At 72.4% G+C, this 230686-nt stretch carries 184 protein-coding genes, 2 tRNA genes, 5 pseudogenes and 1 riboswitch (2 of these 192 only partly in view); of the genes and pseudogenes, 100 read left to right on the top strand and 91 right to left on the bottom strand.

What is annotated here, in order from left to right; translation table 11 throughout:
• The 3 genes from ACQEVZ_RS24325 to ACQEVZ_RS24315 form a co-directional block, all read right to left on the bottom strand.
• Window positions 1-595: the 5' portion of a DUF885 domain-containing protein gene (locus ACQEVZ_RS24325; protein WP_433370256.1), read on the bottom strand. The gene continues 1028 nt to the left of window position 1, outside the view; the window shows 595 of its 1623 coding nt (coding positions 1-595); its start codon is at window positions 593-595; its stop codon lies off the left edge, out of view.
• A gap of 243 nt (window positions 596-838) precedes the next feature.
• On the bottom strand, window positions 839-1507 hold the full coding sequence (locus ACQEVZ_RS24320) for an NADPH-dependent F420 reductase (protein WP_433370253.1): 669 nt from the start codon (window positions 1505-1507) through the stop codon (window positions 839-841).
• A 76-nt stretch (window positions 1508-1583) separates the two neighbouring features.
• A complete protein-coding gene (locus ACQEVZ_RS24315) occupies window positions 1584-2000 on the bottom strand; it encodes a hypothetical protein (protein ID WP_344514884.1) in 417 nt (138 codons plus the stop codon).
• A gap of 124 nt (window positions 2001-2124) precedes the next feature.
• On the opposite strand from ACQEVZ_RS24315, the gene ACQEVZ_RS24310 reads away from it, so the two are divergent.
• A complete protein-coding gene (locus ACQEVZ_RS24310) occupies window positions 2125-2508 on the top strand; it encodes a hypothetical protein (protein WP_344514882.1) in 384 nt (127 codons plus the stop codon).
• 183 nt (window positions 2509-2691) lie between these two features.
• Here the strand turns inward: ACQEVZ_RS24310 and ACQEVZ_RS24305 are convergent, their stop codons facing one another.
• Genes ACQEVZ_RS24305 through ACQEVZ_RS24290 form a run of 4 tightly spaced genes read right to left on the bottom strand, consistent with a single transcriptional unit; the run spans window position 2692 to window position 5803 of the window.
• On the bottom strand, window positions 2692-3354 hold the full coding sequence (locus ACQEVZ_RS24305) for a hypothetical protein (protein ID WP_433370249.1): 663 nt from the start codon (window positions 3352-3354) through the stop codon (window positions 2692-2694).
• Window positions 3355-3403: 49 nt separating this feature from the next.
• Window positions 3404-4750 carry a TolB family protein gene (locus tag ACQEVZ_RS24300; protein ID WP_433370246.1) on the bottom strand — a complete coding sequence of 449 codons (1347 nt, stop codon included), beginning with the start codon at window positions 4748-4750 and terminating at the stop codon, window positions 3404-3406.
• The gene (locus ACQEVZ_RS24295) at window positions 4738-5031 is read right to left on the bottom strand and encodes a hypothetical protein (RefSeq protein WP_433370243.1); all 294 of its coding nucleotides are present in this window, start codon (window positions 5029-5031) and stop codon (window positions 4738-4740) included. The genes ACQEVZ_RS24300 and ACQEVZ_RS24295 overlap by 13 nt, the downstream gene beginning before the upstream one ends.
• Window positions 5024-5803, bottom strand: a complete 780-nt coding sequence (locus ACQEVZ_RS24290; protein ID WP_433370240.1) for a ComEA family DNA-binding protein — start codon at window positions 5801-5803, stop codon at window positions 5024-5026. Before ACQEVZ_RS24290 ends, ACQEVZ_RS24295 begins: the two co-directional genes overlap by 8 nt.
• A gap of 171 nt (window positions 5804-5974) precedes the next feature.
• Here ACQEVZ_RS24290 and ACQEVZ_RS24285 point away from each other — a divergent pair, with 171 nt between their 5' ends.
• Window positions 5975-7090: an aromatic ring-hydroxylating oxygenase subunit alpha gene (locus tag ACQEVZ_RS24285; protein WP_433370237.1), complete on the top strand. Its 1116-nt coding sequence runs from the start codon at window positions 5975-5977 to the stop codon at window positions 7088-7090.
• A 30-nt stretch (window positions 7091-7120) separates the two neighbouring features.
• On the opposite strand, the gene ACQEVZ_RS24280 is transcribed toward ACQEVZ_RS24285, so the two are convergent.
• Genes ACQEVZ_RS24280 through ACQEVZ_RS24270 form a run of 3 tightly spaced genes read right to left on the bottom strand, consistent with a single transcriptional unit; the run spans window position 7121 to window position 9529 of the window.
• Window positions 7121-7636 (bottom strand): GNAT family N-acetyltransferase, encoded by a 516-nt coding sequence (locus ACQEVZ_RS24280; RefSeq protein ID WP_433370234.1) that lies wholly within the window; start codon window positions 7634-7636, stop codon window positions 7121-7123.
• 31 nt (window positions 7637-7667) lie between these two features.
• A complete protein-coding gene (locus tag ACQEVZ_RS24275) occupies window positions 7668-8306 on the bottom strand; it encodes a response regulator (protein ID WP_433376957.1) in 639 nt (212 codons plus the stop codon).
• Window positions 8307-8308: 2 nt separating this feature from the next.
• Entirely contained in the window at window positions 8309-9529 is a 1221-nt protein-coding gene (locus tag ACQEVZ_RS24270; protein WP_433370231.1) for a sensor histidine kinase, read from the bottom strand.
• Window positions 9530-9641: 112 nt separating this feature from the next.
• Between ACQEVZ_RS24270 and ACQEVZ_RS24265 the strand changes: the two genes are divergently transcribed.
• Together ACQEVZ_RS24265 and ACQEVZ_RS24260 are read left to right on the top strand one after the other, a co-directional pair.
• Window positions 9642-10919, top strand: coding sequence for an alpha/beta hydrolase family protein (locus tag ACQEVZ_RS24265; RefSeq protein WP_433370228.1), 1278 nt, complete (start codon window positions 9642-9644; stop codon window positions 10917-10919).
• A gap of 95 nt (window positions 10920-11014) precedes the next feature.
• Window positions 11015-11494 (top strand): annotated as a pseudogene (locus tag ACQEVZ_RS24260) (sugar-binding domain-containing protein); the annotation flags it as partial.
• Here ACQEVZ_RS24260 and ACQEVZ_RS24255 read toward each other — a convergent pair.
• On the bottom strand, window positions 11425-11682 hold the full coding sequence (locus ACQEVZ_RS24255; protein ID WP_433377295.1) for a hypothetical protein: 258 nt from the start codon (window positions 11680-11682) through the stop codon (window positions 11425-11427). The pseudogene ACQEVZ_RS24260 and the gene ACQEVZ_RS24255 sit on opposite strands and share 70 nt — an antisense overlap.
• Window positions 11683-11729: 47 nt before the next feature.
• Between ACQEVZ_RS24255 and ACQEVZ_RS24250 the strand changes: the two genes are divergently transcribed.
• Together ACQEVZ_RS24250 and ACQEVZ_RS24245 are read left to right on the top strand one after the other, a co-directional pair.
• Window positions 11730-14450: a glycoside hydrolase family 2 TIM barrel-domain containing protein gene (locus tag ACQEVZ_RS24250; protein ID WP_433370225.1), complete on the top strand. Its 2721-nt coding sequence runs from the start codon at window positions 11730-11732 to the stop codon at window positions 14448-14450.
• Window positions 14451-14491: 41 nt separating this feature from the next.
• Window positions 14492-15055: a GNAT family N-acetyltransferase gene (locus ACQEVZ_RS24245; protein ID WP_433370222.1), complete on the top strand. Its 564-nt coding sequence runs from the start codon at window positions 14492-14494 to the stop codon at window positions 15053-15055.
• On the opposite strand, the gene ACQEVZ_RS24240 is transcribed toward ACQEVZ_RS24245, so the two are convergent.
• The 7 genes from ACQEVZ_RS24240 to ACQEVZ_RS24210 all read right to left on the bottom strand — a co-directional run bounded on the left by ACQEVZ_RS24240 (window position 15026) and on the right by ACQEVZ_RS24210 (window position 19832).
• Entirely contained in the window at window positions 15026-15373 is a 348-nt protein-coding gene (locus ACQEVZ_RS24240; protein ID WP_433370219.1) for a cyclic-phosphate processing receiver domain-containing protein, read from the bottom strand. The two genes, ACQEVZ_RS24245 and ACQEVZ_RS24240, sit on opposite strands and share 30 nt — an antisense overlap.
• Window positions 15374-15393: 20 nt before the next feature.
• A complete protein-coding gene (locus ACQEVZ_RS24235) occupies window positions 15394-17148 on the bottom strand; it encodes an ankyrin repeat domain-containing protein (RefSeq protein WP_433370216.1) in 1755 nt (584 codons plus the stop codon).
• A gap of 21 nt (window positions 17149-17169) precedes the next feature.
• Window positions 17170-17242 (bottom strand) — tRNA-Met (locus ACQEVZ_RS24230).
• Entirely contained in the window at window positions 17233-18693 is a 1461-nt protein-coding gene (locus ACQEVZ_RS24225; protein ID WP_433370213.1) for a hypothetical protein, read from the bottom strand. The genes ACQEVZ_RS24230 and ACQEVZ_RS24225 overlap by 10 nt, the downstream gene beginning before the upstream one ends.
• 20 nt (window positions 18694-18713) lie before the next feature.
• Window positions 18714-18875: a hypothetical protein gene (locus tag ACQEVZ_RS24220; RefSeq protein ID WP_433370210.1), complete on the bottom strand. Its 162-nt coding sequence runs from the start codon at window positions 18873-18875 to the stop codon at window positions 18714-18716.
• A gap of 93 nt (window positions 18876-18968) precedes the next feature.
• On the bottom strand, window positions 18969-19322 hold the full coding sequence (locus ACQEVZ_RS24215; RefSeq protein ID WP_433370208.1) for a hypothetical protein: 354 nt from the start codon (window positions 19320-19322) through the stop codon (window positions 18969-18971).
• 57 nt (window positions 19323-19379) lie between these two features.
• Entirely contained in the window at window positions 19380-19832 is a 453-nt protein-coding gene (locus tag ACQEVZ_RS24210) for a TetR/AcrR family transcriptional regulator (RefSeq protein WP_433370205.1), read from the bottom strand.
• Window positions 19833-20827: 995 nt separating this feature from the next.
• Between ACQEVZ_RS24210 and ACQEVZ_RS24205 the strand changes: the two genes are divergently transcribed.
• From ACQEVZ_RS24205 to ACQEVZ_RS24195, 3 genes are all read left to right on the top strand, one after another.
• Window positions 20828-22264 (top strand): ankyrin repeat domain-containing protein, encoded by a 1437-nt coding sequence (locus tag ACQEVZ_RS24205; protein WP_433370202.1) that lies wholly within the window; start codon window positions 20828-20830, stop codon window positions 22262-22264.
• A gap of 105 nt (window positions 22265-22369) precedes the next feature.
• The gene (locus tag ACQEVZ_RS24200; protein ID WP_433370199.1) at window positions 22370-24442 is read left to right on the top strand and encodes a cellulose binding domain-containing protein; all 2073 of its coding nucleotides are present in this window, start codon (window positions 22370-22372) and stop codon (window positions 24440-24442) included.
• 414 nt (window positions 24443-24856) lie between these two features.
• A complete protein-coding gene (locus ACQEVZ_RS24195; protein WP_433370196.1) occupies window positions 24857-25327 on the top strand; it encodes a GNAT family N-acetyltransferase in 471 nt (156 codons plus the stop codon).
• Here the strand turns inward: ACQEVZ_RS24195 and ACQEVZ_RS24190 are convergent.
• The 3 genes from ACQEVZ_RS24190 to ACQEVZ_RS24180 form a co-directional block, all read right to left on the bottom strand.
• A complete protein-coding gene (locus ACQEVZ_RS24190; RefSeq protein WP_344514836.1) occupies window positions 25324-26358 on the bottom strand; it encodes a DNA polymerase IV in 1035 nt (344 codons plus the stop codon). The two genes, ACQEVZ_RS24195 and ACQEVZ_RS24190, sit on opposite strands and share 4 nt — an antisense overlap.
• A gap of 131 nt (window positions 26359-26489) precedes the next feature.
• Window positions 26490-28943: a LamG-like jellyroll fold domain-containing protein gene (locus ACQEVZ_RS24185; RefSeq protein WP_433370193.1), complete on the bottom strand. Its 2454-nt coding sequence runs from the start codon at window positions 28941-28943 to the stop codon at window positions 26490-26492.
• A gap of 81 nt (window positions 28944-29024) precedes the next feature.
• Window positions 29025-29750, bottom strand: a complete 726-nt coding sequence (locus ACQEVZ_RS24180) for a DUF6086 family protein (protein WP_433370190.1) — start codon at window positions 29748-29750, stop codon at window positions 29025-29027.
• A 144-nt stretch (window positions 29751-29894) separates the two neighbouring features.
• Here ACQEVZ_RS24180 and ACQEVZ_RS24175 point away from each other — a divergent pair, with 144 nt between their 5' ends.
• Together ACQEVZ_RS24175 and ACQEVZ_RS24170 are read left to right on the top strand one after the other, a co-directional pair.
• On the top strand, window positions 29895-30752 hold the full coding sequence (locus ACQEVZ_RS24175) for a flagellin (RefSeq protein WP_433370187.1): 858 nt from the start codon (window positions 29895-29897) through the stop codon (window positions 30750-30752).
• Window positions 30753-30907: 155 nt separating this feature from the next.
• Window positions 30908-32533 (top strand): beta-1,3-glucanase family protein, encoded by a 1626-nt coding sequence (locus tag ACQEVZ_RS24170; protein WP_354889210.1) that lies wholly within the window; start codon window positions 30908-30910, stop codon window positions 32531-32533.
• A gap of 24 nt (window positions 32534-32557) precedes the next feature.
• Here ACQEVZ_RS24170 and ACQEVZ_RS24165 read toward each other — a convergent pair whose 3' ends face one another.
• Window positions 32558-35230: a LuxR C-terminal-related transcriptional regulator gene (locus tag ACQEVZ_RS24165; protein ID WP_433370183.1), complete on the bottom strand. Its 2673-nt coding sequence runs from the start codon at window positions 35228-35230 to the stop codon at window positions 32558-32560.
• Window positions 35231-35298: 68 nt separating this feature from the next.
• Between ACQEVZ_RS24165 and ACQEVZ_RS24160 the strand changes: the two genes are divergently transcribed.
• Window positions 35299-35997, top strand: a complete 699-nt coding sequence (locus ACQEVZ_RS24160; protein ID WP_433370180.1) for an ABC transporter ATP-binding protein — start codon at window positions 35299-35301, stop codon at window positions 35995-35997.
• The gene (locus ACQEVZ_RS24155) at window positions 35994-38345 is read left to right on the top strand and encodes an FtsX-like permease family protein (RefSeq protein WP_433370177.1); all 2352 of its coding nucleotides are present in this window, start codon (window positions 35994-35996) and stop codon (window positions 38343-38345) included. The genes ACQEVZ_RS24160 and ACQEVZ_RS24155 overlap by 4 nt, the downstream gene beginning before the upstream one ends.
• Before the next feature lie 328 nt (window positions 38346-38673).
• On the opposite strand, the gene ACQEVZ_RS24150 is transcribed toward ACQEVZ_RS24155, so the two are convergent.
• From ACQEVZ_RS24150 to ACQEVZ_RS24130, 5 genes are all read right to left on the bottom strand, one after another.
• Entirely contained in the window at window positions 38674-38952 is a 279-nt protein-coding gene (locus ACQEVZ_RS24150) for a GlsB/YeaQ/YmgE family stress response membrane protein (protein ID WP_344515253.1), read from the bottom strand.
• 72 nt (window positions 38953-39024) lie between these two features.
• Entirely contained in the window at window positions 39025-40266 is a 1242-nt protein-coding gene (locus ACQEVZ_RS24145) for an MFS transporter (RefSeq protein ID WP_433370173.1), read from the bottom strand.
• The gene (locus tag ACQEVZ_RS24140) at window positions 40263-40847 is read right to left on the bottom strand and encodes a TetR/AcrR family transcriptional regulator (protein WP_433370170.1); all 585 of its coding nucleotides are present in this window, start codon (window positions 40845-40847) and stop codon (window positions 40263-40265) included. The genes ACQEVZ_RS24145 and ACQEVZ_RS24140 overlap by 4 nt, the downstream gene beginning before the upstream one ends.
• A 1-nt stretch (window position 40848) precedes the next feature.
• Window positions 40849-41487 (bottom strand): sugar O-acetyltransferase, encoded by a 639-nt coding sequence (locus tag ACQEVZ_RS24135; protein WP_433370167.1) that lies wholly within the window; start codon window positions 41485-41487, stop codon window positions 40849-40851.
• Between the two features lie 36 nt (window positions 41488-41523).
• The gene (locus tag ACQEVZ_RS24130) at window positions 41524-42090 is read right to left on the bottom strand and encodes a hypothetical protein (RefSeq protein ID WP_433370164.1); all 567 of its coding nucleotides are present in this window, start codon (window positions 42088-42090) and stop codon (window positions 41524-41526) included.
• A 62-nt stretch (window positions 42091-42152) separates the two neighbouring features.
• Here ACQEVZ_RS24130 and ACQEVZ_RS24125 point away from each other — a divergent pair, with 62 nt between their 5' ends.
• Entirely contained in the window at window positions 42153-42602 is a 450-nt protein-coding gene (locus ACQEVZ_RS24125; protein ID WP_433370161.1) for a MarR family winged helix-turn-helix transcriptional regulator, read from the top strand.
• On the opposite strand, the gene ACQEVZ_RS24120 is transcribed toward ACQEVZ_RS24125, so the two are convergent.
• The 5 genes from ACQEVZ_RS24120 to ACQEVZ_RS24100 are packed head-to-tail and all read right to left on the bottom strand — an operon-like array spanning window position 42599 to window position 48311.
• Window positions 42599-43408 (bottom strand): hypothetical protein, encoded by an 810-nt coding sequence (locus ACQEVZ_RS24120; protein ID WP_433370158.1) that lies wholly within the window; start codon window positions 43406-43408, stop codon window positions 42599-42601. The genes ACQEVZ_RS24125 and ACQEVZ_RS24120 overlap by 4 nt on opposite strands.
• Before the next feature lie 2 nt (window positions 43409-43410).
• A complete protein-coding gene (locus ACQEVZ_RS24115; protein WP_433370155.1) occupies window positions 43411-44331 on the bottom strand; it encodes a sigma-70 family RNA polymerase sigma factor in 921 nt (306 codons plus the stop codon).
• Window positions 44328-46496: a bifunctional polysaccharide deacetylase/glycosyltransferase family 2 protein gene (locus ACQEVZ_RS24110; RefSeq protein WP_433370152.1), complete on the bottom strand. Its 2169-nt coding sequence runs from the start codon at window positions 46494-46496 to the stop codon at window positions 44328-44330. Before ACQEVZ_RS24110 ends, ACQEVZ_RS24115 begins: the two co-directional genes overlap by 4 nt.
• 26 nt (window positions 46497-46522) lie before the next feature.
• Entirely contained in the window at window positions 46523-46894 is a 372-nt protein-coding gene (locus ACQEVZ_RS24105) for a hypothetical protein (protein WP_433370149.1), read from the bottom strand.
• Between the two features lie 31 nt (window positions 46895-46925).
• Window positions 46926-48311 carry an extracellular solute-binding protein gene (locus ACQEVZ_RS24100; protein ID WP_433370146.1) on the bottom strand — a complete coding sequence of 462 codons (1386 nt, stop codon included), beginning with the start codon at window positions 48309-48311 and terminating at the stop codon, window positions 46926-46928.
• An 88-nt stretch (window positions 48312-48399) separates the two neighbouring features.
• Between ACQEVZ_RS24100 and ACQEVZ_RS24095 the strand changes: the two genes are divergently transcribed.
• The 4 genes from ACQEVZ_RS24095 (at window position 48400) to ACQEVZ_RS24080 (ending at window position 52696) form a co-directional block, all read left to right on the top strand.
• Window positions 48400-49569 (top strand): diguanylate cyclase domain-containing protein, encoded by a 1170-nt coding sequence (locus tag ACQEVZ_RS24095; protein ID WP_433370143.1) that lies wholly within the window; start codon window positions 48400-48402, stop codon window positions 49567-49569.
• Between the two features lie 31 nt (window positions 49570-49600).
• Window positions 49601-50626 (top strand): M36 family metallopeptidase, encoded by a 1026-nt coding sequence (locus tag ACQEVZ_RS24090; protein ID WP_433370140.1) that lies wholly within the window; start codon window positions 49601-49603, stop codon window positions 50624-50626.
• 57 nt (window positions 50627-50683) lie between these two features.
• Window positions 50684-51550 carry an LLM class F420-dependent oxidoreductase gene (locus ACQEVZ_RS24085; RefSeq protein ID WP_433370137.1) on the top strand — a complete coding sequence of 289 codons (867 nt, stop codon included), beginning with the start codon at window positions 50684-50686 and terminating at the stop codon, window positions 51548-51550.
• Window positions 51551-51751: 201 nt separating this feature from the next.
• On the top strand, window positions 51752-52696 hold the full coding sequence (locus tag ACQEVZ_RS24080) for an NAD-dependent epimerase/dehydratase family protein (RefSeq protein ID WP_344515223.1): 945 nt from the start codon (window positions 51752-51754) through the stop codon (window positions 52694-52696).
• On the opposite strand, the gene ACQEVZ_RS24075 is transcribed toward ACQEVZ_RS24080, so the two are convergent.
• Entirely contained in the window at window positions 52656-54524 is a 1869-nt protein-coding gene (locus tag ACQEVZ_RS24075) for a polysaccharide biosynthesis protein (RefSeq protein ID WP_433370134.1), read from the bottom strand. The two genes, ACQEVZ_RS24080 and ACQEVZ_RS24075, sit on opposite strands and share 41 nt — an antisense overlap.
• Window positions 54525-54674: 150 nt before the next feature.
• Between ACQEVZ_RS24075 and ACQEVZ_RS24070 the strand changes: the two genes are divergently transcribed.
• The gene (locus ACQEVZ_RS24070; RefSeq protein ID WP_433370131.1) at window positions 54675-56111 is read left to right on the top strand and encodes a polysaccharide biosynthesis tyrosine autokinase; all 1437 of its coding nucleotides are present in this window, start codon (window positions 54675-54677) and stop codon (window positions 56109-56111) included.
• On the opposite strand, the gene ACQEVZ_RS24065 is transcribed toward ACQEVZ_RS24070, so the two are convergent.
• Window positions 56068-56577, bottom strand: coding sequence for a low molecular weight phosphatase family protein (locus ACQEVZ_RS24065; RefSeq protein ID WP_344515218.1), 510 nt, complete (start codon window positions 56575-56577; stop codon window positions 56068-56070). The genes ACQEVZ_RS24070 and ACQEVZ_RS24065 overlap by 44 nt on opposite strands.
• 12 nt (window positions 56578-56589) lie before the next feature.
• Between ACQEVZ_RS24065 and ACQEVZ_RS24060 the strand changes: the two genes are divergently transcribed.
• The 11 genes from ACQEVZ_RS24060 (at window position 56590) to ACQEVZ_RS24010 (ending at window position 69858) form a co-directional block, all read left to right on the top strand.
• On the top strand, window positions 56590-57699 hold the full coding sequence (locus ACQEVZ_RS24060) for a DegT/DnrJ/EryC1/StrS family aminotransferase (protein ID WP_433370127.1): 1110 nt from the start codon (window positions 56590-56592) through the stop codon (window positions 57697-57699).
• Window positions 57696-58298 (top strand): sugar transferase, encoded by a 603-nt coding sequence (locus ACQEVZ_RS24055; RefSeq protein WP_344515214.1) that lies wholly within the window; start codon window positions 57696-57698, stop codon window positions 58296-58298. The genes ACQEVZ_RS24060 and ACQEVZ_RS24055 overlap by 4 nt, the downstream gene beginning before the upstream one ends.
• Window positions 58295-58918 (top strand): acetyltransferase, encoded by a 624-nt coding sequence (locus tag ACQEVZ_RS24050; RefSeq protein ID WP_433370123.1) that lies wholly within the window; start codon window positions 58295-58297, stop codon window positions 58916-58918. Before ACQEVZ_RS24055 ends, ACQEVZ_RS24050 begins: the two co-directional genes overlap by 4 nt.
• An 8-nt stretch (window positions 58919-58926) precedes the next feature.
• Window positions 58927-60081, top strand: a complete 1155-nt coding sequence (locus tag ACQEVZ_RS24045; RefSeq protein WP_433370120.1) for a glycosyltransferase — start codon at window positions 58927-58929, stop codon at window positions 60079-60081.
• The gene (locus ACQEVZ_RS24040; protein ID WP_433370117.1) at window positions 60078-61373 is read left to right on the top strand and encodes a lipopolysaccharide biosynthesis protein; all 1296 of its coding nucleotides are present in this window, start codon (window positions 60078-60080) and stop codon (window positions 61371-61373) included. Before ACQEVZ_RS24045 ends, ACQEVZ_RS24040 begins: the two co-directional genes overlap by 4 nt.
• A complete protein-coding gene (locus ACQEVZ_RS24035; protein WP_433370114.1) occupies window positions 61363-62556 on the top strand; it encodes a hypothetical protein in 1194 nt (397 codons plus the stop codon). The genes ACQEVZ_RS24040 and ACQEVZ_RS24035 overlap by 11 nt, the downstream gene beginning before the upstream one ends.
• The gene (locus tag ACQEVZ_RS24030) at window positions 62541-63761 is read left to right on the top strand and encodes a glycosyltransferase family 4 protein (protein WP_433370111.1); all 1221 of its coding nucleotides are present in this window, start codon (window positions 62541-62543) and stop codon (window positions 63759-63761) included. The genes ACQEVZ_RS24035 and ACQEVZ_RS24030 overlap by 16 nt, the downstream gene beginning before the upstream one ends.
• Complete coding sequence (locus ACQEVZ_RS24025; protein ID WP_433370108.1) at window positions 63742-65550, top strand: DUF4012 domain-containing protein; 1809 nt, start codon at window positions 63742-63744, stop codon at window positions 65548-65550. The genes ACQEVZ_RS24030 and ACQEVZ_RS24025 overlap by 20 nt, the downstream gene beginning before the upstream one ends.
• Before the next feature lie 211 nt (window positions 65551-65761).
• Window positions 65762-66379: a hypothetical protein gene (locus ACQEVZ_RS24020; RefSeq protein WP_433370105.1), complete on the top strand. Its 618-nt coding sequence runs from the start codon at window positions 65762-65764 to the stop codon at window positions 66377-66379.
• A gap of 96 nt (window positions 66380-66475) precedes the next feature.
• Window positions 66476-67738, top strand: coding sequence for a nucleotide sugar dehydrogenase (locus ACQEVZ_RS24015; protein WP_360573070.1), 1263 nt, complete (start codon window positions 66476-66478; stop codon window positions 67736-67738).
• Window positions 67739-67785: 47 nt separating this feature from the next.
• Window positions 67786-69858, top strand: coding sequence for a hypothetical protein (locus ACQEVZ_RS24010; protein WP_433370101.1), 2073 nt, complete (start codon window positions 67786-67788; stop codon window positions 69856-69858).
• A gap of 181 nt (window positions 69859-70039) precedes the next feature.
• Here ACQEVZ_RS24010 and ACQEVZ_RS24005 read toward each other — a convergent pair whose 3' ends face one another.
• Entirely contained in the window at window positions 70040-71200 is a 1161-nt protein-coding gene (locus ACQEVZ_RS24005) for an LCP family protein (protein ID WP_433370098.1), read from the bottom strand.
• A 150-nt stretch (window positions 71201-71350) separates the two neighbouring features.
• Here ACQEVZ_RS24005 and ACQEVZ_RS24000 point away from each other — a divergent pair, with 150 nt between their 5' ends.
• From ACQEVZ_RS24000 to ACQEVZ_RS23990, 3 genes are read left to right on the top strand one after another with little or no spacing between them, the layout of a single operon-like run.
• Entirely contained in the window at window positions 71351-73267 is a 1917-nt protein-coding gene (locus ACQEVZ_RS24000) for a hypothetical protein (RefSeq protein ID WP_433370095.1), read from the top strand.
• Window positions 73268-73292: 25 nt separating this feature from the next.
• Window positions 73293-74261 carry a glycosyltransferase family 2 protein gene (locus ACQEVZ_RS23995; protein ID WP_360573062.1) on the top strand — a complete coding sequence of 323 codons (969 nt, stop codon included), beginning with the start codon at window positions 73293-73295 and terminating at the stop codon, window positions 74259-74261.
• A complete protein-coding gene (locus ACQEVZ_RS23990; RefSeq protein WP_433370092.1) occupies window positions 74258-75913 on the top strand; it encodes a hypothetical protein in 1656 nt (551 codons plus the stop codon). The genes ACQEVZ_RS23995 and ACQEVZ_RS23990 overlap by 4 nt, the downstream gene beginning before the upstream one ends.
• A gap of 426 nt (window positions 75914-76339) precedes the next feature.
• Here ACQEVZ_RS23990 and ACQEVZ_RS23985 read toward each other — a convergent pair whose 3' ends face one another.
• Window positions 76340-77221, bottom strand: a complete 882-nt coding sequence (locus ACQEVZ_RS23985) for an RNA polymerase sigma factor SigF (protein WP_433370089.1) — start codon at window positions 77219-77221, stop codon at window positions 76340-76342.
• Window positions 77222-77741: 520 nt separating this feature from the next.
• Between ACQEVZ_RS23985 and ACQEVZ_RS23980 the strand changes: the two genes are divergently transcribed.
• On the top strand, window positions 77742-77945 hold the full coding sequence (locus ACQEVZ_RS23980; RefSeq protein ID WP_033363591.1) for a cold-shock protein: 204 nt from the start codon (window positions 77742-77744) through the stop codon (window positions 77943-77945).
• Window positions 77946-78172: 227 nt separating this feature from the next.
• Here the strand turns inward: ACQEVZ_RS23980 and ACQEVZ_RS23975 are convergent, their stop codons facing one another.
• The 4 genes from ACQEVZ_RS23975 to ACQEVZ_RS23960 form a co-directional block, all read right to left on the bottom strand.
• Window positions 78173-78448, bottom strand: a complete 276-nt coding sequence (locus ACQEVZ_RS23975) for a hypothetical protein (protein WP_344515183.1) — start codon at window positions 78446-78448, stop codon at window positions 78173-78175.
• 82 nt (window positions 78449-78530) lie between these two features.
• Window positions 78531-78842, bottom strand: coding sequence for an STAS domain-containing protein (locus ACQEVZ_RS23970; RefSeq protein WP_433370084.1), 312 nt, complete (start codon window positions 78840-78842; stop codon window positions 78531-78533).
• Window positions 78839-79195 carry an ATP-binding protein gene (locus ACQEVZ_RS23965; protein ID WP_433370081.1) on the bottom strand — a complete coding sequence of 119 codons (357 nt, stop codon included), beginning with the start codon at window positions 79193-79195 and terminating at the stop codon, window positions 78839-78841. Before ACQEVZ_RS23965 ends, ACQEVZ_RS23970 begins: the two co-directional genes overlap by 4 nt.
• A 45-nt stretch (window positions 79196-79240) precedes the next feature.
• Window positions 79241-79504, bottom strand: coding sequence for a hypothetical protein (locus tag ACQEVZ_RS23960; protein ID WP_344515177.1), 264 nt, complete (start codon window positions 79502-79504; stop codon window positions 79241-79243).
• A 356-nt stretch (window positions 79505-79860) separates the two neighbouring features.
• Here ACQEVZ_RS23960 and rho point away from each other — a divergent pair.
• A pseudogene (rho, locus tag ACQEVZ_RS23955) lies at window positions 79861-81024 on the top strand (transcription termination factor Rho); the annotation flags it as partial.
• Between the two features lie 1494 nt (window positions 81025-82518).
• On the opposite strand, the gene ACQEVZ_RS23950 reads toward rho, so the two are convergent.
• Entirely contained in the window at window positions 82519-83400 is an 882-nt protein-coding gene (locus tag ACQEVZ_RS23950) for a DUF2207 family protein (RefSeq protein ID WP_433370077.1), read from the bottom strand.
• A gap of 34 nt (window positions 83401-83434) precedes the next feature.
• Window positions 83435-84397 (bottom strand): zinc-binding alcohol dehydrogenase family protein, encoded by a 963-nt coding sequence (locus ACQEVZ_RS23945; protein ID WP_433370074.1) that lies wholly within the window; start codon window positions 84395-84397, stop codon window positions 83435-83437.
• A gap of 72 nt (window positions 84398-84469) precedes the next feature.
• Between ACQEVZ_RS23945 and ACQEVZ_RS23940 the strand changes: the two genes are divergently transcribed.
• Both ACQEVZ_RS23940 and ACQEVZ_RS23935 read left to right on the top strand, forming a co-directional pair.
• On the top strand, window positions 84470-84808 hold the full coding sequence (locus ACQEVZ_RS23940; RefSeq protein WP_344515169.1) for a winged helix-turn-helix transcriptional regulator: 339 nt from the start codon (window positions 84470-84472) through the stop codon (window positions 84806-84808).
• Complete coding sequence (locus ACQEVZ_RS23935; RefSeq protein WP_344515167.1) at window positions 84805-85377, top strand: class I SAM-dependent methyltransferase; 573 nt, start codon at window positions 84805-84807, stop codon at window positions 85375-85377. The genes ACQEVZ_RS23940 and ACQEVZ_RS23935 overlap by 4 nt, the downstream gene beginning before the upstream one ends.
• Before the next feature lie 130 nt (window positions 85378-85507).
• On the opposite strand, the gene ACQEVZ_RS23930 is transcribed toward ACQEVZ_RS23935, so the two are convergent.
• Window positions 85508-88024 (bottom strand): Tex family protein, encoded by a 2517-nt coding sequence (locus ACQEVZ_RS23930; RefSeq protein ID WP_433370070.1) that lies wholly within the window; start codon window positions 88022-88024, stop codon window positions 85508-85510.
• Window positions 88025-88200: 176 nt separating this feature from the next.
• On the opposite strand from ACQEVZ_RS23930, the gene ACQEVZ_RS23925 reads away from it, so the two are divergent.
• Entirely contained in the window at window positions 88201-90027 is a 1827-nt protein-coding gene (locus ACQEVZ_RS23925) for a sigma-70 family RNA polymerase sigma factor (protein WP_433370067.1), read from the top strand.
• Window positions 90028-90239: 212 nt separating this feature from the next.
• Here the strand turns inward: ACQEVZ_RS23925 and ACQEVZ_RS23920 are convergent, their stop codons facing one another.
• The gene (locus ACQEVZ_RS23920) at window positions 90240-91604 is read right to left on the bottom strand and encodes an MFS transporter (RefSeq protein ID WP_433370064.1); all 1365 of its coding nucleotides are present in this window, start codon (window positions 91602-91604) and stop codon (window positions 90240-90242) included.
• Between the two features lie 85 nt (window positions 91605-91689).
• Between ACQEVZ_RS23920 and ACQEVZ_RS23915 the strand changes: the two genes are divergently transcribed.
• Entirely contained in the window at window positions 91690-92637 is a 948-nt protein-coding gene (locus tag ACQEVZ_RS23915) for a TIGR03557 family F420-dependent LLM class oxidoreductase (protein WP_433370061.1), read from the top strand.
• Between the two features lie 25 nt (window positions 92638-92662).
• On the opposite strand, the gene ACQEVZ_RS23910 is transcribed toward ACQEVZ_RS23915, so the two are convergent.
• The gene (locus ACQEVZ_RS23910) at window positions 92663-96589 is read right to left on the bottom strand and encodes an HD domain-containing protein (RefSeq protein WP_433370058.1); all 3927 of its coding nucleotides are present in this window, start codon (window positions 96587-96589) and stop codon (window positions 92663-92665) included.
• A 128-nt stretch (window positions 96590-96717) separates the two neighbouring features.
• Between ACQEVZ_RS23910 and ACQEVZ_RS23905 the strand changes: the two genes are divergently transcribed.
• Window positions 96718-98199 (top strand): RICIN domain-containing protein, encoded by a 1482-nt coding sequence (locus ACQEVZ_RS23905; protein ID WP_433370055.1) that lies wholly within the window; start codon window positions 96718-96720, stop codon window positions 98197-98199.
• A gap of 11 nt (window positions 98200-98210) precedes the next feature.
• Here the strand turns inward: ACQEVZ_RS23905 and ACQEVZ_RS23900 are convergent, their stop codons facing one another.
• Window positions 98211-99596, bottom strand: coding sequence for an MFS transporter (locus ACQEVZ_RS23900; protein WP_433370052.1), 1386 nt, complete (start codon window positions 99594-99596; stop codon window positions 98211-98213).
• Between the two features lie 101 nt (window positions 99597-99697).
• Between ACQEVZ_RS23900 and ACQEVZ_RS23895 the strand changes: the two genes are divergently transcribed.
• Complete coding sequence (locus ACQEVZ_RS23895; RefSeq protein ID WP_433370049.1) at window positions 99698-100576, top strand: helix-turn-helix transcriptional regulator; 879 nt, start codon at window positions 99698-99700, stop codon at window positions 100574-100576.
• A gap of 135 nt (window positions 100577-100711) precedes the next feature.
• Window positions 100712-106513 carry a ThuA domain-containing protein gene (locus ACQEVZ_RS23890; protein WP_433370046.1) on the top strand — a complete coding sequence of 1934 codons (5802 nt, stop codon included), beginning with the start codon at window positions 100712-100714 and terminating at the stop codon, window positions 106511-106513.
• 223 nt (window positions 106514-106736) lie between these two features.
• Here ACQEVZ_RS23890 and ACQEVZ_RS23885 read toward each other — a convergent pair whose 3' ends face one another.
• Window positions 106737-107813, bottom strand: coding sequence for a DMT family transporter (locus ACQEVZ_RS23885; RefSeq protein ID WP_433370043.1), 1077 nt, complete (start codon window positions 107811-107813; stop codon window positions 106737-106739).
• A 407-nt stretch (window positions 107814-108220) separates the two neighbouring features.
• On the opposite strand from ACQEVZ_RS23885, the gene ACQEVZ_RS23880 reads away from it, so the two are divergent.
• Window positions 108221-109213 carry a hypothetical protein gene (locus tag ACQEVZ_RS23880; protein WP_433370040.1) on the top strand — a complete coding sequence of 331 codons (993 nt, stop codon included), beginning with the start codon at window positions 108221-108223 and terminating at the stop codon, window positions 109211-109213.
• Between the two features lie 169 nt (window positions 109214-109382).
• Window positions 109383-109625: a hypothetical protein gene (locus tag ACQEVZ_RS23875; RefSeq protein WP_354889134.1), complete on the top strand. Its 243-nt coding sequence runs from the start codon at window positions 109383-109385 to the stop codon at window positions 109623-109625.
• 8 nt (window positions 109626-109633) lie between these two features.
• Here ACQEVZ_RS23875 and ACQEVZ_RS23870 read toward each other — a convergent pair whose 3' ends face one another.
• Window positions 109634-110599 carry a lactonase family protein gene (locus ACQEVZ_RS23870; protein WP_433370037.1) on the bottom strand — a complete coding sequence of 322 codons (966 nt, stop codon included), beginning with the start codon at window positions 110597-110599 and terminating at the stop codon, window positions 109634-109636.
• Window positions 110600-110698: 99 nt separating this feature from the next.
• Here ACQEVZ_RS23870 and ACQEVZ_RS23865 point away from each other — a divergent pair, with 99 nt between their 5' ends.
• Window positions 110699-111700: a fatty acid desaturase family protein gene (locus tag ACQEVZ_RS23865; RefSeq protein ID WP_433370034.1), complete on the top strand. Its 1002-nt coding sequence runs from the start codon at window positions 110699-110701 to the stop codon at window positions 111698-111700.
• A gap of 113 nt (window positions 111701-111813) precedes the next feature.
• On the opposite strand, the gene ACQEVZ_RS23860 is transcribed toward ACQEVZ_RS23865, so the two are convergent.
• Window positions 111814-112938 (bottom strand): hypothetical protein, encoded by a 1125-nt coding sequence (locus ACQEVZ_RS23860; protein ID WP_433370031.1) that lies wholly within the window; start codon window positions 112936-112938, stop codon window positions 111814-111816.
• 124 nt (window positions 112939-113062) lie between these two features.
• Here ACQEVZ_RS23860 and ACQEVZ_RS23855 point away from each other — a divergent pair, with 124 nt between their 5' ends.
• The 5 genes from ACQEVZ_RS23855 to ACQEVZ_RS23835 all read left to right on the top strand — a co-directional run bounded on the left by ACQEVZ_RS23855 (window position 113063) and on the right by ACQEVZ_RS23835 (window position 118846).
• The gene (locus ACQEVZ_RS23855; RefSeq protein ID WP_433370028.1) at window positions 113063-114877 is read left to right on the top strand and encodes an NAD-binding protein; all 1815 of its coding nucleotides are present in this window, start codon (window positions 113063-113065) and stop codon (window positions 114875-114877) included.
• Window positions 114878-114986: 109 nt separating this feature from the next.
• Window positions 114987-116174, top strand: a complete 1188-nt coding sequence (locus tag ACQEVZ_RS23850; RefSeq protein WP_433370025.1) for a trypsin-like serine peptidase — start codon at window positions 114987-114989, stop codon at window positions 116172-116174.
• 54 nt (window positions 116175-116228) lie between these two features.
• Window positions 116229-116924: a phosphatase PAP2 family protein gene (locus ACQEVZ_RS23845; RefSeq protein WP_344514285.1), complete on the top strand. Its 696-nt coding sequence runs from the start codon at window positions 116229-116231 to the stop codon at window positions 116922-116924.
• 17 nt (window positions 116925-116941) lie between these two features.
• A complete protein-coding gene (locus tag ACQEVZ_RS23840; protein WP_433370021.1) occupies window positions 116942-117946 on the top strand; it encodes a hypothetical protein in 1005 nt (334 codons plus the stop codon).
• 15 nt (window positions 117947-117961) lie between these two features.
• Window positions 117962-118846: a hypothetical protein gene (locus ACQEVZ_RS23835; RefSeq protein ID WP_433370018.1), complete on the top strand. Its 885-nt coding sequence runs from the start codon at window positions 117962-117964 to the stop codon at window positions 118844-118846.
• Here ACQEVZ_RS23835 and nagA read toward each other — a convergent pair.
• Window positions 118804-119922 (bottom strand): N-acetylglucosamine-6-phosphate deacetylase, encoded by a 1119-nt coding sequence (nagA, locus tag ACQEVZ_RS23830; protein WP_344514280.1) that lies wholly within the window; start codon window positions 119920-119922, stop codon window positions 118804-118806. The two genes, ACQEVZ_RS23835 and nagA, sit on opposite strands and share 43 nt — an antisense overlap.
• Window positions 119919-120875 (bottom strand): ROK family protein, encoded by a 957-nt coding sequence (locus tag ACQEVZ_RS23825; RefSeq protein WP_433370015.1) that lies wholly within the window; start codon window positions 120873-120875, stop codon window positions 119919-119921. Before ACQEVZ_RS23825 ends, nagA begins: the two co-directional genes overlap by 4 nt.
• 185 nt (window positions 120876-121060) lie before the next feature.
• Between ACQEVZ_RS23825 and ACQEVZ_RS23820 the strand changes: the two genes are divergently transcribed.
• Together ACQEVZ_RS23820 and ACQEVZ_RS23815 are read left to right on the top strand one after the other, a co-directional pair.
• A complete protein-coding gene (locus ACQEVZ_RS23820) occupies window positions 121061-121846 on the top strand; it encodes a DeoR/GlpR family DNA-binding transcription regulator (RefSeq protein WP_344514276.1) in 786 nt (261 codons plus the stop codon).
• A gap of 25 nt (window positions 121847-121871) precedes the next feature.
• Window positions 121872-122249, top strand: coding sequence for a DUF3263 domain-containing protein (locus ACQEVZ_RS23815; protein WP_433370012.1), 378 nt, complete (start codon window positions 121872-121874; stop codon window positions 122247-122249).
• Window positions 122250-122277: 28 nt separating this feature from the next.
• On the opposite strand, the gene ACQEVZ_RS23810 is transcribed toward ACQEVZ_RS23815, so the two are convergent.
• Entirely contained in the window at window positions 122278-124473 is a 2196-nt protein-coding gene (locus ACQEVZ_RS23810; protein WP_433370009.1) for an AAA family ATPase, read from the bottom strand.
• An 84-nt stretch (window positions 124474-124557) separates the two neighbouring features.
• Here ACQEVZ_RS23810 and ACQEVZ_RS23805 point away from each other — a divergent pair, with 84 nt between their 5' ends.
• From ACQEVZ_RS23805 to ACQEVZ_RS23795, 3 genes are read left to right on the top strand one after another with little or no spacing between them, the layout of a single operon-like run.
• On the top strand, window positions 124558-127314 hold the full coding sequence (locus ACQEVZ_RS23805) for an alpha/beta fold hydrolase (protein WP_433370006.1): 2757 nt from the start codon (window positions 124558-124560) through the stop codon (window positions 127312-127314).
• Complete coding sequence (locus ACQEVZ_RS23800) at window positions 127311-128216, top strand: ABC transporter permease (protein WP_433370003.1); 906 nt, start codon at window positions 127311-127313, stop codon at window positions 128214-128216. Before ACQEVZ_RS23805 ends, ACQEVZ_RS23800 begins: the two co-directional genes overlap by 4 nt.
• A 36-nt stretch (window positions 128217-128252) precedes the next feature.
• A complete protein-coding gene (locus ACQEVZ_RS23795; RefSeq protein WP_433370001.1) occupies window positions 128253-128729 on the top strand; it encodes a hypothetical protein in 477 nt (158 codons plus the stop codon).
• A gap of 39 nt (window positions 128730-128768) precedes the next feature.
• Here ACQEVZ_RS23795 and ACQEVZ_RS23790 read toward each other — a convergent pair whose 3' ends face one another.
• Complete coding sequence (locus ACQEVZ_RS23790; protein WP_433369998.1) at window positions 128769-129695, bottom strand: glucosyl-3-phosphoglycerate synthase; 927 nt, start codon at window positions 129693-129695, stop codon at window positions 128769-128771.
• Window positions 129696-129803: 108 nt separating this feature from the next.
• A riboswitch (SAM riboswitch) is annotated at window positions 129804-129942 on the top strand.
• Window positions 129943-129952: 10 nt separating this feature from the next.
• Here ACQEVZ_RS23790 and thrC point away from each other — a divergent pair.
• Window positions 129953-131221, top strand: a complete 1269-nt coding sequence (gene thrC, locus ACQEVZ_RS23785) for a threonine synthase (protein ID WP_344514262.1) — start codon at window positions 129953-129955, stop codon at window positions 131219-131221.
• A 382-nt stretch (window positions 131222-131603) separates the two neighbouring features.
• Complete coding sequence (locus ACQEVZ_RS23780) at window positions 131604-132629, top strand: GNAT family N-acetyltransferase (RefSeq protein WP_354889118.1); 1026 nt, start codon at window positions 131604-131606, stop codon at window positions 132627-132629.
• Here the strand turns inward: ACQEVZ_RS23780 and ACQEVZ_RS23775 are convergent.
• Window positions 132618-133124 carry a helix-turn-helix domain-containing protein gene (locus tag ACQEVZ_RS23775; RefSeq protein WP_433369993.1) on the bottom strand — a complete coding sequence of 169 codons (507 nt, stop codon included), beginning with the start codon at window positions 133122-133124 and terminating at the stop codon, window positions 132618-132620. The two genes, ACQEVZ_RS23780 and ACQEVZ_RS23775, sit on opposite strands and share 12 nt — an antisense overlap.
• Before the next feature lie 51 nt (window positions 133125-133175).
• On the opposite strand from ACQEVZ_RS23775, the gene ACQEVZ_RS23770 reads away from it, so the two are divergent.
• The 3 genes from ACQEVZ_RS23770 (at window position 133176) to groL (ending at window position 137025) form a co-directional block, all read left to right on the top strand.
• Entirely contained in the window at window positions 133176-134432 is a 1257-nt protein-coding gene (locus ACQEVZ_RS23770; protein ID WP_433369990.1) for an MFS transporter, read from the top strand.
• A gap of 381 nt (window positions 134433-134813) precedes the next feature.
• The gene (locus tag ACQEVZ_RS23765; protein WP_203848689.1) at window positions 134814-135017 is read left to right on the top strand and encodes a cold-shock protein; all 204 of its coding nucleotides are present in this window, start codon (window positions 134814-134816) and stop codon (window positions 135015-135017) included.
• A 385-nt stretch (window positions 135018-135402) separates the two neighbouring features.
• A complete protein-coding gene (gene groL / locus ACQEVZ_RS23760) occupies window positions 135403-137025 on the top strand; it encodes a chaperonin GroEL (protein WP_433369987.1) in 1623 nt (540 codons plus the stop codon).
• 548 nt (window positions 137026-137573) lie between these two features.
• Here the strand turns inward: groL and ACQEVZ_RS23755 are convergent.
• On the bottom strand, window positions 137574-138644 hold the full coding sequence (locus tag ACQEVZ_RS23755) for a dipeptidase (RefSeq protein ID WP_433369984.1): 1071 nt from the start codon (window positions 138642-138644) through the stop codon (window positions 137574-137576).
• Between the two features lie 90 nt (window positions 138645-138734).
• Between ACQEVZ_RS23755 and ACQEVZ_RS23750 the strand changes: the two genes are divergently transcribed.
• Window positions 138735-138965 (top strand): hypothetical protein, encoded by a 231-nt coding sequence (locus tag ACQEVZ_RS23750; RefSeq protein ID WP_433369981.1) that lies wholly within the window; start codon window positions 138735-138737, stop codon window positions 138963-138965.
• Between the two features lie 134 nt (window positions 138966-139099).
• On the opposite strand, the gene ACQEVZ_RS23745 is transcribed toward ACQEVZ_RS23750, so the two are convergent.
• Together ACQEVZ_RS23745 and ACQEVZ_RS23740 are read right to left on the bottom strand one after the other, a co-directional pair.
• Window positions 139100-139984 (bottom strand): GNAT family N-acetyltransferase, encoded by an 885-nt coding sequence (locus ACQEVZ_RS23745; protein WP_433369978.1) that lies wholly within the window; start codon window positions 139982-139984, stop codon window positions 139100-139102.
• Window positions 139985-141299: 1315 nt separating this feature from the next.
• The gene (locus ACQEVZ_RS23740; protein ID WP_433369975.1) at window positions 141300-143582 is read right to left on the bottom strand and encodes a S8 family serine peptidase; all 2283 of its coding nucleotides are present in this window, start codon (window positions 143580-143582) and stop codon (window positions 141300-141302) included.
• A gap of 62 nt (window positions 143583-143644) precedes the next feature.
• On the opposite strand from ACQEVZ_RS23740, the gene ACQEVZ_RS23735 reads away from it, so the two are divergent.
• Window positions 143645-145234: a phytoene desaturase family protein gene (locus ACQEVZ_RS23735; RefSeq protein WP_344514242.1), complete on the top strand. Its 1590-nt coding sequence runs from the start codon at window positions 143645-143647 to the stop codon at window positions 145232-145234.
• Here ACQEVZ_RS23735 and ACQEVZ_RS23730 read toward each other — a convergent pair.
• Window positions 145225-145686 (bottom strand): SRPBCC family protein, encoded by a 462-nt coding sequence (locus ACQEVZ_RS23730; protein WP_354889107.1) that lies wholly within the window; start codon window positions 145684-145686, stop codon window positions 145225-145227. The two genes, ACQEVZ_RS23735 and ACQEVZ_RS23730, sit on opposite strands and share 10 nt — an antisense overlap.
• 9 nt (window positions 145687-145695) lie before the next feature.
• On the opposite strand from ACQEVZ_RS23730, the gene ACQEVZ_RS23725 reads away from it, so the two are divergent.
• Entirely contained in the window at window positions 145696-147576 is a 1881-nt protein-coding gene (locus tag ACQEVZ_RS23725) for a glycerol-3-phosphate dehydrogenase/oxidase (RefSeq protein WP_433369970.1), read from the top strand.
• Between the two features lie 98 nt (window positions 147577-147674).
• The gene (locus ACQEVZ_RS23720) at window positions 147675-147953 is read left to right on the top strand and encodes a hypothetical protein (protein ID WP_433369967.1); all 279 of its coding nucleotides are present in this window, start codon (window positions 147675-147677) and stop codon (window positions 147951-147953) included.
• On the opposite strand, the gene ACQEVZ_RS23715 is transcribed toward ACQEVZ_RS23720, so the two are convergent.
• Window positions 147936-148616 carry a S8 family serine peptidase gene (locus ACQEVZ_RS23715; RefSeq protein WP_433369964.1) on the bottom strand — a complete coding sequence of 227 codons (681 nt, stop codon included), beginning with the start codon at window positions 148614-148616 and terminating at the stop codon, window positions 147936-147938. The two genes, ACQEVZ_RS23720 and ACQEVZ_RS23715, sit on opposite strands and share 18 nt — an antisense overlap.
• Window positions 148617-148819: 203 nt before the next feature.
• Here ACQEVZ_RS23715 and ACQEVZ_RS23710 point away from each other — a divergent pair, with 203 nt between their 5' ends.
• Window positions 148820-151960, top strand: coding sequence for a diguanylate cyclase (locus ACQEVZ_RS23710; RefSeq protein WP_433376953.1), 3141 nt, complete (start codon window positions 148820-148822; stop codon window positions 151958-151960).
• A complete protein-coding gene (locus tag ACQEVZ_RS23705) occupies window positions 151944-152555 on the top strand; it encodes an HD domain-containing protein (protein ID WP_433369961.1) in 612 nt (203 codons plus the stop codon). Before ACQEVZ_RS23710 ends, ACQEVZ_RS23705 begins: the two co-directional genes overlap by 17 nt.
• On the opposite strand, the gene bfr is transcribed toward ACQEVZ_RS23705, so the two are convergent.
• The 3 genes from bfr to ACQEVZ_RS23690 all read right to left on the bottom strand — a co-directional run bounded on the left by bfr (window position 152530) and on the right by ACQEVZ_RS23690 (window position 153585).
• Window positions 152530-153012, bottom strand: a complete 483-nt coding sequence (gene bfr, locus ACQEVZ_RS23700; RefSeq protein WP_344514230.1) for a bacterioferritin — start codon at window positions 153010-153012, stop codon at window positions 152530-152532. The two genes, ACQEVZ_RS23705 and bfr, sit on opposite strands and share 26 nt — an antisense overlap.
• Before the next feature lie 21 nt (window positions 153013-153033).
• Window positions 153034-153222 (bottom strand): (2Fe-2S)-binding protein, encoded by a 189-nt coding sequence (locus tag ACQEVZ_RS23695; protein WP_344514228.1) that lies wholly within the window; start codon window positions 153220-153222, stop codon window positions 153034-153036.
• A 72-nt stretch (window positions 153223-153294) separates the two neighbouring features.
• Window positions 153295-153585 (bottom strand): DUF4031 domain-containing protein, encoded by a 291-nt coding sequence (locus ACQEVZ_RS23690; protein ID WP_344514226.1) that lies wholly within the window; start codon window positions 153583-153585, stop codon window positions 153295-153297.
• Window positions 153586-153616: 31 nt separating this feature from the next.
• Between ACQEVZ_RS23690 and ACQEVZ_RS23685 the strand changes: the two genes are divergently transcribed.
• A complete protein-coding gene (locus ACQEVZ_RS23685) occupies window positions 153617-155008 on the top strand; it encodes an FAD-binding oxidoreductase (RefSeq protein WP_433369956.1) in 1392 nt (463 codons plus the stop codon).
• A gap of 28 nt (window positions 155009-155036) precedes the next feature.
• On the opposite strand, the gene ACQEVZ_RS23680 is transcribed toward ACQEVZ_RS23685, so the two are convergent.
• A complete protein-coding gene (locus ACQEVZ_RS23680; protein WP_433369953.1) occupies window positions 155037-155621 on the bottom strand; it encodes a TetR/AcrR family transcriptional regulator in 585 nt (194 codons plus the stop codon).
• Between the two features lie 243 nt (window positions 155622-155864).
• Here ACQEVZ_RS23680 and ACQEVZ_RS23675 point away from each other — a divergent pair, with 243 nt between their 5' ends.
• The gene (locus ACQEVZ_RS23675; protein ID WP_433369950.1) at window positions 155865-156695 is read left to right on the top strand and encodes a class I SAM-dependent methyltransferase; all 831 of its coding nucleotides are present in this window, start codon (window positions 155865-155867) and stop codon (window positions 156693-156695) included.
• A 216-nt stretch (window positions 156696-156911) separates the two neighbouring features.
• On the opposite strand, the gene ACQEVZ_RS23670 is transcribed toward ACQEVZ_RS23675, so the two are convergent.
• The 4 genes from ACQEVZ_RS23670 to ACQEVZ_RS23655 all read right to left on the bottom strand — a co-directional run bounded on the left by ACQEVZ_RS23670 (window position 156912) and on the right by ACQEVZ_RS23655 (window position 159747).
• Window positions 156912-157490, bottom strand: coding sequence for a DinB family protein (locus tag ACQEVZ_RS23670; RefSeq protein ID WP_433369947.1), 579 nt, complete (start codon window positions 157488-157490; stop codon window positions 156912-156914).
• 80 nt (window positions 157491-157570) lie between these two features.
• Window positions 157571-157644 (bottom strand) — tRNA-Pro (locus tag ACQEVZ_RS23665).
• 61 nt (window positions 157645-157705) lie between these two features.
• Complete coding sequence (locus tag ACQEVZ_RS23660; RefSeq protein WP_433369944.1) at window positions 157706-158857, bottom strand: alpha/beta hydrolase family protein; 1152 nt, start codon at window positions 158855-158857, stop codon at window positions 157706-157708.
• A complete protein-coding gene (locus tag ACQEVZ_RS23655) occupies window positions 158854-159747 on the bottom strand; it encodes a metallophosphoesterase (protein ID WP_433369941.1) in 894 nt (297 codons plus the stop codon). The genes ACQEVZ_RS23660 and ACQEVZ_RS23655 overlap by 4 nt, the downstream gene beginning before the upstream one ends.
• A gap of 65 nt (window positions 159748-159812) precedes the next feature.
• Between ACQEVZ_RS23655 and ACQEVZ_RS23650 the strand changes: the two genes are divergently transcribed.
• The gene (locus ACQEVZ_RS23650) at window positions 159813-160259 is read left to right on the top strand and encodes a GatB/YqeY domain-containing protein (RefSeq protein WP_433369938.1); all 447 of its coding nucleotides are present in this window, start codon (window positions 159813-159815) and stop codon (window positions 160257-160259) included.
• Window positions 160260-160362: 103 nt separating this feature from the next.
• On the opposite strand, the gene ACQEVZ_RS23645 is transcribed toward ACQEVZ_RS23650, so the two are convergent.
• Window positions 160363-162807: a transglycosylase domain-containing protein gene (locus tag ACQEVZ_RS23645; RefSeq protein ID WP_433369935.1), complete on the bottom strand. Its 2445-nt coding sequence runs from the start codon at window positions 162805-162807 to the stop codon at window positions 160363-160365.
• Window positions 162808-163239: 432 nt separating this feature from the next.
• Between ACQEVZ_RS23645 and ACQEVZ_RS23640 the strand changes: the two genes are divergently transcribed.
• Window positions 163240-163548, top strand: a complete 309-nt coding sequence (locus tag ACQEVZ_RS23640; protein WP_344515926.1) for a WhiB family transcriptional regulator — start codon at window positions 163240-163242, stop codon at window positions 163546-163548.
• Between the two features lie 8 nt (window positions 163549-163556).
• Here the strand turns inward: ACQEVZ_RS23640 and ACQEVZ_RS23635 are convergent, their stop codons facing one another.
• The 3 genes from ACQEVZ_RS23635 to ACQEVZ_RS23625 all read right to left on the bottom strand — a co-directional run bounded on the left by ACQEVZ_RS23635 (window position 163557) and on the right by ACQEVZ_RS23625 (window position 166733).
• On the bottom strand, window positions 163557-164675 hold the full coding sequence (locus tag ACQEVZ_RS23635) for an ArsA family ATPase (RefSeq protein ID WP_433369930.1): 1119 nt from the start codon (window positions 164673-164675) through the stop codon (window positions 163557-163559).
• Between the two features lie 34 nt (window positions 164676-164709).
• On the bottom strand, window positions 164710-165645 hold the full coding sequence (locus ACQEVZ_RS23630; protein ID WP_433369927.1) for an ArsA-related P-loop ATPase: 936 nt from the start codon (window positions 165643-165645) through the stop codon (window positions 164710-164712).
• 77 nt (window positions 165646-165722) lie between these two features.
• Window positions 165723-166733, bottom strand: a complete 1011-nt coding sequence (locus tag ACQEVZ_RS23625; RefSeq protein WP_433369924.1) for an Rv0361 family membrane protein — start codon at window positions 166731-166733, stop codon at window positions 165723-165725.
• A 157-nt stretch (window positions 166734-166890) separates the two neighbouring features.
• Between ACQEVZ_RS23625 and ACQEVZ_RS23620 the strand changes: the two genes are divergently transcribed.
• From ACQEVZ_RS23620 to ACQEVZ_RS23600, 5 genes and pseudogenes are all read left to right on the top strand, one after another.
• Window positions 166891-167049 (top strand): hypothetical protein, encoded by a 159-nt coding sequence (locus ACQEVZ_RS23620; protein WP_344515934.1) that lies wholly within the window; start codon window positions 166891-166893, stop codon window positions 167047-167049.
• A gap of 1 nt (window position 167050) precedes the next feature.
• Entirely contained in the window at window positions 167051-167512 is a 462-nt protein-coding gene (locus tag ACQEVZ_RS23615) for a RidA family protein (RefSeq protein WP_433369921.1), read from the top strand.
• 76 nt (window positions 167513-167588) lie between these two features.
• Window positions 167589-168374, top strand: coding sequence for an MBL fold metallo-hydrolase (locus tag ACQEVZ_RS23610; RefSeq protein WP_433369918.1), 786 nt, complete (start codon window positions 167589-167591; stop codon window positions 168372-168374).
• Window positions 168371-171868, top strand: a pseudogene (locus ACQEVZ_RS23605) (adenylate/guanylate cyclase domain-containing protein); the annotation flags it as partial. The gene ACQEVZ_RS23610 and the pseudogene ACQEVZ_RS23605, both read left to right, overlap by 4 nt.
• 1107 nt (window positions 171869-172975) lie before the next feature.
• Entirely contained in the window at window positions 172976-174502 is a 1527-nt protein-coding gene (locus ACQEVZ_RS23600) for a serine/threonine-protein kinase (RefSeq protein WP_433369915.1), read from the top strand.
• On the opposite strand, the gene ACQEVZ_RS23595 is transcribed toward ACQEVZ_RS23600, so the two are convergent.
• From ACQEVZ_RS23595 to ACQEVZ_RS23560, 8 genes and pseudogenes are all read right to left on the bottom strand, one after another.
• A complete protein-coding gene (locus tag ACQEVZ_RS23595; RefSeq protein WP_354889084.1) occupies window positions 174456-175616 on the bottom strand; it encodes an acyl-CoA dehydrogenase family protein in 1161 nt (386 codons plus the stop codon). The two genes, ACQEVZ_RS23600 and ACQEVZ_RS23595, sit on opposite strands and share 47 nt — an antisense overlap.
• A gap of 39 nt (window positions 175617-175655) precedes the next feature.
• Window positions 175656-177677 carry a biotin carboxylase N-terminal domain-containing protein gene (locus tag ACQEVZ_RS23590; protein ID WP_354889082.1) on the bottom strand — a complete coding sequence of 674 codons (2022 nt, stop codon included), beginning with the start codon at window positions 177675-177677 and terminating at the stop codon, window positions 175656-175658.
• Window positions 177678-177691: 14 nt separating this feature from the next.
• Window positions 177692-179272, bottom strand: a complete 1581-nt coding sequence (locus ACQEVZ_RS23585; RefSeq protein ID WP_354889080.1) for an acyl-CoA carboxylase subunit beta — start codon at window positions 179270-179272, stop codon at window positions 177692-177694.
• A gap of 3 nt (window positions 179273-179275) precedes the next feature.
• Window positions 179276-180373, bottom strand: coding sequence for an acyl-CoA dehydrogenase family protein (locus ACQEVZ_RS23580; protein ID WP_433369910.1), 1098 nt, complete (start codon window positions 180371-180373; stop codon window positions 179276-179278).
• Window positions 180370-181862 (bottom strand): annotated as a pseudogene (locus ACQEVZ_RS23575) (acyclic terpene utilization AtuA family protein). The gene ACQEVZ_RS23580 and the pseudogene ACQEVZ_RS23575 overlap by 4 nt, the downstream one beginning before the upstream one ends.
• Before the next feature lie 56 nt (window positions 181863-181918).
• A complete protein-coding gene (locus ACQEVZ_RS23570; protein WP_433369907.1) occupies window positions 181919-182716 on the bottom strand; it encodes a TIGR03084 family metal-binding protein in 798 nt (265 codons plus the stop codon).
• Window position 182717: 1 nt separating this feature from the next.
• Entirely contained in the window at window positions 182718-183320 is a 603-nt protein-coding gene (locus ACQEVZ_RS23565) for a TetR/AcrR family transcriptional regulator (protein WP_425552451.1), read from the bottom strand.
• Between the two features lie 127 nt (window positions 183321-183447).
• The gene (locus tag ACQEVZ_RS23560; RefSeq protein WP_033363643.1) at window positions 183448-184125 is read right to left on the bottom strand and encodes a Crp/Fnr family transcriptional regulator; all 678 of its coding nucleotides are present in this window, start codon (window positions 184123-184125) and stop codon (window positions 183448-183450) included.
• Window positions 184126-185967: 1842 nt separating this feature from the next.
• Here ACQEVZ_RS23560 and ACQEVZ_RS23555 point away from each other — a divergent pair.
• The 5 genes from ACQEVZ_RS23555 to ACQEVZ_RS23535 all read left to right on the top strand — a co-directional run bounded on the left by ACQEVZ_RS23555 (window position 185968) and on the right by ACQEVZ_RS23535 (window position 190432).
• Window positions 185968-187167, top strand: coding sequence for a CapA family protein (locus ACQEVZ_RS23555; protein ID WP_433376950.1), 1200 nt, complete (start codon window positions 185968-185970; stop codon window positions 187165-187167).
• 140 nt (window positions 187168-187307) lie between these two features.
• Window positions 187308-187991, top strand: coding sequence for an endonuclease III (gene nth / locus ACQEVZ_RS23550; RefSeq protein ID WP_433376947.1), 684 nt, complete (start codon window positions 187308-187310; stop codon window positions 187989-187991).
• Complete coding sequence (locus tag ACQEVZ_RS23545; protein WP_354889070.1) at window positions 187988-188593, top strand: TlpA family protein disulfide reductase; 606 nt, start codon at window positions 187988-187990, stop codon at window positions 188591-188593. The genes nth and ACQEVZ_RS23545 overlap by 4 nt, the downstream gene beginning before the upstream one ends.
• Window positions 188590-189243, top strand: a complete 654-nt coding sequence (locus tag ACQEVZ_RS23540; protein WP_425552452.1) for an NUDIX hydrolase — start codon at window positions 188590-188592, stop codon at window positions 189241-189243. The genes ACQEVZ_RS23545 and ACQEVZ_RS23540 overlap by 4 nt, the downstream gene beginning before the upstream one ends.
• A 4-nt stretch (window positions 189244-189247) precedes the next feature.
• Complete coding sequence (locus ACQEVZ_RS23535; protein ID WP_433369902.1) at window positions 189248-190432, top strand: MarP family serine protease; 1185 nt, start codon at window positions 189248-189250, stop codon at window positions 190430-190432.
• Between the two features lie 143 nt (window positions 190433-190575).
• On the opposite strand, the gene ACQEVZ_RS23530 is transcribed toward ACQEVZ_RS23535, so the two are convergent.
• Both ACQEVZ_RS23530 and eccD read right to left on the bottom strand, forming a co-directional pair.
• Window positions 190576-191913 carry a S8 family serine peptidase gene (locus ACQEVZ_RS23530; RefSeq protein WP_433369899.1) on the bottom strand — a complete coding sequence of 446 codons (1338 nt, stop codon included), beginning with the start codon at window positions 191911-191913 and terminating at the stop codon, window positions 190576-190578.
• A gap of 480 nt (window positions 191914-192393) precedes the next feature.
• The gene (gene eccD / locus ACQEVZ_RS23525) at window positions 192394-193728 is read right to left on the bottom strand and encodes a type VII secretion integral membrane protein EccD (RefSeq protein WP_433369896.1); all 1335 of its coding nucleotides are present in this window, start codon (window positions 193726-193728) and stop codon (window positions 192394-192396) included.
• Window positions 193729-193857: 129 nt separating this feature from the next.
• On the opposite strand from eccD, the gene eccCa reads away from it, so the two are divergent.
• Window positions 193858-197925, top strand: coding sequence for a type VII secretion protein EccCa (eccCa, locus tag ACQEVZ_RS23520; protein ID WP_433369893.1), 4068 nt, complete (start codon window positions 193858-193860; stop codon window positions 197923-197925).
• A gap of 374 nt (window positions 197926-198299) precedes the next feature.
• Here the strand turns inward: eccCa and ACQEVZ_RS23515 are convergent, their stop codons facing one another.
• On the bottom strand, window positions 198300-198839 hold the full coding sequence (locus tag ACQEVZ_RS23515; RefSeq protein WP_433369890.1) for an inorganic diphosphatase: 540 nt from the start codon (window positions 198837-198839) through the stop codon (window positions 198300-198302).
• 3 nt (window positions 198840-198842) lie between these two features.
• On the opposite strand from ACQEVZ_RS23515, the gene dacB reads away from it, so the two are divergent.
• From dacB to folE, 7 genes and pseudogenes are all read left to right on the top strand, one after another.
• The gene (gene dacB, locus ACQEVZ_RS23510; RefSeq protein WP_425552453.1) at window positions 198843-200315 is read left to right on the top strand and encodes a D-alanyl-D-alanine carboxypeptidase/D-alanyl-D-alanine endopeptidase; all 1473 of its coding nucleotides are present in this window, start codon (window positions 198843-198845) and stop codon (window positions 200313-200315) included.
• A 74-nt stretch (window positions 200316-200389) separates the two neighbouring features.
• Window positions 200390-201433: pseudogene (locus ACQEVZ_RS23505) on the top strand (zinc-dependent metalloprotease); the annotation flags it as partial.
• Window positions 201434-201903: 470 nt separating this feature from the next.
• On the top strand, window positions 201904-202872 hold the full coding sequence (gene tilS / locus ACQEVZ_RS23500; RefSeq protein WP_433369887.1) for a tRNA lysidine(34) synthetase TilS: 969 nt from the start codon (window positions 201904-201906) through the stop codon (window positions 202870-202872).
• 9 nt (window positions 202873-202881) lie between these two features.
• Window positions 202882-204501, top strand: coding sequence for a gamma-glutamyltransferase family protein (locus ACQEVZ_RS23495; RefSeq protein ID WP_354889059.1), 1620 nt, complete (start codon window positions 202882-202884; stop codon window positions 204499-204501).
• Between the two features lie 66 nt (window positions 204502-204567).
• The gene (gene hpt / locus ACQEVZ_RS23490) at window positions 204568-205143 is read left to right on the top strand and encodes a hypoxanthine phosphoribosyltransferase (RefSeq protein ID WP_344514126.1); all 576 of its coding nucleotides are present in this window, start codon (window positions 204568-204570) and stop codon (window positions 205141-205143) included.
• Between the two features lie 211 nt (window positions 205144-205354).
• Entirely contained in the window at window positions 205355-207358 is a 2004-nt protein-coding gene (gene ftsH / locus ACQEVZ_RS23485; protein WP_360564292.1) for an ATP-dependent zinc metalloprotease FtsH, read from the top strand.
• Between the two features lie 92 nt (window positions 207359-207450).
• Window positions 207451-208068, top strand: coding sequence for a GTP cyclohydrolase I FolE (folE, locus tag ACQEVZ_RS23480; RefSeq protein ID WP_344514130.1), 618 nt, complete (start codon window positions 207451-207453; stop codon window positions 208066-208068).
• 110 nt (window positions 208069-208178) lie between these two features.
• Here folE and ACQEVZ_RS23475 read toward each other — a convergent pair whose 3' ends face one another.
• On the bottom strand, window positions 208179-210257 hold the full coding sequence (locus ACQEVZ_RS23475; RefSeq protein WP_433369881.1) for a hypothetical protein: 2079 nt from the start codon (window positions 210255-210257) through the stop codon (window positions 208179-208181).
• A gap of 220 nt (window positions 210258-210477) precedes the next feature.
• On the opposite strand from ACQEVZ_RS23475, the gene ACQEVZ_RS23470 reads away from it, so the two are divergent.
• The gene (locus ACQEVZ_RS23470) at window positions 210478-211092 is read left to right on the top strand and encodes a hypothetical protein (protein WP_433369878.1); all 615 of its coding nucleotides are present in this window, start codon (window positions 210478-210480) and stop codon (window positions 211090-211092) included.
• Between the two features lie 3 nt (window positions 211093-211095).
• Here ACQEVZ_RS23470 and ACQEVZ_RS23465 read toward each other — a convergent pair whose 3' ends face one another.
• Genes ACQEVZ_RS23465 through ACQEVZ_RS23435 form a run of 7 tightly spaced genes read right to left on the bottom strand, consistent with a single transcriptional unit; the run spans window position 211096 to window position 219778 of the window.
• Window positions 211096-211722, bottom strand: a complete 627-nt coding sequence (locus tag ACQEVZ_RS23465; protein WP_433369875.1) for a hypothetical protein — start codon at window positions 211720-211722, stop codon at window positions 211096-211098.
• Window positions 211719-212861 carry a M23 family metallopeptidase gene (locus ACQEVZ_RS23460; protein ID WP_344514136.1) on the bottom strand — a complete coding sequence of 381 codons (1143 nt, stop codon included), beginning with the start codon at window positions 212859-212861 and terminating at the stop codon, window positions 211719-211721. The genes ACQEVZ_RS23465 and ACQEVZ_RS23460 overlap by 4 nt, the downstream gene beginning before the upstream one ends.
• On the bottom strand, window positions 212858-213400 hold the full coding sequence (locus ACQEVZ_RS23455) for a hypothetical protein (protein WP_344514138.1): 543 nt from the start codon (window positions 213398-213400) through the stop codon (window positions 212858-212860). Before ACQEVZ_RS23455 ends, ACQEVZ_RS23460 begins: the two co-directional genes overlap by 4 nt.
• Window positions 213401-213406: 6 nt before the next feature.
• Window positions 213407-215332 carry an MFS transporter gene (locus ACQEVZ_RS23450; RefSeq protein ID WP_433369871.1) on the bottom strand — a complete coding sequence of 642 codons (1926 nt, stop codon included), beginning with the start codon at window positions 215330-215332 and terminating at the stop codon, window positions 213407-213409.
• Window positions 215333-215355: 23 nt separating this feature from the next.
• Window positions 215356-219036 carry an ATP-binding protein gene (locus ACQEVZ_RS23445; RefSeq protein WP_433369868.1) on the bottom strand — a complete coding sequence of 1227 codons (3681 nt, stop codon included), beginning with the start codon at window positions 219034-219036 and terminating at the stop codon, window positions 215356-215358.
• Window positions 219033-219407, bottom strand: a complete 375-nt coding sequence (locus tag ACQEVZ_RS23440) for a hypothetical protein (RefSeq protein WP_327006656.1) — start codon at window positions 219405-219407, stop codon at window positions 219033-219035. The genes ACQEVZ_RS23445 and ACQEVZ_RS23440 overlap by 4 nt, the downstream gene beginning before the upstream one ends.
• A gap of 59 nt (window positions 219408-219466) precedes the next feature.
• Window positions 219467-219778, bottom strand: a complete 312-nt coding sequence (locus ACQEVZ_RS23435) for a hypothetical protein (protein WP_344514201.1) — start codon at window positions 219776-219778, stop codon at window positions 219467-219469.
• A 341-nt stretch (window positions 219779-220119) separates the two neighbouring features.
• On the opposite strand from ACQEVZ_RS23435, the gene folP reads away from it, so the two are divergent.
• The 7 genes from folP (at window position 220120) to ACQEVZ_RS23400 (ending at window position 225343) form a co-directional block, all read left to right on the top strand.
• On the top strand, window positions 220120-220917 hold the full coding sequence (folP, locus tag ACQEVZ_RS23430) for a dihydropteroate synthase (RefSeq protein WP_433376943.1): 798 nt from the start codon (window positions 220120-220122) through the stop codon (window positions 220915-220917).
• 20 nt (window positions 220918-220937) lie between these two features.
• Entirely contained in the window at window positions 220938-221303 is a 366-nt protein-coding gene (folB, locus tag ACQEVZ_RS23425; protein ID WP_433376940.1) for a dihydroneopterin aldolase, read from the top strand.
• Window positions 221300-221821 carry a 2-amino-4-hydroxy-6-hydroxymethyldihydropteridine diphosphokinase gene (folK, locus tag ACQEVZ_RS23420; RefSeq protein ID WP_433369864.1) on the top strand — a complete coding sequence of 174 codons (522 nt, stop codon included), beginning with the start codon at window positions 221300-221302 and terminating at the stop codon, window positions 221819-221821. The genes folB and folK overlap by 4 nt, the downstream gene beginning before the upstream one ends.
• 15 nt (window positions 221822-221836) lie before the next feature.
• On the top strand, window positions 221837-222409 hold the full coding sequence (locus ACQEVZ_RS23415) for a DUF3180 domain-containing protein (RefSeq protein ID WP_354889047.1): 573 nt from the start codon (window positions 221837-221839) through the stop codon (window positions 222407-222409).
• Between the two features lie 110 nt (window positions 222410-222519).
• The gene (locus ACQEVZ_RS23410) at window positions 222520-223902 is read left to right on the top strand and encodes an ABC transporter permease (protein WP_433369860.1); all 1383 of its coding nucleotides are present in this window, start codon (window positions 222520-222522) and stop codon (window positions 223900-223902) included.
• A 631-nt stretch (window positions 223903-224533) separates the two neighbouring features.
• The gene (locus ACQEVZ_RS23405; RefSeq protein WP_360564279.1) at window positions 224534-224821 is read left to right on the top strand and encodes a hypothetical protein; all 288 of its coding nucleotides are present in this window, start codon (window positions 224534-224536) and stop codon (window positions 224819-224821) included.
• Between the two features lie 48 nt (window positions 224822-224869).
• Window positions 224870-225343: a hypothetical protein gene (locus ACQEVZ_RS23400; RefSeq protein ID WP_344514152.1), complete on the top strand. Its 474-nt coding sequence runs from the start codon at window positions 224870-224872 to the stop codon at window positions 225341-225343.
• A 94-nt stretch (window positions 225344-225437) separates the two neighbouring features.
• Here ACQEVZ_RS23400 and ACQEVZ_RS23395 read toward each other — a convergent pair whose 3' ends face one another.
• Window positions 225438-226430 (bottom strand): ABC transporter ATP-binding protein, encoded by a 993-nt coding sequence (locus ACQEVZ_RS23395; RefSeq protein WP_433369857.1) that lies wholly within the window; start codon window positions 226428-226430, stop codon window positions 225438-225440.
• A 2-nt stretch (window positions 226431-226432) separates the two neighbouring features.
• Between ACQEVZ_RS23395 and ACQEVZ_RS23390 the strand changes: the two genes are divergently transcribed.
• The 4 genes from ACQEVZ_RS23390 to ACQEVZ_RS23375 all read left to right on the top strand — a co-directional run.
• A complete protein-coding gene (locus tag ACQEVZ_RS23390) occupies window positions 226433-227116 on the top strand; it encodes an ABC transporter permease (RefSeq protein WP_344514154.1) in 684 nt (227 codons plus the stop codon).
• A gap of 103 nt (window positions 227117-227219) precedes the next feature.
• On the top strand, window positions 227220-227891 hold the full coding sequence (locus tag ACQEVZ_RS23385) for an ABC transporter permease (RefSeq protein WP_433376937.1): 672 nt from the start codon (window positions 227220-227222) through the stop codon (window positions 227889-227891).
• 234 nt (window positions 227892-228125) lie between these two features.
• Window positions 228126-229106: a glycine betaine ABC transporter substrate-binding protein gene (locus ACQEVZ_RS23380; RefSeq protein ID WP_344514158.1), complete on the top strand. Its 981-nt coding sequence runs from the start codon at window positions 228126-228128 to the stop codon at window positions 229104-229106.
• A 94-nt stretch (window positions 229107-229200) separates the two neighbouring features.
• Window positions 229201-230686, top strand: the 5' portion of a protein-coding gene (locus ACQEVZ_RS23375) for a hypothetical protein (protein ID WP_433369852.1). 545 nt of this gene lie beyond the right edge of the window; 1486 of the gene's 2031 nt are visible here — the first part of the coding sequence; the start codon lies at window positions 229201-229203; its stop codon lies beyond the right edge, outside the window.

Raw genomic sequence — 230686 nt, 5'->3', positions numbered from 1 at the left:
GGAACCGCCGCAACGCCGGCCGCACGTGCTCCGTGACCAGGTCGGCGGCCTGCTTCGTCTGCGCGACGTCGCGCTGCAGCAACGGGTCCCGCTCCAGCGGCGTGCTCAGGTACGCGTCGACCTGCGCGATCGCCTGCCGCACGCCCAGCGCCGTGGGGAACCGCCCGTCCTGCGCGGCCTGCTGGTACCGCGCGACGTAACCGTCGAAGAAGCCGCCGAGCTTCGCGAGCCGGGTCAGGTACGCCGCGTCGCCCGTCGTCGTCATCGTCGAAACCACCTGCGCGACCGGCCCGGCGATGCTGGCCGTCACCGCCACCTCGCTGACGCCGTCCTTGGAGATCCGCTGCTCGTCCCGCAGCAGCCTGCCCAGGATCGTGTGGCTGATCTTCTCCTGCGTGCTGAGCCCGGCCGTCTCGACGGTCTTGAGCTCCGCTTCGACCTGCTGGAGCGCGGCCCGGTGCCTGCCGGCCGCGGCCCTGCCTGGATCGGGGACGTCGGCGTCGTGCCCGTCCACGCCGAACACGGTGGCCGCGAACGGCTCAGCCGCGAAGTGCAGCCGGAAGTACTCATCACCCAACCGCGCCAGCGTGTCCATCGCTCCACCGTATCCGGTCACCAGCCCCGGCCTGCTCGACGCTTGCCTTGGTGCCCCGGCCGAGCCGCGCCTGGCCGTCGCCGCTCAACGTGCCGTCGCGCCCTCACCCCGCCCGCGCGGCGCGGCGGCCCGTTGACCTGGTGACTGGGCTGTCCGTGCCTGGTCGTCACCGCACGGCTGCCACCCGCGTGCACACCGATCGGCGCGGCTCCGGTGGCCGGCCGGGGCGTCCGTGGCAGGTGGTCAGCGCTTGGCCTGGTCGACCGCCGTCCGCAGCTGGTCCGCGGTGGCCTGGTGGCCGGCCGGGTCGTCGAACGTGCCATACGGCGGTCCATACGCGGGCGTGTCAGGCTGGAACCGCCACCCGTCCGCCAGCGTCCCGACGTCGATGGCGTCATAGCCGATGGTGTCCAGGAACTCGACCACGGCGCGCTTCGCGGTCTCGTCGTCGCCGGCGATCGGCAGCGCGCTGCGGTCGTCGGCCTGGCCGGGCCGGGCGAGCGAGCCGAGGTGCTTGAAGTAGATGTTGTTGAACACCTTCACCACGTGGGCGCCGTCCAGGTGCCGCTGCAGCAGCTCGCTGCTGGTCGTCTCGGCGTTGTCCAACTCGGCGAACGTGCCGTCGCGCTGCGGGTAGTAGTTGTTGGTGTCGATGACGGCCTTGCCCTTGAGCGGCCCGGCCGGCACCTTGTCGAACGCCTTGAACGGCACGCTCACCACCACGATGTCCCCGGCCGCCGCCGCGTCGGCCGACGTGGCCGCCCGCGCCCGCGGCCCGAGCTCGGTGACGAGGTCCTGCAGCGTCTCCGGCCCCCGCGAGTTGCTCACCACCACGTCATACCCGGCCGCGACCGCCAGCCGGGCCACCGTCCCGCCGATGAACCCACTTCCGATGAACCCGATCGTCGTCATACCGCCGACAACCCCGCCCACCACCGACCGATTCCCTGAAGACCGCGGCGACCAGGGTGATTTCTCAGACACGACCTCATGCGTGGTCCAGGAGGTAGTTGCTGGGCCCCCACTTGATCAGCCACTCCTCGTAGATGCCGGGCCGGCCGCACGCGAGGCAGCGCAGCCCGACGCAGATCCACCGCACGTCGTCGTCATCCTCACGCAGCGAGAACCCGACCGCCGCCGCGAACTCCTCCTCGCCGCACACGCAGGCGCAGACCACCTGCACCTCGTCGTCCTCGTCCCAGTACTCGACGCTGTCGGCGATGAACGCGTGCTGCCCGCACCCCAGACACGTCCGCCGGGCGGCCTTCGCCGTGTCCATCACCCGCACCTCGAACCGCCCGCCGCCGCACGACCCGCAGACGGACTCCCGCACCTCGTCGACCGGATGCTCACCGACCCCGGGCCGCCGGAGGAAGGCGGCGAGCTCCTCGAAGTCCGAAGCCATGTGCCACCTCCCGCCCAACTCCACGTCGATGCAGCCGAGCCTATCCACGAGGTACGACACTTTCCCGCGACGACGACGGCGGCGGGGGTGTCACGTTTCGCGGGCCTCGTACGTCCAGACAACCATGACCAAACGCAGCCCGTTCACGACCGCAGCCCTCGTGCTGGCCGCCATCATCAACGGCGGGCCAGGAGTGTGGGCGTTCTTCGCCCCGCGCTCGTTCTACGACGTCATCGCGACGTACCCGCCGTACAACGAGCATCTGTTCCACGACATCGGCGCGTTCGAGCTCGGGCTGACCGCGGCGATCCTGATCAGCCTGGTCTGGCGGGACGGGCTGTCCGTGGCGCTGTTCGGCGGTGCGGTCGGCGCGACCGTCCACGCGGTCGCGCACTTCCTGGACCGTGACCTCGGCGGCCGGTCCAGCGACCCGTGGACGCTCGGCGCGGTGGCCGTCGTCCTGACCGCCGGCCTCGTCGCACACCGCCGCCGGCCGACGCGAACCTGACAGTCACTCAGCGGTCAGAAGCCTCAGCGCCGCCTGGCCCTGACCGCGAACGTCGCCGCCCAGCACGCGCCACGCCGGGTGACTGTCCGGCAGTGCCTTCCGCAGCACCTCGACCCGGCGCCGACATTGGGCCATGGCGGCAGCCAGCCGCCGCGCGGGCCGGGAACGTCGATGGTCTGGCGGTCAGTCACGGAACCGGGCCAGTGCGCTGGTGAGGGCGTCGAGGCCGGCGCGGCGCTCGCGGACGTCGAGGGACTCCGCGAGGTCCAGTGCTGCCAGTACCGGCCCGGCGCTCGCCAGCTGGGCGACGACGTCGAGCGGCATGTCGGTGGCCCGCAGCGTGAACGGTCCGGCCTCGTCGGGGATCAGGCCGTGGCGGGCGGCGATCGCGTCGAGCTCGGCGGCGGCGACGTAACCGTCGACAGACGCCGTCGCGGTCAGGCCGAGCGCCTCGCTCGCCCGGGAGGTGTCCACCACCTGCCCGCGGAGCCTGCCCGCGGTGCTGGTGTGGCCGGTGTACCGCGAGGCGACCGCCCTTCCTCGGGCGCGTCCCACCAGCTCCTCGGCGGCCATCGCGTGGAGCTGCCTGCGCAGGCGGGACCGCTGGGCGGTGCCGACCCAGCCGGCGTCGTGGCCGGACAGCAGCGCGACGGCGCCCCAGGAGGTCGGGCTCGACCAGGCCCGCCACCGGTAACTGCCCCGGCTCGCCAGATACCGCTCGACCGACATCGCGTCGATGACGCCACGCGCGAGAGACCGCAGCACGCCGGCCGCGACGAGGTGCTGCACCTGGCGGGTGGACACGCCGAGTCGAGCGGCCGCGTCCCCGACCGTCACCAACTCCATGACAGATAGCTTCGCTTTCACGAAGCTATCTGTCAACGCGCGTGGAGTGTCAACGAGCCCGATGGAGTTCGAAGAACCGGATCGTTTCGGAGAAGTCATCGCCGATGAGGTGCACTGGGGCGCTGGCGTCGACGGGCGGGCGAGCCAGCGGGCGGAGGAAACGCGGCGCTGGGGCGGGTGGGGTGACGGCCGCGGCGGTGAACGGGCCGCCCGCCGCCTCCAGGGCCGTCGGCCCGCCGATGCCCTCGCCGTGGATGAAGACCTGTGTCGCGAGGCCGGAGTCGATCAGGTGTGCGGCCACCGTGCGGCAGTCGGCGGCGTCGGCGAAGTCCTCGATGTCGACGACCGTGAAGCCGTGGTCGTTGAAGCGCCGCACCTGGTCGAGATCTGGCGGGCCCGCGGGCACGCGCACGACGGTGGGGCCGTCGGCTGCGCCGTACACCAGCGCCACCAGCAACCGGTCGCCGTCGACCGGCACGGGGATACGCGAAGGGGCGGGGACGGCGGCGGACGCGACGACCCTGCGAGAAAAGCCGGCCGGGTCCACGATCGCGAGCTGCTGTCCGAGGCCCGGCGCGGCGCCGACCAGGGCCACCGAAGAGCCCCACGCCGTCAAGGAGGGGTTGATCATGGTGTACGGAAGGGGGACAGCCGAGCCGTCGAGCAGCAGGCGGTGGGTGGGGCCCTCGCGGACGAGCATGGCGATCCGGCCGTCGTCGAGGAAGCAGTACGACGCGTTGCCCAGCTCCCACGGCGGCGCCGCGCAGTCGGCGGGCATCGGGGCGATGGCCGTGCCGTCGTGGCGGTACAGGTTCCACCAGCCGGTCCGGTCGGACATGAAGTACAGCATCCCGTCGGGGCCCCAGCGCGGCTCGGTCGCCGCCTCGTCGCCGCCGCCCGCGACGCGCATCGGGTCGCCGATGTCGCCGCCGGGCTCGTAGCCGGCGACCCACACCTCGCACGCGTCCCACGGCATGTCCTTCGCGCTCCACCACGTCCAGGCGAGCATGCCGCCCGCCGGTCGCGGCGCCCCGAAGAAGCCCGCCGCCTCGGCCAGGACCCGCAACGAACCCCCGTCGAGCGGGACCGCCACGAGCGCGTCGCCGGTCGCGTCCTCCCGGACCGCGAGGAGCTCACCGTCGCCGAGGGCGAGGTCGCCGAACGCCCCCTCCGCGACCAGCGTCGAGTCCCGGAACAGACCGTCCGGCGTGGCGCACCAGACCGCGTCCGGCGCGACCACGAAGTCGCCGCCGCCGTACACGTGCGCCCCGCCGCCGACGCTGACACCCGGCGGGGTCACGTCGACCGGCTCGCCACCCGGCTGCCACCGCAGCAGCCGCGCCCCGTCCACCCAGTGCAGCGCGTCCCGGTGGGAGTCATGTCTCAGGTCGTGCACGACCCTGATTCTCCACGCCGCCGCTGCCCGAGGCCGGCGAGGAGGGTGTCCAGCGCGTCGAGCTCCGCCCAGCCGTTCACCGCGACCCGGCCGTCCGCGCCGCCTGGACCGCCGCGGCGACCTTGGCGAGCGCGGCGGCCTGGCAGCGGATGGTGCAGCCCTGCACCCAGATCGCGGTCCGCTCGCCCGGGTCCCTCCGCGGTGGTGGCGGCGACGAACCTGGCGACGGCGGCGTTGTCGGGATCCGTGTTCGCCGCCGGTACGAGCGGCAGCTCAGACATCCAGCACCCGGCGCTCCGGCGGCCGCTGCCAGGGCATCCTCGGCGGCGTGCAGGTCAGCCGGTCCCGCAGCGGAGCGAACTCGTGCGGCGCCAGGCCGGCGGCGGACGCGAACTCCTCCACGCTCGCGAATCCGGCACGCCGCCCGCGCTCGGCGACGGTCCGGCGCACCCGGTCCAGGTCGAACCCGGGCAACCGGGCCAGGTCCGCCGCGGAGACGGTGTTCACGTCCACGACGGCCGGCGCCCCCTTACTCAGCGCGACGGCGGGCGGCCCTTGACTGAACGCGGTGGCCGCTGGGCCGGGGAACGCGGATGGCGCCGGGTTGGAGTCGGTGGGCGGCATGGTGAAGCCGGCTGCGGGCGCCGGCTGCCGCCAGGTCGGCGGCGGGGCGGACGGCTCGGCGTACCAGGGGACATGGCCCGCCCGCCACTGCAGCCACGCCGAGTTGATCAGGCAGGCGTGCACCACGCAGACGAACCAGAGCACCAGCAACGCCCCCAAGGCCCAGTAGGCGGAGGCGGAGGGCTGCTCTTGCGAGGAGACGAGGATGAACAGGAAATCGGCCCAGCCGAGCACCGCGTACGCGATCCCAGGGAGCCACCAGGCCGGCCGTCTGGCGCGCAACCCGATGTAGAAGAACCCGGCGCCGCCGGCGCAGCCGTGGCCGAGGATCGGCAGCAGCAGCCACCAACTGTGCCGGATCCGCCAGCTCGGATCCGCCGCAGGGTTCGGCCCGTACTGCGGCGTGTACGGCCGGAACGCGTCAGGCATGATCGACACCTTGCTGCACCTCAAGGACGGGCTCGTCGAGCGCACGACTGTAGCAACGCCCCGCCACGTCTCCGACACGATCGAGCCAGGTGGGAGGGTGGTTGTTCGCCACCTGTCACGGCGGCGCGTAGTGCCGTTCCCGGATCGCCGTGGGCGGGTCATGATGGGGGGATGGAAGCGCCGGTGGAGCGGGGGGCGGTTGAGGCCGCGTTGTTGCCGTTCGGGTCGTCGCGGATGTTGCCCGCGGCGGCGTACACCGACCCCGCGGTGCTGGCGTGGGAGCGGCGGCACCTGTTCGCGGACGCGTGGACGTGCGTGGGGCGCGTCGACGAGCTGCGGGAAGGGTGCACGCAGCGGGCGGTCACCGTCGGCGACGTCGGGGTGCTGCTGACCTTCCCGGCCGGGGCCGTCCGCGCGTTCGCCAACGTGTGCCGGCACCGGGCGCACGAGCTGCTGCCGGACGGGGCGTCGAACGGGCGGCCGTCGGCCGTGTGCCCGTATCACGGGTGGGCGTTCCGGCTCGACGGGAAACTCGCGACCGCGCCCGGGATGGGGGCGGTCGACGCCGGCGAGCTCGGGCTGATCGAGCTGCCCGCCGCCGAGTGGGCGGGGTGGCTGTTCGTCAACGCGGGCGCCCGCGCGGAGCCGTTCGGCGAGCACCTGGGGGACCTGGAGCGGTTGCTGCGTCCGTACGGGATGGGCGAACTCCAACTGGGAGCCAGGCACGAATACCGGGTGGCCGCCAACTGGAAGGTGATGATCGACAACTATCACGAGTGCTACCACTGCCCGCTGATCCACCCCGAGCTGTGCAAGGTGTCGCCGCCCACGTCGGGCGACAACTGGGCCTTGCCGGGGGCGTGGGTCGGGGGCTCGATGGACCTGCGGCCGCACGCGACCACCATGTCGTTCGATGGCAACGGGCCCGGGCACTTCATCCCCGACGCGCCGCGCCGCACGGTGCTGTACGTGGGGCTCTTCCCCAACCTGCTGGTGTCGGCGCACCCGGACTACGTGATGACGCACCGGCTGACGCCTGTCGAGCCGGGGCTGACGACGATCGAGTGCAGCTGGTTCTTCCCGGAGGGGTTCACCGAGACGGCGTACGCCGTCGACTTCTGGGACCTGACGAACCGGCAGGACTGGGCCGCGTGCGAGTCCGTGCAGCGCGGCCTGGCCTCCCCGCACTTCGTGCCGGGGCCGCTCGCCCCCAACGAGGACGCCGTCTACCAGTGGACGACCCTGATCGCCGAGGCGTACCTCGGCCGCGGGATTCGCTTAACCTAGCCGCTCGGCGCTGGGCCGGAGCCGCGGCGCTCAGCCCAGCTTCTTCGTCAGGGTCTCGAACTGCAGGTCGTCGCGCAGCGGGCGGCCGAAGCGCTCGTCGCCGTACGGGAACGGCGACAGCTCGCCGGTCCTGACGAAGCCGCGCCGCACGTACCAGGCGATGAGGTCGTCCCGCTGGACGATCACCGTCATCCGCAGCTCGCCGGCGCTCCACTCGTCCCGGGACCGCCGCTCGGCCTCCTCGAGGACCGCCCGGCCGAGCCCGTTGCCCTGCTGCCGGGGGTCGACGGCGAACATGCCGAAGTAGACGTACCCGTCGCGGCGCTCCAGCTGGCAGCACCCGACGACGCCCCGCTCGTCCTCCGCCACCAGGACGAAGCCGGTGGCGATCGCCTCCGCGACCATCTCCGGGTCGGCCCGCTGGCCTTCGAGGAGGTCCGCCTCGGTCGTCCACCCTTCGCGGCTGCTGTCCCCGCGGTACGCGCGCTGCACCAACTCCACCAGCGCCGGCACATCGTTCGGCGTCGCACCCCGGAACTTCACCATGCCGAGCATTATGCAGCCTGCTGAAGACGGGTCAGCGGTGGTCGAGGTAGCTCAGGACGGCCAGGACGCGGCGGTGGTGGTCGCCGGACGGGGGGAGGCCGAGCTTCGCGAAGAGGGAGTTGATCAGGTTGTTGACCGACTTCTCCGCGATGACGAGGCGGGCGGCGATGGCGGCGTTGGAGTGGCCCTCGGCCATGAGACGGAGGACCCCGGCCTCGCGGCCGGTGAGGCCGTCGAGCGCGGACGGCTGGTGGATCAGCTGCGCGACGACCTCCGGGTCCATGACGGTGCCGCCGGCGGCGACGCGGCGGACGGCGTCGACGAACTCGCGGACCTCGGCGACCCGGTCCTTCAGCAGGTAGCCGACGGCGCCGGACCGGTCGGCGAGGAGGTCACGGGCGTAGAGGCGCTCGACGTACTGGGACAGGACGAGCACCGGCAGGCCGGGCACCGCGCGGCGGGCGGCGACGGCGGCGCGCAGCCCCTCGTCGGTGAAGGTCGGCGGCAGGCGGACGTCCACCACCGCGACGTCCGGGGCGGCGGCGACGATCCGGTCGGCGAGGCCCGCGCCGTCGGGGTCGGTGGCGGTGACGTCGAACCCGTACGCGGTCAGCATCCGGGTCAGCCCGTCCCGCAGCAGCACCTGGTCCTCGACGATCAAGACGCGCACGGTCAAGACTCGCACGGCAGTGACATCTCCAGCACGGTCGGGCCGCCCGATGGGCTGGTGACGTGCAGGGTGCCGTCGAACGCGGACAGGCGGCGCTGGATGCCGAGCAGGCCGGTGCCCCGGGACGGGTCGGCGCCGCCGACGCCGTTGTCACGCACCGTGATGTGCACCGCGTCGCCCGCGTCCACGAGCGCGATCCGGATCTCGCCGGCGCCGCTGTGCCGGATCGCGTTGCCCAGCGCCTCGGCGGTGGCGAAGTAGGCGGCGGCCTCGACGGGTGCCGCCAGCCGCCGCGCCAGCCGCAGGTCCAGCTGTACGGTCACCGCGCTGCCCAGCACGAGCGCGTGCACGGCGGCGGCCAGACCCCGGTCGGCGAGGACGGGCGGGTGGATGCCGCGGACCAGGCCGCGCAGCTCGGTGAGCGCGGCGCCGGCGCCGGTCCGGGCCTCGGCCAGCAGGGCCTTCGCCACCGCCGGGTCGTCGTCGATGACGTCCGACGCGACGCCGAGGTGCATGGCGAGCAGGACCAGCCGCGCCTGGGCGCCGTCGTGCAGGTCGCGTTCGATGCGGCGCAGCTCGGCGGCGGACGCGTCGACGGCGGCCGCCCGGGTCGTGGTGAGCCGGTCGACGCGGGCCGCCAGCCGGGCCGCGGACGTGGGCGCGAGCAGCGCCCGGGCCAGCACGGTCTGGGCCCGGACCAGGTGGCGCGGCAGCCACACCGCGACGACCGTGAGGCCGGCGCCGACCGGCACCAGGATCCAGGTCAGCGGTCCCGAGCGGCCGGTCCACTCCAGCACCGCCGGGTCGTAGCCCGTCGGCGACGGCAGCAGGGCGCGCAGCGCGGGGGCGGTCACGCACTGGACGGCGGCGAGCCACAGCGCGACGGCGACGACGAAGCCGCCGACGCCGGCCACGAACTGGCACGGCAGCCACAGCAGGTCCCGCCACGTCGCCGGGTCGCGCACCACGGTCCGCAGCCGCGCCGGCGGCCCGCCGGTGAGCGGCGCGTACGGGGCGGGCACCGCCGCGGCCCGGCGCTGCACGCCCGCCAGCTTGCGGCAGGCCCACAGCGCGGCCGCGAACAGGAGCACTCCCGCTCCGGCGGCGAGGCTCGCCGGTACAGACGCCGCAAACGAAACCAGCAGCACCGGGGCCGGCAGTCCGACGGCCGCGCCCACCGCGAGCCGGCGCAGCTCGGCCAATCGATCACGAAAGCGGTTCACGGCACCGACGGTAGGCGGCGCCGGGGCGGGCCGGACAGGGTGCGGACACCTGAATGCACTGGGGTGTCGCCGCCCTGGGCCGGCCTGCCCCGCCACGGCCAGGCTGAGCGGCATGCGAAGGATCATGGTGGCGATCGCGGCGGCGGTGCTGGTGGCGGCGCCCTTGACCGTGGGAACGCCAACACAAGCCGCACCCGAGGGATTGGCGGCGACCGAGGTGACGTTCACCGGCAACGGCGGCGTCACGCTGCACGGCACCGTGCTCGCGCCCACCGGAGGGGATGCCAGGAAACCGGCCATCGTGCTGCTGGAGGGCGCCGGCAGCCGGGGCCGCGGCTACCTGCGGGCGGAGGCCGAGGCGTACGCGCGGCACGGCATCGTGACGCTCACCTACGACAAGCGCAGCACCGGGTACTCCCTGATGCACCGCGACTACTCGGTGCTGGCCGACGACGCGCTCGCCGGGCTCCGCCTGCTGCGCGCCCGGCCGGATGTCGATCCCGAGAAGACCGGCCTGTGGGGGCTGTCGGAGGGCGCGTTCGTCGCCCCGATCGCCGCGAACCGCTCGACCGACGTCACGTTCGTCATCACCGTCGGCGCGGTCGGCACGACACCGGCGGAGGAGACGGCGTGGGCGTACGGGCAGTACCTGCGCCACGCCGGCGTCCGCGGCCCGCTGCCCCGGCTCATGCAGACCAGCGTGGTGCGCGCGACGATCGACCTCGGGCTCTTCGCCGAGGCCGGCTTCGACCCGGTGCCGCACTGGCAGCGGGTCCGCCAGCCGGTCCTCCTGCAGTGGGGCGACCTCGACCGCGATGCCGTGCCGCTGCGCAGCAGCCGGCTCATCGTCGGGGCGCTCGACCGCGGCGGCAACCCGCACCACACCGTCCGCGTCGTCGCCGGCACCAACCACGACCTGCACCGCACCGAGGACGACGGCTTCGACCGGCTGCCGCTCCTCCCGGCCGGCTACGGGGACTTCGAGGCCGCCTGGATCGCCGACCCGGCCATCGAGGCGCCGGGCGTCGCCCTCCCCGCGGAGGCGGCGATCGTCGACAGCGCGCCGCGCGGCTGGTGGGACACGACCTGGGCGCGGCTGGCGACCGCGGCGCTGCTGCTGGGCGCGCTGGTCGCGGGCGTGGTCAGGCGCAGGGCGTGGCTGCCGGCCGGGCTCGCCGCGGCCACCGTCGCCGGCACCCTCGCCTACCTGTTCTTCCTGCTCGTCGTCGCGGGCAAGGTGGCCGGCCCGGTCGTCCTCGGTCAGCCCCTCGCCTGGCTCGCCCTGCAGCTGCTCGCCGTCGCGACCGTGGCGGCGGCCGCCTGGCGGCGCCGGCCCATCGAAGGAGCACTGTTCGCGGTCTGGGCCGTCCAGTGGTTGACGGCTTGCTGAGAGTGCATTAGCTTCGCGTCTACTGCAAGCCGCTTCCCGAATCGGATCCGCCCGCAGCCGATTCCGGCAGGCAGCTCCCATCTTCGGAGGCCCGTGTGACCCCGCATCGGCGCGACATCCTCAAACTCATCGGTGCCGGCACCGCCGGAGCCTTCCTGCCCGTTGTCCTTCCCGTTGTCCTGAACAGTCCGGCGCAGGCCGCCGGCTCGGCCGTGGTCCCGCTCGACGGGGACTGGCGCTTCGCGACCGACCCCGGCGGCACCGGCGAGGCGTCCGGCTGGGCCACGCCCGGCTTCGACGACTCCGGCTGGGCGACGCTGCGCATCCCCGGCAACTGGGACGTCCACGACGCGTGGGCCGGCTACCGCGGCTGGGGCTGGCACCGGCGCGCCGTCGCGTCGCCCGCCATCAGCGCCGGGCAGGTCGTCCGGCTGCGGTTCGAGGCCGTCTACCACCGGGCCAAGGTCTGGTTCAACGGCGCCTACCTCGGCGAACACTCCGGCGGCTACACGCCGTTCGAGTTCGACGTCACGAGCCGGCTCGCCGCCACCAACACCGTCGTGGTGGCGGCGAGCAACACGTACAGCATCGGCGCCTGGTGGCCGTGGGGCGGGATCAGCAGGTCGGTGTCGCTCACCGTCGACGCCGCCGTGCGGATCGAGCGGCAGCACGTCATCGCCACCCCGGACCTGACGACCGGCACGGGGGCGGTCGTCAACTGGGTGACGGTGTCCAACGCCGGCGCGACCGCGAAGACCGTCACCGTGCGGAGCGCGTTCCCGTGGGGCACCCCAAGCGACGACGATCACCGTGCCCGCTCGGGGCACCGCCGAGGCGAGGCTGGACAGCAGCGTCCCATCCGGCGGGTACGCGCTGTGGGGGTTGGACCGGCCCAGCCTGTACACCTGCGAAACCACCGTCCTGGACGGTGCGACCGCGCTGCACGTGAAGTCGGACCGCTTCGGCTTCCGCAAGGTCGAGGTCCGCGGCACGGCACTGCTGCTCAACGGCGAACCGGTCAGGCTCAACGGCTACAACCGGGTCGGCGACGACCGGGTCGCCGGCGCGACCGAGCCGACCTACCTGGTGCGGCGCGACCTCGACCGGATGAAGGCCGCCGGGGCCGGCCTGATGCGCATCCACCACGTGCCGCAGACGCCGGAGCTGCTCGACTACGCCGACGAGATCGGCATGCTGCTCATCGAGGAGATCCCCGTCTGGGGCACCGGCGCCAACCTCGACCCCGCCGACGAGGTCACCCGCGCCGAGCTGCGCGACATGATCCGCCGCGACTACAACCACCCGTCGGTCATCGCCTGGTCGGTGGCGAACGAGATCCGCGGCACCAGCGCTGAGGGCATGACGTTCGTCCGCGAGATGATCGCCCACATCAAGTCCACATTGGACAGCACCCGCCTGTGCACGTACGTCAGCAACACCTACGCGGGCGCCGCCACGCCCGGCGCGGAGGCGTTGCAGTACACGGACTTCGCGTGCCTCAACATGTATGGCAACTTCGCCGGCAACGTCGACCACGTGCACGGCCTCTACCCCGACAAGCCGATCTTCGTGTCGGAGTACAGCTCGGACAGCTTCACGTTCCCCACCAGCCGCGAGGACGTCGACTTCCGCACGACCAGCGACGCGGCGGCCCTCGCTTATCCGTCCCGGCCGTGGGTGGTGGGCAGCTCGCACTGGACCTTCAACGACTACCGCAGCGGCTACGGCGGCTCGTCCCCGGACCAGGTGCGCGGCTGGGGGATCCAGAACGTGTGGGGCCGGCGGAAGCGGGCCTACGCGCAGCTGCAGGCGACGAATGCCCTCGTGGGGTTGGGCCTTCTTTCTTCCGGCGGCCTGACCGTTTTGTCGCTGTCTGTCAAGGATGGTCCCGCCCGGATCCTACGGGGGCACCGGCTCGCGTGGCAGGTCACCGACGCGGCCGGCACGGTGATCGACGGGCGGCTGCTGCCGCTGCCCGACATCGCGCCCGGCAGCCCCACGCTGCAGCGGGCCGTCCGGTGGACCGACCCCGGCACCGCCGTCCGGCAGCGGCTGACGCTGCTCGCGCCCTCCGGCCACGAGGTCGCCGTGTCCACATTGGACGTCCGGGTGCCGGCGGCGCCGACCATCAGCTCCGTGCAGGCCGCGAACGGCGCCGTCCGCGTCGTCTTCGACCGGGTCGCCAACGCCGACGGCTACCGGGTGCTCGCCTCGACCGGCGCCACCAGCGCCGACACCATCAACGGGTTCGCCGACGTGACGCTGGCCAACGGGGTCGCGGCGCAGGTGCGGGTCGTCGCGTTCAACGGCGCCGGCACGTCGGCGGCGTCCGCGCCGGTGACCGTCACGCCCGGCGGCACCCTCGCGCTGCCGCCGAAGATCCAGGACGTGGTGCCGGTCGACGGCGGGCTCGTGCTCGGCTTCATCGTCGCGCCCGGGGCGGCCGACCACCAGGTGGAGGTGCAGGGCGGCCCGTCGTTCACCACCACGCTCAAGGGCTCGGTCCGGATCGTGACCAGCGGCTCCGCCGTACGCGTCAAAGGCGACAACACCGTGTGGAGCGCATACGTCTCACCGTCCGGGGGCTTCGCGGCCCACGGCGCGCTCGCCGCGGACGACCGGGTCGCGGTGCGGATCACCCCCGACCCGTTCGCGGAGCGCTACGAGGTGACCGCCACCGGCGGCGGGCGGACCGTGACGCGCGTCGTGGAGTCCTCGGCGGTGGAGCTGCTGACCGTCGCCGGCCTGGTCGCCGACATTGCTCAGAGTGTCGTCGTCCGCTGCGGTACGAGCGGTGGCTGGTCGGATCCGGTCACCGTGGCCACCCGGACGGTCCCGGTGCTTCCGGCGGGTGCGCCGGCCACGCCGACCGGACTCGGCAGCTCGACCAGCGGGGGCGTGACGACGCTCGTGTGGTCCCCGGTGCCCGGCGCCGCCGGCTACCTCGTCGCCGCCACCGACTGCGGATCGCTGCCCACCACGGTCGTCACCTCGGCCGCGTCGCTGGTCGTGGGGGCCGCGTCCGCGGTCGCCGGCGTCGCCTACCGGGTCACGGCCATCGGCGAGGGCGGCGTCAGCGCCGCGTCCGCCGGTTACGTCGTGCCCGGCACGCCGGGGCCGCGGCAGGTGACGGTCACGCCCCTCGACACGGCCGCCGACTGCGCCGGCAACGTCCGCTACCGGGAGACCGGCACCTGGCTGGCGAGCAGCCTGCCCGGCGTGGACGGCACCCCGAGCCGGTACAGCAACACCGCCGGCTCCTCCGCCACCTGGGCGCCGACGCTGCGGGCCGCCGGCACGTACCGGGTCGAGGTGTGGGTGCCGGCGAGCAGCAGCAGCACGACCGCCGCCGCGTACCAGGTCACCCACGCCGGCGGGACGGCCTCGTTGACGGTGAATCAGGTCAGCGTCGGCGGCTCCTGGTACACGCTGGGCACGTGGTCGTTCGTCCAGGGTGCTTCGGGGAAGGTCGTGCTGACCGCCGGCACCACGTTCGCTCGCGCCTCGGCGGTCCGTTTCACGCCCGCGTAATTCGGCTGCCGGCGCTGATTCCGCGGTGCGAGGATGGCGCGATGTCGTTCACTGTCAGGCCCGTGCAGGCGTCCGAGTGGCCGCTGGTGAAGGAGCTCCGGCTCGCCGCGCTGCAGGATCCGGTCGCGCCGATCGCGTTCCTGGAGACGTACGAGCGGGCCGTCGCCCAGCCGGACGACTTCTGGCAGGGCCGCGCGGCCGACGCGGCGCTCGGTGAGACGGTTCGCCAGTTCATCGGCGTTTCGCCCGAAGGTCGCTGGCTCGGCTCGGTCACCGTCCTGGTCGAGCCCGCCGGCGTCGAGGACTTCTGCGGCCAGACCGCGCCGTTCGCCCAGACGCACGTCGTCGGCGTCTTCGTGCGCCCCGAGGCGCGCGGCACCGGCCTGGCCCTCGCCCTGTTCGACGCGGCGGTCGCGTGGTCCCGGACCCAGCCCGTCGACCGGGTCCGCCTCTACGTGCACGAGTCCAACGCCCGCGCCCAGGCGCTCTACGAGAAGGCCGGCTTCAAGCGCACCGGCGTCGAGGTGACCCTGTCGGCCGGCCCCGAGTTCGAGTACGCCTTCCCGCTCGTGTCCTCACTCCCCGAGGTACGCGACCTGGGGTGATCCCGTGGCGGACCGGACCTCGTACCCCCACCGGCGCAGGGCCTGCAGCATCTTCGCCACGCCCGGCGGGTTGGCGGAGTGGACGAGGACGACCCCGATGTCGAACGGCCTGCCCTCGAACGCCGCCATCTCCAGGACCTCCACCACCGGCCAGATCGTGTCGTCGCCGCCGAGGTCGTGATCCAGCCACAGCTCGTCGATCCGCGCCTCCCGGTGCCGGTGCAGCGCCTCGACCCCGGCCGCGCTGGTCCGGGCGACCTCGGCCGCCCGGCCGTCCACGAAGGACCGCAGGTCGTCGACGAGGATCACTCTCGCCATCAGGGGTTCAGGGTGCGCCATCAGCGGTTCAGGGTGCGCAGGAAATCGAGGTCGCGGCGGCCGGTCCAGATGGCCATGCGCTGGAACGGCCGCTCCGAGCGGGCCTTCGGGTCGGCGCCCGCGTCGAGCAGCGCCCGCACCAGCGCCGGGCTGCCGTAGGTGACGGCCGGGTGCAGGGGCGTCTCGCCGTTCACGTCGCGGGCGTCGACGTCCAGGCCGGCGGCCAGCAGCCGGGTCAGGATCGCCAGGTCGGCGTCGAACAGCCACGGCAGCAGGTGCAGCAGCGTGCGGCCCCGCTCGTCGCGGACGTGCGGGTCGATGCCGGCGTCCAGGGCGGCCGCCACCGCCGGGCCGTCGCCGAGGTGGACGAGCCGCATGAGGTCACGGCGCAGGCCGCGCATCTGGCTCGGCATCCGCACCGCCGGGTCCCGCCAGCCCTCCTGGGCGGCGACGCAGCCGCGGACCGGGCCGCCGAACGCGCGCATCGCCCGCTCGCGCTGGATCTCGGCCGGCGAGTCCTGGATCTGGATGGCGCCGTCGCGCAGCACCACCTCGTGGATCGTCCCGGTGCAGTAGATCCGCACGCGGTCCTTGATGCGGACCGTTGGCGGTGCGGGCGTCGTTCCGGCCGGGAACAACGCCTCGTGCACCAGCGGATGCAGCTGGTCGGGGCGCAGCGACCCGCGCAGCAGCCCGGTCAGCTCGTCCGGGCGGCGGGACAGCACGGACGGCAGCCGCGGCACGCGGGCCAGCTCCAGGCCGAACTCGGCGATCTCCGCGCGCTTCCGGTCGTCGTCGGCCTGCCCGTACGGCACGGCCGCGACCAGCCGGGCGCGCGGCTGCGGCGTGTCGAGGCGGTCCAGGACGAGGCAGCGCCCGGGGCGGTCGATCCGGACGAGGCCGCAGTGCTCGTCGACGTCGGTCGGCATCGGGTCGGGCCGCGGCGGTTCTCCTTGGGGACCCCAGTACCTTGGTTGGCTGCTCTTGTCTTGCTCCAGCGGTGCTGCGTGGCGCAGGTTTGTCACGTATTCGGCCACGCGGCGGGCCGCCTCGGGCAGCGTCGTGTGCACCGGCCGCAGCCGGGTGAGCGACTGCTCGACGACGGTCTGCCTGCTGGTCCGCAGTTCGTCGCCGGTGCGGCCGGGCGCGAACGCCGCCGGGTCGATGCGCTCCCGGCCCCATCCCGGGTCGAACAGCAGGACCTGGAGCTCGAACCCGGCCGCCGCCCACGCCTCGGCGTGCCGGCCCTCGTCGTCCAGCCGCATCGCCTGCTCGGCAACGGTTTCCGGCTGTGTTGCCCTACGCTCGCCGGTGTCGTTGAAGAACGGCAGGTGGGTCGTGCCGCCGCAGCGTCGCATCAGCTGGCCCGTGCACCGGGAGTCCCAGCGGTCGCGGAGCAGCAGCAGCGAATGGTCGCGCTTGCCGGGCGCGGTGGCGTCGAGGCGCTCGAACGCCAACCGGATCCGCTGCGGCTCGTCGAGGTTTCCCGGCGGCCTCGCGACCAGCGCGTACGCGTCGGGGAACACCGCCAGGGGCAGGCAGAGTCCGGTGCGCAGCAGGCCGTCGCCGGGGCGTTGCGGCAGGTGCCAGCGCAGCAGGTCGGGCACGAGGTGGCGCAGGTCGTCCTCGATCCGCCCGGCGACCTCTTTCCCGTGGGCGTTGCTGATCGCGGGCAGGTCCACGTCGACGTCGACGCCCGCGACCTGGCACGCGCCGTGCCAGTCGCAGGCGAGCCGCCGCTCGGTCGCCCGCTCGACCATCCACCCCAGCACCACGGCCCGCCCTCCTGTTTCAGGCAGTGCCGACCGGATTCGAACCGGCGTCCTTCCGACTATGAGACGGACGCGACCACCTCTGCGCTACGGCCCTGCCGCGGCCGAGTTTAACGACAGCAGGCACCTTCCCAGGTCCGTCAGCTCGACGGTTACGGACGGCTCCGGATCCACGGCCCACGGCGCGGTGCCCCACATGGCGGCGGCCTCGGCGGCCGCTTCCGGGTCATCCGCGAACCCGGCGACCGCGACGGCGCCGTGGCGGGCGAGCGACGCGAGGGTGTTGCGGACGGCGGTGGCGGCGATGCCTGCGAACAGGTCGGGATCCCCGGCCGGCAGGCGGCTCGCTTGCTCGTCGATCAGCCGGTCGGTGAGCTCGTCCAGCTCGGCCCTTCCCTCATGGTGCCGCTCATGTTCGGCCAGCAGGTCGAGGAACAGCGGGGTCCACGGGTCGATCCACTGGCGCAGCTGCGCGGTGCCCTTCTCCGAGTGCAGTGGGGTGATCGGGTGGATGAGCGCGTCGGCGAGGTCCACCCACAGGTCGAGCGCTTCCTGCGGCTGTGCCTTCCCGGCCAGGACGTCGTCGACCAGGGCCGCCCCCGGTCCGCGGACGACCCTGGTGCGGCGCAGCTGGATGACGTCGAACTCGATCGCGATCAGCCACAGCGGCGTCAGGACCGGATCGGCCGTGCTCTGGTAGCCGAGCACCGCGAGCAGCGCGGGCCGGTCGGCCTTGCGCAGCTCACCCCGGTCGTCGAGCGGCCGGCCGTCGAACCCGACCCAGCCGGCGAGCGCGGCGAGGTCCCGCAGCAGCGCGCTGTCCCTGACCTGCTCGTACGGCGGCTCGACCTTGTGGTGTTCCGGCTCCTGGTGCTCGATCTTCTGTTGTTCCGGTTCGTTCGTCTTCGCCGGTTCGTTCGTCTTCGCCGGCTCGCTCGTCTGGTCCGGCGCGGTCGTCTTCGTCCGCTGCGGAGGGCGGGTGCTCATCGTGACGGTGCCGCCGTCGATGGTGACGTGGCCGGTGGCGTACCCCTCACGCTCCTCCATCAGCCGCCCGAGCACCTCCCGGCGCTCCTCCGGCTCCCGCGCACTGAACTCCGCCGCCCACGCGTCGATCTCCGCCGGGTCCCCGTCGGGCCTGACGCCGTCCTGGAGCATCGCGGTGAAGATCCGCTTCGCCAGCTCCCACCGGCTCGTGTCGGCCATCGCGGCCGGGAACTTCGCCGTGAGCCGGTCCGCCTCCTTGAGCAGCGCGGCGGGCTTGGCACTCGCCGGGTGCAGCCGGTCCGTGGCGTCGAGGAACCGCAGGAACTCCCGCACCGTGCCGACCCCGTGCTCGGCCAGCCCCCACGCGTCGACCTGCCGGGGCACGACAGCGTTCATGAGCAGGTCGTGCACGTCCCCGCTGCGCCACCGGGTCGGATCGGGCCGCTCCAGCCGCTCGGCCCGCACCTGCAACAACACCGCGATCCGGTCCTGCTCGGCCTCGCCTGTCGACCCCCACGCCGCGAACTCGTCGACGAGCCGCTGCTGCAATCGGTACGCCATTCACCGACCCTATCCGTAGCTCAGGTCACCAGTTTGCTGAAGAAGTCCCCGAACCCGGTGCCGAGCGCGCCGATCAGCCCCAGGAGCCCTTGGGCGACGCTCGCCGCCGCCTGCGGCCGGAACGCGATGAAGTAGATGAGGAATGCCCAAGCGGCGTAGGTCAGCGTTTTCTTCACTGTCATCGGTCGCCCCGTGCGGTTGTCGTTCAGTCGTGTACCGATCCGCCGACTACCCCCTCGCCACAGCCCTAACCGCCCGTTTCCTCAGTGCTTCGTTCACCGCTTGACGGCCCGTTCGATGAGGTCAACTGCACCGCGCGGATCGTCGACCTGGATCACCAACCGCGCATACCGCTCGTCGGCGAGCTCCACGACAATGGCCTTCTCCGCGTCCCGCACATCCCAGAACACCTTCTCCCCGTCAAGGCGAAACGTCCCCGCCGTGATCACATTCGGGAAGTGCGTCCCAGCCGTCCTGATCCCTTTCGGCTGCCGCACCATGCCCGGGTCCGCCGTGGCCCCCCGCACGTTCGCCAGCGGAATCTCCAGCCTGCTCTTGAGCGCCCAGAGCTTGTCCAGCCCTTCCATCTCAACAACGAGGTTCCCCGAATCGATACTGACCGTCGCCATCCCCATCACTCCTTAGCTTCTCTGACCGCCGGGCCCTTCTGGACCGGCCAGGACTTCTCAATCGGCCGAGGCTTCTTGACCGGTCCGGGCCCGCAGCCGCAGCCCCAGCAGCTCCGTTGCCCGCTCCACTCCAACGGCGTCATCCAGCCGGGCGAGCGCACCCCTGATCAGCCCGGCGACCTCTGGATCACCCGGCGCCTGCTCAACGGCCGCCAGCAGCAACAGATCCAGCACGCCCCTCTCGACGAGCGAGGCATCCCGGCCGCCGTCCTTCGGGGCCAGCTTCTCGATGGCCGCGAGCGCCGGCTCAAACTCGTGCTCGAGATACCACCGCAACGCGGTCAGATAGAGCCCCCGCTTGCTGCCGAACGTCTTGTACAGGCTGTTCCGATGCACCCCCAACCCATTGACCAGGTCATCCACGGACAACCCGTCGTAGGCGCGTCCCGCGAACAGCCGCACGGCCGCCCGCGTGACCACCTCTTCGTCAAAGCCTCTCGGTCGCCCCACCCCTCAGACGGTACGAGTAAAGGAACGATCAGTCAAGAACGAACGTTCCTAAACGCTGCCAGCACCCTCACCGGCCGTCCAAGGTGGAGCACGCCCCGCCGGCCTCCGACGCCGAACCCGCGGCGCCTGCCTAATAGGTACCGCCGACGCGCACCCCCACGGGACGGGTCGTCGCGCGGGTCGACAGAGCGCTTGACAGCCCGACGTCGAAGCGCGCCCACTCGCCTGTCGCCCCGCTGGCTCGGAATCCGTGCCTCCATCGACCTCGGTAGCGGGCGAGGACCTGGTCGGCAGTCCAGCCGTGGGCGCTTCAGGTGCGGGCGGTTCAGGTGCGGGCGGTTCAGGTGCGGGCGGTTCAGGTGCGAGCGGTCCTGGCGAAGGCGGTGCGCCGGCGGGTGCTGGATCGTCGACCGGCTCACCGCAACCCGGGCTGCCGCCGTCGACGCGTCCGCCGCACAGTGCCGTGGCGGTCGACGGTGCCGCCTCTGCCAGGATTCGAGCGTTGCGGAGCCTCGTCAGCTTCGCTGCGTGGCGGGCCGCCAGCCCATGCGCGCGAGCCTCGGCGAACTCCGCCCTCACCCGCCGCTTCTCCTTGTACCGCCGGTCGAAGGCTGCGGCCTGCGCGGCGCGGCGAGCTGCCATCCACTCGTCCGAGCCGAACGGCGCCGACGAGGCGGAATCTGTTGCTGGAAAAGCGGATCGCATGCGCTGCCTCCCCCCGGTAGGCGCTGCACTCCATCGTCGGGGTCGCACGATCCCGCGTCCAGCGGCGTCGCCAACTGTCACTCACCGCCACCGAACCCAACACCGAGAGTTGCATTGCGGCGTCGCGGGTGACCGCGGCGGGTGAAGTCGTCTAACCTTGGGGTCGGCGCTCGGGGCGCCAGCAGTCCGCGCGAAGGGCGAAGCCCACCTGGTAGATCGAGGCAGTGCCGGCATCACCTCCTTTCCGGCCTGAGTTTGCGGACACCAGGCGCACGGACAAGGAGGCAGTCGTGCCGACCCGTCGTCTTCCCGATCAACCCGACGTCGAGCAGCTCCGCAATCAGGCCAAGGCGCTCCAGCGGCGCGTGCGTGAAAGTGATCCGCAGGCGCTGGAGCTGTTGCGGGAGTTCCATCCCAGGCACCGCGACGTGCAGCCCGAGACCGTCAAGCGGGCCGACGCGCAGCTGGTGGTCGCGCGGTCCTACGGGTTCGCGAGCTGGCCGGCGCTGCGGGCGACGCTGGACGTGATCGGCAGGTTCGCCCGATCGCCGCACCAGCAGAGGCCCGCCGGCGCGGCGGACGAGTTCCTGGTGCTCGCCTGCCTGACCTATGGCGGCGACGACCCGCGGCGGTGGGCGCGGGCGCGGCAGATGCTCGACGAGCGGCCCGAGCTGGCCGGGCAGTCCATCTACACCGCCGCTGCGGTCGGGGACGCCGCGGCGGCACGGCGGATCCTCGACGCAGATCCCGGTGCGGCGGATCGGCAGGGCGGCCCGCACAGGTGGGAGCCGCTGCTGTATCTGGCGTATTCGCGCGTCGACAGCACAGTGGCGGGGCACTCCACAGAGGAGGTCGCGCGGCTGCTGCTGGAGCGCGGCGCCGACCCGGCCGCGGGGTTCCTGTGGGACGGGTTGACGTCGCCGTTCACGGTGCTGGCGGGGGTGTTCGGCGGCGGCGAGGGCGGTCAGCCCGTGCACCGGGACGGGCCGGCGCTGGCGGAGCTGCTGCTCGAGGCGGGAGCCGACGCGAATGACAGTCAGACGCTGTACAACCGTGGCCTCCACCAAGACGATGACTCGCACCTTCCCGTGCTGCTGCGGCACGGGCTCGGGCGCGGCGACGGCGGGGTGTGGCACCGGCGGCTCGGGCCGACCCACCCCACGCCTGCGCAGCTGCTGCAGGACGAGCTGATCAAGGCGGCGCAGCACGGGGCGGTCGAGCGCGCGCAGCTCCTGGTGCGGCACGGCGCCGATCCGCGGGGTCTGGGCACCGGGCATCCCGTGTTCCAGGGGCTCGACGCGTTCTCGACGGCCGTGTTGTACGGCAATGCCGACGTGGCGGAGCTGTTCGGGGGCGACGGAGACCCGGTGCTGCGGTTTCTGGGCGCCTGCATGCGCGGTGACGCGGCCGCGACCGGTGACCGGCGGACGGCGGAGCTGGCGATCGCGACGAAGCCGCACCATCTCGTCGCCGCGGCGAAGCTCGGCAGGACGGGCGCGGTGAGGCTGATGGCGGAGCTGGGGTTCGAGTTCAGGGGCACGTTGGCGCTGCACGAGGCGGCGTACCACGGGCACCTCGACACGGTGCGGGCGCTGGTCGAGCTGGGCGCCGACCCGGGGCGGACGGATCCGTCGTTCCACGCCACGGCACGGGGCTGGGCGGAGCACAACGAGCAATGGGTGGTGGCGGACTACCTGGCGTCCGTGGAACGTTCGCGGACCGAGTAGGACACGGCCATGGTCACGAGGTCAGCGCTGTCGAAGCGCTTGACATGGTCCCGGGGCATCCCCAGCATGGGAGCGCTTCCATCCATGCTCTCCGATTGGACCGTCATGAAGATCGGAATTCGCCGCGGCGCCGTGATGGGCGCGGCGCTGCTGCTCGCGGCCGTTCCAGCGGTCGTCGTTCCGGGGGCCGCCATGGCCGCCGACCCCGTCGCCACCACCGTCACCGTCAACGCCAAGGCAGGCCTCGCGACCGTCCCCGACACCGCCCTCGGCGTCAACGACGCGATCTGGGACGCCGAGCTCGGCACCACCGCGGTGTCCGACCTGCTCGGCGCCGCCGGCGTGCAGATGCTGCGGTATCCGGGCGGCTCGTATGCCGACATCTACCACTGGCGCGACCACACCGCGCCCGGCGGTTACGTGGCGCCGAACACCGACTTCGACACGTTCATGGGCTCGGTCCGCCGCATCAACGCCCAGCCGATGATCATCGCGAACTACGGCACGGGTACCGCCGAGGAAGCCGCCGACTGGGTCCGCTACGCCAACGTGACCAAGGGTTACGGCGCGAAGTACTGGACGATCGGCAACGAGAACTACGGCAACGGCCACTACGGCTCCGCGTGGGAGGCGGACAACCACGCCGACAAGAGCCCGCGGGCGTATGCGGAGGGCGTGGTCGCGTTCGCCGCGGCGATGAAGGCCGTCGACCCGACCATCAAGATCGGCGCGGTGCTGACCACGCCGGGCAACTGGCCCGACGGGCTGGTCGGCTCAGGCGACGCCGGCACGTGGAACCAGGTCGTGCTGTCCGTCGCCGGGCCGTCCATCGACTTCGTGGACCTGCACTGGTATCCGGGCGGCGGCACCGCCGCGGAGTCCCTGACCAAGACCGAGCAGATCGACGACATCATGTACCTGACGCGGCAGCAGATCGCCCGCTACGCGGGTACCGGCGCCGGCCGCATCAAGGTCAGCTTCACCGAGCTGAACGTGGGCGTCGGTCAGAACACGCAGCCGGGAGCGCTGTTCCTCGCCGACGCGTACAGCAGCCTTCTCGCCAACGGGGTCTTCACCGTCCAGTGGTGGAACGTGCACAACGGCATCGGCACCGTCTCCACCGTCGCCGGGCAGACCGACTACGGCGACTTCGGCCTGCTGTCCAGCGGCGGCTGCCAGACCGGCGGCACCGTGTGCGAGCCGGCGATGAACACGCCGTTCGCGCCGTATCACGCGCTGAGCGTCATGAAGTCGTTCGTCCGCCCGGGGGACCAGCTCGTCCGCGCCGCCACCGGGGACCCGCTCGTGGCCGCGCACGCCGCCCGCCGCCCCAACGGGGACCTCGCCGTCCTGCTCATCAACAAGGACCCCGACAACGCGCGGTCCGTCAGCCTCAAGTACTCCGGCTGGTCCGCCGCGTCGGGCGCGCCGGCGGTCACCACGTTCCGCAACGGTGACAGCGCCCCGTCGACCGCGACGGCGGGCACGGCGGCGGCGCAGACGATCGCGCCGTATTCGCTGACGCTGCTCGTGCTCCACCCGTCGTCGTCCACGACCGGCGCGCCGAAGGCACCTGGCCAGCCCACGACGACCGCCATCGGCGCGAACACCGCGACCATCGCGTGGCCGGCGGCGCCCGCGGGCGGCAGCCCGATCGCCAAGTACGAGGTGTATCGCCAGAACGGCGCCATCAGCGAGCAGCTCGGCGAGACGTCCGGCACGTCGCTGCCGGTGTACAACCTGAACCCTGGCACGCGGTACACCGTCAACGTGGTCACCCGCGACACCGCGGGCAAGGTCTCCTGGTCGTCGCCGCCGCTGACGTTCACGACGACGAGCCCGGCGACGAGCGCCTGCACCGTCCGCTTCACCGACGTCAACGACTGGGGCAACGGCTACGTCGGCAACATCGACATCACCAACACCGGGCCGAGCCCGATCAACGGCTGGACGCTGACCTTCACCTGGCCCACCGCCTGGCAGAGCGTCAGCGGCAGCTGGAACGGCAACTGGACCCAGACCGGCCGCGATGTGAAGGTCACCAACATCGACACGAACGGCGCCCTCGCCGCCGGCGGTGGGGCCACCAGCACCGGGTTCGTCGGTGCGTACAACGGGCCCAACGTCCTCCCGTCCGCCTTCCGCCTCAACGGCACGGTCTGCACCGTCGCCGCCTGACCCGTCCTGCGGCGAACCGGTCCGGCAGCAGTCGTTGCCGGACCGGGAGCCAACGCCCTGGCGCAGCAGTTGTTGCCGGGCAGGGGTGATCGCTGTGGAACGGGCTGGCAGCCGTCGCTACCGGCGTGGGGTGATCGCTCTGCGAACCAGAGGCGGGCGGCAGTCGCTGTCGGCACGGGGCGATCGCCTTCGTGAGGCAGTCGGCGGCGGCGAGTGCAGCGGCTTGGCCTTGGATGTATCCCGGTCGAACCGGGGCAGGCGGCGGTTGTTGCCGGCACAGGGCGATCGCCTGCGAAACGGGGCGGGCACCAGTCGTCGCCCGGGAGTCATCGTCTGGCGGGACGGTCTGATGGCAGCTGTTGCCGGACCCCGGGGGCGTCGAAATGTGTTGTGGGGGTGGGGGAGGGCGGCAGGATGAGTGGGGTGGGGACGTGGGAGGTGCGGCGGGCTGCGGCGGCGGATGCTGGGGTTGTGGCGGGGTTGCTGGATGCGTTCAACCGGGAGTTCGACACGCCTACGCCCGCGGTTGAGGTGCTCGCCGGGCGGCTTGAGCGGTTGCTGGTGGGGGATGAGCTGGTGGTGTTGCTGGCCGGGGAGCCGGCAGCCGGGGTTGCCGTGCTGTCGTTCCGGGTCAATGTCTGGTCCGAGGGGCCTGCCGTCGAGCTCGATGAGCTGTACGTCAGGCCGGGGCTGCGCGGCCAGGGGGTCGGGCGCGCGATGCTGGGCGCCGCGTGTGAGGTGGCGAAGGGGCGTGGGGCGGAGGCGTTGGAGATCAATGTGGATGGGGCGGACACGGACGCGCGGCGGTTCTATGAGGCGCACGGGTTCGTCAACGTTGAGCGGGGGGCGGATGAGCCGAAGTACTTCTACTACCGCGACCTCTAAGCCGGCAGCTCCAGGTCCAGGCGCACGCCGAGCAGGCGCACCGGGCGGTGCAGGGAGAACTTGGCCAGCACGGTTCGCGCGGTCCCGGCGATCACGTCGAGGTCGGTGGTCGGGCCGCCGCGCAGCTTCATGACCTTGGTGGGGGTGTAGAAGGACGAGAAGCGGACCTTCACCGCCACGTGCGTGACCTGCCGCCCGTCGGCGACGACCGAGGCGCCCAGTGCAGTCGCGAGCGCGGAGACGTGGCCGGCGAGTTCGTCCGGGTCGGTGACGTCCGTGAGGAACGTCGTCTCGCGGCTGCGGGACCGGGCGATCCAGGGCTCCGTGTCGATGGTGGTGTCGCCGGTGCCGACGGCCGTCGCCGCGAGCCACGTGCCGCTGCGCTGCCCGAAGTGCTCGATGAGCAGGGCGGCGTCGCAGGCGGCCAGGTCGGCGACGGTGTGCACGCCGATGGTGGTGAGCCGCTTCGTGGTCTTCGGGCCGACGCCCCACAGGTCGGCCGCCGGGAGGCCGCCCATGACGTCGGGCCACGTCGAACCTGTGAGCTGGAAAAGGCCGCCGGGCTTGGCGAACCGCGCCGCGTGCTTGGCGGTGAGCTTGTTGTCGCCGACGCCGACCGCGCAGCTCAGCCCGGTCTCGTCCAGCACCGCCTGCCGTACGTCGGCCGCGAGCACCATCGGCTCGTCGGTGTCGGCGCCGAGGAAGGCCTCGTCCCAGCCGTACACCTGCAGCAGCACCGGAAAGCGTGCCAGGGTCGCCATGACCTGCACCGATGCGGCCTGGTACGCCTCGACGTCGGACGGCAGGAACACGGCCGACGGGCACCGCTTCGCCGCCGCCTTCAACGGCATGCCGGACCGGACGCCGAGGGCGCGCGCCTCGTACGACGCGGTCGCCACCACCTGCCGCGGCCGCTCCGGATTCCCGTCGCCGCCGACGACGACGGGCAGCCCCTTCAGCGATGGCCGCCGAAGGATCTCCACCGCCGCGATGAACTGATCGAGGTCGACGTGCAGCAGCCACCAGCCCACCCGTCCACGCTAACCGAACCACGCCGCACGCAGGGCCGATGCGCCGTCACGGCCCCCATCTGAGCACGCTGGAACAAAAACACGCTGAACAAATGCCGGGAGCGGGAAGGTCCCCGCTCCCGGCACCGGTGTCAGTTGCCGGAGGTGAACAGTTGCTGGATCTCGGCGGGGGTCAGGGCACGGTCGTACAGGTGGACCTGGTCGACGGTCCCGTCGAGGAAGTCGACGGGGTTCCCGCCGAACTTGCCGCGGCCGATGACGGTGTTGCCGGTGGGGGCGGCCTGCGGGAGGCAGGCGCCGGCGGTGCCGGCGAGCTGGCCGTCGACGTACAGGCGGAGCTCGCCCTTCACGGTGTCGCGGACGCCGGCGAGGTGGTACCACTGGCCCGGGTTCGGCCTGGTGGGGGCCAGGGCGCGGACGCCGACGAAGCTCATCGCGAAGCGCTGGTCGGCGCCGGAGTACTGCAGGAAGAAGTCGCTGTTCGCCGGGCCGTCCTGGCTGACGACGGTCTGGAAGGCGCCGTCAACGCGGTCGAGCTTGACCCATGCGGCGGCGGTGTAGTCGGTCGCCGTGTCGATCAGCGGGGCGCCGGTGTCGAGGTAGCCGTTGTCGAAGGAGACGCCGTCACCGGTGTGCCCCGCGACGAACGCCGCCCCGCCGACCACGGTGGCGTCGTGGGAGCCGGCCTCATCCGCAAAAGAGCCGTCGAGGGGGTAGTAGGCGATGCCGGTCAGGCCCGGCGTGCCCGGCGGTGGCTGCGGCACGTTGCCCGGTGAACCGTCGGCGGCGGCGATGATCTGCTGGTTGATCTGCTTGACCTGCTTGAGGTCCATCTTCGCGACCTGCCGGTCGTAGGTCCAGAAGCCGTTGAGCTCGCCCTCGACGTCGGTGATCTGGGTGTACACCGAAGCGCTGATCCCGCAGGATTTCGCCGACGCGATGACGGCCTTCTGGTTCTCGACGTACTTCGCGGTGAGCGTCGCCTTGTCGGGCGTCATCTCGTACGCGCCGCCGTCGCCGAACCACATGTGGTTGGACGTCTTCAGGCCGAAGCCGCCGTGCTCGCCGTCGATCGAGACGCGGTCGCCGCTCGGCGCGGGGGAGGCCGGGCCGAGGTACTGGTGGAAATCGATCACGTCGCCGCGGCCGGAGTCGCCCTTGGAGTTGCAGCAGTTGACGCCGCTGTGCGCGTTGACGAGGCGCGAGGGGTCCTGGGCCTTGACGTCGTCGGCGATGCGGCCGGTCGCGGTGCGGTCCCACTCGCCCCAGCCCTCGTTGAAGGGCACCCACGCCACGATCGACGTCCAGCTCTGGTGCTCGCGGACCATCTCGTGCAGCTCGGCCTCGAACTGGTCGCGCCACTCCACCGGGATGGGGCCGGTGTTGGCGGCCGGCATGTCCTGCCACACCATCAGGCCGAGCTTGTCGGCCCAGTAGTACCAGCGGTCGGGCTCGACCTTGATGTGCTTGCGGACGGCGTTGAAGCCCATCGCCTTGTCCTGCTGCAGGTCGAACTTCAGCGCCGCGTCGGTGGGTGCGGTGTTGAGCCCGTCGGGCCAGAAGCCCTGGTCGAGGTTGGCGAGGTTGAACAGGATCTTGCCGTTGAGCGCGATCCGCAGCTTGCCGTCGGCGCCGCGCAGCGTGCCGATCTGTCGCATGCCGAAGTAGGAGCCGACGGTGTCGCCGGAGGTCAGCCGGACCTGCAGGTCGTACAGGAACGGGTTGTCCGGCGACCAGAGCTTCGGGTTCGGCACGGGCACCGTGACCGGGGTGCCGACGGTGCCGGTGACCCGGCCGACGACCTTGTTGCCGTTGCGGGCGACCGCCTCGAACTGCTGGCCGGGCGTGCCGTTCACGGTCAGGCCCAGGCTCTGGGTCGCCAGGGAGGGCGTCATCGAGAGGGAGGTGATGGACGCGGCCGGGACGGGCTCCATCCACACCGTCCGCCAGATGCCGGAGCTGCCCTGGTAGAAGATGCCGCGGTCGCTGACCCGGCGCTGCTTGCCGATCGGCTGGCCGGTCGCGTCGGTGAGGTCCTCCGCCCAGACGATGAGCTCCTGGGGGCCGGTCCCGACCAGCGCGTCGGTCACGTCGAGGTCGAAGCCGTCGTACCCGCCGCGGTGCGTGCCCACCTGGGTGCCGTTGACGTACACCTTCGCGTCGTAGTCGACCGCGCCGAAGTGCAGGACCAGCCGCTGGCCCGCCCAGGCGGCCGGGACGGTGAAGGTCCGCCGGTACCACATGCGGTCCTCGTGCCGCTGGATCCCGGACAGCGCCGACTCGATCGGATACGGCACCAGCACCCGCTCGCCGAGGCTCTGCCCGGCCGGCACGGCCTGGTCGACGGTGGCCCGGGCGAACTCCCACACGCCGTTGAGGTTCTGCCAGCGGTTGCGGGTGAGCTGCGGCCGCGGGTACTCCGGCAGGGCGTTGTCAGGCCCGACCTGCGCGGTCCACGGGGTGGCGATGGGCGGGATGCCGGGATGCCAGCTGGGTCCTTCGGGCGGTGGCGGGGCGGCGGCCGCGGGGGTGGCCACGGCGACCGCGATCGCGGTGGCGGCCGCGATCCAGGCGAGTCTTCTCACGGGTGCACTCCTTAGCATCGAAGTGCACCCATACCAACAAAAGCAATCAGGTTACGTCAAGCATTGACACATTCAAACACCTCATGCAACGCTCGGGGGCGGATCCCCGAAGCCCAGCCAGGTGATCCGGTGGCCCAGCCCGTCGTGCACCACCTGCAGGCGCAGCCGCGACACCCCGTACACCGTGTCCCACAGCGACATGACGCTGACCCGGCGGTACACCTCATCGGTGCTGATCAGGTCCGGTGGGATCCGCTGCGGCGGCAGCAGCAGGGGCACCGGGTAGCCGTCGACGATCTCCCGCAGCCGGTCGCCCTGCCAGCCGAGGCCGTCCGTGCGGGCGTCGATCGTCTGGTACCAGCCCCGCACAAGATCCAAAACGATCGCCGCGAGCTCGAAGCGGACCGACGGCGGCAGCTCCCGCGCGGTCGGTGGCCCCCACGCGACCGGTTCGAGCCCGCTCGGCGGCAGCGCGACGTGCATGCCGTCGCGGATCTCCGGGTTGCCGCCGAGCTCCCGCAGCGGGCCGTTGAGGTGCTGGTCGAGCGACGCGAGGACCTGCAGCGTGCCGAGCGACATCGCCCGGACCGCCGGCGAGTGCTGCCGGTTCCAGTCGTTGAGCAGGAACACGAAGAACTCCCGCAGCTTCAACGGGTCGAAGTGCAGCTCGTCGCTCTCGGGCCCGAGGATGCCGCTGGAGCGCTGGATCCGGTGCTCCATGACGCGCACCTGCGCCGCGAACAGCTGCGCCGTGCTGGTGCCCGGCTTCCAGAAGGGGACCCCGTCGACGTACCCGTACATGCCCATGCGCATGACCTTGCCATCCGTGGGCCGCGGCGACGAAAAAAACGTCCGGGCGAAGCCTCATGCCCATCCGGGTGGCGCCGATGTCAGAGCCGTGCGGGCCACGGACGGCCCGGGCGGTACGACCCGGATCAAGGAGGAATCACCATGGGTCTTCGTATCAACAACAACATCGCCGCGCAGAACGCCTACCGGAACCTGTCGACGACCGACAGCCAGATGAGCAAGTCGCTGGAGCGCCTGTCGTCCGGTTACCGGATCAACCGCGCCGCGGACGACGCGGCCGGCCTGTCGATCAGCGAGGGTCTCCGGTCCCAGATCGGTGGTCTGAAGGTCGCGGTCCGCAACGCGCAGGACGGCATCTCGGTCGTGCAGACCGCTGAAGGCGCGCTCACCGAGACGCACTCGATCCTGCAGCGCATGCGTGACCTGTCGGTGCAGGCGTCCTCGACCGGTTCGCAGGACACCGACGCCCGCACCGCGGCGCAGACGGAGTTCACGCAGCTGAACGCCGAGCTCGACCGCATCTCCACCACCACGTCCTTCGGTGGTCAGAAGCTGCTCGACTCGAGCGCCTCCTACACCGGCACCTTCCAGGTCGGCGCCAACACCAACACCGCGGACCAGATCGCGGTCAACCTCGGCACCGCCGCCTTCGGCAGCGTCACCGGCGTCACCGGCTTCGACTCGACCGGCCTCGGCACCGCCAGCCTCGACCTGGTGACCGGCGCCTCGGCCGCCATCACCGCGATCGACACCGCGATCAAGGGCATCTCGACCGCCCGGGCCACGCTCGGTGCGTACCAGAACCGGTTCGAGCACACGATCAACAACCTCAACACCGCGGTGGAGAACCTGTCCGCGTCCGAGTCCCGGATCCGTGACACGGACATGGCCTCGGAGATGGTGTCCTTCACCCGCTCGCAGATCCTGACCCAGGCCGGGACGAGCATGCTGGCCCAGGCGAACCAGGCGCCGCAGAACGTCCTGTCCCTGCTCCGATAAATCAACAGACCGTGAGCGGAGCCCGACCTACGTTGGGCTCCGCTCAACGGTTTCTTAAGTTTCGATTCGGTGACGGTGGATTCTGTCGATCTCTGTTGACACGTTCCCACCGGTAACAAAGGCTGCTGAGAGCGCTCTCACGAAGGAGTCTCTCGGTGCGTTTCAGGACAAAGGTGCTCGGTGCGCTCGCCGCGCTCGCCGTGGCGGTGCCGGTCGGCATCGCGGCGATGCCGTCGGCGTCGGCGCTCGGACCCAACCTGCTGCCCTTCACGGTCAAGAACACCACGGGCCGCGGTGACGCGGTCTACCTCTACGTCATCGGTGTCAACCTCACCACCGGCCGCCTCGGCTACGCCAACGCCGGCGGCACGTTCACCAACTGGGCCGGCGGGTCCAACCCGCCCTCCCCGGCGCCGGACGTCGCGATCGCCGGCCCCGGCAACGGCGGCAGCACCACGATCCAGCTGCCGAAGAACATGTCCGGCCGGGTGTACATGTCCCTGGGCCAGAAGCTGAAGTTCTTCCTCACCCCCGACGGGCTCGTCCAGCCGGCGCCGTGGGCCGCCGGCGACCCCAACCACGACATCCTGTTCGACTGGAGCGAGTTCACCTACAACGACGCCGGGCTGTGGCTCAACAGCTCGCAGGTCGACATGTTCGCCGTGCCGCACGAGGTCAGCGTCACCGGCAGCAACGGCGTCACGACCAGGACCGGCGCGCCCGTCGCCAACGGCCGGCAGAACGTCATCAACCAGATCAAGGCCCAGTCCGGCTGGGGCAACACCGTCGTCACCCGTGCCGACGGCACCGTGCTGCGCGTCCTCGCCCCGGGCAAGGCCGCCGACGCCGGGCTGTTCAGCGCGACGTACCTCGACCCGTACATCACCAACGCCTGGAACGCGTACACGTCCAAGACCCTGACGGTGGTGCCCTTCACCGACCAGCCGGGCGTCAAGTACTTCGGCCGGACCAGCGGCAACGTCATGAACTTCACCAACGGCTCGGGCCAGCGGGTCGCGTCGTTCAACAAGCCCAGCACCAGCAACGTCTGGGGCTGCGACGGCGCGCTCGGCGCCCCCAACGACCAGGTCGTCGGCCCGATCGCCCGCACGCTCTGCGCGGCGCTGCACCGCGGCACGCTCGGCACCATCGACACCCAGCCCGGCGGCGGGGCGGCGGACTTCTACAAGAGCTCGCTGACCAACCACTACTCGCGGATCATCCACGCGAACATGGCCGACGGGAAGGCGTACGGGTTCGCCTTCGACGACGTGCAGAACCAGGAGTCGCTGGTGCACTCCGGCGACCCGCGCTCCGCCGGCATCACCCTGAGCCCGTTCGTCGGCGGCACCACCCCGCCGCCCACCGGCGGCGGCACCACGCAGCCCCCGGCGGGCAACGTCAGCGGGATCGCCAGCAACTGGCACGGCAAGTGCATCGACGTGCCGAACTGGAACTTCAACGACGGCCAGCGCCTGATCGTCTGGAACTGCACCGGCGGCACCAACCAGCGCTGGACCTGGGTCAACGGCACCCTGCGCACCGAGAACAACAAGTGCATGGACGTCGCCTGGGGCTCGAAGGACAACGGCGCCGCGATCCAGATCGCCAACTGCAGCGGCAACGCCGCCCAGCAGTTCGTCCTGTCCGCCGCCGGCGACCTGGTCAACCCCCAGGCCAACAAGTGCGTGGACATCGCCGGCTGGAACCCGGACAACGACGCCGTCCTGCACCTGTGGGAGTGCACCGGCGGCGCCAACCAGAAGTGGCACAAAGTCTGACCACGCCGTGAGCAGTGGCCCGCCTCAGCCGGACAGGTCGAGGCGGGCCAGTTGCGTGCGGCTGGCCACGCCGAGCTTCGGGAAGGCGCGGTACAGGTGGTAGCTGATGGTCTTCGGGGAGAGGAAGAGCTGGGCGCCGATCTCCCGGTTGGTCAGGCCGGCCGCGACGAGCCTGACGATCTGGAGCTCCTGCGGGGACAAGGCGGCCCCGGCGCTGGCCGGCGGCGCCACCGCGAGCTGAAAACCGGAAGCGCGCAGCTCGGCGCGGGCCCGCTCCGCCCACGGGACGGCGCCGAGGCGGTCGAAGACCTCCGCGGCGGTCCGCAGCTGGGCGCGGGCCTCGGTCTTGCGGCGTTCGCGGCGCAGCCGTTCGCCGTAGGCGAGGTGGGTGCGGGCCGCCTCCCACGGGTGGCCGCCGAGCGCGACCGCGGCCTCGAAGTGCCGGCTCGCGTCGGGCCAGGACGGCTCGAGCAGGGCGTGGCAACGGTGCGCGACCGCGTCGGCCCAGTCGAGGCGCGCCGCGGCGGCCCAGTCGGCGAAGCGCGCGCAGGCCGCCTCGGCCCGGTCGAACGCGCCGATCCGCACCGCCGCCTCGACCTGGTCCGGTGCGCTGTAGACGGCCTGGATCTGGTGGCGGACTGGGCCGGCCAGGGCCGCCTCGAGCCGGTCCGACGCCTCCGCCGGCCGTCCCTGCCCCAGGTCCAGCAGGGCGAGGGCCCACTCCGCCCAGGCGAGCCCGTTGGCGATGTGGTTGCCGGCGTACCGGTCGTGGCAGCGCGCCGCCAGCTCGGCACAGCGGTCGGTGGAGCCGCTGACCGCGGCGATCCAGGCGAGGATCCCTTCCAGGTAGCCGGCCCGGTTCGGCTGGCCGGTGTCGGTGGCGAGCCGCAGCCCTTCGGCGGCGGTGGCGACCGCGTCCCGGAAGCGGCCCAGGTACAGCTCCGACGCCGCCAGCGTCACGTGGGCGAGGGGCAGCCAGCCGATCGAACCCTCGGCCCGCGACTCGTCGGCGACGCCCTGCGAGATCGCCCGGCCGGCCTCGAAGTCGCCGACGAGACCGGCCACGAACGCCGCGTTGAGCCGCAGGTTCGGCGGGCCGGTCCTGGTGCTGGTGAGGGCCCGCATCGCCGGTACGCCCGCCGCCGGACCCTCGAGCAGGAGCCGCGCCGCCGCCGTCACCGCCGCCACCGCCGGGGCGAGGCCGTCGGAGGGTTGCAGGCCGAGGTCGTCCAGCCGCCGCGCCGCCTCGCGCACCCGCGGCGGGTCGCTGAGCTGCCACGCGTTGCGCGCCGCGTCGACCAGCAGGAGCCCGGCGGCCCGGCGGTCCACCGGCGCCAGCGCCGACGCCCCCGCGACCAGCAGGTCGTGCGCGGACGCCGCCGACCCCTCGTCGAACGCCAGCCGTGCCCGCAGCTCGCACACCCGGGCGGTGAGCACCGGGTCGTCGTCGACCGGGTCGCAGGACGCCAGGAACCGGCGGGTCAGGTCGGGCTGGCCGGCGTCGTTCGCGGCGACCGCGGCCGCGACCAGCCGCCGGGTCCGTTCGCCGGGAGCGGCGGTCAGCTCGGCGGAGCGCTGCAACGCCGCCGCCGCGGCGGGGTAGCCCTTGCGGCCGAGGGCCCGCTCGGCGGCGCGTTCCAGGGCGAGCGCCGCCTCCTCGTCCGGCCCGGTCGCGGCGGCGGCCAGGTGCCAGGCCCGGCGGTCGTCGTCGGCGGGGAGTGTCTGCGCCAGCGTCCGGTGTACGGCCAGCCGCCGGTCGAACGTGGTCTGCTGATACGCGGCGGCCCGCAGCAGCGGATGGGTGAACGTGATCCGCCCGGCGGCGACCGTCACCAGGCCCGCCTCCTCGGCCGCGCCCAGGCCGGACGGTGCCACGCCGAGCAGCTCCGCCGCCCGTAGCACGACCCCGAGGCCCTCGTCGGGCGAGGCGGCGGCGATCAGCAGCATCGCCCGGCCGTCGGGCGGCAGCCGGTCGATCCGCGCCGCGAACGCCTCCTGGATCCGGCGCGGCAGCAGCGCCGGCACGAACGGCGGCGCCCCGCGCGGCAGCTCCCGCAGCGCCAGCGGGTTGCCGGCGCTGTCGCGCACCAGCCGCATCCGGATCCGCGGCGGCAGGTCCGGCCGGATGCGCCGCAGCAGGGCGTCCGCGGTCTCCGGGTCCAGCCCGGCGAGCCGGTGCTCCGGCAGGCCCTCCGGGGCGAACTCGTCCCGCGCGGCGAAGAGCATCGCCACGGACTCGGCCTGCAACCGGCGCGCCACGAACCGCAGCGCCTGCGCGGAGGAGCCGTCCAGCCACTGCGCGTCGTCGACCAGGCACAGCACCGGGCGCTCCTCGGCCAGCTCGGCCAGCAGCGTCAGCACCGCGGCCCCGACGAGCAGCTGGTCGCCGCCGGCGGCCGGGCCGAGCCCGAGGGCCCCGCGCAGCGCGGCGGCCTGCACGTCCGGCAGCTGCGACGAGGAGGCGAGCGCCGGCGCCAGCAGCTGGTGCAGCGACGCGAACGGGACCTCGGCCTCGGTCTCCACCCCGGCGCAGCGCAGGACCGTCATCCCCGCGGCGCCGGCGGCCGCGTCGTCGAGCAGGGAGCTCTTGCCGATGCCCGGGTCGCCGCGGACGACGAGGACGGCGCTGTGCCCGGCGCGGGCCCGGTCGAGCACCGCGCCGGTCGCGGCCTGATCGACGTCCCGCCCCCAAAGCATGATCATTCGAGGGTACTGGTCACCTGTCCGGTACCGCGACCACGCCCGCCGCTCGTACGGTCGGCGGCATGGTTGAGCTCGAGGCCGTCACCAGGCGGTACGGAAAGAACACCGCGCTGGACGCGGTCACGGTCGCGTTCGCGCGGGGCACGTTCACGGCGGTGATGGGGCCGTCCGGCTCCGGCAAGTCGACGCTGCTGCAGTGCGCCGCCGGACTCGACCGGCCCGACGCCGGCCGGATCACGGTCGCCGGTCAGGACCTCACCGGCCTCAGCGAGCGCCGCCTCACGCTGCTGCGCCGCGAGCGGATCGGCTTCGTGTTCCAGGCGTTCAACCTGCTGCCCGCGCTCACCGCCCGGCAGAACGTCGGCCTCCCGATGCGCCTCGCCGGCCGCCGCCCGGACCGCGCCACGGTCGACCGGGCCCTCGCCGCCGTCGGCCTCGCCGACCGCGCCGGGCACCGGCCGCGGCAGTTGTCCGGCGGGCAGCAGCAGCGGGTCGCGATCGCCCGGGCCCTCGTCACCCGCCCGGCGGTCCTCTTCGCCGACGAGCCGACCGGCGCGCTGGACACCAACACGGGCCGCGACGTGCTGCGGCTGCTGCGCGACCTCGTCGACGAGCACCACCAGACGATCGTCATGGTCACCCACGACCCGGCCGCCGCCGCGTACGCCGACCGCGTGCTGTTCCTGACCGACGGCCGCCTCTCCGGTTCCCTGTCCGCCCCCACCGCGTCCGCGGTCATCGAGATGATGGCCGCCGCATGATCGGCATCGCGCTCGCGGGGCTGCGGCTGCGGTGGCGGTCGTTCGTGGGGACGTTCCTCGCGCTCGCGTTCGGCAGCGCCCTCATCGCCGCCATGGGGCAGGTCCTCGCCACCACCGCCACCGCCCCGGACCGGGCGCCGCAGCGGTACGCGGCCTACCCGGTCGTGGTCGCGCCGCACGACACGCTGACCGTGCCGACCTGGCGCGGCGGCGAGAGCCAGCCCCTCGCCGTCTCGCCCGGCCTGCCCGCGGACGTGGTGGCGGCGCTGCCGGCCGGGCGGGTCGACCGGATCATCCCCGCGCAGTTCGCCGACGGGCCGCCCGGCGCAGGCGCTTATTCCGGGATCGCCCGGCCGTGGGCGCTCGCGCCCGCGCTGCTGTCGGGCCGCGCGCCCGCCGCCGCCGACGAGGTCGCCACCTCGGGCGCACCGGTCGGCGCGCGGATCCGGATCGTGACCGGCGACGGGATCCGCTCGTACACCGTGAGCGGCACTGTCAAGGAAGGACTGTTCTTCACCGACGCCACCGCCGCACAGCTGCGGCCGCAGGTCGACGCCGTCGTCGTCGACGGCGACGCCGAGCGGGTCCGGGCCGCGGTCGGCGACCGGGCAAGGGTGCTCACCGGCGACGACCGCGCCCACCTCGACCCCGGCCGCACCGCCGACGCCCGGGCCCGCAACAACGCCAACACGATCGTGGGCATCGCGCTGGGGTTCGCCGCCTTCGTCGCGATCTTCGTCGTGGCCTCGACGTTCGCCTTCGCCGTCGGGCAGCGGCGGCAGGAGTTCGCCCTGCTGCGGGCCGGCGGAGCGCTCCCCGGTCAGGTGCGGCGGCTGGTGTACTGGGAAGCCCTGGCGGTCGCGCTCGTCGCCGCCGCGATCGGCGCCCTCGCCGGTCCCGCGCTGGCCCCGGCACTGCTGGACCTGCTGCGCGAGCGCGGCATGGCGCCCGGCTGGGTGCACACGATCAGCCCGGCCCGGTGGCCCATGTGGACCGCCTTCGGCACCGGCGTCACCGTGGCGCTGCTCGGCGCAGTCACCGCGGCGTGGCGGGCCGGCCGGGTCCGCCCCGGCGAGGCGCTGCGCGAGACGGTCGTGGAGTCCCGGACCATGCCGCCCGCCCGCTGGGTCGCCGGCATCCTGACCCTCGGCACCGCGCTGGTCACGATGGCGGTGACGGCGATCGACGACCCGGCGTCCGCGACCAACCGCAAGAGCTACATGCCGGTCGTGATGCTGCTGATCGTCGCCGCGGGCCTGCTCGCCCCGGCGCTCGTCGCCGTCGTCGCCCGCCGCCTCGGCGGCGCCGCCCCGCGGGGCACGGGCCTGCTGCTGGCGGTGCGCAACGTGACGGCCTCGGCGCGCCGGACGGCGGCGGTCGCGGCGCCCGTCCTCGTCACCGTCGGGCTGGCGGCGGCGCTGCTCATCGCGTCCGACCTCACCGGCGAGGCGAAGAACGTGCTGCGCGCCAGGCCCGCGCACGCCGACTTCCTGGTCCTGCCCGACGGTCACGGCTTGGACCGGGAACTCGTCGCGGGGCTGCGCGGTGTCCCCGGCGTCGACGTCACCTTCAGCGCCGAGACCACCGTGTACACCCTGGAAGGCGACACCGCGCTGGTCCGGCGCGACGCGGCGGAGGCCGACGACGTGCCCGCCGGCGGGATCAAGGTCGCCGGCGACTGGGGGCTGCGCGCCGGCGACACGGCCCGGCTGTGGCTCGCCGACGGCAGCGAGGCGCGCCTGCGGGTGCTGGAGGTGCTGCCGCCGGGCAGCGCGGTCGACGCCTACGTGCCGGCGTCCGCCGGGACGCTGCCGTCGGTCGCGTACGTGCGGCTGCGCCCCGGCACCGACCCGGCCGCCGCGACCGCGGCGCTGCGGGCCGCCGCCGACGGGCACCGGGCCCGGGCGGTCACGCGCGAGGCGTGGCTGGCGGCCGCGCGCCAGGGCCAGGGGTCGGCGAGCCGGCTCGGGCTGCTGGTGGTGCTCGGGATCGTGCTCGCCTACACCACCCTGGCGATGGTCAACACGCTGCTGATGGCGGCGCCGGACCGGGCGGGGGAGCGGCGGTCGCTGGGCCTGCTGGGGGCCAGCCGGCGGCAGGTCCTGGCGTGGACGGCGGTCGAGACGCTGGTCACGGTCGCGCTGGGGGTCCTGCTCGGGGTGGTCGTCGCGGTGGTCGCGGTGGCCGGCCTGTGGACGACGCTGCTGGGCGTCGCCGGGGCGGTGACGGTGAGCGTGCCGTGGGCGACCCTGGGCGCCCTGACCGGGGGGACGGCGCTGATCGCGGTCACTGCGGCGCTGGTGGGAGCCGCTGACAGAGCCACTGACAGGAAGCCCCGGAGGAGCTGACAGGAAGCCCTGGAGAAATAGTGAGACCGGCACCCACGGGGGAAGGCGCCGGTCTACTGCATCCAAGGATAGGCCGCCCGCGGCGCATCCGCCAGTGCCAACCGGATGACGTCCTCCGTGGACGATCGGAGGCTGGTCCATCGCGATGTCGCCGCCCGTTCATCGGACGTTCAGCCGATCGGGTTCTTCGTACACACGTTCCATCCACAGCCTGTGGATAGCACATGTGTACGAAGATGGTTTGCCTGCTCAGGCCCTGTGGACAACGCTGTGGAGACAGCGAGCGACCCCCGGCCGGGGGTGGCCGGGGGTCGCTCGAGAGACGCGGTCAGAGGGCTCGGTGGCCCCGGCCGGCGAAGCCGGCGACCAGCGCGACACCGATGGCGGCCACGATCACCTGGACCAGGAGCTCGCCCCAGTCCACACCAGGCGTGTCGGTCGCGATGCCGACGGCGTTGGCGATGAAGGTGCCGATCAGAGCGGCGACGACGCCGATGACCATCGTGAGCCAGATCGGGATGTTCTGGCGGCCGGGGACCACCAGCCTGCCGAGCGCGCCCACGATCAGACCGACGATCAGCGCGGTGATGATTCCGGTGACGGTCACTGTTCCTCCTCGTTTCCCGACGCAGCGGCGTCGATGTGCCGCTGGTTCAGGGGTGCCCGATCACCGATGCGATCAAACACGCGCAGGGGTCTCCGAGGTCTCCGTGGTCTCCGGCGACTCCGGCAGCGGGCGGATCGCGCCCGCCAGCAGGAAGGCGACGGTCAGCAGGACAGGGATCGCGATGAGTGCCCGGAGGACCGACATGTGGTCGCCGAGCACCCCGATCAGGGGCGGGCCGCCGAGGAACGCGCAGTAGCCGATCGAGGCCACCACGCTGACCCGCCCCGCGGCCCGGGCCGGGTCGTCGGAGGCGGCGCTCATCGCGACCGGGAAGCCGAGCGAGGCGCCGGTGCCCCACAGGAGCGCGCCGGCGTACGCGGTCGGGGTGTTGGGGCCGAAGATGAACAGCGCCAGGCCGGCCAGGGCGATCACGGCGAGCGCCCGCACGACGGGGACGCGGCCGAAGCGGTCCAGCAGCGCCGGGCCGAACCAGCGGCCGGCGGTCATCGCGGTCAGGAACACCGTGAACGCGAGCGTGCCGACGGCGGCCGGGGTGTCGTACCCGTCGATGACGGCGACGGCGATCCAGTCGATGCCCGCGCCCTCGGTGAACGCGAACGCCAGCACGAAGACGCCGACGAGCAGGGTGCGCGGCTCGGTCCAGAACTCCAGCAGCCCACCCTTCTTCTCCGGGGAGCCGCCTTCCGCGGACGCGGGCGCGTCGTCGGGCAGGAACGTGCGGACCATGACGAACGTGCTGGCGCCTGCCAGGACGGCGACGGCGATCAGGTGGGCGGTGACCGGCACCTTCAGCGCCACCATCGCGGTGCCGAGCAGGGCGCCGGCGACGGTGCCGACGCTGTACCCGGCGTGGAAGCGCGGCATGATCGCCCGGCCGAGGCGGCGCTCGACGAGAGCGCCCTGGACGTTCATCGCCACGTCCCAGGCCCCGTTGGCGAAGCCGAACGCGAAGAGGCCGAGCACGACCGGCGGCACGCCGAGGTGGTACCCGGCCGCGACGACGGTCAGGCCGACGGCGAGCAGGACCGCCATCGCCGCGACCGTGGCGCGGGAGCCGAGGCGGGCGACGATCTGGCCCGACAGGACGAGCGAGATGATCGACCCGACCGCGATGGCGACGAGGACCAGGCCGAGCTGCGACGGGCCGAGGCGCAGCTCGTCGCGGATCTGGGGGATGCGGGTGGCCCAGCTCGCCATCGCGAACCCGGACCAGATGAAGGCGGCATAGACGGCGCGGGTCGCGGCGCGCAGTGATCGGTCGGTGGTGAGCGCCGGCCCGGCGGTCAGGGTCATCGCGGGTCTCCGTTGATCTGTGGGTCTTGTGCGGGTTGGTGCAGGACCCGGGCCACGATCACGCGGATCTCCTCGCGTGAGACGGGTGCCGTGGACAGGGTCTTGTGCATGACCAGGCCCTCGATCAGGGCGTCGACGCCCCGGGCGGTGGTCGGGTCGACGAAGCGCTCGAGGACCGCGCGGCTGGTGCGCATCCAGGTCTCGGTGATGGTGCGCAACTCGGGGTCGCGCAGCGCGGCCAGGTAGAGCTCGTAGGCGATGGCCCAGTCGGCGGTGTCGGCGCCGGCGTCGCCGTGGATCAGGTCGGTGACCGCCTCGACCAGCGCTTCATGCGTGTGTACGTGCAGGAAGTGCGACTCGTAGACGACCGACATCCGCTCGGCGTGCCGCCGGAAGGCCTGCGCCCGCAGGTCGTCGAGGCTGCTGAAGTGGTACGTCAGCGACCCCAGCGGCACGTCCGCCACCGCCGCGATGAGCCGGTGGGTGGTGCCCGCGACGCCGTGCTCGGCGATCACCGCGATCGCGGCGTCGACGATGCGGTCCTTCCGGTTCGGGTCGTGCCGCCGTGTCCCCGCCGCCACCTCAGGCCGGGCCGGGCGTGGCCGTCGGCGCGGGCGTGGTCGCCGGGGTGGCCGGGGCGGCCGCCGGGGCCGGTGCGTCGGTGAGGTGGCGGACGATCCGGGCCGGGTTGCCGACCGCGAGGACGCCCGCGGGGAGGTCCCGGACCACCACGGAGCCGGCGCCGACGACGGTGTCGGCGCCGATCGTGACGCCGGGGCAGACGATGACGCCGCCGCCGAGCCAGACGTTGTCGCCGATGACGATCGGCTTCGCCGCCTCCCACTTGTCGCGGCGCGGGCCCGGCTCCAGCGGGTGGGTGGAGGTCAGCAGCTGCACCCCGGGCCCCATCTGCACGTCGTCGCCGATCGTGATCGTCGCGACGTCATTGCAGACCAGGCCCCAGTTGGCGAACGCGCGGGCGCCGAACGTCGTCTGATACCCGTAGTCGCAGCGCAGCGGCGGCCGCACGTAGGCGCCCTCGCCGAAGCCGCCGAGCAGCTCGGTCAGCACCGCCCGCAGCCCCTCGTGATCGGTGGGGTCCGTCGTGTTGAACCTGTGGGTGAGCGCCTGCGCGCGGGCGTCGTCGGCCGCCAGCTGCGGGTCCTCGGCGCGGTACAGCTCCCCGGCGAGCATCCGCTCCCGCATGGTCCTCTCGGTCATGTGTACAACCGTACACTCGCTATGTACATCTGTACACTACGCGTCCACCACGCTGCGCCGCCGGCTGATCAGCGCGGCGACCAGGGCGGCGGGGATCCACAGGTACACCGCGAAGAACCCGGCGAACTTCAGCGCCGCGGCGGTCGAGTAGAGGACCGCGACGACCGGGTTCACCGTGGCGGGGTCGGGCAGCATGACGAAGGAGAGCAGATTCTCCACCGCGTCGCACAGCGGGGCGAACAGGCCCAGCGCCACGGCGGCGGTGGCGACCCGCCGGCCGCGGCTGCCGGCCGGGAACGCGCGGGCGATCAGCGCGAGGGTGGCTGTGAAGAACAGCGCCGTGGCGGCGATGAAGGCGAAGTCCATGAACTGGGTCTGCCAGTAGACGCCGAGGGTGCCCGCGTCCCGCATCGTCGTGTACCAGCCGGAGAGCTTGCCGGCGCTGAATGACAGCTGGCCGACGTAGTAGGGCACCGGGTAGCCGGACCGGGCGTAGAAGCCGTCGAGGACCGTCTGGGTGACCCGCTGGGCGGCGAAGCCCGTCACGGTGGCGCCGGCCAGGACGGGGAGCTTCGCGCGCTGCACACGCTCAATGAATTCCATGGAATGTATCTTGCGGAGAGCGGTGGCGTGACGTCAAGTGTTCCATGGAATATATTTGCCGCATGACCCCTCAGACGCGCGCTGAGCTGCAAGGGCGGGCGGTGCGCGAGCTGTCGATCGCGCACCAGCTCGCCGAGACGCGGCTCAACCGGGCGCTCCGCCCGCTCGGGCTGACCATGACCCACACCGCGGTCCTGCTCCACCTCGCCAACGCCGGACCGGGCTCGGTCGGCGACATCGCCGCCGCGATGGAGGTCAACCAGCCCGCCGTCTCGAAGACCCTCAAGACGCTGGTCGACCGGGGCGCGGTGACGATGGAGGCGGCACCCGGCGACGCCCGCCGGCGCTCGGTCGCGCTCACCGCGCTCGGCGGCGAGCTGATCGGGCAGGCCATGCGCGCCATGCACCCCGACGCGACGGTCGCCTTCGCCGGACTCGACGACGAGCGGCTGCGCCGGCTCGTCGACCTCCTCGCGGAGGTCCGCGCCACCCTGGACGCGGCGCGGCGTTAGCGGCCGGACTGCTTGACCGGGTGGGTGCGGCTGGGCTTGACGGTGCTGGGCTTGACGGCGCCCGGGCGGGAGGCCTCCACGGCGGAGGGCTCGACATTCGCGCCTTCTTCGCCCGGGCGGGAGGCCGCCGGGGCGGTGGGCGCGGGTGTCGGGGTGGTGGGCGCGGGCGTCGGGGCGAGGACGCCCCGGCAGAAGTCGTTGATCCCGGTCGCGCCCTTCGCCGCCTGGGCGAGGGTGCGGCGGTCCTCGCCGCTGACCGGCGGGGCCTGCGGGTTGGTGCGGCTCGCCTCCCACGCGCGGCAGAGCTCCTCGATCCGGGTGGCGCCCGACAAGCTCGCCTGCGGTGACGGCGACCGCGACGGCGCCGGTGCGGCGGCCGGCGACCCGGGCGGCGGGGCGTGCGGCGAGGTGGCCGGCGCGCTGCCCTCGTCGTCGCCGAACAGCGACTCGACGGTGCGCCGCACCGGATCCGGCAGGGGCGCGCCGCTCGCCGCGTACGCGGTGCCGCCCAGCGACACGACCGCCGCGACGGCGCACGCGAAGAGGGCGTTGCGCCGCCTGCGCCAGCTGCGGCGGTACGCCCGGCGGAACTCCCGCACGGTGTCGTCCTCGCTGGTCAGCTCGGCGGGCAGGGCCGGCCCCGCGGCGGCGACGAGCAGCGCGGCGACGCCCGCGTGCCGCCCGGCGGCCGGCTCGCACAGGTCGAGCAGGCGCTCGGCGACGTCGGGCGTCAGGCCGTCCAGGGCCGGGCCGTCGGGTGCCGGCGCGTCAGGGGTAAGCGCGTCGTGGATCGGTGTCTCGGGCATGATCAGCCGCCTTCCCGCGGATCTGTGCCGCGGTGCGCCTGGACTTCGGGGTGTTCGGCCAGCCGGCGCAGCCCTCGCATCGTCGCGACACGGACCGCGCCGGGGCGCTTGCCCAGGACCTTGGCGGTGCCGGCGACGTCGAGACCGGCCACGACGCGCAGCATCACCGACTCCGCCTGGTCGGGGGGCAGGGTGCGGATCATCCGCAGCGCCCATTCGGTGCCGGACCGGTCGCCGGCGTCCAGGGCCACGTCGCGGACGATCTCGCCGGCCGCCTCGCGGACCTCGTGCACGGTCTGGTGCGGCTCCTCGCGGCGCCGCCACGCGCGCCGGTTCTCGTCGATCCCGCGGTTGCGGGCGATCCGGAAGAGCCACACCCGGAACGCGGTCGTGCCGCCGCTGAACCGCCGCAGGTCCCGCGACGCCTGCAGCCACGTCTCCGACGCCACGTCCTCGGCGGCGTCGCCGCAGACGACCCGCAGGTACCGCAGCACCAGCGGCTGCAGCGCCCGCCACAGCTCCGCGAACGCCGCGGCGTCGCCGCCGATCGCCCCGGCCAGGGCCACTTCGAGGCGGTCGTCGAGCGTGGTCTCGCCCAGCGCCAGCTCGACCGGCGACATCCCGGTGTCGCCGTCCGCGGGCATCCCGGCGTCGCCGTGCGCGAACGTGCCGGCATCGCCGGCGTCGACCGCCGGCGTGCCGGCGCCGGCGCCCGCCGGGGGCTTGGCGTCGGTGCGCGGGGACGTCCCGGCGTCGCTGCCTGCCGGCGTCCGTGCGTCGCCGCGCCCGAACGTGCCGGCGTCGGCGCCCGCCGGAGGCTTGGCGTCGGCGAGTGCGGGCGTCCTGGCGTCGCCGCCCGTCGACGAGCGCGCGGAGCAGCCGTTGGAGTACGGCGTCGGGTGGGTACCGGCCAAGGCGGTCACGGCCGGCCCGACAGATCCGACGGCCACGCCCGGCCGTCGCGCGCCACCCGCGGCTCGAAGCCCTGTGGCGCGGGCAGGTCCCTGGAATGGGTCGAGGAATGGGTCGAGTGCGATGCCCGGTCCGGGTCCACCGCCGGCGCCTGGTGCGGTTCGAGGGCGCCCGGGAGCCCGGGCCCGCGCGGGGTGACGGCGGCCGCGGCGAGGCCGGTGCGGACCGATGCCTGCCAGCGCTGCCGGCCGCCGAGCAGCGCGGCGACGGCCGACTGGATGACGACCAGGTAGAGCAGCTGGCGGTACACCACCTGCTGCAGCGGCACCGTCCACAACGGCCCCAGGGACTCGCGGTCGAGCCGGAGCGCGTAACCGGCGGCCAGGACCTGCAGGGCGGTGAAGCCGCACCACACCGCGGCCACCTGGGCCCAGGGCAGGAAGAGGAGGCTGTAGACGGCGTAGACGTCGATCAGTGGTGCGGTCAGCGGCAGGAGCATCTGGAAGACCGCCAGGTAGACCAGGCCGCGCCGGCCCAGGTGGCCGCGCTCACCGACGGCCCGGCGGTGCTTCCAGGCCGCCTGCATCGTGCCGTAGCACCACCGGTACCGCTGCCGCCACAGCTGCCGCAGCGACGACGGCGCCTCGGTCCAGGCGATGGCGCGGTCCGCGTACACGACCCGCCACCCGGCGCGCAGGATGGCCATCGTCAGGTCGGTGTCCTCCGCGAGGGTGTCCGCGGGCACCCCGTCGGTGTCCAGCAGCGCCGCCCGGCGGAACGCGCCGATCGCGCCCGGGATGGTCGGCATGCACTCGCCGAGGTCGAACATGCGCCGGTCGAGGTTGAAGCCGACCACGTACTCCAGGTGCTGCCACCGGCCGAGCAGCCCGCCCCGGTTGGCGACCTTCGTGTTGCCGCTGACCGCGCCGACGGACGGGTCGGCGAACGGCTGGACGAGCCGGCCGATCGCGTCGGGCTCGAACACGGTGTCGCCGTCGACCAGCACCAGCAGCTCCCCGTGAGCGGCCGCGACGCCGGTGTTGAGGGCGGCGGGCTTCCCGGCGTTGGCCTGGCGGATCAGGCGGACCCCCGGAAGCGCGAGACGGCGCACCACGTCGGCGGTGTCGTCGGTGGAGCCGTCGTCGACGACGACGACCTCGAGCGCGGGGTAGTCGTTGCCGATCAGCGAGCGGACCGTCGCGGCGATGTTCGCCGCCTCGTTGTAGGCCGGCACGACGACCGACACCAGGCCGAAGGACCGCAGCCGCCCCGCGACGGCGCGGCGCGCGTGCCGGCGGGCGATGGCCACCTGGACGGCGAGCCTGATCAGGGCGAGGACGGTGGCGGCGACGATCAGCCACCACATCGCGGCGCTGATCCAGCCGCCGGCGGTCTGCGCCCAGCGCAGCGCGTGGCCGCGGGCGACGTCGCCGGTGCCGGCCGCCGCGTCCGGCGGCAGGCCGAGCCCCTCGGAGACCGTGACGAACCGCCGCCCGGGGGCGGCGGCGATCCGCTCGACCGCCGCCACGGTCTGCGTGCGGTCGCCGCCGCCGTCGTGCAGCAGCACGACACCACCCGGCGCGGCCGCGGCGACGATGGCGTCCACCCCCGGCCGCTGCCAGTCCTGCGTGTCGCGGTCGGTCATGACGGTGAGGAACCCGGCGGGCAGCCGCTCCGGCACCGACAGGTACGGCGGCCGCAGCAGCCGCACGGTCCGCCCGGTCGCGGCGGCGATCGCGGTGCGGGTGAGGTCGAGCTCGAGCCGCTGCCGCCAGGCGGGCAGCGCGGCGAGGTCGGCGTGGGTGAAGGTGTGCACGCCGAGCTCGTGCCCTTCGGCGACGATGCGCCGCACCAGGTCCGGGTGCTGGTTGACCCGCGAGCCGACCACGAAGAACGTGGCCCGCGCGTGGTGGCGGCGCAGCGCGTCGAGGATCAGCGGCGTCCACCGCGGGTCGGGCCCGTCGTCGAACGTGAGCGCGACCGCGCCGGCCGGCATCCCAGCGGAGCGCACGGTGCCGTCCGCCTGGACCTGCAGCACCGGTCCCAGCTCGCCGGGGGCCGCCGAGGGCGAGGCGCCGGGCACGCCCCGCACCCAGCCGTCGAGGCACAGCTCGGCGAGCAGGACCGCCATGACGAGCAGGAGCAGCAGCCAGTGCGCCCGGGGCGCCCTGCGCACCCGGTGGGATGTGTGCCGGGCCACCGCTATTTCGTCCGGCTCGGTCGCGGATTGCCGGGGTGCGCCGTCTTCCGGTTGTCGTGCGGCTCGCTCGCCGACGGGCTGGGTGACGCGCCGCCACCGGTCACGGGTGCGGCGGCGGGGCGCGCCGAGGTGGGCTTCGCCGCGGGCCGGGCGGGCGCGCCGGAGGTCGGCGCCGTCCCGAGACCGTCCTGGTGGCGACCGATCTGGCCGTTTTCCGGCAAACCGGGCAGCGGCACCGGCGAGGCGCCCAGCAGCCCGGCGATCAGCAGCGCGCAACCGGCCGCGAGCAGCACACCGAGGCCGGCCCCGAGGATCGTGAAGAGCCTCCGGCGCCGGCCGGTGCGGTCCACGAAGACCGGGTCGACCACATCCACGGGAGAAGGAGCGGCGGGACCCCCGAAAGCGTTACGGCGTGATCCCCGTGTTCGTCGGGTCGCGCAGCGCTTCATCGATGTCCGCGGTCGTCCTGGTCATGATCGCCTGGACCTGACCGCGACCCAGGGCCCCGGGCGCGCTCCACAGCTCCCGCAGGTCCTTCGCGATCACCGACTCGACGATGATCCAGGCCGAGACCGACGGGTACATCTTGCCGTGCGGGATCATCTCCCGGAACGCGGCGTACTCCGGCTCGGTCGCCAGCCTGGTGCCCTCGATCGCCTCGGTGCGGGCCGGCCACAGCCCCGAGTTGACGCTGTAACGCTGCTGGCTCGCCTTGCCCGTCAGGTACCGGACGAACTCGAACGCCGCCTCGGGATGCTTCGCCTCCTTGAGGATGCCCAGGTTGGAGCCGCCCAGGAAGCCGAAGCGGCCCGCCTTCCCGGCCGGCATCGGCGCCGTCGACCAGCCCGCCTTCAGGCCTGCGCGGGAGGGGTCGGAGGCGAACTCGGCGACCGACTGGGAGTTGTCGATGGTGATGGCGCCGGTACCTTCGGCGAACGCGCGCGGCACGTCGCTGGAGGACAGCGCCATCGCCTTCGGGTCGTCGTAGAGCCCGATGAGCCGCTGGTAGTACGTGACGCCGTCGACCGCGGCGGGCTCGGCGAGCATCGACTTCGTGCCGTCGTCCTTGATCAGGTCACCGCCGGCGCCCCAGATGAACGGGGCCACGTTGTGGATGATGCCGAAGTTGTTCTGCAGGCCGATGGCGAGCGGCGCGACCCCGGCGTCGGACACCTTGATCTTCTGCAGGGTCTCCTCGAAGGAGTCCCAGGTTGCGAACGCCTCCTTCGGGTCCAGGCCGAGCTTGCGCAGCACGTCCGTGCGGTAGAACAGGGCCCGGATGTCGATCAGCCACGGCAGCGCCGTGATCTCCTGCGACGTGATCAGGTGGCTGGAGCTCCAGCTCGCCTTGGCGAAGACGTCCTCGCCGCCGACCGCCGCGATCTCCTCGATGCTGTACGGGCGCAGCGCGCCGATCGAGCTGAAGCCGGCCACCCAGGTGGTGCCCAGCACCGTCACGTCGGGGCCCTCGCCGCTCGTCGACGCCGTGCTGAGCCGGGTCAGCGCCTCGTCCCACGGCACCCGGACCGCCTTGACCGTGATGTTGGGGTGCGCCTTGTGGAACTCCTCGGTCTCGGTGATGACCGCCTGGTCCTGCACCGGCCCGCCGTACGGCATGTACCAGAACTCGATCGTGACGGGTGGCCGGTCGGCGGCGTACCCGATGCCACCGGCGCCCTCGCCGTCCTTCTTCGCGCACGCCGCGGCGGGCAGGAGCGTCGCGGCGGCGGCCGCCGCGGACATGATCAGCCGGCGCCGGCTCAGGCTGCGTTGCACTGGGGAGCCCCTCATGAAGGGCCAATCGTCCCGAAGCCCCGGGTACTGAAGAATCTCCGGCACAAAACTCGAAGGTCGGCGCGTGCGTGCCGATAGCCATGCCATGCGGAAGGTCGGGAAGCTCGGGTGGCGCTGGCCGCGGGTGCTGGCGCTCGCGATCGTGCTGCTCGGCGGGGTCACGTTCGCCAACGTGTACCTGCACGGCAGGAGCCAGTCCCAGGAGGCCACCCGGTCGCGCCTCAGCGAGCTCAACATGCTGCTGCACGAGGAGAGCTCGCTGCAGTGGAAGACCGTCGCCGACCGCAACACGCCCGTGACGGTCGCCCGCGAGCTCGGCGAGATCCGCGGCCGCGAGCGCGACATCGTCGAAGCGCTTGGCGACCTCGACGCCGCCACGGTGCAGCGGCTGGAGGACAGCGTCAGCGCGTACCACGCCGTGCTGGACACCGAGCTCGGCATGCTCGGCGTCGGCAAGATCGCCGAGGCGCGGGCGCTGGAGAAGCGGCAGACCGAGCCGCAGTTCGGCCGGCTGAACGCCCAGCTGCGCAGCCTCGAGCAGCAGGCGGCCGACGCCGCCGCGCTGGCCAACACCGTCGCCGACCTGTCGCTCGCCGTCGCCATGACCCTCGCCGTCACCGCGATCGGCTGGCTGCTCTACCGCTTCGAGCGCGAGCACCGCCTCACCACCAAGGCCAACGAGGAGATGCTGGAGCAGCAGCAGATCGCCCTCGACACGCTCGCCGAGCACGAGGCGCTGATCCGCCACCAGGCATCCCACGACCCGCTGACCGGCCTGCCGAACCGCCGCATGCTCACCGAGCTGCTGGAGGGCGGCGACTGCGCCGACCAGGCGCTGCTCCTGGTCGACCTGGACAACTTCAAGCCCGTCAACGACCAGCTCGGTCACGCCGCGGGCGACGACCTCCTCATCGGCGTCGCCGGCCGGCTGCTCGCCGCGGTCCGCGGCGACGACACCGTGGTCCGCCTCGGCGGCGACGAGTTCGCGATCGTCATCGCCGGCGGCGACGCGAGCGTCGCGGTCCGCGTCGCCGAGCGCATCGTCGCCACCGTCGGCGAGCCGTTCGAGATCGCCGGCACCGAGGTCCGCGTCGGCGCCAGCGTGGGCGTCGCGATCAGCGGCGGCGGCCGCGACGGCGGCGAGCTGCTCCGCGACGCCGACATGGCGATGTATCAGGTGAAGCAGGGCACCAAGGGCGGCTTCGCCGTCTACAAGGAGCCGGCCGTCCGGCTGGTCCACCAGGCCGTCCGGTAACGCGCGCGGCGCCACCTCCGCTCCTTCGCGCATGAAGGAAAGGATCCTCGCGCTGACCGCGGCGGTTGCCACGGTCGTATCCGTCGGGGCGGCCGGACCGGCGCACGCCACGCCGACCGGCGAATCGGCGACCGCGACCGTGTTCTTCCCCAACCCGGTGCAGGCCCTCGGACTGCAGAGCCTGGTCGATGCGAAGGACGCCGACAGCCCGGCGTTCGCACCGGCCTACCGTCAGGTCACGCTCACCGACCTCGACGGCACCGGCAAGCTGTCCGGCCGGTACGTGGTCGTGAAGAGCTCCACCGGCAAGGCGGCCCTCGCCGTCGACGGCGCGTTCCCCGCCTGGCATCGCGACGCCGACCAGTTCGAGCAGGTGATGGCATACCACTGGGTGACCACCGCGCAGCGGTACCTGCAGCATCTGGGCTTCGGCTCGGCGCTCAGGCCGGTCAACCAGCGCCGGATCGAGGTCCGCATCGACCAGTACGGCGGCGACAACTCGTTCTTCCGCGACGACAAGGCCAACATCACCCTCGGCAAGGGCGGGGTCGACGACGCGGAGGACGCCGAGGTCATCGTGCACGAGTACGGCCACTCGGTGCAGGACGGCCAGGTGCCCGGGTTCGGCACGACCCTGGAGTCGGGCGCGATCGGTGAGGCGTTCGGCGACTACCTGGCCGTGGCGGTCACCAGCTGGGCGACCGGGGCACCGGCCCGCACCCCGGAGGCGTGCGTGGCGGACTGGGACTCCGTCTCCTACACCAGCACCGTGCCGCACTGCCTGCGCCGGCTCGACGGCACCAAGCACTACCCGGAGAGTGTCGTCGGCGAGGTCCACGCCGACGGCGAGATCTGGTCCCGCGCCCTGTGGGACATCCGGGTGGCGCTCGGTGACACCCGGGCCAGCACCTTGATCGTGGAGGCGCAGTTCGCCTTCGCGGTCGACACCACGTTCGCGGCGGCGGCCCAGGCCACCGTGGACGCGGCGCAACGCCTCTACGGCACCCAGGCCGCCCAGGCGACCCGGACCGCGTTCGTCGCACGCGGACTGTTGTAGGGGGTTTCATGTCCCGGATCGCCGCAACCCCGGCGATCCGGGACAATGATTGACCCCATGAAGCTGGGGCTGCACTACTGGAACTTCTCGACACCCGCCGACCCGGCGGCCATCGCGCCGACGCTGCGGGAGACCGCCCTCATCGCCGAGCAGGCGGGGGTCGCGTCCTTCACGGTCATGGACCACTACTTCCAGATGGACGGCATGGCGCCCGCCGAGGAGCCGATGCTGGAGGGCTACACCACGCTGGGCTACCTCGCGGCCCTCACCGAGCGCATGACGCTGGGCCTGCTGGTGACCGGCGTGATGTACCGCCACCCAGGCCTCCTGGCGAAGATCGTCACCACGCTGGACGTGCTGTCGGCGGGCCGGGCGCGGCTCGGGATCGGCGCCTCCTGGTACGAGCGCGAGCAGCGCGGCCTGGGCGTGCCCGTCGTGCCGGTGGCGGAGCGCTTCGAGCGCCTCGAGGAGACGCTGCGGATCTGCCTGCAGATGTGGAGCGACGACAACGGCCCCTTCGAGGGCACCCACTACCGGCTGACGGAGACGCTCAACTCCCCGCCGCCGCTCGGCCGCGCCCGCCCGATGATCATGATCGGCGGCGGTGGCGAGAAGAAGACGCTGCGCCTGGTCGCGAAGTACGCCGACGCCTGCAACCTCTTCGGCTCCACGCCCGAGGACGTCGCCGCGAAGCTCGACGTCCTGCGCGCCCACTGCGACACCGAGGGCCGCGACTACGCCGGGATCGTCAAGACCGTGCTGGTCACGCGCCCGCCGCTGGAGGACCCGGACGCCTGGCTCCGCGACGTCGAGGCCTACGCCCGCCTCGGCGTCACCGAGGTCCAGACGATGCCCGACCGCCACCCGGTCGAGTTCGCCACCATCCTCGCCAAGGACGTCCTCCCGCGGATGGACCTCAGCTGAGCAGGGCGATGTCGCGCAGGTAGTGCTCGAGGTCGCCGCGGGCGATGTGGGCGGCGAACGCCTCGTTGCCGGCGGCGGCCTCGGCGCGCATGTAGTCGGTGAGCAGACCTCGATGCTGTCCGAAAGGACGGGTTCATCCGGAAAAACGGTGACCTCGTCCGTGGCGTCACCTGCTCCGCCCGGTCGCCGTTGCACCCGTTGATGAGAGTTCTGGTCACCGGCGGCGCGGGGTTCATCGGGGGAAACCTGTGCCGGGAGCTGGTCACCCACCCTGCCGTGCACGAGGTCGTGGCGTTCGACGACCTGAGCACCGGCAGTGAGGGCAACCTCGACGGCGTCGGCGCGACGCTGATCACCGGCAGCATCCTGGACCGGCCCGCGATCGACGACGCGGTCGAGCGGGCCGACGTCGTCATCCACCTGGCCGCCCGGCCGTCGGTGCCGCGGTCCGTCGCGGACCCGCTGCGCAGCCACCTGGTCAACGCCACCGGCACCATGCACGTGCTGGAGGCCTGCCGGCGCGGCGGCACGCCGATCATCACGGCGTCCTCGTCCTCGGTGTACGGGCCGACGAAGGTCCTGCCGAAGCACGAGGAGCTGCCGACCCGCCCGCAGAGTCCGTACGCTGCGAGCAAGCTCGCGGCCGAGTCGTCGGTGCTGGCCTACGGCGCCACTTACGGCCTGCCGGTGCTCGCGCTGCGGTTCTTCAACGTGTACGGGCCGCTGCAGTCCGTCGGTCACGCCTACGCCGCGGTGATCCCGACGTTCGCCGACGCGGCGCTGCGCGGGCAGCCGCTGCACGTCCACGGCGACGGGCGGCAGACGCGGGACTTCACGTTCGTCGGGTCGGTGGCGCGGCTGCTCACCGACGCCGCGGTGCGCCGGGTGACCAGCCCGACCCCGGTGAACCTGGCGTTCGGCACCCGCACGTCGCTGGTCGACCTGATCGACAAGATCCGCGGGCTGGTCGACCGGCCGGTCGAGGTGGTCTTCGACCCCGCCCGGCCCGGCGACGTGCGCGACTCGCAGGCGGAGTCGTCCCGGCTGCGGGAGCTCTTCCCCGGCCACGGGCCGGTCCCGCTCGACCAGGGCCTCGCCGAGACCGTCAGCTGGTACGAGCGGCAGATAGCGTCGGCACCGCGATAGGCGCCGCGGGCGCCGAAGAAGGCACCGCAGGCGCCGCGGTCGGCGCCGCCGGCAGGGCGGCGGGCTCGACGAACGGCACCAGGCACAGGTCGGCGAGCTGGCCGACCAGGGCCGCCGGCGAGGACCGCACGTCCAGCGCGAGGGCCAGCGACGGGTCGAGCGGCGGCACCGAGACGTGCGAGATGAGCGGGTGCAGCGGCCGCAGGTCGATCTCGCCGGCGCCGAAGAGCTCCTCGTGCAGCTTCTCGCCGTGCCGCAGGCCGGTGTAGACGAAGTCGACCGGCCGCTCGGCCTGCGCGGCGAGCTGGTGCGCCAGGTCGTCGATCCGCACCGGCGTGCCCATGTCCAGCACGAGCGCCTCGCCGCCGGCGCCCAGCGCGGCGGCCTGGATCACCAGCTGCACGGCCTCCTGGACCGTCATCATGAAGCGGGTCACGTCCGGGTCGGTGACGGTGACGGGTCCGCCGGCGGCGATCTGCGCCTGGAAGGCGGTGACGACCGAGCCGCGGCTGCCGAGCACGTTGCCGAACCGGACGTTGAGGAACGTGCCGGCCGCGACGGCCGAGCGGTGCGCGGTCAGGCGCTCGGTGATCCGCTTCGTGTAGCCCAGGACGCTGATCGGGTTGGCGGCCTTGTCGGTGGAGATGTTCACGAAGCGCTCGACCCCCACCGCGTCGGCCGCCGACAGGACGTTGAGCGTGCCGAGGACGTTGGTCTGCAACGCCTCGGCCGGGTGCCGCTCCAGCAGCGTGAGGTGCTTGAGCGCGGCGGCGTGGAACACCACCTCCGGCCGGCGCTCGGCGAGGACCGCGGCGATGGAGCCGGCGTCGCGCAGGTCGGCGAGGATCAGCTCGGGGCTGTCCAGCAGGGCCCGGCCGTGGATCGACAGCTGCACCGCGTGCAGCGCCGACTCGTCGCGGTCGAGCATCATCAGCTCGGCCGGGCCGAAGCGGTGCAGCTGCCGGCACAGCTCGGAGCCGATCGAGCCGCCGGCGCCGGTCACGAGGACCCGCCGGCCGGCCAGGTAGTCGCCGATCGCGGCCAGGTCGGTGTCGATCTGGCGGCGGCCGAGCAGGTCCGACAGCTGCACGTCGCGGATCTCCGCGACCCCCACGGGCCCGTCGAGGCTCTCGTCGATGGACGGCAGGATCTTGAGATCGCGCCGCGCGGCGGTCGTCACGGCCCGGACGTCGCGCAGCAGCGCGCCGTCGTCGGCCCGGATGGCGAAGATGACGACCTCGGCGCCGGTCCGGGCGAGCGCGGCGGCGAGCGAGGCCCGCCCGCCGAGCACGGCGACGCCCTCGACGCGCAGGTTCTGCTTGGCCGGGTCGTCGTCGACGATGCCGACCGGCCGGTAGCGGCAGTGCGGGTCGTGCGCCATCGAGCGCAGCAGCCGGTGGCCGGCGGCGCCGGCGCCGTAGACGAGCACCGGCACGGCCTGCGCGGAGGGGGCGACCCGCAGCCGCCGCTCGCGCCGCAGCCGGCCGGCCGCGCGGCCGGTGACCATCGCCAGCAGGGTGGCCATCGCGCCGACCCCGGCGACCGCCGCCGGGGCGACCCCGGCGACCCACAGCAGCCCACCGGTCGCGGCGACGGTGAGCGCGAGTGCCCGCAGCTCGGGCAGCGTCCCGTGGCCGTAGCGGCGCCGGTACAGGTGGACCGGCCACGCGATCGCCGTGTGCGCCGCGGCGGCCAGGACGATCGCGGCGCCCGCGGTGAGCAGCGACGGACGGTCCGGCCCGATCGTGATCGCCAGCGCGAGGCCGCCGGCCCAGGCGCAGAGGTCGGCGGGCCAGTCCGCGGGCCCGGAGGGCCTGTGGTCGTCCATCGGTTCCCCCTTCGACACGGCGACCATTCTTCACGATTTGGCAGATGAGATCCCGGTAAAACCGGATAGGGGAAATTAGACCGTTTCACCTCTTGCGTCATGACAACATGTCACTCTTCGTGAAGAAGCGAACACGGGAGGTCATGGCGTATGGAGCTGCGCGACTATGTCAGCGCGGTCCGGAAACGCTGGTGGCTGGTGGCCACGACCGCCTGCCTGGCCCTGGTCGCCGCGGTCGTGATCACCGCGCGTACCGCGCCGACGTATGCCGCCTCGGTGACGTTCTTCGTCAGCACCCCGAGCAGCGGCGTGACCGACGCCTACCAGGGCGGCCTGTTCTCGCAGCAGCGCGCCCGGTCCTACGTCAACCTCGTCACCAGCGACCGCCTCGCCCGCGCCGTCGCCACGGACCCGGGCGTCGGCCTGGACGCCGACGGGGTCAAGGCACGCATCAGCGCGCGCACCGTGCCCGACACCGTGCTGCTGGACATCACCGTGCTGGACACCCGCAGCGACCGCGCCCTGCGCATCGCCGAGTCCGTCGCGACGCAGTTCGCCGCCCTCGTCGCGGTCCTGGAGACCCCGCCGGGCGGCGACAGCCCGACCGTCCGCGTCGACGTGGTGACCGGCCCCCGCGTCGGCACCGACCCCGTCTCGCCGCAGCCCGCCCGCAACTTCGCCGTCGCGCTGCTGATGGGGTTGCTCGTCGGCGCCGCCGGCGCCGTCCTGCGGGAGATCCTGGACAGCAGCGTCCGCTCCGCGACCGCGCTGCGGCAGGCCGGCGGCAAGGCCGTGCTCGCCACCGTGCCACTGGACCCGCGGGCCCGCCAGGAGCCGCTCCTGCTGGAGGACGCCACCTGGTCGCCGCGCGGCGAGGCGATGCGTCACCTGCGCACCAACCTGCAGTTCGTCGACCCCGACCGGCGGGCCCGCTGCATCGTCGTGACCAGCGCGCTGCCCGACGAGGGCAAGTCGACGATCGCCTGCAACCTCGCGATCGTCCTCGCCGAGAACGGGCACCGCGTCCTGCTGATCGACGCCGACGTGCGGCGGCCGAAGCTGGCCGAGTACCTCGACCTGGAGGGCGCCGTCGGCCTCACCAATGTGCTCGTCGGCCAGGTCGACCTGGACACCGCCGCGCAGCCGTGGGGCGACCGCGACCTGTGGGTGCTCGCCAGCGGCTCGATCCCGCCCAACCCGAGCGAGCTGCTCGGCTCGCAGCAGATGGCCCGGCTGCTCGCCACCGCCGGCGAGGACTTCGACTACGTCGTCGTCGACACCTCGCCGCTGCTCGTCGTCACCGACGCCGCGGTCGTGGCCAGCCGCGCCGACGGCGCCGTGCTGGTCACCCGGGCCGGCAAGACCACCGTCACCCAGGTGCGCTCCGCGGTCCTCGCCATCGACGCGGTCTCCGCCCGGCTCTTCGGCTGCGTGCTCAACGGCGCGAAGTCCGGCGGCGACGACGCCTACTCCTACGCCTACTACGGCACCCGGGCCGGCGCGCCGCTGCTGAAGGCCGCCGCCGCCGGCAAGCCGGCGCCGGTCACCCGGGATCTCGACGCGGCCGGCCGGCCAGGAGGGCGATGATGTCCGCGATCGTCCCGGCGCAGACGCGGAACCCCTCGACCGGGCCGCCGAACGGGTCGGTCAGGTCGTCGTCGAGCGGCGAACCCGCCCGCAGCCGCCCCCGCACCCGCGCGATGTCGCGCAGCGTCGTCGGCTCCGGCGGCAGCGCCGCCAGGTACCGGCCGAACTGGCGCAGCGTGAACGTCCGCGCCGCCGTCGCCGGGGCGAGCGTCACGCAGTGCGCCCGCTCCGCCCGCGTCGCGGTCAGCACCAGGTCGGCGCCGGCCAGCAGCGCGGCGTCGACGCGCCGGCTGGCGAAGCCCGCGGGGTCCGCGCCCCGCTCCAGCAGCACCGCCTTCGCCTCAGGCGGCATGTCCAGACCAGGCATCGCGTGCGTGCCGGCGCTCGCGGCGTCCAGGCCACCGGCCCGGGCCAGCCGCTCGGCCATGGCCGAGCGGCACAGGTTGGCCCGGCAGACGAACAGCATGGAAAGCCCCCGATGAACTCACGCATCTTCCTGTCCGCGCCCGACATCTCGGGCACCGAGGAGCGCTACCTCGTCAACGCCTTACGCTCCGGTTGGGTCGCGCCCGTCGGGCCGGATCTCGACGCGTTCGAGGCCGAGGTCGCCCGGCGGTGCGGCACCGCGCACGCCGTCGGCGTCAGCTCCGGCACCGCCGCGCTGCACCTGGCGCTGCTCGCGATGGGCGTCGGCCCGGGCGACACGGTGATCGTGCCGACGCTGACCTTCGCGGCCACCGCCAACGCCGTCGTCTACACCGGCGCCGAGCCCGTCTTCGTCGACAGCGAGCCCGACACCGGCAACATCGACGCCGCCCTCGCCGAGCGGGCCGTCGCCGACCTGCGCCGCGAGGGCAGGCGCGTCGCCGCGGTCGTCCCGGTGGACCTCTTCGGCGCCTGCGCCGACCACGGGTCACTCCTAAACGTGGACGTACCGCTGCTGGAGGACGCGGCCGAAGCGCTCGGCGCGACCCGGGACGGCCGGCCGGCGGGGTCCTTCGGGCGGGCCGCGGCGCTGTCGTTCAACGGCAACAAGATCATCACGACGTCCGGCGGCGGGATGCTCGTCACCGACGACGCGGCGCTCGCCGAGCGCTGCCGCCACCTGGCCACCCAGGCCCGGCAGCCGGTGCCGCACTACGAGCACGCCGACGTCGGGTACAACTACCGGCTCAGCAACCTGCTCGCCGCGGTCGGCCGAGCGCAGCTGTCCCGCCTCGACGGGATGCTCGCGCGGCGGCGGCAGCTGCGGGAGCGCTACGCCAAGACCTTCGCCGGCGTGCCCGGCGTGCGGATCGTCGGCGACGGCGAACACGGATCCAACTGCTGGCTGACCGTCGTCGCGGTCGAGGAGCGCGAGTCCGGCTGGTCCGCCGCGGCGCTCGGCGAGCATCTCGCCCGGCACGACATCGAGACGCGGCCGGTGTGGAAGCCGATGCACCGGCAGCCGGTGTACCGCCAGGCCCGCAGCTGGCTGACCGGCGCCGCCGACCACCTCTTCGCGACCGGCCTGGCGCTGCCCAGCGGCTCGCAGCTCGGCGACGCCGCCCAGCGGCGCGTCTTCGACGCGATCGACGAGTTCCTGTGAACCGCGCCCTGGACCTCGCCGGCGCCGCCGCCGCCACGGTCGTCCTCGCCCCGGTCATCGCCGCCACCGCCGTCTTCGTCCGCTGCACGATGGGGTCGCCGGTGCTGTTCCGGCAGGAGCGGACCGGCCTGCACGGGCGGCCGTTCACGTTCGTCAAGTTCCGCACGATGCGCCCGTCCCCACGCGGCTTCGACCCGGGCAGCGACGCGGAGCGGCTCACCGCCGCCGGCCGCTTCCTGCGCGCCACCAGCCTCGACGAGCTGCCCGCGCTGTGGAACGTCCTGCGCGGCGACATGAGCCTCGTCGGCCCGCGCCCGCTGCCGGTGGCGTACCTCGGCCGGTACACCGAACAGGAGGCGCACCGGCACGACGTGCGGCCCGGCATCACCGGCCTGGCCCAGGTCCTCGGCCGCAACAACCTCACGTGGGAGCAGAAGTTCGCCCACGACCTGCACTACGTGCGGGCCCGGTCGCTGCGGATGGACCTGCGGATCCTGGCCGCGACGGTCCGCACCGTCGTGCGCCGTGACGGCGTCACCGCGGCCGGCTCCGCGACCAACCACGAGCTGCGCGCCGTGCCGGAAGGGCGGCAGGCGTGAGGAACGGTCTCGTCATCGTCGGCATCGGCGGCCACGGCCGGGAGATCCTGACCATCGCCCGGGCCGCCGGCATGCCCGTGCGCGGGTTCGTCGACGACAACCCCACCCAGCGCAACCTCGACCGGGTGACCGCGCTCGGCGTGCCGTTCCTCGGCCCCAGCACCCGCCTCGGCGAGGAGCGCCCCTCGATCGGCTACGTGATCGGCATCGGCGACCCGCGGATCCGGGCCCGCCTCGACGAGCAGCTGCGGCCGCACGGCCTCGCCGCGGCCACCCTGATCCACCCGGCCGCGACGATCGGGCCGGACGCGTGCCTCGGCGAGGGGTTCGTCGCGTTCGCCGGCGCCCGCGTCACCACCGACGTGCGCATCGGCCGGCACGTGCACCTCAACCAGAACTGCACCGTCGGCCACGACACCGAGCTCGCCGACTTCGTCCAGGTCAACCCCCTGGCCGCGATCTCCGGCGACTGCCGGATCGGGTCCGAGGTGCTGATCGGCACGACCGCCTGCGTGCTGCAGGGCCTGCGGGTCGGCGAGGGCGCCACCGTCGGCGCGGGCGCGTGCGTCACCCGCGACGTCGAGCCGAAGGCGACCGTGAAGGGGGTTCCGGCGCGGTGAAGGTCGCGATGATCATCAAGACGGACGACGGCGGCCGGTGGACCGTGCCGCAGCTCGACGAGCTGCGCCGGCGCGGCCACGAGGTCGTCGCCGTGCTGCCGCCCGGCAGCGAGGGGCAGCTGCGCAAGGCGCTGCACGACCGGGGGATCGACGTCGTGCAGTCCGGGTTCGACTTCCGGTTCCGCCCCACCCCGGCCACCGCCGCCGGGCTGCTGCGGCTGCGCGGGCAGCTCCGCGCGCTCGCCCCGGACGTGCTGCACTACCACCTGTACGCGTCCGCGCTCGCCGCCCGGATCGCCAGCCTCGGCCTGCCCGCCCGGCGCGTGCACATGGTGCCCGGCCCGCTGTTCCTCGAGTCGCCGCTGATCCGCACCGTCGAGCGGGTCCTGTGCCGCCGCGACGAGGTCGTCATCAGCGGCAGCCGGCACACCGCGACCCTCTACCGCGCCATCGGCATGCCGGACTCGCGGGTCGTGCCGGTCCACTACGGCACCGACGTCGAGCACTTCTCGCCGCCGTCGGCCGCCTACCGGGCCGCGTGCCGGGACGCGTTCGGCCTCGCCGGCACCACGTTCACCGCCTGCATGGTCGCCTACGTGTACCCGCCGAAGTGGCTCACCCACCGCGGCCGCGGCATCAAGGGCCACGACATCCTGCTCACCGCGTGGCGGCGCTTCCGCCGCGACGTCCCCGACGCCAGGCTGATCCTGCTCGGCGGCGGGTTCGACGCCGCCGGCGAGGCCTACCGGCAGCAGCTCATGCGCCGCTTCGGCGTCACCGGGGAGCGGGGCCGCGGCGACGTCGACTGGCACGAGTCCACGCTCGACGTCCGCGACTGCTACGCCGCCGCCGACGTCAGCGTCAGCCCGTCGCTGTCGGAGAACCACGGCGCCGCCCGCGAGGCCGGCGCGATGGGCGTGCCGAGCATCGTGTCCGACGCCGGCGCCCTGCCGGAGACCGTCGACCCCGCGTCCGGCTGGCTGGTGCCCCGCGACGACGTCGACGCGCTCGTCGCCGCGCTGCACGAGGCGCACGCGGAGTTCCTCGCCGGCACCCTGCGCCACCGCGGGGCGCTGAGCCGGGAGCTGGTGGTCGACCGGTTCGCCGAGGGGCCGGCCGCCGCGGCCGTCGCCGACGTGCTGGAACGGGTCGTCCGAAGATGACACAGCTGCGGTCACCGAAGACGCCCGTCCGCCATGCCGCCCCGTCGAAGCGCCGGCCGTCCTTCGCCGGCAACGTCGGCTGGGGTGTGGTCGGCAACGCCGGCTACGCCCTGTGCCAGTGGCTGGTCCTGGTCGTCGTCGCCCGGCTCGGCACCGAGTCCATGGTCGGCGACTATGCCCTCGGCCTCGCCGTCGGCGCCCCGGTGGTGCTGCTGGCGAACCTGTCGCTGCGCACCGTCCTGGTCACCGACACCTTCCACGAGCACCCGTTCCGCCGGTACCTGCGGGTCCGGCTCGCCGGGATGGCCGCCGCGACGGCCGCGATCGGCGTCGCCGTGTGGGCCTTCGACCTGCCGCCGGCGGTCGTCGTCCTCGTCGGCCTGGCCAAGGCGTTCGACGGCGTCGGCGACATCTACCTCGGCCTGCTGCAGCGCCACCACGACCAGCGGGGCATCGCCGTCGCGCAGCTCGCCAACGGCGCGCTCACCATCGCCCTCACCGGCGTCCTGCTCGCCGCGACCGGCAGCGTCGCCTGGGCCGCCGCCGGCTCCGCGATGGGCTCGCTGATCGCCTGGCTCGGCTTCTGCGCGCCGCTCGCCTCCCGGCTGCTGGACGCCACCGCCAAGGCGAGCCTGAAGGCCGACCCGCCGAAGCGGCACACGCACCGGTTCAGCCCGCCCGGGCCGGGGGCGCTCGTGTGGACGGCGCTGCCGCTCGGCCTCGCCTCCGGGATCACCTCCCTGACCGCCAACGTCCCCCGGTACGCGCTGCAGGACCGTCTCGGCGCGGCCGCCCTCGGCGCGTTCGCCGCCGCCGGCTACCTCGTCCTCACCGGCAACCTGCTCGTCTCCGCCGTCGCGCAGACGCTCCTGCCGCGCCTCGTCGAGCTGCGCGCCGCCGGCGCCCGGGAGCGGTTCGCCGCACTCGTGCGGCAGTCGCTCATCGGCATCACCGTCGCCGGGGTCGTCGCCGTCTGGGCCGCGGAGCTCTTCGGCGCGAAGGTGCTGCGCGCCGTCTACGGCGAGGAGTACGCCGACGAGGCCGGCACCCTCACCGTCCTCACCATCGCCACCGCCGTCGCCGCGAGCTGCTTCGTGCTCGACGCGGCCCTGTCCGCGGTGCGCCGCTTCACCGGCCAGCTCGCCGTGAACGCCGCCGTCCTCGCCGCCACGGTCCTCGCCGCGCTCGTGCTCGTGCCCCGCCACGGCATCGCCGGCGCGGCCTGGGCGACCGTCGCGGCCGCCGCCGTCCACGCCGGCCTCAAGTGGGAGCTGCTGCGGCGTGACCTTTGATCCCTGGTACGCGGTGCTGCTCGCCGGGCTGGTGATCCCGGTGCTGCTGCTCGTCGGCGGGGTCCGCGACGTCCTCGCCTACGTCGCCGCGTACTTCTTCCTCTTCGGCTTCGGGCCCGTCGTCAGCTACCTGCTCGGCGGGGCGATCTACTTCGGCACCAACACCGCCCTGATCGGCCGGGCGGCGCTGGGCCTGCTGCTCGCGTTCGCCGGGGTCCTGGCCGCCGGCCTGCTGGTGCGCCAGCGCCACGACATCGCCGCGCCCGCGACCACCCACCGCTTCCCGCTGCTGCCCGTCGTCCTCGCCCTGCTCACGCTCTACGCGACGACCGTCCTCGTGCTCGGCGGCACCAGCTTCCTCGCCGGCACCAAGCTCGACCGCATCGACGTCGCCGGGCCCGGCCACTACGACTACCTGCTGTTCGAGATGTTCGCCTGCGCGCTGTACTACATGGCCGGCGGCAGCGGCGCCGGGCGCTTCACGTACCGGCTGAACTTCGCCGTCTACGTCGTCTACTGCCTCAGCACCGGCGAGCGCGACTTCGTCTTCGTGATCTTCAGCCTGATCCTGCACCGCGAGCTGACCCGCGGCGGCTCGTTCGCCCGGCCGGTCGGCTACGGCGCGCTGCTGCTGGTCGGCGCGACCATGATCTTCAGCCTCCGCGGCGACGGCCCCGCCGACACCAGCCAGGTGCTCAACCAGGGCTCGGTGCTCTTCGTCGACACGTGGGTGATGACGCACGTGCCGTCGGTCGAGCCGTTCGCGCGCGGCGCCACCTACCTGCACGCGCTCGTCAACCTGCTGCCCGGGCACGCGCAGCCGGCGCTGTCGCAGTGGCTCGTCGACCGGTACGCGCCCGGCAGCGCCTCCGGGTACGGCTTCTCCCTCACCGGCGAGGCGTACCTCAACTTCGGGCTGTGGGGGATCCCGGCGCTGTTCGCCGGGCTCACCGCCGTGCACCGGCTGCTGATCAACCGGCTCGACCGGGCGCCGGTCTACGCGTACGCCAGCGTGCTCTTCAACGTCGCGTGGATGTACGGCTTCCGCGGCGAGAGCGGCAGCCTGCTCAAGACCTGCGTGTACGGGCTGCTGTTCTACGGCGCGCTCCGCCTGGTCTCGGTCCGGGTGGAAGAACCGACCAGTGAGGAACCGGAGGCGGTGCCCGCATGCGTCTCGTCGTGAGCTGTGAGCAGCGGTACGCCCGCACCCCCGACGGGCGGGTGTGGAGCACGACCGGTGCCGCGTACGACTTCTGGCAGCGCTACCTCGCCGTCTTCGACGAGGTCCGGATCGTGGCCCGGGTCGCCGAGCGCGGCGGCCGCCCGCCGGACGCCGAGCGCGTCGACGGTGACCACGTCACCGTGCACGCGGTGCCCTACTACGTCGGCCCGCTGCAGTACCTGCGGCGCCTGCGCGCGGTGCGGGCCGCCGTCCGCGCCGCCGTCGAGCCCGGCGACGCCGTCCTGCTGCGGGTGCCGTCCGCGATCGGGACCCTGTTGCACCGGGCGTTGCGCCGAGGGGCCCGGCCTTTCGGCCTGGAGGTCGTCGGCGACCCCTACGACGTGTTCGCGCCCGGGACGATCCGCCACCCGCTGCGCCCGCTGCTGCGCGCCTGGTTCACCGCCCGGCTGCGGGCGCAGTGCCGCAGCGCCGTCGCCGTCGCCTACGTCACCGAGCGGGCGCTGCAGTCGCGCTACCCGGCCGCGCCCGGTGCGGTGACCGCCGCGTACTCCAGCATCCAGCTCGACGAGGCCGCGTTCGTCGACAAGCCCCGGGTGGAGGGCTCGCCCAAGGTCGCGGTCCGGCTGGTCTCCGTCGGCTCGCTCGAGCAGCCGTACAAGGGGATCGACACCCTCATCGAGGCGCTGCCGCTGCTGGTGAAGGCCGGCCTGGAGGCGCACCTGGTGCACCTCGGCGACGGCCGCTGCCGCCGCGACCTGGAGCGGCTCGTGCGGGAGCGGCGCCTCGGCGGGCGGGTCGCGTTCGCCGGCGCGGTCCCGCCCGGCGCGGCGGTGCGGCTGTTCCTCGACGACGCCGACCTCTTCGTGCTGCCGTCGCGCACCGAGGGCCTGCCCCGGGCGCTGATCGAGGCGATGGCCAGGGCGCTGCCCGCAGTCGGCACCACCGTCGGCGGCACCCCCGAGCTGCTCGACCGCACGCACCTGGTGCCGCCCGACGACCCCGTCGCCCTCGCCTACGCGATCACCGCGCTGGTCGCCGACCCGGAGGCGCTCGCCGCCGCGTCGGTGCGCAACCTCGCCCGGGCGCGCAACTACGCCGCCGACACCCTCGGCCGGCGCCGCGCCGACTTCTACCGCGCGCTGCGCGTCATCACCCAGCCAGAGAAGGTCAAGGAGGTCGTCGGCGGTGCACGGCAGCTCGACTGAGATCACCGGTGCTTCTGCCCACCTGCGTTCGCTGCTGCGGACCCGGCGGCGCAAGGTGGTGCTCGCCGTCGCCGTCGTGCTGCTGCTCCTCGCCGGCGCCGGGGTGCGGCTGATGGTCGTCGCCGAGTCCGCCGCCGGGCACCTGCGGCGCGCCGCCACCCTGGTCGGCTCGCTGGAGACCGCGCTGCGCGCCGGTGACCTCGCCGCCGCCCAGCGCACCACCACCGACCTGCGCCGCCAGACGGCGCAGGCCCGGTCCGACACCTCGGGCCTGACCTGGGGCATGGGCCGGTCGGCGCCGATGGCCGGCGACGACCTGACGGCGGTCGCGGCCGTCGCCCGGATCGTCGACGACCTCGCCACCCGCGTGCTCCCGCCGATGCTGGACGTCGCGGGCGGGCTGCAGTCGACGCTCGCCGGCCGGGACGGCCTCGCGGCGGTGACCGGTGCCGCGCCCCGGCTCGCGGCGGCGGATTCGCTGGTACGGGCCGCGCAGGCCCGGCTGGCCGCGCTCGACCGCGGCGGGCTGGACGGGCGGGTCCGCGCCGCCGTGCAGCGTCTCGACGACGCGCTGCGCCGGGTCGCGCCGCTGCTCGCGCCGGCCGCCCGCGCCGCGAAGCTGCTGCCCGCGATGCTCGGCGCCACCGCGCCCCGGACCTACCTGGTGCTCTTCCAGAACCTCGCCGAGGTGCGGGCCACCGGCGGGATGCCGGGCGCGTTCGTGGTGCTGCGGGTCGACAAGGGCGCGATCACCATCGCGCGGCAGGGCGCCGCCGCCACCGACATCCGCGAGTTCGCCGCGCCCGTCCTGCCGCTGGACGCCGACCAGGAGGACCTGCACACCGACCGGCTCGGCCGGTTCCCCGCCGACGTGAACCTCACCCCGGACTTCCCGACCGCGGCTGCCCTCTACCGCGAGATGTACCGGCTGCGCTCCGGCCAGACGGTCGACGGTGTCCTCGCGACGGACCCGGTCGCGCTCGCCTACCTGCTGCAGGCGACGGGACCGGTCGACGTCGCCGGCGGACCCCCGCTCACCGCGCCGACCGCGGTCCGGCGGCTGCTGTCGGAGGTGTACCTGACGATCGCCGACCAGAAGTCGCAGGACGCCTTCTTCGCCGACGCCGCCAAGGCGGTCTTCGACAAGCTGACGGGCGCCCTGACGGACACCTCGAAGCTGGTGCCGGCCCTGCGGAAGGCCGCGGACGAGCGGCGGCTCCTCGCGTGGAGCGCGCACCCCGAGGAGCAGGCCGAGATCGCCGGGACCGTCTTCGCCGGCACGCTGCCCGCCGACGACGGCGCCCGGCCGACGGTCGGGGTGTTCCTCAACGACGGCACCGGCGCGAAGCTCGGCTACTACCTGACCCGTGAGGCGGAGCTGAGCGCAGGGGAGTGCCTGGAGGACGGCTCACGGCACCTGCGGCTCACCGTGAAGCTCGGCTCGACGGCGCCTTCGAGCGGGCTGCCGCGCAGCGTGCTCGGGCTGGGGCTGGCCGGCGACTACACGGTCCGGACCAACGTCATGGTGTACATGCCGACCGGCGGCGCGCCCGTGGACGCCACGCAGGACGGCGCGCCCGTCGACTACGGCAGCGGCTTCGAGCTGGGCCGGACCGTGGCGGTCTTCACCGTCGACCTGAAGCCCGGGCAGAGCAGCACGCTCGCGCTGAACCTCATCACGGGCCCGCTGCCGTCGCCGTCGGCCGCGTTCACGCCGCGGCTCGTCACGACCCCGGGCATCGCCCCGTGGACGCTTCGGTTGCAATCCGCGCCGAGATGCGGCAAATGATGAAAAATGCCCATATCGGGGTGATGCGAAGTCTACGGTGAAATTCATGCGACCCCGAACAAGATCCGCACTGACCGCCCTCGCGGGGGCAATCGTCGCGGCGGCAGTGCTGGGAGCACCGACCGCCGCCCACGCCGAACCCGGTGGTGGAGCAGCGGCCGCTGCTGCCTATCCGGCTCCCGAGCCGGTCCTCAGGGTGAGCTCGGCCTCTGTGAGCACCGGTGGCGTGGTCTGCATCGCGGGGAAGCGGTTCCTTCCCGGCGAGCCGATCTCGATCCGCGTCCAGTACCGCGTCACCCGGCACTCCGGCGGCTTCGACGGCCCGTTCCCCGCCCGGGTGAGCGGCGACCGCCGCACGGACGACGACGGCAGGTTCGAGGCGAACGTCCGGCTCACCTCGCCGGGCTACGCCACCATCAAGGTCACCGGCAAGAAGTCCAAGCAGACGGCGACCGTCACCGTGCGGGTGCTCGCCTGGCGCGGCAACTACAGCTTCGGTGGCGACGACTTCTTCGCCGGCACGCCGCTCGGCAACGGCGTGCGCCACGACGGCGGGGGCGACAAGTGGGACGGCGGCGACCGGCCGGCCGGCTTCTTCGGCCCGTTCTTCGGCGGCTGGAGCCCGTTCCGGCTGTCGGCCAACGAGGCCAGCCTGACCGACTCGTCCTCGACGGCCTCGTCAACCGGCGCGGCCACCGAGTCCACCGACCTCGCCGCCGGCGACACGCAGCACCGCGGCGCCCCGGGCGCCGACCTGCTGGCGGGCCTGCTCGGCCTCACCGCACTGGCCGGCAGCGGCTTCGTCATGCGCCGCCGGCGCGCCTCCTGACACCGACACCAACCAACACCACCAACTCGCATCTGCGTTCGACCCGTCGGCCACGCTTCGGCCGGCGGGTCGAGTGTTCCCACCCTTAGGATGATCATGGGCAAAACAGTCATCATCGGGCAGGGCTACGTCGGCCTTCCGCTCGCCATCCGAGCGGTCGAGGCGGGCGACGACGTCGTCGGGCTCGACGTCGACACCGACCGGGTCAAGTCCCTCGGTGCCGGCATCTCCTTCGTCGAGGACGTCCCGGACGACCTGCTCACGTGGGCGCTGGAGACCGGCCGGTACCACCCGACCGAGGACTACGCGGACGCCGCCGGCTTCGACACGTGCGCGATCACCGTGCCGACCCCCCTCACCGACGGCGTGCCCGACATCAGCCACATCGAGCAGGCCGCGCTGCAGCTCGCCCCGCACCTGCGGCCCGGCTGCACGGTCATCCTCGAGTCCACCACCTACCCCGGCACCACCGAGACCGTCCTGCGGCCGCTGCTGGAGCACGCCTCCGGCCTCAGCGCGCCCGACGACTTCTTCCTCGGCTACAGCCCCGAACGCATCGACCCGGGCAACCCCACCTGGCACCTGGACAACACCCCGAAGCTCGTCTCCGGCATCGACGAGGCGTCCCTGGCCGCCACGACGCGCTTCTACCAGCGGTTCGTGCAGCGGCTGGTGCCCGTCTCCGCGCCGCGGACGGCCGAGCTGACGAAGCTCTTCGAGAACACCTTCCGCCACATCAACATCGCGCTGGTCAACGAGCTCGCCATCGTCGCCAACCAGCTCGGCGTCGACGTCCGCGAGGCGATCGGCGCGGCCGCGACCAAACCGTTCGGGTTCATGGCGTTCGACCCCGGCCCCGGCGTCGGCGGGCACTGCCTGCCGATCGACCCGTCGTACCTGTCGTGGCAGGTCAAGCGCGAGGTCGGGCAGCGCTTCCGGTTCATCGAGCTGGCCAACGACGTCAACGAGGGCATGCCCCGCTACGTCGTGCAGCGCCTCGCCGCCGGCCTCAACGACCGGTACAAGCCGATCAGGGGCAGCCGGATCCTGTTGCTGGGCCTCGCGTACAAGAGCAACGTCGGCGACCTGCGCGAGTCGCCGGCCCGCGCCGTCGCCGAGCTGCTCGTCGCGCAGGGCGCCGAGGTGCACGCCGTCGAGCCGCACGCGGCGCAGCGCGACACCGGCAACGTCAGCGGCGTAACGCTGGTCGACCTGACCCCGGCCGAGCTGGCCGCCGCCGACGCCGTCGTGCTGCTCACCGACCACGACGACTTCGACTACGACATGGTCGAGCGGCACGCGAGCTACATCTTCGACACCCGGGCCCGCTGCCACGGCGCGGCCGTCGAACGCCTCTAGGTTTCTCACCCTGCGGCGGCGCCGCGGTCGTCGGGTAGCTTGGCCCGGTGATCGTGGTGCCGCTGCTCACATTCGTGGCCGTCGCGTGCCTGTGTCTGCGCCTCGGCGGCGGCGTGCGGCTCGCGCTGCTGCGGGCCGCCGTCCTCGTCGGCGGCGCCGCCTGCCTCGCCGTCGAGGCGCTGTCATCGTTCCACACCCTGCACCGGCCCGCCGTCATCGTGGCCTGGCTGCTCGCCCTCGCGGTGCTGTCCGCCTGCTGCTTCTGGTTCGTCCGCCGCTCCACGCCTACCGGCTTCTTCCGGTTCATCAGGCGCTCCGCGCCCGCTGAACCGGAAGTATCAGCATTCGCCACTTCGTGGCGCTCCGTCCGCGCCCGGTGGACCGGCCTCGCTCGGGTCGAGCGGCTCATCGTCGGCGTGCTCGGCGGGCTCTTCCTGCTCGACCTGGTCGTCGCGCTCGTCGCACCGCCCAACAACTACGACTCGCAGACCTACCACCTGCCGAAGATCGAGCACTGGGTCCAGCGGGGCGACGTCGACTTCTACCCGACGATCATCGACCGGCAGCTCGCGATGGCGCCGGGCGCGGAGTACCTGCTGCTGCACCTGCGCCTGCTCACCGGCGGCGACGGCTACTACAACCTGGTCCAGCTCGCCGCCGGCGTCGGCGTCGTCCTCGCCGCGTCCCGCATCGCCGGCCAGCTCGGCGGCGGCACCCGGGCCCAGCTGATCACCGCGCTCATCGTCGGCACCACCCCGATGGTCGTGCTGGAGGCGACCAGCACCCAGACCGACCTGGTGGTCGCGCTGTGGGTCGCCTGCGTCGCCACCTTCACCCTCGACGGCCTGCGCGCCCGCTCCGGCACGCTCGACACCCTGCTCATCGGCGCCGCCGCCGGGCTGACCCTGCTGACGAAGGCGACCGGGCTGCTCGCCGCCGGGCTGCTGCTCCTCGTCTGGGTCGGCGCGCAGCTGCGCCTGCGGTGGTGGCGCGGCCTGGTCGCGGCCCTGGCGACGGGCGCGCTGATGCTGCTGCTCGCGGGTCCGTCCCTGCTACGGGTACAGCAGACCTACGAAAACCCGCTCGGCCCGGCGCACCTGCGCGAGTCGATCTCCATGCAGCGGCACGACCCGGCCTCGGTCCTCGTGAACGGCCTGCGCATCGCGGAAACGGCGCTCCAGACCCCGATCGGCCCGCTCAACGACGCGTTGGCCGCCGGCATCATCGGGATCGCCGGCGTCCTCGGCGTCGACCCGCAGGCCCGGGACATCACGTACTGGAACGAGAAATACCCGTACATGTCATGGCCGCCGGACGAGGACCGCGTGTCGCTGCCCGCGCAGGGCGTGCTGATCCTGCTCGGCGCGCTGCTGCTGGCCTTCCGCAAGGGAACCAGGCTGTATGCCGGCGTGTTCTGGCTGGCGCTGCTCGCCTACGTCATCACCGTGAAGTGGCAGCCCTGGGGCAACCGGCTCATCGTCTTCCTGATCGTCCTCGGCGCGCCGCTCGCCGGCCTCTGGATCGCGAGCCTCACCGGCCTCGCCGGCGGTCGTGCCGGAGCTCCCACCGGCGGCGGTCGCTTCGCGAGCCTCACCAGCCCTGCCGACGGTCACGCCGGCGGCGGTCGTGTCGGAGCTCCCACCGGCGGCGGTCGCTTCGCGGGGCTCACCAGCCGCCGGGCCGCGACCTGGATGACGACCGGCGCGCTCGCGGTCGGGGTCGCGGCGGGCGGTTTCGCGGTCGCCTACGGCTGGCCCCGCCGCCTCGTCGGCCACGGCTCGATCTTCACCACCTCCCAGATGGAGCAGCGCTTCATCCGCGAGCCGCAGTGGCAGCGCGACTACGAGTGGGCCGCCGCCGCGGTCCGCGCCTCGGGAGCCCGCCGGGTCGGCCTCGTGCAGGGTTACAACACCTGGGAGTACCCCTGGTGGATCCTGCTGCCCGGCACCGAGATCGTGTCCCTGCAGTCCCTCCAGCCGAACCTGCCCGCCACGTCGAACACCACCGTCGACGCCATGGTCTGCGTCAAACCGATCCACCCCTGCGAGTTCTACAGCTCACCCACCTGGCAGGTCCACCGCCAGGGCGACGTCGCCTACGTCATCATCCGCAGCCGGTGAACCCGCCGGCTTCGGCCACGGACATCACCTCACGCGACGCGGACCCCGGTCGTCATGACGGCCAGTCCGGTCCTTGGATCACCACGTCGATGGCCGTCAGGCCGATGGGCACCAGGCCGGTGGACGCGGCGGCGTTGTGAGCGCCGGCCGGATCGACCGTGGTCGGCCCGCGGTGCGGTGGTCAGCTGCTGGAGCTGACGATGCTCGGGTTGGCGGCGACGAAGGCCGGCACGGTCTTGGTGCGCACGGCGCTCAGCAGGTCCAGGGTGGTCTGGTCGAGGGCCTCGGCGCCAGGGTTCTCCGGGGAGGCGTGGAAGCCGCCGTCGTTGGTCTTCAGGGTCAGCATGCGGTCGCCGTCGATGCTGCGCATCGCGAAGATCCAGTCGTCGAGGCCGATGCTGCCGGTGTCGATGGTCATGGCGCGGCCGATGACCTCGAGGACCTTGTTGAGGGTGCTCGGGTTGCCGATGACCTCTTTGCTGGCGATCTTCTTCAGCAGCGCCTTGATGAACTGCTGCTGGTGGCGCTGGCGGTCGTAGTCACTCTTCGGGAGGGTCTCGCGCTGGCGGACGAAGTCGAGCGCCTCCCACGCGGCCAGGTGCTGGTAGCCCACCTCGTACACCTTCGGCGTGACGCCCTTGATCGGGATCAGGACGGTGCCGCCGTTGGGGCCGTCCTTCTGCTCGAACGGGACCTTCGTGTTGCCCTTGGCGTCGTGGCCGATGTGGACGGAGACGGTGCGCTGGTCGACGTACATGTCGACGCCGCCGAGGACCCGCACGACGTCCTGGAAGCCGACGAAGTCGACGATCGCCGCCGCGTCGAACGTGACGCCCCAGTTCTGCTTGATCGTGGCGGCGAGCAGCGTCGTGCCGTGCTTGCGCGCGTCCTTGCCGGTGAGGCCGTAGCCGCCCTCGGCGAACGCGCCGTTGATCTTCGACTTGCCGCCGTTGTAGGTGCGCTTGCCGTTGCTGTACCTCGGGATCGCGACCCACGTGTCACGCGGGATGGAGATCAGGAACGCCATGTCGTGACTGGCCGGGATGTGCAGGATCAGGATCGAGTCGGAGCGGATCGGCTCCGTCGGGTCCTGGTTGGGCCGCGGGTCGATGCCGATCAGCAGGATGTTCTTCGCGCCGTTGACCGACGCGTGCTTGCCCTGGTCCGACGGCAGCAGGTCTTCCTTGTTGACGCTGCGGGTCGCATAGCCGAAGACGGCGTCCTTGAGCACGAACGTCGCACCCGAGACGATCATCAGGAGCGCACCGGCGATCACGAGGATCCGCGCCCACAGTGGATCCCGCCGGCCGCGACCCTTCCGCCGCGCCACGCCCTTCGTCAACTCCCCGCCACTCCCCGTATTCGGCAATCACCTTCCGTCATGAAGGCCGGCCCCGGAAGCCTTCTGCACCGTACCTGGACGACGCGATATCGTCACCTCCCGTCGGCGACGTTGCATCGTCGGTGCCCCCGATCGATACGGAGCGTGTTGGTGATCCGCAAAACGGTGGTGGCGCTGGCGCTCGCCTGGCTCGTCCCGCTCGCGACCCACCAGCTGCATCTGGACTTCGTGCTTCCGGTGCTGGTCCTGGCGGGCACCGTGGCGATCCAGCGGGGCACGACGAGCCTGCTGGACCGGGTCGTGACGGCCGGGAGCCAGCTGTTCGGCGCGGCCTGCGTCTTCGGGATCGCGCTCACGCTGTGGCCCGGCCACCTGCATCCGACATTGATCGCCGGCATTGCGCTGTCGGTGTTGGTACTGATGGCGGCGGCCACCGGCCGGGTGCCCGAAATGCCCCCGATGCGCAAAGACGCACTCCTCGCCGTAGCCGTCGCCGCGGTGTCGCTGGTGGCCCTCGTCCCCTACGTCGTCCGCGACCTCGGCGGCCGCCTCGGCCTCCCGCTCGCCGGCGAGGACATCGCCCGCCACTACCTGCTGTTCGACGTCATCGGCCGCACCGGCGGCTACCTGTTCATGCGGCCGGAGGCACTGCGCCCGTTCGTGCCCGACGCCGAGCTGACCGGCATCGCCAACTACCCCCAGGGCCTGCACTTCAGCTACGCCGTCCTGGACCGCTTCGTGCGCTCGTCGGGGCACAACGCCGCGCCCGCGACCGCCGTCGACGTCATGGTGTGGCTGCTCGTCGGCACGTACCTGCTGCTCGCCCTCGCCGTGCTGTGGGCCGCCCGCCGCATCGCCGGCCCGGGCGCGAGCCCCGCCCGCCTGCTGCCGGTCCTCGCGCTCGCCGCCGCCTGGCTGGTCCTCGGCGACCCGGTGACCGTCCTGTCCCGCGGCTACCCCAACGAGCTCGCCGGCCTCACCTGCGCCGCCGTCCTCACCGCGGTCGTCGCCCGCCCCCTGACCCGCCGCGGCGAGCAGACCGCGACGGTCGCGCTGCTGCTGGTCGGCGTCTCATTCACCTACTCGCTGTTCCTGCCCTACGCGGGGATCGTCGCCGCCCTGTGGGCCGTCCGCGCCCGGCTGTGGCGGTTCTGGTGGGCGTGGCTGGTCGCGGTCGCAGTCGCCGGGCTCGCCGCGATCGGCCCGCTGACCGCGGCGCGCGCCTCCAGCGGCGGCCAGCTGCTGCTCAACGGCACCGCCCGGGTCGTCGACCGGCCCGCCACGGCGCTGCTCGCGGTGCTCGCCGCGATCGGCGTCCTGGCGCTGCGCAGCCCGCGGCTGCGCGCCGCCGGGTTCGCGCTCGCCACCGCCGGGCTGATGGCGGCCGGGCTCGGCGCGTACCAGCTGGCCACCCTCGGCAGGACGGTCTACTACTTCGACAAGCTCCTGCACCTGCTGATCGTCGTCGCGCTGTGCACCCTCGGCGGGCTCGCCAGGCTCCGCTTCAAGGCCACCGCCGCCGTCGCCGTGCCCGTCGTGCTGCTCATGGTGGTCGCCGGCGGCAAGTGGCACACGACGCCGGTCGCGCCGGGCGTGAAGCTGGCGCTCGGCAAGGACCGTGGCTCCCCGGAGGCGGCCCGCGACGCGCTGCTGATCGCCAGGATGTTCCCCGACGGCGGCGGCGCGATGAACGTCAACCTCATGAGCACGCCCTGGCGTAACTGGTCCGGCACGCTCGGTGCCGCCGCCCTGCAGGGTCAGTACCGGAACTTCCCGGGATGGTCCGGACTGCTGTACCCCGGCGGCAAAGGCGGCACGATGGCCGACCTCGACCGTCTCGTCGCCGACAGCCCGGTGCCGGTCCGGTTCTTCCTGCACGACCCGGCGGCCAGCCTGCTCGTTGTGGATACGGATCACCCGAGCCGCCCCGCGGTGCGGGCCGGACAGCCGCTGCCGGTAGCCTTCGGTGATCCGGCGGCACCGTCGAACATCGAGGCAGCGCGCGCGCTCGCCGCGAAGTATCCGACAAAAGTGCAGCTCGTGTACGCTACGCCAGCGAACCCTTAAGGATCGCCGAGACGGATTGGTCATCGTGCAAACACCCGTGGTGAGCGTCGTCATTCCGACGCGCAACAGGCCCGAGCTGGTGGTCCGGGCCGTGCGCAGCGCACTGGACCAGACGCTGCGGGAGATCGAGGTCGTCGTCATCATCGACGGACCCGACGCCGCGACAGTCGCGGCCCTTCGCGAGATCGGCGACGAGCGGGTCCGCTGGGTCGAGCGGGAGACGTCCGGTGGGGCGCCCGCAGCGCGCAACCACGGCGTCGACGTCGCCGCCGCCGAGTGGGTCGCGTTCCTCGACGACGACGACGAGTGGCTCCCGGAGAAGCTGGAAACCCAGCTGTCCCGGGCGAAGGCGTCCGGGGTCCCGCTGCCGATCGTGGGCAGCCGCCTCTACATGCGCACGCCGCGCGCCGAGCTGATCATGCCGCGCCGCGTCCCGGCGCCCGGCGAGCCGATCAGCGAATACCTGGCCGTGCGGCACGGGCTCTTCCACGGCGACGGGTTCATCCAGACCTCCACGATCATGGCGCCGACGGCGCTGCTGCGGAAGGTGCCGTTCGCCGACGGGCTGCGCCGCCTGCAGGAGCTCGACTGGACGCTGCGCAGCCTGCAGGAGGAAGGCGTCGACCTGATCTACGCCGAGGAGCCCCTCGTCATCTGGTACGCCGACGAGAACCGCCCCAGGATCAGCTTCGACGCACCGTGGAAGCAGTCGCTGGTCTGGCTGCGCGAGACCCGGCCGCGGGTCACGCCCCGCGCCTACGCGGCGCTCGCGATGAGCGTCGTCGGCTCGATGGCCGCCGCCAGCCGCAGCCCGCGGGTCTTCTTCGACCTGCTCGGCGAGGCCCGCCGGCACGGCAAGCCCAGCATGACCGACTACGTGACCTTCCTGCAGGTCTGGCTGGTCCCCGCCGGGCCGCGGCGGGTCGTGCGCGACTTCTTCCTGAGCCGCAGCCGGCGCAAGGGCAAGAAGCAGCTGCAGGCCAGCGCCCGATGAGCAGGCGCACCGCGATCCCCGCGGGCGCCGTCGCCGTCGTCCTGGCGGTCCTCGCGGCGATCCTGGAGCACGGCCGCACCGGCAGCGTCAGCGAATCGGCGGAGGCCTTCGCCGCCGCGGTCATCGCGCTCGGCGTCATCGGCCTCGCGGCCAGCCTGCGCGGCATCACGCTGCGCGGCGCGGTCACCGGCGGGCTCTTCACGCTCGCCGGCATCCTCACCTGGACGTCCACCCAGCACCCGATCGTCATCTGGGCCGTGCTGTTCGTCGAGGTCGTCGTCTTCGCCGTCTGGGGCCGGCCGTGGCTGCGCACCCTGCGGGAGCTGCCGGGCCTCGGCGGTGCCTGGCTCGGCCTGTCCTACTGGGTCTTCGGCGTGCTGGGCGCCCTGTTCGTCCTGCGCGCCGGCCACCTGACCGTGGCGGCGCAGCGGCTGGCGTACCTCGGCGTCTTCACCCTCGCGGTCCTGGCCGTCGTCGCCACGACCCGGCGGGACCGCGACGGCGACTCCGCCGGCGACCGGCACCGCGACCTCAGCGTCGGCATGGCCGCGGCGATCCTCGTCGGCATCGGCGCGCTGCTCTACTTCGGCGCCGGCAGCCTCTTCGACGAGCTGCACGCCATCCCCGACAGCGCCTCGGCCCGCATGATGCGCAACCGCTTCTGGGGCGGCTCCGGCCTCTTCTACCACCCGAACTCCCTCGCCGGCCTCGTGGTGATCGCCGCCGTGCGGGTCGGCTTCGACCGGGCGTTCGCCGCCTGGCAGCGCGTCGGCGTCGCGGCCGTCGCCGCCCTGGTCCTCTCGATCAGTGACTCCCGCACCGGCTTCGTGTTCGCCACAGCCGCCGCGTGTGCGTTCGCGGCTGTTGTACTGCTCCGCCACTGGACGGGCCGGAAGAGCCCTGGTGGCCGGACCGGCCACGCCGCCGGTTCCCAGCCTTCTGAGCAGCGCCGGAGCGAGACCACGGCCGGCGGGCAGGACGGCGACCTCGACCGCTGGGGGCGGCCCGCGCTGGTGGCGGTCGCGATGCCGTTCCTGGTGCTGGTGGCCGTCTTCACCATCGGCGGCGGCAGCGACTTCCTGTTCCGCGACCGGTTCACCGCCGGCGGCAACGACGTCACCAGCGGGCGCACCGACACGTGGCGCCAGGTCTGGGTCGACTGGGAGCACGCCGGCTGGGCCGAGAAGACCTTCGGCGACGCCCGCACCTCGCGGGCCGTCGTGCACCGGGTCGACGACGGCGCCCCCAAGGAAGGCCCGCGCCGCGACCTGAACACCGACAACGCCGCGGTCGGCGCCTTCCGCCGAGGCGGCGTCCTCGGCGCGATCGGCTTCCTCATCGGCGTGGCGCTGCTGCTCTGGCACGCCCTGCGCGGGCTCTGGCAGGCGGTCGTCCTGCGCCGCCCCGGCGTCCGCCACCCCGCGACCTGGTTCACCGTGGCCGCGGCCGCCGCCGTACCGACGATCATGACCGAGGACTGGGTCATCGGCGGCACCAACGGCGCGATCTGGCTCGTCCTGCTCGCCGGCGAGGTCCGCTCCAGGCGCACCGCCGAGGCCCCCGCGATCGTCCCGGTCCAGGCCCCGTCATCCGCCCCGACCGAGCCCGCACAGTCGGCCGCCCCCGCGGCGTCGGCTGATCCTGCGCCGTAGGCCGAGAGCGGTCACGACACGTCCCGGGCCTGATCCGCTCCCAGCGGACCGCATCGGCGCGCCGGACCTGTCCGTCGCGGTCGCCCCGGGCCTGATCCGTTCGGGTGGACCGCATCGGCGGGCCGGGGGTCCGTCGCGGTCCTCCCGGGCCTGATCCGTTCCGGGTAGACGGCATCGGCGCGCTGGGCTGTCCGTCGCGGTCGTCCCGGCCCCGGGACCGTCGAAGCCCTCGGAGAAGTCGGGTCCGGAGAGCGGCCGGGGCGACGGGGTTCGTTGCGAGCGGTCGCGGCGCATTCAGCGTCCGATCCCGTTTTTCGGTTCAATTCCGGCATTGTGGGGCATTGACCGGCGTCTGTGCAGCGCGAACGGCCCGGAGGATGCGACATTGCATTCCTCCGGGCCGCAGACGCTTGCGGACGGTGACGGTTACTCGGCGAGCGCGGTCAGCTCGGACCGGAGGGTGCGCAGCGCGCCCGCAAGGAGGCGGGACACGTGCATCTGGGAGATTCCGAGCTGGGCGGCGATCTGCGACTGGGTCAGATTGCCGTGGAACCGCATCGCGATGATCTTCTGCTCGCGCTCGGGCAGTTTGGCCAGAATGGGGCGCAGGGCCTCGCGGTTCTCGACGTTGACCATGTCGGGGTCCTCGCCGCCGAGCAGGTCGCCGAGGCCGTTGGCGCCGGCGTCCGTGCTGTCGCCGGCGGGGGCGTCCAGCGACAGCGCGCGGTACGCCTGCCCGCAGTCCAGGCCCTCGATGATCTCCTCCTCGCTGACGTTGAGGCGGGCGGCGAGGTCTGCGACCGTGGGGGAGCGGCCCAGGTCCTGGGCGAGGTCGCCGGAGACCTTCGAGATCTCCAGGCGCAGCTCCTGCAGGCGGCGGGGCACGCGGACGTCCCAGCCCTTGTCGCGGAAGTGGCGCTTGAGCTCGCCGACGATCATCGGGATGGCGTAGCTGGTGAACGCGGCACCGCGGCCCGGGTCGTAGCCGTCGACCGACTTGATCAGGCCCAGGTTGGCGACCTGGACGAGGTCGTCGAACTGCTCGCCGCGGTTGCGGAAGCGCCGGGCCAGGTACTCGGCGAGAGGGATGTACAGCTCGATGAGGCGAGCCCGGACGCGGTCGCGGTCGGCGCCGGCGGGCAGGTCGCCGAGCAGCGACAGCAGGGCCTTGGCCTGGGCGTCGTTGGCCCGCGTGCTGCTGCTCTCGGTCGGGGTCTCGTGGCTCTGGGCGATGGCGCGGCTGACGTCCCGGGAGGCGGGGACGGACGGCGCGGACACGGCAGCGGTGCTGGAGACAGAGATCGTCATCGGGATGACCTTTCGGGGGCGTTTGACCGGAACAGCGGTGACGGCACGGTCGTCATAGCCGTGCGGGAAGGGGTTGCGTCACCGTGCCGGGGCAGGCGCTGAGCGCACTGGAGCCGGCGCCGGTCGGGAATCGCTCTCGACACCCGTTGTTTGAGTGCCGGTGCAAGACCTGCGAGGTCAGCCTGAGGGCCGGTCCGCCGCTGCTGGACGGGAGCCCTAAATCGTCCGTTCGGACGAGGTGACCGAGCCCGACTGTACTAGAGCGATGCGCCAAATGCGAGATGAGCGCTCCCACGGGGCGTGGATCGGCCGCAATGTCACTGACTGTTGAGTGCATCAATACTCTGTGTGCACAAAAGGAATGGTTGTGCATTTCAATTCGGTAGTCGATCGGGTCCGTATGCCGAAACCGGGGCTGCGTTTTCGCAGCGCGCAAGCTACCGTCTCACCCGTGGCGTGCACCTGATTCAACATTGATCCGTGAGGTGCGGGTCGGGGTGTCGTCGCTAAGGAGTTACACGTGGCATCAGGCACGGTGAAGTGGTTCAACTCGGAGAAGGGCTACGGCTTCATCTCGCAGGACAACGGTGGACCCGATGTGTTCGCGCACTACTCGGCGATCCAGGCCACCGGCTACCGCGAGCTGACCGAGGGTCAGAAGGTCGAGTTCGAGATCACTCAGGGCCAGAAGGGTCCGCAGGCCGACAACATCCGTCCGGTCTGACACACCCTTAGTCGTAGGCCGAGACCCGCTTCACGGCCGAAGGAGTATGCAAGCCCCCGTCCGGTGCGTCCGGCGGGGGCTTTGCGGTTCCTGGACAGGACTGCGGCGGGCGGTTCGTGCACGGCTACGGCGGCTTCTGGACGCCGCTGGGTGGTCCGTAGCCGCCGCCGGGGCGGTTCCTGAAGGCCGCCGCGGCGCTTCCGGGGCGCCGCGGCGGGAAGAAATTTTCAGGCCAGCGCGGTCGGGCGGGCGAAGACCTCGGGAGTGCACGAGTGGGCGTACGCCTGCCGGATCATCCGCAGCGCCCAGTTCATCCTGGGCGAGGCGGTCTCCGGGTGGTCACCGAACTCCGCGGCGACCGTCGCGACGCAGCCCTGCACGCCGATCTGCCGGAGCGTGGTCGTCACCGCTGCGCGCACGTCAGCCTCCGCCGGAACCTGGGACATCTGCAGCGTGGAGGCGAAGAGTGCTTCAGCGCGGACCGCTTCGAACGTCGACTCCATGGTGGTGACCTCCTGCTCTTTGCTCCCCTGCTGTGGTCCAGCTAACTCCTGACCGGGTGCCGGGATGTTCCGGGTTCGGTTGCTAAACGGTTAGGCCGAACGTCTCCAGCAGCCCGGTGAGCTCTAGCAACCGGTGGACGGCGGGGCTGGTGCCGATGATGCGCAGTTCCCCGTCGACGTCCGTCTGGGCGGCGACGAGGACCTGAATGCCGGTCGAGTCCATGAACGGCACGCCGGTGAGGTCGAGATCGACCCGGGAAGGCGCGTACGCACGGATGGCGTCGCGCAGCGACTCGATGAGGGTGGGGGCGCTCGTCATGTCGAGCTCGCCGGTGGCGGTCACGAGGACCGCGCCCTCGCCGGCGGGAGAGACCAGTGCGGCGAATGCGGTCACAGTTGCTTCACCACCCTGAGCAGCAGGCCGTCGCCGCCGACGTCGACCGTGTCGGCCAGGCTCGAGACGACCTGGAGGGACGGTTGCGATGGCAAAAGCGCGTCAGGGGCATCCGGCGGAGACGTGACTTCGATCACGCACGCCTTCTCATTGACAGTAGCGCGGACCTGGAAGGCGACGCCCACCCGTACGTGACTGATCACGTTGGCCCAGGTCTCGGAGACGATCAGGCCGATGTCGGTGCGGGTCTGCTCGCCGACGCCGAGGCCGGCGAGCGCGCCGTCCAGCACGTGCCTGAGAGTGTTCATGCGATCAAGATCGCGTGGCAGGTCGACGGTCAGGCGCAGGTCCACAATCGCAGTGTTACCGCACAGCGGAGATCGGAAACGCGCCGCAGGTCAGCCGGCGTATGCGAACTCGCGGGCGGCCAGCTCCTGGTAGGCGGCGTCGATCATGTTCAGCGCCCAGTTCATGCGGGCGGCCGCGGTCTCCGGGTACTCGCCGAACTCGCCGGCGACGCGGGCGGCGCAGCCCTTGATGCCGAACCGGCGCAGGGTGGAGGTGACCGCTGAGCGGATCTGGACCGGCGACGGCTCCTGCGAGGCCTGCAGGGCGGAGGCGAAGAGGGCCTCGGCGCGGACCGTGTCAAACGTGCTGTTCATGTCAACCCCCCGGCTGCTGTGCTTCCCGACTGCAAACAGCGTTTCGCCGGGATGGTGCGGCTTGGTCCGCCGTACGGTTGCCGGAAGGTAGCGTGTCGACTACGGACAGATACTTGCTCTGGAGGGCTTGACGAGCTACGGTCAAGCGAGTCCCGCGGAAGTCGGCAGTCTGTCGCCCGGGGACCACCTTTCTCAGACGCGTGTCACGCCCTCTCGCAGGAAGCCAAGGTCACACGCGTTTCGGCCAGTGTTCTCAGGGACACAAGCCACCTCACACGCCAGTCCCGAGGAGGACGCCCATGGCCCCAACCGAAGTGTTGGATCGATCCGCCAAGCAAAGTCACGCAACGAAGCCTCGCCGTACCAGAGCGGCACAGCGCAACCGGGACCACAGTCGGCCCGGAGGTCAGCCCCAGCCGCCCGAGTCGGGTGAGGCCCGGGACGTCGCCGGCATCGCCGACATCGTCCGCGACAAGATGATCCTGAGGGTCGACAGCTACAGCCCCGGCCCCGACGACGTCGCCATCCCGGCGGCGATGGTCCGCCGGTACGGGCTGCGCCACGGCGACGCGATCACCGGCAGCGCCAACGGCTCGACGCTCACCAGGCTCGACACCGTGCACGGCAACGACCCCGAATGGGCCCGCAGCCGGCCCGAGTTCAGCAAGCTGACCGCGCTCTTCCCGCAGGAGCGGCTGCGGCTGGAGACCGGACCGCGGCAGCTCACCAACCGGCTCATCGACCTGGTCATGCCGATCGGCAAGGGCCAGCGCGCGCTCATCGTGTCGCCGCCCAAGGCCGGCAAGACGATGGTCCTGCAGTCGATCGCCAACGCGATCGCGCACAACAACCCCGAGGTCCACCTCATGGTCCTGCTCATCGACGAGCGGCCCGAAGAGGTCACCGAGATGCAGCGGTCCGTGCAGGGCGAGGTCATCGCCTCGACGTTCGACCGGCCGCCGTCGGAGCACACCGGCATCGCCGAGCTCGCCGCCGAGCGCGCCAAGCGCCTCGTCGAGCTGGGCCACGACGTGGTCCTCCTGCTCGACTCGATCACCCGGCTCGGGCGCGCCTACAACAACTCCGCCCCCGCCTCCGGCCGCATCCTCACCGGCGGCATCGACGCCAACGCGCTCTACCCGCCGAAGCGCCTGCTGGGCGCCGCCCGCAACATCGAGAACGGCGGGTCCCTCACGATCATCGCGTCCGCGCTGGTCGAGACCGGTTCCACCGGCGACACGGTCATCTTCGAGGAGTTCAAGGGCACCGGCAACGCCGAGCTCAAGCTCGACCGCAAGCTCGCCGACCGCCGCGTCTTCCCCGCGATCGACATCGACGCCTCCAGCACCCGCCGCGACGACGTCATCCTGCACCCCGACGAGCTGCTGGCCGTCTCCCGCCTGCGCAAGGCCCTGGCCGCAGCCAACGGCGGCGCGACCGAGCAACTGCTGGACCGCCTCGCCAAGACCCAGTCCAACGCCGAGTTCCTCACCATGCTCCTGCGCGGCAACGCCACCTGACCTCACCTCCAACTACAGAAGGTGACGCCCCGCCCACGATTGAATGATCAATTTTTTCGTGCGGTGTAGCGTAGGTATGCAGGACGCCGCCGCCGGTGCCTTCACGATCTGCCAGCGGTGGGGCGTGCTCGAGACCCCTTGTCGTGGCACCGTCCGCCACGCCGCCAGCACAACCCGCCGTTCCGCGCCGCCCGCGCGAGGGGGGTTGGTGAGGGGTGGGACGGTTCGCGCCGCCAGCGCGAGTGCCGTCCGGGAGGGCACGCGGGACTTCACGCCCGTCCAGCGCGATGCGAGCGGGGCTCCGGGTGAGAACGGGCTCCGTGAGCGGGCTCTGGGTGTGAGCGGGCTCTGGGTGTGAGCGGGCTCTGGGTGAGGTGAGTGAGCCTGGGTGAGAGCGGGCCCTGGAGGGCGATGGTGGTCTCCTGGGATGGTGGTCTCCTGGGATGGTGGTCTCCTGGGATGGTGGTCTCCTGGGATGGTGGTCTCCTGGGATGAGAGCGCGGCCCCGGCGTGGAGGGAGCGGGACGCGTTGTCGACGGGCCGCTGGTCACGTCGCCAGCGCTGCCGTCTGTGAGGCAGCCGTCTGTGAGAATGCCGGACGCCGCGTCCACGGTTCGCCGGCCAGGGCTGGAGCCCGGCGCGGGGCGGGCACGGGCCGGTCCGCTGTTTCGCGTCGCCGGCGCGAGGACGTCCGTGAAGAGGGAAGGCATCGCGCCTGGTCGGCGCGGATGGCTTGGATTCGCTCCCGGTCAGTGCCGGCGGCTTCGGGTGTCAGCACGAGTGGGCTCCGCGCGAGTGGGGCTCCGGGGGCCAGCGCGAGCGGGGCGGCATCGAGAGCCTTGGGCCTGCCGAGATCCAGGGCAGCGCGGTGCGGGACCTCCGGGGTGAACAGAGCGGGCGCCACGTCCCTGGGCCGCTGGTCGCGGTGCCACTGCGGCCATCCGTGGTTGCCAACGCGGCTCCCGCGAAGGGGCGAAACGCTGCGGACTCGCGGCCAAATTCGCGGTGCCGGCGTGGTAATTCGCGGTGCCGGCGTGGCGATGTCCGTTGCGAGGGCGGAGACGCTGTGTGCACGCGCCGCTGGTCGCGGCGCCCGGGGCTAGGGCGTCCGTGATGGAGCAAGACGTCGTGGCCGCGGTTGCGGTGCCGGGGTGGGGGCGTCCGTGATGGAGCAAGACGTCGCGGCCGCGGTTGCGGTGCCGGGTGGGGCGTCCATGAAAGGGGCAAGACGTCGCGGCCGTTGTTTTTGTGGTGCCGGGGTGGGGGCGTCTGTGACGACGGCGGGACGCCGCGTCCTCGAATCCGCTGGTCACGGCGCTGGCGCTAGGGCGGCCGTGGAAGAGGGCAACCCGGCTGCGCCCGGTCAGCGCGAGCGGGCTCCGGGAACAGCCAGGCTCCGGGAGGGGGGTCGGCGCGCGAGCGAGGCTCCGGGGTCAGCCGGGGCTTCAGGAGATCAGTCGGGCTGCGGGAAGATCGGTCGCGCTCCCATAGCGGTCAGCGTGAGCGGGCGCCGGGGGTGAGGCGGACCAGGGCGTCGTCTGCGGACAGGACGCCCAGGGCTGAGGCGTACGCCATCTCGCGGCCCCAGGAAGCGACGTCGGCCGGGGCCAGGTCGGCCACGCCCTCGACGGTTGTCAGGTGTTCGCGCAGGCCGAGCCAGCTCTCCGTCGCGGCCACGCCCTCGGGGGTGGTCTGGTCGGCCCAGTTGAAGTCGACCACGAGGTACTGCGCCAGGTAGACCGCGGCGGCGCCGATGATCGCGCCGGTGACCTGGTCGGGGACCTTGGCGCTGAGCTCGCTGTCCACCCACCACCAGGTGATGAACATCAGGAGCGCGGGCAGGATCGCGCCGAGGAGCAGGGCGCGGCGGGTCTTCGGGGCCAGGCGGGGGGTGCAGAGGCCGCGGGTGCGGGCCTCGGCGACCACGGCGCGGTAGAAGGTGCGGCGCCACCTACGGGCCTCTGTCCAGCTGTCGAACGCCAGGCTGGTCAGGGTCGTCTCCCCGTTGACCGACAGGTGGTGGACCCGGTCGAGGATCTGCTGCTCGTACGGCGTCAGGCTCCGGCCGTCGCCCTTGCGCAGGCGGGCCGTCGTCTGCGCCGGCTCGCCGGCGGCCGGGGAGCCGGTCTCGCGCAGCTCCAGGAAGCCCCGCGCGGCCAGGTCGAGCAGCGTGCTGTCGATCGCATCCTCGTCGGAGCGCCACCGGTTGACCATCAGGCTGACCACCGCCGGCGGCTCCTGTCCCGGCAGGTCGGTGCGCGCCGGCCCGGGCTCGGGCAGCCGGGGGCGGGAGCGCCAAAGGGTCACCGCCACCGCGGCGGCCCAGACGGCCAGCGCGGCGGGCACGCTGAACTCAAGGAACGGTGGCCAGTCCACGATGATCCTTCCCACGGGGGATGGGGAGATGCCATCACTCTAGCGGCTCAGCCACCACCACCTTGCCGACCATATGTCCGTCTTCAACCATTTCGTGGGCACGTGTGAGCGACGCCGCGTTCAGGCCGTCCAGCCGGGTCGTCAGCGTGGAGCGGATGGTGCCGGCGTCGACGAGCGCGGCGACCCGGTCCAGCAGCTCGTGCTGGGCGATCATGTCCGGGGTCTGGAACAGCGGCCGGGTGAACATCAGCTCCCAGTGGAAGCTGATGCTCTTCGCCTTGAGCGGCAGCAGGTCCAGTCCCGCAGGCTCGTCGATCGCGGTGATCGCCCCGCCGGGCCGCAGGATCTCGGCGAAGCGCTCGATCAGGCCGGGCCGGCCCGTGCTCGGCGAGAAGATGTAGTCCACCTCCGTCGGGAGGTCGTCGTGGTGCACGACGTCGTGCGCGCCGAGCGAAAGCGCCCAGTCACGCGACTCGGCGCGGGACGCGGTGCCGATCACGGTCAGGCCGGTCAGGGCCCGCGCCAGCTGGATCATCATCGAGCCGACCCCGCCCGCGGCGCCGAGCACCAGCAGCGTGCCCGTCGACTGTTCCGAGAGGCGGAACCGGTCGAACAGCGTCTCCCACGCCGTGATCGTCGTCAGCGGCAGCGCGGCCGCCGACGCGAAGTCCAGCGAGCGCGGCTTGCGCCCCACGATCCGCTCGTCGACCAGGTGCAGCGCCGAGTTGGTGCCGGGGCGGTCGATGCTGCCCGCGTAGTACACCTCGTCGCCCGGCGCGAAGAGCGTCACCTCGCCGCCCACGGCCACGACCACCCCGGCCGCGTCCCAGCCGAGCACCCTGTCCCCGCCGCCCTTACGGACCTTGTGGTCGACCGGGTTGACCGAGACCGCCTTCACCCGCACGAGCAGGTCCCGCGGGCCGGGTGCGGGCACTGGCAGTTCGACGTCCCTGAGGCCGTCCGCCGTGCTGATCACGGCCGGCATGTTCGTACTCATGCTGCCGACGCTATCCAGAGCGCCCTAGTTACCCGCAAGGGTGATGAGTTTCCATTGGGTACTGTTGGCCGCGTGCCCGACGACGTCTACGCGGCCTGCTGCCCGTGCCGCGACATGCTCGACCTGCTCGCCAACAAGTGGAGCGCGCTCGCCCTCGGCGCGCTGGAAGACGGGCCGCGGCGTTTCGGTAGCCTACGGACCCGACTGCAGGGCATCAGCCCGAAGGTCCTCACCGTCACCCTGCGCAAGTTGGAGGAGCACGGGTTGATCACCCGGAAGGTGTTCGCCGAGGTGCCGCTGCGGGTCGAGTACGAGCTGACCCCGCTCGGCCGGGACGCGTGCGCGCCGCTCGCGCACCTGCGGACCTGGGTCGAGTCCAACATCCACCGCTTCCCGGCAGCGGCGGCATGATCCTTCCGCTGCTGCCCGAGCTCACCCTCGACCTTGCCGACGAGGACGCGGGCCTGTTCGACGCCACCGGGGGTTCCTACCGCAGCGAGGAGCCCCCGCCGTTCTGGTCGTTCGCGTGGCCCGGCGGGATGGCGCTGGGTCGCTTCCTGCTGGATCAGCCGCTGTACGTGGCCGGCCGCAGCGTCATGGACCTGGGCGCCGGCTCGGGGCTGGTCGGCATCGCCGCGGCCCGCGCCGGCGCCTGCACGGTCACCGCAGTCGACACCGACCCGGCGGCCCTGGCGGCCTGCGCCCGCAACGCCCGGGCCAACGGCGTCGACATCGTCACCTCGTCCGTCCCGGTCGACGCCGAGGTCATCGTCGCCGGCGACGTCTTCTACAGCGGCCCCGTGGCCGAGCGGGTCCTCGGCTTCCTGCGCCGCAGCGGCGCGGAGGTCCTGGTCGGCGACCCCGGCCGCGGCTACCTGCCCACCCGCCTGTTCGAGGCGCTCGCCACGTACGAGGTCCCGGTCCGCGTGAAACTCGAAGACCAGTGCGCGATGCGCACCACCATCTGGCGCCTCCGCTGACCGTCGCTGCATAGACGTCGCGCGATCCAGGCCACTGACCGACGCGGCGGTTCGCGACCCGCGTTCGGTGGGCGGGTGCGGAACGGCCCGGGAGCAGGGAAATCATGCTCCCGGGCCGTCGCGGGGATCGCTACTTCTTGTTGAGGCCGTCGAGGCCCTTGTCGAGGCCCGCCCGGCGGAGTGCGTCGGCGAGGGCGCTGTTCTGCAGGCCGCCACCGTCGCGCTGGCGACCGCCACCGCCACCGCGGGAGTCGCCGCCGCGGCCACCCGAGCCGCCACGCTGGCCGCCGGACCCACCGGACCCGCCGGCGCCGCCCGAGCCACCGCCGCGCTGGCCGCCGCCGGTGCCCGCGCCGCCCGAGCCGCGGCCGCCGCCCGAGCTGCGGGGACCGCCGCCGCCCTGGCCGCCGCGGCCGCCGGGTGCTCCCGCGGCGCGCTGGCCGCCGGAAGGGCCGCCGCCGGGGGCGCCGGACTGCTGGGCCTCGTCGTCGAGGCGCAGGGTGAGGGAGATGCGCTTGCGGGGGATGTCGACGTCGAGGACCTTGACGCGCACGATGTCGCCGGGCTTGACGACCTCGCGGGGGTCCTTCACGAACGTGTAGGACAGGGCCGACACGTGGACCAGGCCGTCCTGGTGGACGCCGACGTCGACGAAGGCGCCGAACGCCGCCACGTTGGTGACCACGCCTTCCAGCAGCATGCCGGGGGTGAGGTCGGAGATCTTCTCGACGCCGTCGGCGAAGGTGGCGGTCTTGAAGGCGGGGCGGGGGTCGCGGCCCGGCTTCTCCAGCTCCTTGAGGATGTCGGTGACGGTCGGCAGGCCGAAGGTGTCGTCGACGAAGTCGGCCGGCTTCAACCGGGCCAGGGCCGTGCCGTTGCCGATGAGGGCCTTCATGTCGGTGCCGGTCGCGGCCAGGATGCGGCGGACCACCGGATACGCCTCGGGGTGGACGCTTGAGGAGTCCAGGGGGTCGTCGCCGTCGGGGATGCGCAGGAAGCCCGCGCACTGCTCGAACGCCTTCGGGCCGAGCCGGGCCACGTCCTTGAGGGACTTGCGGGAGCGGAAGGGCCCGTTCGCGTCGCGGTGCGCGACGATCGCGTCGGCCAGGCTGCCGCCGATGCCCGAGACGCGGGTCAGCAGGGGCGCGGAGGCCGTGTTGACGTCGACGCCGACGCCGTTGACGCAGTCCTCGACCACCGCGTCGAGGGAGCGGGACAGCTTCGACTCGGACAGGTCGTGCTGGTACTGCCCGACGCCGATGGACTTGGGGTCGATCTTCACCAGCTCGGCGAGGGGGTCCTGCAGGCGGCGGGCGATGGAGACGGCGCCGCGCAGCGACACGTCCATGCCGGGCAGCTCCTGCGCGGCGAAGGCCGAGGCCGAATACACCGACGCGCCGGCCTCGGAGACCATCACCTTGGTGACGTTGAGCTGCGGGAACTGCTTGACCAGGTCGGCGGCGAGCTTGTCGGTCTCGCGGGAGGCGGTGCCGTTGCCGATCGAGATCAGCTGGACGTCGTGCTTCTGGCAGAGGGCGGCGAGGATCGCGAGCGACTCGTTCCACTTGTTCTGCGGCACGTGCGGGTAGATCGTGTGCGTGTCGACGACCTTGCCGGTGGCGTCGACGACGGCGACCTTCACGCCGGTGCGGAAGCCCGGGTCGAGGCCCATCGTGGCGCGGGTGCCGGCCGGCGCGGCGAGCAGCAGGTCGCGGAGGTTGGCGGCGAAGACCCGGACCGCCTCCTCCTCGGCCGCCTGCCACAGCCGCATCCGCAGGTCGATCCCGAGGTGGACGAGGATGCGGGTGCGCCAGGCCCAGCGGACCGTGTCGTTGAGCCACTTGTCGCCGGCCCGGCCCTCGTCGCGGATGCCGAACTTCGAGGCGATCGTCGGCTCGTACAGCGACGGGAGATCGGGATCCTGGGTGGGCTCCAGCACCAGGTCCAGCATCTCCTCCTTCTCGCCGCGGAACATGGCGAGGATGCGGTGCGAGGGCAACTTGGTGAAGGGCTCACTGAAGTCGAAGTAGTCGGAGAACTTCGCCCCGTCGGCCTCCTTGCCGTCGCGCATCTTCGACACGAGGCGGCCCTGCCCCCACATCGTCTCGCGCAGCGAGCCGATGAGGTCGGCGTCCTCGGAGAAGCGCTCGACCAGGATCGCCCGCGCCCCGTCGAGGGCCGCGGCGGCGTCGGCGACGCCCTTGTCGGCGTCGACGAAGACCGCGGCGGCGGCGAGCGGCTCGACGGTGGGGTCGGCGAGCAGCCCGTCGGCGAGCGGCTCCAGGCCGGCCTCGCGGGCGATCATCGCCTTGGTCCGCCGCTTCGGCTTGTACGGCAGGTAGATGTCCTCGAGCCGGGCCTTGGAGTCCGCGGCCATGATCTGCGCCAGCAGGGCGTCGTCGAGCTTGCCCTGGGTGCGGATCGACTCGATGATCGCCGTCCGGCGCTCCTCCATCTCCCGGAGGTAGCGCAGCCGCTCCTCCAGGGTGCGCAGCTGGGTGTCGTCGAGCATCTCGGTCGCTTCTTTGCGATACCGGGCGATGAAGGGCACGGTCGCGCCGCCGTCGAGCAGCTCGACCGCGGCGGCCACCTGCCGCTCCCTGACACCGAGCTCTTCGGCGATCCGCGCCTGAATGGAGGTCGTCACGATCCTGCATTCTGCCCCACCCGCCACGCCGGTCGCGAAGGCAGCGCGCCGGTGAAGCCGAACGGGGACCGAACGTAGCGGGAAAGAAGCCCAACGTGACCTGGAAAAAGTCGGAGAGAAAGCGTTATTGACCCTGAGCCGCTTCGTCTCCTGAATAGTTCGACAGGAGGATGCGGATGGGCACGGCCACGGTGATCGCGGCGCGGGACGGTGACCAGCGGGCGCTTGACGCCCTGGTCGCCGAGTACCTGCCGCTGATCTACAACATCGTCGGGCGGGCGTTGCAGGGGCACGCCGACGTCGACGACGTGGTGCAGGAGACCATGCTCCGGATCGTCGACGGGCTGCCGCGGCTGCGCGAGCCGGAGAGCTTCCGGTCGTGGGCCGTCGCCATCGCGATGCACCAGGTCAGGGACCGGCACCGCCGGCAGGCTCAGGAGCCGTGGGCGGCGACCAGGCCATACAGTGCCGCGACCGGTGACTGGGCCGACCCTACCGACACCGCGGACCCGGGCGCCGACTTCGCCGACCTCGCGATCACCAGGCTGCGCCTGTCGGGGCAGCGCCAGGAGGTCGCCGAGGCGACCCGGTGGCTCGACCACGACGACCGGGAGCTGCTGTCGCTGTGGTGGCTGGAGGCCGCCGGGCAGCTGGAGCGCGACGAGGTCGTCGAGGCGCTGCACATCACCAGGCAGCACGCGGCGGTGCGGATCCAGCGGATGAAGGCGCAGCTCGACGCGGCCCGCGCGGTCGTGCGGGCGCTGGCCGTGCGGCCCCGCTGCCCGGAGCTGCAGGCGATCGTGACCAGCTGGGACGGGCGGCCGAGCGCGCTGTGGCGCAAGCGGCTGGCCCGCCACACCCGCGAGTGCCAGCGGTGCGACCGGGCGTGGACCGACATGGTCGCCGCGGAGCGCCTCCTCGCCGGGATCTCGCTGGTGCCGGTCCCGTTCGTGTTCAGCGCGGCGGCGGCGAAGACCGGCGCCCTGGCGACCGGGGCGATCGGCGTCAAGGGGCTCAAGGGGCTGATCCTGGGCTGGTTCGGCGCCGCGAAGCCGGCCCTGGCGGGCGTCGCCGCGACCGTCGCGATCGCGGGGGCGGCCGGCGCCGTCTACGTGGCCACCAGCGGCGAGCAGAAGCCCGCGGTCGTGTCCCAGCCGGGGGAGTCGCCGTCCGCACAGCAGAGCCAGAGCGCGAGCCCCGCCGTACAAAGTCCGAGCAGCGCTCCACCGTCGAGCGCGACCCCCTCAAAACAAGCGCTGCCGCCGGCGGTGAAGAGCCCGAAGAAGGGCATCAGCACCAACGGCAAGGTCAACTTCAACCAGGCGGCCGTCAAGGACATGAAGGCCGGCTGGTACTACAACTGGTCGCCGGCGCCGAGCTTCGGCGCGACCAGCGGCGTCGAGTTCGTGCCGATGGTGTGGGGCACCGCGAACGTCGACGCCGACGTCGCCAAGGCCAAGCAGAACGGCAAGGTGCTGCTCGGGTTCAACGAGCCCGACCTCAAAGAGCAGTCGAACATGAGCCCCGAGCAGGTCCTCGACCTGTGGCCGAAGCTGCAGGCGTCCGGCCTGCGGCTAGGCAGCCCGTCCGTCGCGTACGGCGGCGACACCCCCGGCGGCTGGCTCGACCGCTTCATGAGCGGGGCGAAGCAGCGCGGCTACCGGGTCGACTTCATCACGCTGCACTGGTACGGCGGCGACTTCGGACCGGACGCGCCGAACCAGCTCAAGCGCTACCTGCAGAACGTGTACAACCGGTACAAGCTGCCCATCTGGCTGACCGAGTACGCGCTGATGCGGTTCGAGAACGGCACCGTCTACCCGACCGTGGACCAGCAGGTCAGCTTCGTGAAGAGCTCCACGGCGATGCTCGAAGGACTGTCGTTCGTCGAACGGTATGCCTGGTTCATCCTGTACAGCTCGAAAGCGGGCGACACCGGTCTCTACAGCAACGGCACCACCCCGACCGGGGTGGGCGCCGCCTATCGCGCAGCAGGAGGATGATCATGGACGCGAGGTCGGGTGGGGCCGCCACACTGCTCGGTGCGCTCAACGACGCCTGTGAGGATTTCCAGCGGTACGGGCAGCAGGTCGCCGCCACGCACGGCCCCATGCACTGGGAGCTGATCGGTCGCATCGGACCCGGTGAGGCGCCGTTCGCCCTGGTCGGCGTGGTGCTGCGGTACGACCGGACCACCGTCGACCTCGGCGTCGACCTATGGGTGCGGGAGGGCGCGTTCGAGGTCAGCGGCTACGGCACGGTCGACGGCCGGCGGCTGCTCATCGACCTGCCCGACGTGCTGACCGAGGACCTCGACGAGGCGATCGACGTGCTCCGCGAGTACACCCGGCGGCTGTGCTCCTACCGCAACGTGCTGGACGACGTCGCGTAACCGCCGCCCCCGCAGCAGCGTGGCGAGCGCGAGCAGGCCCACCGCCGTGGTCGCCGCGCCGCAGGCGGCGAACGTGGCCGGTGCCCCGACGGCCTGCACCAGCGGGGCGCCCAGCAGCGTGCCGAGGGGCGTGGCCACGACGAGCACCGCCCCGCGGGCCGCCAGCACCGGCGGCAGCCGTCCGGCCGGCACCGTGCGCTGGACCAGGGACATGCTGGTCGTCGGGTACGGCGCCCACACGAGCCCGGCCAGCCCGAGCGCGATCATGTGTCCCCACAACGGGAGCGGGAGGCCGAGCGGCATGAGCAGCAGGCCGAAGGCGATCACCACGCCGATCATGACCGGCCACAGCGCCAGCCGCCGCAGGTGGCCGGTGACGACGGCGCCGATGACCGCGCCGACGCCGAACGCCATGTACACCAACCCGATCTCGTCCACGGAGGACACGAACAGCGGCATCGCGACCGGCAGCGGGCCGAACAGCAGGAAGAACCAGAACGTCAGCACCATCGGCCCGCGCAGGCGGGGATCCCGCCGGATCGCCGCGAAGCCCTCGCTGCGTCCGTCCGCCGTCCGACCGGCCGCCTCGGCGCCCGGCGTGTCGGCCTTGATCTGCAGGAACGACACGGCCAGGACGGCGAACGTGGCGGCGTCGACCGCGAGGACCGCCGGCGCGCCGAGGAAGGCGATCAGCAGCCCGGCGATCGCCGGCCCGGCCACCGTCGAGGCCTCCACGAGGGCGGTGAGCAGCGCGTTCGCCGGCAGGTGCAGCGGGGCCGGCAGGACCTGCGCGATCACGGTGTACCGCCCGGCCGAGCCCCACGCCGACAGCAGCGCGGACAGGGCGAGCAGCGTCACGTACCGGCCGATCGACAGCCCGCCGCAGGTGGACAGCAGCGCGACGGTGCCCAGCAGCGCCGCCCGCAGGGCGCCGTCCCACGCGACGAGCAGCGCGGCACCACGGTTGCGCAGCAGTGGCGCGAACACGACCGTGCCGACGGCGCCGGGCAGCGTGAAAGCGGCGACGGCGAGCCCGACCCACAGTCCCCGCGCGTCCGCGGGCGCCAGCTGCAGCGCCAGCCACCCGACGGCGACCGCACTCATGCCGTCACCCAGGGCCGAGAGCACCAGCCCCGGCAGGACCCGGTTGAGCACAGGGTGCCGGATCACCTGTAGATAGGGAGACATCGATTGATTCTCGCCCATGCGCTGGGCATTCTCCAAGAATGATGGTTGGGCGCGTAACGCTCGCCACACGGGGTATCCGGAGGCCATGGTCAACTTCGGTTACACACTGATGTGTGAGCAGACCGGGCCCAGCGAACTCGTCGACGACGCGGTGCGCGCGGAGGAGGCGGGGTACGACTTCGCGGCCGTCTCGGACCACTTCAACCCGTGGCTCGTCGAGCAGGGGCACTCGCCGTTCGCCTGGTCGGTGCTCGGCGCCGCGGCGTACGCCACCCAGAACCTCGAACTGATGACCATGGTGACCTGCCCGACCCGCCGCTACCACCCCGCGGTCGTGGCCCAGCAGGCGGCGACGGTCGGCGCGATGTCACAGGGCCGCTTCACGCTCGGCCTCGGCTCGGGGGAGAACCTCAACGAGCACATCGCCGGCGCGTGGCCGCACCGCACCCAGCGGCACGAGATGCTCGCCGAGGCCATCGAGATCATCAGGCCGCTGCTGGCCGGCGAGACCGTGCACCACGGCGGCACGTACTTCGACGTGCCCGAGGCGCGGCTGTGGGACCGCCCCGACGAGGGCGTGCCGGTCGTCCTGGCCGTCTCCGGCGACGGGTCGATGCACCTGGCGGAGCCGCTCGACGGCACCGTCGCCGTCACGCCCGACGCGTCGCTGCGGCTGCCGGGCCGGCCCGCCTACGGTCAGGTCGCGCTCTGCTACGGGCCCGACGAGTCGGAGTGCCGCAAGCGGGCCCTGGACCAGTGGCGCTGGTTCGGCCTGCAGTGGCCGGTCCTCGCCGAGCTGCCGGACCAGCGCGCGTTCGATGACGCCGCCGCGTTCGCGACGGAGGACGACGTCGCCGCGGCCGTGCCGTGCGGCCCCGACGTGGACCGGCACGTCGCGGCGGTCCGCAAGTACGTCGACGCCGGCTTCACCCACGTCGCGCTGGTCCAGATCGGCGGCGGCAACCAGGAGGAGTTCCTGACCTGGTCGCGGTCCGAACTCCTCCCGGCGCTGCACGCGGAAGCCGGCACGTAGGACCCGCCCCGGGCCGTGGCCGCCCCTACACGCCGCCGGGGCGCAGCCGCGGGAGCCTGGAGTCGACGTCCGGCACCGAGTAACCCAGCGCGCGCAGGCGGCTCGACACGTCCTCGATCGGCTTGCGGATCTTCTGCGCCGCGGCGAGGAGATGGTTGAGCGGCACCGGCTGGCTCGCGTCCAGCCACGGGCGGGAGCCGTCCAGGTCGGTGCTGGCGAGGAGGAGGTCGTTGGGCTTCACCGAGTCGACCTGGATGCTGCTGAGGTCGACGTCGACGTTGTAGCCCAGCGTCTCCAGCCGCGCCGCGATCTCGTGCACCGGCCGGCGCACCCGGCGGGCCGCCTGCAGCAGGTGCGGCAGCGGCACCTGCTCGTCGAGGTCCAGCCACGGCTGCGAGCCGTCCAGGTCCCGGCTGGTGATCAGCAGGTCGTCGGGCTCCACCTGGTCCAGCGACGGGCCCGCGCCGTGCAGGCTCACCGCGTAGCCGAGGAACGTCAGCCGGGCCGCGATGTCGTGCACGCTGCGCCGGGTCCGCTGCGCCGCCCGCAGGATGCGGATCGTCGGGACCGGCTTCATCGGGTCCAGCCACGGATCCGAGCCGTCGAGGTCCTCGCTGGTGATCGTCAGGTCGTCGGGCTCCAGGTGGTCGATGAGGATCGCGTCCGGGTCGACGTCGACGCGGTACCCGACTGCGGCGAGCCTGGTGGCCACGTCGGCGACGTCGCGGCCGGTCGCCTCCGTCGCGCGCAGCAGGTGGATCAGCGGCACCGGCCGTGCCGGGTCCAGCCACGGCTGCGAGCTGTCCAGGTCGCGGCTGGCCAGCTGCAGGTCCTCCGGCTCCAGCTTCACGGTCTCCAGGGCGTCGAGGTTGCCCCCGAGCGTGAACCCGAAGGCGCGCAGCCGCGCCACCACCTCCGCCACCGGCCGGCCGGTCCGCTCGGCGGCGCGCAGCACGTGCACCGGCGCCACCTCCTCGTGCAGGTCCAGCCACGGTGACGTGCTGTCCAGGTCGCGGGAGATGAGCACCAGGTCGTCGGGCTCGACGGTCAGCGCCTCCCAGCCGGGCTCCAGCGGGTAGCCGAGCAGCGCCAGCCGCGCCGCGGTCTCGTCGGCCGGCAGGTCGACCTTGTGCGCGGCGCGCAGTATGTGCAGCCGCGTCACCGGCTCCCGCGGGTCGAGCCACGGGTGCGAGCCGTCGAGGTCCCGGCTGGCGATCGTCAGGTCCTTCGGGCCGAACTGCTCGATCGGCAGCATGTCCACGTCGACGTCCACGTCGAAGCCCAGCTGCCGCAGCCTCGCGACGATCTCCTGGATGGGACGGCCCGTCTTGTGTGCCGCCCGCAGCAGGTGCACGAGATGCACCGGCTGGTCCGGGTGCATCCAGGGACGGGTCCCGTCGACGTCGCGGCTGGTGAACACCAGGTCGTCGGGGTCGACACCCACCTGCGCGGCGCCCACCGACGGCTCGTAGCCCAGCTGGTCGAGCCGGGCCGCGATCTCCGGCGCGCTCCGCCCGGTCTTGCGCGCCGCCCGCACCAGGTGCACCAGCGGCACGATGTCGACCGGGTCCAGCCAGGGGCCGGTGCCGTCGACGTCGACGCTGAGCAGCAGCGCGTCCGACGGCCGGGAGCGCAGCGCCCGCTTCCAGTCCGCGCCCGGCTTGAGCACCTTGCGGTAGCGCCCGCCTGCGGCGAGGGCGGTCAGCCGCCACTCGACCAGCTCGTCGGGGCCGCCGACCGGCCCGTCGTTGGCCACGAAGCAGCCGGTGACGGACGCGTCGACGGTCTCGCCGTCCATGTCCCACCTGCCGTGGCCGCGCTCGATCGCCTGCTCGAAGATGAGGTCCGCGACCAGCGGCCGGATCGGCGCCAGGCGGCACAGCCACTCGTAGCCGAGCAGCGTCGTGCCCGGCGCGGTCAGGGCCGGCACCGCCTCCCACAGCAGCCGGTCGACGTCGTCCTCGCGGTACGCCAGGATCTTCGTCCGGTCGACCGACAGCCGCGGCGCGAGGTCCCGGTTCAGGTTGACCACCGCGCCGAAGATCTCCTTGCCGGCGTAGAGGCCGTCGGCGAGCAGCGCGCCGGTGCCCTTGCACCACCACACCCGCGACCCCTCGGCCGCGACCACGCCGACGCCGACGCCCTCCTCGTCCTCGTCCTCGTCGTCGAGGGCGGTCGCCGCCTCCGACAGCTCCCCGGGCGCCCACTGCTGGGTCTCGACGCCGTCGGTCGCGTCGGTGCCGAACTCGGCCACCCACAGCAGCTTGCGCAGCTCCTCCACCGATGCGACGGTCACGCCGTCGCGCAGGTGCAGCCGCACCGTCGTGCCCGAGTCGGTGCCCGGCCCCAGGTCCTGGATGCGGAACAGGCTGCCCGGCCCCGCGATCGACACCCGCAGCCGCTCGCCGGCCTGCCCGTCGCGGCCCATCCGGCAGGTCTCGACGGTCAGCTCGTCGGCGAGCATGAAGTAGCTGAGCACGCCGATGCCGAACCGGCTGTTGGGGAACAGCTGCACCGGCGGGTCGAGCCGGGCCCACTCGGCCTGCTCCTCGAGGAACTCCGGCAGGTCCGCCAGCCGCACGCCGGCCTGCGAGAACACCTCGCTCAGCTCGCGGACGCCCATGCCGATGCCGTTGTCCACGCAGTCCAGGAACGGCCGGCCGGACTCGTCGACGCCCTGCTCGAAGCGGATCCGGCCGCTCCACGCGTCGGGGGGCGCGGCGGTGGTGCGGGCCAGGAACTCGGTGCGCGCCTCCCGGTAGCGGCACGCGTCGAGGGCGTTCTGGTACAGCTCCCGGATCGCCAGGGCGGGGTCGCCGTAGAGCTGCTCGCCCATCAGCAGCTCCCGCACCCGGTCCTCGGCGAGCCGGAACCGCACGCCCGCGGACTGGTAGGCCGGGACACCGCCGACGACCGCCGGGCGCACCTCGTCGGTCGCGGCCCGGTTGGGCAGGTGCCGCAGCGCGGCCAGGGAGTCGTCCCGGGCCGCCGCCCGCTGGGCCTCGGCGAGCAGCTGGTTGAGCGTCTCGATGTGGACGCGCAGCGCCACCTCGATCGAGGGGTGGGCGCAGTCGGCGGCGAGCACCAGCGTCGCGCCGCGCAGGTCCCAGCGGGCCGCGTGCACCGTCTCGATCACCTGGCCCGGCGTGACCGGGTCGCCGATGCCGAGGTGCTCGCCGATGACCTCCGGCAGGACCGTCGCCTCGATCGCCAGCCAGCGGGCGATCGTCAGCAGGAACGCGACCAGCCGCTCCCGCGTGCCGTGCCGGTCCTGCGAGACCAGCGCCTCGGGCCGGTCATGCCGGTTGAGGAACGCCGGGTCGGCGCGGATCGCCCGCAGCAGCTCCGCCAGGCGCTTCTGCGGCTCGTCGTCCAGCGCGCCCGCCAGGTCCTGCGTCTGGCCCTCCGGCCCCCTGATCAGCGCCTCGATCGTCGCCGGCTGGTACGCGGCGGGCCGCCGGCCGATCCACCGGTGCAGCAGCCACCAGCCGAGCTCCGCGGCCGCCTCCCGCCGGCCCGCGCGGATCGCGGCGAGGGCGCGGCGGTGCGGCTGCGCGTAGGTCTGGGAGAACCGCTCGAACGCGGCCCGGTCGCTGGACGCGTCCTGGGACGGCTCCAGGTCGCCGGGGTGCACCCCGCGCTCGGCGGCGGCGATGCCGGCCCACAGCGCGTCGTGCAGGAACGGGGTCGTCACCAGCAGTGCCGCCTCGGCGCCGCTGAGCCGCTCGCCCTCCGGCAGGAAGCCGACGAGGCTCTTCACCTGCTCCGACATGCGCAGCGCGAAGTCGCCGTCCTGCCACGGGTCGTCGGGCAGTGCGGCCGCGGACCGTCTGCGCGCCGCGGCGAACTGGCGCACGAGCGTCACCGCGCGGTCACGGTGGGCCGCGCCGTCGGTCACCCGCCCCCACACCTCGTGCTGTGCAGCGAACGTTTCCCAGCCGTCAGGAGCCATGCGGGAAAACTTACCGGCCAATCGCAACGGACCGCTCCTGTTGGGGCCGAACGGCCGGTCGCGCGTTGTTGCTTTCGCAGGCTACGGTGCAGCGGGCAGTGATGGTCGTTGGAAGGAGCACGTCGGGTATGTCCATCGCTGAAGACGGCAACGAGCAGGAACAGCGTGTGGACCGGGCGGCGCGGCATCGCATCCCGCCGACGGCCTCCGCGACCGCGAAGGTCCCCCTCCTGCCGGAGCCGTTCAACCCGGCGAAGCCGACGTTTCCGGCCGGCGCGGCGATCCCCCGGCAGCGGCGCGGCGGCCCCACGGCGATCGCGACCGCCTCGATCCCGGTCACTCCCGTCGAGGACGACCGGCCGGACTTCGACGCCCTCTTCGCGGACGCCCTGGGCGACGAGCCCGAACCGGAGCCCGAACCCGCTCCGGCCCCGTCTTCCGAGGCGCCGTCCCCTGACACCGTCGCTCCTGACGCGGCCGGTCCGGAGACCGATGATCCTGAACAGGGGGACGACCCGGCGACCGTCGGGACGCTCGCCGGTGAGCTCAGGGCGAGCGCCGCGGAGTCGCTGCCGCCGGTCGACGACGAGCCCGCCGAGCCCCTCGTGCCCGCTGTGCCCATGGCGCTGGTCAAGCCCGCCGCCGAGGCCCCGGCGCTCGTGGACCCGGCCGCCTTCGATCCGGCCGAGCTCGACCCGGCCGCCGATGAGCCGGAGGATGCCGCTGTACCGGCGGCGCCGCCGGTCGGGGTGGCGCCGGTCCTGCTGGCCCCCGACGACTCGCCGACCGTGGCCGACTACGTGCCGCCGGCCATCGCGATCGTCACCGACGACCCCGCCGACACCGACGACGGCCCCGACTACCGCGGCGCCCGCCGCCGGAACGCCGCCTGGCGCCGGTACCCGGTCGGTGCCGTCGCCGTCGCCGTCCTGATCCTGCTGGTCACCGCCGCCGTCGTCCTGCAGCTGGTCAGCAGCGGCGACCACGGCACCCCGGTCTCCGCCGACGCCAGCCCGCAGCGCTACCCGGGCATCGGCGGCCTGCCGGAGCTGACCCGCGACGCCGGCGCGTCACCGTCCGCGACACCGTCGGGCACCCGGTCGGCGAGCCCGACGCCGAGCAGGTCGAAGTCCTCGGCACCCGCCGTCCAGCCGCCGAGCGCCTCGGTGTCCCCGTCGAAGCCGGCCAGCTCCGCCCCGCCGCCACCGCCGCAGGTGACGACGGGCCAGCTCGTCGGCGCCGGCTCGCGCATGTGCCTCGAGTACCGCTCCGGCCAGAACAACCAGGCCGTCATCGACGCCTGCGACCGCGCCGGCTCGCGCAACACCAACCAGCGCTGGACGATCCGGCCGGACGGCAGCATCCGCGCCGACGGCGGCTGCCTCGACGTCGCCAACGCCGGCAAGGGCAACGGCAACGCCGTCCAGCTCTACTCCTGCAACGGCACCGTCGCCCAGCAGTGGACCTTCCGCGGGGACGGCACGCTGGTCAACCCCAACTCGGGCCGCTGCCTCGACGTCGCCAACGGCGGCACCGGCGCCGGCACCCAGGTCATCATCTGGGACTGCACCGGCGCCGCCAACCAGCGGTGGACCCGCCAGCCCTTCTGACGCGCCTTCCGTCACCGGGACGGTCTGGGGATCAGGAGGCTCGCCGCCGTGGCCACGAGGGTGGCGACGGCGAGGGTCAGGTCGGTGGTCGCGGCCGCCGACGGGGACGGGACCAGGGACAGGTAGACGCTGCCGAAGGTGGCGACGCCCAGGACGGCGGCGAGCTGGGTGACGGTGGCGACGACACCGCTGGCGTCGCCGGCGAGCGCCGGCGGGACGTGGGTCAGGGCGACCCCGATCAACGGGCTGAAGGCGGCGCCCAGGCACAGGCCGTAGAGGGCGCTCACCGAGAGGTAGGCGACGCCCAGCGGGCGGCCGTCGCGGATGGTCCAGGCCATCCAGGCGTACGTGACGGTGACGACGACCAGGGCCACGGTGATCGCGGGGTGGTGCCAGGACGCCGGGAGGCGGCGCCAGTTCAGGCTGCTGAGACCGAAGGCCAGGGCGGCGGGGACCAGGACCAGGCCGGCCTTCGCGGGACCGTAGCCCAGGTCCGACTGGGTGTGCAGGCCGAGCGTGAAGAGGAAGCCGGCGTAGGAGGCCATCACGGCCAGGATCGCCAGGGCCGCCGGCACCAGGCCCGGTGAGCGCAGGACCACCCCCGAGATGAGCGGCGCCGGGCTGCGGCGCTGGACGAGCGCGAACGCGGCGAAGAGGGCGGCGCTCAGGGCGAGACCGGCCCAGGTCCACGGCGGCCAGCCGGACCCGTGGCCCAGGACGAGCGGCAGGACCAGGGTGAACACCGCTGCGGCGAGGATCAGCACGCCGAGCGGGTCCAGGCGGCGGGTGTCGGTGCCGGGGTCGGTGGGCAGGTGGCGGCTGCCGAGCAGGAGCAGGGTCACGCCGATCGGGACGTTGACCAGGAAGACGGGGCGCCAGGCGGTGCCGAAGAGGTCGGCGCCGGTGAGGAAGCCGCCGGCGGACTGGCCGACGACGGCCGCGCCGGCGAGGACGGCGCCGTAGAGGCCGAGGGCGCGGGTGCGGGCGGGGCCGGCGAAGGTGCGCTGGATGATGCTGAACACCTGCGGCACCATCAGGGCGGCCGCGAGCCCCTGCAGCAGGCGGCAGGCGATCAGCGTGCCGGTCGACGGGGCGAGGCCGCACAGCAGCGACGCGGCGGTGAAGGCGGCCAGGCCGGCCCGGAAGGTGCGGCCGTGGCCGTGGCGGCCACCGAGGCGGGCGCCGGTGACGAGCAGGACGGCGTAGGCGATGGCGTAGCCGGCGACGACCAGCTGCAGGCCGGCGCCGGAGGCGCCGAGGTCGGTGCGGATCGACGGCACCGCCACGTTGACGATCGAGACGTCGAGGACGGCCATGAACTGCCCGCCGAGGATGGTCGCCAGGAGCACGCCACCGGTCCGTGCGGTGGCCGGCGGGCTGTCGGTCAGAACGGTCATGGAGCCACCCTCCGGCGGCGCCGGTGCCGGCGGGGAGAGCCCGCTCATCCTGGTACCGGCAGCACCTGGCACCGGGATGGGCACCGCCCGAAGATGGAAGCATGACGACGTCCCGCGCCGAGCTGGCCGCGTTCCTGCGCTCGCGACGGGCCAGGATCAGCCCCGCCGACGTGGGCCTGCCGCCGGGCTTCCGGCGCAGGACACCGGGGCTGCGCCGGGAGGAGCTGGCGCAGCTCGCCGGGGTGGGCGTCACCTGGTACACGTGGCTGGAGCAGGGCCGCCCGATCAACGCGAGCGTGCAGGTCCTGGACGCGATCGCGCGCACGCTGCGGCTCGACGAGGCCGAGCGGGAGCACCTGTACCGGCTGGCCGACGTTCCCGCGTTCACCGCGCAGCCCGCCGGCTGCCCCCTCGAGCCGCAGGTGCAGCTGATCCTGGACAGCCTGACGCTGCCCGCCTGTGTCTACAACGGACGGTACGACCTGCTCGCCTGGAATCCCGTCTACGCCGATCTATTTCCGGATCTCGTGCGCCGGAAAGGAACCGAGCGAAATGCCTTATGGCATTTGTACATGACGCCGAAATGCTGTATGCCGTTCGTAAACCTGGCGGATGAGCTGCCGTTGATGACGGCGACGATGCGGGCCAACTTCGCCCGGCACATCGGCGAGCCGGCCTGGGAGAATTTCGTGCGCGACCTGTCCGCGGCCAGCCCGGCGTTCGCTGCGGCGTGGCAGTCGCACGACGTGGCGGTGCCCGGCAGCCGGTTGAAGATCTTCCGCCACGGGGACGTCGGTGACCTGCGGCTTTCCACCCAGAGCATGCTGCTCGCGGGGACGCCCGAGGCGCGGCTCATCGTCTACACCCCGGCCGACGAGGCGACCGCGGCCGGGCTGGCGAGGCTTCCCGGACTGCGTCCGTTGACCGGCGCGTGTACCGGGCATGGTGTGGCTCTTCCCCGGGACGCCCTGCGCGGCTAGTTTGTTAGGTAACACAACGAACCACCGCACGGGCCGGTCGACTCCTCGGCGGGATGACCCCGGTCCCATTACGCGCAGCGGTTTCGGCGAACCGTTGCGCGCAGCGACCTGTGTCCACCCCGCACAAGGAGCTCCGTGTTCACCCAACGCCGGCGCGCGGCACGCGCGCTATTCAGCCTTGCCTGCTTATCCCTGACCACGACCGCGGCCGTCACAATTCCGGCTGCCGCAGCCTCCGCTGAAACCGTCCCCCTCCAGGCGCCCCAGGTGCCGCAGGCGCAGGCCGTCGAACCGTTCGACGTGCTCGTCTTCTCCAAGACCGCCGGGTTCCGGCACGATGCCATCCCCGCCGGCATCACCGCCATCCAGCAGCTCGGTGCCGCCAACGGCTTCACCGTCGACACCACCGAGGACGCCGGCGCGTTCACCGACGCCAACCTCGCCAAGTACGAGGTCGTCGTCTGGCTGTCCACCACCGGCGACGTGCTCGACGCCACCCAGCAGGCCGCGTTCGAGCGCTACATCAAGGCCGGCGGCGGCTACGCCGGCGTCCACGCCGCGAGCGACACCGAGTACGACTGGCCCTGGTACGGCGAGCTCGTCGGCTCGTACTTCACCAGCCACCCGGCGCAGCAGCAGGCAACCATCAAGGTCGAGGACCCGGCGCACCCGTCCACAAAGGACCTGCCGGACCGCTGGAGCCGCTACGACGAGTGGTACAACTTCCGCGCCAACCCCCGCGGCAAGGTGCACGTCCTGGCCAGCCTGGACGAGACCAGCTACACGCCGGGGACCGGGGCCATGGGCGCGGACCACCCGTTCTCGTGGTGCCGCGACTACGACGGCGGGCGCTCCTGGTACACCGGCGCCGGCCACACCCAGGAGTCCTACAGCGACCCGCTGTTCCTCTCGCACCTGCTCGGCGGCATCGAGACCGCCGCGGGCGTGCTGAAGTCGGACTGCAGCGCCACGCTGACCAGCAGCTTCGAGAAGGTCACGCTGGACAGCAACACCAACAACCCGATGGAGCTCGCGGTCGCCCCCGACGGTCGCGTGTTCTACATCGAGCGGGACGGCCGGGTGCAGATCGTCAAGCCCGACACCCACACCACCGTCACGGCCGCCACGATCCCGGTGTTCACCGGCAACGAGGACGGCCTGCTCGGCATCACCCTGGACCCGGGCTTCGCCCAGAACCACTGGGTCTACCTGTACTACGCGCCCAACGGCGGCGGCCCGCGCAACGTGCTGAGCCGCTTCACGGCCGTCGGTGACACGCTCGACCTGAGCAGCGAGAAGCAGCTGCTGCAGGTCGACACGCAGCGCAACACGTGCTGTCACGCCGGCGGGACCATGACGTTCGACAGCGCCGGCAACCTGTACCTCGCGACCGGCGACAACACGAACCCGTTCGAGTCCGACGGCTACGCCCCGATCGACGAGCGGGCCGGCCGGCAGGACTACGACGCGCAGCGCACCTCCGGCAACACCAACGACCTGCGCGGCAAGGTCATCCGGATCAAGCCGCAGGCCGACGGCACCTACACGGTCCCGCAGGGCAACCTGTTCCCGGCCGGCACGGCCAAGACCCGGCCCGAGATCTACGCGATGGGCTTCCGTAACCCGTTCCGTATCGGCGTCGACCCGAAGACCAACACGCTCTACGTCGGCGACTACGGCCCCGACGCCGGCCAGCCCAACCCGAACCGCGGCCCCGGCAACACCGTCGAGTGGAACATCGTCGGGCAGCCCGGTAACTACGGCTGGCCGTACTGCACCGGCGCGAACGTGCCCTACCGCGACTGGACGTTCCCGTCCGGCCCGGCCGGCCCGGCGTTCGACTGCGCCGCACCGGTCAACAACTCGCCCAACAACACCGGCCTGACGAACCTGCCGCCGGTCATCGCGGCGACCGTCGACTACGACTACGACGCCAACCCGCGCTTCCCCGAGATCGGTGGCGGAGGCGCGCCGATGGGCGGCCCCGTCTACCGCTACAACGCCGACTCCACCTCCGAGACGAAGTGGCCGGCGTACTACGACGGCAAGGCCATCTTCGGCGAGTGGAACCAGAACAAGCTGTACACGATGCAGGTCAGCGCCGACGGCAAGTCCCTTGTGGACATCAACCAGCTGCTGGCCGGCATGAGCACGATCCGGCCGATGGACATGGAGTTCGGCCCCGACGGCTCGCTCTACCTCATCGAGTGGGGCACCGGCTTCGGCGGCAACAACGACGACTCCGGCGTCTACCGCATCGACTACACCGCCGGTGACCGGGCCCCGATCGCCCAGGCGGCGGCCGACCCGACCAGCGGCCTCGCGCCCCTGGCGGTGCACTTCTCCAGCGCCGGCTCCCGCGACCCCGACGGGCAGCAGATCACGTTCGCGTGGGCGTTCGGCGACGGCGGCACGTCCACCGAGGCCAACCCGATCCACACGTACACGAGCAACGGCAACTTCACCGCCCAGCTGACGGTCACCGACTCGGAGGGCCGCAGCGCCACCGCGAACGTGCCCGTCACCGTCGGCAACACCGCGCCGAAGGTCACCATCACGCTGCCGCCCAACGGCGGCTTCTACGAGTGGGGCGACCAGGTCGCGTTCACCGTCACCGTCACCGACCCGGAGGACGGCACGGTCGACTGCTCGAAGGTCCAGGTCCAGTACCTGCTGGGCCACGACGAGCACGCCCACCCGCTCAACCAGCTGACCGGTTGCAGCGGCACCATCCAGACGTCCCTGGCCAGCGGGCACGGCGCCGACGCGAACGTGTTCGCCGTCATCGAGGCGTCCTATGTGGACAAGGGTGGCGTCGGCGGTGCCGCCCCGCTCACCGGGCGGTCGCTGGTGCAGCTGCAGCCGAAGCGCAAGCAGGCCGAGTACTTCGCGGCCACCGGGCGGGTGCCGGGCTCGACCGCCGGCGGCGACCCGGGCGTGCGCACCGAGACGACCGGTGACCCGCAGGGCGGCTTCCAGAACATCGGCTTCGTCGAGGAGGGCGACTGGTTCTCCTTCGCCCCGGCCAACCTCACCGGCATCACCCAGCTGCGGATCCGCGCCGCCTCCAACAACGCCAGCGGCGGCACGATCCAGGTCCGCACCGGCGCGCTCGACGGTCCCGTGGTGGGCTCCGTCGCGGTGCCGGGCACGGGCGGCTGGCAGACCTATGTGGACCTGACCCTCGACGTCACCCCGAGCACCTCCAGTGGGCCGCTGTACTTCATCGCCACCGGATCGGGCGCCGGCTACAACGTGAACTGGGTCGACTTCATCGGCCGCGGCGTGACGGACAACGCGCCGCCGGTGGTCACCGCGACCGCCACCCCGCCGACCGGGACCGCGCCGTTCAACGTCGCGTTCACGGGCTCCGCCACCGACGCCGAGGGCGACACGCCGCTGACCTACGCGTGGGACTTCGGTGACGGCGGCACGGCCACGACGGCGAACGCGAGCCACACCTACACGGCACCGGGCACCTTCACCGCGACGCTGACGGTCACCGACTCGCGCGGAGCGAAGGGCTACAAGAGCGTCACCGTCAAGGCGGAGGCGCCGAACACGTCCTGCTTCGGCGCGAAGTCCGACGACTTCCTCGGGTCCACGCTGGACCGTGCGAAGTGGACGGTCGTCCGGGAGAACCAGACGTTCTCCGTCGCGGGCGGCTCGCTGATCCTGCCGACCGCCTCCGGCGACCTCTACGGCAGCCGCAACGACGCGACCAACCTGGTGCTGCAGCCGGCACCCAGCGGCGCGTGGCAGGCCACCACGAAGATCACCCTGGCCACGTCGGCGAACTACCAGCAGGCGGGCCTGATCGTCTACGGCGACGACGACAACTACGCCAAGGTCGACCTGCTCTACGCCGACTCGCGCAAGGTCGAGTTCATCCGTGAGACCGCCGGCACCCCGCGCAACGAGGGCGCCGACGCGATCCCGGCCCAGCCCGGCGACACGTACTACGTGCGGATCGCCTCCGACGGCACCAACCTGACCGCGTCCTACTCCACCGACGGCACCACGTTCACCCCGGTCGGACGGTCCGCGGCGCTCGCCGGGATCGCCAACCCGAAGGTCGGCCTGTTCGCGCTCAACGGCGGCACCACCGCCCCGGTCGTCAACGCGAGCTTCGACTACTTCCAGCTGGTCCCGGACGAGCCGGCCGGCGCGGTCAACCCGAACGACGAGTTCACCGGATCCACTCTGGACCACTGCCGGTGGAACGCCATCCTGCGGGAGGACTCCACGAAGTACCGGGTGAGCAACGGCGCGTTGCAGATCGACGTCCCCAACGGCGACATCTACGGCGCCGACAACTCCAACCCGTCCAACTTCATCCTGCAGAAGGCGCCCACGGGTGACTTCACGCTGGACACGAAGGTCGACGGCTCGCTGTTCAACGAGCAGTACCAGCAGGGCGGCCTGATCGTCTACGGCGACGACGACAACTACGTCAAGTTCGACTTCGTCGCGGACAACCAGGCGGGTCAGACGGTCACGCGGCGCATCGAGTTCCGCAGCGAGATCGCCGGCGCCGTGCAGAACCCGCAGCCCGGGGCGAGCAACCTGACCGCCGCGGTCTGGTACCTGCGGCTGGCCAAGGCCGGTAACGTCTACACCGCCTCGTACTCGGCGGACGGCGTCACCTACACCGCGCTGGAGAAGCTCACCAACGCCGCGGTGGCGACCAACGCCAAGGTGGGCCTGTACACCCTCGGTGCCGGGCAGAAGGCGTCGAAGCCGGCGTCGTTCGACTACTTCCGGATCAGCACCGCCTCGGTGGACACGACGGCACCCGTCGCCACGTCCACTGTGGATGGTCCGCAGTCGAACGGCTGGTACACCGGGCCGGTCACCGTGACCCTCGCGGCGACCGACAACGCCGGCGGCTCGGGTGTCGACAAGATCGAGTACCAGGTCGACGCCGACAGCACCTGGACGGCCTACACCGCCCCGGTCGCCGTCAGCGGCGACGGCACGCACAGCGTCAAGTTCCGCGCGTCCGACAAGGCCGGCAACGTCTCCGCCGTGCAGACGGCGACCGTGAAGATCGACGCGACCGCGCCGGTCACCACGGCGGCGTTCGCACCGGCGTCCGACGCCGGCTGGCACAACGGGGCCACCCCGGTGACCCTCGCGGCCACCGACGCCGGCTCCGGCGTGACCAAGGTGGAGTGGTCCCTGGACGGCGGCCCCTGGACGCCGTACACGACGCCGGTCAACGTCACCGGCAACGGCCAGCACGAGCTGCTCTACAAGGCCACCGACGCGGCCGGCAACGCGGAGACGCTCAAGTCGGCGATCCTGAAGATCGACGGCACCGCGCCGACGGTCATCGTCGCCGGCCTCGCCGACGGCCAGCTCTACGGCGACAGCCAGGACGTCCGCGTCACCTGGCAGGCCATCGACCCGGTCTCCGGGATCAGGTCCGTCACCGGCTCGCTGGACGGCGGCGCCTACCAGACCGGCACCCTGCAGGCGATGTACGAGCTCGACCTCGGCCTGCACGAGCTGGTCGTCGTCGGCACCGACAACGCCGGCAACGCCACCACCAGCACCGTCCGGTTCTTCGTCACCACCTCGTTCCGGGACATGCAGAACCTGCTGGACCGGTTCAAGGCGACGAGCCGCCTGACCAGCAAGGCGTACACCCAGCTGTCGGACCAGCTCGCGAAGGCCCGCAAGGCCGAGGCGAGCGGGAACGACAAGAAGGCCCTGAAGGAGCTCGCGTCCTTCCGTGACCTGCTGACCGCCAAGCTGGTGCCCGAGGCCGAGGTGCGCGACACGCTGATCCGCGACGCGGACGCGATGACGTTGCGGCTCGGCGGCACCCCGCCCAGCAACGCCGGCGTGAAGGCCAACGCCGGTAAGTCCCTGCAGGGCACGGGCCGGCTCGACGAGGACCCGAGCCGGGTGAAGAAGAACGGCAAGCTGTGAAGGTTGTGCTCGCGCTGCTGATGATGGCGGCGTTGACGTTCGCCCCCGGCGACCTCAGTCTCGAGGTCGCCGGGGACGGCGCCGAGGGGGTGACCGTCCGCGCGTTGAGTGCGGACGGCCGCCCCGCCGAGGGCGACATCCGTCTGGTGCTGACCGCCTCGGCGGACGGCGGCCGGACGGTGGGTCCGCTGCAGCTGAACGCTGCGGCGGAGGGGCGTGGCTTCTACACCTCGGGCCCGGTGCTCTCACCGGGCACGTGGACCGTCAAGGTCACCGGGCCGGGTGCGAACCCGGTCTCCGCCACGGCGGTGGTGACGTCGCGCCTCGCACAGTCGCCGCCACCCGCGTCCGCAGCGGCTGCCGCCGCTCCGGAACGGGAGTCCTCCCACCTCTGGTGGTGGGGGCTGGCGGCGGCCGTGGCGGCGGGGGCGTTCGCGGTGACGGCCGTCGTGCGGCTGCGGCGCTCCAACTGACCACCGATCACCACCGACAGCAACAACAGTCCGGCACCTGCCGCTGACCAGCTCGTCAGCGGCTCGTGCAGGACCAGCACGCCGAGGGCGACCGCGGCGAGCGGCTCGACGAGGGCCACGACCGCCGCGGTCGTGGCCCTCACGACCGTCAGGCCCGCGAAGAACAGCGCGTAGGCGAGGGCGGTCGGCACCGCCCCGAGAAACGCCAGCAGCGCCACCGTCTCTCCCGTCCCGCCCCTGGTCGGCAGCAGGCCCTCCAGCAGCGCCAGGGGCAGCAGCACCACGGTGCCGACCGCGAAGCCGCCGAGCGCCGAGTCGAACGGGTCCTCCTTGCCCGCCCGGTTGAGCAGCGTGACGCCGGCGTAGCCGGCCGCGGACACGAACGCCACGGCGAGGCCCGCCGCGTCGACGGTGTCGATGCCCACCAGCAGCACGAGGCCGGTCACCGCGAGGGCGACGGTCGGGACGCTGGCGCGCTCCTTGAAGAGGATCCGGTCGCCGATCGCGACCAGCACCGGCCCCGATCCGAGCACGACGACCGTGGCGACGGCGACGCCGGTGAGGTCGATCGCCACGTAGTACGCCGTCTGGTAGAGCGCCATGCCCAGCCCGTTGAGGACCAGCCGGCGCTTGTTAAGTGGTTTTTGTCCGTTTTTCTGGAATGGCCGAATGGCTGCGAGCAATGCGATGCCGCCGAGGTACCGCCAGAACGTGACCGCGATCGGGCCGAGTCCGCTGCGGTCGTACAGAACGGCGGCGACAAACCCGCCGACACCCCAGGCCAATCCCGCGAATGCGATACAGAACAGTCCTCTGTTATGTCCCATTTATGTCTTACTCCCGAATTGTCGTGACGCTGCCAGAGCTGGGGATTCGGGCAGCCGTCACCGGCGCCGCGGCGCGAGGCCGTGACGCTTCTCCGGGTCGTTCGCCTGCCCGCTAGCGGATGGGCGGCGAAAGCACGACACGCAAGCACATGGCGGGCACGTTAGCGATCACCCGCCGGCGGGACACCTGATTTACCAGCCACGATCACGTTCTGGTGACAACTGGCCGCCTGCGCCGTGGTGATCATCACTGTCCGTCGCCGGGTTACCCCTGCTGACCGGCCCTTTTACGCGTGGGCGTGACAATTCGTGTCCGGGTTTTCATCGGATTGTCACCCTTCGATGGGTCGCTCTGCCCGGGTCATGACCTTTACGCTGTAGCGACACGCACAGCCGGAGGTCGCGCCGTGGCTCTTTCCGCACCCGCCACGCACGGGTCATCCTCGGGTCAGGGCCTGCCCTGGACCCTCGACGGCGGCAGAGGCATCCTCGGTCTCGACCCCGTCACCGGCGCCCTCGTGGTCTGGGCCGCACTGATGGGCGTCATCGTGCTGTTCATCCTCTTCGCCGCGATCCTGTCCCGCTGGAGCCTGGCCCGCATCGACCGGGCCGAGCGCCGGGCCGAGGTCGCCGAGGCCGACGCCAGCCTCAGCCCCGCCGAGCGCGCCCGCCTCCGCGTCGAGGCCGGCGAGCTGATCCGCCAGGCCGCCGCGACCGCCGCCGCCGCGAAGCGCGCCCAGCTCGAGGTCGGCGAGGCCCAGGCCCGCGCCCTCGCCGCGCAGCAGGCCCGCGAGGTGGCCTGGACGACGTTCGACGTGGCGCAGAAGGCCTACGAGGAGGCCCTGAACGCGGCCGCCGCGGCCACCTCCGGCGACGCCGGCGACGAGGACGAGGAGAGCAAGCGCGAGGTGTCCCGCGCCGCCCTTGCCGCCTTCAAGCGCGGCGACATCACCGTCGACGCCCTGGAGTCCGTCTTCAAGGGCGCGTCCGGCTGGGACCCGCTGCACGAGCTGCAGGCCCGCGAGATCGAGCTGCGCCGCTCCGCCGAGAGCCGCGCCCGCCGCCTGTACGACGCGGCCGCCGCGGCCGAGCGCGCCGCCGTGAAGGCCGCGGACGTGGCGGTCGTCGCCGCCCAGGCCCTGGCCGAGGAGGCCGCGGGGGTCGCCGAGGAGGCGGCCGAGCTGCGCGACACGCTCGACGCCGCCCGCCAGTCCGCGATCACCGCCTCCACCGTCACCCGCAAGCAGCGCCGCGTCCCGCAGCAGCGCACGAAGAACGCCCGCGCCACCGACACCACCCGCCCCGGCGCCGACCCCGCGGCCACCTCCGACCCCGACCGCACCCAGGACATCCGCGCCGTCCTCGAGGCCCGCAACGCCTCGCTGACCGAGGCCGCCTGAGACCAGCCCGCGGCGGCGGATGCCCGCCTCCATCCGGCGCGATGCGCCCTCGTGGTGAGCGAGGGAGCGGCCGGGGACCGTGCGGTCGGCGCTGCGGCGGATGACGCAGTGGGGGAGAAGCCGCCCGGAGGCTTGTAGAACGAGCGTTCAGTGTCGCAGCATGGAGGACATGGGTGAGCTGGTTGCGCTGCCCAAGTCGGGCGACGTGTTTGAGGACGTGCGGGGAGACGACCGCACCATGCGGGTGACGTGCCATCCGATGCGCGGCACGGTGGTGGTGTCGCTGTGGGTGGACAAGATCTGCCGGGCGTCGTTTCAGCTGGCCGAGGGCGACCTGCCCAGGTTGCGGGCCGCCCTCGACGCCATGGAGTTCAACGCCGCGCCGATGGTGGTCAAGGAGGCGAGCGCCTGAGGCAGACGTCAGCGCAGGTGCAGGACCATGCTCGGGGACGGGTGCTCCAGGACCGTCCGGCCGGGCTGCGGGACGCCGGTGGCGGGGTCCAGCTCCAGCAGCGTGACGGTGTCCGAGTGCTGGTTGGCCACGGCGAGGGCGCCGTCGAGCAGGGCGAAGTGGCGGGGCCAGGTGCCGCCGGTGGAGACCTCGTCGAGCGGTGACAGGCCGCCGGCGGTCACGGCGAACGTGGTGATGGTGTCGTTGCCCCGGTTGGCGACGTAGAGGCGCGTGCCGTCGGCCGACAGCAGCAGCTCGCTGGGGAAGTTGTCGCCCGCGGGCGGGACCAGCACCGACGGCTGGACGTCGAGGACCTCGAACCCGCGGTCCAGCACGGCGACCGTCGAGGCGAGCTCGTTGGCGACGAAGACCCGGCCGTCGGGGTGCAGGACCAGGTGCCGCGGCCCGCTGCCCAGCGGGGTGACGGACGTGGCGCGCTGCCGCTCCAGGACGCCCGAGGACGTCAGGCGGTAGTGGACGATCTCGTCGAGGCCGAGGTCCACCACGTACACCATGGGATCGCGGGAATCGCGCACGGTCACCTGATGGGCGTGCGGCGCGCTCTGCCGGTCCGGGTTCACGCTGCTGCCGGTGTGCTGCACGAGATCGGTGCGCGAGGCCAGGCCGCCGCCGGCGTCGAGGGCGAAGACGGAGACGCTGCCACCCTGGTAGTTCGCGGACAGGACGAACCCGCCGGCGACCGCGAGGTGGCACGGGGAGGCACCGCCCGTCGGCAGCGAGCCCAGCGGGGTGCCGTCGAGGCGGAACGCGGCGACGTGACCCTCGTCCAGCTCGGCCACCGTGTAGATGACACCGCCGTCGGCGGAGGCGGCCAGGTATGAGGGCGACGACGCGCGGATCGGCGGGGCCGACGGCTTGAAGTCGTCGTCGAAGAACGAGATCTGGTCGGCGTAGGAGCCGATGAGCACTGGCACCTTCCAACCCTAACGGGGCCTGAGGGTAGGGGCAGCACCACCACAAACAGCGGGGCTGCCCGGCTCGTTCCGGAGGCCCGCGATCGCGAGGCTTGACGCATGACGCTGCTGGCCGACCGCACCTCAGACTTCACGACACTGTCCCGCCACATCCGTGCGGCCGGTCTGCTCGACCGCCGCCCCGGCTACTACGCCCTGCGGTTCACCCTGGTGGGTGCCCTCTACGCCGGCGGGTGGGCCGCCCTCGCCCTCATCGGCTCGTCCTGGTGGGCGCTGCTGGCCGCCGCGCTGCTCGCCGCCGCGTTCGCCCAGGTGGCCTTGGTCGCCCACGACCTGGCGCACAAGCAGGTGTTCCGCACGTCCCGGATCTCGGAGATCCTCGGCATGCTGGTGGGCAACCTCGGCATCGGGATGAGCTACGGCTGGTGGATGAACAAGCACACCCGCCACCACGCCAACCCCAACCACGAGGAGCACGACCCCGACGTCGCGCCCGACATCCTGGTCTGGTCGACCCGCCAGGCGCGCGAGGCGAAGGGCCTGGCCCGGCTCATCGGCGGCTGGCAGGCGGTGCTGTTCTTCCCGCTGCTCCTGCTGGAAGGGTTCAACCTGCACGTGTCCAGCGCCCGCGCGATCGGCAGGATCAAGCGCTCCAAGCTCGAGGGTTTCCTGCTGTACGGCCACTTCGCCGCCTACCTGGTGGCCGTCTTCGCGCTGCTGTCACCCGGGATCGCGGTCGCGTTCATCGCGGTCCACCAGGGGCTGTTCGGCCTGTACCTGGGGCTGACCTTCGCGCCGAACCACAAGGGCATGCCGACCCTGACCGGCGACGACGAGCTGGACTTCCTGCGCAAGCAGGTGCTCACCTCCCGCAACGTGCGCGGCGGGGTCCTGGTCGACGTGCTGCTCGGCGGCCTGAACTACCAGATCGAGCACCACCTGTTCCCCAACATGCCGACCCCGAACCTGCGCAAGGCACAGCCGATCGTGGAGCGGTACTGCGCGGAGATCGGCGTGCCGTACCTGTCGGCGACGTTCGTCGACTCCTACTCGCAGGCGCTGCGCCACCTGCACGACGCCGGGGCGCCGCTACGGAAGTGAGGAAGGGCCGGCGGATGACCGCCGGCCCTTCTCATGTGGACGGTCGGCGGGTGACCGCCGGCCTTTCTGTGTGGACGGTCGGCGACCGCCGGCCGTTCCTTGTGCGAGGACGGTCAGCGGCCGCCGAGCAGCCCGCCGACCAGCGGGAGGTTGCCGCCGGCGATGCCGTTGAGCAGCGGCAGCCCGCCGACCACCGGCAGCGCCTCCTCCGAAGCACCCGCCGAAGCCGAGGCCGAGGCGGAAGCGCCGGCGGAGTGCCGCGGGGAGTACGCCGAAGCGTGCCGCGGCGCGTAGGTCTTCTCGGTGACGAGCGGCAGCTGGCTCGCGGCCTGCGGCAGCGCGCCGGTCGTGGGCACGAGACGGTTCGCGACCGCGGTGGTGCTGACGCCCGGGGTCGGGCCGACGCCGCCGATCACCGGGACGCCGGTGATCGAGTCGTTCTTCAGCACGTCGCTGCCGCCGAGCGGGAGCTCGCCGATGGGCAGGCCCGAGTCCGCCTCCGTGCCCGAGATCCGCTGGACCCGCTGGTTGCCCGAGCGCTTGCCGCCGGTGCCGACCGGGATGGCGAAGTCGTCGACGGGCTTGAGCGTGCCCTGCACCGGCAGCCCGCCGACCAGCGGGAGGCCGCCCGTGCCGCCGCCGAGACCGCCGACCAGCGGCAGCCCGCCGCCGGCGGTGTTGCCCAGCGGGAGGCTCGTCGCCTCGCCCGGGACGCCGGGGAACGCGGTGCGGGTGTCGGCGATCGACGTGCCGTGCAGCGTGTCACCGGCGGCGACCGGTACACCGGAAACCCCCGGCAGACCGAACTGCTGCAGCGAACCGACCAGCGGCAGCGCCGCCACCGAGTCCTCGGCCGGCAGCTGGTTCGGCACCGACTGCAGGTTGGAGACCTTGCTCGACGTCGCGCGGGGCAGCCCCAGCATCTCGGTCGGGATCATGTCCAGCACGCTGGGCAGTTGCCGGGAGCTGCCGGAAGGGCGTGACAGCTGGGGGCTGCTCATCTGCGTCGAGGTGGTGCGACGGCCCGCCTGCGTGCTGCTGTCCGCGCTCGTGTCGATGCGGGAGCCGTGCGCCTCGAGCTGCAGCGACTGGTTGTTGGGGCCGCCGGCGGGCGACAAGAGATCGTCCAGCTGGCCGGGCACCAGGGCGTCATCGGCGTGTGCGGCACCGGCACCGAGCAGCAAAATGCCGCCGGCCACACCGACGGTGCCGACCGCCCGGCGAAACCACGTGTTCATCCTCGTAAACCAATCTGGTCGACAAATCCGATCGCCTGTTCAACGACCAACCCGGACAAAGTGACGCGGCAGTTGTCGATCGAGCGGGCCCCCGGGCGTTGGTGATCTTCGTTAGGATCGCCCTGTGGAGTCCGAATCATGGTTGATGCGCCGGCTCCGCAGCGGCCTTCCCAACGCTCAGGCGATCACCCGTCCGTGGTGGGTCGAGCCCTTCTCGGATCCGCGCCGCCCCCCTCGGCTCGCGGCCACGAAACACATCGTCGTCTGTGGTGACGACCCCCTCGCGTATCGCCTGATCGAGGAGCTGATCCACCAGTACGGGGTGCACGTCACCGCGATCCTGCCGAGCGTCGACCAGCGCTACGGGCCCGGCATCGCCCGCCTGCTGCGCGAGCGCGGCGGCCGGGTCATCGAGGCCGCGAACCCCGACCGGGACGCGTTCGAGCTCGCGGGGCTGGCGACCGCCGACGCGCTCGCGCTGGTCAAGCAGGACGACATCGGCAACCTCGACGCGGCGCTGCAGGCCCAGGAGATCAACCCCGGGCTGCGGTTCGTCATCCGGATGTTCAACCTGCGCCTCGGGCAGAGCGTCCGGCGCAACTTCGCGGACCTCCGCGTCCTGTCCGACGCGCAGATGGCGGCGCCCGCGTTCGTGTCGGAGGCGCTCGGCGAGGTCGCCCCGGTGCACGTCCGCGTCGCGCGCCGCACCCTCTTCGTCGCGCGCCGCCCGGAGGTGCGGGCCGAGGACGTGATCTGCGGGCTGGCGGTGACCGAGGGCGACGGCGAGCCGGTGCTGCTCCCCGCCGACCAGGGCGCCGCGGACCTCGTGCTGGCCGTCGCGACCGGCGAGCCCGTCAGCACCGTCGTCGTCCGTGAGGACGACATCCGCCAGGTGCACCGGCGGCGGCGCTGGCGGTGGCTGCGCAACCCGTTCCGCGCGTACCAGGGACTCGTCGGCCGCCGGCTCTGGACGACCTCACTGATCATGGCCGGCCTGCTCGCCGCGGGCACCGCGATCATCGCGAGCTTCAGGGACGTCCCGTGGTGGGACGCGGCCTACGTGACGCTGCTGTCCGAGCTCGTCGGCGCCGGCCCCGACCTGGAGGCGCGCTGGCCCGAGAAGCTCGTCACGGTCCTGCTGAGCCTGGTCAGCATCGCGCTGGTCCCGGTCATCACCGCGGCGGTCGTCGAGACGATCGTCAACGCGAAGCTGGCCATCGCGCTCGGCCGGCTGCGGGAGCCGCTGTCGGACCACGTCGTGCTCGTCGGGCTCGGCAACGTCGGCACCCGCGTCATGCACGCGTTCGTCGACCTGGGCGTGCCCGTCGTCGTCATCGACCGCAACGAGAACGCCCGGGGCGCACAGTCCGCCCGCGACCGTGGCGTGCCGTTCATCGTCGGCGATGCCAGCCGCGTCGCGACGCTGCGCGCCGCGTCGGTGGACACCAGCCGGGCGCTGGTAGTGGTCTCCACCGACGACCAGGCCAACCTGGAGGCGGCCCTGGAGAGCCGCGAGCTCAAGCCCGACCTGCGGGTCGTGCTGCGGCTCTTCGACGGCGCGTTCGCGCACCGGGTGCAGCAGGCGTTCGGCATCACCGCCTCGCGGAGCGTGTCGTTCCTCGCGGCCCCGGCCTTCGCGGCGGCGCTGCTGGAGCGCGAGGTGATCGGCACCATCCCCGTCGACCGCAAGGTGCTGCTGCTGGCCGAGGTGCCGGTGGTCGCCGCCTCCGACCTCGACGGCGGGCCGGTCGGCTCCGCGGAGGACGTCGGCGAGGTCCGGGTGCTGGCGGTCACCACCGACGACGGGCGGCAGACCGTCTGGAGCCCGCCGCCGAACTACGTGCTGTGCGCCGGTGACCTGCTCATCGTGGTGGCGACCCGGGCGGGGCTGGGCAACCTTTTGGCTCAGACCGGCGGGACGGTCGACCCAACTCCCTGAGTTCCCGCCTCCTCCGCACCGGATCCGTCGTTGAATGAGGCGGATCGCCCGATTTACCCCTAACAGTCCGGGCGGTTCCTTCATGCGGACCATCGGGAGGATCGCGCTCATGCGCCGTAGGGTTTTGCTGGTCACCGGGGCGTGCGCCATCGTGGCGCTCGCCGGGGCGGGCGTCGCGGCCGCGACCTCGTTCGCCCCCGCACGACAGCCGGCGACGGCGTCCGCGTTCGCGGCGCCCGCGCACGACAATCCCGCCGCCACGGTGTCGGGCGTCATCGAGCCGATCACCGGCGACGCGTCGACGTTCCGCTACCCCGGCGCCGACTACGTGAAGGTCCACTTCTCCCGGCTGCAGCTCAAGCCCGGCGACACGGTCAAGGTCAGCGACGCGACCGGCGACGAGGTCCACCGGTACAGCGCGGCCCAGCTGCGCGACGCGGACAACTGGACGATGTCCGTCTCGGGCGAGTCGGCCACGGTCAGCGTCGAGCGGGCCGGCGACCCGCTGGGCATCAAGTCGAAGCTCGCCGGCCTCGGCCTGAGCGTGGACAAGATCGCCCGCGGCCAGACCCCCGCCGAGCAGGCCGCCGCCGAGCGGCTGGCCGCCGCGGCGCCGCACACGGAGAGCATCTGCGACAGCGACGAGAAGGAGAACGCCGCCTGCTACAAGTCGGCCGACCCCGTCGCGTACGCCAACTCCAAGCCGGTCGCGCGCATCCTCATCCAGGGCGTCGAGCTGTGCACCGCGTGGCGCGTCGGCACGAAGAACCGCATGATGACCAACGCGCACTGCTTCACCACCACCCGCGAGGCCCGCAACACCGAGGTGTGGTTCAACTACGAGTGCGCGCAGTGCGGCGGCGGCCCCACCCTGCGCCCGGTCAAGGTCATGGCCGACCAGGTCCTCGCCACCGACGACGTCCTGGACTACACCCTCTTCACGGTCCGCAACTTCGACGCGATCGCGCGCTTCGGCTACCTCCAGATGGACGACCGCGCCCCCGTCCGCGGCGAGGAACTCTACATCCCGCAGCACCCGCGCGGCATGCCGACCGTGATCACCACGTACGACAGCAGCGAGCGCTCCGGCAACTGCGCGGTCGCCAACCCCGCGTACAACGGCTACGACGTCGACACCGACATGTCGTACTACTGCGACACCGACGGCGGCTCGTCCGGCTCGCCCGTCATCTCCCGCCGCACCAACAAGGTCATCGCCCTGCACCACTTCGGCGGCTGCCCCAACTCCGGCGTCCGCATGGACCGCATCGCGGCGGACATCAGGAACCTCGTGTAAAGGTCCTGTGCAGGGTCCGGGCGCCGTTCCCGCTGTCGGGTAGCGTCTTGCGGCATGCGGAACGTGCGCCCGGCCCTGTGGTTCGACCTGGTGCTTCTGGCACTCTTCGCCGCGATCACCGTCGCGCTCGCGCTCCGGACGCCGCTGCTGTCACTCGACCTCGCCGTCCGCGACCTCGTCGACGCGCACCGCCCCTCGTGGGCCTACTGGACCGCCCGCGTCTTCAACTACCTCGGCCAGGGCGGCCAGGTCCTCACCCCCCTGGCCGTGCTGACCGCGCTGGTCGTCGGCCGGCGTACCCACTCCGTGCGCCCCGCGCTGCCGGTCATCGGCGGTTTCGTCATCACGTACCTGACGATCGGCCCGCTGAAGGTGTGGACCGACCGGACCGCCGCGAGCGACCACAAGGTCGTGCACCCGGAGTACCTCTTCCACGTGCCCACCGGCATGTCGTATCCGTCCGGGCACGTGGTCAACGCCATCGTCTGGTACGGCGTCCTGGCCATCCTCCTCGGCGGCCTGCTCCGCCCTGGCCAGCTGCGCGCCATCCGCTACGGCGCCCCGGCGATCGTGCTCTTCACCACGACATACCTGAGCTTCCACTGGGTCACCGACGGCCTCGCCGCCATCTGCCTCGGCCTCGTCCTCGACCGCATCCTGCAACGGGTCCCGTGGGACACGATCCCGCTGCCCTGGATCTCGCCAAAATTTGCTGGATCATCGAGTTTGCAGGAGCAGCAAACTCGATGATCTGGCAAACTTGATGCATGTTCGCGGCGGATGTCCGGGAGTGCGCGCAGCGCCTCCTGCATGACCTGCTGCCGGTTTACCTGCGGCCGGCCGGCGTCGACGTCTGGACGTTTCCCGGTGGCGGCCGGCTTCGGGTCGCGGTCCGCGAGTCGTTGACGCCACGCGAGGCGACCCGGCTCGACAGTGATGCGGCGACGCTCGTGATCGCGCCGTGGATCAGCCCCCGCTCGAGGGAGGTGCTCGACCGGCGCGGATGCTCGTATGTCGATCTCACCGGCAACGTCCGTCTGTCCATCCAACGCCCGCCGATGTACGTGCGGCTGCAAGGCGCGGACCGGGATCCGGCCCCCGCCGCTCGGACGTCGGTCCGCCTCAACGGGCCGCGTGCCCGCCGCCTCGTCCGGATCCTCGTTGACACCGTGCCGCCGTACCGGCTGACCGAACTCGCGAGCGTTGCAGGGCTCAGCAAGGGCTACGTCTCCACCCTGCTGGAGGCCATGGCGGAGGCGGCGTTGATCGAGCGTGACCGGCGCGGCAGCGTCCGCGACGTCGATTGGCCGGCGCTGCTCGCGGCCGGTGCCGACGGCTATCGGCTGTTGCGGAACAACGCCGCCGGATCGTTCGTCGCTCCGGGTGGTCCGCGAGCGCTGTTCGAGCGCCTGTCCGCCCCCGGCGCACCTCGCGCCGTGGTGACCGGCTCGTTCGCCGCGGTTGCCGTCGCGCCGATCGCGGCGCCGGTTCAGCTCGTCGTCTACGCGTGCGATCCCGCGGCGGTGCGCCGGTTCGGCGGCCTGCTCCCCGCCGAGCGCGGTGCCGATGTGGTGATCCTCGAGGCGGAGGACGAGACGTCACAGCTCGCCGGCACCCGCACGCTCGACGGCGTCGAGCATGTGTCGCTGAGCCAGGTGGTCATGGACTGCCTCGGCGGCAACGGACGCCTGCCGGAGGAGGCTGCCGCCGTCCTCGACGTCATGCGCGCCACCCCGGAAACCTGGCGGCTTTCCAGCCTGCCGACAACCTAGATACCATGTGGCCCTATGGCTATCGAACATGCGCCGCTGTACGTAGCTGCCCGGCGGGTGCTGCTGGATGCACTCGACGCGCTCGCCGGGCACAGGTCCGCGGTTGTGCTGGCTGGAGCGCAGGCCATCTACGCGCGCACCGGCGCGGCGGAGATCGACGCCAGTGTCGCCCCGTTCACGTCCGACGCCGACCTGGCGCTCGATCCGCGGCTTCTCGGCCCGGATCCGCGGATCGACGAGGCGATGACGGCGGCCGGCTTCCGCCTCTGCGGGGAGCCCGGCATCTGGGTGACCCAGACCTTGATGGGCGACGCGACCGTGGAGATACCGGTCGATCTGCTTGTGCCCGCGTCGCTTGCCGGTCCGGGACGCCGGTCGGCTCGGCTGCCGGAGCACGGACGCAACGCGGCCCGGCGGACGCCTGGACTGGAGGCTGCGGTGGCCGACCACGGCGTTCTCGAGATCGCCAGTCTGGAGCCTCACGTCGACCAGCGTGTCAGAGCGGTGTCGGTCGCTGGGGTGCCGGCGCTCTTCGTCGCCAAGGCGCAGAAGATTGCCGAGCGGCTGGCGGATGCGCGGTGCGGCCGACCTGAGCGGCTGAAGCCGAAGGACGCCAGTGACGTGATCCGCCTGATGCAGGGCGCACCGCCCGACATGGTCGGCGACCGGCTGGGAGCGATCGCGCACGATCCCGTCGCCGGTGCCAGCGTCCGTGAGGGGGTCGAGCATCTGCGCCGGTTGTTCGGGCGCCGCAGGTCTCCGGGTGTGGATCTGGCGGTGGCGGCGCTGACCGGGGCAATGCCGGAGCTCTCGGTCCGAGAGCTCGCGGTGTCGTACGTCGGAGTGCTACTCGAGGCCTACTCGACCCAGGCGCCGGAGCGCATGACGCGGGTGACGTGAAGGGCGTCGTCCAGGAGGACGAGGTCGGCGCGCCGGCCGGGGCGTAGGGTGCCCAGGTCGTCGGCGAGGCCGATGGCGGCGGCGGGGGTGGCCGAGGCCATCCGGGAGGCGTCGACGAGGGACAGGCCGGCGCCCGCGGCGCGGCGGAAGGCGGCGTCCATCGTCAGCGTGCTGCCGGCGATCGAGCCGTCGCGGGTGAGGCGGGCCACGCCGTCGGCGACGGCGACGCTCTGGCCGCCCAGCTCGTACTCGCCGTCGGGCATGCCGGCGGCGGCCATCGCGTCGGTGATGAGGGCGGCGCGGGCGGGGCCGGTGACAGAGGCCGCGAACGCGAGGGTGCCGTCGTGGAGGTGTACGCCGTCCGCCACGAACTCGCACGTGACCGGCGCGGCGCCGAGGAGGGCGAAGACCGGCCCGGGCTGGCGGTGGTGCGGCGGGCGCATGCCGTTGAAGACGTGGGTGCCGACCGTCGCGCCGGCGTCGACGCCCGCGAGGGTCTCCTCCCAGGTGGCGTCCGTGTGGCCGAGGGCGGCGACGACGCCGCGGGAGACCAGGAGCTTGATGGCGTCCAGGGCGCCGGGCAGCTCGGGGGCGACGGTGACCATGCGCACGGCGCCCTCGCCCGCGTCGATGAGCGAGTTGAGCTCGTCCAGCGACGGGTGGCGCAGGTGCGCCGGGTTCTGCGCGCCGCACCGCGCCTGCGACAGGTACGGGCCCTCGAAGTGCACGCCGGCCAGGACGCCCTCGCCGACCAGCGGCGCGAACGCCTTCGTGGCGGACAGCATCAGGTCGGGGGGCGAGGTGACGAGGCTCGCCAGCATCGTCGTGGTGCCGTGGCTCAGGTGGTACGCGGCGGCGACGCGGGCCGCTTCGGGGTCGCCGGTGGTGAACGTGGCGCCGCCGCCGCCGTGGACGTGGATGTCGACGAACCCGGGCACGACCGTGCCGGCCGTCGCGTCGACCGCGCCGGTGAAGGCCTGCCCGACCTCGGCGATGCGGTCGCCCTCGACCCGGACGAAGCCGTTGTCGATGACGCGGTCGCCCGCGATCACCCGTACGCCGGACACCACCGTCATGCCGTTCCTCCTGTGCTGTCGTTGCGCTGGTCTTGCAGTGCGTCCAGGGCGAGCAGAGCGGCGCCGAGGCAGCCGGCCTCGTCGCCGAGCGCGGCGCGGGTGATCTCCGGCTCGCGGTGGAACGTGACGCGGGCGTGGACCCCCGCCCGCAGCGGGGCGAGCAGTGCCTCGCCCGCCTCGGCGAGGCCGCCGCCGAGGACGATGACCGCCGGGTCGAACAGGGCGATGCCCGTCATCAGGCCGTCCGCCAGGGCGTCGATGGTCTCCTGCCACACCGCGACGGCGGCCGGCTCGCCCTCCACGGCCAGCCGGGCCACGTCCTCGGCGGTGGCGGGACGGCCGGCGTGCTCGCCGTACCGGCGACCGACGGCAGACGCGGAGGCGATCGACTCCAGGCAGCCGCGCTGCCCGCACCCGCACATCGGCCCGCCGGGGCGCACCACGATGTGGCCGATCTCGCCCGCGGCGCCGTGCGCGCCCGTGTAGACCTGCCCGTGCACGACGTTCGCCGCGGCGATGCCGGTGCCGATGGGGATGACCAGCACATACGAGTGGCCGCGCCCGGCGCCCAGCCGCGCCTCGGCGAGCCCGCCGGCGCGCACGTCGTGGCCCAGCGCGGCGGGCAGACCCAGCCGCTCCTCCAGCAGCGCCTTCAGCGGCACGTCGCGGAAGCCGAGGTTGGCGGCCCAGACGGCGATCCCGTTGCGCTCGTCGATCACGCCCGGGACGGCCAGGCCGGCGGCCCGCGGGTCGAGGCCCTTCGCGCGCGCGGTGGCGGCGAGGCCCTCGGCGATGTCGAGGATCGTCGCGATGACCGCCTCGGCCCCCCGCTCGCGGCCGGTGGCGTGCCGCTCGGCGTGCAGGACCTGGTGTGTCGCCTCGCCCTCGGCGCCGACCAGCGCACACTTGATCCCGGTGCCCCCGACATCGAGGGCGATCACGGTCTGCGTCATGTGTAGCTCGTCCTCGCGCTGATCGATGTGGCATGAAGCCGGGCGGGTTCGCGCATCATTGCGCACTGTCGGGCAGGCTGGCAACCGTACCCCCGAGGTTAGTTTGAGCAGTTGCCTTTGCGTTTACCCGTAGTTTCGCGCATTATTGTGCACACATCTCGCACCGTACGCGCAGGGAGGGGCTCGTGGACCGCTACGCGCGCTGGAATGCGCTCCTCGAGATCCTCACCGACAGCGGGCGCATCAGCGTGGAGGACGCGGCCGAGCGCCTCGACGTCTCGCAGGCCACGATCCGCCGCGACTTCGACCAGCTGGCGCAGCAGCAGATGATCACCCGCACCCGCGGCGGGGCGGTCGCCAACGGCGTCTCCTACGACCTGCCGCTGCGGTACAAGACGGCGAAGCACGCACCCGAGAAGCAGCGCATCGGCGCGGCCGCGGCCGCCCTGGTCTCGCCCGGCATGGTCGTCGCCCTCAACGGCGGCACGACGACCACCGAGGTCGCCCGCGCGCTCGCGGTGCGCCCCGAGCTCACCGGCGGCGTCGACGACGCCCAGCTCACCGTGGTCACCAACGCGCTCAACATCGCCAACGAGCTGCTCGTGCGCTCCCGCATGAAGATCGTCGTGACCGGCGGCGTGGTCCGCCCGCAGTCCTTCGAGCTCGTCGGCCCGCTCGGCGGCAACATCCTGCGCGACGTCACCCTCGACATCGCCCTGCTCGGCGTCGACGCGCTCGACGTCACCCTCGGCGCCGCCGCCCACCACGAGGGCGAGGCCGCGATGAACAGCCTCATGGTCGCCCGCGCCCGCCGCGTCGTGATCATCGCCGACAGCTCGAAGCTCGGCGGTCACGCGTTCGCCCGGATCTGCCCGATCGACCGCATCGACACCCTAGTCACCGACTTCAACGCCACCCCCGAGACCCTGGCCGCCTTCGCCGCCGCCGGCGTCAAGATCGTGACCGCCTGACCCGTCCCGCCGGTACTGTGGGGCGATGCAGCGCGACGACCTCACCGCCGCCCGGGTCCCAGCGCAGCCCCCGACCCAGGACCCCGACGACTTCGTCGACACCGACGTCGCGGACACCGACGAGGACCCCGACGCGGGCCCCGACGCGGGCCCCGATCTCGCGACGGCCGAGGAGCCCCCGGAGCTCGACGAGCGCAGCAAGGCCATCCTCGCCTTCGAGCGCCGGTGGTGGCGCCAGGCGGGCGCCAAGGAGCAGGCCGTCCACGACACCTTCAACCTGTCGGCGACCCGCTACTACCAGCTGCTGAACACGCTCCTCGACGACCCGCTGGCCCTGGCCCACGACCCGGTCGTCGTCCAGCGCCTCCGCCGCCTCCGCGCCTCCCGCTCCCGCCGCCGCTGAGCGCCGCGACGGCGAAAACGGCGGGCGCTCAGCGGGCCTGTTGCTGCTCGGCGTAGGCGGCGAGCCAGGCGACCTGGACCGGGTCCAGGGAGGGGCGGACACGGTCGCGGGCGAGGGCCACGTGGGCGGCGGTGACCTCGGTGGCCTCCAGCGACTCGCGCATGGCGGCCAGGGCGGACTCGCGGATGAGGGCGGCGCAGTCGGCGGCCGAGAAGCGGTCCAGCGACGCGGCCAGGGCGGGCAGGTCGACGTCGGCGGCGAGGGGCACGGACTTCGCGGCGGCGCGGAGGATCTCGGTGCGGGCGTCGGCGTCCGGGGGCGGCACGAAGACGAGGCGTTCGAGGCGGCCGGGGCGCAGCAGGGCCGGGTCGACCAGGTCGGGGCGGTTGGTGGCGCCGATGACGACGACGTTGCGCAGGGACTCGACGCCGTCGAGCTCGGTGAGGAGGGCGGCGACGACCCGGTCGGTGGTGCCGCCGTCGGTGGCCTGGCCGCGGGTCGGGGCGAGGGCGTCGACCTCGTCGAGGAAGACGAGGGTGGGGGCCGCCTCGCGGGCGCGGCGGAAGAGCTCGCGGACCGCGCGCTCGCTCTCGCCGACCCACTTCGACAGCAGCTCGGCGCCCTTCACCGACAGGACGTTGGCCTTGCCGGTGCCGGCGATCGCCTTGACCAGGTACGTCTTGCCGCAGCCCGGCGGGCCGTAGAGCAGCACGCCGCGGGGCGGCTCGATGCCGAGGCGGGAGAACGCGTCCGGGTAGGACAGCGGCCACAGCACGGACTCGGTCAGGGTCTGCTTGACCTCGACCATGTCGCCGACGTCGTCCAGGGTGACCTTGGCGAGCTCCAGCGACGACTCGGCCATCGACGTGGGGCGCACGACCTCGAGGGCGGCCTCGAAGTCCGCCATCAGCACGCCCGTGCCGTCCCCGTCGCGGCGGTGACGCAGGGCCGCTCGTACACCTGCCTCACGCGACAACGCGGCGAGGTCCGCCGCCACGAAGCCGGGGGTGCGGCCCGCGATGTCGTCGAGCCGGACGTCGTCGTCGAGCGGCATGCCGCGGGTGAGGACGGCGAGCTGCTCGCGGCGCAGGGCCGCGTCGGGGAGCGGGACGGCGATGCCGTGGGCGAGCAGGCCGGGGGAGTGCAGGGACGGGTCGACGGCCTCGGGGCGGCTGGTCGTGCAGACGACGGCCTCGCCCTCGCGGACGAGCTCGCCGATCAGCTGGCGGAAGACCGTCGACAGCGGGCCCGGCTGGTCGCGCGGCGCGAGGGCCTCCACGTCGGCGACGAGCAGGATCGCCGGGCGGGCGGCCCGCACCTCGCCGGCGGCCTCCCGCAGCCGGGCAGCGGCGGCGTTGTTGGTGAGCGCCGCCAGCTCCGGCGCCCACAGGGGGACGACCCGCGCCCCGACGCTCGCCGCGACGGCGTGCACCAGGGCGGACTTGCCGGAGCCGGCGGGGCCGGTGATCAGCACCCCCAGCGTCACCGTCGTGCCGAGCCTCGCCAGGACCTCGCCGTGGTGGAAGCCGAGGTCCAGCAGCTCGCCCAGCTGCTCGGCCTGCGCCCTGAGCCCGGGCAGGTCGTCGAGCGCGACCGCTTCCGGTGCGGCGGCCGGCGGCGCGACAGGAACGAGGCCGCCGGGCGCGTGGGTGGCGTGGCCGTGGTGCCAGCCGACGGCGGTGTCCATGGTGACCAGCGCGCCCGCGCCGGGGCCGGCGGCGACGACGGTGAGCAGGGCGCTGGTCCAGCCGTAGCCGACGGTGTTCTTCAGGCTGCGCCGCGCCGCCTCGAACACGCCGGGGTCCAGCGAGGTCAGCGACACGTCCTGCGGCAGCAGGGAGACGTTGTCGCCGACGGTGACGACCTTGCCCAGCAGCGCGAGCCGCAGCATCTCCGGCGACACGACCCCGACGATCTCCGGCGGGCCGGACAGGGTCACCGACGCCGCGGCCCGCAGCGGCGCCGCCGCGACCGTCACCTGGCCGCCGTCGCGCAGGCCCAGGTTGCCCAGCAGGAGGTCGTCGGCGTAGAGCAGGGCGCGGCTGGCGCTGGCCTCGGCGACTGCGGCGATCCCGGCGGACTCGCGGCGGCCGGTGAGGGCGATCGGGTCGCCCGCGCGCAGGCCCAGCGCGGCCAGGACCTCAGGGTGGAGCCGGACCACGCCGCGGCGGGCGTCCAGGGCCGCGGGGCGCAGGCTGGCGGTGAGCGTCAAGGTCGCGGCCACGCACCGAGCGTATAACTCGCCCGCTTGCTGTGAACCTGCTGAGGAATTCGACATCGCGCAACATGTGTTGCGTACGTTTGGCCGATGCGTCTCTTACCGCGTCTCAACCGGCGCAGGGTCATCGCCGGCTCGGTGGCCGCCCTGCTGCTGGTCGGCCTGGTCGGCTGGGCGGTCGTCCCCTCGCCCGCCACGTTCAGCACCCAGGAGCAGCGCATCACCGTGCGCACCGGCCCCGACGACGCGACCGAGGTGACCCTCGACACGACGCTGTACCTGCCGAAGAAGAGCGGCAAGAAGCCCGCCATCCTGCTCGCGCACGGGTTCGGCGGCACCAAGCGGAGCGTGAAGTCCGACGCCGAGGACTTCGCCGACCTCGGCTACGCCGTGCTCACCTGGACCGCCCAGGGCTTCGGCGACTCCACCGGCGAGATCCACCTCGACAGCCCCGACTGGGAGGTCAAGGACGCCCAGCGGCTGCTGGACTGGCTCGCCGCCCGGCCCGACATCCAGACCGACGGGTCCGGAGACCCGCGGGTGGCGGCGGTCGGCGGCTCGTACGGTGGAGCCCTCGCCCTCCTGCTCGCCGCGCACGACAAGCGGGTCGACGCGATCGTTCCCATGATCACCTGGAACGACCTGTCGCGGGCCTTCCTGCCCGAGGCCACCGGCAAGGACCCGTCCGGCGGCGTGTTCAAGAAGCAGTGGGCCGGACTGTTCTTCGGCTCCGGCAACGCGCTGACCGACAGCTCGGCGCTGACGAGCCAGGCCGCTCCGCAGCGGACCTCGACCGGCGACGCCCAGTGCGGACGGTTCGCGAAGGACGTCTGCGAGGCGTACCTCGACATCGCCACCACCGGGGAGGCCGACAAGGACGCGATCGCGCTGCTGCGCCGGTCCAGCCCGGCGTCCGTGCTCGACCAGATCAAGGCGCCCACGCTGCTCGTACAGGGGCAGGTCGACACCCTGTTCCCGCTCAGCGAGAGCGACGCCAACGCCCGCGGCATCGCCGCCACCGGCACCCCGGTGCGGGTCGCGTGGTTCACCGGCGGGCACGACGGCGGCACCGGGCCGCAGTCCGAGGTCGACCGGCTGCGATACCTGACCGCGCAGTGGCTCGACCACTACATCAAGGGCAACGGCGAGGCGCCGCCGACCAGCTTCACCTACTCGCGCGTGTCGGGCCTCAACGCCCGGGGCCGCGGGCTCGTCACGACCGCGTCGTCGACGTCGACCTACCCCGGCACCGGCGGCACCTCCACCGAGAGCGTCGCCCTGATCGGCGTGCCGACGAGCATCGCCAACCCGCCCAACGGCACCCCGTCCGGGATCTCCTCGCTGCCGATCGCCAACATCGCGAGCCTGCTCGGCAGCGGCGTGTCCGCCGAGATCCCCGGCCAGCACGCCGACTACACCTCCGCGCCGCTGCCCGACACCCTCGACGTGGCGGGCGCGCCCACGGTCCGCATCCGGGCGGCGTCGCCGACCGGCGAGGCCGTGCTCTTCGTCAAGCTCTACGACGTGCCCGCCAAGGGCGCCCCGTCGATCCCGGACGGGCTCATCGCGCCGGTGCGCCTCACCGGACTGCCGAAGGACATCGCCGACGCGCAGCCGATCGCCGTGACGCTGCCCGCGGTCGTGCACCGGTTCGAGGCCGGCAGCCGGGTCCGGGTCACCGTCGCCGCTGCCGACAGCGCGTACTGGTCGCCGCCGGACCCGCTCGTCTACCAGGTCGCCGTCGAAGGCGCGCTGACCCTGCCCGACGTGGCCGGCACGCCGATCGCCAACCCCGACGTCATCTGGCGCTACGTCCTCGCCGCGCTCGTCGCCCTCATCGTGGTCGGCCTCGCCGTCGCGATCCTGGTCGCCCGCGCCCGCGCCCGGCGGATCGAGCGCCGCGTCGACCCCGAGCACGTGGACACGCCGCTCGTCGTGCGGGGGCTGCGCAAGACCTACGGTGACTTCGTCGCCGTCGCGAAGGTCGACTTCACCGTCCAGCGCGGGCAGGTGGTCGGCCTCCTCGGCCCCAACGGCGCCGGCAAGACCACGTCGCTGCGGGTCCTGATGGGGCTGACCCGGCCGAGCCAGGGCGAGATTCTCGTCTTCGGCCACCAGCTCCTGCCGGGCGCGCCAGTGCTGTCCCGGGTCGGCGCCCTGGTGGAGGGGCCCGGCTTCCTGCCGCACCTCACCGGTCTGCAGAATCTCCACCTGTACTGGGCAGCGACCGGCCGGCCGCTCGACGACGCCCACTTCGACGAGGCGTTCGACATCGCCGGTCTCGGCACCGCCGTCAACCGGCGGGTCAAGACCTACAGCCACGGGATGCGCCAGCGCCTCGCCATCGCACAGGCCATGCTCGGCCTCCCCGAGCTGCTCGTCCTCGACGAACCCACCGACGGGCTCGACCCGCCGCAGATCGCCGAGATGCGCAAGGTCCTGCGCCGGTACGCGACCGGCGGCCGCGCCGTCCTGGTCTCCAGCCACCTCCTCGCCGAGGTCGAGCAGACCTGCACCGACGTCGTCGTCATGCACCGGGGCGAGGTCGTGGCCACCGGCAAGGTCGACGACATCGTCGGCGACTCGCCGACCGTCCAGATCGACGTGTCCGACGTGGACGCCGCCACGAAGGTCCTCGACGAGCTCGACGGCGTCCGCACGGTCATCCCGGCCGGCAGCAACGGCGGCCTGGTCGTCGACATCGACGGCGTGCCGCGCTCGGAGGTCGTCGCCGCGCTGGTCCGGGCCGGCGTCGGCGTCGACCGGGTGACGCCGCGGCGGCGGCTCGAAGACGCGTTCCTGTCGCTCGTCGGCGGCGACACCAAGGCCAGTGGAGAGCGGTCATGAGTACTTCTGCTGTTTCTTCCTCTTCTTCTTCCTCCGAGCGCGGCGTCGTCGGTGGCGCCCCCGGCTACCGTCCCGGCGCGACCCTCTCCCTCTGGACGGAGATCCGCCGCCAGGCGGCCCGCCGCCGCACGCAGATGGCGCTCGGCTTCATGGTCCTGCTGCCGCTGATCATCCTGATCGCCTTCCAGCTCGACAGCGGCGGCGACGACGAGGGCGGCAACAACGGCGAGTTCTCCCGCCTCGCCGACCTCGCGACCGGCGGTGGGGCCAACTTCACCCTCTTCACCCTGCTCGTCTCGTCCGGCTTCCTGCTGGTCGTCGTCGTGGCCCTCTTCTGCGGCGACACGGTGGCGAGCGAGGCGTCGTGGGGGAGCCTGCGGTACCTGCTGGCGATGCCCGTCCCGCGGGCCCGGCTGCTCGGCGTCAAGGTGACCGCGGCGCTGCTCTACTGCCTCCTCGCGGTCCTGGTCCTGGTCGGCACCGCGATGCTGGCCGGCACCCTGCGCTACGGCTGGGCCCCGCTCAACGCCCCCATCGGCGGGGAGATCGCCGCCGGCACGAGCGTCGTCCGCCTGCTGGAGATCGTCGGCTACCTGTGCGTGTCGCTCCTGGTCGTCGCCTCGCTCGCGTTCCTGCTCTCCGTCTCCACCGACGCCCCGCTCGGCGCCGTCGGCGGCGCGGTGCTGCTGCAGATCCTGTCCAGCATCCTGGACCAGATCACCGCCCTCGGAAACCTCCGCAACTTCCTGCCCACCCACTACAACGACGCCTGGCTCGGCCTGCTCTCCACCCCGCTGCAGACCGACGACATCGTGAAGGGCTGCATCGCCTCCCTCGCCTACGCCACCGTCTTCTTCTCCCTCGCGTGGTGGCGCTTTCTGCGAAAAGACGTGGTGAGCTGAATGCGTCTCGCGTACTGACCGGTAGGGTGCCGGTCCATGCGAACCTCGGCGCTCCGCGGTGCCTGGCTCCTCGTCCTCGGCCTCGCCGCGCTCTCCGGCACCCTCTACTACGACCAGGCCAACCTGGCGGCCTGGACCTCATACGTCGCCTCCTCCAACGCGATGAGCGGCCCCGCCGAGGCCTTCACCGCCCAGATCTTCACCCTCATCGGCGCTCTGGCCTCGGCGTCGGCGGCGTCGCTGGTCGCCGTCTGCGCCCTGCTCTTCGCCACCGGCCGCACCTTCGGCCACTGGGCCCTGCGCCTGACCGTGGTGCTGACCCTGGTCCTGCTGTCGCTGGTCGCGGTGGTCGTCGTGGTCGCCACCCTGACGGGCGACCCGCCGGCCGCCGTCATCGACACCCCGGTCTGGCTCCTGGCCGCCGAGTGGCTCGCCGTCCTGGCCGCCCTGGCCGGCGCCGCCATCACCACCTCGACGCTCTGGGGCTTCACCCCCGCCACCGACCCCCTCTGACCGGGGGCCTGCGCACGGCGTACCAGCGACGGGAAACGGCTAGGCGGGCGGCCTCTGGTAGCCCGGGATCGTGGTCATCGGGGGGCGGTCCGGGTGGGCGACCGGGTGGTCGGCCGGGGTGACCGTGCCGGTGCGCCTGACGAACTGGGTGAGGGTCGGCCAGACCGGGGCGCCGGGGGTGACCCGGGCGTGGATGGTGTGCAGGATCGTGGCGGCCATGCGGCCCAGGGCCGCGGTGTCCTGGTGACCGTGGGTGCGCTGGCCGAGGTCGACCTGCGCGACCGCGTCCAGGCCGGCGGTGCGGTAGGTGTCGATGAGCAGGCCGGTCTCGACGCCGTAGCCCGCGGCGAAGGGCAGGGACTCCAGCAGGGAGCGGCGGGCCGCGTACTCGCCGGCGAGGGGTTGCACGACGCCGGCCAGGGCGGGGAAGTAGGCGTTGAGCAGCGGGCGGGCGGCGAGCTCCGTGACGCGCCCGCCGCCGCCGGCCGAGACGTCCAGGAGGGGGCGGTCGTAGAAGGCCTTCACCATCTGGGTGGCCGGGTCGTCCAGCAGCGGGCCGAGGAGGCCGGTGACGAAGTGCGGCCGGAAGTCGGTGAGGTCGGCGTCGACGTACACCAGGATGTCGCCGGTGGCGACGGCCAGGGCCTTCCAGAGCACCTCGCCCTTCCCGGGGCGGGAGCCGGTCCCGGGGAGGATGTCGTCGCGGTGGTGGACGGTGGCGCCGGCCTGGCGGGCGACCTCGGCGGTCCGGTCGACGGAGCCCGAGTCGACCACGATGACCTCGTCGACCAGGGGCATGAGGGTGCGCGCGCCGGTGACGATCTCGGCGACGGTCGGCTCCTCGTCCAGCGCCGGCAGCACGACGCTGATCCGGGTGTCGCCCTTGCGGTCGTAGAGGTCGGCGAGGGGCCAGTCGCGCCATGCCGAGGTGCGCTTGGCGAACCAGTCCGCCGCGTCGGGATGCATGAGTGAAACCGTAGTCAGGTCCATCTCGTGAGATGACTCATACAGCGGCACCCGTGTCGGCCCTTACACTCGAATACGAACCACGCGAACAGCACGTCACAACTGAATACCTCATCCAGAGGGGCAGAGGGATACGGCCCGATGAAGCCCCGGCAACCCCTGCGACACGTCTCGACGCTGAGTCCGGTCGCGGTAGGTGCCAAATCCGTCCCGGTGCGCAAGGCCATGCACCTGGGAAAGATGAGAGGAAGGCCTCCATGACCTCGACGCTCGGCGTCTTCACCGACTCTCCCGCCCGCCACCTGGTCTGCCGTGGCTGCGGCGCCCAGTTCCCGCTCGCCGCGCAGCACGCCTGCTACGAGTGTTTCGGCCCGCTCGAGGTGGGCTACGACGCCGAGGCGCTCGGCCGGGTCACCCGCGAGCAGATCGAAGCCGGCCCCCAGAACATCTGGCGCTATGCGCCGCTGCTGCCGGTCGGCACCGACCCCGCCAGCCGCGTGACCCTCGACCCGGGGCTGACCCCGCTGGTCAAGGCGGATCTGCTGGCCAAGGAGCTCGGCATCACCGGCGCGCTGTGGGTGAAGGACGACTCGGCCAACCCGACCCACTCGTTCAAGGACCGGGTCGTCTCGGTGGCGCTGACGGCGGCGAAGGCGCTGGGGTTCACCCGCTACTCGTGCGCCTCCACCGGCAACCTGGCCAACTCGGTCGCCGCGCACGCGGCGCGGGCCGGGGTGCCGTCGACGGTGTTCATCCCGTCGGACCTGGAGCCCGGCAAGGTCGTCATGAGCGCCGTGTACGGCGGTGACGTCGTGGCGATCGAGGGGTCCTACGACGACGTCAACCGGCTGTGCTCGGAGCTGACCGAGACCGACGAGTTCGAGGACACGGCGTTCGTCAACGTCAACGTGCGGCCGTTCTACGCCGAGGGGTCCAAGACGCTCGGGTATGAGGTCGCGGAGCAGCTCGGCTGGCGGATCCCGGCGCAGGTCGTGATCCCGATGGCCAGCGGCGAGCTGCTGACGAAGATCGACAAGGCGTTCAGCGAGCTGGTGGAGATCGGGCTCGTGCCCGACACGGAGTGGACGGTGTTCGGCGCGCAGTCCGCGGGCTGCAACCCGATCGCGGTGGCGCTGCACAAGGGCACCGACGAGATCGTCCCGGTGAAGCCGACGGGCATCGCCAAGTCGCTCAACATCGGCGACCCGGCGGCCGGCGTCTACGCGCTGGAGTCGGTGCGGCGCACCGGCGGCTGGATGGAGTACGTCGACGACGACGAGATCCGCGCCGGCATCGAGCTGCTCGCCCGCACGACCGGCGTGTTCGCCGAGACCGCCGGCGGGGTCACCACCGCGGTGCTGAAGAAGCTGGTCGAGACCGGCAGGCTCGACCCGTCGAAGGAGACGGTCGTCTTCAACACCGGCGACGGGCTGAAGACCCTCGATGCGGTCGCCGGCACGGTCGGCCCGACGCACCGGGTCAAGCCTTCGCTGAAGTCCGTCCGCGAGGCCGGGCTGGTGAGCTGAGGCCCGGGCCATTTCGGCTGAGGGCTGATTTTTTCGCGCAACCCGCCGACGCCGTGACGGACGGTGTCGGTTCGGGTGCGGCTGAGAGAGCGCTTTCACTCCTTGGACGAGGGGCGACTCAGCCGATCGACGGAGCCGGTCGCGACGCAGTGTGATCGCGCTCAAGCCGTGCGTCTCGAAGCCACCCGGCGAGGGACTTGACGACCTCAGGACCGCGCGCCAGGATGCTCGGTGCGGGAGGACGTGTCGCCGCGAGGCCCGGACCCTGGTCCAGGCCCGCGACCACAACACCGGAGGTGTTGGCGAGCGTCCTCTCGACCATTTCCACCGGTCCCCGTATATCTGTTGTCCGTCGATGCGTCTCTGCGCCACGCTGGCGGGCATGAGCCAGGACCTCAGCATCGTCGAGCTGGACGCCGATGACCCGGCGGCGGTCGACGCGGCCTTCACCATCGGTAACGAGGCGATCCTCGCCGACCTGCCGGACTTCCCACCGAGCTGCCGCGCCGAGCACGAGGTCCGGGTCCGCCTGCCGATGCCGGGCACGGACCGGCACACGTTCCTGGCGTATCGCGACGGTCTCGCGGTCGGGCTCGTACAGGCGGATCTCCCGATATTCGACAATCTGAACAAATCGTTCCTCGACGTGCTGGTCCTGAAGGAGCACCGGCGGCGGGGCGTCGGGCGGGCGCTGTTCCGGCACGCGGTCGGCTTCGGCCTGGCCCGTGGCCGCACCTCGGTGATGGGGTTCAGCGTGATTACCGACGCCGGTGGCGCGCCGACCGGCTCCTCGGCGCCGTTCGCCGCGGCGCTCGGCCTGGACAACAAGCTCCTGGACGTGCGCCGCCGGCTCGACCTGTCGACCGCCGACGATGCCGAGCTGGCGAGGATGCTCGCCACGAGCTGGCCGAAGGCGGCCGGCTACAGCACCGTCCAGTGGGGCAACACGCCGCCCGAGGAGCTGCTCGAGGACATGGCGCTGCTGGACAGCTCCTTCCTCGACGAGGCGCCGAAGGGTGACCTCGACCTGGAGGCGGAGAAGGTCGACGCCGATCGTCTGCGGCGGGTGTACGAGACGCGCGCCCGCTACGGTGCGCGCCCATACGAGACCGGCGTCATCCACGACGCGACCGGCCGGCTCGTCGCGTTGAGCGCGCTGCGGATGAGCAAGACCGTCGACTGGCACGCGTGGCAGCAGATCACCCTGGTGCACCCGGCCCACCGGGGGCACCGGCTCGGCCTGATCTCCAAGCTGGTCAACCTGCAGACCATGCGCGCACAGGAGCCGGCGGTCCGGATCGTCGACACGTTCAACGCCGAGGTCAACTCGCACATGATCGCGATCAACGAGGCGATGGGGTTCCGCGCGCTCGACCGGTGGGCCAACTGGCAGGCGTCAGTCGCGTGAGCGGTCCTCGTACATGGCGAGGAAGATCGAATAAGGTCGGCCGTGGGTGCGCTCGCGGCCGGCGTATTCGTCGAGCAGTGTCTGGAAGCGGTCCTGCAGCTCCTGCCACTCCGCCGGGGTGAGCCGCAGCCCGAGCCGGGCGAAGTTGGCCGTGTCGGCCTGACCGTCCAGCAGCGCCAGCTCGTCGTTGAACGCGTCGAGCATCGCCCGGTTGGTGCCCGCGCCCTGGTCGCCGAGGCTGAGCTGCCACGACTTGGTCGTCGACAGGTAGGGCACCTCGCGCGTGCCGCGCGGCCCGCGGCGCTCCTCCTGGGGCACCAGGAACCCCGTCGCGACCAGCGTCCGGACGTGGTGCAGCACGGTCGCCGGGTTGGCGTCGAGCCGCTCGGCGATCTCCTTGTTGGTGAGCGCACGGTCCAGGCAGAGCCGGATGATGCGCAGGCGGACGCCGGAGGCGAGTGCCTTGGCCTCCGCGTCGGTCGCTGGTCGCCGCATCGTCCGAGTCTAGCGATTGACTTTTCCCAATCGGTCATCGACAGTGGGTCCGTGAGACTGGGCCTGCTCCGCGATCACGACTTCCGGCTGCTCTTCACCGCCGACACCATCAGCCAGGTCGGCACCCAGGTGACCCTGCTCGCGCTCCCGCTCGTCGCCGTGCTCACGCTCGACGCGACCGCGCTGGAGGTCGGGATCCTGGCGGCCTGCGAGACCGCCGCGTTCCTGCTGGTCGGACTGCCCGCCGGGGCTCTCGTGGACCGGCTGCGGCGGCGCGAGACGATGATCGTCGCCGACCTCCTGCGGGCGGTCCTGCTCGCCTCCGTGCCGCTGGCGTGGTGGAGCGACACGTTGCGGATGCCGCAGCTGTACGTGGTGGGCCTGCTCTGCGGGGTGTGCACGGTCTTCTTCGACGTGGGGTATCAGAGCTACCTGCCGTTCCTGGTCGGCAAGGACCGCCTGGTCGAGGGCAACGCGATCCTGGAGATGGTGCGCTCCACCTCCCAGATCGGCGGCCCGAGCGTCGCCGGCGGCCTGGTCAAGGTGCTCGGCGGCCCGCTCGCCCTCGCCACCGACGCGGCCAGCTACGTGCTGTCGGCGCTGTTCCTGTGGCGGATCCGCAAGATCGAGGAGCGCCCGGCCCGCAAGCCCGACGCACACCTCGGCCGGGAGATCCTGGAGGGTCTCCGGTTCGTCGTGGGCAACCGGCTGCTGCGGGCGATCTCCATGTGCACGGGCACCGGCAACTTCTTCGGCTCCATGTACGGCGCGATGCTGATCGTCTACTTCGCCCGGGACCTCGCCCTGTCGCCGGCGGTCATCGGCCTGTGGTTCAGCGTCACCGGGTTCGGCGCGCTGGCCGGCGCGTTCCTGGTCGGGCCGTTCGTGCGCTGGTTCGGGCAGGGGCCGGCGATGTGGATCTCGATGCTCGCCGCGTCCCTCGGCGAGCTGCTGGTGCCGTTCGCGCGCGACGACTGGCGGCTGTGGCTCGCGGCGGCGGGCAGCATCGTCTTCGGCATCGGCGTCGTGGTCTACAACGTGACCCAGGTCAGCTTCCGGCAGACGATCACGCCCGACGACCTGCTCGGCCGGATGAACGCCACGATGCGGTTCATCGTCTGGGGCACGATGCCGATCGGCGGGCTCGTCGGCGGCGTGCTCGGCACTGCCATCGGCGTGCACGAGACCATCTGGGTGGCATGCGCCGGAATGCTGGTATCGGTGGTGCCGCTCGTTCTGTCACCCTTGCGGAAGCTCCGCGAGTTGACGTCCGCACCTTCCGCGGGCACGGAAGCAGTGCGGAAGTAGGCCGATCTTGCGGTTGTGGGCGGTTGCGTGGTTCCAGTCACGGCTTCCTGGCACAACCGCAAGATCGGCGCTTCCATCCACATTCGTCTGACATTTTGCTTATTCTTTACCGGTACGATTCGACGCCTGACGATGCGCTGGCATTTGTCGGACCGCTCAAGAAAGGTCCCATCGGAAACCTTTTGCGTGCGCATGAACCGTGACCTTGCTGTCCGATTTGGGGCTGTCGGGTCTCGGGTTATCTCGTGTACCGTCCGTTTCGGTCGTCGATCCTCGCGCCGGTGCCACGCTCATGGCCCGGCGTGCCGGCCGAGGACCTCAAGGCTGGTCCCCACAGCCAGCCGGAGTACGAAGAGGGACCGAAAGCAGAGGAAGTGCACCGTGGCACAGGGCACCGTCAAGTGGTTCAACAGCGAAAAGGGCTATGGCTTCATCGCGGTCGACGGGGGGCAGGACGTCTTCGTCCACTTCTCCGCGATCGAGATGGATGGCTACAAATCGCTGGAAGACGGACAGCGCGTCGAGTTCGAGATCGCGCAGGGCCAGAAGGGCCCGCAGGCCGAGAAGGTTCGTCACCTCGCCTGACAGATCGTTCGTCCACCCCCGCCGGGGCACCGTCCTCATTGATGAGGAACGGTGCCCTGCGTCTTTTCCGCCATTGTTCGTGCCATTCATGCCTGATTTGTAGGTGTTTGCACGCTTCGACCACCCTGGCCGTCACCTCGGGTTTGCTTGCACTCGACGGGCCAGAGTGCTAAACAGGAGTTGGCACTCGCAACAGGTGAGTGCCAACGGTCGGGGCGGTGCAGCGCCTGGGCGCGGGAGCGTCGAGGGGCTGGTCGTCGCGGGCTCATCCGGCCCGACCATTGAGGATCCCGCTGGGTCCTTGAAGGTGCGAAAGCAGGCGGTGAGCCGCCGGCCCCACGTGGGTCGCGAGGCGTAGCCGGAGTGTCCAGGAGGACAACGCCGAATGGCCAAGATTATCGCGTTCGACGAGGAAGCGCGCCGCGGCCTCGAGCGGGGCATGAACACCCTCGCCGACGCCGTCAAGGTGACGCTGGGCCCCAAGGGCCGCAACGTCGTCCTCGAGAAGAAGTGGGGCGCGCCCACCATCACCAACGATGGTGTGAGCATCGCCAAGGAGATCGAGCTCGAGGACCCCTACGAGAAGATCGGCGCCGAGCTGGTCAAGGAGGTCGCGAAGAAGACGGACGACGTCGCCGGTGACGGCACGACGACCGCGACCGTCCTCGCCCAGGCGCTGGTCCGTGAAGGTCTGCGCAACGTCGCCGCGGGTGCCAACCCGATGGCGCTGAAGCGCGGCATCGAGGCCGCCGTCGCGTCCGTCGCGTCGGAGCTGGCCAACCTTGCCAAGGACGTCGAGACCAAGGAGCAGATCGCCTCCACGGCCTCGATCTCCGCCGGTGACTCCACCGTCGGCGAGATCATCGCCGAGGCGATGGACAAGGTCGGCAAGGAAGGCGTCATCACCGTCGAGGAGAGCAACACCTTCGGGCTCGAGCTGGAGCTCACCGAGGGCATGCGCTTCGACAAGGGCTACATCTCGCCGTACTTCGTCACCGACACCGAGCGGATGGAGACGGTCCTCGACGACCCGTACATCCTCATCGTCGAGTCGAAGATCTCCGCGGTGAAGGACCTCCTCCCGGTGCTGGAGAAGGTCATGCAGTCCGGCAAGCCCCTCGCGATCATCTCCGAGGACGTCGAGGGCGAGGCCCTCGCGACCCTGATCGTGAACAAGATCCGTGGCACGTTCAAGTCCGTCGCCGTCAAGGCCCCGGGCTTCGGCGACCGCCGCAAGGCCATGCTGACCGACATCGCGATCCTGACCGGCGGTCAGGTCATCTCCGAGACCGTCGGTCTCAAGCTGGAGAACGCGTCGCTCGACCTGCTCGGCAAGGCCCGCAAGGTCGTCATCACCAAGGACGAGACCACCATCGTCGAGGGCTCCGGCGACGCCGAGGGCATCAACGGCCGGGTGGCGCAGATCCGTGCCGAGATCGAGAAGTCGGACTCGGACTACGACCGCGAGAAGCTGCAGGAGCGCCTGGCGAAGCTCGCCGGCGGTGTCGCGGTCATCAAGGTCGGCGCGGCCACCGAGGTCGAGCTCAAGGAGCGCAAGCACCGCATCGAGGACGCCGTGCGCAACGCGAAGGCGGCCGTCGAGGAGGGCATCGTCCCCGGCGGTGGCGTCGCGCTCGTCCAGGCCGGCAAGTCGGCCTTCGACAAGCTGGACCTGGTCGGCGACGAGGCCACCGGCGCCAACATCGTCAAGGTCGCCCTTGACGCGCCGCTGCGCCAGATCGCCGTGAACGCCGGCCTCGAGGGCGGCGTCGTGGTCGAGAAGGTCCGCAACCTGGACGCCGGCTGGGGCCTCAACGCCGCCAGCGGCGACTACGTGAACCTCCTGGCCGAGGGCATCATCGACCCGGCCAAGGTCACCCGCTCCGCCCTGCAGAACGCCGCCTCGATCGCGGCGCTCTTCCTCACCACCGAGGCAGTGGTCGCGGACAAGCCGGAGAAGACCCCGGCCCCCGCGGGCGCCCCCGGCGGCGGCGACATGGACTTCTGAGTCCAGCTCTTCCAAGAAGGGCAGGCCCGTTCCGGGCCTGCCCTTCTTGCTGTCCACACACTTCCGACCCGCCACTGACGGTTTGCCGCGGGCCTCAGCCCCGCCACTGACGGTTTGCCGCTGGCTCCAGCCCCGGCGCTGACGGTCGGCCGCTGGCCCCGCCCGTCGCTGACGGTTTGTTGCGCGGCGGGCCGTCTCCGCCGCTCGGCGTCTGACCGGGGCCCTCTCTGACCGGGCGATTCCGCCTGTGGTCGGCCGTCCTCCGGCGTCTGGTCGGCCCAACCGTGGTTCTTCTGCCTGTGGTTGGCCGCCTTCCTCTGGCGGTTGGTCGGCCCGGTCGCGATTCCGCTCGGTGTTTGTCGCCCCGGCGCTGGTCGGCCCCGCGGCGATTCGCCGTGGTCGGCTGGGCCGGGCTGCGTTCTTGTCTGTGGTTTGCCTGCCGTGATCAGCACGGTGCCGTGGCGTCTCCGTCCTCCAGCCATGATCGAAGGACGGATCTGGTTGTGCGGGCGGCCGGATCCGTCCTTCGATCATGGCGGGGTGTGGGGTCAGCCGCAGGTGTCGCGCAGGACGCGCAGTGTGTTCTCCCAGCCCAGGCGGCGCAGGTCGGCGTCGGACCAGCCGCGGGTCCGCAGTTCCTCGAACAGGGACTGGTACGTCGACACGTCGTGGAGGCCGGTGGGCAGGACTTCCGTACCGTCGAAGTCGCCGCCTATGCCGACCGCGGTGATGCCGGCGACGTCGCGGACGTGCTCCACGTGGTCGGCGACGTCGCGGACGGTGGACGGGGGGCAGGGGTTGGCGGCGATCCAGTCGCGCTGCAGGCGTTCGAACTCCTGGGAGCCGTACTCGGCGGGGATGGCGTCCTCCATGCGGACGAGCTCGTCGCCCCACTGGCGGCAGGTCTCGTTGAGGAAGAACGGCACGAACGTCACCATCACCACGCCGCCGGTGTCGCGGACCCGGGTGAGGACGTCGTCGGGGACGTTGCGCGGGTGGTCGCACAGGGCGCGGGCGGAGGAGTGCGAGAAGAACGCCGGCGCCGTGGACACGTCGAGCGCCGCGTGCATCGTCTCGGGGGCCACGTGCGACAGGTCGGCCATCATGCCGAGCCGGTTCAGCTCGCGGACCACCTCCACGCCGAACGCCGACAGGCCGCCGACCGCGGGCTCGTCCGTCGCGCTGTCGGCCCAGGCGGTGTTCTTGCCGTGGGTGAGCGTGAGGTAGCGGACGCCCAGGCGGTACAGACTGCGCAAAACGCCGAGAGAGTCATCGATGCAATGCCCGCCCTCGGCGCCGAGCAGCGACGCGATCCGTCCGGTTTCGCTGATCCGCTCGACCTCGTCGGCGGTCGTCGCCAGCGCGAGCTCGCCGGGGTGCGCGTCGACCAGCCGGTGCACCAGGTCGATCTGCTCGAGCACCTTCACGGTGGCCTCGGACTGAGGGATGCCGCACGGGACGTACACCGACCAGAACTGCGCCTTGACGCCGCCCTGCCGGAGGCGGGGGAGATCCGTGTGCAGCCCTGCGGCGTGACCCGCGATGTCGGCCGGGCCGCGCATCCGCAGCCGCCACGGCAGGTCGTTGTGGCCGTCGATGACTGGTATCGCACCGCTCATCCCCACGACTCTAGATGCGAAATGTGGAATTTGCCCGCATCACGTGAACGGTCCTCATATGGTGGGAGCGGCCTACACGAGGGGGAAGCCATGGGTAAGTCACAGAAGAACAGCAACTTCGACAGCCGCGGTATGCACCGCAGCGAAGACGACCTCGGCTACATGGACCCAGACCGTTCCGACGACATGATGATCACCCCGGACGCGGACATCGCGGGACAGCAGGCGACCGCGAACACGGCCACCATGCAGGCGAAGAAGCTCCAGCAGGAGCAGCAGACCACCGCGCAGGACAAGCGGGCCAACCAGCCCGACCGCTGACCCAGCCCCTGGGGCTTCGAGTCGGGTTGTTGAGACGGCACCGGCCGCCCGTGGCATGACGGGGGATCACTGGGCGCTGGTGCGACGTGTGCGGGGCAGGATCGTGGCGAACCCACGGCCTGCCCTTCATGCGCTTATTGCGTTTGCGGCAGGTGTACGTCTTTCGTGTAGATCCAGAAGACGCGTTCGAGCCGGGCGCCGACCGTCTTCGAGTAGAACGCGACAGGCCCGGCCCACCCGATCTGCGCCGTCAGGTGCCCGTCGTCGAACTGGTCCGCGAGGCACCGCCGCAGCAGCACCCGCCCAACCCCGAGCCCCTCCGCCGCGGGCGCGGTGCCCATCGGCCCGAACCAGCTGGGGCGGTTCGCACCGTACGCCGCGAACCCCAGGATCTCGCCGTCCCTCACCGCGACCCAGCACCCCATCGACTGCGCCGCTTCCCAGGCCCAGCCGTCGCCCCAGATGCCCCGCACCCACTCCGGCGTGTCGCTGCCCGCCCGCAGGACCTTGACCCCGGCCTTCTCCAGCCGCTCCTCGTCCGCCTGCTGCGTCGCGCTCACCTGGCTCAGGTCGGCCGTCATGTTCCAGGCGGTGTCGGTCCGCTGGTACCCGGCCCGCTCCGCCAGGCACACCGCCGGCGTGTACCGCACGTCGATCCCCGGCCACGCGTAGCACGGCGGGTTGCCCCCGATCCGGATCCTCCGCGCCCCGACCTCCGCCAGCCGCCGCTCCGCCGCCGCCAGCAACCCGCTGCCGATCCCCTCCCGCCGCCGCCCGGGCTCCACCGCGAGCAGCTCGATGTGCCCGAGCGCTGGGTCTCTGTCGCTGATCGACCCGAACACCACGCCGACCGCGTCCCCCGCGTCGTCCAGCTCCACCAGCCGCACGGCGACCCGCCCCTCAGGCGGCGCCGCCAGCCGGTTTATCAGCTCCTCCGCCTCCCGGGCATCCTCCGGCAGGTCCAGCGCCCCCGCACACAACCGAGCCACCTCAGGCCCACCCACCCACTCACCGATCATTTGGTAAACATACCTAACTGTTCGACCGCCCCGACCCTGTCACCTTGATCAAAGCGCGCCATCCGCAGCTTCGCCAGCCACCCGCCGCCCGTGTCGGGGCCTCCGCCGATGCGAACCGATACCGCGGAGGCTGGACAGGCGCGGAGAACGCGGCAGGTTGAGGGCTGGGGGGTGCCCCGGGCCGGGGCGTCGACCTGTTCGCGCTGGTACGGAACGGCAGGCCGCCTTGCCTGCACACGTCCGGTTGCGGGTCAGGCCAGCCCGCCGAACACGGTGGTGCGCGACGATCGGCAAACCCGAGCCTGTGCGTGGCGCAGGCGGTCGCGTCGTCGAACAGGCCGCGGCAGTGACGGCGGCCAGCACGACGACGAGGCCGGCGCTGGCGGTGTCAGCGGAGCCGCAGTGGGAGACCGTGGAGCGGTGCGCGGCGTCGGGTTAAGGGTTGGGTGATGGTGGCGTCGGTGCGTCGATGAGGCTGGCGTCGGCGGGCCACAGGGAGGCCGAGGAGCGGCAGGCAGTGTCGGGTTGAGGGATTGGTTGGGTGGCGGCGGTCCGTATATCGGCGAGGCCGGCGCTGCGGTGTCGGAGGGCCGCGGGCACAGGGTGGTGGCGGGTGCGTCGATGAGGCCGGTTTCCGCGGAGCCGTGGGGAGAGACCGATGAGCGGTGGGCGGCGTCGGGCTGAGGGTTTGGTTGGTCGGTGCCATTGACCGGTGTGTCGGCGAGGCCGGCCCCGGCGGAGCCGCAGGGGGAGGCCGTGAAGCGGTGGGTGGAATCGAGTGAGGGGTTGGTTCGGTAGCGGCGGCTGGAGTGTCCGCGAGACCGGTGTCGGCGGTGTCGGGCGGGCCGCATTGGGAGGTCGAGGATCGGTAGGCAGCGTCCGGATCTCAGGGATTGGTTGGGTAATGGAGGCCGGTGTATCGGCGAGGCTGGCGCCGCAGCGCCGGAGGGGTTCGAAGGCTAAGGGTTGGTTTGGGTGGCAACGACGGCGGTGGCCGATGCGTCGGTGAGGCCGGTTTCGGGGGAGCCGTAGGGAGAGACGGACGAGCGGTGGACAGCGTCGGGCTAAGCGTTGGTTGGGCGGTGTATTGGCGAGGCCTGCGCTGGCGGCGTCGACGGAGCCGTGGGGAAGACCGTGAAGCGGTGGGTGGCGTCCGGCTAGGGGTTGGTTCGGTGGCCGGTGTCGAAGGGGCCGCAAGGGGAGCCGAGGAGCGGTGAACGGCAGGTTCAGAGGTTGGTTGGCGTGACCGGGTGTTGGCGAGGGCGGGTGGCGGAGGGCCGCAGGGGAAGGTCGAGCAGCGGTGGGGGCGGCGGGGTTAAGGGGTCGGGTGGGTGGCGGTGGCGGCGGTGACGGCGGCCATGGCGTCGACGAGGCCGGCGCCCGCGGTGTCGGTGGGGCCGCAGGAAGAGGTGGAGGTGTCGACGGGCTGGGTGGTGTGGATGAGGATGGCGCGGGTCTGTTCGATGTTGCCGATGAGGGCGGGGTTCGCCGCCCACATCAGGGCGACCACGCCCGCCACGTGTGGGGTGGCCATGGAGGTGCCGCTCAGGGCGCCATAGCCGCCGCCCGGCAGGGCGGAGACGACGGCGGCGCCGGGGGCCATCAGGTCGGGCTTCGGGAGGTTGTCGGGGGTGGGGCCGCGGCTGGAGAAGGAGGCGACCTGCGACGTGCTGGTGACGGCGCCGACGGTGAAGGTGGCGGCGTAGTTGGCCGGGGGGTCGGTGACGGTGGCGCAGCCGGGGCCCGTGTTGCCGGCGGCGGCGACGAAGAAGATGCCGGCCGCGGCGAAGGCGTCGACGGCGTGGCGCAGGGAGCGGGTGTCGCAGCCCTCGACGGAGGGGCAGCCCCAGGAGTTGGTGAGGACCTGCGGGGCGCGGTCGGGCTGGCCGTCGTGCAGGGGGTCGGCGCCCGGGTGGAACGGCGCCAGCATGAACTGCAGGCAGCTCAGATAGTTGGCCATGCTGCCCAGGTTGCGCGGGAGGTTGGAGCACGCGATCCACTGCGCTCCCGGAGCGACCCCCACGCCGGCGCCGACCGCGGTGGCGAGGGTGTGGGTGCCGTGGCCGTTGTGGTCGGCGGGGGCGGCAGTGTGGTCGACAGGGTCGAACCAGGAGTCGTCGGAGCCGCGGAACGACGTGCGCAGCGCCGGGTGGGTGACGTCGACGCCGGAGTCGGAGCTGCCGACGACGATGCCGCGCCCGGTCGTGAAGTGGGACCACACCTGGTCGGCCTTGATGAGGGTCAGGTTCCACGGCGGGGCGGTCGGCGCGGGCAACACGCCGCGGGTCGGTGCCGCGACGGCCGGCAGCGGGCGCAGCCGCGGGTTGAGCAGGACGCGGTCGACCTCGGGCCGGCCCTCCAGCCAGCGCCGCGCGAGCGGCCCGGCGGCCACCTCGATGCCGTTGACCAGGTAGAAGGGCGTGTAGTCGATGCCCCTGGAGCGCAGCGCGCCGCGTAGCGACGCCTGCGAGCGCTCGGCGGTGCCGACGAGCCGCTCATAGGTCTGCCGGATGCGGGTGGTGCGGTCGGGCACCTCGCGGAGGCCGCTCAGGTCGGCCTGCTCCTTCATGATCACGAAGAGGTGCTCGCCGTGGAAGCCGGGCTGGCCGAGCGTCGCATATACGGTGGCGCCGCCCGCGAGCACGACGGCCGCGGCGAGCGCGGCGAACCCGGGCCGCCACACGATCCGCCCGGTCGCCGGCACCGCCGCCGCGGCGACCGCCAGCGCCAGGACCAGGCCGACTAGGGCGCCGATCGCCGACCAGAACGCCACGTCGCGCAGCCCGAGCAGCAGCGACGTCTCCTCGGGGTCGACCAGGGCGAGCGGGCCGAACAGCGCGGGCGCCAGCAGGGCGAGCGCCGACGGGTGGCCGCGGCGGGCGAGCGCGGCCAGCGCGAACGCCAGCGGCGGCACTGCCACCATCGCGAACAGCTGCACCGCCGGCTCGCCGGCGCCCGCGACGAGCGTGACCAGGCCGACCCCGGCGGTCAGGCCGCCGATGGCAGTGCCGCCCCAGACGCTGCGGATCGAGGAGCCGGCGTCGGCGAGCGCCGTGGCCGGTCGCACCGCGAGCCAGGCGACCGCCACCGCGGCGAGCGCGGCCAGGACCGTCTCCACCTGGCCGCCGAACGCGCCGACCCACAGCCACGGCAGCAGCGCGACCAGCCCGATCGCGAGGCACAGCCAGAACAGCCAGCCGTTGGACCGGGGCGCCCGCCCCCGGACGGCGCGGTGCACGGTCGCGGCGACCGCGGCGGTCACGGCGAGCAGCGCCAGATAGCCCTCGTGGGCGGTGGTGGGGATGATCCGCGCCGTGCCGAGCAGCCCGCCGAGCAGCGCGGTCAGCGCCCACTGCCTGCCCGCGACCTGGGCGAACGCGACACGCGACAGCCGGGCGAGCAGGAAGGCGGGCCCCGCGACCAGAAGGGCGGCGAGCCAGCCCGCGGCCGGCCACACGAACGACGGCAGCTCGAATCCCAGCGCGAGCAGGCCCTCGCCGACGACCCAGACCCCGGCGTGGACGGCGACCGTGACCGCCACCGCCCAGAGGCCGAGGACAATGGTCAATCCCAGCGCCCAACCCCGTGATCGACCCATGGCCGCACTCTACGACTCGCCTACGACAGTTTCGGATGAGCCGCGGGGGCAAACTGAGGGGCATGCGGGAAACGGTCGACGCGGTGGTCATCGGCGCCGGGCACAACGGTCTGGTCGCCGCCAACATGCTCGCCGACGCGGGCTGGGACGTGCTCGTGCTGGAGGGCACCGGGCACGTCGGCGGCGCCGTCCGCTCGGCGGAGATCACCGCGCCCGGTTTCCTGAGCGACCTGTGCAGCGCGTTCTACCCCCTCGGCGCGGGGTCGCCGCCGCTGCTCGCGCTCGACCTCGAGGCGCACGGACTGCGCTGGACGCACGCGCCCGAGGTCGTCGCGCACCTGTTCCCGGACGGGCGTGCGGCCGTGCTCAGCCGGGAGCTGGACCTCACGGCGGAGTCGCTGGAGCGGTTCGCACCGGGCGACGGTTCACGTTGGCGGCAGGTGTACGAGCAGTGGCGCCGACTCTCCGCCGACCTCCTCCCGTCGCTGCTGACCCCGTTTCCCCCGGTCCGTTCCGGGGTGCGGCTCGCCGCCCGCGCCGGGCTCGGCGAGGCGCTTCGCCTCGGCCGCCGGTTCCTCGTCCCGGCCCGGGTCCTCGGCGAGGAGCTCTTCCACGGCGACGGCGGCCGGCTGCTGCTCACCGGCCTGGCCCTGCACACCGACCTGGCCCCCGACGACGCGGCCAGCGGCGGCTTCGGCTGGCTGCTCGCGATGCTCGGCCAGCAGCACGGGTTCCCGGTGCCCGTCGGCGGCGCCCAGCAGCTCACCGACGCCCTGGTCCGCCGCCTCGGGCGCCGGGGCGAGATCCGCACGGGCGCCATGGTCGACCGGGTGGTCGTCGGCGGCGGCAGGGCGCTCGGTGTCCGGTGCACCGACGGCCGGCTGGTCCGCGCGCGTCGCGCCGTCGTCGCGGACGTGCCGGCGCCCACCCTGTACCAGAGCCTGATCTTGCAAGAGCACCTGCCGGTCCGGCTGCTGCAGGACCTGGAGGGTTTCCGCTGGGACAACGCCACGCTGAAGATCGACTGGGCGCTGTCGGGCCCGGTCCCGTGGATCTCGCCGGACGTCGCGGGCGCGGGCACCGTCCACCTCGGCACCGACCCCCAGCGGTACGCGGCGGACCTCGCCGCCGGCCGCGCGCCCGAGGACCCGTTCCTGCTCATCGGGCAGATGACGACGGCCGACGCGACCCGCTCGCCGGCCGGCACGGAGTCGCTGTGGGCCTACACGCACCTGCCGCGCCCCGCGAAGCCCGGCGAGGTCGACGCGGAGATGGTCCGCACGCAGATCGCCCGGGTCGAGGACGCGGTGCGCCGGCACGCGCCAGGCTTCGACGACCTGGTCCTGGCGCGGCACGTCAGCGGCCCGGCGGAGCTGGCGCAGAAGAACCCGAGCCTCGTCGACGGCGCGATCAACGGGGGTACCGCGGCGGCGTTCCAGCAGCTCGTCTGGCGGCCGGTGACCGGTCTCGGACGCGCGGACACGCCCGTGGACAGGCTGTTCCTGGCGAGCTCCAGCGCCCACCCCGGCGGCGGCGTGCACGGTGCCGCCGGCGCCAACGCGGCCCGGGCGGCGCTGGCCCGCCACCGTCCGCTGCTCGGCGACGCCTACGCCGCGGGCATCGGGAGGGCGATGCGGGCGATCTACCGGTGAGCCAGGCGGCGGGCGACCGGTGACCGCTCCGCGAGATCCGCCAGCCGGGTCAGCGCCTCGCCGTTGCGGTAGTGCAGCACCACGTCGCCGATCTTGTTCTGGACCGCGAGCATCGGCCCGCTGGTGAACTGCTCCTGCATCGTCACCCGGGTCGCCTGGGCGTCCAGCGGGTCGAGCGTGAAGCGCACCTGCCCCACGCCCGCGGGCCACAGACGGACCCTGAGCAGCAGCATCCGGCCGGGAATCCAGTCCAGCGACTCGCTGTGGTCCTTGATCGACATCGGCCACGGGCCGGCCTTGTGGTGCAGCCGCGAGCCGGGCTCGGGCCATGCCGGGTCGACGTCGCGGATGTGCGCGGTGCCGACGACCCAGTCGCTGTAGGTCCACCCGTCGGACAGGACGGCGAAGACCTGCTCCACGGGCGCGTTGATGATGCGTTCGGTGATGGACACGATGATGTGATGCCCCGTGACGGGCGCGGCTACCGTAGTGAGGTGCGCCGTGAACCCTCCACGTCCCGTTTCGAGGCCAGCCGCCTGTCGCCCGCCCGCCGCGCGCAGGACGTCTCCAGGCTGCGCCGGGAGCGCTTCGACGTCCTGATCATCGGCGGTGGGGTCACCGGCGCCGGGGCGGCGCTCGACGCCGCGTCCCGCGGGCTGTCCGTCGCGCTCGTCGAGGCCCGCGACCTCGCCTCCGGCACGTCCAGCCGGTCCTCGAAGCTGATCCACGGCGGCCTGCGCTACCTGGAGCAGCTCGAGTTCGGCCTGGTCGCCGAGGCGCTGCAGGAGCGTGGGCTGCTCGCGACCCGGCTCGCGCCGCACCTGGTGCGGCCGGTGCCGATCCTGGTGCCGCTGCCCGCGCACCGGGGGCTGACCGGCGTCGTCCAGCGGGTCTGGCAGCGGGCGTACTACGGCGCCGGCGTCGGCCTCTACGACGCGTTCGCCACCGCCGCCCAGCTGCACGGGTCCGCGCCGCGGGGGATGCCGCTGCACCGGCACCTGTCCCGCACGGAGACCCACCGCCGCTTCCCGTCGCTGCGCGAGGACGCGATCAGCGGCGCCATCCAGTACTACGACGGCCAGGTCGACGACGCCCGGCTCGTCGCGACGCTCGCGCGCACCGCCGCCAGCCTCGGCGCGGCCGTCGTGCCCAGCGCCCGTGCGGTCGGGCTGCTCCGCGACGCGCGCGAGGTCACCGGCGTGCGGGTCCGTGACCTGGAGTCCCGCGAGGAGTTCGAGGTCCACGCCCGCACCGTCGTCGCCGCGACCGGCGTGTGGATGGACGACATCGCAGGCATGCTGTCCGGCACCGGCCCGCGCGAGTCGGCGGGCATGCAGGTCCGCGCCAGCAAGGGCGTCCACCTGGTGGTGCCCCGCTCCGCGATCACCGGCGAGGCCGGCCTGATCCTGCGCACCCAGACGTCGGTGCTGTTCGTCATCCCCTGGGGCGGGCACTGGATCATCGGTACCACCGACACCGACTGGAACCTCGACCGTGGCCATCCGGCGGCCTCGGCGACCGACATCTCCTACCTGCTCGGCCAGGTCAACGAGGTCCTGGACCGGCCGCTGTCGACCGCCGACATCGAGGGCGTCTACGCCGGCCTCCGGCCGCTGCTGTCCCGCGAGGCCCGCCACCGGCAGCCGCACAGCAAGGACGAGCAGACCTCCGCGCTGTCGCGCACCCACGCCGTCGTCGAGCCGATGCTGGGGCTGATGCTGATCGCCGGCGGGAAGTACACGACGTACCGGGTGATGGCCGCCGACGTCATCGACCGCGTCGCGCACCGCCTCGGCGGCCTGCGCCGGCACGGCGGGCTGGTCCCCGCCTCCCGCACCGCCGACCTGCCACTGCTCGGCGCCGACGGCTACCACTCGCTGTGGACCAACCGCGCCGACCTCGCCCGCCGGCACGGGATCTCCGTCGGCGTCCTGGAGCACCTGCTGGAGCGGTACGGCTCGCTCGCCTTCGACGTCCTCGCCCTGGACCCGTCGCTGCGCCGCCCGCTGCCCGGCGCGCCGGAGTACCTCGCGGCCGAGGTGGCGTACGCGGCGCTCGCCGAGGGCGCCCTGCACCTCGAGGACGTGCTGACCCGCCGGACCAGGATCTCCTTCGAGACCGACCACCGCGGCGCCGCCTCGGCCTCGGAGACCGCCGCGATCATGGGCGAGGTGCTCGGCTGGGACGCCGCGACCCGGTCCACGGAGATCGACCACTACCTGGCACGGGTCGCGGCGGAGCAGGAGTCGCAGCGCATGCCGGACGACCTGACCGCCGACGCCGCCCGCCTCGGCGTCCCGGACGTCCGCGGCTTCCGGTCAGACCGCACGGCGATCGCATAAAGACCGCATGAAGGCCGCACGGCGGTCGCGGGAGAAATGAGCAGACCTTGACGAAGTCCGAGCAGCGTCCGGCATAGAAACCGGACGATGATGCTCGCATGGTGTGGGGCATCGGGATCGGCATCGTGCTGCTGCTGGTGGTGATCGTGGCGGTCGCCGCCGCGAAGCGGTCGAGAAGGCGGGAGCTCAGCCGCGAGGAGGTGCTGCGCCGGGCGCGGCTCGCCGGCGGGCAGGTGGCGCGGTCGAGCCGGAACAACCGGCGCGGCGCCGGACGCCGCAGGGGCCGTGGCGGCTCCGATGGTGACGCCGACGGCGACGACGGCGGCAGCGACTGGGACGGCGGCGACTCAGGCGGCGACTCAGGCGGCGGCGACTGAAACGGACTCCAGCGACCCGACGCCCGCCGCCGTGCCGGCGCTCTGGACCGTGGCCGGCGTCGCGGCCTTGACCGCCGCGGCCAGGTTGAGCTCGCCCACGCCGCTCGGCAGCGCCGTGGCGGTGCTCTTGAGCAGCGCCTTGACCTGGTCGGGGGTGAGGGTGGGGCGCTTCTGCAGGAGCAGGGCGATGCCGCCGGACGTCACCGCCGCGGCCTGCGAGCTGCCGCTGCCCCGGAAGTACCGGTCGCCCACGCGGGCGCCCAGGTGGGTCTGGTCGAGGTAGGAGCCCGGGTCACGCAGCGACACGATCTGCTCGCCGGGTGCGAGCAGGTCCAGGTTGCGCGCGACACCGCGGGAGTCGAACGACGACGCGGTGTCGTCGGCGCTGCTGACGGTGTTGTTGACCGAGGCCGAGCCGACGGACAGGACCGACGGGTCGTTGGCCGGGTTGGTGAGCGTGGCGACGGTGCCGGCGTTGCCGCCCGCGGCGACGACGACGACACCGTTGCGCCACGCGTTCTCGACGGCGTAGTTCAGCGGGTCGTAGAAGGTCGGCTGGGTACGCGAGGGTGATGATCCGGATCGGGTTGGCCTTGTCGTCGTTGCGGTGCTGCACGGCCCAGTCGATCCCGGCGATGACCTGCAAGACGTCCACGGCGCCACCGGAGGCGCCGACCTTGGCTCACCCAACATGCGGGAGTGTTCACAGATAGTCACGCCGCGCGGACGCAAAGGGACATTCGGCGCCGACGAACATCCAGCGGGTGGACACCGGACGGTCAAAACCTGCTGAACACCTCATCGGCGACCCCGGAAGGCCGATCAAGTTGACAATGAACGTGCAGGGCGGCCCAGCACCGGTGACGATGGATCCAGTCACCGGTGCTCATTCGCGTGCCGCGCTGGACGACGCCCTGCACGACGTCGCCGGGTGCAGCCTGCTGCTGTTCGACGTCGACCACTTCAAGACGGTCAACGACGCCTTCGGCCACCTCCGCGGCGACCTGCTGCTGCGCCAGCTCGCCGACCGGATCGCCGAGCTCATCCGCACCGACGACATGCTGTTCCGCTACGGCGGCGACGAGTTCGTGCTGTTGCTGCCCAACACCGGCGCCGACGAGGCGCTGCGCCTCGCGATCCGGCTGACCGACGAGATCCGCGCCCGGGAGTTCGCCGGCACCCCGCCGCTGCACCTGTCGATCAGCCTCGGCGTGGCGACCAGCCCGGTCGACGGTACCGACGGCGAGACCCTGATCGCCGCCGCCGACCGCCGCAACTATCTCGCGAAGCGCCGCGGCCGCGGGCAGGCGGTCGGCGACGACGTCGAGGTCTCGGGCGGCCAGGGCGGCGGCTCGTCCCGGCTGTGGGAGCGCGACGCGGCGCTGAGCAGCACGCAGGAGTTCCTCACGCGGGTCGCCGCCGGTGGCCACGCCGCCCTGCGGATCGTCGGCCCACCGGGCGCGGGCCACACCCGTTTCCTCCGTGAAGTCGCCCAGATCGCCCGTTTGCGCGGTTTTCCGGCGGTACTGGCGGCGGAGCGAACCCCCGGATGCATCCTGCTGGCGGACGTGGGTGACCCGCTGCCGGAGCTCGGGGACGCCGCGGCGATCGTGTACGCGACCACGAACCCGCGCGACGACGACCCGCGCCGCACCGGGCTGCGCGAGGCCGTCGTCGAGCTGACCCCGTGGTCGCCGGCGACGCTGCGCATCTGGATGCGCATCGCCCTGGCCGGCGAGCCCAGCAAGGCGCTGGTCGACCGGCTCGTCGAGCGCTCCGGCGGCCTGCCGGCGAAGGCCGAGGCGGAGCTGGCCCGGCTGCGGTCGCAGGGCGAGCTCATCGGCGCTTCCGACGGCACCTGGACGGTCAAGCCACCGAAGGCGAGGCGCCGCCGCAGCCGGCTGCCCGTGCCGATGACCCGGCTCGTCGGACGGGACCGGGAGACCGCGAAGGTCGCCGCCCTGATCCGGGACGCGCGGCTGGTCACGCTGGTCGGCCCCGGCGGCATCGGCAAGACCCGCCTGTCGCTGGCGGCCGCCACCGTCGCCGCCGACGACTTCGAGGGCGGCGCCGTGTTCGTGCCGCTCGCCGACAGCACCGACGCCGAGCAGATGACCGCCGCCCTGGCGCGGGCGCTCCAGGTCAGCGAGCTGCCCGACCAGCACCTCTTCGACACCGTGCTGGACCAGCTCGAGGAGTCGGAGCTGCTGCTGGTCCTGGACAACTTCGAGCAGGTCGTCGACGACGGCGCGGCCCTGGTCAGCGACCTGCTGGCCGCGGCGCCGGGGGTTCGCGCCCTGGTCACCAGCCGGGAGCGGCTCTCGCTCTACGGCGAGCAGGTGTACCAGGTGCCGACGCTCGCCGACTCGCCCGCGGTGACGCTCTTCGAGCAGCGCGCCCGGGCCGTCGACGCCGACTTCGAGATCACCATCGACACGGCGCTGCCGGTCGCGGCGCTGTGCCGGCGCCTGGACGGCCTGCCGCTCGCCATCGAGCTGGCCGCCGCGCACATCGACCGCTGGACCCCCGACGAGCTGCTCAACCACCTCACCGAGCACCTCGACCGCGACCTCGACTCCCTCGGCGGCGCCGGGCCGCGGGACCTGCCGGCACGGCAGCAGACCCTGCGCGGGGCGATCGACTGGAGCTTCGTGCTGCTCGACGCCGAGGGGCAGCGGCTGCTCACGGAGCTGTCCGTGTTCGCCGGCGGCTGGACGGCCGCCGCCGCGCTCGCCGTCACGCTGCCCGGCGGCGACCTCGACCTGCTGGTCAAGCGGCTCGAAGGGCTCGTCGACAAGCACCTGGTCGTCCGGGACGAGGACGACGGCCGGTTCCGGCTGCTGTCGACGATCCGCTCGTACGCCAGGCACCGGCTCGGCGACGAGGCCGCGCCCCTGGACCGGCACGCCGACTTCTACGCCGAGTTCGCGGAGGCGTCGGCCGCCGGCCTGTCCGGGCCGGAGCAGGTCGAGTGGACCGGCCGGGTCGAGGCGGACTACCAGAACGTGCGGGCCGCCTTCGCGCACGCGGGCGTGGGCATCAAGACCCGGATCTGTCTGGGGCTCTGGCGGTACTGGCGAAACGGCGCCCACATCAACGAGGGTCGCGAATGGCTCACGGCGCTGCTGGCGGCCCCGGGACTCGAGGACGGCGCCCTGGCGCGGCTGCTGCACGCCGCCGCCATCCTCGCCGCGACCCAGGACGAGCACGAGGAGGCGTTCCGCTACGGCGCCTCCGCCCTGGAGAAGGCGACCGCGGCGGGGGACCGCGCCACCGTGGGCCACGCGCACAACGCGATGGGCATCGCGGCGATCGGCGGCGGCGACCACGCGGCCGCGACCGAGCAGTTCGGGCACAGCCTGGCGATCTGGCGGGAGCTCGACGTGCCGCAGGGGGTCGCCGCGTCGCTGGGCAACCTGAGCAAGGTCTCCCTGTCGCAGGGTGAGATCGCGGTCGCCGAGCGCTACGCCACCGAGTGCCTCGCGCTGGAGCGCGCCGCCGGCAACACGCGGGGCATCCTGCTCGCCCTGGAGTGCCTCGGGCAGATCATGCTCGCCCGGGGCGACATCGCCGCGGCCCGCGAGGCCCTCGACGAGAGCCTCACCCTCAGCCGGCAGATCGGCGACGCGTTCGGCGCCGCGATGGCCCAGCACCAGCTCGGCCTCGCCGCCCGGCTGGAGGGCGACCGGGTCGAGGCGCTGCGGCTGCTGGTGACCGCGCTGGTCACCCGGCACGAGGTCGGCGACCGGCTGGACCTGGCGATCTCGCTGGACGTGGTCGCGGCGCTGGTCGCGGCCGACGACCCGGGGCACGCGGCGCGGCTGATCGGCGCCGCGGACGGCCTGCGGGCCCGGCACCGGCTCACGGAGCCGCCGGACGCGCAGACGCTGCGCTCCGTGACGCTGCCGCTGCTGCCGGACCACCAGCGCGACCGCGCCGCGGGCCGGGCGGTCAGCATCGAGCACATCGTGGAGGCCCTACAGTCCTCGTATGGTGTCGTTGGCTGACTGGCAGCGCCTGTTTCCCGGTGATGCTTCGATCGGGGTCGATCTGATCGCCCGCTGGTCGGAGCCGCACCGGCGGTACCACACCCTCGACCACCTGGGATTCATGCTCCAGGTCATCGACGATCATGGCGATGCCGCCGACGACGTCGATGCCGTGCGGATGGCGGCGTGGTTCCACGACGCGGTCTACGAGCCGTTCGCCGCCGACAACGAGGAGCGCAGCGCCGCCCTGGCGCTGGACGTGCTGCCCGGCCTGGGCGTCCCGCCGGACCGGGTGGCCGAGGTGGCCCGGCTCGTCCGTCTCACGGCGGGCCACACCGTCGCCGGCGGTGACCGCAACGGCGCGCTGCTCGCGGACGCCGACCTCGCCATCCTCGCGGCGCCGCCGGCGGACTATGCCCGTTATGCGGCGTCTGTACGAGCGGAGTACGCGGCTGTCCCTGAGGAAGCCTTCCGCTCCGGGCGGGCGCAGATCCTGGGGGCGTTCCTCGCCGAGCCATCGCTGTTCCGCGCGGTGCCGGCGCGGGCGGAGTGGACCGCCCGCGCACACGACAACCTGCGGACCGAGATCACGACGCTTCTGGGTGCTCCGTGACGTTCTGCAGATACAAGGGCTCGCCCAGCTTCTCGATGAGGGCCAGCTGGGTCTCCAGGTAGTCGACGTGGTGCTCCTCGTCCTCGAGGATCTCCTCGAAGATGTTGGCCGACGTCACGTCGCCGATCGAGCGCATGTATTCGATGCCGCGCCGCAGCCGGTCGACGGCCTCCATCTCGATCTGCATGTCGCACTTGAACTGCTCCGGGACGGTCTCGCCGATCCGCAGCGCGAAGAGGCGCTGGTAGTTGGGCAGGCCGTCCAGGAACAGGATCCGGTCGGTCAGCACCTCGGCGTGCTTCATCTCGTCGATCGACTCGTGCCGGGTGTGTTTCGCCAGGACCGTATATCCCCAGTTCTCCTGCATCTTGGCGTGAAGGAAGTACTGGTTGATCGCCGTGAGCTCGGCGGTCAGTTGTTCGTTGAGAAATTCAATGACTCGTGCATCCCCCTGCATGTGGGCAGGGTAACCGCTTTTCTAGGCCAAAGCGGGCAATACAGCATTCGGCGCCTCCGCCTCGATCAGGTCTGCCACCCGATCGAGGCAGGTCCCGCAGCCGGTGCCGGCGCCGCACTCGTCGCCGACGGCGTCCTCGCTGTGCGCCCCGGCGCGGATGACCCGCCGGATCTCGCACTCCCGGACGCGGGCACAGATGCAGACATACACGGTTGCACTCCTCGCTTAGCCTTACCTAAGCAAGGGTCGCCTAAGTTACCCCCAAAAACAACCCCTGAGCAGCTATTTCACTGTCCTGGATGCGTCCGCCGAACCGGACAAATGTCGTGGCCGACGCAGCCCGGCAGCTTTCAGGCGCGCCACGATCTCCTTGCCGGTCACCCGCTCCGCACCCAGCCAGACGGCCCGCTGCGCCATCTCGGCGGGCACGTCGTAGTGATCCCGCTCGAACCCGCGCCGCGGCGCCCCCAGCAGCTCCGCGAACGCGTGCAGCTCCGCCACCGACACGTCGCTGATCAGATGGGCCCAGAACCTGCCGTGCGCCGGCCACCGCGGCGTGTCGATGTAGAGCACGCCTACTAGCCTGCCAAACATGGATCTCAGCATGGATCTCATTCAGGCGCTCCGTGCCGCACTGCCTCACGAGGGTGGTGTCCTCACCGACCCGGACCTGCTGCGTTCGTACGAGCACGACGAGGCCGACCTGTGCGCGTACGGCACCCCCGCGGTCGTCGTCCGTCCCCGGACCACCGGCCAGGTCTCCGCCGTCCTCCGCGCCGCGAGTCAGCACCGCGTCCCCGTCATCCCGCAGGGCGCCCGCTCCGGCCTGGCCGGCGGCGCGAACGCCATCGACGGCGCGATCGTGCTGTCCCTCGTCGCCATGAACGAGATCATCGACATCGACGCCGCGAACCGTGTCGCCGTCGTCCAGCCCGGCGTCGTCAACGCCCAGCTCCGCCGCGCCGTCGCCGGCAAGGGCCTCTACTACCCGCCCGACCCCGGCTCCTGGGAGCAGTCCACCATCGGCGGCAACGTCTCCACCGACGCCGGCGGCATGTGCTGCGTCAAGTACGGCGTCACCAGCGACCACGTCATCGGCCTCGAGGTGGTCCTGGCCAGCGGCGAGGTCCTCAACTGCGGCCGGCGCACCGCCAAGGGCGTCGCCGGCTACGACCTCACCAGCCTCTTCGTCGGCTCCGAAGGCACCCTCGGCGTCATCACCGAGATCACCGTCAAGCTGCGCCCCGCGCCCGCCGACTCGCTCACCCTCGTCGCCGTCTTCGACACCCTCCCCGCCGCAGGCGCCGCCGTCTCGTCCGTGATCGCCTCCGGCCTGCAGCCCAGCATGCTGGAGGTCATCGACCGGGTCAGCCTCGGCGCCATCGAGGCCTACCGCCCCATGGACCTGCCCACGACCGCCGCCGCGCTGCTCATCGCCGCCGTCGACTCCGGCAGCCGGGCCCCCGACGACCTCGCCGCGATCGCCGCCCTCTGCCGCCACGCACAGGCCTCCGACGTCCACGTCGCCACCGACAGCGTCGAGGCCGACGCCCTCCTCGCCGCCCGCCGCCTCGCCCACCCCGCGCTGGAGCAGTTCGCCGCGCAGCTCTACCCGGGCGGCGGCGGCATCATGGTCGACGACGTCGCCGTCCCGCGCACCCGGCTCGTCGAGCTCATCGAAGGCATCGAGTCCATCGCCGCGACCCACGGCGTGGTCGTCGCCACCGTCGGCCACGCCGGCGACGGCAACCTCCACCCCATCATCGTCATCGACCGCTCCGACCCCACCAGTCTGGCCCGCGGCCAGAAGGTCTTCGACGCCATCATGTCCCTGGGCCTGGCCCTCGGCGGCACCTCCACCGGGGAGCACGGCGTCGGCCTCCTCAAGCGCGACTGGCTCGCCCGGGAGATCGGCCCCACCGGCCTGAAGGCGCACCGCTCGATCAAGGCCGCCCTCGACCCCGACAACATCCTCAACCCCGGCAAGATCTTCTGACGCCGCATCTTCTGGCGCCGCGCGCCCGTCAGCCTCGCACCGGCAGGGCGGCGCTGATGGTCGCGCGGACCGTCTCGGCGGCCGGCGGGGCGACGCGGCGGTCGGCGTAGAGCAGATGACCCGTGCCGATCAGCATCCTCGCCAGGGTGTCGGTGTCGGCCCCCGGGGCGATGCGGCCGAGGCCACGCTCGGCGGCCAGATAGGCGGCGATCGAATCCGCCGCCTCCTGCAACACCGGCAGGCTCGTGGGCCAGGTCTGGCGCAGCCTGGCACGCAGCTCGTCCCGGAACGTCATCAGCGGCACCACCGCCACCGCCACCGAGGTGAACAACTCCTCCAACGCCTCGGCGACGTTGTCCTGGACGGTGCCCGTGCCCACGGCGGCCTTCAGGGCCTCCCCGCGGGCCCTCGTCCGCCCGGCGTGGTCGCGGACGAGCTCGACGAGCAGGTCGTCGAAGTCCTTGAAGTGCCGGTGCAGGACGCCCTTGGCGCAGCCGGCCTCCGCCGTGACCGTCCTGCTGGTCAACGCCCCCGGCCCGTCCCGCAACAGCACCCGCTCCGCCGCGTCGAGCAACTGCTGCCGCGCGTCGCGTAACGCCACCCCAGTCGGCACCGTGTCTCCGTCCTGCTGTTCCGGGCTCGCGCCCCTGCATGTGGGCGCTCGCCCATTCCGAATGGGCGCTTGCCCATTTATAGTGGGCGCATGGTCACTCTACCGCCGTCGCCCGCGCCCCCTCCGTCCCTCGACCCGGCTTCGGGTCCGTTGCCGGCTTCGGGTCCGTCGTCAGGTCCGGATCCGTCGTCAGGTTCGGGGCCGTCGTTGGGTTCGGGGTCTTCGTCGCGGCCGGGTCCGGCGTTGTTGTCGTCGCAGCCGGGTCCGAGCCCGGAGCAGCGCCGGGCGGTCGCCGAGTCGTTCGGCGTGGACGCCGGGCGCTACGACCGGACCCGCCTCGCCTACCCGGAGGCGCTGATCGCCCGCATCACCGCCACCGCACCCGGCCCGGACGTCCTCGACGTCGGCTGCGGCACCGGCATCGCGAGCCGCCAGCTGCGAGCCGCCGGCCACACGGTGTTCGGCGTCGAGCCGGACCCCCGGATGGCCGCCTTCGCCCGCGCCGCCGGCATCGACGCCGAGGTCTCGACCTTCGAGTCCTGGGACCCCGCGGGCCGCTCCTTCGACGCCGTCGTCGCCGCCACCGCCTGGCACTGGGTGGACGCCTCGGCGGGCGCGGCCAAGGCCGCTGAGGTGCTCAGGCCGGGCGGCCTGCTGGCGGCCTTCTGGCACACCTGGGAGCTGCCTCCGACCGTCGCGGAGACCTTCGCCGAGGTCTACCACCGGGTCCTGCCCGACACCCCCTTCACCATCCAGGCATCGGTGCAGGGCGTCGCGATGTACCGCCCGATGTTCGTCCAGGCCGCCGACGGCATCCGCGCGACCGGCGCCTTCACCGAGCCGGAGGAGTGGACCTTTTCCTGGGAGCACATCTACACCACGGCCACCTGGCTCGACCAGCTCCCCACGTCAGGCGTCCTCACCCGCCTGCCCCAGGACCGCCTGACCGAGATCCTGGACAGCGTCGGCACCGCCATCGACCACCTCGGCGGCTCCTTCACGATGTCCTACACCACGGTCGCCATCACCGCCCTGCGACACGTCCAGCAGCCACCGCCGCCGGCCAGCCGGTAGCCGCCCGCAATCGAACCGTCTCCAACGCGGACGGATGCCGCCGCCGAAGTGGACGGATACCAACATGGACGGATGCCCACACCGGTGGGGCCCGCCGCCACCGCGCCCACCGGCGCAGGTGCGACCCGCGCCGGTGGAGCTCCTACCGCCGCGCCCTCGATGAGCACGACGGCCCCGCTCACCACGACGGCCCCGCTCACCACGAGAACGAAGGCGTCACCTGTCGCCGGCCTCCTTCGCCGCGCGCTCCACGCGGTCGTAGTGGCTCGCCCACCAGGCCTTGTCCTCGGCCGGCAGGTTGTCGTTGCCCTGGTGTAAGCCGGCGGCGCCGTCGATCAGCTCGCGGATGATGTCGGCGTGACCGGCGTGGCGGTCCGTCTCGGCGATCATGTGGATCAGGACCCGGTGCAACGTCACGTCGCGGTGCCCGGCGGACCACCACGGCACCTGCCCGGCGGCGTCGAGCGGCAGCGCCTCGATCGTGGCATCGGAGTGCGCCCACACCCGCCGGTACAGGGCGACGATCTGCTCGCGACTCTCGTCGGGCGTGGCCCACGTGTCGGCGCTCGGCTCGGCGCCCGGACCGATCCACGGCATCGGCTCCTCGAACGGCCGGCCGAACGTCACGCCGAAATAGCCCGACTCGACGCTCGCCACGTGCTTCACCAGACCGAGCAGGTTGGTGCCCGTCGGCACCAACGGGCGCCGTACGTCAAATTCCGACAGCCCTTCCAGCTTCCACAGCAGCGCATCGCGGCCGGACTGCAGATAGCGGTGGAGGTCACCTTTGCTCATGCCCGCAGCATCCCACGGGGGTATGACAAAAAAATGAGTCAGGGCCGGCCTCCCGTGTGGAAGACCGGCCCTGGACGCTGTCGGGGTAGCCGGATTTGAACCGACGGCCTCTTCGTCCCGAACGAAGCGCGCTACCAAGCTGCGCTATACCCCGAGCGTGCCGGGTAATCGTAGCCCACGCTCGGCAGGGCTCCAACTCGGTATCCCCTGTCGCGTCAGAGGGACTTGAGGAAGGTGCTCACGGTGGACTCGTAAGCGGCCGGATCGAGGTTCCAGCTGCGGCAGTGACCGGCCTCGCGGGTCTCGACGAGCTGGACGGATGGGCAGGCCGTGGCCAGGGCGACCGTCGGTTCGGGGGCGACCGTGCGGTCGTCGTGGTCGACGTACAGCAGGGTCGGGACGTCCAGGGGCACGTCGCGGTAGTTCAGATCGGCGGAGCGCACGCCCAGGCGGTGCTGGATCAGCTTGAGGGCGGTCCAGGTCCACAGGGGCGGGACGTTGAGCTGGCGGGCATTCATCCGCAACGTCGCGATCCAGTCGACGACGGGGCAGTCCAGGACGATCCCGCGGACGAAGCCGCCGTGGTCCCACGAGCGCAGCAGGTTGAGGATCGCGGCTCCGCCCATCGACCAGCCGTACAGGATCACCTGGCGGGCGCCGGCGGTGCGGGCGTAGTCGATCGCGGACAGGACGTCACGCCACTCGGTGTGGCCGAGGTGGAAGAGGGCGTCGGGGCTGGGGAACGCCTCGGGGTCGTTGCGGTACGTGACGACCAGGGTGTTGTGCCCGGAGGCGGCCAGGGTCGGCAGGATGCGCAGGGCCTCACCGCGCGGCGCGCCCCGGCCGTGGACCGCGATGATCCACGTGTCGTCGGCCGGGCCGCTGGTCGGCGGGACCAGCCACGCGGGGCAGTCGCCGAGCTCGGCTGGGACCAGCACCTCCTCGAAGGGCAGGCCACGGGCCGACAAGGGGTCGCCCTCGTAGACATAGCCGGTGGTGTACCCCCGGAGGCCGCTGGTCAGCGTGCCCCGCGTCAGCGTCGTGATCTCCCGGGTCACGCTGACCCGGTCCGTGGCGATGACCGGGCCGAGCACGGCGTGCCCCGCGGGCCACACGAAGGCGAGCGGCATCGAGCGGGCCGTGTCGGGGGTGCGGGTCAGGGTGATCCGGTTGCCGGCGTACGCCCGGACGCGGACGGGCCACGCCCGGGCGGCGTTGACGTTGAGGACCTGGCCGGCGAGGAACCAGCCGGCGCCCGCGGTGCCGGTCGGCAGCAGCACGGCGAGCCCCGCGGCGCCCGCCACGCCGGCATAGGCGGCCCGCCGCGGCCACTTCCGCGGGACGGGCGCCGGCGCCACGGAGGTCATCGCGGCACGAGGGTCAGGATCGACGCCTCCGGCGGGCAGGCGAGGCGCACCGGCGCGGTCGGGTGGGTGCCGAGGCCCGCCGACACGTGCAGGAACGCCGACGAATACGGCCAGCGGTGCAGCCCCTTCGCCATGCGCCGGTCGAGGCCGCAGTTGGTGACGAGCGCCCCGAAGAAGGGCATCGCGACCTGGCCGCCGTGCGTGTGGCCGGCCAGGAGCAGGTCGAAGCCGTCGTCGGCCATGCGGTCCAGGATGCGCGGCTCGGGGGAGTGGGTGAGGCCGAGGCGCACGTCGACGTCGGCCGAGGCGGGCCCGGCGACGCTGTCGTAGTCGTCGCGGCCGACGTGCGGGTCGTCGACGCCGACCAGTTCGACGGTACGGCCGCCGGCCTTGATCGTCGTCCGGGCGTTGTTGAGGTCGGCCCAGCCGTGGCCGGCGAGCACGTCGCGCAGCTCCTCGGTGGGCAGGACGGCACCCTGCACATACGGCTTGTCGCGGTTGAAATACCCGAACGGGTTCTTCAGCACGGGCCCGCGATAGTCGTTGCTGCCGAACACGAAGGCGCCCGGACGGTCGAGCAGCGGTGTCAGCGCGCGGACCACGGCGGGCACCGCATCCACATGGGCCATGTTGTCGCCGGTCACCACGACGAGGTCGGGGTCGGTGCCCGCCAGCTCGCCGATCCACCGCTGCTTGCGGTGCTGACCGGGGGTGAGGTGGAAGTCGCTGAGGTGCAGGATCCGCAGCGGCTCGGCGTCCGGGGAGAGCACGGGGACGTCGAACCTGCGCAGGGTGAACATGTTGCGCTCGACGAGCGAGGCATAGGCAAATGTGGCAGCACCGGCCGCGGCGGCACCGACGGCGAGGCGCCGGACAGTCTTCGAGCGCATCCGCTCAGCGTACCGGGGGTTTTACAACAGAATTTGGCCAAGTCCCCCGCGGATAGACTGCACTCATGTTGAAGGAGCGTCTGGAGTCCGACTTGCGCGAGGCCATGAAGGCCCGCGACGAGTTGGTGACCTCGACCCTGAGGATGGCGATCACCGCGGTTCGCAACGCCGAGGTCGCCGGCAAGGCCGCCCGCGAGCTGTCCGACGAGGAGATCCTCTCGGTGCTCACCAAGGAGGCGAAGAAGCGGCGCGAGGCCGCCGAGGCGTTCGCCGGCGCCGGCCGTGAGGCGCAGGCGGCGAAGGAGCGCGCCGAGGAGGAGGTGCTCGCCGGGTATCTGCCGGTCCAGCTCTCCGAGGAGGACCTCGCGGGCATCGTCCGCGACGCGCTCGCCGGGCTGGGCGGGGCGCCCAACATGGGCCAGGCGATGAAGGCCGCGCAGGCCGCCGTCGGTGGCCGGGCCGAGGGCGGCCGCGTCGCCGCCGAGGTCCGCGCCCAGCTCGCCAAGGGCTGAGCGAAGTACGGGGCTGAGCGAAGCACAGGGCTGAGCGTCAGCAGGACACAGCGGAACGGCCGCCCCAGGAGCTCCTGGGGCGGCCGTTGTCGTCGTAGCGGGGTCAGCAGACCCAGGGCGCCGGGCATTCCGTGTCGTCACGGATGCCGTCCGGGTTGTCGCCCAGGTACGGCGGGGCCGGCGCGCCGGGGCCCTTGCTGATGATCAGCGAGACCTGCCCGCCCTTGACCGTGGCGCCGCCCGGCTCGGTGCGGGCGACCGTGCCCGCCGGGCAGGGCGAGGCGACCTGGGCGGAGGAGACCGTCACGGTGAACCCGGCCCGGGTGATCCGGCTGCGGGCCTGGTCGACCGGGGCGCACTTGACCGACGGGATCTCCACCAGCTTGCCCATCGACTTGTCCTTGGTCGGCGCCGTGAACTGCACCACCGGCTTGCCGGTGAGGCCGTCCTTGAGCGTGCCCAGGGTCGCGTAGTTGATCTGGGGGTGCTTCATGTCCTTGTTGGTCTCGGGCCAGTCGGGGTCGGTGAGGAAGCCGCCGACCGCGAGCTGCTTGGTCATCGCGACGAACGTGGCGCTCTTCTCCGAGTCGGTGGTGCCGGACTTGCCGGCGACCGGGCGGCCGACGTACTTGCGGGCGTAGCCCGCGGTGGCGCCGCCGCACTTGCCGGTGGCGGACTGGTCGCCGACGGGGCAGCGGGCCATGTCGACGGCCGCGCGCGCGACCTCCTTGTCGACGACCTGCTTGCACCTCGGGTCGAGCCCCTCGACCTTCTTGCCGCTGTTGTCCTTGACCTCGAGGATCGGGGTCGGCTCGCAGTACAGGCCGTCCGCGGCGAGCGTGCCGTAGGCGTTGGCCAGCTGCAGTGGCGTGGTGGCGCTGACGCCGAGGGTGAAGGCGCCCCAGCCCTTCGCGTTCTGGGGCTGGGCCAGGTTGGCGTCCTCGGAGGCGTTGAACTGGATGCCGAGGCGCTTCGCCACGTCGACCACCTTGTCGGCGCCGACCTGCTGCTCCAGTGGCACGAAGTACGTGTTGATCGAGCTGCCGAACGCGGTCCACATGTTGTACGGACCGGACTGGCCGCCGGCGTTCTTCGGGCAGTACCAGGGGCCGTTACACGCGGCCGGGCTGCTCGGGTTGATCTTGAAGGTCGACTGGAACTGCTTCTCGGTGTTGATCGTCGTCGCCAGGGGCAGGCCGGCCTCCAGTGCCGCCACCGCGGTGAACATCTTGAACGTCGAGCCGGCCTGGTAGCCGGGGATGTCCTTGTCACCGGTGATGATCGGCACCGTGGTGTTCGGGTAGTTGCCCTTCTGGCCCTTCTTGTCCGGGTTGGTGTTGGGCCCGTTCTTGCTGTTGTCGTTGCTGAACGTGCGGTTCGTCGCGATCGCCGTGACCCGGCCGGTGCCGGGCTCGACCGCGGCGAGCATGATCGCGTTCTGGTTGCCCAGCCGGATCTTCTCGTTCTTGCCGACGTTCGGCTGGTCGGCGGCGTACTTGAAGGCCGCGGCCTGGGTGTTGACGTCGAGGGAGGAGATCACCGTGTAGCCGCCGGCGCGGAGCCGGTTGGCGCGCTGGTACTGGTCCTCGCCGAAGACCTTCTGCTCCATCCACCAGCGGCGCAGGTAGTCGCAGAAGAAGCCGGCGCCCAGCTCGTTGGGGCGCTGCACCGACTCGCAGCCCTCGGGCGTGCGCTTGCCGACGATGTTCAGCTTGGTCTTGCCGGCCTCGTCGGCCTGCTGCTGGTTGATGTAGCCCATCGCGACCATCTGGTTGAGCACGTACTTCTGCCGGTCCAGCGCGCGGGGCAGGCCCTCGACGGTCGCCGGGTCGCTCGTGCCGGGCGCCTTGACCAGGCCGGCGATGAGCGCGGCCTCGGGCAGGGTCAGGTCCTTCGGGTCCTTCTCGAAGTACACGTGCGCGGCCGCGAAGATGCCGTAGGCGCCGTGACCGAACGCGGCGATGTTGAGGTACCGGAGCAGGATCTCGTCCTTGTTGAGCTTCTTCTCCAGGTCGATCGCGTACTTCATCTCGCGCAGCTTGCGCGTGGGGGTCTTGTCGGTGGCGTCCACCACGTCCTGCGGCGTCTTGGCCGAATAGGAGATCGCCTGCCGCACGTACTGCATGGTCAGCGTCGAGGCGCCCTGCTCGGCGGTGCCGCCGGCGTTCTGGTTGGCGACGAACGCGCGCGCCACACCCTTCACGTCGACGCCGCGGTGCTCGTAGAACCGGTTGTCCTCGGCGGCCACGATCGCCTTGCGCATGACGTCGGCGACGTCGGTAAGGTTGGTGACGTCGCGGCGGTTCTCGTCGTACATCATCGCCAGCAGGGTCTTGCCGTCGGATGCGTACACATAACTGATCTGCGGCGACGGCAGCACATCGATGTCGGTCGGCAGATTCTCGAACGTGTCGGCGCCGGCCTTCGCGGCGAGGCCCGACATCGCGACCGCGGGGAATGCGGCCGCTGCAACCACCAAGCCCGCGAGCAGCCCACACAGCAGGAGTGATGCTGCGTTGGGCAGCAGGCCGTGTTCGCGTTTGCGCATCCAGGTCACTTCCTCAGACTACGGGACGGCGTCATGAGGCCGCGTCCTGATGCTGGCGTCCTCGTTGTCCTAGACGCGTGACACCGGTCGTGAGGTTGACCCGTAGCCGAGTCTGATACATGGATCGCGGGGGTGCGGGCTTTTTGGGCAAATCGCACCCGGTCGTGACGCGGCAGTAGCACGCTCCGGCCTTTTGGTGGATCACATAAGGCCGGTTAACCTGGTGCAACAACGTTGCGTAACTGGACGACTACAGAGCATGATGTTCCGGAAAGCTCCTCTCGGGGTTCCCGTGGCCGGGGACCCTCCTGTCGCGCCGGGTAGCCCGGCGAACTGCATCCAAAAGCCATGGGGGGACGTGGTTTGGGTGCTATTCGCTGGGGCAAGCACGGCGGATGGACCCGGGGGGAGTCCAAGGGGGGAAGAGGAAATATGAGCATGGTCGTCGACTGGCCCAGCATCGCCGCGTGTCGCAATGGCGACCCGGACGCTTTGTTCGTCCAGGGTGCCGAGCAGAACGTGGCGAAGCGGATCTGCCGGAGCTGCCCCGTGCGGTATGAGTGCCTGGCAGACGCCCTCGACAACCGGATCGAGTTCGGAGTCTGGGGCGGCATGACCGAGCGCGAGCGCCGTGCGTTGCTGCGCCGTCACCCGCAGGTGCCCAGCTGGCGCAAGATGTTCGAAGCCGCCATGGATCGTAACGAGAAGGACGCCACCAAGGAGCTCGTTCCGACCGGCTGAGGCACCGGCTAGAACGAGTATCCGATCGCGCGCAGCCCGTCGAGGTCATGGACGTCGGCGGGCTGTGCCGGGATCTTCACGACCGGAACACCCGGGTGGGCCCGCAGGAACCGACCTGACACCGCCGCCTGCCTGTCCCGCTGGTCCGCGAGCTCCGCGTGCACGCGGAGCACCTCCGCCGTCGAGGGATGCTCACCCAGCTCGTCGAGGCGGCCGGCGGCGGCACGGGCGTCGTCGGCGCTCAGCGCGGCGGGCACCGACACCACCCGGTTGAGCACGAGACCCGCCAGCGGCATCCGGTCGGCCGCGAGCCGCCCGGCGAAATACATCGCCTCCCGGACCGCGTCCGGCTCGGGTGCCGCCACCACCAGGAACGCCGTCTCCGGTGCCTGGAGCACCCGGTACGTCTGCTCGGCGCGCTCACGGAAGCCACCGAACATCGAGTCGAGGGCGCCGACGAACCCCGACAGGTCGGTCAGCAGCTGCGCCCCGAGGATCTTGGTGACGGTACGGCTGAACAGACCGAACGAGGCCGACACGAGGTTGAACACGCTGCGCCCGCCGGCCCGGGCCGGGGCGAGCAGCAGCCGCAGCATCTTGCCGTCCAGGAACCGCGACAGCCGCGCCGGCGCGTCGAGGAAGTCCAGCGCGGAGCGCGACGGCGGCGTGTCGACCACGATCAGGTCCCACTCGTCGCGGGCCCGCAGCTGGCCGAGCTTCTCCATCGCCATGTACTCCTGCGTGCCGGAGAACGTGGAGCTCATGGCCTGGTAGAAGGGGTTGGCGAAGATCTCCTCGGCCCGCTTCGGGTCGGTGTGCTCGAGCACGACCTCGTCGAAGGTCCGCTTCATGTCCAGCATCATGGCCTGGAGCTCGGCCGAGTCGGGCTGCAGCCCCTTGACCAGGCGCGGCGTGTTGTCCAGCTCGGTCAGGCCCAGCGCCTGCGCCAGCCGGCGCGCCGGGTCGATGGTGAGCACCACCGTGCGACGGCCGTGCCGCTCGGCGGCACGCACCGCGAGCGCGGCCGCGGTCGTGGTCTTGCCGACTCCGCCGGAGCCGCAGCAGACGACGATGCGGATCGCCGGGTCGGCGAGGATCGCGTCGGCGTCGAGCTTGGGGGTCCCCACCTAGCGAGCGTATCCGTTCATCGCTCGGTCAAGCTCAGGTGAGCAAGAGATCACCGAGGGACTCCAGCGCCTGCGGGGTGACACCGCCCGGGAGCACGGGCAGCTCCACCACCGGCCGGCCGAGACCCTGCAGGTCGGCCCGCAGTGACGCCTCCGCGGCGACCCGGGTCTGGTACGCCTTGGCCTCGCCCGCCAGCCCCGCGAGGGTCTCCTTGTCGGCGGTGAGCCCCGCCGCGGTCAACCCCCGGCGCAGGTCCGCCTGGGTCACCTTCGCCCCGGCCAGCACGGGCAGGCGGGTCGCGTTGACGATCACCGTGCCGATCGGGATGCCGAGCCGGCTGAGCTCGTCGATCGCGTCGGCGGTCTCCTGGACCGGCATCTCCTCCAGAAGAGTGACCACGTGCACGGCGGTCATCGGCGAACGCAGGATCGCCGCGACGCCCTCACTCTGCGTCTTGATCGGGCCGACCTTCGCCAACCGGGCAGTCTCGGCGGTCACGTTGAGGAAACGGCCGATCCGCCCCGTCGGCGGCGCGTCGAGGATGACCGCGTCGTACACCCGGCGGCCGTCGACGGTGCGCGTCACCGCCTCCTTGACCTTGCCGGTCAGCAGCACGTCGCGGAGCCCCGGCGCGACGGTCGTGGCGAAGTCGACGGCGCCGACCTTGCGCAGCGCCCGGCCGGCCACGCCGAGCCGGTAGAACATCTCCAGGTACTCCAGGAGCGCCTCCTCGGCGTCCACGGCCAGCGCGCGGACCTCGCCGCCGCCGCTCGCCGTGGCGATCCGCAGCTCCTGGTAGGGCAGCGGGTCGCGGTCGAAGACCTGCGCGATGCCCTGCCGGGCCTCGACCTCGATCAGCAGCGTGCGCCGGCCGTCCCTGGCCAGTGCGAGCGCCAGCGCGCCGGCGACCGTGGTCTTGCCTGTGCCGCCCTTGCCGGTGACCACATGCAGACGGGCGGGCCAGCCCATGCTTCCTGCACGGCCGCCCCGCCCGTCCTGAGACTCGCGCGTTGTCACCCCTCGACGCTACAGGGCGCCGTCCGCGACTACGCGGTGGTGATCTCGCACACCCACCAGCCGTTGTCCTTCGTCGCGAGGAACTTGTACTTCGACTCGGCGACCTTCTCGTCACTCGTGGCGACCTTGATCGGCACGACCAGCGTCGCCGAGGAGGCGTCCTGCTTCTCGACCGTCGGGGCGGGCCACGTGTAGGTCGGGCTGGTCAGGCCGGCGTCGTACTTCTTGATGTCGTCGACCCGGGCGGCCAGCTTGTTCTTGTCACGGGACGACGCGCAGACGTACTTGAGCGCCTCGGTGGTGTTCTTGTCCTTGTAGACAGCCTTGAGGAAGCCGTTGACCGCGTCGACCGCGCTCGGCTGGCCCTTGCCCTGGTTGCCCTTCTGGACGAAGTACGCCGCCGCGCCGCCACCGCCGCACAGGACGAGCACGACCGCCAGGACGATCAGGGTGATCATCAGGCCGCGCTTCCTCGGCGGCGCCGGCTGCTGGTAGCCGGGCTGGTAGCCACCCGCGTAGGGGTCGGCCGGGAAGCCACTGGTCGGCTGGCCGGGGAAGCCGCTCGTGGGCTGGCCGGGGAAGCCGCTCGTGGGCTGGGCCGGGAAACCGCTGGTCGGCTGCTGCTGCTGCAGCGGACCCGTCGGGAACTGCCCGGTCGGCTGCGGACCCGTCGGGAACGCGCCCGTCGGCGGGTACTGCGGCTGCTGCGGGTAACCCTGCTGCGGATACTGCGCCGGATCCGGCTGCCCGAACTGCGGCTGCTGCCCGTACTGCGTCGGGTCGGGCTGCTGCGGATACCCGGCCTGCGGGAACGGCGGCTGGACCGGCACCGCATACGGCTGGCCGGACGTCGGCGGAGCGGAGGTCGGAGGCGCCGAGGTGGGCGGCGCGGCGAACGGGTCCTGCACGCCCGGCGCGGGCGGCCAGCCCTGACCCGGAGCCGGCTGCGGAGGCTGCGGTGCCTGACCCGGCGCGGCGTAAGGGTCGCCCGGCTGGCCCTGGTATTCGGGCTGCCCGGGGTACTGGGGCGGTTGTGTCATGTCTCCACCTCGTGTGCGACGGCCGGTCCGCCGGCGGTCCGGCTCCCGGGACCCGTGCGGCGCGGCCCTTAGGGTAGCCGTCGCGCGCGAGCATTGGGGGACCCCATTTCGGTCGGCGTCCGCTCGTCGCGCCGCAGGCGACCGATAGTCTCCCCTCATGCAGAAATGGGAGTACCTGACCGCACCCCTGCTGGTCCACAACACGAAGCTGATCCTGGACAACTTCGGCGAGGACGGCTGGGAGCTCGTGGCGATCGTGCCGGGCCTCAACCCGGAGAACCTCGTGGCCTACTTCAAGCGCCCCAAGGCGGACTGACGTGGGCAGTGAGGTGTTCACCCGGCTGGAGGACCTGGGCCTGACGATCCCGGCGGTCGTGCCGCCGGTCGCCGCCTACGTGCCGGCCGTACAGACGAACAACCACGTGTATGTCTCGGGGCAGCTGCCGATGGTCGGCGGGAAGCTCGCCGCCGCCGGCCTGGTCGGCGCCGACGTGACCCCCGAGCAGGCCAAGGAGCTCGCCCGCCAGGCCGGGCTCAACGCCCTCGCCGCCGTGCACGCCCTGGTCGGCCTGGACAAGGTCGTCCGGGTGGTCAAGATCGTCGGGTTCGTCGCGTCGGCGCCGGGCTTCACCGGCCAGCCGGGCGTCATCAACGGCGCCAGCGAGCTGTTCGCCGAGGTCTTCGGTGAGGCGGGCCGGCACGCCCGCAGCGCCGTCGGCGTCTCCTCCCTGCCGCTCAACACCCCGGTCGAGGTCGAAGCGATCTTCGAGGTCGCCTGAGCGACGGACCCCCGTGCGGGTTCGATGCCCGGTCGGGTGACGTGTCGTGGGAACCGGCCCGCCGTACGATCACTTCGTGGTAAGCCACGTCACCGCCCCGACCGCCGAGGTCCTCACGTCGTTGCCCGACTGGGTGACGCTGGTCCGCGCGCCCAACCCGGGCCCGATGACACTCGACGGCACCAACACCTGGCTCCTGCGGGCGCCCGGCGGCGGCTGCGTCGTCGTCGACCCGGGCCCGCTGGACGAGGGCCACCTGCGGGCAGTCGCCGGCCACGCGCCGATCGCCGCCATCATCCTCACGCACAGCCACGAGGACCACACCGAAGGTGTACCGCGCCTCGCCGAGCTCACCGGCGCGCCGGTCCACCAGCCGCCGGTACACGCGACGCTCGACGTCGACGGCGTCCTCATCGAACCTGTCATCACGCCCGGTCACACCGCCGACTCCGTCTGCTTCGCCGCACGGCACGGCGACCAGCGGCTGATGCTGACCGGCGACACCATCCTCGGCCGAGGGACCACCATCGTCGCCTGGCCCGACGGCGACCTCGGCGACTACCTGAACAGCCTGCGACTGCTGGCCGGCTTCGAGGGCGTGCCCGCGCTGCCCGGACACGGTCCGGCACTCACCGACACCGCCGTCGCCGCCCGCTTCTACCATCAGCACCGCCAGGCCCGCCTCGAGCAGGTCCGGGCGGCGCTCGCCGCGGGCGCCACCGATCCCGCCGAGGTCGTCGCTCTGGTGTACGCCGATGTCGACCGCAGCCTGTGGGAAGCGGCCGAGTGGTCGGTCCGGGCGCAACTTGCCTATCTGAGTCGGGAATCACAACCACCCCAGCCAGGGTTGGACGCAACGTGACGTGTTCGGTGTGTGGAACCGTGGCCGTTCCGGGTGCGCGGTTCTGCCACCATTGCGGCTCGGCGCTGCCGGCCGCGGCCACCCTCCCGGCCGCCGAGCGGCGGATCGTGACCGTGCTCTTCGGCGACCTGTCCGACTTCACCGCCTGGTCGGAGGACCTCGACCCGGAGCGGGTCGGCGCGGTCACCGACCGGGTGCTCGCCGCGCTCGCCGGCGCGGTCAAGACCTTCGGCGGCCACGTCGACAAGCTCACCGGCGACGGCATCATGGCCGTCTTCGGCGCCCCCGTCGCCCACGAGGACGACGCCGAGCGGGCCGTCCGCGCCGCGCTGTCCATGCAGCGGGCGGTGCGCCGGGTCCTCGACGACGAGCGCGGCGGCGGCGCCCCGCTCGGCCTGCGCATCGGACTCAACACGGGCACCGTCGTCGCCGGCGTACAGGCGGGCATCGAATACACGGTCATCGGCGACACCGTCAACACGGCGGCCCGGCTCGCCGACGCCGCCGCGATCGGCGCCGTCTACGCGGGCGACCGCACCTCCGCCACCACCCGGCGGCTCGCCTCCTGGCGCGCGCTGCGCCCCCTGCGCCTGAAAGGCAAACGGGAGCCGGTCGAGGCGTACGAACTGCTCGGCCTGCTCGACGCCCCCGGCACCCGCTCCGGCCTCGGCGACGAGGCGCCGTTCGTCGGCCGCGAGGCGGAGCTCGCCCGCGTCTCCGGCCGGCTCGCCGAGATCGCCGACCGGCAGGAGACCCGCGTCCTGGTCTTCACCGGGGAGGCCGGGCTGGGCAAGTCCCGGCTCGCCGGCGAGATCGAGCGCTTCGCCGCCGGCTACCTCGGCAGCGCCGGCTACACGCCGAGCGCCGGGTTCGCGCCCGGCGGCGGCGCCCGCGTGCTGTCCGTGCACTGCGCCGCCTTCGGCGAACGCCGCCGGCTCGCGCCCCTCGCCGACCTCGTCCGCGCCGCGATCGGCCTGCCGCCGGACGCCACCAACCTCACCCGCGAAGCGGTCGAGGAGCGGCTGCGCCGCCTCGCGCAGCGGCTGGCCCGCGCCGCCCGCGGCCGCCCCGAGCCGCCCCGCTTCGCCACCGACCTCCTGCTGAGCCTCATCGGCTACTCCGGCTCGTCGTCGGAGGCGTCCTGGGTCGCGCCCGGCGCCAAACCCGACGAGCTCGACCTGCACGCCGTGCCCAACGCGGTCGCGGAGCTGCTGTCCGGCATGGCCGCCGAGACGCCCCTCGTCGTCATCGTCGACGACCTGCACGACGCGACCGCCGAGACCGTCGACGCGCTCGGCGCCGTCATCGAGCGGATCACCGGCCCGGTCCTCATCGTGCTGCTCGGCCGGCCCGAGCTGGTCCGCTCCGCCGGCGTCCTCACCCGCGTGCCCGACGCCGAGCTGGTGCCGATCCCGCCGCTGCGCGGTGCCGACGCGGCGCGGCTGCTCAGCGCGTACCTCGGCGGCGGGCGGCTCGCGGCACCCGACGAGGACCGGCTCCTCGCGACCGCCCAAGGCAACCCGTTCTACCTCGCCGAGCTGGTCACCCTCCTGCAGGAGCGCGGCGCGCTGAGCACCGTGCCCGGCAGCGACCCCGTCGGCTGGCGGCTCACCCCCGGCTCTCTCGGCGGGCGGCTGCTCTCCCGCGACCTCGCCGCCGTCCTCGCCGCCCGCATCGACGCGCTGCCCCCCGACACCCGCGCCGTGCTGCGCGACGCGGCCGTCATCGGCGACACCGTGCCCAGCCGGGCCCTGGAGGCGCTGCGCTTCAACCCGCCCGGCCAACCGGCCCGGCCCGCCGTCGTCGCCGCCGTCGAGCTGGAGCGCGCCGTCGAGGAGCTGCTCCAGCGGCGCATGCTGCGCCGCGCCCGCGGCGGCTACGCGTTCGCCACGCCGCTGCTGCGCGAGGCCGCGTACGCCGGCATCGGCAAGGCCGACCTCGCCGAGCGGCACGCCGCACTGTCCCGCTGGGCGGCCGCGGCGATGACCGCCTGGCAGACCTCCGGCAATACCGGCGGCACCGTCACCGGCCTCAACATGACCGCCGGCGCCGCCGACGCGTTCATCGCCGACCACGCCGAGCGCGCCTCCCGCCTCGCCGACGTCGTCGGGCTGCGCCCCGACTCCCTCGCCCGCTCCGCCGCGCCGCTCGGCGTGCAGGCCCTCGGCCGCGCGGCCCGCGAGGCCCTCGCCACCGGCGAACCCGCCCAGGCCGCCCAGGCCGCCGACCGGGCCACCGCCCTCGGCACCGTCCCACTCGGCGACCGGCTCGTGCACGCGCGGGCGCTGCTGCAGCTCGGCCGGGTCTCCGAAGCCCTCGCCGGCGCCGAGAAGGTCACCGCCAACGCACCCGACGACCCCGCGGTCCGGGTCGGCGCCCTGCTCGTCGCCGGCCGCGCCTACCGCGCCACCGGCGACCAGCGCCGCAGCTACCAGACCCTCAACGAAGCCCTCGAAGCGGCGACGGAGGCGCGCCTCACGTACGAGCGGGGCGACGCCATGCGCCGGCTCGGCATGGCCGACTTCCTCGAAGGCCGGCTCGCCGAGGCCGGCGGGCGCTTCGCCGAGTCCTTCCAGATCGCGGTCAGCTCCGGCGACCGGCGGGCGCAGGCCTGGTCGCTGCAGCACCTGGCCTGGGTCACCACCACCCGCGGCGACTTCGCCGGCGCCGACGCGGCCCTCGGCCGGGCCGCCCGCCGCTTCGCCGAGCTGGGCGACCCCGTCGGCCGGGCCTGGCTGCGCGGCACCACCGCCTTCGTCCGGCTGCTCGCCGGCCGGCTCGGCGAGGCCAGGCGCCTGGCGAAGGCGTTCCTGCCCTTCGGTGAGCGGGTCGGCGACGCCTGGGCGGTCGGCACCCTGCGCGCGGTCGAGGCCTTCGCGGCCGCCGAGAGCGGCGACCTGGCCGACGCCGACCGGGAGGCGCGCCGGGCCTACCGCGACTTCGCCGCCGCCGGCGACGACTGGGGCCGCGGCCTCGCGCTCGTGGTCCGCGGCGTGGTCGCCCGCGAGCTGGCCGAGCCCGCGCACGCCTTCGACCTGCTCACCGACGCCACCGAGTACGGCGAGAAGACCGGCCATCCGCTGCTCATCGGCATGTCGCGGACGATGCGCGGCTTCGTCAGCCTGGACCGCGGCGACGCGGCGGCCGCCGAGGACGACGCCAGGGCTGTCCTGCAGGTCGTGGAGACCCACGACGTCCTCGAAGCGGCGAAGGTCGCGCCGCGGGTCCTGTTCGGCCTGGCCCGCCAGGCCCAGGGCGACCTGGCGGCGGCGCTGGAGGTGCTCGGCTGCGTGGCCGCGGACCGCCCCGGTCCGTCGGTGATGTTCTCCCGCCGGCACGCGGTGGCGGCCTACGCCGGCGCCCTGCTCGCCGCGGGCCGGCAGGTCGAGGCCCTCGACTGGGCCCGGCAGGCGCAGACCCTGGCCGGCGAGGACGTGCGCAGCCGGATCTACGCGGCCCGCGTCCTGGCCGACGCCCTCGAGGCCAACGGCCAGTGCGACGAGGCCGCCGTCGTCACCGCCGCCCTCGCCACATGACACGCCGCGTCACGTGATGACGTGGCGTGATTGTCTGATGACTCGACTGGAGATCAATTTCCGGTGAGGGTGTAAGGTAGCTTCAAAGCGGCCACGCAGCGCCGACCTCGCCCTGGTGCGTTCCCGGTCGAGCGGCACCCCCGGCAACGACAGCCCCTGACGGCAACGACGACCTGCCCCGACGACGTGCTCGCGCGCCTGCGCGTCAGGCGGCGGACGGCGAGCGGCGGCTCGGCGGCTCCTGGGGATGCTCCTGGGGATGCTCGGCGTCTTGTGTGGAAGGTGCGTTCGGGGCGCCGTTTCGGATGTGTCTGACCGGGGGCACGGTCTCGTCGGCGGGCCCTTGATGCACCTTCGACTGGATGCTGGCCGGTGTGCGGACCGGCGTGGTCGCCGCTGGTGGCATCGACTAGCTCCGGGTGGCATCGACTGGTCGCGTGTCGGTGACTCGAGCGCCGTTGGGTGCATCGGCGTGCTGCCGGTGGCGGCAAGGGGCGGTGGGAACCCGGCGAATCGGGCATCGGGCGGGTCCTTCGGGTCGTCGCCGCAAACCGGCTCACGCCGTCGGGGTCTTGCGGTGGGCTGGCCGCGAAGATCCACGTTGCATGTGACGGCGCGGGCTGGGTTCTGGGTTCGTTCCAGTGCGTTCTTCCCCGGCCCCGGTGGGCGGCGACCCTGGCGGCGACGGCTCCGGTCCCGACGAAGACCCACCCCTGGCGGCGGCCCCGGCCTGTGGCGGCGGCCCCGGCCTGTGGCGGCGGCCCCGGCCTCTGGAGGCGGCCCCCACGCCCCCGACCCTGGCGGCGGCCCCGGCCCCGGCGGTGATCCCGGCACCGTCGGACTGGCGGACTCGGCGGCGGCGCCAACGAGGACGTGGACGACGAGTTCGTGCCTGCGTGGCGGGGTGGCAGGTGGGGCGACGGCTCTTGTGGATGAGTGGGTGGCGTGTTTGCGGGGTGATCAAGGGGCGGGTGGGCGGTGTGGGGGAAGGGTATCGATGGCTGGCGGGGTGTTGTGGCCGATGCGTGACGGCGAATGTCGGGTGGCTGTCGTACCGTTCTAGCCGTGGCCGATGCCGTACCCCTGCCGACGGTGCCCGGGATGACCGGGTTGACCGTGTTTGCGCGTGGCGGGTATGCGACCGTCTACCGGGCGACGCAGGAGTCGGTCGGGCGGGAGGTGGCGGTCAAGGTCGAGCATCGCACGCTGGAGTCCGAGCGGGACCGGCGGCGGTTCATGCGGGAGGCGCGGGCCGCCGGGCGGATGTCGAGCCACCCGCACGTGGTCGACCTGTTCGACGCGGGGGTCACCGACCTCGGGCACCCGTACCTGATCATGGAGCTGTGCGACGGGTCGTACGCCGAGCGGATGCGGGACTCGCCGCTCAGTGCGGCCGAGGCGCGGGACGTCGGGTTCAAGATCGCTGATGCGCTGGCCGACGCGCACGCGCTGGGGGTGCTGCACCGGGACGTGAAGCCGGCGAACATCCTGTTCAGCCGGTTCGGGGAGCCGGCGCTCGCGGACTTCGGGCTGGCGATCCTGGCCGAGTGGCGCGACGAGTCCATGACGCTCGACACGCTGACGCCGGCCTACGCGCCGCCGGAGACGTTCCGGCAGTCGCCGCCGGCCGGGTCGGCGGACGTGTACTCACTGTGCGCCACGCTGTACGCGCTCATGCGTGGGCGCCCGCCGCGGTGGCGGGAGGACCAGGCGCCGAGCCTGCTGTCGCTGGTCGACATGTTCAACGAGCAGATCCCCGACCTGCCCGGCTGCCCCGAGAACCTGATGGCGGTGCTGCGGGCCGGCATGGCCAACGACGAGACCGCCCGGCCGTCCGCGATCGAGCTCCGCGACCAGCTGATCAACCTGCGCCTGGAAGCGCCGCCGCAGGTGGTCGTCCCGCCGCTGGGCTCGCCGCCGGTGGAGCCGGTGTACACGTCGAAGCCGCAGGCCGAGATGAGGGAGGATCCCGACAAAACGGTCCAGCATGGCATCGAAGAGCGGCCGGAGATCGTGCTCGACACGCCGACCCCGCCGCCGGGCGCCAAGCGGTTCATCCTGGTCGCCGCGGCCGTCCTGCTGCTCGTGGCGGCCCTCGCCGGCGCCGGTATCGCGTACAACCTGAAGGCCGGCAAGAAGGAAGGCCCGGACCCGGCGAAGAGCCCGACCGCGAGCGCGGCCCCCGAGAAGGGCGTCCCGGCGACGATCGCCTGCCCGCCGACCGCGCCGAGGGCCGCCCGCTGCTCGCAGACCGTGGAGTGCTTCGACGCGGCCAAGAAGGCGGTCGGCTGTGAGACGCCGCACACCTGGGAGGTGTTCGCCTACGGCGACCTTCCCAAGGGCAGCCAGGTGCGGTCGCCCCAGGACAGCCAGACGGTCCGCGAGGTGTGCAGCGTGAAGACGTTGTTGCTCGTGTACCTGCCGGCGGTGGGATGGGACGTGGACGTGCTGCTGCCCGACGTGGCGCAGCAGCAGGCGGGACCGACCACGTTCCGCTGCCTGGCCGGCGAGCCGCCGGGCACGTTCACCGGCCAGCAGCTGCGCGTCAGTAGGACTTCTCCTGCCCCATCAGGTGCTGGGCGACGAAGTTGAGGATCATCTCCCGCGAGACCGGCGCGATGCGGCCGGCGCGGGTGGCGCCGAGCAGGGTCGCGACGCCGTACTCGGTGGTCATGCCGTTGCCGCCGTGCGCCTGGATCGCGGTGTCCACGGCCAGCGCCGACGCCTCCGCCGACGCGTACTTCGCCATGTTGGCGTTGACGCCCGCCTCCAGGTCGCGGCCCGCGTCGTAGAGGGCCGCCGCCTTCGCGACCATGAGCCGGGCCAGCTCGACCTGGATGTGCGCGTGCGCCATGGGGTGCGCGACGCCCTGGTGGCTGCCGATGGGGCGGCCCCAGACGGAGCGGGAGGCGGTGTAGGTGGAGGCCCGTTCCAGCGCGTACCGCGCGGTGCCGCAGGCCATCGCCGCGACCGTGATCCGCTCCGGGTTGAGGCCGGAGAACAGCGCCGGCAGGCCCGCGTCGGGGTCCTCGCCGATCAGGCAGGAGGCCGGGACCCGTACCTCGTCGAAGAACAGCAGGAACTGGTTCTCCGGCGACACGATCTCCATGTCCAGTTTGGACATGGTGAGCCCGGGGGCGTCCGTGGGGACCATGAACAGCGCCGGCTTGAGCTTGCCGGTGCGGTCGTCGGCCATCCGGGCGACGACCACGACCTGCGAGCATTCGTCGACGCCGGAGATGTACACCTTGCGGCCGGTGATCACGTAGTCGTCGCCGTCGCGGCGGGCCACGGTGGACAGTTTGTGGAAGTTGGAGCCGGCGTCGGGCTCGGTGATGGCGAAGCAGACCTTCCGCGTGCCGTCGGCGAAGCCCGGCAGCCAGCGGGACCGCTGCGCCTGCGTGCCGTGCCGGTCGACGATCGTCGCGGCGATCGCGGGCGACACCACGAGCAGCAGCAGCGGCGCGCCGGCCGCGGCCAGCTCCTCGCAGACGATCGCCAGCTCGGTGATGCCGCCACCGCCGCCGCCGAACTCCTCGGGGACACTGACGCCGAGGTAGCCGAGCTTGGCCGCCTCGTCCCACAGCTCGTCGGAGTGCTCGCCGGCCTTCGCCTTGCGCACGAAGTACTCGTGCCCGTAGCGCTTGCCGAGTTTCGCCACCGCGTCGCGGAGGTCCTGCTGTTCCTGGGTGTAGTCGAAGTCCATGAGGGGTGGGCTCCAATCAAAAAAAAAGCGAAACCAAGGCTAGGCCGGCGACAGCACCGCCAGCAGGGCTCCCGACTCCACCTGCGAGCCGGCCGCGACCCGCAGGTCGCTGATGACACCGTCGGTGGGGGCGTGGACGGGGTGTTCGAGCTTCATCGCCTCCACGGTCAGCAGCAGCTCGCCGGCGGCGACCCGCTGGCCGGGCACGACGAGCACGCGGCCGACCGCGCCGGGCAGCGGCGCGATCAGGGAACCTTCGGGCTGCTCGGCGACCGGCAGCGGGTAGCGGGGCAGCTCGGCCAGCGTCACCGAACCCTCGGGACTGTCCACGTAGGACACCGGGCCGACCTCGTGCACGGAGAAGTGCAGCCGCACCCCGGCGACGTCGAGCACGACCTGGTCGCCGGTCGCGGACAGGATCTCGACCGGCGGGTGGTCGGGCGCGCCGGCCGGGTCGAGCGCGGCACCCGGCAGGTCGACGTCGTCGGGGTCGACGCGGCGCACCGCCCAGGCGGCCAGGTCGTTGAGGCGGTCCAGCCGGTAGCCGACCTCGATGACGCCGGTCGGCCCCTCGTACACCACCGACTGCAGCGAGCTCGGGACGTTGCGCCATCCGGAGGGCAGCCCCGGCAGGGTGGCCCGCTTGGCGCGGCGGGCGGCGCCGGACAGCGCGGCGGCGAGGCACGACAGGCGCACGGCGTCCACCGAGGACAGCAGCGGCACGAAGACCTCGGGGTGCCGGTCGAGGAAGCCGGTGTCGGTGCCGCCGGCCAGGAACGCCGAATGCCGCAGCACCCGCACCAGCAGGTCCCGGTTGGTGGTGACGCCGTGGAAGCGGGCGCGGGCGAGGGCGTTGGACAGCATCCTGGCGGCCTCGGCGCGGGTCGGCGCCCAGGCGATGAGCTTCGCGAGCATCGGGTCGTAGTGCACGCCGACCACGGAGCCGTCCACGACCCCGGCGTCCAGGCGCAGCCCCGGGGCGGGCAGCGGGCCGAACGCGTGCGCGACGCCCGGCACGTCGAAGCGGTGCAGCGTGCCGGTCGAGGGCATCCACGCGTAGGCGGGGTCCTCGGCGTACAGGCGGACCTCGATCGCGTGCCCCCGCAGCGGCGGCGGGCCGTTGAACGGCAGCGACCCGCCCTCGGCGACGACCAGCTGGAGGCGCACGAGGTCGACGCCGACGACGCACTCGGTGACCGGGTGCTCGACCTGCAGGCGGGTGTTCATCTCCAGGAAGAAGAACTCGCCCGACGGCGCGAGGAGGAACTCGACGGTGCCGGCGCCCACGTAGGACACCGCCCGGGCGGCGGCGATCGCCGCCTGGCAGAGCCGGTCCCGCAGCTGCGGGTCGACGGCCGGCGACGGCGTCTCCTCGACGATCTTCTGGTGCCGGCGCTGGATGGAGCACTCGCGCTCGCCGAGCGTCACGACGTTGCCGTGCGAGTCGGCCATGATCTGGACCTCGATGTGGCGGGCCCGTTCGATGTACCGCTCGCAGAACACCGTCCCGTCGCCGAACGCCGACGCCGCCTCGCGCCGCGCGGCCGCGACCGCCTCGGCGAGCGACTCGCGGTCCCGCACGATGCGCATGCCCCGGCCGCCGCCGCCCGCGGACGCCTTCACCAGGACCGGGAACGTCTCCACCTGCTCGGGCTCGAGCGCGGTCGGCAGCATCGGCACGCCCACGTCGGCGAGCAGCGCCTTCGCCTCGATCTTCGAGCCCATGAGCGCGATCGCCTTCGGCGACGGCCCGACCCAGGTGAGCCCGGCGTCGATGACGGCCCGCGCGAACTCGGCGTTCTCCGACAGGAACCCGTAGCCGGGGTGCACCGCGTCGGCGCCGCACTTGCGGGCCGCCGCGATGAGCAGGTCGCCACGCAGGTAGGTGGCGGCCGGCGCGTTGCCCGGCAGGTGGACGGCGTAGTCGGCCTCGGCGACGTGCGGCGCGTCGGCGTCGGAGTCGGAGTAGACGGCGACCGTCTCGACGCCCATCGCCCGGCAGGTGGCGAACACCCGCCGGGCGATCTCGCCGCGGTTGGCGACAAGTAGCCTGCGAATCACGGCTGGTCCTTTGCTTAGAGGCGGAAGACGCCGAAGTTGGGGTTCTGGTCACCTGAACGGACGAGTGCCAGGCACATGCCGAGCACGGTGCGGGTGTCGCGCGGGTCGATGACGCCGTCGTCGTACAGGCGGCCGGACAGGAACAGGGCGGCCGACTCCTGCTCGACCTTGTGCTCCACCATGAACCGCATGGTGCGGTCCTGCTCCTCGTCGTAGGCGTGGCCCTTGGCCTCCGCGGCCTGCCGGGCGACGATCGACAGCACCCCGGCGAGCTGCTGCGGGCCCATGACGGCCGACTTGGCGTTGGGCCAGGTGAAGAGGAACCGCGGCTCGAAGGCGCGGCCGCACATGCCGTAGTTGCCGGCGCCGTAGGACGCGCCGATGTTGACCGTCAGGTGCGGGACCCTGGAGTTCGCCACCGCGTTGATCATGAGCGCGCCGTGCTTGATGATGCCGCCCTGCTCGTATTCGCTGCCCACCATGTACCCGGTGGTGTTCTGCAGGAAGAGCAGCGGCGTGCCGGCGGCGTTGGCGAGCTGGATGAACTGGGCCGCCTTCTGCGCCTCGGCGGAGAAGAGCACGCCGCGGACGTTGGCGAGGACGCCGATGCGGTGGCCGTGGATGGCGCCCCAGCCGGTGCACAGGGCCTGCCCGTAGGCGGGCTTGAACTCGTCGAACTCGCTGCCGTCGAGGATCCGCGCGAGGATCTCGCGGGGGTCGAAGGGGACGCGCAGATCGGCGCTCGGGATGCCCAGGAGGTCGTCGGCGTCGAACTTGGGCTCGGCGCCGTAGCTCCGGCCGACGGAATGCCCGAAATTGCGGACGACGCCCCGGGTGAGGCGGAGCGCGTCGCGCTCGTCCTCCGCGATGTAGTCGGCCAGGCCGGAGCGGGAGGCGTGCATCGCAGCGCCGCCGAGCGTCTCGTCGTCGACGGTCTCGCCGGTGGCCATCTTCACCAGCGGCGGGCCGGCGAGGAACACCTTCGCCCGGTCCCGCACGAAGATCGTGTAGTCCGACATGCCGGGCACGTACGCGCCGCCGGCCGTCGCGTTGCCGAACACCACCGCGACCGTCGGGATGCCCGCCGCTGACAGCCGGGTCAGGTCGCGGAACGCCGCACCGCCCGGGATGAAGATCTCCGCCTGCTGGGGCAGGTCCGCGCCGCCGGACTCGACCAGGTTGATCATCGGCAGCCGGTTCTCGCGGGCGATCTGCCCCGCCCGCTGGGTCTTCTTCAGCGAGAACGGGTTGACCGCCCCGCCGCGGACCGTGGGGTCGTTCGCCACGATCACGCACGGCGTGCCCTCGACGATGCCGATGCCGGTGACGACGCTCGCCCCGACCGGGTAGTCGGTGCCCCACGCGGCGACCGGGCAGATCTCCAGGAACGGCGAGTCGCGGTCGACCAGCAGCTCGATCCGCTCGCGGGGCAGCAGCTTGCCGCGGGCGTGGTGCCTGGTCACGTACTTCTCGCCGCCCCCGCCGCGGGCCTGCCGCAGTGCCGAGTCCAGCTCGGTCAGCCGCTCCAGCATCGCCTCCCGGTTGTCCAGGTAGGCGGCCCCGCGCGGGTCCAGCGCACTGGTCAGGATCGGCATGCCTCAGACCCCCAACTGCTTCGCGATGATCTCGTTCATGATCTCCGTGGTCCCGCCGCCGATGCCCATGATCCGAGCGTCCCGGTAATGGCGCTCGACCTCGGCGTCGCGCAGATACCCGAGGCCACCGTGCAGCTGCACGGCCTGGTCGACGACGTGGTCGCAGGCCGCGACCGCCGTGTTCTTCGCCATCGCCACCTCCGTAACGAGTTGATCGCCGCTTGCGACACGCAGCGCGGTGTGTCGCACGTAGGTGCGGGCGACGTCGACCTGCCGGGCCATCTCGGCGAGCCGGTGCCTGACCAGCTGCCGGCTGGCGAGCGGCCGCCCGAACGTGTGCCGGTCGCGGACCCAGGCGAGCGTCAGGTCGAGGCACCGCTGCGCGGTCGCGTAGCACTGCACGGCGAGGGACAGCCGCTCGGCGGCGAAGTGCGCCAGCAGCGTCTGAATGCCGCCGACGTCGTGGCTCCTCGGCACCCGCACGTCCACGAAGGACAGCTCGGCGGTGTCCGAGCAGTGCCAGCCCATCTTCTCCAGTCGTCTGGTGACGGTGAAGCCTTCCGCCACGACCAGCCGCACGCCGTCCTCGGTCCGCACGGCCGTGGTGGCGAAGTCGGCCCTGGCGCCGCTGGTGATGAAGAGTTTCGTGCCGTTCACGGTGTACGAGTCGCCGTCGGCCTTCGCGGTGGTGCGGATCCCGGCGACGTCGGATCCGCCGTCCGGTTCGGTGATCGCCAGGCAGCCGATGCGCTCGCCGCGCAGGGTGGGCCGCACATACCTGTCGATGAGGTTGGCGTCGCCGCTCGCGACGATGTGCGGCAGCGCGATCCCGTGGGTGAACAGGGCCGCGATCAGCCCCGACGAGCCACCCGACTGGATGATCTCCTCGGTGACCACGATCGAGTCGAGCAGGTCGCCGCCCTCGCCGCCGACCTCCTCCGGGAACGCGATCCCGAGCAGGCCCAGCTCGGCGGCCTTGCGGTGCAGGTCGCGCGGCACCTCGCCGGCCCGCTCCCACGCGTCGAGGTGCGGCACGATCTCGTTGCGGGTGAATTTCCGCGCAAGGTCCCGCAGCTCCGGCTTCGCGAACGCGTCGATCATGGCAGCAGCTCGTCGGGGATGTCGACGACCCTCGATCGCAGCCACTCGCCGAGGGCCTTGCCCTGCGGGTCGAAACGGGTGCTGGCCGCGACCCCGTCGCCGAGGATGCCGCGCACGACGAAGTTGAGCGCGCGGAGGTTCGGCAGCTCATACCGGCTGACGTCGCGCACCTCCGGCAGCAGCGTCTTGAGCAGGTCCTCGGTGAGGGTGGCCCGCAGCCACGCGTACGCCTCGTCGGAGCGTGCCCAGACGCCGATGTTGGCGTCGCCGCCCTTGTCGCCGGACCTGGCCCCGAACAGCGTCCCCAGTGGCACTCTCATCGGACCTCCACCGTGCTGCCGTCAGGGAGGACCGCGACGTGCGGGACCTCGCCGCGCGGTACCGAACCCGCTGAGAACACTCCGAAGGGCGTGGCGTCGCCAGGTGGGCCGGTCAGCGTGAGGCCGGGATAGGAGGCCAGGGCCAGCTCGACGGCCGCCTGCGAGAAGGCCCGGCCGGCCGCCTTCTGGTCGGTGCTCTTGATGTGCACGGCCAGCAGCGCGCTCGCCCGCTGCTCGTCGTCGGCGTCGGGGTGGTCCGTGCGGGCCAGCGTGAACTCCATCGGGTGGTCCAGCCTGCGCCGCAGCTGCCGCTCGACGAGGGCCGCCTTCTCCTCGATCCGCAGTCCACACAGGACGAACGTCATGCTGTTGCGGAAGCCGCCGAGGGCGATGGTGCCGACCTTCAGCGTGTCCGGCGGGGGGCTGCCCTTGACCCCGGTGACCTCGACCCGGTCCTGTCCGAGCTGGGTGAGCCGGATCGTGTCGAAGTGGGTGGTGACGTCCGGGCCGAGGTACTCGGGGGCGCCGATCTCGTACAGCAGCTGCGCGGTGACCGTGTCGACCGTGACGGCGCCGCCGGTGCCGGGGTGCTTGGTGATGACCGACGACCCGTCCCCGTGCAGCTCGGCGATCGGGAAGCCGGCGTGGTCGAGGTCGGGGATCTCGGTGAAGAACGAGTAGTTGCCGCCGGTCGCCTGGGCGCCGCACTCGAGGATGTGGCCGGCGACGGTGGCGCCGGCGAGGGCGTCGAGGTCGCCGGGGGTCCAGCCGTAGCGGGCGATGCCGGGGCCGACGACCAGGGACGCGTCGGTGACCCGGCCGGTGACGACGACGTCCGCACCGGCCTTGAGGCACTCGGCGATGCCGAACGCGCCGAGGTACGCGTTGGCGTTGGGCGCGATGGCGTCGCCCTCGACGTGCGCGACCTTGACGCCCGGCGCGACGGCCTCGATCGCCTTCCGCAGGCCGGCCGGGTTGAGGCCGCCGGCGTTCGTGACGATCTTCGTGCCCTGGTCGCGGGCGGTCTGCAGGAAGCCTTCCAGCTGCCTGAGGAACGTCTTGGCGTAGCCGGTGCCCGGGTCCTTCATGCGGTCCTTGGCCAGGATCAGCATGGTCAGCTCGGCGAGATAGTCGCCGGTGAGCACGTCGAGCGGGCCGCCGTCGAGCATCTCCTGCCAGGCCGTGGCGCGGTCGCCGTAGAACCCCGAGGCGTTGCCGACGCGGATCACTGCCGCGGCTCCCGCTTCTGCCCGGGCGGCCCGGCGAACGCCTGGGCGAGCGTCATCCACTCCCGCGCCTCGTCGCCGGTGGCCAGCAGCCCGAGGTCGGCCGGGTTTCTGCGCTGGGTGACCAGCAGGCAGAAGTCCAGGACCGGGCCGGCGACCCGGTTCGGCGCGTTCTCGGGTCCGAACGTCCACAGTGCGCCGTCCACCGTGGACAGCTCGACCCGGAACGAGCCCGCCGGCGCGCCACGGCCGTGGCTGAGGAAGCTGTGCCCGATCGTGCGGAAGCCGAGGTTGGCCACGTGCCGCAGGCGGTCCGTCGGGCGGCGGTGCTCCTGGGCGTCGGGCCGCTCCGGGAACGTCTCGGCCACGTCCTGGCCGTGCGCCCACGTCTCCATCATCCGGCCCGTCGCGCTCGACAGCGGCGACATCGCGGTGCCGAACCACGGCAGCTTCTCGTCCTTGGGTTTACTGGTCAGCGCCTTCGCCAGTGCGTCGCGGCCGTCGCGCCAGCGGCGCAGCAGCTCCTCGGGCGGGGCGATGTGCTCGGCCGCCGCGCGGTCCACCATCGTGAACGGGTCCTCGATCGCGCTCATCCGCTCGATGAACGCCGCCGGGTCGGTCGCCGCGAGGGTCGCCACCGTGTCGGTCCAGTGCAGGTGCGCGATCTGGTGCGCGACCGTCCACCCTTGCGCGGGGGTCGGCCGGCTCCAGTCCTTGTCGTCCAGCGCCGACACGAGGCGGTCGAGCGATGCCGACTCCGCCTCCAGGTCTTGCAGGACGTCGTCCAACGTCACCATCTCAGGTCCCCAGGATCGTCGTGAGCTGCACTTTCCACGCCGCGAGCAGCTGGCCGCGGCGGTGACTGTCGTCGGTGAGCAGGTTGGCCACGCCGAGGCCGCGCAGCAGGTCGAGGGTCGCCTGCACCGCCTCGCGGACGCCCGGGCGGCGCTCGTCGGCCCCGAGCAGCTCGACCGTCAGGCGGTGCATCTCGCGGCCCACCCGCGCCTCCAGGGGCACCAGCGCGTCGCGGAGGTCGGCGTCGGTGCGGGCGGCGACCCACACCTCGAGGGCGGCGACGAACAGCGGACCGGTGAACGCGGCCGCCAGCATGTCCAGGACCTTGTCGAGCCGCTCGTCGCGGTCGCCGGTGAGCGCGGCCGCCTCGGTGCGGATCTCCTCGGCCCGCCGCTCGGCGAGATGCGTGACGGCGGCGAGCACCAGGGCGGCGCGGGTCGGGTAGTGGTGCAGCTGGGCGCCGCGGGAGACGCCGGCGCGCTCGGCGATGACCGTGGTCGTGGCGCCCGACCAGCCGTGCAGGACAAGGCAGTCGACGGTCGCCTCCAGCAGGCGCTGCTGGGTGGCTCGGCTGCGCTCCTGCTGCGGGGCTCGGGTTGCGCTCACACCTTCGAGGTTGGCCTCTTCAAAACAAACAGTCAAGCCTGATTTTTTTGACCGCAAGCAAAAAGGCACGCGGCGGCGTGCCTTTTTGGGGTGTCTGTTCTGTTCCTCTGTCCTGTTCCTCTGTGCCTCAGACGCGGGCGCGGCGGGCCAGGCGCTCGGGGTCCATGATGATGACGCTCTTGCCGTCGAGGCGGAGCCAGCCGCGGGAGGCGAAGTCGGCGAGGGCCTTGTTGACCGTCTCGCGCGAGGCGCCGACGAGCTGCGCCATCTCCTCCTGGGTCAGGTCGTGGTTGACCCGCAGGACGCCGCCGTCGCGGGTGCCGAAGCGGCCCGCCATCTGCAGCAGCGTCTTGGCGACCCGGCCCGGCACGTCGGTGAAGATCAGGTCGGCGAGGGCGTCGTTGGTGCGGCGCAGCCTCCTGGCCAGCACGCGCAGCAGCTGCTCGGCGATCTCCGGCCGGTTGGTCAGCCAGGGCCGCAGCGCCTGCTTGCGCAGCCGGGCCAGCCGCGTGTCGAGCACCGCCGTGGCGGTCGCGGTGCGCGGCCCCGGGTCGAAGAGCGACAGCTCGCCGACCATGTCGCTCGGGCCCATCACGGCGATCAGGTTCTGCCGGCCGTCCGCGGCGCGGCGACCCACCTTGATCTTTCCGGACAGCACGATGTACAGGCTGTCGCCCGGCTCGCCCTCACTGAACACGATCTCGCCCTTGCGGACGTCGATCGTCTCCATCTCCTTGGCGAGGGATTCGGCAGCCTCGGGCTCGACGCCCTGGAAAATGCCGCTGCGCGCCAGTACCTCGTCCATCGCGTCCACCTCGAATCCGTCGGCGCGTCGCTCGCCATGAGCAATCACGCGAACGTCAGTTTATGCACACGGGGTCGTCTCCCGGGCGTCGGGCAGGATGATCACAATACATGCCGACCTGCGGGCGCGCCCCTTCTCGACGGTACCGGTGACGCAGCGGAACCGGACGGTCACGAGGTCGCGGGGGTGCGATATGTTCGCCCCGGGGCGAGTGGACCCCACCGGTTTCAGCTGTGGGGTGGGAAGCGCATGACGGTGTACGGCGGATCGCCTTCCCGTTGGCCCGACGATCGCGAGCAGCCTCCACAGGAGCAACCGCCCGGCCGCGACGAAGGTTACGGCCCGCCCGGCCCGGATCCGCGCGCCGGAGACTGGGCCGCCGAGCCCGGGACCGCGGCGTGGGGCGCCGACGCCGGTGCCGCCGTCTGGGGCGGTGACGGCCGTGGTGCCGATCCCGCGACGGCCGCCTGGCGCGCCGACACCCGCCCTGACCCCCGTTCCGGCGATCCCCGTTCTGGCGATCGCCGTCCGGGCGACTCCCGTGCCGGCGATCCTCGCCCCGGCGACCCGCAGGGCGGCGAGCTGCGCGGCGGCGACTTCCGGGCGACGCAGCCGCCCAGCAGCGCGTGGGCGCCCGACGACGCCCGCGGCCCGCAGCCGACCTCCGGCCCGGCCTTCGGCGGGGGTGCGCAGGGCACCTCCCAGGTCCGGGGGAGCGCTTCGCCGGCCGGACCGCTGTTCGACCCGGCCGGCCCGCCGCGGGGTGCCGCGCCGGCCGGCTATGACGGCCCGCCCCCGGTGCGGGGCTCGGCCGCGCCGCCGCCCCCGCCGTTCGACGCGGGCCTTCCGGCGCGGGGCAGCGCCCAGCCGACCGGCTCCCTGTTCGACCCGGGCGCGCAGGCCACCGGCCAGGTCCGGGGGAGCGCACAGCCGTCCGGGTCCATGTTCGAGACCGGTGGGCAGCCCACCGGCCAGGTCCGCGGCGGCGCGCAGCCGTCGGGCTCCATGTTCGAGACCGGCGGGCAGCCGACGGGGCAGGTCCGGGGGAGCGCTTCGCCGGCCGGACCGCTGTTCGACCCGGGCGCGTCGGCCACGGGCCAGGTCCGCGGCAGCGCCAGGCCGGTGAGTGGCACGTATGGCGCCGCCGCCGTCCCCGGCGCCGAGCCGACCGGCACGTTCCGCGACGCGGACCCGCAGGCCACGGGCGCGTTCCGGGAGGCCCGCCCGCCCGCGACGGGGACCTTCCGCGACGCGGACCCGCAGGCCGCCGGCACCTTCCGCGACGGCGACCCGCAGGCCACCGGCTCGTTCCGTGACGGCCGGCCACCCGCGACCGGCACGTTCCGCGACGCGGACCCGCAGGCCACCGGCGCGTTCCGGGAGGCCCGCCCGCCCGCGACGGGGACCTTCCGCGACGCGGACCCGCAGGCCACCGGCGCGTTCCGGGAAGGCCGGCCGCCGGCGACGGGGACGTTCCGCGACGGCGACCCGCAGGGCGGCGCGCTGCGGGATGTGCCGCCGTCGGGGCCGCTCAGGGATCCGCACCCGCAGGCCACGGGCACGTTCCGCGACGCCGGGCTGCGGGCCTCGGGCGGTGCGGTGAGCGGTCCGTTGTACGGCGAAGGAACCGCGTACGGCGAAGGACCCAGCTACAACGACGGCCCCTCCGGCCGGGGCTTCGGCACCGGGCAGTCCTCGGGGCCGGTCTACGGCGCCCAGCCGGCCGGGCCGGTCTACAACGCCACGCGGGCGCCGGACCCGGGGGCGACCCGCGGGCCGGACGACCTGTTCGCGGCGCAGGCGTACCAGCCCGAGGAGCGGGCCGGGCGGCGGAAGCTGCCGCTGCCCGGGGAGGCGCCGCCGGAGAAGAGCGGGGGCGGCCGCCGGACGGCGATCATCCTGGGCGTGCTCGCGGCGCTGGTGATCGGGGCCGGGACGGCGGGCGCGGCGACGTTCCTGGGCGGTGACGACCCGGAGCCGGCCAAGAGCCAGCCGGCGGTCGCGCAGCCGGGCGGCGAGGCGAGCACGCCGGGCGGCGGCACGTCCGCGCCCGCGGCGGGCGGGGCGGCCGGGCAGGAGGTCACGATGACCGCCACCGGCGACATCGTGATGGGTATGGCGCCGGGCGGCCTGCCGCCCAACAACGGCAAGGGGTTCTTCGACCCGGTCAAGGAGTTCCTGACCGCGGACTTCCAGATGGGCAACCTGGAGCAGGTGCTGACCGAGGACACGGGTGTCGGCAAGTGCTCCGCGGAGTCGGCCGGCAAGACGTGTTTCGCGTTCCGGACGCCGCCCGGCTACGTCAGCAACCTCAAGGACGCCGGGTTCCACATGATGACCATGGCGAACAACCACGCCTACGACTTCGGTGAGGTCGGGTACAAGAACTCGCAGAAGGCCCTCGACGGCGCCGGGATCAAGTACACCGGATGGCCGGGGATGATCTCGGTCGGCGAGGCGAAGGGCGTGAAGATCGCGGTCGTCGGGTTCTCGTCATACAAGTGGTCGAACCTGTGCAGCGACCTCGGCGCGGCGGAGACGATCATCAAGGAGGCCGCGACCAAGGCCGACCTGGTCGTCGTGCAGGTCCACCAGGGCGCGGAAGGCTCCGACAAGACGCACACCAAGCCCGGCACGGAGTTCTTCCTCGGGGAGAACCGGTGCGACACGATCGCGTTCGCGCACAAGGTGATCGACGCCGGCGCCGACCTGGTCGTCGGGCACGGGCCGCACGTCATGCGGGCGATGGAGTTCTACAAGGGCCGGCTGATCGCGTACAGCCTCGGCAACTTCGCCGGCTACAAGGCGCTGAGCTACAACGGCACCGTCGGCATCGGCGGGGTGCTCAAGGTGACGATGACCGGCGACGGCACCTTCAAGAGCGGATCGCTGACCGCGACGTACATGGTGGCGCCGGGCCTGCCGAAGCCGGACCCGAAGAAGCAGGCGATCCCGTTCGTCTCCAACCTGACGAAGCAGGACTTCCCGTCCACGGGGGCGAAGATCGCCGCCGACGGGACCATCACCCAGCCGAGCGGCTGACCCATCGTCCGGCGGGGCCGGCGGCTGACGCTGGGCCGGCCGGCTCCGCGCGGTGACGCTGAGCCGGTCGCCGCCGGGCGGCGACGTAGAGTCGGAGCGTGACTGAGACTGCGCTGGGGCTGAAGCGGCGTGCGCGCAGGATGGGGCGGGCACTCGCGGAGATCCATCCCGACGCGCACTGCGAGCTGGATTTCAGCACCCCGCTGGAGCTCGCCGTCGCCACGATCCTTTCCGCGCAGACCACCGACGTGCGGGTCAACCAGGTGACCCCGAAGCTGTTCGCGCGCTACCCGGACGCCGCCGCGTACGCGGCCGCCGACCGGATCGAGATGCAGGAAATGCTCGTGCCGCTCGGGTTCTTCCGCAACAAGACCGACTCGCTGATGAAGCTGGGGCAGGCGCTGATCGATCGGCACGACGGGCAGGTGCCCGGCACGCTCGACGCGCTCGTCGCGCTGCCCGGGATCGGGCGCAAGACCGCCAACGTGATCCTCGGCAACGCGTTCGGTGTGCCCGGCATCACCGTCGACACGCACTTCCAGCGGCTCACCCAGCGCTGGCACTGGACCACGGAGACCGACCCGGTGAAGATCGAGCACGTGGTCGGGGCGCTGATCGAGCGCCGCGACTGGACCATGCTGTCGCACCGGGTGATCTTCCACGGGCGCCGGGTCTGTCACGCCCGCAAACCGGCGTGCGGTGCCTGCACGCTGCGGCGCGACTGCCCCTCGTACGGGATAGGCGAAACGAACCTCGAAGCGGCGATCGGCCTGTTGAAGGGGCCACGGGTCGCCGAGCTGGCCGAGCTGGCGCTCGCCTCATGAAGCGCCTGCTCACCGGGCTGGTCGTGGCCGCCCTGTTCGCTCTGTCCGGCTGCACCGGCGACGCACCGGCAGCCGACGACGGAGCCGCCGCCGCACCGGCCGGCCCGCCGTGCCTGACCCCCGTCGAGTCGCCCGCCGCCGCCTCGAAAGACGGCAAGCCGCTGCCCGCGATGGCCGTGAAGTGCTTCGACGGCGGTCGCTACGTCGACGCGGCGCTGCTCGGCAACGCGCCGACGATCATCAACCTGTGGGGGTCGTACTGCGAGCCCTGCCGCACGGAGCTGCCCGCGTTCCAGCGGTTCGTGACGGCAGCCGGCGGCAAGGTCCGGGTCGTCGGCGTGGTCGTCAAGGACTCGCGGAGCGCCGCGCAGTCGGTGATCGATGACAAGAAGCTGACATTCCCGATGCTGGAGGACCGCGACCAGCAGTTCTCGATCGCGTTGAGCCAGGCGGTGGGCAAACCCGTCTCCAGCGCGCTGCCGGCCACGCTGTTCGTCGCGCCGGGGGGACGGATCGTTCACACGTACCAGGGGGAAGCCCTCGACGAGGAGAAGATCCGCGCCCTCACGGCCGGGTATCTGGGGATTGAGGTGCCCGCGTGAGTGACCGTCCCGACTGGCTCCAACCCCTGCTCGACCGCCTCCGGGACACCTCGGCGAGCGACTTCACGCGGCTGCCGACCCCCGACGGCGAGGGGCCGCGGCAGAGCGCGGTGCTGGTGCTCTTCGGCGAGCAGGAGGAGAGCGGCCCCGACATCCTGATGCTGCAGCGGGCCGCCACGATGCGGAACCATGCCGGCCAGCCCGCCTTCCCGGGCGGCGCGGTCGACCCGACCGACGCCGACACGATCGCGTGCGCGCTGCGCGAGGCGGAGGAGGAGGTCGGGCTCGACCCGGCGAGCGTCGAGGTGATCACGACCCTGCCGACCCTGTGGATCCCGGTGAGCAACTTCCTCGTCACGCCGGTCGTCGCGTGGTGGCGCTCGCCACATCTCGTCGGACCCGCCGATCCGGCCGAGGTGGCCCGGGTCGAGCGCCTGCCGATCCGTGACCTGGTCGACCCGGCGAACCGTCTCCGGGTGCGTCACCCGAGCGGCTGGATCGGTCCGGCGTTTCGGATTCACGACATGTTGGTGTGGGGATTCACCGCCGGCGTGGTCTCCACGCTGCTGGAACTCGGCGGATGGGCGGTGGAGTGGCCGACAGACCGGGTTGAGGAACTGCCGACACCTGGTGCCGCCCCCGTAGGCTGAATGCGTGTCTGGCAGCGTGATCGATATCGTCCTTGTGCTCCTCGTGGTGATGTTCGCCGTCAACGGCTACCGCCAGGGGTTCCTCGTTGGTCTGCTGTCCTTCGCCGGGTTCTTCGGCGGCGCGCTGCTCGGACTGCGCATCGGGCCACTCGTGGCCGAACACTTCGATGACGACCCGATCCGGGTCGTCATCTCGTTGGCGGCGGTCTTCGGGCTCGCGGTCGCCGGTCAGGCCTTCGCCAGCTTCGTCGGCAACCGGCTGCGCACGGCGATCGTCAACCGCACCGCGCAGGGCCTCGACAACGCCGGCGGCGCGGTCGTCTCCGTCATCGCCGTCCTCGTCGTGGTCTGGCTCGTCGCCGCGCCCCTGAGCCAGTCGTCGCTGCCGTGGCTGGCCCGCTCGGTGAGCAACTCGTTCATCCTCAACGGCGTCGACAAGCTCATGCCTTCGGAGGCCGACAAGCTGTCCGAGGCGCTGCGCGACACGGTCGACACGCGCGGCTTCCCCGACGTGTTCGACGGCCTCTCGCCCACCCGCGTCCGCGAGGTCGAGGCGCCCGACCCGAAGCTCGCCGGCTCCGAGCTGGTGAAGAAGTCGGAGCGCTCCGTCGTCAAGGTCCGCGGCGTCGCGCAGAGCTGCTCCCGCCGCATCGAGGGCTCCGGTTTCGTCTACGCCACCGACCGCGTCATGACCAACGCCCACGTCGTCGCGGGCACGAAGTCCACCACGGTCGAGGTCAACGGCTCGCAGAAGAAGGCCGTCGTCGTCGCGTACGACCCCGACCGCGACCTCGCCGTCCTCTACGTCAAGGGGCTGAACGCCCCGATCATGCCGTTCGCCACGAAGAAGGCCGAGACCAACGCCGACGCCATCGTGATCGGCTACCCGCTGGACGGCCCGTACAACGCCCAGTCCGCCCGCATCCGCGAGCACCGCAACATCACCGGCCCCGACATCTACGAGGACGGCAAGGTCACCCGCGAGATCTACACGATCCGCGCCCTGGTCCGCAGCGGCAACTCCGGCGGCCCGCTCGTCTCCCCCGACGGCACCGTCCTGGGCGTCATCTTCGCCGCCGCCGCCGACGACCAGAACACAGGCTTCGCCATCACCGCCGATGAGGCAGCGGTCGTCGCCGACGCCGGCAAGACCCACACCGACCCGACAGGCACAGGCAAGTGCGCTTGATGCCTTTTCGCCTCCTGTACGGCACTGCCGCCGGGGGTCTTTCGGCTCGCTGATGTTTGTTTGTGGTCCGCTGGTGGCCGCGTGGTCCTACGGCTCCGATGACTGCTCTGGGCTGCTCTGGGCTGCTCCGGTGTGCTCCGGTGTCAGAAGCGCTTGGCGTGCCTGGCTCTGTGATGGAGCACGACTCCGGCGGCGCCGGCGGCGAGGATCAGCAGCATCGCCAGCAGTCCGACGGTGATGCTCGACCCGACCGGCACGCTCCTGTCCGCCACCTGCCGGGCCCGGGCCAGGCCGGCCGCCTCGCTGGCCGGCAGCGGCGCGGCGCCGCCCTCCTGCGGCACCTCGGTGGCCTCTTCCCTCGGCGCCGCCCCGCTCTGAGCAGGCTTCCCGGCTTCGCCCTTCGGCGGTGCCACGGTCAGCGGGTTCGCGACCACCTCGGCCACCGGCTCCCGCAGCGCCGCCAGCGGATCGACCTCGCCGAACCCGAACTCGTCGTCCCGCCCCGCCGGCCCCAGATCCTTCGCCGTGCCGATCAACCGGTTGATCACGTTCGCGGCGCTCATCGTCGGATACTTCGCCCTGACCAGCGACGCCGTCGCAGCCACCAGCGGCGCGGCGAAGCTGGTGCCCTGCACCTGCCAGTACCCGCCACCGGGCCTGGCGCCGGTGAGATTGTCAGCGGGCGCGGTCAGCACCGTCTCCGGCCCCGTCAACGAGCCTGTCCACAACCCGCCCGCCCCGCCCGCCGCACCGCCGGCGCTGTCACTGGCGGTCGTGCTCGGCGCCGGCTTCGCGCTCGGCTGCGCCGCGCCTCCGCCGCTCAGCCCGGCCACGGCGACGACGCCGGGCTCGCGGGCCGGGTACCAGACCTCGTGGATCGACGGGTCCGTCGCCACGTTGCCCGTGCAGGCCACGACGACGACGTCGTGCGCCGCCGCGTACCGCAGCGCCTCGGCGATCTCGTCGCTGCGCAGCGCGCCGCCGAGCGACAGGTTGAGCACCTTCGCCCCGTGGTCGACCGCCCACCGCACACCCTTGGCGACGACCGCTGGGTCGTCGTACTTGTTCGACCTGTCCAGCACCCGCACCGGCAGGATCTTCGCCCCCGGCGCGACGCCGGCCACTCCGCTGTTGTCGTCGGCCCGCCCCGCGATCAACCCCGCGACCGTCGTGCCGTGCCCGACCGGATCGACCCGCCCGTCACCGCCGTCGACGAGATCCACGCCCGGCAGCACCTGCCCCGCGAGATCGGGATGCTTCGCGTCGACCCCGCTGTCGAGCACCGCCACGATCACCCCGCTGCCCGTCGACACCTTCCACGCATCCTTGGCGTCGAGCGCGTTGAGCTGCCACTGCGCCGACCTGGTCTGGTCGGCCCCGGCCGGCTGCGCCGCGACCAGGCACACCAGCAGCGCGAAGACCGCCGTAACAAGGCCACGGGCGGCGGCGCGGAAGAGGGAAACAGGTGCGATGCCACCCATTCTGGACCGCGCCGGCAGGCTCTGTCAGCCATCCTGACCGTCCCGCCAGATTCTTAACCAGCCGCTAAACGTCCCCCACGAACCAACCCCGATCCGATGCGAGCTCACGTCAGGCCCTCACTGAGCCGACGAGTCCCCTACGTCGATGGCCGCACAGGCCCGGATGCCTCCTCCTCATGCCAGCCGGCTCGTACAGGTCGGTGCGTTCTCATGTCGTCGACCCGGACCCGCCCAGGTGCGTCCTTCCTGGTGCGTCCTCCCCTCAGCCCGTCAGCGGCCTGTCAGCGCCCCCTTCACCGGCCGGCGTGCCGGTCGGTGCGTCCTCACCGTCAGCGGCCTGTCAGCGGCCCCTTCACCGGCCAGCGTGCCGGTCGGTGTGTCCTCACCGTCAGCGGCGCGCGTACTGGCCGGTGCGTCAGCAGCCCGCGTACCGGCCGGTGCGTCCTCTCACGTCAGCGGCCCCGTACAGGGCGATGCGTCTCACCGGAGGAGGCCATAGAGACCCAGGACGGCGCAGGCCAGCGGGATCGCCGACACCAGGCAGAGGACGTCGAGGATGTCGGCGGCGCGGCCCGCGTACGGCGACAACGGCCGCAACGCCGCACGCGCTCCCACCAGCGCGGTGCCCAGCGCCGCCGCCGCGATCAGCGACGTCAGCACCGCCCCCGGCGGAGCGGACAGGGCGAGCGCGACCAGGGCGCACCCGCCCGCCGCGAGTAACGGCACACGGTGGCGCACCGTGACGAACATCCGGGCGCGCAGCACCAGCGCCACGCCGGCGACCGCGACCAGCACCAGGCCGGACAAATCGCGGGAGTGGGTGAGCACGGCGGCGGCGACGCCCGCGGCGAGGGCCGAGCCCAGCAGCATGCCGGTGAGCATCTCGTCGGTGCGGGCGACGGCCGCGAAGACGCGGTCGCGGTCCGGTGGCGTCCCGAGGCCCGCGCCGGTCGCGGTGAGGTCGCCGGGCAGGGCGACGACCGGCATGGGCAGCTTGCCCAGCCTGATGGCGAGCAGCGGAGTGCCCGCGACGCCGGCCACGACGACCGCGAGGACGACGGCGGCCGCCGCGGCCGGGCGCAGCTGCACGGCCAGGAACGCGCCCCCGGCGCCGAGCAGCGCGGCGGTCGCCGCGGCGACGAAGAGCCGGAGCAGGTGCGCGACGCCGGCGCCGGCGAGCAGCGAGATGACGAGGAGTGCCGTGGAGGCCAGCAGGACGCGCCCGGCGGCGTCGGTGAGCGGCGGGGCGCTGAGCCAGCCGAACGCGGCCGCGAACGGCAGCCCGGACGCGGCCACGACCGCGCCGGTCAGGGCGTCGCCATAGGCCCTGGACGCGACGGTGCCGGTGAGGACGAGGACCAGCGCGGCGATCGCCGCGACCAGCGGCAGGTCGCCGCGGACCGTGGCGACGAGGACGACGGCCAGGCCGGCGCCGGCGGCGGTGAGCGCGGCGGCCCGTGTCGCGGCCGGGTTCCAGGCGACGCCCTGGCGGCGGGCGCCGGCGGCGATCGCGTCGACCACGTCGTCGAACTCGGGATCGGGCCAGCTCGACCGGGCCGGGACCAGGTGCAGGACGGCGCCGTCGCGGACCTCCTGACCGGCCAGGCCGGTGGTGGTGGACAGCGCGGTGCCGTCGCCGCGGCGCAGGAGCCACCCGCCGTGCCGCTCGCCGTCGTCGGCGAGGCCGACCCCCGCGTGCTGCAGCAACTCGGGCAGCAGCTCGGCCAGCGGGACGCCGTCGGGCAGCGCGACGTCGACGCGCCGCTGGGGCGAGTTGATCGTCACGCGGGCCAGGCCAGGGGATGCTGCGGGCATGCCTCAGGGGTACCACGATCGATGCCGCGATGGCGCCCCGCGACCTCGGATCGCACGTTGTGTGACTGAGATGTAACTCTCGATGCAACCTCGTCCCACGCTGCTCGTGCAGGTCTTACAGTGCCTGGCGTGAGCACGATCGTCGTCAATCGGTTGCCTCGGCGCCCCGCGCCCGAGATCCCGAGCGGTGAGCTGGTTGTCCAGGCGCCGCCCGAGATCCCGCCGGCGCCGCCGTCGCGCTGGCAGCAGATGGTCCAGGTGGTGCCGATGCTGACCGGCACGCTGGCGACCGCGCTGCTGTTCGCCGGGCGTGACGGTGGCACCTACTCCTACGTGATCGGGGCGGTCTTCGGCTTCTCGACGCTGGGCATGCTGCTGACCTCGGCCGGCGCGGGCAGCGGGCCCAAGAAGGCGCAGATGATGGCGGCGCGTCGTGACTATCTGCGCCACCTCGCGTCGCTGCGGCGACAGGTCCGCGACACGGCGGAGAAGCAGCGCACGGGCCTGCACTACCGGCATCCCGATCCGGGTTCGCTGTGGTCGACGGTGGACAGCTTCCGGCTTTGGGAGCGCCGCCCGGCCGACGGTGACTTCGCGGTCGTGCGCGTGGCGGTCGGCCCGCAGACCCTGGCCACGCCGCTGCACCCGCCCCTGACCGGGCCGCTGGAGGATCTGGAGCCGCTGACGGCCGGGGCGCTGCGCCGCTTCCTCGACGCCTGCTCGGTGGTGCCGGACCTGCCGGTCGCGATCTCGCTGCGCAGCTTCGCCCGCATCCATCTGAGCGCAGAGGCTCCCGATGAGGCGTCAGCAGCTTTGGTACGGGCCGTGCTGGCGCAACTGGTCGTCTTCCACGCGCCGGAGGACCTGCTGGTGGCGGTGTGCGCCGCGACCGACCGCCGGGAGCGGTGGGAGTGGACGAAGTGGTTGCCGCACGCGATGCACCCGACCCGCACCGACGCGGTCGGGCCGGTCCGGCTCGTCGCGGACTCCGCCGTCGAGCTGGAGGGCCTTCTCGACGACCTGCTCGCCAACCGGGGAAGGTTCGCGCCCGACCGGGCGGCGGCGCACCGCTCGTCGCCGCACATCGTCGTCGTGCTCGACGGCGGGGACCTGGCCGGCAGCGCCCACCTCGGCACCGACGGCGGCGTCGACGGGGTCACCCTGATCGACCTGGGCGGCGCGCCGGCGCGGCTGCCCGATCGGACCGCGATCGTGCTCGACCCGTCCGGCGGCCGGCTGGTGACGACGTCGGTGCCGACCGGCGGCGACCCCGTGGTGCCGGGCGAGTCCATCGGCGTGCCCGACCAGCTCACCACCGCCGAGGTCGAAGCGATCGCCCGCCGGTTGGCTCCGTTGCGGTTGGCGGTCGCTGGTCGTACCGACGAGGAAAACGCCAGAGGGGACACCGGTGCGGACCTGGCGGCGATGCTGGCGCTGGACGACCCGTGGTCGCTCGACGTGGCGAGGGCGTGGGCGCCGCGCCCGCACCGGGACCGGCTGCGGGTGCCGATCGGGGTGGGGCCGCAGGGGCAGCCGGTGGAGCTCGACCTGAAGGAGTCCGCGCAGGACGGGATGGGGCCGCACGGGCTGCTCATCGGCGCGACCGGGTCCGGCAAGTCGGAGCTGCTGCGCACGCTGGTGCTGGGCCTGGCCGCGACGCACTCGTCGGAGACGCTCAACTTCGTGCTGATCGACTTCAAGGGCGGCGCGACGTTCGCGCGGCTGGACCGCCTGCCGCACGTCGCCGCGTTCATCACCAATCTGGAGGCGGAGCTGCCGCTGGTCGACCGCATGACCGACGCGATCAACGGCGAGGTCGTGCGGCGGCAGGAGGTGCTGCGGCGCGCGGGTGACTACGACTCGCTCCGCGACTACGAGCGCGCCCGCGCCGGTGGGGCGCCGCTCGCGCCGCTGCCGAGCCTGCTGGTGATCTGCGACGAGTTCAGCGAGCTGCTGGAGGCGAAGCCCGAGTTCATCGACCTGTTCGTGCAGATCGGGCGGGTCGGCAGGTCGCTGGGCGTGCACCTGCTGCTGGCGTCGCAGCGGCTCGAGGAGGGGCGGCTGCGCGGGCTCGACACGCACCTGTCGTATCGGATCGGGCTGCGGACGTTCTCGTCGCTGGAGTCGCGCACGGTGCTCGGCGTCCCCGACGCGTATGAGCTGCCGCGATCGCCCGGGCACGGCTACCTGAAGGCCGGCACCGAGCCGCTGGCCAGGTTCAAGACGGCGTACGTGTCGGGCGCGCACCGGCGGCGCCGCAGGCCGGGTGCCGACGGCGACGGTCGGCGGGTCACGGCGTATGACACGCGGTTCGTGCCGCCGCCGGTCGCGCGGCCCGACGCGACCGACGAGCCGGCCGCCACCGCCAGCCTGCTCGAGATCCTCGTCGACCGGCTGGTCGGGCAGGGCGTTCCCGCGCACCAGGTGTGGCTGCCGCCGCTCAGCGCGTCGCCGCCGCTGGACGAGCTGCTGGGCCCGGTCGCACCCGAGCCGGGGCGCGGGCTGGCGGTCACAGATCCCCGGCTGCGAGGGGCGTTGCAGGTGCCGGTCGCGGTCGTCGACAAGCCGCTGGTGCAGCGCCGCGAGGTGCTGTGGCTCAACCTCGACAGCGCCAACGGACACGTGGCGGTCGTCGGCGGCACGCAGAGCGGCAAGTCGGTGGCGCTGCGCACGCTGATCGCGGCGCTCGCGCTGACCCACACGCCGGTCGAGGTCCAGGTGTACTGCCTCGACTTCGGCGGCGGGCAGCTGCTCGGGCTCCGCGACCTCCCGCACGTCGGCGGGGTCGCGGGCCGGCTCGACCCGGCCGCGGTCCGCCGCACCGTCGGCGAGGTCGCCGCGCTGCTCACCGATCGGGAGCGGCGGTTCGCGGAGGCCGGCATCGACAGCATGGCCACGTATCGCCGCCACCGGGCCGGCGTCGCGCCCGGCGGCCCGCCGGCCGACGTCTCGTCAGGCGAACTCCCGTCAGGCGAACCCTCGTCGGGCGAACTCTGGTCGGGTGCACCTTCGGCCGGCGACGTTCCGTCAGGCGATGGGCTGTGGGGCGACGACCCGTGGGGTGACGTGTTCCTGGTGATCGACGGGTGGGCGACCGTCCGCGGCGAGTACGAGGACCTTGAGGGCACGATCACCGACATCGCGACCCGTGGCCTCTCGTACGGCATCCATGTGGCCGCGTCCGCGTCGCGATGGATGGACTTCCGGCCGGCGCTGCGGGACCTGCTCGGCTCCCGGATCGAGCTGCGCCTCGGCGACGACAGCGACTCGCACGCCTCGCGCAAGGCCGCGGCGAACGTGCCGAAGGAGTCGCCCGGCCGGGGCGTAACCGCCGACGGGCTGCACCTGCTGGTCGCGCTGCCCTCACTGACCGGCGGCGACCAGGCCGGCCTGGTCAGGGCGGTCGCGGCGGCATGGGACGGGCCGCCGGCGCCGCGCGTGCGTCTGCTGCCGAGCCTGGTGCCGCACGCGGCGATGACGGCCGCCGCCGAGCCCGGCCAGCCGCTGGACCTGCCGGTCGGCATCGCCGAGTCGGACCTGCGCCCGGCGCTGGTCGACTTCGGCGCGGAGCCGCACCTGCTGGTGTTCGGCGACGCCGGGTCGGGCAAGTCGACGCTGCTGCGCGGGCTGGCCACGACGATCACCGAGCGGTTCACGCCCGAGGAGGCGCGGATCGTGCTCGTCGACCACCGGCGCAGCCTGCTCGGCGCGGTGAGCACCGAGCACCTCATCGGCGACGGCACCGGCGGGCAGGAGACCGAGGAGCTGATCGCCTCGGTCGCCTCGTACATGCAGCGGCGGCTGCCCGGCCCCGGCGTGACCCAGGAGCAGCTGCGCAGCCGCGGCTGGTGGACCGGGCCGGAGTGTTTCGTGCTGGTCGACGACTACGACCTGGTCGCCGTCGGGTCGGGCAATCCGATCGAGCCGTTGCTGCCGTACCTCGCCCAGGCCCGCGACATCGGCCTGCACCTGGTCGTGGCCCGGCGCAGCGGCGGCGCCGCACGGGCCCTGTTCGAGCCGGTGCTGCAGCGGTTGCGGGAGCTCTCGTCGCCGGGGCTGCTGCTGTCCGGGGACCGGGAGGAGGGGGCGCTGCTCGGCAACCTCCGTCCCGGCCCGCTGCCGCCCGGACGGGGGTGGTTGGTCACCCGCCGCGACGGCGCGCGTCTGGTGCAGGTCGCGCACGTCGAGACTGACTGAGCTTCGGGGCGTCGCCGCGGGCTCAGTTCCGCATCGAGAAGCGGCTGAGCGTCGGACCTCAGCGCGGCTGAGTTCCGCGGGTCGGCACGGGCCGGACTCCGCATGGATGCGGGTCGAGTGCGCCGGCCTGGTCGTCGAGGCTGCCCTGGCGTCGACGTTCGTGGCGCGTCGACGGGGTTGGCGCCGGGTGTCGGCGCGGCTTCGGTTTCCGTGCGTCGACACGGGTCGTGGTTCCGTGTCGACGCGGGGCCCTGTCTCGATGCGGGAGCTGAGCTCGCCCGTCAGGGCACGCTCAGGTCCGCTCGTGGACGTGGGCTGGGGTTTCGCCCCTCGACGCGGGCGGAGTTCCGCGCGTCGAGGCGGGCGAAAAGGGGCTATTCGGTCGGGTGCGCGTTGGGGGCGACGCCCGGGTCGTGGTAGGTGCCGTTGGCGACCGCCTCCTGGTAGCGCTTGCGGGAAGCGGCGATCTCGGCCTCGGCCTCGACCCGTCCGACCCACGTCGCGCCCTCGACGCTCTTGCCCGGCTCCAGGTCCTTGTAGACCTCGAAGAAGTGCTGGATCTCCAGCCGGTCGAACTCGCCGAGGTGGTGGATGTCGCGGAGGTGCTCCAGGCGCGGGTCTTCGGCCGGCACGCAGAGGACCTTGTCGTCGCCGCCCTTCTCGTCCGTCATCCGGAACATGCCGATCGCCCGGGAGCGGATCAGGCAGCCCGGGAACGTCGGCGCCTGCACCAGCACCAGCGCGTCGAGCGGGTCCTCGTCCTGGCCGAGTGTGCCCTCGATGAAGCCGTAGTCGGCCGGGTACTGCGTCGAGGTGAACAGCGTCCTGTCGAGCCGGATCCGGCCGGTCGCATGGTCAACCTCGTACTTGTTGCGTTGACCTTTCGGGATTTCGACCGTCACGTCGAAGTCCATCTGATGACTCCTCACCCTCGCACCGCTGCGCCGACCATTAGTCTCCCTGACAGCACCACGGTGAAGAACGGGGAGGGTCGGTTGGCGAGGGAAAGACCACAGCTGGGCTCTGTCGTCGCGGCCGTCGCGCTGGTCGTGGCGCTCGTCGCCGCGCTCGGTTCGGTGTACGCCGGACCGCAGACCATCCGCCTGCTGGGACTCGTGGGATCGGACGAACAGGCCAAGTGGACCGCCGGGGTCACCCCGGAGCTGCCGCCGGCCGTACTGGCGGCGATGGACAGCCAGGCCCCGCTGCCGTCGCCGGACGGGGTGAAGGCCGCCATCGGGTCGCTGCTGACCGCGCCCGCGCTCGGCCCGCACATCACCGCCTCCGTCGTGGACGTGGCGACCGGGCAGGTCCTGTACTCCTCGGAGCCCGACGCGGCCATGACGCCGGCGTCGACGACGAAGGTCGTGACGGCTGTGACGGCGCTCGCCGCGCGTGGGCCCGCGTACCGCATCCCGACCCGTGTCGTGGCCGGCGCGCAACCCGGCGAGGTCGTGCTGATCGGCGGCGGCGACCCGACGCTCGCGGTGTTCCAGACGCCGTATTACCCGGGCGCCGCTCGGCTCGACGACCTCGCCGCTCAGGTGAAGAAGTCGCTGGGCGACACCGCGCCGACGAAGGTGGTGTACGACATGTCCCTCTTCGTCGGTTCCGGCATCGGACCCGGCTGGGACGCCGACGCCACCACCGAAGGGTCCGGCGCGGTGATCACCCCGCTGATGACCGAGGGCGGCCGGCCCAACGGTGGCCAGTACGCCAAGCGGTACCCGCAGCCGGACGTGCAGGCGGCGCAGGCGTTCGCCAAGATGCTCGGCCTGCCGGCCACCGCGGCCGTCGCAGGCACCGCGCCGGCCGGTGCCAAGGAGCTCGGCAAGGTCGAGTCGGCGCCGATGGTGCGGCTCGTCGAGTCCATGCTGCTGCAGAGCGACAACGTGCTCGCCGACATCCTGGCCAGGCAGGTCGCGCTCGCCAAGAACCAGCCCGCGTCGTTCGAGGGCGGCGCCGCCGCGATGCGGATGGTGCTGGAGGAGCTGAACGTGCCCGTGACCGGGTACGGGCTGGTCGACGGCAGCGGGTTCTCCCGCAACGACCGGCTGTCCCCGGCGCTGCTGACCACCCTGCTGGCGATGTCCGCGCGTTCCGACCGCGCCGACCTGCACGGCATCTTCGGCGGGCTCCCGGTCGCCGGGTACAGCGGAACCCTCACCGGACGGTTCGTCAAAACGCAGGAAGGGGCGGGCGCCGCGGGTTTGGTCCGGGCCAAGACGGGCACACTGACCGGGGTCAACTCGCTGGCGGGCATCGTCGTGGACGCGGACGGGCGGACGCTCGCCTTCGCGTTCATGGCCGACGCGACCACCGACCGGGACAAGGCAGTGGTCGCGCTCGACCGGGTCGCTGCCGCGCTCGCCGCTTGTGGCTGTCGGTAGTCGGCCCGTCGCTACGGGTCGACTCCGGGTCTTCTCAGCAGCAGCCGGTGGTCCGGCGCGGGTACGGTGGGTGCATGGCGCAGTTCGTCGATTGGGATCTGGCCGCTGCAACCGCCGCGGCGTTGGGCAAGAGCGGCCCTGCCGTGTCCTACGAGGAGGCCGCCGCCGCAGTCACCAACCTCCGGGGGCTGGCGGACGAGGCGACCGAGCACGTCAGCTCCTTCACCGGCCTGCGCACGAAGGTCATCGCTCCGCCGGTGCGGATCGTCGACCGCCGCGACTGGGCGGCGACCAACATCGAGGGCCTGCGGCAGGTGATCCAGCCGCTCGCGGAGCGGCTCGCCGGCGGCAAGCAGCCGGGGCCGGTCGCCAGCGCGATCGGGTCACGGTTCACCGGCGTGCAGGCCGGCACCGTGCTGGCGTATCTGTCCGGCAAGGTGCTCGGACAGTATGAGGTGTTCTCCGTCGACCCCGGCCAGCTGCTCCTGGTCGCCCCCAACATCGTCGAGGCGGAGCGCCGGCTCGGTGCCGAGCCGCGCGACTTCCGGCTCTGGGTGTGCCTGCACGAGGTCACCCACCGGGTCCAGTTCACCGCCGTGCCCTGGATGCGGGGCTACTTCCTGGGCGAGGTCGGCGCGTTCGTGGACGCGTCGCAGCTCAACCAGGACCAGCTCGCCGAGCGGCTGCGGCGCGGCATCGGCGCCCTCGCCGACGTGGTCCGCGACCCCAACAGCAAGGTGTCGGTGCTCGACCTGGTCCAGACGCCCGGCCAGCGGGCCGTGCTCGACCGGCTCACCGCCCTGATGACCGTCCTGGAGGGGCACGCCGAGTTCGTCATGGACGGCGTCGGCCCCGACGTGGTGCCGTCCGTCGAGGACATCCGGGCCAAGTTCAACCGGCGCCGCGAAGCGGCCGCCAACCCGCTCGACCGGGTGCTGCGCAAGCTGCTCGGTGTCGACGTGAAGATGCGCCAGTATGCCGAGGGCCGCAAGTTCGTCCACGCGGTCGTGGAGCGCGTCGGCATGGACGGCTTCAACAAGATCTGGCAGTCGCCGCTGACCATCCCGCGGCTCGACGAGCTCAGCGACCCCGACGCCTGGGTGGTGCGGGTGCACGGGTCGAGCGCGCTGCACCGGCCCATGGTCTCGCCGCCCGCCCCGCCGGCGGCCGCCGCGGCGCCCCCGGTGACGGAGGGTTCGCCCGCGAAGGCCGGCGTGGTCGAGGCGCCCCCGGCGCCCGTGCCGACGGTGCCGGAGCCCGCCGAGACGGCGCCGGCGGAGGCGGGGATCGCGGACGCCACCGAGGTTGCGGGCCTGTCCGTGGAAGAGGTCACGGCCCCGCCCACGACGACGGCCGCCCCGGTCACGCCCGCGACGACGGCTGCCCCGGGTGACGGGGCTGCCGCGGCGACCACCAAGACGGTGGCAGAGCCGGTCGGCGGGTCCTCGGAAGGGACCGGCGAGGACGCCGAGGCGGAGCCTGCCGAGGTGGAGCCGCTGGTCGCCAAGCAGGGCGGCAGCCAGGCGGCAGCAGGAGACGAGGGCGCGCAGGAGCAGCCGGCCAAGCCCGACGCCACCGGCTGATCGAGGTGGCCGCGCTCCCGCCGGCTGTGGCGGCGGTGCGTGCCGCGGTCCGGCGCAGCCTGGGCGACGTGGCGGCCGGCGACACGGTGCTGGTCGCCTGCTCCGGCGGCGCCGACTCGCTGGCGCTGGCGGTGGCGGCCAGGTTCGTCACCGCCCGGCTGCGGGTGCGCTGCGGGCTGGTGACCGTCGACCATGGCCTGCAGGCCGGGTCGGGGGAGCGCGCGGCCAGGCTCGCGGCGTGGGCGAGAGACCACGAGTTCGACCCGGTGGACGTGCGGACGGTCAAGGTCGCCGGGCACGGAGGGCCCGAGGCGTCCGCCCGCAACGCGCGGTATGCGGCGCTGGTCGCCGCCGCGAAGTCGCACCGGGCGGTGCTGGTCCTGCTCGGCCACACCCGCGACGACCAGGCCGAGACGGTGCTGCTGGCGCTGACCAGGGGTGCCGGGCCGCGCGGGATCGCCGGGATGCCGGCCAGGCGGGAGCGGCAGGGCGTGCTGTTCGCCCGGCCGCTGCTGGACGTGACACGGGCCGACACCAGGGCCGCGTGCGAGGTGGCGGGGCTGACGCCGTGGGAGGACCCGCACAACACGGATCACGCGTTCGCCAGGTCGCGGGTGCGGCCGCTGGTGGCGGCGCTCGGACCGGCGGTGATCGACAATCTGGCCCGCACGGCGGCGCTGATCGCGGCCGACACCGCGCACCTCGACGAACTGGCGTCGGACGCGTTCGAGAAGGCGGCGACGGGGGCGGACGAGCTCGACATCGCCCAGCTGGAGCGGCTCCCGGCGCCGGTACGGACGCGGGTGCTGCACTCGTGGGCGCGGCGGCTCGGGGTCTCCGGCGGGGCGCTCTCCCACCGCCACGTGGTCGCCATGGACGCGCTGGTCACCGACTGGCACGGGCAGGGGCCCGCGGCGCTGCCGGGTGGCCTGCGGGTCGCCCGCCAGGGCGGCAGGCTGCGGCGGATCACGTAAGATCCACAGATGTCAAAGGACCTGCATCCGCGCCGGCCGGTGTACGCGCCGCGCGGTGTCGTGGCGACCACCCAGCCGCTCGCGGCGTCGGCCGGGCTGGCGGTGCTGCGCAGGGGCGGCAACGCCGTCGACGCGGCGATCGCGACCGCCGTGGCGCTGACGGTGCTGCAGCCGGGGTCCAACGACATCGGCAGTGACCTGTTCGCGCTGGTGTGGGACGGCGAGCGGCTGCACGGGCTGAACGCGTCCGGCCGGTCGCCGGCGCTGCTGACCCGCGACCTCGTCGTCGAGCGCGACCCGGCCGCTCGGGCCACTGCCGCGCTCGGCGGCGCGCAGGCCGTCGCGGCGCAGGTCATGCCGGCCCGCGGCTGGCTGCCCGTGACCGTGCCCGGCGCCCCGGCGGGCTGGCACGACCTGCACGAACGCTTCGGGTCGCTGCCGTTCGCGGACCTGTTCGACGACGCGATCGCCTACGCCGAGCGCGGCTACGGGGTCTCGCCGACCGTCGCGCACCACTGGGACCGCGCGGTCGAGGCCGTCCACGCGGGGCTGTCCGGCGAGGAGTTCGCCGAGTGGGGCCGCGTCTTCACGCTCGGCGGCCGGGCGCCGCGGGCGGGGGAGCGGTTCAGCAACCCGGACGCCGCCCGCACGCTGCGTGCGATCGCGGCCACCGGAGGTGCCACGTTCTACCGCGGTGAGCTGGCCGAGCGGATGGTGGCGCACGCCGAGCGGACCGGTGGGCTGCTGCGGGAGGCCGACCTGGCGGAGCACGCGTCGCTCTGGGTCGAGCCGCTGTCCGTCCGGTACCGCGGACACGACGTCTGGGAGCTGCCCCCGAACGGCCAGGGCATCGTGGCGCTGCAGGCGCTCGGCATCCTCGACGGCTTCGGGGCCGGCGGCGCCGCTGACCTGCACCGGCAGATCGAGGCGGTCAAGCTCGGGTTCGCCGACGCCCATGCTTACGTGGGCGACCCTTCGCCGGCTGTACAGTGGCCGCCGCTGCTCACGGAGGACTATCTGGCGAAGCGGCGGGAGATGATCGGCGAGGACGCCGCGGAGCACCCGCCCGGCGATCCCGCGCGGGGCGGGACGGTCTACCTCTGCACCGCGGACGCCGACGGCCGCATGGTCAGCCTGATCCAGTCGAACTACATGGGCTTCGGCTCGCACGTGGTCGTGCCGGGCACCGGCTTCAGCCTGCAGAACCGGGGTGCCGGGTTCGTGCTTGCCGAGGGTCACCCGAACGAGGTCGGACCGCGGCGCAGGCCGTTCCACACGATCATCCCGGGCTTCCTGACCAGGGACGGAGCGCCGGTCGGGCCGTTCGGCGTGATGGGTGGCCACATGCAGCCACAAGGCCACGTGCAGGTGGTCCGGTCGACCGTCGACGACCTGCTGGATCCACAGGCGTCGCTCGACCGGCCGCGCTGGTACTGGCACACGGGGCTGGACGTGCGGCTCGAGTCCGGCCTCGCCGGCGCCGCGGACGACCTGCGACGGCGCGGTCACCGGGTGCGCATCGTCGACGAGCAGGGCGCCTTCGGCTACGGACAGGCGATCTGGCGCACACCGTCCGGTTACGTGGCGGGCTCCGAGCCGCGGGCCGACGGCGCGGCACTGGGCTATTGATGGCGGATGTCTCCTTGAGGGTGACCCGCCGTCGATCCGGGAGGGCCGATACGGCAGGCTAGATCCATGGCCGACGGCAGCACCTGGCACGCGTCCGACATCGACCACGTGATCATCAGCGAGGAGCAGATCCGCGACAAGACGGCGGAGCTCGCCAAGCAGGTGGCGGCGGACCACGCCGACGCCAAGTCGATCCTCCTGGTCGGGGTGCTCAAGGGCGCCGTCATGTTCATGGCGGACTTCGCCCGCGCGCTGGGCCGGGTCGGCCCGCCCGTGGAGCTCGAGTTCATGGCCGTCTCGTCGTACGGGCAGGGCACGACCTCGTCCGGGGTCGTCCGCATCCTCAAGGACCTGGACCGCGACATCACCGACCGGCACGTGATCGTCGTCGAGGACATCGTCGACTCCGGCCTCACGCTGTCCTGGTTGCTGAAGTACCTCGAGAGCCGCTCCGCGGCCCAGGTCGAGGTGGTGGCGCTGCTGCGCAAGCCCGATGCGCTGAGAGTGAACGTCCCTGTGCGGTATGTCGGCTTCGACATCCCTAGCGAATTCGTGGTCGGATACGGGCTCGACTACGCCGAGCGCTACCGTGACCTGCCCTTTGTCGGTGTCCTGAAGCCGTCGGTGTACGGCCGCGGCTGACCCCGCACTTCCTGGGAGTCTGCTGGGAGCATCTCCGTCCCGGCCCACGCCGATCCGCGACTGTCGGTGCCACGGTGTACCGTCAAATGGTCGCGAGCGTCAACTAGGCCATTCTGTCGACGCTTTCGACATCGCGTCGGCACACTGGGTCCGGCGCGGTCAGCGGTCTTACGGATGGAGGGGCCGGGCGCCGCGTGCGCTCGACGACAACATGGAACGTACCCGTTTGTTCCGCCGGCCGGTGGTCTGGATCCTTGTGGTGATCATCGGTGCGATCATCCTTAGCTCCCTCTTCACGTCCGGCCCCAGCTACACGAAGGCGGACACATCGCAGGTGCTTGCCTTGTTGCGCGAGGGCAAGGCCAAGAAGGCGGTGATTCAGGACAAGGAGCAGACGCTCAAGCTTGACCTGAAGACGAAGGAGTCGATCAAGGGTTCCAAGACCGACAAGGTCGAGACCCAGTTCACCGCCCGGTCGGCCAACGACCTGCAGAATGAGCTCAACGAGCTGCAGGCGGCTAAGAAGCTCGACCAGTACAACGTCAATGTCACGCAGGACAATATCTTCGTCAGCCTGCTGATCAACCTGCTGCCGATCGCGGTGCTGGTCGTCCTCCTGCTGCTCTTCATGTCGCAGATGCAGGGCGGCGGCTCGCGGGTGCTCAACTTCGGCAAGTCGAAGGCCAAGCTGATCTCCAAGGACACGCCGAAGACGACCTTCGCCGACGTGGCCGGCTCCGACGAGGCCGTCGAAGAGCTGCACGAGATCAAGGACTTCCTGCAGGCACCGGCGAAGTACCAGGCCCTCGGCGCCAAGATCCCGAAGGGCGTCCTGCTCTACGGCCCGCCCGGCACCGGTAAGACGCTGCTGGCCCGCGCCGTCGCAGGCGAGGCCGGCGTGCCGTTCTACTCGATCTCCGGCTCGGACTTCGTCGAGATGTTCGTCGGTGTCGGCGCCTCCCGGGTCCGTGACCTGTTCGAGCAGGCCAAGGCCAACGCGCCCGCCATCGTCTTCGTCGACGAGATCGACGCCGTCGGCCGTCACCGCGGCGCCGGCATGGGCGGCGGTCACGACGAGCGCGAGCAGACCCTCAACCAGCTCCTCGTCGAGATGGACGGCTTCGACACCAAGGGCGGCGTGATCCTGATCGCCGCGACCAACCGGCCCGACATCCTCGACCCCGCGCTGCTGCGCCCGGGCCGCTTCGACCGGCAGATCGCCGTCGACCGGCCCGACATGGAGGGCCGCAAGGCCATCCTCCGGGTGCACGCGAAGGGCAAGCCCTTCACGCCCGACGTCGACCTCGACTCGGTCGCCCGCCGCACGCCCGGCTTCACCGGTGCGGACCTGGCCAACGTCATCAACGAGTCGGCGCTGCTCACCGCCCGCAGCGAGAAGCGCGCGATCACCAACGACTACCTCGAAGAGGCCATCGACCGGGTGATCGCCGGCCCCGAGCGGCGCACCCGCATCATGAGCGACCACGAGAAGAAGGTCACCGCCTACCACGAGGGCGGCCACGCGCTGGTCGCCTGGGCGCTGCCGCACTCGGCGCCGGTGCACAAGGTGACGATCCTGTCCCGTGGCCGTTCGCTGGGGCACACGCTGGTCCTGCCGACCGAGGACAAGTACACGCAGACCCGCTCCGAGATGATCGACACCCTTGCCTACGCGCTGGGTGGCCGGGCCGCCGAGGAGCTCGTCTTCCACGAGCCGACCACCGGCGCCGGCAACGACATCGAGAAGGCGACCGCGCTCGCCCGCTCCATGATCACGGAGTACGGCATGAGCTCCAAGCTCGGCGCCGTCAAGTACGGCGTGGGCGACGGCGAGCCGTTCCTCGGCCGGACCATGGGCCACGAGCGGGACTACTCGGAGAAGGTCGCGGCCGAGATCGACGGCGAGATGCGCGCCCTCATCGAGATCGCACACGACGAGGCGTGGGAGATCCTGGTCGAGTACCGGGACGTCCTGGACCAGATCGTCGAGGAGCTGTTCGAGAAGGAGACCATCTCGCAGAACGACATGGCGCGCATCTGCGCCCGCGTCGTGAAGCGGCCGCCGATGGCGCCGTACAGCGGCAACGGCCGCCGGCGGAGGGCTCTGGAGGCCGGCGCCAACGGTGCCGAGCTCGGGACGCCCGTCGGGGTGAACGGCGATGGTGACCACGTGCGGATCACCAGCGGCGGCGAGACCACGGACGGCAAGAACTGAACGAGATCAGCAGCACCGAGCCCGACGCCGATGACGATGGCGCCGGGTTCGGTGTTTCCACGGAGCCCTTCCTCAGTGGCGAGCTCGACCATGTGGCCGCCCGCCTCGTCAGCGGGAAGCTCGGAGGTGTGGAGGTCGAGCGCAACGTCGACCTGAAGCGCATCGAGGCCGCCGTCCGCGAGATCCTCATCGCCGTCGGCGAGGACCCCGACCGCGACGGGCTGCGCAAGACGCCCGGCCGGGTCGCCCGGGCCTACGCCGAGCTCTTCGCCGGGCTGCGGGTCGACCCCGCCACGGTCCTCTCCACGACCTTCGAGGCGGACCACGAGGAGCTCGTCCTTGTCCGCGACATCGAGGTCATGTCGATGTGCGAGCACCACCTGCTGCCGTTCCACGGCGTCGCGCACATCGGCTACATCCCGGGCCACGACGGCCGCATCACGGGGCTGTCGAAGCTGGCGCGGCTGGTCGAGGTGTACGCGCGGCGGCCGCAGGTGCAGGAGCGGCTCACCGCGCAGATCGCCGACCGGTTGATGGAGGAGCTCAACCCGCGCGGCGTCATCGTGGTCATCGAGTGCGCCCACATGTGCATGTCGATGCGGGGCATCCAGAAGGGCGGCTCGCGGACGATCACGTCGGCGGTCCGCGGCCTGCTCCGCGACGACGCCAAGTCCCGCGCCGAGGCGATGTCGCTGATTCTGAGCGGCTAGCGCCCAGGTGCTGCTGTGAGCCCGGTCGCCGCTTGGTGGCCGGGCTTTGTGTTTCCTGCGGGCGCTGACCGGCGCGGCGCTTGGCTTCCCGGCGGGGCTCGTGAGGGGTGTCAGCCCAGGAAGAGCACGCCGGCGAAGACGATCATGGGAATCAGGGCGAGGAGGCTGATCGCCATACCCATGACGGGCGTTCTGGAGGTCGGGCGGCGGGTCGTCGCGCCGATCGTCAGCCAGCCCAGGGCGAAGGCGAGGGCCGGCAGTACCAGAGCACACGGCAGCGCCAGAAGGCTGATCTCGTCGAACCGCTCGCCCGCCAGCAGCGTCGGCACCTGTACGACGGCGGCGAGCACAGCGAACGTGAAATAGACCGCGGCGTTGATCCAGACCCTGGTGCTGGAGGCGGTGTCGGACCTGCCGGGGGCGGCCAGCGCCGCCTCAGACTGCTTCAGACCGGCCGCCGCCACGCGGAGGGCATGGGACACCCTCCCCGGCAGCGATTCGGGCGCTGGAGGGCTCTGGGGGCGTACAGCACCCGTACCGCTCGCGCCGCCCGCAACGGAGACCGGCACGCCGCTGACGGCCGCGGGGCGCACGGGGCCGCCGCTGACCTGAGCCGGGCTCTTCGCCTGCGCCGGACCCTGACCCGGACTCTGCGGACGGGCGGGGACGCCGCTGACCGGCGGGCGGTAGACGGGTTGGGCTCCGGTGGGGCCGTTCAGCGCGCCGCCCGGGGGCCGGTAGACGGGCTGGGCGCCCGTGGGGCTGTTCAGCGCGCCAGGGTAGGTCTGGTACGGGCCCATGATCGCGCCCGTGTTGCCGGCGGTGCTGCCCATGTACAGGTTGCCCGTCACCGGCGGGACCGCGCCCGCGGGTCCGGCTGGCGCTGGTGACGACGGTGGGGCCGGTGGGGAGCTCACCGGGGCCGTCGTGCGGGGGGCCTGCTGCGGCGCGCTCCTGCGGCGGCCGCCGGGCTGGGCCGCGCCGGTCAGCACCGAGGCCGCGGTCTGCGTCTCCTGCCAGCTCGGCACCACGTCGAACGGGCGGCCACCGACCTCGCGGGCGACCTCCGTCAGGTACGCCTGGTGGTGGGCGAGCTTCGCCCGGATCGCGGCGAGGTCGTCGCGGGCGGCCTTCAGCGCCGCCTTGTGCTCCGCGACGACGGCGATCACCTCGCGCCGGACCGTGTCCAGCCGCTGCCCGGCGGCGACGTAGTTGAGCCAGGCCGTGCGGCTCGGCTCACCGACCGGGGCGGGTGGCGTGGTCCAAGGGCCGACAAGCTGGGCGCAGACCCGGCGTACCAGATCCGCGGGCGGTTCAGGGTCGAGGTACACCGGGGCGTTGAGCCTCCCGGGCGTGACGCCGGTGCCTGAGAACGTCGCGCCCGGCGGATCGCCCACCCAGGCATGCGGGTTGCGGATGGCGATCTGCGTCGCGTGCGGCAACGGTGCTTGCGTGGTCTCCGCCGTCAGCGGCGGCGGCGGCCAGCCCGCGGCGATCAGGTGCAGCCGGCCCGCCGGACCCGCGTGCGCCAGCCCCGCGATCCTGGCCAGGTCCCGGCCCTCCGTCAGCTCCGGCAGCGACGCGATCACGATCAGCAGCGTCGGCCCGGCACCGTCCGTGCGGGCGGCGAGCCAGTGCTCGCCCTCATCCAGTACCGCGCGAAGACCCTCCGCATCGGTCGCCGGCGGCGGCATGATCGACTCGATGCCGGCGAACCATCCGAACGTGGACCCTTCCTCGACCGCGTCCACCGCTCGAATCCGCACCGAACCCGGCGGCGACGAAGCCAGCAGCCGCAGCACCAGACTGCGCAGCAACCCCGCGACCCGGCTGTCCCTCGCATCGGCGTCGATGGCGATGTGCCCCGCCCGGAGCAACGGCACCACCACCGGGAACCGCGCGTCGTCCAGCGGATGCGCCTGCCCGACCCGCACGAACGTCGGCGGCAGCGGCCCCCCGAGCGGCGTGGTGGGCGAGAGCGCGTCCAGCTGTGCCCCGAGCCAGCCGGGCGCCAGCAGGTTCGCGTCGGCCCGCAGCCCGGCGGTCAGGTCGTGCTGCTCCGCGTACTGCTCCGTCGGCGCCGCACTGGGCGAGTAACCATCGAGGATCGGCCCGGCGGCGGCGACCAGCGCAGCGGTGTGCCGGTGCAGCGCTGCCGCTCGCTCGATCCGTGCCCGCAGCCGTGCCACCGTGCCCCTTTCCGCCCGCTCCGATCCAGCAGATGCCGGAACGGTAACGCAGTCCGCGGAAGCAGTCAGTAGGCGCACTGGGAGTCTTGTATTCCCGCAGGTGACCGCCACACCCTCCCAACCACACCCCACCCCCTCCCGATCTTGCACCCACCCCCGCCGATCCCTCAGAGCGCGTGGGAGCGTGCCAGCCTCGATGCGGCCCGATAGCCTCTGAACCGTGGACGCATCGAAGCCGAACGAGCCAAACCTCGATCAGGGCAGGTCGATCCCGAGATCCCGCCCCGGCAGCGACGAGGTCCTCGAAGGCGAGATCATCGGCAAGGACGAGCCCCTCGGCCGCCCCGCCCCCACCCCGCCATCCAGCCCCCCGAAGCGAGGCCTCGGCCTCCGTAAGACCTTGCTCCTTGTGATCGCAGTAGCCGCCGCCGGCCTCTGCCTGGGCGGCTCAATCACCGCGTACATCCTGTACGACAAAGCCACCACCCCCGACCGCAGCACGCCCGAAGGTGTTCTCGAGCAATATATCGAGGCAAAATTTTCCTCCAGAGACAACATTCGAGCGAAGCTCTTCGAGTGTCCCACTGCTAGCCTTAAGGAAGTAGATGCTGCGCTCGCTGCAGTCAAAGAGCGGGAGGCAAAATTCGCCATTAGGATTACGGTGAAGCCTGCTCGATTCGATGTAAATGCCGTCGGGACTCAGGCAGAGGTTAGGGCGACGCTGAACGTCTTCGTGCCAGAGTCGGATGGACGTGAAACTGTTTCTTTGCAGGAATGGCGTTTCCTGCTGGAAAAGAGCCGCAGCTGGTTGATCTGCAGTGCGGAGCAGCTGTAGCGCCTACTCGATCCAGATTAGGTGGATCGGCAGTTCAAGGGTCTTCGGTGTTTGTCCGCTCCAAGCCCACCGATACCAGTCCAACTCTTTACAGACCCGCACGCAGATGTCGCCCTCGGTGCTGCTGTACGGCTCTGTCACCGCTCGAAGGTCCCGCTCGTCCCTCCCGGCCTTGTTGTCAGGGCCTGGGACGCGTACGACGCGGAGTCCGGTTACCACCCCGACCTCCCGAATCGGCCGAGGCGGCCGAGGCGGCGGCACGTCAAGCGAAACGAGCCGTCCCACCAGGTCCGAACGCCCCTCGGCGGGGGTCACAGCCGAAGACGTCCGCTCCACCCACACCCGCTCGATCGGCACCAGCGGCGCAAAGACCTCGGTTCTTTCCGCTTCGGCTCGGTACCATTCCTGCTCCGGCAACGCCGGCACATAGGTCCGGCTCGCCTGCACCACCGGGTCATCGACCCGCAGATCACCCCGCCAGCCAAGACCCGGCATGCCAACCATCGCCCGGTGCCCGCGGAGGTCGCGAACGGACACGGCAGGCACCAGTTCGATGCCTACAGGAGCACGTTCGGCGCCGCCGGCAATCAGATCCCAGTCGGGTAGATCATCGCTCGGGAAACCGCTCACGGCTCCCCTCCCAGTGGCGCCCCCATCAGCTGCATGAACTGAACTGGATCCATCGCGCCGTTCTTGCTCGAGTCGCTGTTCCGGTGCGTCTCGAAATGCACGTGAGGACCCGAAGAATGTCCGGTCGTGCCCGAGAGCCCGATCTCCTGACCGGGCGCAACGCTTTGGCCCACCACGACGCTCGGCTGTTTCACCATGTGGCAGTACCGCGTGATGATGCCATTGGCGTGCAGAATGTCGACGAACCAGCCGCAGCCACGAACGGATGGTGAACCATCCCGGTCGCAGCCCCACGGTTTACCGTTCGGGCCGATCGCGTCGCAGCGCACTTTGATGACACGCCCCGCCGCCGCAGCGTGGATGACGGTACCTCGCGGAACGATGAGATCGACGCCCTGATGAGTGGGGCGGGAGGCGGTCCGAAACCCTGACCCCACCTTTCCCTTGACCGGTGCCGTCCAGCCAGAGGCGGCGATCTGGCCGGCACTGACGCATTGCAGGTCGGTCTGATCGCCGACCGCGCGGGCTGCGCCGCCCGTCAAGGAGTTGACCACCGTCGAGGCCAGTTCCTCATGCTTTGCGTAGGCATTGGGGTACGCGCTGCGCTGCACCTTCTGAGCGGCGCGAGTCAGGCTCATGGTCTGCCAGCCGGGAATCGTCACCAGCTTCTCGTAGAACTTCCGCGACGCGTACTTCGGATCCATGATCTGCTCGGGTGTACCCCAGCCGGTGCTGGGTCGCTGCTGGAAGAGCCCGAGTGAGTCGTGGTCGTTGCGAGCGCCCAGATTCGGCAGGTTACGGAGCCATGACTCCTGCATCGCCGTCGCGACGGCGATCACCCAGCCCCGGGGCGGCACATTGAGATCCTGCCCGACCCGCACGATGATCGCCGCATTACGTACCTGCTCCTGGCCGAGCCTGCGATGGTTCGGCATCTCTGCCGCCACGTCGACCAGTTTCCCGTTGCCGCAGCCGGAATCGTAGGTGACGGTCTTGTTCGCCGCGTCGAGGAAGAACGACACCACGCCTCCGCCGCAGCAGACCAGAATCAGTACCGCGGCGAGCGCCACCAGCAGCGCAGGGCGGAGCCTTCGCTGTCCGCCCTCACCGTGCTCGTCAGCGGTCTCGAAGTCGGTCACGCCACCTCCCAGTCCAGCGAGGTGACCTGCCAGCGGCCACCGATGGCCTCGAGCTGCAGGATGATCGTTCCGCCATCAGCCGGAACCTTGGCGGTAGCGACCTGTCCGAGGTTCTCCACGACCGTAGAGCCGGTGATCGTAGCGGCAGGGACGTCGCTCGGATCCGTGTCGGCCAGGTCTTCCATCAGTTCGTTCGTCGCGTCCGGCTTCAACCCGTCCCGCCATTGGGCGCCGGAAATACCGGGCTTGCGCAGCCAGGCCTTCGCGAACCGAGTGGCCACCGTGCTCGCGTCGGCGGCCCCCTTGCTCAGGGAGGGCGCCGCCGAACTCGGCTCCTCCACGACACCGTCGTCACCGAGCGAGTTGTACGGGTCCGGCGTCGTCGTTGCGGGAGCAACGGTAGGTCCGAGTGCGTCGTTGCCGGTCCCGTCATCGTCCGTGAAGACGGTGCGGCCGAATCCCACGACGATCAGCACAACAACGATCAGGACCATGGCGATGCCGTACCGCGTGCCGAGCAGACGCAGAACCGTACGCATGGACGCTCACCCCGGCAAGTTCGCCGACTCCGGCCGTCGCGTCGGCGACCGGTCGGACGTGGACCGTTCGGAGTCGGGCCGATAGATCGAATACGACGGCGCGGTCTCTTGCGGCAAGTCGGGCTCTTCCCACGTCGGCTCCCGCCGCCGTCGCTGCGGACCGTCCTGCCGCGTCGTCCGCTCCTCAGGACGCGTCCGGTCGCCACCTCCACCGACCGCCACGACGTCCTCGTCCCGCGTCTCCGGCCGGTGCTCTGGCCGCTGATGTCCCGGCAGGCTGTCCCCACGTTGCCGCGGCTCATTCGTTCCACCGGCGTCAACGACCTTGAGCGCCGCAGCCTGCCGCACGTCCCGCAAGAACAACCGGTGCCAGCTACCAGCGGATGTGATGGCGCGAGTGGAATCCTTCCCACCGAGCTGCGTGATCCGCCGGTAAGGCCGCAGCAACAGCCAGCCGACGACTCCAGTCAGCCAAATAAGCAAAACCTGCAGCCACCCGGCAAGCGAAGAAGTTCCGAGAATCAATGTAACTGCCAGCAGATAGATTGCTGATCCTGTTCCAAAGATGACGATGTTGAATATCGCCGCGATCACCGCATTGCCGAGTCGGCGAAGGCCCGCATTTGCTGGGCGTAGAAGGCCGACAGTGCCCAGGATTGGTGCCGCGATTACGGCCCATCGGAAAATCAAGAATCCGAGGAAAACGAGCACCGATGCGGTCAGGTCGAATAAGGCGAAGAACAGTGCGGAGAGGATCGCAAGGAATCCGGCGCCGATTCGGTCCATGCCATTGCTGCCTTGGAGGTGCTCGTACGCCTCAGGATCTTCCGTCTTGATCTGTTCGGCGACCTGCATCCAACGCTTCTTCTTCTGATCAGTCAGAATCTTGCGTTCGTTTGACTCGATAGCTGGCCCAGGGCGCTTCAGGCGGATTCGTTCTTCTTCGCTTTCGCGAGCCCGTGACTCGGCGGCGCGAATTCTGTCAATTTCATCCCAACTAAAGGACTTTGCGTCATATAGTGCGGGGCCATATTTTTGGGCTGTGATGCTGTCCGCGGACCCGAGTGTCCCGCGAAGCCAATTTCGATACAGAAGTCCGTCAACGACCGTGTCGCTTGCCCGCGCCGCTGGAGGTCGTATGTCTATGCACGCTTTTGGTTCGGGGTTACGGCATTTATCTGCCGGGATGCTTTCGTCAGGTGGGCCGATGGCGTCGTGGATTACGCCAAGGCTGCCGATCAACGTCTTGTCGGCGAGACCGGCAGAGAGTTGCGGCCATGATGCTATGCCCGTGATGAGGACCATCACAAAGATTGCCCAGCCCGCCGTGGTCACCGCACCGGAGAGATCTGCCTGCCGTGAGCGCCAGAGTAGGTACATTCCGACAATGGTCAATGTTACTGCGCCAAAAGCAGTGAAGACTTTTTCGTATACTGCTTTGGTTGCGGTCTCGACGAGAGGATCCGCCCAACCCCAAGTCGCTGACGGATCCCACGCCCGCTCTCGCAGAGCGTTAGATGCCCCAATGATCGAAGTTGCAACGAGGAATTCGCCGTTGGCAATCGTTCCTTCGAACTCTGCGCTTGGATTCCTGACTACTGAAGCGCATTTCAAGTCGTAGGTCGAAAAGTCGTAACCGGCGTATCCATACTCGCTATAGCGGTAGGCAAAGCGTAGGCCTGTGCCGGTTTTGGGTCGGCTGGCAAACCAGCCCGCCATGCCTGAATCTGGCGCGCTCGGAGTTGGTGCGTCCAGGCAGCTAATTCGAGACTGGACGTCTACCTGCAATCGATCGGCGCAGTTCTCGAAGTTCCCCGGTACTCTCCATTCCTGGACCGTGCACAACGGGTCCCCTGGGGCGCGGGCTGGGGTGGCGGTGGCTGGGGAGATGGGGCCGGCGAAGAGGGTTGCCAGGGCGGTGACGATGACCACGGCTGCGTGCACGGGCAGGCGTCTCACCGGTCGACCTCCGAGTCGTCGTCGTGGATGTCCACGATCTCGCCGCCGACGGTGTCGCCGGTTGGGATGCCGCCTGGGGTTGTGTCGAGGTAGCGCAGGAGGTCGCGGACGTACGAGACGTCGACGCGGACCTTCTGGACTCGGCCGTCGACGTCGCGCATGACGAACTCCCGGAAGCCGAGGCGCGAGGATGAGGACGTGTCGACCTGGGAAAGGGCGGCCAGGGTCTGTTCGTAGCCGACGTCGGTCGGGACGCGCAGGAGGCGGAGGGCCTCGGCGGCGATCTCGGAGTCCTCGGCGATGCGGCCGACGAAGACGGTGGAGACCAGGTTCTGCACGTCCAGGCCGAGGATGTCGCGAGGGTTCTGGGAGGCGACCAGGGCGGCGAGGTTCCACTTGCGGGAGTCGCGGGCGAGGCGGACCAGGAAGGAGCGGCCGGAGCGCCAGCCTTCCATGAAGTGGGCCTCGTCCAGGCCGACGAGCTTGCGCTGGGTCATGTCGCCGCCGTAGCAGCGGCGGACGGCCAGGCGGTGGGCGGTGTGGAGCATGGGGAGGGCGAGGGACTCCTCGGCGGACCAGTACTCGCGCTCGATCTTGAGGTCGGGTAGGCGCAGGCCGGCCATGGTGATGACGGTGAGGGTGGCGTCGGCGCCGAGGAGGCCGGCCGGTGGGGTGCCGAAGAAGAGCATGGCGAGGGGCATCTCGGCGGTGTCCAGGAGGAGGTTGCCGAGCTCGAGGGCGTCGTGGTCGCCGGTGTCGCGCAGGGAGCGGATGACGTCTTCCAGGGTCGACGACTCCTCGGCCGGGACCTGGCGGACGGCGTGGCGGAGCATCGTGGCGGTCGAGGCCTCGCGGGCGACCTGCGGCGGGACCAGCATCATGCAGATGTCCTGCACGAGCATGCGGCGCTCGGCGCGCGCGTTGGAGATGGCGATCTCGAACTCGCGGTCGCCGGAGGGGCCGGGGACGTAGTGGCCGCGCTGCGGGGTGGGGATCAGCGAGTAGGGCGCCAGGGTGCCCTGCTCCGAGCCGGTGAGGTTCAGGACGCGCGAGTACGGGGCGAGCTCGGGCATCGCGCAGAGGCGGGCGAGCGGCCCTGAGGGGTCCAGCAGCGTGACCTGTACACCGCGGCGGGCGTTCAGGTAGCCGAGGGCGCCCATGAGGGTGGACTTGCCACCGCCGGGCTCAGCGACGAAGACGGCGAGGCCGGAGCGCTCGCGGACCTCCATCGGGAAGTGCAGGTCGAGGAAGACAGGGCGGCGGGAGGTGCCCGCGGTGCGGCCGATGAGGTCGCCGCGGCGGTCGCCGACGGTCGAGGCGGCCTGGGGGAGGGCGGCGGCGAAGAGCTTCACCGGCATGCGGCGCAGGTAGCCGGTGTTGGCCAGGGGCTCGCCGGGGATGAACTCGCGCGCGAGCCAGTCCTGCTGCTTCGGGTGCTGCAGGGCGACGCGCATCTCGCGGGAGTACATCTGCGTGACCCGGCGGGCGCGCTCCAGGCACTCCTCGCGGGTGCGGCCGCCGACGGCGATGCGGTGCCAGCCGTGCGCGCGCGAGGAGTCGACGGGCAGGCCGGTGCTGATCTCGTCGCCGATGGTGAGGGCGCGCTTGGCGAGCCGCTCCAGCTCCGGTGGGGCGTCGATGCCGTGCTCGCTGTAGTCGGCCTGCTGGGAGCGGATCAACCGGAGCCGGTGCTCGAGGTTACGGAACGAGTCGTTAGGGCCGAGGATGTCGATCCGCGAGGAGAGCTCCATCGGCCAGGGCAGCCGCTCGTGGAAGTGCAGCCACGGCTCGTGCCGCTCGGGGATCTCCAGGGGCTCCATGCGGCCGACGGTGAGGACGGCGACGTGCCGCTCCTCGCCGCTGACCCGGTTGACCAGCTTGACGGTCGAGCCGTACGGCGTCCGGTAGCGCTCCACCTGCTCGGTCAGCGCGAGCAGGTCGCCGCGGTCCCAGCCGCCGTCCAGCGAGGTGACGTGCGCCGGCGGCGACATGCACAGTGCGACGGAGCGGTAGAGCAGCCACTCCAGCTCGTAGGCGGTGACCCGGCGGCCGCGCATGCCGAACGCGCCGAGCACCTCGTCGAACTGCTCGACGGTCCGTGCCATCCGGCGCCGCTCGGCGTCGGCGACGCCGCGGCGGAAGAGGGCGCCGATGCGCTCGGCGAAGGTGTCGCCGAGGGTGCGCCGGGCGAAGGAGATGCCGAGGTACGTCTGGCCCTCGGCGTGGTTGATCGCCAGGAGGTGCTTCTGCGCGGCGACCAGGTGGTCGGTCCACGACGGGCCGGCGCCGGCCGTGGGCAGCGGGAACGGCGTGTTGTTGTCCACCACGCGCGCCCACTGGTCGGCGGGGAACGGCCGGGTCGTGCGGCGCAGGTGCAGGCGGAAACCGGCGAGGCCGGCGTACTGCTCGGAGATCGCCGACAGCAGCGCCTCGCGCTCGGCGTCGGGGCGGAACGCCCAGCGGACCTCGGGCAGCCAGTACCAGGCGGTGACGGTGTTGGGTGTGAACGTCAGGTGCCCGGCGATCTCGGTGATCGCCAGGTCGATCGACGGCTGCCGGTCCCTGACCCGGGGCTTCGGCGTGCGGTCCAGCGGCGTCCGCTTGCCGGTGGGCCGGGCGGGCTGCTTGGGCGGAGGGCTCGAGCGGCGCGCCGGGGGCACCAGGTCCTTGCCCGGCACGACTTTCCCGTTTGCGGTTCTGGCGCCTGTACGACTGCCGCCGTCGCCCATCGCCGGTGTGGTCAGACGGGGAGCGCGATCTTGCGCCTGCCGCTGCGCCGGCCGCTGCCGCTCGACGGGCGCGCGGTCGCCCGTGCCCGGCCTGCCGGGAAGCCGCGGATGCTCACCGGTGCCCGGCCGTCCGGGGTACTGCGGGTGCTCGCCGGTGCCTGATCGTCCGGGGACCTGCGGGTGCTCGCCCGTGCCCAGCCGGCCGGGGAGCCGCGGGTGCTCGCCGCTCCAGTCGAAGGCGTCCGGGTGCTCGCCGCTGCGCTCCAGGCGCTCGGCGGCCGTCAGCGGTCCGGATCGGGCGGCCGGAGGGAGCGCGGGCGGTGGGTCGGCCGGTGCCCGGTCCAACTGCCGCCGCTCAAAGGCATCCACCTGCCGCCGCTCGGCGGCCTCGATCTGCCGCCGCTCGGCGACGTCCGCCTGCTGCCGCTCGGCGGCCGCGTCCAGCAGCCGCCGTTCAGCGGCGTCCACCAGCCGCCGCTCGGCCGGGGCCAACCGCCGGTCGTAAGCGGAACCGGACGAGGGGACCGCAGACGTCGGAGCGGCGGAAGGGGAGGCGGAGGACGGCAGCGCCTCTGTCCGCGGCACCACCCGCTTCGGCGCCCGCAGGTCCTCGGGGGCCCGCCCGGCGCCGGACGTCGGGGCCGCCGACACCGGGATGCCGGAGATCGGCCGGTTGCCAGGGTCGCCGGCCGTCACGCGGTCGCGCGGCCGCCCGCCCGGCGGGTCGTCGAACAGCCCGAGGAACGGCGAGTCGACGTCGGCCGCCGGAGGCGCGCTCGCCGGGCGGTCGGCCGACGGGCCGCGGGCCGGCCCGCGGAACATCGCCACGCGACCGCCCTCGGCGGCGGCCCGCAGGCCACCGTCGTAATCGGACGTGTGCGCAGCGTCGTCATCGACGTCCGGCTGGTTGGAATAGCCCCCAGGACGGCGGGGAGGCGGGTTGGTCATGCGAGATCACCGGTGAGTTCCGGGCGGATACGCACCCTGGTGGCCACGAGCCGAGCGTCACGCTGCTCGTGGCTCGGCTCCCGGGTGTGGCGCCAGTCGGTCAGGGCTGTGCGGACCACCATCCGGGCGGGACGATCGGGGTCGACGTAGCGGAAGATCAGCGACGTCGCCACGATCGCGAGGGCGATCTCGTAGGCGGGGAAGTAGTCGACCTGCAGTGTGATCAGGTAACGGATGAACATGAACAGGGGCACCAGGAGCGCGAACACCCCGTACTGCGCATAGGGCAGCTGGATGGGCAGGGTGTAGCCGGGCGGCCCGAGGTAGACCAGGCGGGCCCGGTAGATGTCGTCGTCGGTGCGCAGCCGCATGTCTTGTTCACTCGTCTCAGCAGTGAGGCTCAGCAGTGAGTCCGGAAGGCACGGCAGCTCTAGTTGAAGAGCAGTTTGACGAGGGAGTCGCCGAAGAAGAAGAGCGACGCGGCGCCCGCGACGAAGGCCAGCCCGATGATCGCGATGGCGGAGCTGGTCAGCACCCGGGAGACCTCGCCCTTGCTGGCCCGACCGATGAAGATCACGCCGAGCGCCGCGAGGAGGATCGGCACGATCTTCGTGGTGAAGAACTGCAGAATGCCGTCGGTGTTGATCGTCTTCGGTGCGGGTTCGGGCGACGGCGCCAGAGCGATCGCATCAGCGACGCGGGTCGTCTCCCCCCACAACGCGTGGCCGATCTCCAACAACATCATCAGACCTCCCCGGAGGCGCGACGGGCGAGGTGCACGCCGCGCGTTAAGCCTCGCTGATAAGACGACCCGGTCATACGACCCCGGCTGCTGTGTCGCCCTCCAGCGGAACCTTATCCGGGCGTTTGCCCTGCTAAATGCCCATTGTCGGGTTTAACGGTCCGAATAACGTTCACTTGCAGAGAGTACGTTGCAGCCCTCTTTCCAACAAGCTGACCGGTCCGTGATCAGTGTTGCGGATGAGGCGCCTGAGCGGTTACCCCTGGTGGGGGACAGGTGACTGACCGGAGGTGAGTACCTTCATTCAGGTGACGCTCCTTCGCCGTCCTTCCCCCGTGGTCATGGGGGTGCTCAACGTGACCCCGGACAGCTTCTCCGACGGCGGCCGCTACGCCGATCTGGGCGCCGCGGTCGACCACGCCATGCAGATGGTCGCCGAGGGCGCCGACGTGATCGACGTCGGCGGTGAGAGCACCCGCCCGGGCGCGGACCGGGTCGACGCGCGCACCGAGCTCGACCGGGTCCTGCCGGTGATCCGCGAGCTGGCCGCGGCCGGCGTCATGATGAGCATCGACACCACCCGCGCGGCGGTCGCCGCCGAGGCCGTCGCCGCCGGTGCCGCCCTGGTCAACGACGTTTCCGGAGGGCTCGCCGACCCCGACATGGCCCGCGTGGTCGCCGACGCCGGCTGCCCCTGGGTGCTCATGCACTGGCGCGGCCACTCGCGCAAGATGGCCGATCTGGCCGTTTACGACGATGTCGTCAAAGAGGTGTGTGCCGAACTGCTGGAGCGGGTCGACGAGGCCGTCGCCGCCGGCGTCGCACCCGAACGGCTGATCCTCGACCCCGGGCTGGGCTTCGCGAAGAAGGCCGAGCACACCTGGCGGCTCGCCGCGCACCTGCCGGACCTCATCGGTCTGGGCTACCCCGTGCTGGTCGGGTCGAGCCGCAAGTCGCACCTCGGGCGGCTCCTGCAGGCCGCCGACGGCTCCCCGCGCCCGACCGAGGAGCGCGAGGCGGCCACGATCGCCACCACCGTGCTGTCCGTCGCGGCGGGTGCCTGGGGTGTGCGGGTCCACGAGGTCCGTGGCAACGTGGACGCGATCAAGGTGTGGCAGGCCGTACAGGCGGCGCGGTGACGAATGAGGATGACAAGGGCATGACGGCTGACCGGATCACCCTGACGGGGCTGCGGGTCCGCGGCAACCACGGCGTGTTCGACTTCGAGCGCCGCGACGGCCAGGACTTCGTGATCGACGTGATCCTGGAGCTCGATCTCGCCCCCGCCGCGGAGTCCGACGACGTCACCGACACCGTGCACTACGGTGAGCTGGCCGGACGGCTCGCGGAGATCGTCGCGGGCGACCCGGTCAACCTGATCGAGACCCTCGCCCACCGCCTCGCCGGCTCCTGCCTGGAGGATTCGCGGGTACGGGCGGCGACCGTCACCGTGCACAAGCCCCAGGCGCCGATCCCGCACGATTTCGCCGACGTCGCCGTGACCATCCGGCGGGCGAGGCCGTGACCAGGGCCGTGCTGTCGCTGGGCAGCAACCTCGACGACCGCGAGGCCAACCTGCGCGGCGCCGTCGCGGGACTCGGCGACGCCGTCCGGGCGGTCTCCGGCGTCTACGAGACACCCCCGTGGGGCGATGCCGACCAGCCGTATTACCTCAACGCGGTGGTGCTGGCCGTCGACCCGGCCGCGACGCCCCGCGACTGGCTCGACCGCGCCCACCGGCTGGAGCAGGCCGCCGGTCGCGTGCGCGATCCGGAGCGGCGCTTCGGCCCGCGTACGCTTGACGTGGACGTCATCGCCGTCTGGGACGACGACGACCGGCCGGTCGTGTCGGACGACCCGGAGCTGACTCTGCCCCACCCGCGGGCGCATCTCCGGGCGTTCGTGCTCCGGCCGTGGCTCGACATCCAGCCCTACGGGCAGGTGCCGGGCCACGGATGGCTGTATGAGCTGGTCCGGGCCGCCCCGGTCGCCGCCGACCTCGCCGACCTGCGCCCGCGGGAAGACATCCACCTCGATTCGTGATCTGGAGCCGAGCCGATGGCCACGCCGCCACCCGACGAACCGAACGCGAACGGACCCAAGGGCCGGATGGAGCCGACCAGGCCGGCCACCCTCGTCATCGCAGCGCTCGCGACCACCGCGCTGGCCTGGATCGGCATCAGCAGCCTGTGGAACAGCCTGCCGACGCTGCCGTGGCTGCCGCCGCTGACGCTGATCGGCCTGGCGATCTTCGAGGGCTTCGAGGCGTACTCGACCCGGAACCGGATCCTCCGCAAGGAGGGCGCCGGCCCGCTCCAGCCGCTGGTCATCGCGCGGTACGCGGTGCTCGGCAAGGCGTCGGCGCTGGTCGCGGCCCTGTTCGGCGGCCTCTACCTGGGCATGTCGTCGTGGCTGCTGACCCAGCGGGGCGTGCTCGCCAAGGTCTCGGAGAACCTGCCGCAGGCGCTGCTGGGCGTCGCCGCATCGATCGTCCTGCTCGCCGCCGCGCTGTGGCTGGAGCGGTCGTGCCAGGTGCCACCCAGCCAGCGAGACAAGGATCTTCCCAGGCAGGGCCGCATGGACGGACGCCGGGAGGGTGATCGCAGCGAGGACGAAAGCCTCGATCGATAGAGATCTGGCATAAACACTGCCGTCTTCCTCGCCCAAAGACTGTCGCAGGCCACAATCCGCGGTTACTGTGCGACGCGTAACCGGTCGTCGGCTGGCAGGAGGCGCGCGCGATGGCGTACGACGACTCGCGGTTCCGCGGTGAGCCCGGGTTCCGGGAGGAGCCCGACTTCCGCTCGGGCGGGGTGCCCGAGGACGCTCCCACGCTCGGGGTCTCGAACCAGTCCGTCTACACCCCCGGGTCGTACGCGGCGAACACCGACTACAGCGTCCCGCCGTCGGAGAGCACGTTGGGCCTCGCCGCCAGGCGCGCCGCGCCGAGCCCGGCGCAGCTCGGCGACGTCTTCGACGACCCGGAGCACGGCGAGCCCGGCCGCGACCGGCTGGCCGTCCACGCGCTCTGGGAGATGGTGCTGCTCCTCGCCGCGGTGTCGCTGCTATACCTGCTGCGCGACGCCCGACCGGAGGCCCTGCGCGGCACTGAGCTCGAGTCGCTGCTGCTGGCCGGCGCAGAGCTCGGGCTCGTCGGCATCGCGATGGGGCTCACCCTACGTGCCGGCGCCGCCAACCTGGCGCTCGGCCCGATCGCGTACGCGTCGGCGCTGTTCTTCGCCGACAACTCCGACCGTGGCCTGGCGATGACCGCCAGCATCACCGCCCTCATCGCGCTCGGCGTCGGCGTGGTCATCGCGGTGCTGGTCGTCGGCTTCCACGTGCCCGGCTGGGCGGCCAGCCTCGGCGTCGCGGTCGCGCTCATGGCCTGGATCGCCGACCAGAACGACGAGAAGGTCGTCACCGGCGCGTACGACCCGCACGACCAGGCACTCTGGTGGATGCTCGGGGTCGTGCTCGTCGCCGTCGCCGGCAGCGCCATCGGCCTGATCCGGCCGGTCCGCCGCGCGGTCGGCCGCTTCCGCCCGGTCGCCGACCCGGCCCGCCGCCGCGGCGGCGGCGCCGCCACCATCACGGGCTTCGCGATCGCCGGCTCCGCCCTGCTCGCCTCCTTCGCCGGCGTGCTGACCGCGCTCGACCAGCGCGAGGTCACCACCACCCAGAACGGCATGGCCGCGGCCGGGCTCTCCCTCACCATCCTCGCCCTCGGCGCGGCCCTGCTCGGCGGCACCTCCGTCTACGGCCGCCGCGGCGGCGTGCTCGGCACCGTCCTCGCGGTCGCCGCGATCACGCTGCTGTTCCAGTACTCCGCCGCCGAGCAGTGGAACATCGCTCCGCTCGCCGTCGGCGGTGGCGCGATCGCCATCGGGCTGGTCGTGACCCGCCTGATCGAGACGTTCGGCCGGCCGCGGACCGTGGAGGACGACGTCGAGGAGGAGCAGGTCTGGACGCCGAGCACCTCGACCGCCGGCTACGGGTCGAGCCAGGCCGAGCCGGACAGCGCCTGGTCGGCGTCGCGCACCGGCGGCTGGACCAGCCAGCTGCCGGCCCGCAGCACCGACGAGGACTGGGGCGTCGAGGAGCGCTGGGGCAGCAACCGCTGAACCGCGCCGGGCCGCTCATGCCGGCGCGCTCCGGTCTCCAGGTGCCGCCTTGGGTCGGTTATGTCGACTCGCTGCGCTCCCCGACATAACCGAAATTTCGGATATGTTCGCGGAGCGGACATATCCGGGGGCTGCTCGCTTCGCTCTCCGACACCGCCGCTGGGCCGGTCATGTCGGCTCGGGTCCTTCTCCGGCGTCGCCGCTGGGCTGCTCATGTCGGCTTGGCTCGATCTCCTGCCCCGCCGAGCCGGTCATGTCGGCTCGCTCCGCTCCTCGATATAACCGGAATTTCTGATATGTCGGGGCGAAGGGCGGACCTCGCCGGGGTGGCCTGCCCGCTTCGCTCCTCGGCGCCGCCGTCGAGTCGGTCGTGGCGGCTTGCCTCCTTCTCTGGCGCGGGCATGTCGGCTCGCTCCGGTCTCCAGGTGCCGCCCTGGGTCGGTTATGTCGACTCGCTGCGCTCACCGACATAACCGAAATTTCGGATATGTTCGCGGAGCGGACATATCCGGGGTAGCGGCCTGTGGCACGCCGGACGAGTGCCGTCGGGTCGCTGGGTGCGGGTGGTGCCGGCGACGGAGGGCGTGAGCGCGACCGACCAGGGCGGCGGGTGTCTCGCTAAGCTGTGGTCATGACCGACGCCACCCTTGCGGAGCTTGACGCACTACCCACCGAGGAGCTCCGCGAACGTGCCTTCGCCCTCGCCCGGCAGCGTCGCGACGTGAAGTTCTTCTGGGACCTCTTCAAGCACGTCACGACCAGCAACGACGACACGCAGGACGGCTGGCTCGGCTCGCTCGACGCCACCATCGACGACGTCGTGGCGCTGTGGCGCGAGGTCACCGACCACACCTATGGCGAGTCCGAGCCGCTGGTCCGCGCCGCGTTCATCGACTACATCATGTCGCCGGCCAAGTAACTATCGGTATTTGTTTATAAAACGTGTTTCCCGGGACTCATCCGGGGCATGGCAATCACTCGTTCGCGCTACCGCACCGCGTCAAGCGCGGGCACCCTGGTGGCGTTCCTCCTGGTGCTGATCTTCGGCAGCCCCTGGTACGTCGACTGGGTCAACGAGGGCGACCGTGGCGTGTTCCTGGAGACGCTCGCGTGGCCCGCGTGGAACTTCGACACCGACCAGTCGGTGCGTGACCTGCTCGCCGCCGATCTGAAGGCGATCCTGCTGGTCCTGTTCACGGCCGTGTTCATCACACTGCTCGTCGGCGCGCAGCTCGCCAGCGCGCGCGGCACCATCTCGGCGATCCTGACCGGCTGGGCCGCCTACATGTTCGCGGCGGCGCTGGCCGCCCTCATCACCGCGTTCCTGCTGGCTGATGCCTCGATCGGCGGCGCGGTCGTCGCCGCCGCCGGTGGCGCCGGCTACGGGCTCATCGTCGGCTGGATCATCGGCCTCGCCACCATGGCCGGCCGCCGGCCCTGACAGAACGGCAACAGGGCCGGCGAGAAGCGGCCCGCGGCGGCAGACGCGGGCCTGACAGAGCGGCACGCCGGCGGCGGGAACTCCCCACCGCCGGTCACCGTTTGACGGCGTCGGCCTCGGCGAGCGCTACCCGTACATCAGCGGCAGACAGCAACCCGAGCGGCTGATCGCCCTCGCGCACCACCACCGCGTCGACGCCGGCCGCCAGCATCGCGCCGAAGGCGACGCGCAGGGTCGCGTCCGCGGACACCGCCGGCAGGTCGCCGGGCGCGCCGTCCAGGGAATGCAGCCGGTCGCGGGGGATCGGGGTCACCGACAGGCGCATCAGCCCGCGGTCCTCGCCGATGAACTGCTCGACGAACGCGTTCGCGGGGTTGGCCAGCAGCTCCGCGGGCGTCGCGTACTGCTCGAGGTGGCCGCGGTCGGACAGCACCGCGATCTTGTCGCCGAGCTTGATCGCTTCCTGCAGGTCGTGCGTGACCACGATCGTCGTCTTGCGCACGCTCTGCCGCAGCCGCAGGAACTCGTCCTGCAGCCGCCCGCGGTTGATCGGGTCGACGGCGGAGAACGGCTCGTCCATCAGCAGCACCACCGGGTCCGCGGCGAGCGCCCGGGCGAACCCGACCCGCTGCCGCTGGCCGCCCGACAGTTCGTGCGGGTAGCGGGAGGCGTACTGCTTCGGCGTCAGGCCGACGAGCTCCAGCAGCTCGTCGGTGCGAGCGGCGATGCGCTGCTTGTCCCAGCCGAGCATCCGCGGCACGGTGCCGACGTTGGTGCGGACCGTCTGGTGCGGGAACAGCCCGACGTTCTGGATGACGTAGCCGATCGTGCGCCGCAGCCGCACCGGGTCGGCGCGCGTCACGTCCTCGCCGTCGACCAGCACCCGGCCGCGGGTCGGCTCGATGAGCCGGTTGACCATCCTGAGCACGGTCGACTTGCCGCAGCCGGACGGGCCGATGAGCACGGTCACGTCGCCGCCGGCGATCTCCAGGCTCAGCTCCTCGACCGCCGTGGTGTTGTTCGGATACGTCTTGCCCAGCCGATCGAGCGTGATCGGCGCGCCGTCGGCCTTCGCGGTACGGTCCACGCATGTCCTTCCTGGCTCGCGGTGAGGCGGGCAACCCCTGGTTCTCCTGGAGCTATGTCCGGGACAACGCCGACACGATCCGCGACGCGCTGCTGGATCACGTGGCCATCACCGTGTGGTCGGTCGCGATCGCGGTGGCCATCGCGGTGCCGCTGGCGGTGCTGGCCTACTGGGTGCGCCCGCTCGCCACGCCGATTCTGACATCAGCCAGCGTGCTTTACACGATTCCGTCGCTGGCGCTGCTGGCCTTCCTCGCGCCGTTCCTGGGCACGGGACGCACTCCGGTCGTCGTGGCGCTGGTGATGTACGCGCTGATCGTCATCATCCGCAACTCGCTCACCGGACTGCAGCAGGTGCCGGGCGACGTGCGCGAAGCCGCCACCGCGATGGGCTACGGCCGGGGCGCCCGCCTGCTGCGCGTCGAGCTCCCCCTCGCCCTGCCCGCGATCCTGACCGGGCTGCGGCTCGCGACGGTCTCGACAGTGGCGTTGGTCACTGTCGGCGCGGCCGTCGGCTCGCAGGGCGGCCTCGGCGCGCTGATCCTCAGCGGCTTCCGCAACAACTTCTACAAGGCGCAGATCGCCACCGCCGCGCTCGTCTGCGTGCTGCTCGCCCTGGTGCTCGACCTGCTCCTGGTCGCGCTGACCCGGGCCCTCACCCCGTGGACCAGGAGGAGCAAGGCATGAGCGGCCCGGAGCGCAGCGGAGGGCTGCGAATCAGGATTGCAGGGTTTGGCTCAGGCCGGCGCCGGAGCGCAGCGGAGGTGACGGCGTGAGCGCCATCAACGACATGATCAACTGGTTCAACGATCCGCTGAACTGGACCAATCCCGACGGGGTACTGGTGCGCCTGCAGGAGCACCTGGAGATCTCGTTCCTGTCGGTGCTCTTCGGCAGCCTGGTCGCCTGGCCGATCGGGATCTGGCTCGGGCGGCGCGGCGCCGGGTCGGGCGTGGTCGTCATCCTGTCCAACATCACGCAGGCGATGCCCGTCATCGCGCTGCTGACGATCCTGTCGCTCAGCCCGCTCGGCATCGGCAAGCCGGCCGTGGTGGTCGCGCTGACCGTGTTCTGCCTGCCGCCGCTGCTCGCCAACGCGTACACCGGCATGCGCGAGATCGACGAGGAGGTCCGCGACGCGGGCAGGGGCATGGGCCTGACGTCCGCGCAGATGCTGATGCGGGTCGAGCTGCCGCTCGCGGTGCCCTACCTCGCGACGGGCCTGCGCATCGCGACCACCCAGGTCGTCGCCACCGCCACCCTCGCGACCCTCGTCAACGGCGGCGGCCTCGGCAACATCATCTCCGCCGGCTTCGGTCTCGGCCCGGGCCGCGGCGACGCCCAGATCCTCGCCGGCGCGGTCCTCGTGGCCCTGCTCGCGCTGCTGATCGACGGGCTGATGGCCCTGGTGGAGCGCAAGGTCACACCCAAGGTGCTGCGGCAGGCCGCAGGCCGGGCGTGACCGGTCCAGAAGGCCGGTCACCAGGGGTGCGGCGGCGGCCGGGGCAGCGGTGAAGGTCGCTCCGTGACGGGTCGTTACGAAACCGTGCCTGGTTGCGGTTGCCGATTTCCCATAGCCAGAGTTGCCTATTCAAGTAGCGGGCGGGCTTCAAGCCGATAGCGCCGTCCGTCGGACACGCGGCCGGTCACAGTGATCGCGCCGGGACACGGAAGGCGGGCCATTTTGCGAACTGCCATGCGCGCCACGCTCGGGGTCCTGCTGGGCCTCGCCACCGTGGGCCTCGCGGCCTGCGGCGAGGAGGGCTCCTCGGGCACCAAGGCGCCGGCGAGTGTGAGCGGGGCCGGCTGTGCCCCTGTCGCCGGGGACAAGCTCGTCGTCCTCACCGACGACAAGCAACTGCAGACGGCGGACAACATCATCGCCGCGATCAACACGAAGGCCGCCGACCCGGCCCTCGTCGCGGCGCTGGACAAGGTCTCCGACGCGCTCACCACGGAGAAGCTGATCCAGCTCAACAAGGCGGTCGTCGTGGACCGCAAGACGTCCAAGGTCGCGGCGGAGGACTTCGCCAAGGCCGAGAACCTCACCACCGGCATCGAGAAGGGCAAGGGCGGGGCGATCAAGATCGGCGCCGCCGACTTCGCGGAGAGCGCCACGCTCGGCGCGCTCTACGAGATCGTCCTCGACGCCGCCGGCTACGACGCGACCGTCCAGACCATCGGCAAGCGCGAGGTCTACTACGGCCAGCTGACCAAGGGCGACATCCAGGTCATCCCGGAGTACGCCGGCACGCTGACCGAGTTCATCAACGGGCAGGTCAACGGCAAGGACGCCAAGACGCTGGCCTCGGGTGACGTCGACAAGACCGTCACCGCGCTCAAGGAGATCGGCGGCAAGGCCGGCCTGTCCTTCGGCAAGGCGTCGAAGGCGGCCGACCAGAACGCGTTCGCGGTCACCACCGCATTCGCCGACAAGAACGGGGTGAAGACGCTCAGCGACTTCGCCGCCAAGTGCTCCGGCAAGGACACCGTCCTCGGCGGTCCGGCCGAGTGCCCGCAGCGGCCGTTCTGCCAGCCCGGCCTGGAGAAGACCTACAGCATCCAGTTCGGCAAGTTCGTCAGCCTCGACGCGGGCGGCCCGCAGAGCCTCGACGCGCTGAAGAAGGGCACGGCCACGATCGCGCTCGTCTTCTCCTCGGACGGCTCGCTCGGCTAGCTCCTCCGATACGCACGGTAGTTGGCGGATGCCCGTCCTGGCCTTCCAGGGCGGGCATTTCGCTTGCCCTGAAGAGTAGGTAAGGTCTCTGCTCATGCCAGCCGCGGAGACCACCGGAGGACGGCCGAGCGCGAAGCTGCTCCAGATCCTCTTCTGGGCCGGCGTCGGCCTGGCTCCGCTGGCGGCACTGTTGCTGCTGGTCGGCGGCGGGTTCGTCCTGCAGCTCGCCGCGGTGCTCGCCGTCGGCGTCGTCGTGCTCATCGGCCTGTCGATCGCGTTGCGCCCCGACAACGACAACGTGCGCAGCGAGGTCGAGGAGGCGGTCTTCGAGGAGATGGACACGCTCCGCGACGAGATCCGCGGCGACATCACCCACGCGGCGCGCGCCACGCACGGTCAGCTCGTCGAGCGCATCGGCGTGCTGCACGAGACCGTCGACGCGCTGCGCAACCAGGTCGACATGATGCGCGGCCAGCTGGAGCGTGCGACGCGGGCCGCTCAGCAGGCGGCGGCCGCGCAGCACGGCGGCCCGCAGCCGGTCGGCTCCGCCGCGGTCCCGCAGGGCGTGCTCCGGCACACCGAGACCGTGCAGGTCACCACCAAGACGATGGTCGTCGACCCGACCGACCAGCGGCGCGACGGCACCGTGTACGGCGCCCGCCCCGTCGAGATCCCGCAGCAGCGCCGCCCGGTGTCGGAGCGCGTGTCGGAGCGGGTCTCCGACCGCGACGCCGACTGGCACGAGACCGGCCGGGTCGTGGACGGCACCGGGCACTGGAGCGAGGCTCCCGAGCGTGGCGGGCGGTCGGGCGCGCCCGACCGCGGCCGCGCGAGCCACGGCGACTGGTCCCCCCGCGACGGCGACGCGGGCCGGTCCTCCCGTGACGGTGACGGCGGCCGTGGTGAGTGGGCTTCCCGTGACGGTGACGGCAGCCGCGGCGAGTGGGCTTCCCGCGACGGCGACGACGACCGCGCGGACCGGACGGACCGGGCCGACCGGGCCGGGCACCGGGCCGATCACCGCGGCGAGTGGTCCTCCCGCGACGGCGACCCGGGCCGGGGCGATCGCGCGGGCCGTGGCGAGTGGTCGGAGCGCGGCGAGGCAGCCGGCCGCGCGGGCCGGGCCGATCGTGGCGGGCGCGGTGACTGGGACGGCGGCGGCGAGGGCCGCGGCAGGCGTGGCGAGTGGTCCGACGCAGAGCGTGACCGGGACCGCGACAGGGACCGTGACTGGGACTCCGACCGGAGCCGGGGTCACCACGCCGACCGCGGCGGGCGTGGTGAGCACACCGACCGCGGAAACCGGGACGACCAGCCCGACCGTGCCGACCGTGCCGACCGGGGCCGGGGCGCCGAACGGGTCAGCCGCACCGAGCGGTCGGAGCGCTCCGAGTGGACCGAGCGGAGCGAGCGCTCGGAGTGGATCGAGCGCACCGAGACCCCGCGCGAGGAACCCCGCGAGCCGTCCTGGACCGAGCAGCTCCTGCGCGACCGGATGGCGCACGCCGACGACTCCGGTGAGGTGGTGCGCGCCGGTGGGCGCCGCCGCGCGTACGACCCGGACGACGACGCCGGCAGCG

The sequence above is a fragment of the Dactylosporangium sp. CA-152071 genome, from assembly GCF_050936335.1.
Lineage (GTDB): Bacteria > Actinomycetota > Actinomycetes > Mycobacteriales > Micromonosporaceae > Dactylosporangium > Dactylosporangium maewongense.
The sequence above is the reverse complement of the archived record's forward strand: the minus strand, read 5'-3'. Positions and strand labels throughout refer to the sequence as shown.

Bases quoted from the DNA above. Each gene is read 5' to 3' on its own strand.
- ACQEVZ_RS24320 (WP_433370253.1), bottom strand. From the start codon at position 1,507: ATGACGACGATCGGGTTCATCGGAAGTGGGTTCATCGGCGGGACGGTG.
- ACQEVZ_RS24315 (WP_344514884.1), bottom strand. From the start codon at position 2,000: ATGGCTTCGGACTTCGAGGAGCTCGCCGCCTTCCTCCGGCGGCCCGGG.
- ACQEVZ_RS24310 (WP_344514882.1), top strand. From the start codon at position 2,125: ATGACCAAACGCAGCCCGTTCACGACCGCAGCCCTCGTGCTGGCCGCC.
- ACQEVZ_RS24305 (WP_433370249.1), bottom strand. From the start codon at position 3,354: ATGGAGTTGGTGACGGTCGGGGACGCGGCCGCTCGACTCGGCGTGTCC.
- ACQEVZ_RS24295 (WP_433370243.1), bottom strand. From the start codon at position 5,031: ATGTCTGAGCTGCCGCTCGTACCGGCGGCGAACACGGATCCCGACAAC.
- ACQEVZ_RS24290 (WP_433370240.1), bottom strand. From the start codon at position 5,803: ATGCCTGACGCGTTCCGGCCGTACACGCCGCAGTACGGGCCGAACCCT.
- ACQEVZ_RS24285 (WP_433370237.1), top strand. From the start codon at position 5,975: ATGGAAGCGCCGGTGGAGCGGGGGGCGGTTGAGGCCGCGTTGTTGCCG.
- ACQEVZ_RS24280 (WP_433370234.1), bottom strand. From the start codon at position 7,636: ATGGTGAAGTTCCGGGGTGCGACGCCGAACGATGTGCCGGCGCTGGTG.
- ACQEVZ_RS24265 (WP_433370228.1), top strand. From the start codon at position 9,642: ATGCGAAGGATCATGGTGGCGATCGCGGCGGCGGTGCTGGTGGCGGCG.
- ACQEVZ_RS24245 (WP_433370222.1), top strand. From the start codon at position 14,492: ATGTCGTTCACTGTCAGGCCCGTGCAGGCGTCCGAGTGGCCGCTGGTG.
- ACQEVZ_RS24240 (WP_433370219.1), bottom strand. From the start codon at position 15,373: ATGGCGAGAGTGATCCTCGTCGACGACCTGCGGTCCTTCGTGGACGGC.
- ACQEVZ_RS24225 (WP_433370213.1), bottom strand. From the start codon at position 18,693: ATGGCGTACCGATTGCAGCAGCGGCTCGTCGACGAGTTCGCGGCGTGG.
- ACQEVZ_RS24220 (WP_433370210.1), bottom strand. From the start codon at position 18,875: ATGACAGTGAAGAAAACGCTGACCTACGCCGCTTGGGCATTCCTCATC.
- ACQEVZ_RS24215 (WP_433370208.1), bottom strand. From the start codon at position 19,322: ATGGCGACGGTCAGTATCGATTCGGGGAACCTCGTTGTTGAGATGGAA.
- ACQEVZ_RS24200 (WP_433370199.1), top strand. From the start codon at position 22,370: ATGAAGATCGGAATTCGCCGCGGCGCCGTGATGGGCGCGGCGCTGCTG.
- ACQEVZ_RS24195 (WP_433370196.1), top strand. From the start codon at position 24,857: ATGAGTGGGGTGGGGACGTGGGAGGTGCGGCGGGCTGCGGCGGCGGAT.
- ACQEVZ_RS24180 (WP_433370190.1), bottom strand. From the start codon at position 29,750: ATGGGCATGTACGGGTACGTCGACGGGGTCCCCTTCTGGAAGCCGGGC.
- ACQEVZ_RS24175 (WP_433370187.1), top strand. From the start codon at position 29,895: ATGGGTCTTCGTATCAACAACAACATCGCCGCGCAGAACGCCTACCGG.
- ACQEVZ_RS24165 (WP_433370183.1), bottom strand. From the start codon at position 35,230: ATGCTTTGGGGGCGGGACGTCGATCAGGCCGCGACCGGCGCGGTGCTC.
- ACQEVZ_RS24160 (WP_433370180.1), top strand. From the start codon at position 35,299: ATGGTTGAGCTCGAGGCCGTCACCAGGCGGTACGGAAAGAACACCGCG.
- ACQEVZ_RS24155 (WP_433370177.1), top strand. From the start codon at position 35,994: ATGATCGGCATCGCGCTCGCGGGGCTGCGGCTGCGGTGGCGGTCGTTC.
- ACQEVZ_RS24145 (WP_433370173.1), bottom strand. From the start codon at position 40,266: ATGACCCTGACCGCCGGGCCGGCGCTCACCACCGACCGATCACTGCGC.
- ACQEVZ_RS24135 (WP_433370167.1), bottom strand. From the start codon at position 41,487: ATGACCGAGAGGACCATGCGGGAGCGGATGCTCGCCGGGGAGCTGTAC.
- ACQEVZ_RS24130 (WP_433370164.1), bottom strand. From the start codon at position 42,090: ATGGAATTCATTGAGCGTGTGCAGCGCGCGAAGCTCCCCGTCCTGGCC.
- ACQEVZ_RS24125 (WP_433370161.1), top strand. From the start codon at position 42,153: ATGACCCCTCAGACGCGCGCTGAGCTGCAAGGGCGGGCGGTGCGCGAG.
- ACQEVZ_RS24120 (WP_433370158.1), bottom strand. From the start codon at position 43,408: ATGCCCGAGACACCGATCCACGACGCGCTTACCCCTGACGCGCCGGCA.
- ACQEVZ_RS24100 (WP_433370146.1), bottom strand. From the start codon at position 48,311: ATGAGGGGCTCCCCAGTGCAACGCAGCCTGAGCCGGCGCCGGCTGATC.
- ACQEVZ_RS24095 (WP_433370143.1), top strand. From the start codon at position 48,400: ATGCGGAAGGTCGGGAAGCTCGGGTGGCGCTGGCCGCGGGTGCTGGCG.
- ACQEVZ_RS24090 (WP_433370140.1), top strand. From the start codon at position 49,601: ATGAAGGAAAGGATCCTCGCGCTGACCGCGGCGGTTGCCACGGTCGTA.
- ACQEVZ_RS24085 (WP_433370137.1), top strand. From the start codon at position 50,684: ATGAAGCTGGGGCTGCACTACTGGAACTTCTCGACACCCGCCGACCCG.
- ACQEVZ_RS24080 (WP_344515223.1), top strand. From the start codon at position 51,752: ATGAGAGTTCTGGTCACCGGCGGCGCGGGGTTCATCGGGGGAAACCTG.
- ACQEVZ_RS24075 (WP_433370134.1), bottom strand. From the start codon at position 54,524: ATGGACGACCACAGGCCCTCCGGGCCCGCGGACTGGCCCGCCGACCTC.
- ACQEVZ_RS24070 (WP_433370131.1), top strand. From the start codon at position 54,675: ATGGAGCTGCGCGACTATGTCAGCGCGGTCCGGAAACGCTGGTGGCTG.
- ACQEVZ_RS24065 (WP_344515218.1), bottom strand. From the start codon at position 56,577: ATGCTGTTCGTCTGCCGGGCCAACCTGTGCCGCTCGGCCATGGCCGAG.
- ACQEVZ_RS24060 (WP_433370127.1), top strand. From the start codon at position 56,590: ATGAACTCACGCATCTTCCTGTCCGCGCCCGACATCTCGGGCACCGAG.
- ACQEVZ_RS24045 (WP_433370120.1), top strand. From the start codon at position 58,927: ATGATCATCAAGACGGACGACGGCGGCCGGTGGACCGTGCCGCAGCTC.
- ACQEVZ_RS24040 (WP_433370117.1), top strand. From the start codon at position 60,078: ATGACACAGCTGCGGTCACCGAAGACGCCCGTCCGCCATGCCGCCCCG.
- ACQEVZ_RS24030 (WP_433370111.1), top strand. From the start codon at position 62,541: ATGCGTCTCGTCGTGAGCTGTGAGCAGCGGTACGCCCGCACCCCCGAC.
- ACQEVZ_RS24015 (WP_360573070.1), top strand. From the start codon at position 66,476: ATGGGCAAAACAGTCATCATCGGGCAGGGCTACGTCGGCCTTCCGCTC.
- ACQEVZ_RS23990 (WP_433370092.1), top strand. From the start codon at position 74,258: ATGAGCAGGCGCACCGCGATCCCCGCGGGCGCCGTCGCCGTCGTCCTG.
- ACQEVZ_RS23985 (WP_433370089.1), bottom strand. From the start codon at position 77,221: ATGACGATCTCTGTCTCCAGCACCGCTGCCGTGTCCGCGCCGTCCGTC.
- ACQEVZ_RS23975 (WP_344515183.1), bottom strand. From the start codon at position 78,448: ATGGAGTCGACGTTCGAAGCGGTCCGCGCTGAAGCACTCTTCGCCTCC.
- ACQEVZ_RS23960 (WP_344515177.1), bottom strand. From the start codon at position 79,504: ATGAACAGCACGTTTGACACGGTCCGCGCCGAGGCCCTCTTCGCCTCC.
- ACQEVZ_RS23945 (WP_433370074.1), bottom strand. From the start codon at position 84,397: ATGAGTACGAACATGCCGGCCGTGATCAGCACGGCGGACGGCCTCAGG.
- ACQEVZ_RS23935 (WP_344515167.1), top strand. From the start codon at position 84,805: ATGATCCTTCCGCTGCTGCCCGAGCTCACCCTCGACCTTGCCGACGAG.
- ACQEVZ_RS23925 (WP_433370067.1), top strand. From the start codon at position 88,201: ATGGGCACGGCCACGGTGATCGCGGCGCGGGACGGTGACCAGCGGGCG.
- ACQEVZ_RS23920 (WP_433370064.1), bottom strand. From the start codon at position 91,604: ATGTCTCCCTATCTACAGGTGATCCGGCACCCTGTGCTCAACCGGGTC.
- ACQEVZ_RS23915 (WP_433370061.1), top strand. From the start codon at position 91,690: ATGGTCAACTTCGGTTACACACTGATGTGTGAGCAGACCGGGCCCAGC.
- ACQEVZ_RS23910 (WP_433370058.1), bottom strand. From the start codon at position 96,589: ATGGCTCCTGACGGCTGGGAAACGTTCGCTGCACAGCACGAGGTGTGG.
- ACQEVZ_RS23905 (WP_433370055.1), top strand. From the start codon at position 96,718: ATGTCCATCGCTGAAGACGGCAACGAGCAGGAACAGCGTGTGGACCGG.
- ACQEVZ_RS23900 (WP_433370052.1), bottom strand. From the start codon at position 99,596: ATGACCGTTCTGACCGACAGCCCGCCGGCCACCGCACGGACCGGTGGC.
- ACQEVZ_RS23895 (WP_433370049.1), top strand. From the start codon at position 99,698: ATGACGACGTCCCGCGCCGAGCTGGCCGCGTTCCTGCGCTCGCGACGG.
- ACQEVZ_RS23885 (WP_433370043.1), bottom strand. From the start codon at position 107,813: ATGGGACATAACAGAGGACTGTTCTGTATCGCATTCGCGGGATTGGCC.
- ACQEVZ_RS23875 (WP_354889134.1), top strand. From the start codon at position 109,383: ATGGGTGAGCTGGTTGCGCTGCCCAAGTCGGGCGACGTGTTTGAGGAC.
- ACQEVZ_RS23865 (WP_433370034.1), top strand. From the start codon at position 110,699: ATGACGCTGCTGGCCGACCGCACCTCAGACTTCACGACACTGTCCCGC.
- ACQEVZ_RS23860 (WP_433370031.1), bottom strand. From the start codon at position 112,938: ATGAACACGTGGTTTCGCCGGGCGGTCGGCACCGTCGGTGTGGCCGGC.
- ACQEVZ_RS23850 (WP_433370025.1), top strand. From the start codon at position 114,987: ATGCGCCGTAGGGTTTTGCTGGTCACCGGGGCGTGCGCCATCGTGGCG.
- ACQEVZ_RS23845 (WP_344514285.1), top strand. From the start codon at position 116,229: ATGCGGAACGTGCGCCCGGCCCTGTGGTTCGACCTGGTGCTTCTGGCA.
- ACQEVZ_RS23840 (WP_433370021.1), top strand. From the start codon at position 116,942: ATGTTCGCGGCGGATGTCCGGGAGTGCGCGCAGCGCCTCCTGCATGAC.
- ACQEVZ_RS23835 (WP_433370018.1), top strand. From the start codon at position 117,962: ATGGCTATCGAACATGCGCCGCTGTACGTAGCTGCCCGGCGGGTGCTG.
- nagA (WP_344514280.1), bottom strand. From the start codon at position 119,922: ATGACGGTGGTGTCCGGCGTACGGGTGATCGCGGGCGACCGCGTCATC.
- ACQEVZ_RS23825 (WP_433370015.1), bottom strand. From the start codon at position 120,875: ATGACGCAGACCGTGATCGCCCTCGATGTCGGGGGCACCGGGATCAAG.
- ACQEVZ_RS23815 (WP_433370012.1), top strand. From the start codon at position 121,872: ATGCAGCGCGACGACCTCACCGCCGCCCGGGTCCCAGCGCAGCCCCCG.
- ACQEVZ_RS23805 (WP_433370006.1), top strand. From the start codon at position 124,558: ATGCGTCTCTTACCGCGTCTCAACCGGCGCAGGGTCATCGCCGGCTCG.
- ACQEVZ_RS23800 (WP_433370003.1), top strand. From the start codon at position 127,311: ATGAGTACTTCTGCTGTTTCTTCCTCTTCTTCTTCCTCCGAGCGCGGC.
- ACQEVZ_RS23795 (WP_433370001.1), top strand. From the start codon at position 128,253: ATGCGAACCTCGGCGCTCCGCGGTGCCTGGCTCCTCGTCCTCGGCCTC.
- ACQEVZ_RS23790 (WP_433369998.1), bottom strand. From the start codon at position 129,695: ATGCATCCCGACGCGGCGGACTGGTTCGCCAAGCGCACCTCGGCATGG.
- thrC (WP_344514262.1), top strand. From the start codon at position 129,953: ATGACCTCGACGCTCGGCGTCTTCACCGACTCTCCCGCCCGCCACCTG.
- ACQEVZ_RS23780 (WP_354889118.1), top strand. From the start codon at position 131,604: ATGAGCCAGGACCTCAGCATCGTCGAGCTGGACGCCGATGACCCGGCG.
- ACQEVZ_RS23775 (WP_433369993.1), bottom strand. From the start codon at position 133,124: ATGCGGCGACCAGCGACCGACGCGGAGGCCAAGGCACTCGCCTCCGGC.
- groL (WP_433369987.1), top strand. From the start codon at position 135,403: ATGGCCAAGATTATCGCGTTCGACGAGGAAGCGCGCCGCGGCCTCGAG.
- ACQEVZ_RS23755 (WP_433369984.1), bottom strand. From the start codon at position 138,644: ATGAGCGGTGCGATACCAGTCATCGACGGCCACAACGACCTGCCGTGG.
- ACQEVZ_RS23750 (WP_433369981.1), top strand. From the start codon at position 138,735: ATGGGTAAGTCACAGAAGAACAGCAACTTCGACAGCCGCGGTATGCAC.
- ACQEVZ_RS23745 (WP_433369978.1), bottom strand. From the start codon at position 139,984: ATGATCGGTGAGTGGGTGGGTGGGCCTGAGGTGGCTCGGTTGTGTGCG.
- ACQEVZ_RS23740 (WP_433369975.1), bottom strand. From the start codon at position 143,582: ATGGGTCGATCACGGGGTTGGGCGCTGGGATTGACCATTGTCCTCGGC.
- ACQEVZ_RS23735 (WP_344514242.1), top strand. From the start codon at position 143,645: ATGCGGGAAACGGTCGACGCGGTGGTCATCGGCGCCGGGCACAACGGT.
- ACQEVZ_RS23725 (WP_433369970.1), top strand. From the start codon at position 145,696: ATGCCCCGTGACGGGCGCGGCTACCGTAGTGAGGTGCGCCGTGAACCC.
- ACQEVZ_RS23720 (WP_433369967.1), top strand. From the start codon at position 147,675: ATGGTGTGGGGCATCGGGATCGGCATCGTGCTGCTGCTGGTGGTGATC.
- ACQEVZ_RS23710 (WP_433376953.1), top strand. From the start codon at position 148,820: ATGGATCCAGTCACCGGTGCTCATTCGCGTGCCGCGCTGGACGACGCC.
- ACQEVZ_RS23705 (WP_433369961.1), top strand. From the start codon at position 151,944: ATGGTGTCGTTGGCTGACTGGCAGCGCCTGTTTCCCGGTGATGCTTCG.
- bfr (WP_344514230.1), bottom strand. From the start codon at position 153,012: ATGCAGGGGGATGCACGAGTCATTGAATTTCTCAACGAACAACTGACC.
- ACQEVZ_RS23685 (WP_433369956.1), top strand. From the start codon at position 153,617: ATGGATCTCATTCAGGCGCTCCGTGCCGCACTGCCTCACGAGGGTGGT.
- ACQEVZ_RS23670 (WP_433369947.1), bottom strand. From the start codon at position 157,490: ATGAGCAAAGGTGACCTCCACCGCTATCTGCAGTCCGGCCGCGATGCG.
- ACQEVZ_RS23660 (WP_433369944.1), bottom strand. From the start codon at position 158,857: ATGACCTCCGTGGCGCCGGCGCCCGTCCCGCGGAAGTGGCCGCGGCGG.
- ACQEVZ_RS23655 (WP_433369941.1), bottom strand. From the start codon at position 159,747: ATGCGCTCGAAGACTGTCCGGCGCCTCGCCGTCGGTGCCGCCGCGGCC.
- ACQEVZ_RS23650 (WP_433369938.1), top strand. From the start codon at position 159,813: ATGTTGAAGGAGCGTCTGGAGTCCGACTTGCGCGAGGCCATGAAGGCC.
- ACQEVZ_RS23645 (WP_433369935.1), bottom strand. From the start codon at position 162,807: ATGCGCAAACGCGAACACGGCCTGCTGCCCAACGCAGCATCACTCCTG.
- ACQEVZ_RS23640 (WP_344515926.1), top strand. From the start codon at position 163,240: ATGAGCATGGTCGTCGACTGGCCCAGCATCGCCGCGTGTCGCAATGGC.
- ACQEVZ_RS23630 (WP_433369927.1), bottom strand. From the start codon at position 165,645: ATGGGCTGGCCCGCCCGTCTGCATGTGGTCACCGGCAAGGGCGGCACA.
- ACQEVZ_RS23625 (WP_433369924.1), bottom strand. From the start codon at position 166,733: ATGACACAACCGCCCCAGTACCCCGGGCAGCCCGAATACCAGGGCCAG.
- ACQEVZ_RS23620 (WP_344515934.1), top strand. From the start codon at position 166,891: ATGCAGAAATGGGAGTACCTGACCGCACCCCTGCTGGTCCACAACACG.
- ACQEVZ_RS23595 (WP_354889084.1), bottom strand. From the start codon at position 175,616: ATGGACTTCGACTACACCCAGGAACAGCAGGACCTCCGCGACGCGGTG.
- ACQEVZ_RS23585 (WP_354889080.1), bottom strand. From the start codon at position 179,272: ATGCCGATCCTGACCAGTGCGCTGGACCCGCGCGGGGCCGCCTACCTG.
- ACQEVZ_RS23580 (WP_433369910.1), bottom strand. From the start codon at position 180,373: ATGATCGACGCGTTCGCGAAGCCGGAGCTGCGGGACCTTGCGCGGAAA.
- ACQEVZ_RS23570 (WP_433369907.1), bottom strand. From the start codon at position 182,716: ATGGTGACGTTGGACGACGTCCTGCAAGACCTGGAGGCGGAGTCGGCA.
- ACQEVZ_RS23560 (WP_033363643.1), bottom strand. From the start codon at position 184,125: ATGGACGAGGTACTGGCGCGCAGCGGCATTTTCCAGGGCGTCGAGCCC.
- nth (WP_433376947.1), top strand. From the start codon at position 187,308: ATGGGGCGGGCACTCGCGGAGATCCATCCCGACGCGCACTGCGAGCTG.
- ACQEVZ_RS23545 (WP_354889070.1), top strand. From the start codon at position 187,988: ATGAAGCGCCTGCTCACCGGGCTGGTCGTGGCCGCCCTGTTCGCTCTG.
- ACQEVZ_RS23530 (WP_433369899.1), bottom strand. From the start codon at position 191,913: ATGGGTGGCATCGCACCTGTTTCCCTCTTCCGCGCCGCCGCCCGTGGC.
- eccD (WP_433369896.1), bottom strand. From the start codon at position 193,728: ATGCCCGCAGCATCCCCTGGCCTGGCCCGCGTGACGATCAACTCGCCC.
- ACQEVZ_RS23515 (WP_433369890.1), bottom strand. From the start codon at position 198,839: ATGGACTTCGACGTGACGGTCGAAATCCCGAAAGGTCAACGCAACAAG.
- dacB (WP_425552453.1), top strand. From the start codon at position 198,843: ATGACTCCTCACCCTCGCACCGCTGCGCCGACCATTAGTCTCCCTGAC.
- ACQEVZ_RS23495 (WP_354889059.1), top strand. From the start codon at position 202,882: ATGTCAAAGGACCTGCATCCGCGCCGGCCGGTGTACGCGCCGCGCGGT.
- hpt (WP_344514126.1), top strand. From the start codon at position 204,568: ATGGCCGACGGCAGCACCTGGCACGCGTCCGACATCGACCACGTGATC.
- ftsH (WP_360564292.1), top strand. From the start codon at position 205,355: ATGGAACGTACCCGTTTGTTCCGCCGGCCGGTGGTCTGGATCCTTGTG.
- ACQEVZ_RS23455 (WP_344514138.1), bottom strand. From the start codon at position 213,400: ATGCGTACGGTTCTGCGTCTGCTCGGCACGCGGTACGGCATCGCCATG.
- ACQEVZ_RS23445 (WP_433369868.1), bottom strand. From the start codon at position 219,036: ATGACCAACCCGCCTCCCCGCCGTCCTGGGGGCTATTCCAACCAGCCG.
- ACQEVZ_RS23440 (WP_327006656.1), bottom strand. From the start codon at position 219,407: ATGCGGCTGCGCACCGACGACGACATCTACCGGGCCCGCCTGGTCTAC.
- ACQEVZ_RS23435 (WP_344514201.1), bottom strand. From the start codon at position 219,778: ATGTTGTTGGAGATCGGCCACGCGTTGTGGGGGGAGACGACCCGCGTC.
- folP (WP_433376943.1), top strand. From the start codon at position 220,120: ATGGGGGTGCTCAACGTGACCCCGGACAGCTTCTCCGACGGCGGCCGC.
- folB (WP_433376940.1), top strand. From the start codon at position 220,938: ATGACGGCTGACCGGATCACCCTGACGGGGCTGCGGGTCCGCGGCAAC.
- ACQEVZ_RS23415 (WP_354889047.1), top strand. From the start codon at position 221,837: ATGGCCACGCCGCCACCCGACGAACCGAACGCGAACGGACCCAAGGGC.
- ACQEVZ_RS23410 (WP_433369860.1), top strand. From the start codon at position 222,520: ATGGCGTACGACGACTCGCGGTTCCGCGGTGAGCCCGGGTTCCGGGAG.
- ACQEVZ_RS23405 (WP_360564279.1), top strand. From the start codon at position 224,534: ATGACCGACGCCACCCTTGCGGAGCTTGACGCACTACCCACCGAGGAG.
- ACQEVZ_RS23400 (WP_344514152.1), top strand. From the start codon at position 224,870: ATGGCAATCACTCGTTCGCGCTACCGCACCGCGTCAAGCGCGGGCACC.
- ACQEVZ_RS23390 (WP_344514154.1), top strand. From the start codon at position 226,433: ATGTCCTTCCTGGCTCGCGGTGAGGCGGGCAACCCCTGGTTCTCCTGG.
- ACQEVZ_RS23385 (WP_433376937.1), top strand. From the start codon at position 227,220: ATGATCAACTGGTTCAACGATCCGCTGAACTGGACCAATCCCGACGGG.
- ACQEVZ_RS23380 (WP_344514158.1), top strand. From the start codon at position 228,126: ATGCGCGCCACGCTCGGGGTCCTGCTGGGCCTCGCCACCGTGGGCCTC.